The 230,686-nt window shown below is 65.7% G+C and carries 166 protein-coding genes and 9 pseudogenes (1 of these 175 cut by a window edge); 106 read left to right on the top strand and 69 right to left on the bottom strand.

Features of this window, described 5'->3' with window-relative positions:
- Positions 1-10: the 3' portion of a DUF892 family protein gene (locus L0C21_RS13940; RefSeq protein WP_259279046.1), read on the top strand. It extends 812 nt beyond the left edge of the window; 10 of the gene's 822 nt are visible here — the last part of the coding sequence; the start codon falls outside the window, past its left edge; the stop codon is at positions 8-10.
- Positions 11-662: 652 nt separating this feature from the next.
- On the opposite strand, the gene L0C21_RS13935 is transcribed toward L0C21_RS13940, so the two are convergent.
- Positions 663-1,508 carry an oxidoreductase gene (locus L0C21_RS13935; protein WP_259279045.1) on the bottom strand — a complete coding sequence of 282 codons (846 nt, stop codon included), beginning with the start codon at positions 1,506-1,508 and terminating at the stop codon, positions 663-665.
- A 50-nt stretch (positions 1,509-1,558) separates the two neighbouring features.
- Between L0C21_RS13935 and L0C21_RS13930 the strand changes: the two genes are divergently transcribed.
- The 3 genes from L0C21_RS13930 (at position 1,559) to L0C21_RS13920 (ending at position 3,561) form a co-directional block, all read left to right on the top strand.
- Positions 1,559-2,185: a TetR/AcrR family transcriptional regulator gene (locus tag L0C21_RS13930; RefSeq protein ID WP_259279044.1), complete on the top strand. Its 627-nt coding sequence runs from the start codon at positions 1,559-1,561 to the stop codon at positions 2,183-2,185.
- Between the two features lie 171 nt (positions 2,186-2,356).
- A complete protein-coding gene (locus L0C21_RS13925) occupies positions 2,357-2,935 on the top strand; it encodes a TetR/AcrR family transcriptional regulator (protein ID WP_259279043.1) in 579 nt (192 codons plus the stop codon).
- Between the two features lie 137 nt (positions 2,936-3,072).
- Positions 3,073-3,561, top strand: a complete 489-nt coding sequence (locus L0C21_RS13920; protein WP_259279042.1) for a hypothetical protein — start codon at positions 3,073-3,075, stop codon at positions 3,559-3,561.
- A 170-nt stretch (positions 3,562-3,731) separates the two neighbouring features.
- Here L0C21_RS13920 and L0C21_RS13915 read toward each other — a convergent pair whose 3' ends face one another.
- Entirely contained in the window at positions 3,732-4,088 is a 357-nt protein-coding gene (locus L0C21_RS13915; protein WP_259279041.1) for a winged helix-turn-helix transcriptional regulator, read from the bottom strand.
- 103 nt (positions 4,089-4,191) lie between these two features.
- Between L0C21_RS13915 and L0C21_RS13910 the strand changes: the two genes are divergently transcribed.
- The gene (locus L0C21_RS13910) at positions 4,192-5,223 is read left to right on the top strand and encodes a zinc-binding alcohol dehydrogenase family protein (protein WP_259279040.1); all 1,032 of its coding nucleotides are present in this window, start codon (positions 4,192-4,194) and stop codon (positions 5,221-5,223) included.
- On the top strand, positions 5,216-5,515 hold the full coding sequence (locus tag L0C21_RS13905; protein WP_259279039.1) for a putative quinol monooxygenase: 300 nt from the start codon (positions 5,216-5,218) through the stop codon (positions 5,513-5,515). The genes L0C21_RS13910 and L0C21_RS13905 overlap by 8 nt, the downstream gene beginning before the upstream one ends.
- Before the next feature lie 12 nt (positions 5,516-5,527).
- On the opposite strand, the gene L0C21_RS13900 is transcribed toward L0C21_RS13905, so the two are convergent.
- Positions 5,528-6,469, bottom strand: coding sequence for a GlxA family transcriptional regulator (locus tag L0C21_RS13900; RefSeq protein ID WP_259279038.1), 942 nt, complete (start codon positions 6,467-6,469; stop codon positions 5,528-5,530).
- A 126-nt stretch (positions 6,470-6,595) separates the two neighbouring features.
- On the opposite strand from L0C21_RS13900, the gene L0C21_RS13895 reads away from it, so the two are divergent.
- From L0C21_RS13895 to L0C21_RS13865, 7 genes are all read left to right on the top strand, one after another.
- Complete coding sequence (locus tag L0C21_RS13895; RefSeq protein ID WP_259279037.1) at positions 6,596-7,411, top strand: SDR family NAD(P)-dependent oxidoreductase; 816 nt, start codon at positions 6,596-6,598, stop codon at positions 7,409-7,411.
- 120 nt (positions 7,412-7,531) lie between these two features.
- A complete protein-coding gene (locus L0C21_RS13890; RefSeq protein ID WP_259279036.1) occupies positions 7,532-8,296 on the top strand; it encodes an SDR family oxidoreductase in 765 nt (254 codons plus the stop codon).
- 721 nt (positions 8,297-9,017) lie between these two features.
- Positions 9,018-9,662 carry a hypothetical protein gene (locus tag L0C21_RS13885; protein ID WP_259279035.1) on the top strand — a complete coding sequence of 215 codons (645 nt, stop codon included), beginning with the start codon at positions 9,018-9,020 and terminating at the stop codon, positions 9,660-9,662.
- Positions 9,663-9,906: 244 nt separating this feature from the next.
- Complete coding sequence (locus L0C21_RS13880) at positions 9,907-18,180, top strand: hypothetical protein (protein WP_259279034.1); 8,274 nt, start codon at positions 9,907-9,909, stop codon at positions 18,178-18,180.
- Positions 18,181-18,212: 32 nt separating this feature from the next.
- Positions 18,213-18,377, top strand: coding sequence for a hypothetical protein (locus tag L0C21_RS13875; RefSeq protein WP_259279033.1), 165 nt, complete (start codon positions 18,213-18,215; stop codon positions 18,375-18,377).
- Positions 18,374-18,646, top strand: coding sequence for an outer membrane protein assembly factor BamE domain-containing protein (gene bamE, locus L0C21_RS13870; protein ID WP_259279032.1), 273 nt, complete (start codon positions 18,374-18,376; stop codon positions 18,644-18,646). The genes L0C21_RS13875 and bamE overlap by 4 nt, the downstream gene beginning before the upstream one ends.
- Before the next feature lie 108 nt (positions 18,647-18,754).
- The gene (locus tag L0C21_RS13865) at positions 18,755-19,195 is read left to right on the top strand and encodes an OmpH family outer membrane protein (protein ID WP_259279031.1); all 441 of its coding nucleotides are present in this window, start codon (positions 18,755-18,757) and stop codon (positions 19,193-19,195) included.
- Between the two features lie 124 nt (positions 19,196-19,319).
- Here L0C21_RS13865 and L0C21_RS13860 read toward each other — a convergent pair whose 3' ends face one another.
- On the bottom strand, positions 19,320-20,528 hold the full coding sequence (locus L0C21_RS13860) for a Yip1 family protein (RefSeq protein ID WP_259279030.1): 1,209 nt from the start codon (positions 20,526-20,528) through the stop codon (positions 19,320-19,322).
- Positions 20,529-20,728: 200 nt separating this feature from the next.
- Here L0C21_RS13860 and L0C21_RS13855 point away from each other — a divergent pair, with 200 nt between their 5' ends.
- The 3 genes from L0C21_RS13855 to L0C21_RS13845 are packed head-to-tail and all read left to right on the top strand — an operon-like array spanning position 20,729 to position 23,294.
- Complete coding sequence (locus L0C21_RS13855) at positions 20,729-21,466, top strand: HpcH/HpaI aldolase family protein (protein WP_259279029.1); 738 nt, start codon at positions 20,729-20,731, stop codon at positions 21,464-21,466.
- A complete protein-coding gene (locus tag L0C21_RS13850) occupies positions 21,463-22,650 on the top strand; it encodes a pyridoxal phosphate-dependent aminotransferase (protein ID WP_259279028.1) in 1,188 nt (395 codons plus the stop codon). The genes L0C21_RS13855 and L0C21_RS13850 overlap by 4 nt, the downstream gene beginning before the upstream one ends.
- Before the next feature lie 11 nt (positions 22,651-22,661).
- The gene (locus L0C21_RS13845; RefSeq protein WP_310593396.1) at positions 22,662-23,294 is read left to right on the top strand and encodes a DUF938 domain-containing protein; all 633 of its coding nucleotides are present in this window, start codon (positions 22,662-22,664) and stop codon (positions 23,292-23,294) included.
- Between the two features lie 55 nt (positions 23,295-23,349).
- Here L0C21_RS13845 and L0C21_RS13840 read toward each other — a convergent pair whose 3' ends face one another.
- On the bottom strand, positions 23,350-23,841 hold the full coding sequence (locus L0C21_RS13840) for a thermonuclease family protein (protein ID WP_259279027.1): 492 nt from the start codon (positions 23,839-23,841) through the stop codon (positions 23,350-23,352).
- On the bottom strand, positions 23,804-24,064 hold the full coding sequence (locus tag L0C21_RS13835; RefSeq protein WP_259279026.1) for a thermonuclease family protein: 261 nt from the start codon (positions 24,062-24,064) through the stop codon (positions 23,804-23,806). The genes L0C21_RS13840 and L0C21_RS13835 overlap by 38 nt, the downstream gene beginning before the upstream one ends.
- A gap of 250 nt (positions 24,065-24,314) precedes the next feature.
- Here L0C21_RS13835 and L0C21_RS13830 point away from each other — a divergent pair, with 250 nt between their 5' ends.
- The 3 genes from L0C21_RS13830 to L0C21_RS13820 all read left to right on the top strand — a co-directional run bounded on the left by L0C21_RS13830 (position 24,315) and on the right by L0C21_RS13820 (position 28,125).
- Entirely contained in the window at positions 24,315-25,541 is a 1,227-nt protein-coding gene (locus tag L0C21_RS13830; RefSeq protein WP_259279025.1) for a serine hydrolase domain-containing protein, read from the top strand.
- Between the two features lie 480 nt (positions 25,542-26,021).
- Positions 26,022-27,908, top strand: a complete 1,887-nt coding sequence (locus L0C21_RS13825; RefSeq protein WP_259279024.1) for a hypothetical protein — start codon at positions 26,022-26,024, stop codon at positions 27,906-27,908.
- 19 nt (positions 27,909-27,927) lie between these two features.
- Complete coding sequence (locus L0C21_RS13820) at positions 27,928-28,125, top strand: hypothetical protein (protein ID WP_259279023.1); 198 nt, start codon at positions 27,928-27,930, stop codon at positions 28,123-28,125.
- Between the two features lie 8 nt (positions 28,126-28,133).
- Here the strand turns inward: L0C21_RS13820 and L0C21_RS13815 are convergent, their stop codons facing one another.
- Positions 28,134-28,580 carry a hypothetical protein gene (locus L0C21_RS13815; protein ID WP_259279022.1) on the bottom strand — a complete coding sequence of 149 codons (447 nt, stop codon included), beginning with the start codon at positions 28,578-28,580 and terminating at the stop codon, positions 28,134-28,136.
- Between the two features lie 629 nt (positions 28,581-29,209).
- Here L0C21_RS13815 and L0C21_RS13810 point away from each other — a divergent pair.
- From L0C21_RS13810 to L0C21_RS13795, 4 genes are all read left to right on the top strand, one after another.
- Positions 29,210-29,899 (top strand): TetR/AcrR family transcriptional regulator, encoded by a 690-nt coding sequence (locus L0C21_RS13810; RefSeq protein ID WP_259279021.1) that lies wholly within the window; start codon positions 29,210-29,212, stop codon positions 29,897-29,899.
- A gap of 122 nt (positions 29,900-30,021) precedes the next feature.
- Entirely contained in the window at positions 30,022-30,273 is a 252-nt protein-coding gene (locus tag L0C21_RS13805; protein WP_259279020.1) for a hypothetical protein, read from the top strand.
- A 430-nt stretch (positions 30,274-30,703) separates the two neighbouring features.
- The gene (locus L0C21_RS13800) at positions 30,704-31,195 is read left to right on the top strand and encodes an RNA polymerase sigma factor (protein ID WP_259279019.1); all 492 of its coding nucleotides are present in this window, start codon (positions 30,704-30,706) and stop codon (positions 31,193-31,195) included.
- Between the two features lie 65 nt (positions 31,196-31,260).
- Complete coding sequence (locus L0C21_RS13795; protein WP_259279018.1) at positions 31,261-31,827, top strand: DUF3089 domain-containing protein; 567 nt, start codon at positions 31,261-31,263, stop codon at positions 31,825-31,827.
- A 432-nt stretch (positions 31,828-32,259) separates the two neighbouring features.
- On the opposite strand, the gene L0C21_RS13790 is transcribed toward L0C21_RS13795, so the two are convergent.
- Positions 32,260-32,715 carry a hypothetical protein gene (locus tag L0C21_RS13790; protein ID WP_259279017.1) on the bottom strand — a complete coding sequence of 152 codons (456 nt, stop codon included), beginning with the start codon at positions 32,713-32,715 and terminating at the stop codon, positions 32,260-32,262.
- 1,089 nt (positions 32,716-33,804) lie between these two features.
- Between L0C21_RS13790 and L0C21_RS13785 the strand changes: the two genes are divergently transcribed.
- From L0C21_RS13785 to L0C21_RS13775, 3 genes are all read left to right on the top strand, one after another.
- On the top strand, positions 33,805-35,235 hold the full coding sequence (locus L0C21_RS13785) for an NfeD family protein (protein WP_259279016.1): 1,431 nt from the start codon (positions 33,805-33,807) through the stop codon (positions 35,233-35,235).
- 3 nt (positions 35,236-35,238) lie between these two features.
- Positions 35,239-36,081: a slipin family protein gene (locus L0C21_RS13780; RefSeq protein ID WP_259279015.1), complete on the top strand. Its 843-nt coding sequence runs from the start codon at positions 35,239-35,241 to the stop codon at positions 36,079-36,081.
- A gap of 83 nt (positions 36,082-36,164) precedes the next feature.
- Complete coding sequence (locus tag L0C21_RS13775; protein WP_259279014.1) at positions 36,165-37,493, top strand: aminotransferase class V-fold PLP-dependent enzyme; 1,329 nt, start codon at positions 36,165-36,167, stop codon at positions 37,491-37,493.
- Between the two features lie 9 nt (positions 37,494-37,502).
- Here L0C21_RS13775 and L0C21_RS13770 read toward each other — a convergent pair whose 3' ends face one another.
- Positions 37,503-37,784 (bottom strand): helix-turn-helix domain-containing protein, encoded by a 282-nt coding sequence (locus L0C21_RS13770; RefSeq protein WP_259279013.1) that lies wholly within the window; start codon positions 37,782-37,784, stop codon positions 37,503-37,505.
- A gap of 475 nt (positions 37,785-38,259) precedes the next feature.
- On the opposite strand from L0C21_RS13770, the gene L0C21_RS13765 reads away from it, so the two are divergent.
- Positions 38,260-39,417 (top strand): NADH:flavin oxidoreductase/NADH oxidase, encoded by a 1,158-nt coding sequence (locus L0C21_RS13765; protein ID WP_259279012.1) that lies wholly within the window; start codon positions 38,260-38,262, stop codon positions 39,415-39,417.
- A 56-nt stretch (positions 39,418-39,473) separates the two neighbouring features.
- On the opposite strand, the gene L0C21_RS13760 is transcribed toward L0C21_RS13765, so the two are convergent.
- Positions 39,474-40,490 carry a collagen-binding domain-containing protein gene (locus L0C21_RS13760; RefSeq protein WP_259279011.1) on the bottom strand — a complete coding sequence of 339 codons (1,017 nt, stop codon included), beginning with the start codon at positions 40,488-40,490 and terminating at the stop codon, positions 39,474-39,476.
- A gap of 178 nt (positions 40,491-40,668) precedes the next feature.
- On the opposite strand from L0C21_RS13760, the gene L0C21_RS13755 reads away from it, so the two are divergent.
- From L0C21_RS13755 to L0C21_RS13725, 7 genes are all read left to right on the top strand, one after another.
- Positions 40,669-41,082: a DUF983 domain-containing protein gene (locus L0C21_RS13755; protein ID WP_259279010.1), complete on the top strand. Its 414-nt coding sequence runs from the start codon at positions 40,669-40,671 to the stop codon at positions 41,080-41,082.
- A 142-nt stretch (positions 41,083-41,224) separates the two neighbouring features.
- Positions 41,225-41,680: a helix-turn-helix domain-containing protein gene (locus L0C21_RS13750; protein WP_259279009.1), complete on the top strand. Its 456-nt coding sequence runs from the start codon at positions 41,225-41,227 to the stop codon at positions 41,678-41,680.
- Between the two features lie 2 nt (positions 41,681-41,682).
- Complete coding sequence (locus L0C21_RS13745) at positions 41,683-42,273, top strand: PIN domain-containing protein (protein ID WP_259279008.1); 591 nt, start codon at positions 41,683-41,685, stop codon at positions 42,271-42,273.
- Between the two features lie 288 nt (positions 42,274-42,561).
- Positions 42,562-43,929: a GntP family permease gene (locus L0C21_RS13740; protein ID WP_259279007.1), complete on the top strand. Its 1,368-nt coding sequence runs from the start codon at positions 42,562-42,564 to the stop codon at positions 43,927-43,929.
- A gap of 385 nt (positions 43,930-44,314) precedes the next feature.
- The gene (locus L0C21_RS13735; RefSeq protein ID WP_259279006.1) at positions 44,315-47,956 is read left to right on the top strand and encodes an autotransporter domain-containing protein; all 3,642 of its coding nucleotides are present in this window, start codon (positions 44,315-44,317) and stop codon (positions 47,954-47,956) included.
- A gap of 176 nt (positions 47,957-48,132) precedes the next feature.
- Positions 48,133-48,957, top strand: coding sequence for an oxygen-dependent tRNA uridine(34) hydroxylase TrhO (trhO, locus tag L0C21_RS13730; protein ID WP_259279005.1), 825 nt, complete (start codon positions 48,133-48,135; stop codon positions 48,955-48,957).
- A 913-nt stretch (positions 48,958-49,870) separates the two neighbouring features.
- Positions 49,871-50,632 (top strand): SDR family NAD(P)-dependent oxidoreductase, encoded by a 762-nt coding sequence (locus tag L0C21_RS13725; protein ID WP_259279004.1) that lies wholly within the window; start codon positions 49,871-49,873, stop codon positions 50,630-50,632.
- A gap of 249 nt (positions 50,633-50,881) precedes the next feature.
- On the opposite strand, the gene L0C21_RS13720 is transcribed toward L0C21_RS13725, so the two are convergent.
- Both L0C21_RS13720 and L0C21_RS13715 read right to left on the bottom strand, forming a co-directional pair.
- On the bottom strand, positions 50,882-51,880 hold the full coding sequence (locus L0C21_RS13720) for an alpha/beta hydrolase (RefSeq protein ID WP_259279003.1): 999 nt from the start codon (positions 51,878-51,880) through the stop codon (positions 50,882-50,884).
- A gap of 22 nt (positions 51,881-51,902) precedes the next feature.
- Positions 51,903-53,276, bottom strand: coding sequence for a DUF885 domain-containing protein (locus tag L0C21_RS13715; RefSeq protein ID WP_259279002.1), 1,374 nt, complete (start codon positions 53,274-53,276; stop codon positions 51,903-51,905).
- A 216-nt stretch (positions 53,277-53,492) separates the two neighbouring features.
- Here L0C21_RS13715 and L0C21_RS13705 point away from each other — a divergent pair.
- Positions 53,493-55,501, top strand: a pseudogene (locus L0C21_RS13705) (BCCT family transporter).
- Positions 55,502-55,639: 138 nt separating this feature from the next.
- Here L0C21_RS13705 and ppc read toward each other — a convergent pair.
- Positions 55,640-58,323: pseudogene (ppc, locus tag L0C21_RS13700) on the bottom strand (phosphoenolpyruvate carboxylase).
- 24 nt (positions 58,324-58,347) lie between these two features.
- A complete protein-coding gene (locus tag L0C21_RS13695) occupies positions 58,348-58,980 on the bottom strand; it encodes a bifunctional 4-hydroxy-2-oxoglutarate aldolase/2-dehydro-3-deoxy-phosphogluconate aldolase (RefSeq protein WP_259279517.1) in 633 nt (210 codons plus the stop codon).
- 175 nt (positions 58,981-59,155) lie between these two features.
- Here L0C21_RS13695 and L0C21_RS13690 point away from each other — a divergent pair.
- The 8 genes and pseudogenes from L0C21_RS13690 to L0C21_RS13655 form a co-directional block, all read left to right on the top strand.
- A pseudogene (locus tag L0C21_RS13690) lies at positions 59,156-59,905 on the top strand (LacI family DNA-binding transcriptional regulator); the annotation flags it as partial.
- A 1-nt stretch (position 59,906) separates the two neighbouring features.
- A complete protein-coding gene (locus L0C21_RS13685; RefSeq protein WP_310593411.1) occupies positions 59,907-60,326 on the top strand; it encodes a substrate-binding domain-containing protein in 420 nt (139 codons plus the stop codon).
- A 167-nt stretch (positions 60,327-60,493) separates the two neighbouring features.
- Positions 60,494-61,330: a 5-dehydro-4-deoxy-D-glucuronate isomerase gene (gene kduI / locus L0C21_RS13680; RefSeq protein WP_259278999.1), complete on the top strand. Its 837-nt coding sequence runs from the start codon at positions 60,494-60,496 to the stop codon at positions 61,328-61,330.
- 12 nt (positions 61,331-61,342) lie between these two features.
- Positions 61,343-62,098, top strand: coding sequence for a 2-dehydro-3-deoxy-D-gluconate 5-dehydrogenase KduD (kduD, locus tag L0C21_RS13675; protein ID WP_259278998.1), 756 nt, complete (start codon positions 61,343-61,345; stop codon positions 62,096-62,098).
- A gap of 21 nt (positions 62,099-62,119) precedes the next feature.
- Positions 62,120-63,139: a sugar kinase gene (locus L0C21_RS13670; RefSeq protein WP_259278997.1), complete on the top strand. Its 1,020-nt coding sequence runs from the start codon at positions 62,120-62,122 to the stop codon at positions 63,137-63,139.
- Positions 63,140-63,194: 55 nt separating this feature from the next.
- Entirely contained in the window at positions 63,195-64,766 is a 1,572-nt protein-coding gene (locus L0C21_RS13665) for a carboxylesterase/lipase family protein (RefSeq protein WP_259278996.1), read from the top strand.
- A 333-nt stretch (positions 64,767-65,099) separates the two neighbouring features.
- Positions 65,100-67,925 carry a TonB-dependent receptor gene (locus tag L0C21_RS13660; protein WP_374940283.1) on the top strand — a complete coding sequence of 942 codons (2,826 nt, stop codon included), beginning with the start codon at positions 65,100-65,102 and terminating at the stop codon, positions 67,923-67,925.
- A gap of 104 nt (positions 67,926-68,029) precedes the next feature.
- Positions 68,030-69,652, top strand: a complete 1,623-nt coding sequence (locus tag L0C21_RS13655; protein WP_259278994.1) for a family 43 glycosylhydrolase — start codon at positions 68,030-68,032, stop codon at positions 69,650-69,652.
- Positions 69,653-69,988: 336 nt separating this feature from the next.
- On the opposite strand, the gene L0C21_RS13650 is transcribed toward L0C21_RS13655, so the two are convergent.
- Both L0C21_RS13650 and L0C21_RS13645 read right to left on the bottom strand, forming a co-directional pair.
- Entirely contained in the window at positions 69,989-70,816 is an 828-nt protein-coding gene (locus L0C21_RS13650; RefSeq protein ID WP_259278993.1) for a 2-keto-4-pentenoate hydratase, read from the bottom strand.
- 88 nt (positions 70,817-70,904) lie between these two features.
- Complete coding sequence (locus L0C21_RS13645; RefSeq protein WP_259278992.1) at positions 70,905-72,215, bottom strand: MFS transporter; 1,311 nt, start codon at positions 72,213-72,215, stop codon at positions 70,905-70,907.
- Between the two features lie 122 nt (positions 72,216-72,337).
- Here L0C21_RS13645 and L0C21_RS13640 point away from each other — a divergent pair, with 122 nt between their 5' ends.
- The 4 genes from L0C21_RS13640 to trxC all read left to right on the top strand — a co-directional run bounded on the left by L0C21_RS13640 (position 72,338) and on the right by trxC (position 75,901).
- Positions 72,338-72,775: a cupin domain-containing protein gene (locus L0C21_RS13640; RefSeq protein ID WP_259278991.1), complete on the top strand. Its 438-nt coding sequence runs from the start codon at positions 72,338-72,340 to the stop codon at positions 72,773-72,775.
- Complete coding sequence (locus L0C21_RS13635; RefSeq protein WP_259278990.1) at positions 72,772-74,409, top strand: pectate lyase; 1,638 nt, start codon at positions 72,772-72,774, stop codon at positions 74,407-74,409. Before L0C21_RS13640 ends, L0C21_RS13635 begins: the two co-directional genes overlap by 4 nt.
- A gap of 210 nt (positions 74,410-74,619) precedes the next feature.
- Positions 74,620-75,336, top strand: a complete 717-nt coding sequence (locus tag L0C21_RS13630) for a Bax inhibitor-1/YccA family protein (RefSeq protein ID WP_259278989.1) — start codon at positions 74,620-74,622, stop codon at positions 75,334-75,336.
- Positions 75,337-75,448: 112 nt separating this feature from the next.
- Complete coding sequence (trxC, locus tag L0C21_RS13625) at positions 75,449-75,901, top strand: thioredoxin TrxC (protein ID WP_259278988.1); 453 nt, start codon at positions 75,449-75,451, stop codon at positions 75,899-75,901.
- A 162-nt stretch (positions 75,902-76,063) separates the two neighbouring features.
- Here trxC and L0C21_RS16930 read toward each other — a convergent pair whose 3' ends face one another.
- From L0C21_RS16930 to L0C21_RS13605, 5 genes and pseudogenes are all read right to left on the bottom strand, one after another.
- The gene (locus tag L0C21_RS16930) at positions 76,064-76,642 is read right to left on the bottom strand and encodes a biotin/lipoyl-containing protein (protein ID WP_374940282.1); all 579 of its coding nucleotides are present in this window, start codon (positions 76,640-76,642) and stop codon (positions 76,064-76,066) included.
- A gap of 35 nt (positions 76,643-76,677) precedes the next feature.
- Positions 76,678-78,050 (bottom strand): annotated as a pseudogene (locus L0C21_RS13620) (acetyl-CoA carboxylase biotin carboxylase subunit); the annotation flags it as partial.
- A 51-nt stretch (positions 78,051-78,101) separates the two neighbouring features.
- Positions 78,102-80,255 carry a methylmalonyl-CoA mutase gene (scpA, locus tag L0C21_RS13615; protein WP_259278987.1) on the bottom strand — a complete coding sequence of 718 codons (2,154 nt, stop codon included), beginning with the start codon at positions 80,253-80,255 and terminating at the stop codon, positions 78,102-78,104.
- Positions 80,256-80,280: 25 nt separating this feature from the next.
- Positions 80,281-80,685, bottom strand: a pseudogene (gene mce, locus L0C21_RS13610) (methylmalonyl-CoA epimerase); the annotation flags it as partial.
- A gap of 15 nt (positions 80,686-80,700) precedes the next feature.
- Positions 80,701-82,233, bottom strand: coding sequence for an acyl-CoA carboxylase subunit beta (locus L0C21_RS13605; protein ID WP_259278986.1), 1,533 nt, complete (start codon positions 82,231-82,233; stop codon positions 80,701-80,703).
- Positions 82,234-82,440: 207 nt separating this feature from the next.
- Between L0C21_RS13605 and L0C21_RS13600 the strand changes: the two genes are divergently transcribed.
- Together L0C21_RS13600 and L0C21_RS13595 are read left to right on the top strand one after the other, a co-directional pair.
- Positions 82,441-83,856, top strand: a complete 1,416-nt coding sequence (locus L0C21_RS13600) for a helix-turn-helix domain-containing protein (protein ID WP_259278985.1) — start codon at positions 82,441-82,443, stop codon at positions 83,854-83,856.
- Complete coding sequence (locus L0C21_RS13595; RefSeq protein WP_259278984.1) at positions 83,853-84,065, top strand: hypothetical protein; 213 nt, start codon at positions 83,853-83,855, stop codon at positions 84,063-84,065. The genes L0C21_RS13600 and L0C21_RS13595 overlap by 4 nt, the downstream gene beginning before the upstream one ends.
- Here L0C21_RS13595 and L0C21_RS13590 read toward each other — a convergent pair.
- Genes L0C21_RS13590 through L0C21_RS13580 form a run of 3 tightly spaced genes read right to left on the bottom strand, consistent with a single transcriptional unit; the run spans position 84,053 to position 87,486 of the window.
- Positions 84,053-84,280, bottom strand: a complete 228-nt coding sequence (locus tag L0C21_RS13590; protein WP_259278983.1) for a hypothetical protein — start codon at positions 84,278-84,280, stop codon at positions 84,053-84,055. The genes L0C21_RS13595 and L0C21_RS13590 overlap by 13 nt on opposite strands.
- Entirely contained in the window at positions 84,277-85,452 is a 1,176-nt protein-coding gene (locus tag L0C21_RS13585; protein ID WP_259278982.1) for a PepSY-associated TM helix domain-containing protein, read from the bottom strand. The genes L0C21_RS13590 and L0C21_RS13585 overlap by 4 nt, the downstream gene beginning before the upstream one ends.
- A 30-nt stretch (positions 85,453-85,482) precedes the next feature.
- Positions 85,483-87,486, bottom strand: coding sequence for a TonB-dependent siderophore receptor (locus tag L0C21_RS13580; RefSeq protein ID WP_259278981.1), 2,004 nt, complete (start codon positions 87,484-87,486; stop codon positions 85,483-85,485).
- A gap of 223 nt (positions 87,487-87,709) precedes the next feature.
- Here L0C21_RS13580 and L0C21_RS13575 point away from each other — a divergent pair, with 223 nt between their 5' ends.
- Together L0C21_RS13575 and L0C21_RS13570 are read left to right on the top strand one after the other, a co-directional pair.
- Positions 87,710-88,933 (top strand): MFS transporter, encoded by a 1,224-nt coding sequence (locus tag L0C21_RS13575; RefSeq protein WP_259278980.1) that lies wholly within the window; start codon positions 87,710-87,712, stop codon positions 88,931-88,933.
- Positions 88,934-88,940: 7 nt separating this feature from the next.
- Complete coding sequence (locus L0C21_RS13570; protein WP_259278979.1) at positions 88,941-89,066, top strand: hypothetical protein; 126 nt, start codon at positions 88,941-88,943, stop codon at positions 89,064-89,066.
- 218 nt (positions 89,067-89,284) lie between these two features.
- Here the strand turns inward: L0C21_RS13570 and L0C21_RS13565 are convergent, their stop codons facing one another.
- Together L0C21_RS13565 and L0C21_RS13560 are read right to left on the bottom strand one after the other, a co-directional pair.
- A complete protein-coding gene (locus L0C21_RS13565; RefSeq protein WP_259278978.1) occupies positions 89,285-90,580 on the bottom strand; it encodes an O-acetylhomoserine aminocarboxypropyltransferase/cysteine synthase family protein in 1,296 nt (431 codons plus the stop codon).
- Positions 90,581-90,735: 155 nt separating this feature from the next.
- Positions 90,736-91,389 (bottom strand): OmpW/AlkL family protein, encoded by a 654-nt coding sequence (locus L0C21_RS13560; protein ID WP_259278977.1) that lies wholly within the window; start codon positions 91,387-91,389, stop codon positions 90,736-90,738.
- A gap of 365 nt (positions 91,390-91,754) precedes the next feature.
- Here L0C21_RS13560 and L0C21_RS13555 point away from each other — a divergent pair, with 365 nt between their 5' ends.
- From L0C21_RS13555 to L0C21_RS13505, 11 genes are all read left to right on the top strand, one after another.
- Entirely contained in the window at positions 91,755-92,552 is a 798-nt protein-coding gene (locus L0C21_RS13555; RefSeq protein WP_259278976.1) for an enoyl-CoA hydratase/isomerase family protein, read from the top strand.
- Positions 92,553-92,656: 104 nt separating this feature from the next.
- Positions 92,657-93,823, top strand: a complete 1,167-nt coding sequence (locus tag L0C21_RS13550) for an AI-2E family transporter (protein WP_259278975.1) — start codon at positions 92,657-92,659, stop codon at positions 93,821-93,823.
- Between the two features lie 279 nt (positions 93,824-94,102).
- On the top strand, positions 94,103-95,779 hold the full coding sequence (gene ccoN / locus L0C21_RS13545) for a cytochrome-c oxidase, cbb3-type subunit I (RefSeq protein WP_259278974.1): 1,677 nt from the start codon (positions 94,103-94,105) through the stop codon (positions 95,777-95,779).
- 13 nt (positions 95,780-95,792) lie between these two features.
- Entirely contained in the window at positions 95,793-96,539 is a 747-nt protein-coding gene (gene ccoO / locus L0C21_RS13540; RefSeq protein WP_259278973.1) for a cytochrome-c oxidase, cbb3-type subunit II, read from the top strand.
- On the top strand, positions 96,536-96,688 hold the full coding sequence (locus tag L0C21_RS13535) for a cbb3-type cytochrome c oxidase subunit 3 (RefSeq protein ID WP_259278972.1): 153 nt from the start codon (positions 96,536-96,538) through the stop codon (positions 96,686-96,688). The genes ccoO and L0C21_RS13535 overlap by 4 nt, the downstream gene beginning before the upstream one ends.
- Positions 96,689-96,694: 6 nt before the next feature.
- On the top strand, positions 96,695-97,561 hold the full coding sequence (ccoP, locus tag L0C21_RS13530) for a cytochrome-c oxidase, cbb3-type subunit III (protein ID WP_259278971.1): 867 nt from the start codon (positions 96,695-96,697) through the stop codon (positions 97,559-97,561).
- A gap of 90 nt (positions 97,562-97,651) precedes the next feature.
- Positions 97,652-99,103 carry a cytochrome c oxidase accessory protein CcoG gene (ccoG, locus tag L0C21_RS13525; protein ID WP_259278970.1) on the top strand — a complete coding sequence of 484 codons (1,452 nt, stop codon included), beginning with the start codon at positions 97,652-97,654 and terminating at the stop codon, positions 99,101-99,103.
- Positions 99,104-99,107: 4 nt separating this feature from the next.
- Complete coding sequence (locus L0C21_RS13520; RefSeq protein ID WP_259278969.1) at positions 99,108-99,599, top strand: FixH family protein; 492 nt, start codon at positions 99,108-99,110, stop codon at positions 99,597-99,599.
- Positions 99,596-101,785 carry a heavy metal translocating P-type ATPase gene (locus L0C21_RS13515; protein WP_259278968.1) on the top strand — a complete coding sequence of 730 codons (2,190 nt, stop codon included), beginning with the start codon at positions 99,596-99,598 and terminating at the stop codon, positions 101,783-101,785. The genes L0C21_RS13520 and L0C21_RS13515 overlap by 4 nt, the downstream gene beginning before the upstream one ends.
- Entirely contained in the window at positions 101,782-101,946 is a 165-nt protein-coding gene (gene ccoS / locus L0C21_RS13510) for a cbb3-type cytochrome oxidase assembly protein CcoS (protein ID WP_259278967.1), read from the top strand. The genes L0C21_RS13515 and ccoS overlap by 4 nt, the downstream gene beginning before the upstream one ends.
- A 267-nt stretch (positions 101,947-102,213) precedes the next feature.
- Positions 102,214-102,471, top strand: coding sequence for a hypothetical protein (locus L0C21_RS13505; protein WP_259278966.1), 258 nt, complete (start codon positions 102,214-102,216; stop codon positions 102,469-102,471).
- An 8-nt stretch (positions 102,472-102,479) separates the two neighbouring features.
- Here L0C21_RS13505 and L0C21_RS13500 read toward each other — a convergent pair whose 3' ends face one another.
- From L0C21_RS13500 to L0C21_RS13475, 6 genes and pseudogenes are all read right to left on the bottom strand, one after another.
- Positions 102,480-105,641 (bottom strand): glycoside hydrolase family 2 TIM barrel-domain containing protein, encoded by a 3,162-nt coding sequence (locus tag L0C21_RS13500; RefSeq protein ID WP_259278965.1) that lies wholly within the window; start codon positions 105,639-105,641, stop codon positions 102,480-102,482.
- Between the two features lie 115 nt (positions 105,642-105,756).
- Complete coding sequence (locus L0C21_RS13495) at positions 105,757-106,752, bottom strand: malectin domain-containing carbohydrate-binding protein (protein ID WP_259278964.1); 996 nt, start codon at positions 106,750-106,752, stop codon at positions 105,757-105,759.
- A 97-nt stretch (positions 106,753-106,849) separates the two neighbouring features.
- Positions 106,850-107,566, bottom strand: a pseudogene (locus L0C21_RS13490) (glycoside hydrolase family 2 TIM barrel-domain containing protein); the annotation flags it as partial.
- A 337-nt stretch (positions 107,567-107,903) separates the two neighbouring features.
- Positions 107,904-108,395, bottom strand: a pseudogene (locus L0C21_RS13485) (glycosyl hydrolase 2 galactose-binding domain-containing protein); the annotation flags it as partial.
- Positions 108,396-108,405: 10 nt separating this feature from the next.
- Positions 108,406-110,664 (bottom strand): TonB-dependent receptor, encoded by a 2,259-nt coding sequence (locus L0C21_RS13480; protein WP_259278963.1) that lies wholly within the window; start codon positions 110,662-110,664, stop codon positions 108,406-108,408.
- A gap of 92 nt (positions 110,665-110,756) precedes the next feature.
- The gene (locus L0C21_RS13475; protein WP_310593394.1) at positions 110,757-111,506 is read right to left on the bottom strand and encodes a FadR/GntR family transcriptional regulator; all 750 of its coding nucleotides are present in this window, start codon (positions 111,504-111,506) and stop codon (positions 110,757-110,759) included.
- An 81-nt stretch (positions 111,507-111,587) separates the two neighbouring features.
- Between L0C21_RS13475 and manD the strand changes: the two genes are divergently transcribed.
- From manD to L0C21_RS13450, 5 genes are all read left to right on the top strand, one after another.
- Positions 111,588-112,799, top strand: coding sequence for a D-mannonate dehydratase ManD (gene manD, locus L0C21_RS13470; RefSeq protein WP_259278962.1), 1,212 nt, complete (start codon positions 111,588-111,590; stop codon positions 112,797-112,799).
- A gap of 190 nt (positions 112,800-112,989) precedes the next feature.
- On the top strand, positions 112,990-113,616 hold the full coding sequence (locus tag L0C21_RS13465) for a dienelactone hydrolase family protein (RefSeq protein WP_259278961.1): 627 nt from the start codon (positions 112,990-112,992) through the stop codon (positions 113,614-113,616).
- Positions 113,617-114,140: 524 nt separating this feature from the next.
- The gene (locus L0C21_RS13460; RefSeq protein ID WP_259278960.1) at positions 114,141-117,182 is read left to right on the top strand and encodes a TonB-dependent receptor; all 3,042 of its coding nucleotides are present in this window, start codon (positions 114,141-114,143) and stop codon (positions 117,180-117,182) included.
- A gap of 124 nt (positions 117,183-117,306) precedes the next feature.
- Positions 117,307-118,824 (top strand): tryptophan halogenase family protein, encoded by a 1,518-nt coding sequence (locus L0C21_RS13455; protein WP_259278959.1) that lies wholly within the window; start codon positions 117,307-117,309, stop codon positions 118,822-118,824.
- Positions 118,825-118,870: 46 nt separating this feature from the next.
- Positions 118,871-119,800 carry an ROK family protein gene (locus L0C21_RS13450; RefSeq protein ID WP_259278958.1) on the top strand — a complete coding sequence of 310 codons (930 nt, stop codon included), beginning with the start codon at positions 118,871-118,873 and terminating at the stop codon, positions 119,798-119,800.
- 169 nt (positions 119,801-119,969) lie between these two features.
- Here L0C21_RS13450 and L0C21_RS13445 read toward each other — a convergent pair whose 3' ends face one another.
- The gene (locus tag L0C21_RS13445) at positions 119,970-121,256 is read right to left on the bottom strand and encodes a sugar MFS transporter (protein WP_259278957.1); all 1,287 of its coding nucleotides are present in this window, start codon (positions 121,254-121,256) and stop codon (positions 119,970-119,972) included.
- A gap of 59 nt (positions 121,257-121,315) precedes the next feature.
- Complete coding sequence (locus L0C21_RS13440) at positions 121,316-122,542, bottom strand: ROK family transcriptional regulator (protein WP_259278956.1); 1,227 nt, start codon at positions 122,540-122,542, stop codon at positions 121,316-121,318.
- Between the two features lie 473 nt (positions 122,543-123,015).
- On the opposite strand from L0C21_RS13440, the gene L0C21_RS13435 reads away from it, so the two are divergent.
- Positions 123,016-125,544, top strand: a complete 2,529-nt coding sequence (locus L0C21_RS13435) for a glycoside hydrolase family 3 protein (RefSeq protein WP_259278955.1) — start codon at positions 123,016-123,018, stop codon at positions 125,542-125,544.
- Between the two features lie 122 nt (positions 125,545-125,666).
- Here L0C21_RS13435 and L0C21_RS13430 read toward each other — a convergent pair whose 3' ends face one another.
- Positions 125,667-126,998 (bottom strand): sugar porter family MFS transporter, encoded by a 1,332-nt coding sequence (locus tag L0C21_RS13430; RefSeq protein WP_259278954.1) that lies wholly within the window; start codon positions 126,996-126,998, stop codon positions 125,667-125,669.
- Between the two features lie 127 nt (positions 126,999-127,125).
- Here L0C21_RS13430 and L0C21_RS13425 point away from each other — a divergent pair, with 127 nt between their 5' ends.
- The 10 genes from L0C21_RS13425 (at position 127,126) to pgi (ending at position 140,795) form a co-directional block, all read left to right on the top strand.
- Complete coding sequence (locus L0C21_RS13425) at positions 127,126-130,542, top strand: glycosyl hydrolase 2 galactose-binding domain-containing protein (RefSeq protein WP_259278953.1); 3,417 nt, start codon at positions 127,126-127,128, stop codon at positions 130,540-130,542.
- Positions 130,535-132,034 carry a carboxylesterase/lipase family protein gene (locus L0C21_RS13420; RefSeq protein WP_259278952.1) on the top strand — a complete coding sequence of 500 codons (1,500 nt, stop codon included), beginning with the start codon at positions 130,535-130,537 and terminating at the stop codon, positions 132,032-132,034. The genes L0C21_RS13425 and L0C21_RS13420 overlap by 8 nt, the downstream gene beginning before the upstream one ends.
- Positions 132,034-132,762: an SGNH/GDSL hydrolase family protein gene (locus tag L0C21_RS13415; RefSeq protein WP_259278951.1), complete on the top strand. Its 729-nt coding sequence runs from the start codon at positions 132,034-132,036 to the stop codon at positions 132,760-132,762. Before L0C21_RS13420 ends, L0C21_RS13415 begins: the two co-directional genes overlap by 1 nt.
- 12 nt (positions 132,763-132,774) lie before the next feature.
- Positions 132,775-133,572, top strand: coding sequence for a class I mannose-6-phosphate isomerase (locus L0C21_RS13410; RefSeq protein ID WP_259278950.1), 798 nt, complete (start codon positions 132,775-132,777; stop codon positions 133,570-133,572).
- Between the two features lie 134 nt (positions 133,573-133,706).
- Positions 133,707-135,173, top strand: coding sequence for a glucose-6-phosphate dehydrogenase (gene zwf / locus L0C21_RS13405; protein WP_259278949.1), 1,467 nt, complete (start codon positions 133,707-133,709; stop codon positions 135,171-135,173).
- Positions 135,166-135,795: a 6-phosphogluconolactonase gene (locus L0C21_RS13400; protein WP_259278948.1), complete on the top strand. Its 630-nt coding sequence runs from the start codon at positions 135,166-135,168 to the stop codon at positions 135,793-135,795. Before zwf ends, L0C21_RS13400 begins: the two co-directional genes overlap by 8 nt.
- Positions 135,792-137,612 (top strand): phosphogluconate dehydratase, encoded by a 1,821-nt coding sequence (gene edd, locus L0C21_RS13395; protein WP_259278947.1) that lies wholly within the window; start codon positions 135,792-135,794, stop codon positions 137,610-137,612. Before L0C21_RS13400 ends, edd begins: the two co-directional genes overlap by 4 nt.
- A gap of 3 nt (positions 137,613-137,615) precedes the next feature.
- A complete protein-coding gene (gene glk / locus L0C21_RS13390) occupies positions 137,616-138,584 on the top strand; it encodes a glucokinase (protein WP_259278946.1) in 969 nt (322 codons plus the stop codon).
- The gene (locus tag L0C21_RS13385) at positions 138,581-139,210 is read left to right on the top strand and encodes a bifunctional 4-hydroxy-2-oxoglutarate aldolase/2-dehydro-3-deoxy-phosphogluconate aldolase (protein ID WP_259278945.1); all 630 of its coding nucleotides are present in this window, start codon (positions 138,581-138,583) and stop codon (positions 139,208-139,210) included. The genes glk and L0C21_RS13385 overlap by 4 nt, the downstream gene beginning before the upstream one ends.
- A 19-nt stretch (positions 139,211-139,229) precedes the next feature.
- Entirely contained in the window at positions 139,230-140,795 is a 1,566-nt protein-coding gene (gene pgi / locus L0C21_RS13380) for a glucose-6-phosphate isomerase (RefSeq protein WP_374940281.1), read from the top strand.
- A gap of 95 nt (positions 140,796-140,890) precedes the next feature.
- Here pgi and mgrA read toward each other — a convergent pair whose 3' ends face one another.
- Both mgrA and L0C21_RS13370 read right to left on the bottom strand, forming a co-directional pair.
- Positions 140,891-141,952, bottom strand: a complete 1,062-nt coding sequence (gene mgrA, locus L0C21_RS13375; protein WP_310593392.1) for an L-glyceraldehyde 3-phosphate reductase — start codon at positions 141,950-141,952, stop codon at positions 140,891-140,893.
- Between the two features lie 44 nt (positions 141,953-141,996).
- The gene (locus tag L0C21_RS13370; protein WP_259278943.1) at positions 141,997-143,031 is read right to left on the bottom strand and encodes an oxidoreductase; all 1,035 of its coding nucleotides are present in this window, start codon (positions 143,029-143,031) and stop codon (positions 141,997-141,999) included.
- Between the two features lie 184 nt (positions 143,032-143,215).
- On the opposite strand from L0C21_RS13370, the gene L0C21_RS13365 reads away from it, so the two are divergent.
- The 13 genes from L0C21_RS13365 (at position 143,216) to L0C21_RS13305 (ending at position 169,163) form a co-directional block, all read left to right on the top strand.
- Positions 143,216-144,262, top strand: coding sequence for a LacI family DNA-binding transcriptional regulator (locus L0C21_RS13365; RefSeq protein ID WP_259278942.1), 1,047 nt, complete (start codon positions 143,216-143,218; stop codon positions 144,260-144,262).
- A gap of 104 nt (positions 144,263-144,366) precedes the next feature.
- Positions 144,367-144,768 carry a DUF6491 family protein gene (locus L0C21_RS13360; RefSeq protein WP_259278941.1) on the top strand — a complete coding sequence of 134 codons (402 nt, stop codon included), beginning with the start codon at positions 144,367-144,369 and terminating at the stop codon, positions 144,766-144,768.
- Between the two features lie 424 nt (positions 144,769-145,192).
- The gene (locus tag L0C21_RS13355) at positions 145,193-146,242 is read left to right on the top strand and encodes a DUF11 domain-containing protein (protein WP_259278940.1); all 1,050 of its coding nucleotides are present in this window, start codon (positions 145,193-145,195) and stop codon (positions 146,240-146,242) included.
- Positions 146,239-153,600: an SdrD B-like domain-containing protein gene (locus L0C21_RS13350; protein ID WP_259278939.1), complete on the top strand. Its 7,362-nt coding sequence runs from the start codon at positions 146,239-146,241 to the stop codon at positions 153,598-153,600. Before L0C21_RS13355 ends, L0C21_RS13350 begins: the two co-directional genes overlap by 4 nt.
- Positions 153,597-157,223, top strand: a complete 3,627-nt coding sequence (locus L0C21_RS13345) for a hypothetical protein (RefSeq protein ID WP_259278938.1) — start codon at positions 153,597-153,599, stop codon at positions 157,221-157,223. The genes L0C21_RS13350 and L0C21_RS13345 overlap by 4 nt, the downstream gene beginning before the upstream one ends.
- Positions 157,224-157,432: 209 nt before the next feature.
- On the top strand, positions 157,433-158,767 hold the full coding sequence (locus L0C21_RS13340; protein WP_259278937.1) for a pectate lyase: 1,335 nt from the start codon (positions 157,433-157,435) through the stop codon (positions 158,765-158,767).
- Between the two features lie 349 nt (positions 158,768-159,116).
- Positions 159,117-160,112, top strand: a complete 996-nt coding sequence (locus tag L0C21_RS13335; protein WP_259278936.1) for a pectinesterase family protein — start codon at positions 159,117-159,119, stop codon at positions 160,110-160,112.
- Between the two features lie 15 nt (positions 160,113-160,127).
- Positions 160,128-163,430, top strand: a complete 3,303-nt coding sequence (locus L0C21_RS13330; RefSeq protein WP_259278935.1) for a TonB-dependent receptor — start codon at positions 160,128-160,130, stop codon at positions 163,428-163,430.
- Complete coding sequence (locus L0C21_RS13325) at positions 163,430-164,713, top strand: family 43 glycosylhydrolase (protein WP_259278934.1); 1,284 nt, start codon at positions 163,430-163,432, stop codon at positions 164,711-164,713. The genes L0C21_RS13330 and L0C21_RS13325 overlap by 1 nt, the downstream gene beginning before the upstream one ends.
- Positions 164,710-165,636 (top strand): glycoside hydrolase family 95 protein, encoded by a 927-nt coding sequence (locus tag L0C21_RS13320; protein ID WP_259278933.1) that lies wholly within the window; start codon positions 164,710-164,712, stop codon positions 165,634-165,636. The genes L0C21_RS13325 and L0C21_RS13320 overlap by 4 nt, the downstream gene beginning before the upstream one ends.
- On the top strand, positions 165,596-167,071 hold the full coding sequence (locus L0C21_RS13315) for a glycosyl hydrolase family 95 catalytic domain-containing protein (protein WP_259278932.1): 1,476 nt from the start codon (positions 165,596-165,598) through the stop codon (positions 167,069-167,071). The genes L0C21_RS13320 and L0C21_RS13315 overlap by 41 nt, the downstream gene beginning before the upstream one ends.
- A gap of 11 nt (positions 167,072-167,082) precedes the next feature.
- Positions 167,083-167,937 (top strand): rhamnogalacturonan acetylesterase, encoded by an 855-nt coding sequence (locus L0C21_RS13310; RefSeq protein WP_259278931.1) that lies wholly within the window; start codon positions 167,083-167,085, stop codon positions 167,935-167,937.
- A 140-nt stretch (positions 167,938-168,077) separates the two neighbouring features.
- Entirely contained in the window at positions 168,078-169,163 is a 1,086-nt protein-coding gene (locus L0C21_RS13305; protein WP_259278930.1) for a LacI family DNA-binding transcriptional regulator, read from the top strand.
- 324 nt (positions 169,164-169,487) lie between these two features.
- Here the strand turns inward: L0C21_RS13305 and L0C21_RS13300 are convergent, their stop codons facing one another.
- The 11 genes from L0C21_RS13300 to L0C21_RS13250 all read right to left on the bottom strand — a co-directional run bounded on the left by L0C21_RS13300 (position 169,488) and on the right by L0C21_RS13250 (position 179,730).
- A complete protein-coding gene (locus tag L0C21_RS13300) occupies positions 169,488-170,900 on the bottom strand; it encodes a sugar porter family MFS transporter (protein WP_259278929.1) in 1,413 nt (470 codons plus the stop codon).
- A 58-nt stretch (positions 170,901-170,958) separates the two neighbouring features.
- Positions 170,959-171,840 (bottom strand): SMP-30/gluconolactonase/LRE family protein, encoded by an 882-nt coding sequence (locus tag L0C21_RS13295; RefSeq protein ID WP_259278928.1) that lies wholly within the window; start codon positions 171,838-171,840, stop codon positions 170,959-170,961.
- Positions 171,841-171,842: 2 nt separating this feature from the next.
- Entirely contained in the window at positions 171,843-172,628 is a 786-nt protein-coding gene (xylB, locus tag L0C21_RS13290; RefSeq protein WP_259278927.1) for a D-xylose 1-dehydrogenase, read from the bottom strand.
- Positions 172,629-172,699: 71 nt separating this feature from the next.
- Positions 172,700-173,818 carry a fumarylacetoacetate hydrolase family protein gene (locus L0C21_RS13285; protein ID WP_259279513.1) on the bottom strand — a complete coding sequence of 373 codons (1,119 nt, stop codon included), beginning with the start codon at positions 173,816-173,818 and terminating at the stop codon, positions 172,700-172,702.
- A 139-nt stretch (positions 173,819-173,957) separates the two neighbouring features.
- Positions 173,958-174,701: a ZIP family metal transporter gene (locus L0C21_RS13280; protein ID WP_259278926.1), complete on the bottom strand. Its 744-nt coding sequence runs from the start codon at positions 174,699-174,701 to the stop codon at positions 173,958-173,960.
- A 119-nt stretch (positions 174,702-174,820) separates the two neighbouring features.
- Positions 174,821-175,684, bottom strand: coding sequence for a glucose 1-dehydrogenase (locus L0C21_RS13275; RefSeq protein WP_259278925.1), 864 nt, complete (start codon positions 175,682-175,684; stop codon positions 174,821-174,823).
- Between the two features lie 3 nt (positions 175,685-175,687).
- Positions 175,688-177,001 (bottom strand): SDR family NAD(P)-dependent oxidoreductase, encoded by a 1,314-nt coding sequence (locus L0C21_RS13270; RefSeq protein WP_259278924.1) that lies wholly within the window; start codon positions 176,999-177,001, stop codon positions 175,688-175,690.
- Between the two features lie 10 nt (positions 177,002-177,011).
- A complete protein-coding gene (locus L0C21_RS13265; protein ID WP_259278923.1) occupies positions 177,012-177,206 on the bottom strand; it encodes a hypothetical protein in 195 nt (64 codons plus the stop codon).
- A complete protein-coding gene (locus L0C21_RS13260) occupies positions 177,206-177,619 on the bottom strand; it encodes a DUF6496 domain-containing protein (protein ID WP_259278922.1) in 414 nt (137 codons plus the stop codon). Before L0C21_RS13260 ends, L0C21_RS13265 begins: the two co-directional genes overlap by 1 nt.
- Before the next feature lie 469 nt (positions 177,620-178,088).
- The gene (gene lra1, locus L0C21_RS13255; protein WP_259278921.1) at positions 178,089-178,856 is read right to left on the bottom strand and encodes an L-rhamnose 1-dehydrogenase Lra1; all 768 of its coding nucleotides are present in this window, start codon (positions 178,854-178,856) and stop codon (positions 178,089-178,091) included.
- Between the two features lie 25 nt (positions 178,857-178,881).
- Complete coding sequence (locus tag L0C21_RS13250) at positions 178,882-179,730, bottom strand: IclR family transcriptional regulator (protein WP_259278920.1); 849 nt, start codon at positions 179,728-179,730, stop codon at positions 178,882-178,884.
- A 195-nt stretch (positions 179,731-179,925) separates the two neighbouring features.
- On the opposite strand from L0C21_RS13250, the gene rhmD reads away from it, so the two are divergent.
- The 5 genes from rhmD to L0C21_RS13225 are packed head-to-tail and all read left to right on the top strand — an operon-like array spanning position 179,926 to position 184,737.
- A complete protein-coding gene (gene rhmD / locus L0C21_RS13245) occupies positions 179,926-181,110 on the top strand; it encodes an L-rhamnonate dehydratase (RefSeq protein ID WP_259278919.1) in 1,185 nt (394 codons plus the stop codon).
- 15 nt (positions 181,111-181,125) lie between these two features.
- Positions 181,126-181,992, top strand: coding sequence for a 2,4-didehydro-3-deoxy-L-rhamnonate hydrolase (locus L0C21_RS13240; protein WP_259278918.1), 867 nt, complete (start codon positions 181,126-181,128; stop codon positions 181,990-181,992).
- A 1-nt stretch (position 181,993) separates the two neighbouring features.
- Complete coding sequence (locus L0C21_RS13235; RefSeq protein ID WP_259278917.1) at positions 181,994-182,743, top strand: SDR family NAD(P)-dependent oxidoreductase; 750 nt, start codon at positions 181,994-181,996, stop codon at positions 182,741-182,743.
- Positions 182,744-182,782: 39 nt separating this feature from the next.
- Positions 182,783-183,679, top strand: a complete 897-nt coding sequence (locus L0C21_RS13230; RefSeq protein WP_259278916.1) for an amidohydrolase family protein — start codon at positions 182,783-182,785, stop codon at positions 183,677-183,679.
- Positions 183,680-183,696: 17 nt separating this feature from the next.
- Positions 183,697-184,737 carry a glycoside hydrolase family 43 protein gene (locus L0C21_RS13225; protein ID WP_259278915.1) on the top strand — a complete coding sequence of 347 codons (1,041 nt, stop codon included), beginning with the start codon at positions 183,697-183,699 and terminating at the stop codon, positions 184,735-184,737.
- Between the two features lie 216 nt (positions 184,738-184,953).
- Here the strand turns inward: L0C21_RS13225 and L0C21_RS13220 are convergent, their stop codons facing one another.
- The 5 genes from L0C21_RS13220 to L0C21_RS13200 all read right to left on the bottom strand — a co-directional run bounded on the left by L0C21_RS13220 (position 184,954) and on the right by L0C21_RS13200 (position 191,613).
- Positions 184,954-186,243 (bottom strand): oligogalacturonate lyase family protein, encoded by a 1,290-nt coding sequence (locus L0C21_RS13220; protein WP_259278914.1) that lies wholly within the window; start codon positions 186,241-186,243, stop codon positions 184,954-184,956.
- Positions 186,244-186,254: 11 nt separating this feature from the next.
- Positions 186,255-186,731 (bottom strand): beta galactosidase jelly roll domain-containing protein, encoded by a 477-nt coding sequence (locus L0C21_RS13215; protein WP_259278913.1) that lies wholly within the window; start codon positions 186,729-186,731, stop codon positions 186,255-186,257.
- Positions 186,658-189,279, bottom strand: coding sequence for a beta-galactosidase (locus L0C21_RS13210; RefSeq protein ID WP_259278912.1), 2,622 nt, complete (start codon positions 189,277-189,279; stop codon positions 186,658-186,660). The genes L0C21_RS13215 and L0C21_RS13210 overlap by 74 nt, the downstream gene beginning before the upstream one ends.
- Positions 189,280-189,385: 106 nt before the next feature.
- The gene (locus tag L0C21_RS13205; RefSeq protein WP_259278911.1) at positions 189,386-190,834 is read right to left on the bottom strand and encodes a rhamnogalacturonidase; all 1,449 of its coding nucleotides are present in this window, start codon (positions 190,832-190,834) and stop codon (positions 189,386-189,388) included.
- A complete protein-coding gene (locus tag L0C21_RS13200; RefSeq protein WP_259278910.1) occupies positions 190,825-191,613 on the bottom strand; it encodes a rhamnogalacturonan acetylesterase in 789 nt (262 codons plus the stop codon). The genes L0C21_RS13205 and L0C21_RS13200 overlap by 10 nt, the downstream gene beginning before the upstream one ends.
- Positions 191,614-191,675: 62 nt before the next feature.
- Between L0C21_RS13200 and L0C21_RS13195 the strand changes: the two genes are divergently transcribed.
- The gene (locus L0C21_RS13195; RefSeq protein ID WP_259278909.1) at positions 191,676-192,407 is read left to right on the top strand and encodes a DUF6250 domain-containing protein; all 732 of its coding nucleotides are present in this window, start codon (positions 191,676-191,678) and stop codon (positions 192,405-192,407) included.
- 124 nt (positions 192,408-192,531) lie between these two features.
- On the opposite strand, the gene L0C21_RS13190 is transcribed toward L0C21_RS13195, so the two are convergent.
- On the bottom strand, positions 192,532-195,102 hold the full coding sequence (locus tag L0C21_RS13190) for a TonB-dependent receptor (protein ID WP_259279512.1): 2,571 nt from the start codon (positions 195,100-195,102) through the stop codon (positions 192,532-192,534).
- Positions 195,103-195,107: 5 nt separating this feature from the next.
- Positions 195,108-195,602 carry a TonB-dependent receptor plug domain-containing protein gene (locus L0C21_RS13185; protein WP_259278908.1) on the bottom strand — a complete coding sequence of 165 codons (495 nt, stop codon included), beginning with the start codon at positions 195,600-195,602 and terminating at the stop codon, positions 195,108-195,110.
- A gap of 269 nt (positions 195,603-195,871) precedes the next feature.
- Between L0C21_RS13185 and L0C21_RS13180 the strand changes: the two genes are divergently transcribed.
- The gene (locus L0C21_RS13180) at positions 195,872-197,818 is read left to right on the top strand and encodes a rhamnogalacturonan lyase (protein ID WP_310593391.1); all 1,947 of its coding nucleotides are present in this window, start codon (positions 195,872-195,874) and stop codon (positions 197,816-197,818) included.
- Positions 197,819-197,849: 31 nt separating this feature from the next.
- Here the strand turns inward: L0C21_RS13180 and L0C21_RS13175 are convergent, their stop codons facing one another.
- Positions 197,850-198,239, bottom strand: coding sequence for a DUF6491 family protein (locus L0C21_RS13175; protein WP_259278907.1), 390 nt, complete (start codon positions 198,237-198,239; stop codon positions 197,850-197,852).
- 118 nt (positions 198,240-198,357) lie between these two features.
- Between L0C21_RS13175 and L0C21_RS16925 the strand changes: the two genes are divergently transcribed.
- Entirely contained in the window at positions 198,358-198,753 is a 396-nt protein-coding gene (locus L0C21_RS16925) for an RIFT barrel domain-containing protein (RefSeq protein WP_374940266.1), read from the top strand.
- Between the two features lie 23 nt (positions 198,754-198,776).
- Entirely contained in the window at positions 198,777-201,146 is a 2,370-nt protein-coding gene (locus L0C21_RS13170) for an exo-rhamnogalacturonan lyase family protein (RefSeq protein WP_374940265.1), read from the top strand.
- A gap of 195 nt (positions 201,147-201,341) precedes the next feature.
- On the opposite strand, the gene L0C21_RS13165 is transcribed toward L0C21_RS13170, so the two are convergent.
- The 6 genes from L0C21_RS13165 to lldD all read right to left on the bottom strand — a co-directional run bounded on the left by L0C21_RS13165 (position 201,342) and on the right by lldD (position 207,828).
- Positions 201,342-202,907 (bottom strand): MFS transporter, encoded by a 1,566-nt coding sequence (locus tag L0C21_RS13165; protein WP_259278906.1) that lies wholly within the window; start codon positions 202,905-202,907, stop codon positions 201,342-201,344.
- Between the two features lie 63 nt (positions 202,908-202,970).
- Positions 202,971-204,077, bottom strand: coding sequence for a beta-galactosidase BglB (gene bglB / locus L0C21_RS13160; RefSeq protein WP_259278905.1), 1,107 nt, complete (start codon positions 204,075-204,077; stop codon positions 202,971-202,973).
- Positions 204,078-204,087: 10 nt separating this feature from the next.
- On the bottom strand, positions 204,088-204,402 hold the full coding sequence (locus L0C21_RS13155) for an L-rhamnose mutarotase (protein ID WP_259278904.1): 315 nt from the start codon (positions 204,400-204,402) through the stop codon (positions 204,088-204,090).
- Positions 204,403-204,492: 90 nt separating this feature from the next.
- Positions 204,493-205,449, bottom strand: a complete 957-nt coding sequence (locus L0C21_RS13150; protein WP_259278903.1) for an alpha/beta hydrolase — start codon at positions 205,447-205,449, stop codon at positions 204,493-204,495.
- A gap of 1 nt (position 205,450) precedes the next feature.
- Entirely contained in the window at positions 205,451-206,674 is a 1,224-nt protein-coding gene (locus L0C21_RS13145; RefSeq protein ID WP_259278902.1) for a rhamnogalacturonan acetylesterase, read from the bottom strand.
- Complete coding sequence (gene lldD, locus L0C21_RS13140; RefSeq protein ID WP_259278901.1) at positions 206,671-207,828, bottom strand: FMN-dependent L-lactate dehydrogenase LldD; 1,158 nt, start codon at positions 207,826-207,828, stop codon at positions 206,671-206,673. The genes L0C21_RS13145 and lldD overlap by 4 nt, the downstream gene beginning before the upstream one ends.
- Before the next feature lie 309 nt (positions 207,829-208,137).
- On the opposite strand from lldD, the gene L0C21_RS13135 reads away from it, so the two are divergent.
- The 3 genes from L0C21_RS13135 to L0C21_RS13125 all read left to right on the top strand — a co-directional run bounded on the left by L0C21_RS13135 (position 208,138) and on the right by L0C21_RS13125 (position 215,995).
- A complete protein-coding gene (locus L0C21_RS13135; protein WP_259278900.1) occupies positions 208,138-210,909 on the top strand; it encodes a DUF5695 domain-containing protein in 2,772 nt (923 codons plus the stop codon).
- 365 nt (positions 210,910-211,274) lie between these two features.
- Positions 211,275-214,235 carry a TonB-dependent receptor domain-containing protein gene (locus L0C21_RS13130; RefSeq protein WP_259278899.1) on the top strand — a complete coding sequence of 987 codons (2,961 nt, stop codon included), beginning with the start codon at positions 211,275-211,277 and terminating at the stop codon, positions 214,233-214,235.
- A 263-nt stretch (positions 214,236-214,498) separates the two neighbouring features.
- Complete coding sequence (locus L0C21_RS13125) at positions 214,499-215,995, top strand: family 43 glycosylhydrolase (RefSeq protein WP_259278898.1); 1,497 nt, start codon at positions 214,499-214,501, stop codon at positions 215,993-215,995.
- Between the two features lie 190 nt (positions 215,996-216,185).
- Here L0C21_RS13125 and L0C21_RS13120 read toward each other — a convergent pair whose 3' ends face one another.
- Together L0C21_RS13120 and L0C21_RS13115 are read right to left on the bottom strand one after the other, a co-directional pair.
- A complete protein-coding gene (locus tag L0C21_RS13120) occupies positions 216,186-217,856 on the bottom strand; it encodes a mechanosensitive ion channel family protein (protein ID WP_259278897.1) in 1,671 nt (556 codons plus the stop codon).
- 57 nt (positions 217,857-217,913) lie between these two features.
- On the bottom strand, positions 217,914-218,834 hold the full coding sequence (locus L0C21_RS13115) for a hypothetical protein (RefSeq protein WP_259278896.1): 921 nt from the start codon (positions 218,832-218,834) through the stop codon (positions 217,914-217,916).
- 402 nt (positions 218,835-219,236) lie between these two features.
- Between L0C21_RS13115 and L0C21_RS13110 the strand changes: the two genes are divergently transcribed.
- Both L0C21_RS13110 and L0C21_RS13105 read left to right on the top strand, forming a co-directional pair.
- The gene (locus tag L0C21_RS13110; RefSeq protein ID WP_259278895.1) at positions 219,237-221,042 is read left to right on the top strand and encodes an IlvD/Edd family dehydratase; all 1,806 of its coding nucleotides are present in this window, start codon (positions 219,237-219,239) and stop codon (positions 221,040-221,042) included.
- A gap of 29 nt (positions 221,043-221,071) precedes the next feature.
- Complete coding sequence (locus L0C21_RS13105; RefSeq protein ID WP_259278894.1) at positions 221,072-221,932, top strand: SMP-30/gluconolactonase/LRE family protein; 861 nt, start codon at positions 221,072-221,074, stop codon at positions 221,930-221,932.
- A gap of 282 nt (positions 221,933-222,214) precedes the next feature.
- On the opposite strand, the gene L0C21_RS13100 is transcribed toward L0C21_RS13105, so the two are convergent.
- From L0C21_RS13100 to L0C21_RS13080, 5 genes and pseudogenes are all read right to left on the bottom strand, one after another.
- Entirely contained in the window at positions 222,215-224,455 is a 2,241-nt protein-coding gene (locus L0C21_RS13100) for a glycoside hydrolase family 127 protein (RefSeq protein ID WP_259278893.1), read from the bottom strand.
- Positions 224,456-224,679: 224 nt separating this feature from the next.
- A pseudogene (locus L0C21_RS13095) lies at positions 224,680-226,174 on the bottom strand (alpha-N-arabinofuranosidase).
- 121 nt (positions 226,175-226,295) lie between these two features.
- Positions 226,296-227,228, bottom strand: a complete 933-nt coding sequence (locus L0C21_RS13090; protein WP_259278891.1) for a Gfo/Idh/MocA family protein — start codon at positions 227,226-227,228, stop codon at positions 226,296-226,298.
- Between the two features lie 2 nt (positions 227,229-227,230).
- Positions 227,231-228,215, bottom strand: a pseudogene (araD1, locus tag L0C21_RS13085) (AraD1 family protein).
- 54 nt (positions 228,216-228,269) lie between these two features.
- Positions 228,270-229,844 carry an aldehyde dehydrogenase (NADP(+)) gene (locus L0C21_RS13080; protein WP_259278890.1) on the bottom strand — a complete coding sequence of 525 codons (1,575 nt, stop codon included), beginning with the start codon at positions 229,842-229,844 and terminating at the stop codon, positions 228,270-228,272.
- 224 nt (positions 229,845-230,068) lie between these two features.
- Between L0C21_RS13080 and L0C21_RS13075 the strand changes: the two genes are divergently transcribed.
- A complete protein-coding gene (locus L0C21_RS13075; RefSeq protein WP_374940264.1) occupies positions 230,069-230,671 on the top strand; it encodes a TonB-dependent receptor plug domain-containing protein in 603 nt (200 codons plus the stop codon).
- Positions 230,672-230,686: the final 15 nt, after the last annotated feature.

The following is a 230,686-nucleotide window of genomic DNA, read 5'->3' as shown; positions in this document are numbered from 1 at the left end:
GCTGCCCTGAGCCGGCGCTCTCACTCCTATCAGCCGGAACACGCAGCTCCCTATTATGCAGTCGGCGCGGCGCGCATCGGGTGAGCCGGTGCGCGCACGGTGCCATGCGCGCCTGAGGCCGCCCAAGCCCTTCAAGGACATGGTGCGACGTGCCCCGCCGCGCGGGATGCAAGTGGGCAAGGCTTAGGCTTTTTCGAAGCGAGGCAATGACGAAAATGCCAGTCGCGGTGCGCGGGACTCTGAACTCTTACAATGCAAAGTGTCATTTACGCCACTTTACCGAAAGGCGGCCTAAAGTGTCATCAAGGCCCGGAGTTTGGGACTGGAAATCCAGCCTACACTGTCGGCGTTCCTTAATAGGCGAACTGGGGTGCCTTAACCCCGTACCGGTTCCTAAACCGCATACTGACGCAGGACATGGACTCTCGCCTTCGGTTGAGCACTATACAGCCAATAATACATGGCTTTATCCCACGCTATCGCATGGTTGGGTGCTATGCCATGGCGATGCTTGGCCGTGAGGGGGCTGTCTGCTTATAGGAGGCGAGCTCACACTAGCTGCCATTCCCCGGCTGGCTCGCACAAACGATCGTTAATGCCCCAATTGTAAACTTATGAAGACGCGCGGAGCGCCTTCATAAGCTACCGTTAGATTTAAGCGCTCATGATGCGAAGCTGGTTGAACGCGAAAGCTTCTCCCACGCGCTGATTTCGCCTCGCATCCCGTCGAGCTTCTGTTCGACCAGTCCCAGCGCGTCGTCGCCCAGGAACAGCCGCACCGGCGGATTGGCGGCCTCGACCAGCGCGAGCAACGCCTGTGCAGCCTTGGCCGGATCACCCGGTTGATTGCCGCTCTTCGCCTGTCGCGCGGCACGGATCGGGTCCATGACCGCGTCATAGTCGGCAATGCTGCGCGGCGTGCGATCCATGGAACGTCCGGCCCAGTCCGTGCGGAATTGGCCAGGAGCGAGCGCCGTCACCCGAATTCCAAAGCTTGCCACCTCCTTGCCAAGCGCTTCGGAGATTCCTTCGAGAGCGAATTTGCTCCCGCAATAGAAGCTGATCCCGGGCATGGTGATGAAGCCGCCCATGGAAGTGACGTTGATAATATGGCCGCGACGCCGCTCGCGCATGCCCGGCAGCACCGCCTTGATCATCGCGACGGGCCCGAAGACGTTGGCAGCAAACTGGCGCTGGAGATCGTCCATGGACGATTCCTCCAGCGCGCCCTCATGGCCGTAACCCGCGTTATTTACCAGCACATCAATCGGACCAGCCTGCAGTTCGGCCTCGGCCACTACCGCCGGGATCGCATCGAAATCCGTCACATCCAGCACAAGCGGGTAGGCACGATCCGGCGCGAGCGCGACGAAGACCTCGGCGTCATCCCTTCGCCGCACGGTTCCGATTACACGATGTCCCGCTTCAAGCGCACCTGTGGCAAACGCTCGCCCCAGACCGGAACTGACGCCGGTGATGAGGAAAGTCTTGGAGAGGGCAGCCGCCATGGTCTAACTCCGGGCTATGATTGAAACTATATCATGATATAAATAGAGACATGGCACAGAACAAGACCCAGGATACTGCCACCGCCACAAGAGGCGAACCGCTTCGTCAGCGTGTGATCGACGCGGCGGAACGGCTGCTCCGCCAAGGCAAGGCCGATTTCTCGATGCGCGACCTTGCTGCCGAAGCCGGGGTCAGCTTCGCGACGCCGTTCAATCAGTTCGGGAGCAAGGCTGCGATCATGTATGCCCTTTCGGGGCGGCGGATAGATACGATGGCAAAGCGCTTCGCCGGGCTGGCGCTACCTCCCGATGCCGCCGGTCGTGTACTGCTAGCCGTCGACACGGCGGTCGAGGTGATGCTGGAGGAACCGGAGATAAACCGAGCCGTGATGGGGTGGATCGGCACCGCCAGCCCATCGCCCGGAAAGGTCCTGGCGTACTCTACGGCCTTATGGTCGCTGGCGCTGGGCGCTGGCGAAGGCTTGAGCATGGCCGGGCGGGAGGAGGCGCTGAGCCGCCTGCCGCGCCAGCTTGCCTTCGCCTTCCGTGGGGTGCTGTCCTTCTGGACCGCGGGCGAACTGCCGGATGAGACGCTTGCTTCGAGTGCGCGAGAGATTGCGAAGACCTTGCTGCTCGGATTTGCTGAACAGCCGCTCTTCTGCGATTCCGCCTCCTAAGCTGCCGTTCGGGAATCCAAGGCGCCTCGTCACCTTGTCGAGAAACGGTCACCCGTTGGAATGCTGAGTCAGTTCGATTGGAATCAGCAGTCATTCCACTGCTCATACCGGGAAGGGGACAACAAGATAGCCCTCCTTGACGCCTAACCTACTAGTTGGTAGGTGATGCATATGAGCAATCCATCGACCACAGCTGATGACATCCTCCGCTGCGCGCGCACCCTGATTGTCAGGGGCGGCTACAACAGTTTCAGCTACGCCGACATCTCGGATGTGGTTGGCATTCGCAAGGCGAGCATCCACCATCACTTTCCCAGCAAATCGGATCTCGTCCGCGTGCTGGTTGTCCAGTATCGGGAAGAGGCTCAAGCTGGGATCGCCGAGTTGGAACGAAATGTCCCCGACCCGCTCGGGCAGCTTCGCGCCTATGTCGGCTATTGGGAGCGTTGCATTGCTGATGCGTCCCACCCCTTTTGCGTCTGCGCCCTGCTCGCCAGCGAGATCGAAGTACTTCCCGAGGCAGTTGCATTCGAAGTGCGCGCGCATTTCCGATGGCTTTCCGACTGGATTGCCTCTGTCCTGGAGCGTGGCGCCGCACATGGCCGGCTCTCTCTGAGCAGCACCGCCAGGGGCGATGCTGAAATGTTCATGGCCACCGTGCATGGCGCGATGCTTTCAGCGCGCGCTTACGGCGACGCCACCGCTTTTGGTGCGGTAACCCATCCCTTGCTCGAACGCATCGCCGTCTGATGCCAGCGCTTCGCCGACAAGCCGGACCGTGACTTTTTTCTCTACCAACTAGTAGGTTTGATTAGCCGCATCCCCCAGATTTGTCGACCGCAGCCTGCTCGCTCGCACATCCTCTCAGATGAGAAAGGCAATTCATCATGTTTGGAATTTCCCCGTTTGGCTGGATCCATACGATTGGCAGCCTGCCAGCCATTCCCGCGGCTCTCTACATGCTCGCCCGGTACGGCCGAATTGTCCCTCGATCCCCTTTGGGTGCCGTCTATTTCGTTTCCATGATGATCGGCGCTGCCACGGTGTTTCTCGTCGCGCACGGGTCGGTCAGCTACATCATCGGTACCGTGACCATTCTGCTTCTGATAGCGGGTTACAGGGTCGAGCGCATTCTGGGTCCGGCGCACCCGGCCAAGTATATCGAGACCATCTGCCTGAGCCTCAGTGTGTTTCTTTTGATGCTGCCGACCATTACTGAAGTGCTGCGCCGTGTCCCGGATGGTCACCCCTTAGTGACCGACTTGAAAGCGCCACTGCTTCTCGGCGCTCAGGGAGGACTGCTGGTCCTTCTCCTGGTCGGCTTGACCGCCCAGATCATTCACCTCGCAAGGCGCGGCAAGATTGCCGCAGACTAAGCCGCGCCCCGTTTACGGGCGCACGCGCCGCCCGGCCGCCGAGCATGAACGCTCGGCGGTTTCCAGGAACGCCGCTGAATGACGGCAAAGGGCGCACAACGGCCGGTCGGTTCCAAGCAACGAAGAGCGGGTCAGCAGCCGCTCTTTCATGAGCCGGACGGCCTCGTCCGTCACACCGTGCGGCGGCGGCCGAACAGGTCCATGTTGGCATCGCCCCACGCTTTAAGGGCGGCGATGATCGGCGAGAGCGAACGGCCGCGTTCGGACAGGCTGTATTCCACCCGCGGCGGGACCTGGGCGAAGACCTCGCGTTCGACCAAGCCATCGGCCTCAAGTTCGCGCAGCTGGTTGGTCAGCATACGCTGGGTCACATCGCCCGCGCGACGGCGCAGCTCGTTGAAGCGCACTGGGCCGTCCTGCAAATGGTAGAGGATCACCGCCTTCCACTTGCCGTCAATCAGGCTGATCGCCGCCTCAACCGCGCAGCCGGGCGTGCAATCGAGCCGGGAATGTCGGGCCTTGGCCATCGTGACAGTATCCTTTTCGACACTATAGGCGATTTTTGTACCTATGACATGATCCAGCCCTGCAATTACATCGCTCTTGTCCAAAGGAAAAGGAGCAAGACCCATGCGAGCCATTGCCTATCGCCAGCCCGGTCCGATCGACCGTGCCGATGCGCTGATCGACGTTACCCTGCCGCGCCCTGCGCCGACCGGCCGGGACATTCTGGTTGCCGTTCGGGCCGTATCTGTGAATCCGGTCGACACCAAGGTCCGCACCGGTGCCGCCCCGCTCGAAGGCCGGTCCGAACGGATTCTCGGCTGGGACGCGGCCGGCGTGGTTGAAGCGGTCGGTCCTGAGGTGACCCGCTTCAAGGTGGGAGATGCCGTCTATTACGCCGGCAATATCGCGCGGGACGGCAGCAATGCCGAGTACCAGCTCGTCGACGAGCGGATCGTCGGCTTCAAGCCGCGCACGCTCGGCTGGGCCGAGGCGGCGGCCCTGCCGCTGACTGCCATCACGGCCTGGGAAGCCCTGTTCGACCGGCTGCACACGAACGACAGGACGACAGGCGGCCCGCGAGCGATCCTGATTATTGGCGGTGCAGGCGGGGTCGGCTCCATTGCCATTCAGATCGCGCGGGCGCTGACTGACCTCACGATCATCGCAACGGCCTCACGCCCCGAAACCCAGGCATGGGTGCGGGACCTTGGCGCGCACCATGTGCTTGACCACAGCCGGCCGCTTGCCGCGCAGGTTGCAAGCCTCGGCATCGGCGCGCCGGACTACGTCTTCTCGACAACCCATACCGACCATCACCTGGCCGAGATTGCCGAGTTGATCGCGCCGCAAGGGCGCTTCGTGCTGATCGACGATCCGGAAAGCCTGGACGTGACCAGCTTTAAACGCAAGTCCGTCTCCATCCACTGGGAATTCATGTTCACCCGCCCGCTGCTGGACACCCCGGACGTTGCCGAGCAGGGCCGTTTGCTCGATACAGTTGCCGAACTTGTCGATGCCGGCCGGATCCGCACCACGCTGACAGAGACGCTCTCACCGATCAACGCCGCCAATCTGATTGCCGCGCATCGCCGGATCGAGAGCGCCAGCACGCGTGGCAAGATCGTGCTCGAGGGATGGGAGGCCGCTGATGCGTGACGGCGTGATCCATCTTGTCGCGCGGCTGATGCCGCAACCAGGCAAGGCAGACGAACTGGCCGCAGCGATTGCGGCGATCCTGCCGGAGGTGCGCCAGGAACCGGGCTGCCTTGCGTACTTCGCACATGAGAGTCTGGAGGAGCTGGGCACCATCGTCATGGTCGAGGCATGGGCCGATCAGGCCGCCCTCGATGCCCATGGGCGGGCGCCGGCGTTCACCGGTCTTGCCAGGCGCTTCAACATGCTTCTCGCCAAACCGCCGGTGCTCGAGCGGCTGCGGCGGATCGGCTGAAGCGCCAACGCCTCAGGCGACGCGCGCCATTCGGCGCAGCGCCTGGGGCGGCTGGCCGTATTGGCGCAGGAATGCCTCGCGCATCCGGCGCAGATCCGTAAAGCCCGCCTCACGCGCCACGGCTTCCAGGCTATGGCGCGTATCCTCGAGCAGCAATCGCGCGGCTTCGAGACGCAACTGCTCCACGGCCTTTGCCGGCGACTGCCCGGTTTCCGCGCGGAAGGCGCGGCTGAACTGCCGGGGCGAAAGCGCCGCGACGTCTGCCAGCTCTTCGACCGTCAATGGATTGGCAAGGTGCGTGCGAGCGTGGATCAGCGCCTTTTGAATGCGGTCGCTGCTGGGCGCCAGCTCCAGCATCTCGGAGTGCTGGGATTGTCCCCCGGCGCGGCGATGATGCATCACCAGGCGCCGCGCGACCGCGCGCGCCACGTCGGCCCCTAAATCTTTTTCGATCAGCGCGACCGCAAGGTCCAGCCCGGCCGTCAGCCCTGCGGATGTCCAGACCTGCCCTTCATTGATGAAGATGCGGTCATCCTCGACCCGGACGGACGGGAAGGACTCGCGCATCTGCCGCGCATAGGCCCAGTGCGTGGTCGCGCGGCGACCGTCCAGCAGTCCCATCTGGGCGAGCAGAAACGCCCCGGTACACAAACCCGCCACTCGGCGCGCGGCATGCGCCGCCCGGCACAGGGCATCGAGCGTCGGCGCGTCCTGCGGCGGGGGTGGGCTGAGCCCTGCCAGAAGCAGCAAGGTGTCGATCGCGCCCGCTTCAGCCAACGGCTCGGTCGGCACGGCAAAGCCGCTCGACGAGAGCACCGGCCCGCCTTCGGGCGACAGCATCGCGAGGGAATAATAGTCCTCGCCGACGACCGTGTTGGCCAGTTCGAAGGCCGCCTGAACCCCGAGCGCGAGGAACTGGAAGCCGGGCGTAAGGACCATGGCGACGTGGGGCACGGGACCCTCCCAGAGCGATGTCCGAAAACCGTTACTTATACGTCATTTGAGACAAAGTCCATCGGCGCCATAACCGGTGTGCCGAAAGCGACACCCCATCATCTCACTGCTCCGAAGGATAAAACCATGACGAAGAACAACACCGCGACGATTGCCGAGGGAACAGCGCTGATCACCGGCGCCTCCACCGGCATCGGCGCGATCTATGCCGACCGCCTTGCGCGCCGCGGCTACGACCTGATCCTCGTTGCGCGCAACAGGGACAAGCTCCAGGCGCTGGCTGCGCGCCTTTCCGACCAGACTGGCCGCGCGGTCGAAGTCGTTGCCGCTGACCTCAGTGATGCAGCGGCGCTTGCCCGGGTGGAGCGGATCCTGCGCGAGGATGCGAGCATCACCATGCTGGTCAACAACGCCGGCGTTGGGACGCACGCGGCGCTGCTGGAGAGCGATGTCGACCGCATGGAAGAGATGGTTCGGCTGAACGTCACTGCCTTGATGCGGCTGACCTACGCCGCGGTCCCCGGTTTCGTCGCGCGGGGCCAGGGGACGATCATCAACATCGCCTCGATCGTAGCGCTCGCGCCCGAGCTGCTCAATGGCGTCTATGGCGGCACCAAGGCTTTCGTGCAGGCCTTCTCGGCCTCGCTGAACCACGAACTCGGCAGCAAGGGGCTGCACATCCAATCGGTTCTACCCGGCGCGACGGCAACCGATTTCTGGGAGGCTGGCGGCCTGCCCGTCGAAAATCTGCCGCCCGAAATCGTGATGCGCGCCGAGGACATGGTCGATGCCGCGCTCGCAGGGCTCGACCAGGGCGAGACCTGCACGATCCCTGCGCTCGCCGATGTCGAGCTGTGGCGGGCCTATGAAGCGGCGCGTGCCGCCCTTGGCCCGCAGCTCTCCGCACGCAAGCCCGCGGCCCGCTTCGGCGTTGCCGCCTGACCATTCAGCCTCTCTCTCAAGTCATTACTGAAAGGACAAATTCATGTCGAACATGCCTCACGTTGCCGATGCCGACGCCGCGCCCAAAGCCTGAGCCCCTTTCGATCAAGGAGAATTTCGATGAAACTGACCGGCAACACCATCTTCGTCACCGGCGGCACCAGCGGCATTGGCCGCGGCCTTGCCGAAGCGTTGCACCGCCTTGGCAACAAGATCATCATTTCCGGCCGGCGCCGCGCGCTGCTTAACGAAATCATCGCGGTCAATCCCGGCATGGCTGCAATCGAGCTGGATATCAACGATCCCGCGAGCATCAAGCGTGCGGCCGAGACGATAATCCGCGACTTCCCGGAAACCAATGTCCTGTTCAACAATGCCGGGATCATGCCGTTCGATGATGTGGCAGGCCCGATCGATGACGCCACGGCGCAAGGGGTGATCACCACCAACCTGCTGGGGCCGATCCGCATGTCCTCGGCGCTTATCGAGCACCTCAAGGCGCAGCCGGAGGCAACGATCCTGTACACGTCCAGCGTCCTGGCCTTCGTCCCGCTCGCGACCAATGCAATCTATTCGGCCACCAAGGCAGCACTCCATTCCTATGCCCTGTCGCAGCGTTTCCAGCTGCGGGGAACCGGCGTCAGGGTTCAGGAAATCGCGCCGCCCTGGGTCGACACCGATCTGATCTACAAAAGCGGCGACCCGCGCGCGATGCCCCTGGAGGATTTCATTGTCCAGACGATCGCAGCGCTGGGCACCGATGCCCCGGAAATCCTCGTCGAGGCGGTAAAGCCGCTTCGCGACAATCCGGGGGCCAGCGAGCATGCGCTCGTCCATGCCTTCAACCAGGGCATTGTCGACCATCCCATCCCGGTTGGTTCCTGAAAGGCATTCGGCGGGGCCGCACTCGGTCCCGCCGCTTCCGCTCTACACCTCGCGGCTGCGCGCATGTTGAGAGTGTGTTCGGAAGGCCCCCCTCCACTCCCACCTAAAGGCAAATTGCGAGTACGTCGCGTTTTTGCATCCCATTTGGCAGTCCGCTTAGTGCGCGATTAAGAAACATTTCAACGCCAGTTCACAGTGTAGGAACCGCGAACGCTGGCCATGAGCCAGGCGGTGCAAGCCCTCGGTCCCCACCGCGATATCTGCCGCGGCGTCAACTTGGGGCGCCTCTGTTTCTGATATTTGTTTCTATTTTCAAGTATCAAGCGGCGCCAATCCAGTAATGGATGAAGCATTTCAATCAGCTTTGAGTCGGTTTTGTATCCCGCGTCGGCGGTAGTAAATTGCCAATGGCAATAATACAATTTACATGAAAGTAATAATATCCATCAAAAAAGGTTATCGTAGCGTTAATGGGTTTAATTTTCATGCCATGTTTTATAACTGGACAGAGAGGAGAAATTTTATTTAATCAAAGGTACAGAAAATAAAACCAAGTGCTAGTAGATACTATGGCTAAAGGCTGTTTTATTGAGGGATATAGGCATCGTGACTTCGGCGATACAGTTGCCTGTAGTACCCTTTGTGCCAGTTGAACGCCTGACGAGTGCGGTTCCTGTTTGTGTGCCTTGGATTGCCCAGGTTCAGGAGAAAGTTAAGGATCATGCGTAACGTTGAAAAAGGTTCACAGCTGCTAGGCCCGAATGGCCTGTCCACCGGCAGCAGGGGCGGCCGAACCCGCCTTGCCCTCGGCTCGATGGCAAGGGGTTTTCTGGGCCTTTCTCTGCTCGTTGCCGGGCAGCAGGCTCTTGCTGCTCAATCCGTGCCGAACGCGAGCGCAAATACGCCGGCACAGGCACCTCAATCTGCCGATGCCTTCCGGCAGCAGGCCGACAAGCTCGGCGTCCGGCAATGCGCCAATCTCTTCTCGGCTCTGGGCCAGGTTGTAACGCTTGGCTCCACATATGCCGTGCAGGCGCAGGCGGATGGCAAGGCGCCTGACAAGCACCCTGTCCAGGGCGTTGCGGGCATCGCCTATAATACGCCCGGATACAGCGGGCAGGCAGCCGGGGTCGTCATGGCAGCGCCTGTCGGCAAATCCTGCGAAGGGCAGCTGGTGCGCGTCGCGCCGTTCCAGCAGTCCTGCGCCGAGGTAATCAAACTGTTTCCGCAAGGCAGCACGGCGGCGGGCAATCTCTCGGGCGTGCCCCTCTACAATCTCGGAGGCAACCAAGGGCAGGCCATGATGATCGCCAATGGCCCGTCATGCGTGGTCGTGACCATCGCCCGTGTGGCGGACGTGAAATAGATTTTTGGCCGTCCGGCAAGCAGGGGCGGGGCGGACCATTCATTCAGGTGAGAGGCGGGGACGGCGCGCACACTGCGCGCCGCCAATGGGTTCTCCTTGCCCAGCGGCTGGCGCCGGGGCGGGGAACTTTTTCAGGGGGGACTGAGTCATGCTCGGATTGGAATCTGTTTCGCGGCGGAACCGGGGTGCTCGCTTTGCTGGAAACTGGGCGGCCGGTGCAAGCGCTTCGCAGCGGCGCCGTCTCATGGCCATCTTGCGAATGGCCCACCGCGTGCTTGGTGTGCGGCGCAACAATCTTGGCCTAGGCTCGCTGGGTGGCAGCGCTCCGGCGCGGATCATGCTCTCCGCCTCTGGCAGTTCCCTGGCACTGAGTGGCCTGAGCCGCCTCCTGACAGGCGTCGGGGCGCTGGCGCTGTCGGCCTCGTTTGCATCGCCTGCACTGGCGCAGAATTACGCGGTCGGCGGCGGCACGGCGACCGGTGCCGGTTCGGTGGCGATCGGCACCGGCAGCCAAGCGGCAGCCCCTGCCACCAACGCGGCCGTAGCGATTGGAATGAACGCGACGGCGAGCAACGGGACGGGAGAAGGGAGCCCGGTCGCCATCGGCGCGAGCACTTCCGCGACCGGTGTTTCCGCCGTTGCCATCGGTACCCTTTCAACTGCGGAAGGCGACCAGGCGGTGGTCGTCGGCATCAATTCCCATGCGTCCGGTTTTCAATCATCCGCCTTCGGCCGGATGGCCGATGCGACTGCGGCACAGGCCACCGCCATCGGCTATGATGCAGATGCTACAGGCAATTCGGCCGTTGCGCTTGGCGATTCGGCCAAGTCAGGCGGGCTCTATGCGACGGCAGTCGGCCGTACTACTCAGGCTTCGGGGATTGCTTCCGTTGCCCTTGGAAATGCATCTCGCGCGGAAGCGGATTATTCGGTTGCGCTTGGCTCGGGTGCCGTTGGTGCTGGCCAAGGTACTGTCGCTATTGGCCAAGGCGCTGGATCCTCGTCGACGACCGCTAACACCAACTCTGTGGCGTTGGGCGTCGCATCCGGTGCTCTCGTAAGCGGCGCGCAGAACACCGCCATCGGCGGCGGTATCGCCAGCACCATGCGAGGTGCTGGGTCCGGCGTGACCGGCACGCGCAACATCGCCCTCGGCACTGGCGATGGGACTACCATGTATGACGCAACGTTGCAGGCTGCTGCAGGCAGCTTGGTTGAGGGCGATGACAATATCGCGATCGGCACCAACGCGGGCATCGGCGTTGCCGGCAGCAGGACGACCTCCATCGGGTTCAATGCGTTGGCGAGCGGATCCGAATCCACTGCGATCGGCCCGAATGCCAGCGCAAGCGCAGTCAATGGGATCGCCATCGGCCTCAACTCGGATGTCACCGGCCAAGCCTCGCTGGCGATTGGCTATCAGACGGCGGCGTCTGGCATCAATTCGGTCGTCGTCGGAAACTCCTCGCAATCGACCGGGAATGCGGGCGTTGCGATCGGCCTGAGTGCCAGAGCGACGGGTACCTTGGCCTCGACGGCCGTCGGCCGCAGCGCCGTGGCCAGCGCGGACTTGGCTTCAGCCTACGGCTATCTCGCCAATGCCTCCGGGGTAGGCGCGGTGGCGCTCGGCGGCAATGCGACGGCCGGTGCCAACGCATCGGGTGTCAATGCGATTGCGATCGGCGGTCAATCCGTTGCCGATTCTGACGATGCCGTCGCGATCGGCACCGGCGCGCGGGCGACCGGCGGCAAGGCGGTCTCTGTCGGCTATGGCAACGTTGCCAGCGGCAACGGCGCTGTGGCGATCGGCGATCCCAACACCGCGACGGGCGACGGCGCGGTGGCGCAGGGCATGGACAACACCGCGACCGGCAACGGCTCGGTCGCCATGGGCAACACCAATATGGTCGGCGGCGGCGGCCAGGGCGTGAGCGTTGCCGGGACGGCGGCGCAGGGCGCGGTCGGCATCGGCTACCAGAATACCGTGGTCGGCCAAGGCAGCGTCGCAATCGGCAGCACCAGCCAGGCTCTGGCCGCAGGCTCGCTCGCCTTTGGTGACACCGCAATTGCCAATAACGCCGGCGACGTGGCGCTGGGCTCGGGCTCGGTGACGGCAGCGCCGGTTGCGGTGCCCGGCACTACCATTCGTGGCGCGCCCTACACTTTCGCTGGCAGCAACCCGACGAGCGTCGTCTCTGTGGGTGCAGTGGGCGCCGAGCGCCAGATCCAGAACGTCGCGGCGGGCCAGATCAGCGATACCTCGACCGACGCCATCAACGGCTCGCAGCTCTTTGCGACCAACCAGGCGATCAACAATCTGGCGACCAGCATCTCAGGCGCGACGCCGCACTATTTCAGCGTCAACGACGGCGGCTTCAACGGCGGCAACTACAACAACGACGGTGCGACCGGCGGCCGGGCGATTGCGGTCGGCTACAACGCCACGTCGGCCGGAACGGATTCCATCTCTCAGGGCACGGGTGCCAATGCTGCCCAGCAGAACGCCATCGCGATCGGCTTCGACGCGGAGGCGGCGGCGATCAACTCCATCGTCCTTGGTGCGCGCACGCTCACGACAGCGGGCGCTACGGGCGAAAGTGCCATCGCCATCGGCACCGATGTGACGGCGTCGGCTACCGACGCCATCGCGATTGGGCGTCAGAGCCATGCGTCGGGCCTGCGCTCCACTGCAACGGGTGCCTATTCCATTGCGGGCCACACCCAGGCCTCTGCATTCGGCTACATGGCCAACGCCAGCGGTCTGGAAAGCACGGCGATCGGCTATGATGCCGTTGCAACGGGCGTCAACGCCACCGCGCTGGGCAATCAGGTCCACGCCCTGGCGGACGGCAGCATCGCGATCGGCACCAACAATGCCGGCGACCACGTTGATGCCACCTCGACCAACGGTATTTCGATCGGCTTCTGGTCGAAGGTGACAAACGCCCCCTCGGGCCTCGCCATGGGCGACAGGGCCAGCACAAATGCCCAGAACGGCATCGCGATCGGAACAAACAGCATTTCGTCCGGTATCGCCGCGATCGCCATGGGCACCAACGCCAAGGCGGATGCGGCCGAAGCGGTCGCCATGGGCACCAACGCGGTCGCCACTGGCGGCAAGGCGGTCTCGATCGGCTCCAACAACACCGCCTATGGCGATGGTGCGGTCGCGATCGGCGACCCCAGCTACGCCAGCGGCACCGGCGCCTTTGTCGGCGGCGCGAACAACATCGCCAACGCCGACGGCACGGCGACGGCCACCGCCACGAACCAGGCGGCGGGTGCGGTTGCGATCGGCAACAGCAACGTGGCGGTCGGTCAGGGCTCGGTCGCCCTCGGCAATACCAGCCGCGCGGGCGGCGCAGGCGCGCTCGCCTTCGGTGATGGCGCGACCGCGACCAATGGCGCCGACGTCGCGCTCGGCAGCGGTGCCGTCGCCACCGGGGGCGGCAATCCGGGGCAGATGGCGGTCGCCATCGGTTCTGGCGCAAAGGCAACCAATGGCGGTGCCATCGCAATCGGTGACGCCTGGGACGCGGGCGTGGTTGCCTCCGGGCGCGACGCCATTGCGATCGGTACGTCGGCATCGGCCGCGGGTCACGCCGGTATCGCGCTGGGCATTGCGTCCAAGGCGGACGCGCAGTTTTCCACTGCCCTCGGCCGGTCGGCGGTTGCCACCAATGCCGGCGACGTGGCGCTGGGTAACGCTTCGGTGACCGGGACGGCGGTTGCGGTGCCCGGCACCACCATTCGCGGCACGCCCTACACCTTCGCCGGCAGCAACCCGACGAGCGTCGTCTCTGTGGGTGCAGTGGGCGCCGAGCGCCAGATCCAGAATGTCGCGGCGGGCCAGATCAGCAACACCTCGACCGACGCCATCAACGGCTCCCAGCTCTTCGCCGTGCAGCAATCACTGCAGTCGGCGGTAACCGGCGCGGCGACGCATTATCTCAGCATCAACGATGGCGGCACCGTAAAGCCCAACTACAATAACGACGGCGCGACCGGTATGGATTCGATGGCAATCGGACCGTGGGCTTCGGCGACTGCCAGATTGGCGACGGCGGTTGGGCGAGTCGCCAGCGCGACGGCAGAGGGTGCCGCCGCTTTCGGCCCGTCCAGTAGTGCAGAGGGCATCAACTCTCTCGCAGCGGGCCCTGCAGCGGACGCGCTTGGGGATTTGTCCACCGCAGTGGGCTATGTTGCGACCGCCTCGGCAAGAGCTGCCACTGGCGTGGGATACCAGGCGCAGGCTGGAGCGGAAAACGCCACAGCAGTGGGTTCGTCTGCTACGGCCTCGGGCCTGAATTCGACGGCCCTGGGCTCTGCCTCACAGTCAACCGGCGAACAAGCGTTGAGCGTTGGCTTCAACTCCCTCGCGTCCGGCTTGCAGTCGACGGCTGTTGGCGCAGGAGCACAGGCCGTCGGCCTGAGCACAGTCGCGGTGGGACACGGCGCGGGCTCCCAGTCGACTGTTGGTAACGCCAATTCAGTTGCAGTGGGCGTTGCCGCCGGTCAATTCGTCGAAGGTGCTCACAACATTGCCGTCGGCGGGGGAATATCCGCAGTCAGGAGAGGCGCCGGTACAGCCGTAACAGGAACGCGGAACATCGCCGTGGGAACCGGCGATGGCACGGTTCTGCTTGCCGAAGGCCCTGAGGCCTCGGCCGGCTCCGACGTGACAGGCGATGACAACATCGCCATCGGCACCAACGCCGGTATCGGCGTTGCCGCCAGCGGGACGACCTCGATCGGCCTTAACGCGAATGCCACCGGCGAGAGCAGCATTGCCATGGGCACCGGGGCGAACGTCACCGGTGGCAGCGCCATCGCAATCGGCTCGTCTGCCGAGGCGACCACGCAATGGGCCACGGCCATGGGTGTCGAATCGACGGCTGCAGGCCAGAGCGCCACTGCCCTTGGCGCATTTGCCAATGCTGCCGCCGACGGCGCGGTTGCTATCGGTGGCGGCGCAGGCGCCGGATCGGCAACAACCAACACGAACTCCATCGCAATGGGCGTCGGCGCGGGCCAGTTCGTCACCGGCGCGCAGAACGTCGCCATCGGCGGCGGCATCACCAACGCCCAGAAGGGCGCGGGCGCAGGCGTGACCGGCACGCGGAACATCGCGCTGGGCAGCGGCGACGGCACTGTCACCTACGACGGCACCCAGTCGGCCTCTGCGGGCAACAACGTGTCCGGCAGCGACAACATCGCGCTCGGCACCAACGCCGGTATCGGCGTTGCCGCCAGCGGGACGACCTCGATCGGCCTCAACGCGTTGGCCGATGCGGACGACGCCGTGGCGATCGGCACCAACTCTGTCGCGACCGGCGGCAAGGCGGTCTCGATCGGCGCTGACAACGTTGCCTATGGCGACGGCGCGGTCGCGATCGGCGACCCCAGCTATGCCAGCGGCACCGGCGCCTTCACGGGCGGTGCGAACAACATCGCCAACGCGGACGGCACGGCGACGGCCACCGCCTCCAACATGGCGAGCGGCGCGGTCGCCATCGGCAACAGCAACACGGCGATCGGCCAGGGCTCGGTCGCCCTCGGCAACATGAGCCGCGCGGGCGCGGCGGGTTCGCTCGCCTTCGGTGACAGCGCCATTGCCAACAATGCAGGCGACGTGGCGCTGGGCTCCGGCTCGGTGACCTCGGCGCCGGTGCAGACGCCCACCGGCGTGATCGGCGGCGCCACCTACAATTACGCTGGCGGCACGCCAACGAGCGTGGTCTCGGTGGGTGCTCCGGGCGCCGAACGCCAGATCCAGAACGTCGCGGCGGGACAGATCAGTGGCAGCTCGACCGACGCCATCAACGGCTCGCAGCTCTACGCGACCCAGCAGGCGCTGGAGGCGAGCATCGCAAGCGCCGAGACGCATTACTACAGCGTCAACGACGGCGGCACGATCGGCGGCAACTACAACAACGACGGCGCGACGGGAACGAACTCGCTGGCGGCGGGCGTCAGCGCTTCGGCCACGGGCACGATGAGCACGGCGACGGGTTACAATGCCCGCGCGACGGTGCAGGGTGCCACGGCTCTTGGTGCTTCAACCCGTGCGGAAGGCACCAATTCCCTCGCCGTCGGTCCGGCAGCGGCTGCACTTGCACAGAGCGCGACCGCAGCGGGTTACCTGTCGAGCGCATCGGGGGTGGCCGCCACCGGCCTCGGCTACCGGGCCGCGGCGGGCGGGCTTAACTCCACTGCAGTCGGTGCATTCGCCAGCGCCACCGCCGACGAGTCGGTCGCCATCGGCTCGAACGCCCTGGCGAGCAACGCCGGCGACGTGGCGCTGGGCTCGGGCTCGGTGACTTCGGCACCGGTCCCAACGCTCACCGGCGTGGTCGGCGGAACCACGTACAATTTCGCAGGCGGCACGCCGACGAGCGCTGTCTCGATCGGTGCTCCCAGCGCCGAGCGCCAACTCCAGAACGTCGCCGCCGGCCAGATCAACGACATGTCGACCGACGCCATCAACGGCTCGCAGCTTTTTGCCACCAACCAGAAGGTCGATGAGAACACCATCGACATCGCCAACAACACAACGGCGATCTCCAACCTTGATGGCCGGGTGACGACCGTTGAAGGCAACGTGACCAACCTCGATGGGCGCATGACGACCGTTGAGGGGAACGTGACCAACCTCGACGGCCGTGTGACGAACATCGAAGGTGATGTGACCAACCTCAACAATACCATCACCGGCATCAACAACGGCGAGGGCATCAAGTACTTCCGCGCCAACTCGACGCTGGCCGACAGCCAGGCGATCGGCACGGACAGCATCGCGGTAGGTCCGCAGGCCGTCGCCAACAACGCCAACAGCGTGGCGCTCGGCAACAACGCGGTTGCCAGCGTCGATGGCGGTCTGGCGCTGGGCTCCGGCTCGGTCTCGGATCGCGCGATTACGCCGACGACCGGTACCATCCCGGCCGGAACCGGCTATGTGCCCTACAACACCACGGATGCGACCCTCCTGGGTGCCGTGTCGGTCGGCAATGCCGCAACCGGCGAGCTGCGCCAGATCACCAACGTGGCGGACGGCACGGAAGCGCAGGATGCGGTGACGATCCGCCAGCTGCAGGGGGCGATCGGCGCGGTTTCGGCAACGGCCACGCGTTATTTCCACGCCAACTCGACGGCGCCGGACTCGCTGGCCGCAGGCGCGGAGGCGATTGCGGTGGGCCCGACCACGGTGGTCAATGGCGACAACGGCATCGGTATCGGCAACGGCGCGGTGGTGCAGATGAGCGCGCCGGGCGGCACGGCGATCGGCCAGAATGCCGAAGTCGCTCAGGCCGATGCCATCGCGCTTGGCACCAACTCGGTCGCCAACGGCATCCAATCCATTGCCATCGGTCCGGGCGCCGTCGTCAACCACTCCGGCAGCATCGCGCTGGGTGCCGGTGCCGAGACGCTTGTGGGGTCGCGCACCGGTTACATGGCCTATGGCCTGGTTGCGCCGCAGAATTCGGCCGGCGAAGTGTCGGTCGGCGCGGTGGGCGCCGAACGCCAGATCACCAATGTGGCGGCGGGCTCGGCCGCGACCGACGCCGTCAACGTCGCGCAGTTGCAGGCCGTCAACGCGGCACTCACCCAGAACATCCAAAATCTGGGGGACAGCATTGCCGGCAGCATCGGCGGCGGTTCGAGCTATGACCCCACCACCGGGACATTGACGACGAACTTCACCATCGGCGGCAACACCTACACCAACATCAATGATGCGCTGCAGGCGATCAACCAGACGGGATCGGCCGGATGGCAGCTCGAGGCGAACGGAGGGACGCCGACGACCATCCCATCCAACGGCACCCTCAATGTGACGGCCGGTTCCAACACGGTCGTGACGCTGAACGGCAACGAGCTGCAGATCGCCATGGCGGACAACCCAACCTTCAATGGCGTCGTCAACGCCAACGGCGGGCTCACCGTGGGGGCGAACACGACCGTGAACATGGGCGGCAACGTCGTGCGGAACGTGGGTGCGGGCGCGGTCAACGCCGGCTCGACCGATGCCGTCAACGGCTCGCAGCTCTATGAAGTGCAGCAGGTGGCCAACAACTCCGTGCAGTATGATGCGGGCGGCAATTCCGTCACCTTCAACCCCGGCGGTTCGGCAACCACGCTGCATAACGTGGCGGCGGGCGTTGCGCCCACCGATGCGGTCAACGTGCAGCAGCTGAACGACGGGCTGGCGGATGCGGTCGCGACCGCGAATGCCTATACGGACTCGCGGCTGGCCGGCCTTGATGCCGGCCTGGACGACCTGCGGCGCGATGCCGATGCGGGCATCGCGGGCGCGCTTGCGGCAGCGGCGCTGCCCCAGGCCTTCGAGCCCGGCCGCGGCATGATCGCCGTCGGCGCCGGCACCTTCCAGGGCGAGTCCGCGTTCGCGGTGGGTTTGTCGCGCGTCATGGATAACGGCCGGACCGTCATCAGGGCCGGGGCGACCTATGACACGCAGAACCGCGCTGGCGCCAATGTCGGCATCGGCTTCTCACTCTGACCTGCCCGCACCTGTAAAGTTAGGAGAGCGCCATGTACGCCAGGTTCCTCGTTCTTCCGCTGCTCTCAGGTCTTGGCCTGACCAGCGCTGCGGCTGTCGCCCAGGATGCCCCGGCATCCTCGCCATCGACCTATGTCGCCAAGGTTGACCCCGACGCCTTCCCCGAGAAGGCGGGCGAGCACAAAAAACCGGCGTGACGGTCGACCCGAAGACGGTGCGGCTCATCACGCCGGGTATCGACAAGTTCAGCATCTATAATCTGATTGGCCCGCCGCATTTCGGGGAGGGGATCACGCGGCGCTGGAATTATGTCCTGTTCTTTCCGGCGGCGCCGGGGAGCACGGAGCGTCAGCGGTGCCGGATGGAAATTCGGTTTGTCCGGTTGCCGGGCAAGTACGATGTCGTCGTCTCGGAAGTCGTCTGGAAGGATCAATCCTGCGCGGACCGGGTCGCCGCGGCCGAATGATTATGCAAGGGCCTGCGTTATGCGTTTGACGAAGTTCATAGCCGCCTTACTGGTGATTTGTGCACCCCCCCGGTTGCCGCGCAAACCTTCGGGCCTCCGATAAAGGGCGTGTGCCTGCTGTCGCGCGTCAGCGCGGTCAACGCCTCGCGCGCCAGCCAATCCCTGAATGCGGAATTGAAGAAGAAGAAGGACTTGCTGTCCACCGAACTTGCCAAACACCGTGCGGCGCTCGATGAGCAGCGCCATGCTCTTGATGTTCGGCAAGACAGGATTGCGCCTATCGAATACCAGCGCCGGAAGGCGGTGCTTGATCGGCAGGTGCAACAGCTGGAGAAAGAGCTGAATACGCGGTTTATCGCGGCGCAGGCGCATGGGCAGCAGCAGGTCGACAATGCTCTCAACCAGGCCCTCAGCCGCGTTATCACGCGCAACGCCTGCAGCTTCGTGATGGAACGCGACACCACCTATGGGTGGAACAACGCCATGGATATTACCAGCGCCGTGACGCAGGAGATGAACGCCATACTGACAACCGTCGCCATTCCATGAAGCTCGTGCCGGTAAGGAGCCTTGAGAAATTCCGCCGGTCTGCGGTGTTTTCCTGCTCCCCTGCCGTCAGCATGATGCCTGCGCCATATACGCGGCCGGCCCTGCGACCTCTGAACGGCTGAGGCTATTTTTGGTTGGAGGCAAGCTGCTCAAGAGCGCCAAGGTCGATACGGGAGATAACCTTTTTCAGGTCGTTCATGTTGATGCCGTTGGCCTCGGCCTCAATGACAAAACGGTTGGCGACGATGACGCTGTAATGACCGCTGCGGTCAGCCTGGTTCCAGCGTTCCGTGGTCAGGCGGCCATCCACCTTGCCGATGCGCTCGTACCCGGTTTCGGTCGTGCGGCTTGAGACGACATTGAGGGCTGAGCCGAGAGCCGCCAGGCCGCCCATGCCCGCCATGTCGGTAATCTTCACGGACGCGCTGCTGTCGTCGTTTTCATAGCGGGCGCTGGCGAACGAACCGAGGCCTTGCTCAGTGCCCGAGGCGGTTTGCATTTCGGTGCGCTCCAGCCCGGCGAAGGTGGAAGGCAGAAATGCCTCCAGCCGGGCCGGGCCGAAGGGAAGGGCAGCAGGCATTTCCGGCGCTGCGTCATCCCTATCCGCCGGGGCCGGTGCTTCCGCCAGTTCCTCAAAAACGGCTTCCGCCCTTTTGGCAGGTTCGGCGAGTTCGTCCATGTCGACCGTGCCCACCCCGGCGACGGTCAGCGTGCCCATGCTTCGGTGCGCGCCGAGCAGACCAGCAACAGGCATGGTCAGCGCGACGATGATGTACCAGACGACCATCCCCGCGATGGCTGTGACGACGATGTAAACCCGGGCTTTTTCCCGCTGGACCTTCATCAGCGGGGGCAGGCCGACATAGAGAAGGTAGAGGCTGTAAAAACCCAGGACCGACAGGATGGACAGGGGTGGCAGCAGCAGGAAAATTCCCGAAACCCAGCCCGCCGTGGCGGAATAGGCCGCAACCTTGAAGGCCTGCACGCGGTTGCGGGTGCCGTGGAAGGTCGGGGCAAGGCCGTCGATAATCAGCGCCATTGCATAAACGCCGATGAGCGTCAGCAAATAATGGACAACAGCAATGATGAGCGCGCTGCCAACCGATGGGTGATAAGTCATCCCAAGGGCGGAGAAGCCGAATACCACGGAGCCCAGAAACCCTGCGATCGCAGGAATGGCCGCCAGCGGTATCACATGGGCGCGGTAAATCTGGCGGATGGTTGTCGGCTCAAGGTCGATCCGATCCCACTCGGGGTCCGGGCGCAGCAGCAAGCTCTTCGCCCGACTCACCAGACCGGCATCGGTTGTAGAGTGCGCGGAACCGGTTTCCATAGGTCTTCTCCCCTGTTTCCTTGCCAGTAACACATGGCAAGACGCAAACGGCCTTCAGCCTGCTCTACCCTATAGGTTTGCAGCGTTCGGCCGATATATGCGACCATGTTTTACAACTATTTGTCTGGAAGGCGAATCACGGCGGGAAAAACATCCGACGCCGTGGCAGAAGACAGACCAAGGGGGGAGGGAATGAGCGGATGAGCGGCAGCCTTGCATCCAGGTGGCGAGTCGGCGAGGCAACGGCGGGCCTGTGGCTCAGCCTCGGCTCGCCCGCCGTCGCCGAACTGGCGGCGGAGAGCCGGCCGGATGTGCTGGTGCTCGATGCCCAGCACGGCCTGTGGGAGCGCACGACCCTTGAATGGGCCATCGGCCAGGCGGGGGCGTGCCCGGTGCTGGTGCGGGTGGCCCGCAACCGGCCCGAGTTGATCGGCGCAGCGCTGGATGCGGGGGCAACCGGTATCATCGTGCCGCTGGTCGACACGGCGGCGGAGGCGGCGCAGGCGGTTTCTGCCTCACGCTATCCGCCGGAGGGGACGCGCAGCGGCGGCGGCATCCGGCCGCTGCGGGACATGATAGGCTATATCGAGCGCAGCCGGGCCGAGACGCTGGTGTGCGTGATGATCGAGACGGCGGAAGGCCTTGCCAACGCGGCGGCCATCGCCGCGACGCCGGGCATCGACATGGTGTTCATCGGCGCGGGCGATCTTGCGCTCTCGCTTGGCGACAGCGGGGCCGGGCTGGAGAACGCGATCCGGCATATCCGCGAGGCCTGCGCGGCAGCGGACGTTGCTTGCGGCCTCTACACGCCCCACGTGGAGGCGGCGCGCAGGCGCGCGGCCGAAGGGTTTCAGCTGGTGATCGCGGCGGATGACGCCAGCCTCTTGCGGCAGGGGTTCGCCGCCGTGCGGATGGTGTTTGGAGGGGAGCCGGAATGACGGACAGGACGGACAGCAACAATAGCGCGCTGGCGGGCATCGCCCCGCACGTGGCGGCCATTTCGCTCGACAACATCGCTAATATCGCCAAGCAGGCGTTCGACAAGACCGACGTGCTGCCGCTGTGGTTCGGCGAGGGCGATTTGCAGACGCCCGCCTTCGTGGGCGAGGCGGTGGCGCAGGCCATCCGCGACGGGCATGTGTTCTACACCTACCAGAACGGCATTCCCGAGCTCCGCCAAACGCTGGCGGACTATCACACCCGCCTCTCCAGCACGGCCATCGGGCCAGAGCGGATCACCGTTACGTCCGGCGGCATGCCTGCTATCATGCTTGCCGTGCAACTGGTGCTGGAGCCGGGGGACAACATCGTCGTCATCGATCCCGTGTGGCCGAACATCGGCGGCATCACCCGGCTGCTCGGCGGAGAGGTCCGCTCGGTGCGAATGGACCTCGATGATGCGGGCTGGGCGCTCGATCTGGAGAAGGTCGCCGCCGCGTGCGATGGGCGCACAAAGGCGATTTTCTATGCCTCGCCCGGCAACCCGACAGGGGCGATGATTCCGCTGGGCGTGCAACAGGCGCTGCTCGCCTTCGCCCGCCAGCGCGGCATCTGGCTCATCGCGGATGAGGTTTACTATCGCCTCGTTTTCGGGCGGACGGCGGGCGATACCATCCTCGACATTTGCGAGCCGGAAGACCGGGTGCTGGTCATCAACAGCTTCTCCAAGGCGTGGGCTATGACTGGCTGGCGGTTGGGCTGGCTGGTGCACCCGCCCTCGCTTGCCCCGCGCCTCGCCATGATGGTGCAATACACCACCAGCGGCACCACGACCTTTTTGCAGCACGCAGGCATCGCCGCCATCCGCGAGGGTGAAGGGTTCGTTGCCCACATGAACCGCTATTGTCAGGAGGGCATGGAGATCGTGTGCGACGCGCTGGAGCAAATGCCGCGCGTGCGCCTGCGCGCCCGGCCGACGGCGGCGATGTACGTGTTCTTTGAGATCGACGGCATGGCAGACAGCCGGGCCGCATGCCTTGATATTTTGAACGCCACGCAGGTGGGCCTTGCGCCGGGAGTTTTCTTCGGCAAAGGCTCGGAGAGTTTCGTGCGCCTGTGCTTCTGCCGCTCGCCCGATGTGCTGCGCGCGGCGATGGAGCGGCTGCGCCCGTTCCTGTCGTGAGAGGGGAGACCATGCCGGAAATGGGAGACGAACGCCAGATCGCCCCGGCGGCGGAGCGCAACAAGGGCCCCATCCTCGATGTGCTGCGCCGCGCGCTGCCGCACGCCGGACTGGTGCTGCCGCACGGTGGACTGGTGCTGGAAATCGCCAGCGGCACCGGCCAGCACGTGGCCCACTTCGCCGCCCATCTGCCGGGTCTCATCTGGCAGCCGAGCGACCCGAACACCGCCTGCCACGCGTCCATCAATGCGTGGGTGCGGGATGCGGGTCTCGCCAACGTGCGCCCGGCGCTCGCGCTCGACGTGACGCAAGAGCCCTGGCCCGTCGACCGGGCGGATGCGATCGTTTGCATCAACATGATCCACATCAGCCCGTGGGCGGCAACGCAAGCGCTGATGCAGGGGGCGGAACGGCTGCTGCCGCCCGGTGGCGTGCTTTGCCTCTATGGTCCCTACAAGCGTGGCGGCCAGCACACCGCGCCGAGCAACGCCGAGTTCGACGCCAGCCTGCAGGCGCGCAACCCGGCATGGGGCGTGCGAAACCTGGAAGACGTGCTCGATCTCGCCGCGCGCCACGGGCTCGATCTCGTGGAAGTGGTCGAGATGCCCGCCAACAACCTCTCGGTCATCCTGCGGCGGCGCTGAGCCTACAGGGGAACAGACTAGGGTAGAATTGGGCCCCTGCAATAAAATGTGAAATTCAGTACTGCGCGGGGCGCCAGCCGGCGGCCTGCGCCTCCTGCTCGGTGCAGAACCAGCGCTCACCTTTGGATGTGTTGATGCCGGTGCGGTCGTACCAGGGGCTGGCGGGCGTGTGATAAATCTTCTGGCCCTTGGCGGTGATATTGCCCTTGATCGGGCAGTCGCCTGCCGTCACCGTTTGCACCGGGGCGGCTTCGGGCTGCGCGCTGCGCTTGCCGCGCCGCCAGTCCCATGGGTAGTCGAATGATCCGGCCCAGACGCCGCGCCTGGCCCGGCGAGCCTCGGCTTCCTGGGGCACGTAATCCTTGGCGTAGGTGCGATAAGCGAGGGCGTGGCCTTGCATCACCATCCAGCCGTTGAGATCGGTCGTGCCCAGCTTGCAAATGGCAACGATGCGGCCGTAGCGATCCTTGTCCTTTGGCTCGCAGGCAACCGGGCGGTGGCTGATGAGCTCATCCAGCGCCAGTGCCGCCGCCTGGCCGCAACGCACGGACCGTCCCCCCAACCTGGCAGAGCTGGCGTGACTCAGGCGCGTCAATGCCGTGCAGGCGAATGCGCGTGCCGCGCACTTCCAGCGTATCGCCGTCGATCACCGAGGGCACGCCGGACAAGGTGTCCGCCGCCTGCCGGGGCAGGGGGAATTCCCCCATGATGGCGGTGGCCATCCCCGCGACAATAAGGGCCGCCGCACCCATGATGGAATACCAGCGCACGATGAAACGCTCCGCACTTGAGGAGGAAGAAATGAACTTATCGAATTAAAAGGATTTATCGAATGGTCTCCCCTGGGGCAAGAAAGAGGACGGAAAATCCGGCGCGCTCAGGGGCCGGCGGATTCCGGCTTGCCTCTCGACAAGCAGGAACCCGCTGTTTAACGACCGGAGATACGGCAGGATGCCTTGTGTCTCTCCGGCTTCGGTGCGGGGAGGGGCGCAGGCGCCAGGCGGCGTAAGGGGAAATTCGATGAGCCAACGGGCCACACGCATGGGATTTTGTACGCAGCGGCTGGCGCGTTTGGACCGGTTCCTGCAGACCCGATACATCGATACCGGCCGCCTACCGTGCGCCGAGACACTGATCTATCGCCACGGCGAGGTGGTGCACCGCAGCCGCCTCGGGCTGGCCGATGTGGAGCGGGGCAAGCCGCTGGCCGGGGACACCCTCTACCGCATCTATTCCATGACCAAGCCTATCGCCAGCGTCGCCTTCCTGATGCTGGTGGAGGAGGGGCTGGTGGCGCTGGACGACCCGGTGCACCGCTTTATCCCTGAATGGGAAGGGCTGGGCGTCTATGAGGATGGCGCGCAGGGCGCCTTCCGCACCCGCGCGCCGGAGCGGCCGATGCAGATGGTTGATCTGCTGCGCCATACCTCGGGCCTCACCTATGGTTTCCAGCAGCGCACGCCGGTTGATGCGGCTTACCGGGCGCTCGGCGTCGGCGAGATCGCCCTGACCATGCCCCTGGAGGAGATGATTGGCGCGCTCACGCGCCTGCCGCTGGAATTCTCCCCCGGCACGGCCTGGAACTATTCGGTATCGACCGATGTGCTGGGATATCTGGTGGGCAGGATCGCGGGCAAACCCTTCGAGGATGTGGTGCAGGAGCGGATTTTGGACCCGCTCGGCATGAAGGACACCGGCTTTGCCGTGAAACCCGGCCAGGCCGAACGGCTGGCGGCCTGTTATCAGGTAGCGCCGGAAGGCGGCTTCTCATTGTATGACGACCCGGCCTCCAGTCCCTATTTGTCGCCGCCGGTCATGGCCAGCGGCGGCGGCGGACTGGTCTCGACAACCGAGGACTACCTGCGCTTTTGCCGGATGCTCCTGCAGGGCGGCCAGTATGAGGGCGCGCGCCTGCTCGCCCCCAAGACGATCGAGCTGATGACGGCGAACCATCTGCCCGAGGGCAAGGATATCCAGAGCCTCTCCCAATCCATGTTCAGCGAGTCCGCCTATGCGGGGGTCGGCTTCGGCCTTGGCTTTGCCGTTACCATGGACCCGGCGCGCACGCTGCTGCCGGGCAGCGCGGGCGATTACTTCTGGGGCGGCATGGCCAGCACCTATTTCTGGGTCGACCCGAAGGAGGACATGGCCGTCCTCTTCATGACCCAGCTTATTCCCTCCTCCACCTATCCGGTGCGGCGGGAGCTGCGGACGCTGGTTTACTCGGCCCTCGTCGAGCCGAACTGATCGCGCTGGGCCTGATCGCGTGAGGGTCGGGGCTTTTCCGCAACCGGCCCTGCGCCCAATCGTTTCTCCCCTGTGCCACGCTTGGAAACAAGCCTTGGAACAGGGGTGATGTCATGACTCTGGCCGTTTGCGTCCAGACCTTGCCTGTCGGCGCAATCGTGCGCGACTGGAGAGTGGACGCTGTGGCCAGCGTCAGCGAAGAGGCCGTTCTCTACGTGGCCTGCCACGTGGCGACGGGCGAGGGCCTGCTTCTGCAGGAATATTTCCCCCTAGCCTTGGCCTGCGCCACCCCGATGGCACGGTCAGCGCGAGAAACGGCGCGGCAGCCAAAGATTTCGATGCGGGCAAGGAGACCTTTCTCATGCAGGGCGCGGCCCTTGCCGGTCTCAGCGCCTCCCGCCCACTGCCCAACCTGCCATGCGTGCGAACCGTCTTTGCCCACGCGGGCACCGCCTACATGGTGCTGGAGCGCCAGGGGGCGTGCCGCTGTCCTCCGAACTGGAGCTGGGGCACCGGCAATCCGAGGAACGGTTGCTTTCTCTGTTCCGGCCCATGGTCATGGCGCTAGGGCAGCTGCACGAAGCGGGCATCTGCCATTTGCGAATCCACCCGGACGTGATCTTGCGCCAGCAGCGCCGCCTGGCGCTGACTGGTTTTGCGGGCGGATTTGCTTCCCACGCGTGGGAGGAGGACCGGAACACGGCCTACAGTCCCATCGAGCTGCTGGTGCCCGTCGCCGAACCAGGGCCGTGGAGCGACATCTACTCCCTTGGCGCTGTTCTCTATCATTGCGTGACGGGCGCGCCGCCGCCGGAGGCGATCACGCGCGTTGGCGATGTGCAGATGCCATCCTCCTGTGCCGGGCAGTACAGCCCGGCTTTCCTGGGGGCGATCGTCTCGGCGCTCGCCTGCATTCCAGCAGACCGGCCCCAGAGCATCCGCCAGTGGTGCGAGGCGTGGCCAGAAACGCCTGCGCCAAGCCAGGCCGAGCCGGAGGCCACGGCCCTTAAGGCGGGCCCGCCCGCGCCGATTTCCCGGCCAGCCTCCGAGGAGAGGCCCCGCGCCAGCCTGGTGCCGGTGGAGAATGCGGCTGCCGCGTCGCCTCGGCGCTTCCGAGCCGGCCTGTTCGGGCAGATGGCCCTGCCCTGCCTCGGCGGGGTGGCAATGGCGGGCGGCATTCTCCTGGCTCTCTCTCACGACAGGGAGTTCCTGCCCGAGCGGGCGGGGGGCGCCGGCATGGAAATGCTGGCAGGCGGCTTGCCATCCTCGGGAAATGAAGCGGCGCCGCAGCAGTTGTCCGCGCCTCTCCTTCTGCTGGAGCATGAGCTGGCGACGGCGCGCGACACGGCAAAGCACATTGATGCACAGATCAGCGAGGCCAAGGCGCTTGCGTGGCCTGCCGCGCGGGTGACGGCATTGCGGCAGGCGGCAGGGCGGGCGGCAAAGGCCCTCGCCGAGATGGAGGCCCTTTACGCCGCGCCGGATCTGGCGCGGCGCAAACCGACGAGCGCCTCGTTCCTGACCGTGTTGAATGAACAGAGCCGCGCGGTGCGCGCAGCCCTGCAGGAGGCCTGGCGGATCAGCATTGCCGGCTATGCGGAGACGGCGGATAAGCTGCTGACCAACGGCAATGCCAATTTCCAGCTTCTGGAAAAGCTGCTGGCCGACGATGACCGGGCTGCGCCCGCCCAGCTCATGGGTACTGCCGCCACCGCCCATGAGCTGATGAAGGCGGCCTATCAGCGCCTGCGCCTGGCGGCCAGGGCGGAAGAGGCGCCGGCCAATGCCATGGCCGCAAGCCAGAAGCTGGCGGAAATATCCGCCGCGTTCGGCGAGGTGCAATCCCAGGCCACGGCCATCCGAGAGGCGCTGCGCGCGGGTCGGCAGCACGCGGCGGAACGGGCTGACGAGCTGAATGATCGAGCCAGGGAGCGCAAGACGTTCAACGCCGCGCTTGTCTCCGCGCACCGGACAGCAACGGCGCTGGAGCGCGCCATCGCCGCCGCGCGGGACGGCGACAACCACGATATCCCGCGTGAGTGGCGCGCTTATGCGACTGCCAGGCTCCGGGATGCCAACCGCCGGCTGGCAGGGCTGGAGCGGATTGTCGAGGACACGCCCGATATTCGCGGCCCCCGGCTGCAAACCGCATTGACCGAGGTGCGCGAGACGGAGAAGACCCTGCGTGCCCTGCTGCAGGAAGCGCGCCAGCCGGCCGTGGCAAGCGCCGAGGCGGCCCCTGATCCGGCCGTCGCCCGCCTGCTGCGCCGGGCCGACTCCAGGCTGGCGCGCGATTACCGGCGCTATGCGGAGTTGCGAAGCATGCTGGCCGAGCAGGGGGGCATCATTCCCATCAAGGGGGGGTGATTCCGTCGGCAAGCAGGACATGGGAACGCTCTACCGCGACCTGAAAACGCTCGCCGCGATCCGCGATCGGCTGTCCTCCGTTCGGGAGGAGGAAAAAGCGCAGGATGTCTACAAGCAGTTCGCCCGCCAGCATGAGGAGGTGGACGATCAGCTGGACCGAATGCTGCGCGCCGCCTCAAGGGCCGCGCGCCTGTCGCGGGAGGCCGCGCTGCGCTGACGGCGGCTCTATCCTCCGGCGCAGGGCGGGCAGGGCGGCCGCGTCAGCAGAGCAAAAGTCGCCAGCGCGGCAAAGGCGACGAGCCTGGCCCCGAACCCCATCCAATCTGCCGCGCCAGAGCCTGCCTGTGTTGCTAAAGTCACACTTTCAGCCTTGTTGCGTCCCGGACGGGTGAGCCACGAACAGAAAATCGCGCCAGCCAGAAACACGAAAGTCGTCAGGATGAACCAGACCTCCGGTCGCTCGGCGCGCAGGAGAACGGCCAGGATTGCCGTCAGCAACAGCGCGCCGCCATCGACCAGAAGGAAGGCCGACCGCAGGGTCCGCGCGGGCACGGGGCCAGACCGAGGGGCCGAAGAGGCGGCCGGCAGGCCAGCCAGCGCCTGGGTGAACGCCATGCCAAGGCCAAGCGCAATCAACAGAAATGCGCCCATACTGAGCGCGAAATCAACCATGCCACACCGCCTTCGCACCATATCGCTGGAAACAGGAACGCAATGGCGCTGTTTTTGGTCCGGTCCGCTCTCGGAAGGCCCGTCGCGCCTGCCGCCGGCAGTTGCCTGCCTTGGTTGCGGCGGGGTGTCGGATTTCCGGGGAATTGCGCGTGTCCAGCGCTGCCAATACTTAATACTCAATAATTAAGTATGACGCTGATATTCTGAATGCATGAAAAAAGTGCTGTAGATGGTTGCGTCCGGTAATCATCAATGACATTATCACGCCAGCGCCACTTCTGGAAACCATCGTATTGTTCCGTTGCGATATGCGTCGCAAGCTGGAGTAGTCAGGCAGTGGCGGCCTTTCTTGCCCTGTTCTGCTGCCTCCGGCGACCCCGGCTTTGGGAGGGTGCGACGCGGATCTGGGTTTTCAGGGGTTATCACACGAAACTGACTTGTGGACTTCACCGACGGCGGCAGTCACTGCCGCAGTGCTGCTGCGTCAGCCGTCGCGTGAAAACCAGCAGGCGAGAAAGGACTGTCCGATGGCCTTGTGTGATGTGTCTGAGCCGATTGGGAACAAAATCCAGAACGACCAACCCAGAATAAGAAAAGAAAGAGGGGGATCAACCAAGGAACGGCTGATTTTGGCTGCAATTGCGCTCAGCGCACAGCGGGGGTTCTCCAACGTTCCCCTGCGGGAGGTGGTGGAACGAGCGGAATGTCACAACATCAGCGCGGTCCATTACCATTTCAAGAACCGGGAGGGGCTGCTGACAGCCACGCTCCAGATGATCGACCGACACTGGGCGGTGGACGTGCCGGGCTTCGCCCAGCGCGCCGGCGTCTTCGAGGTTCTCCATGCCTTCGTCATGGCGCTGGATGATCTCAAGCGAGCCTCGCAGTGGGGCAACACGGTGGTGAAGTTCCTCACGCGGCTGGCAATGGATGACGATCCGTCCACGGCGGATGCGGCGACCGCGTTTCTGGCGACGCGGCTGAACGCGGTCTTCGACGCCATTGCGCCCCATTGCCCTGATGCGGAGCCATCCGTGCTCCGCCTGCGCGTGGGCAACGCATGCCTGTTGCTGCTCACGGTCTCCAGCCATCTCGACCGCAGTTGCATGGCGGCCTTGGGTTGCCACAACCTTGTCGAGGTCAAGGAGAACCTGTTGCGGGAGACCGTGACAATGGCGGCCAGCATCATCCATGGCTCCAATCCGGTTGAGGACGCAGACGCCGATGCCGAGCCATGGCTTCCCGATGCTGCCCATTGCAACGGGATGCGCGATCTGGCGACGCGCCATACGGCAATGCCGGAGCCGGTCGTGGCCTGACACGACGCCGGAAACTGCCGCAAGCCGGGCCACCCTTTCACGACCTCCGGGCCGTGTTCTGGTGGCCCGGCCGCTTGCCTGCGCCTTTTGGCCCTTCATGGCTGTGCCTGGAATCCCGGTTGATGCCTACTGCCGCCGGAGAGAATTTCGGGCCGCCCGATTGGTTCCCTTCGCGCGCCTCCATGAACGCCGGGCCTGTCCAGGCGGGAGCATCTCCAAACGGCGATATTTTCAATGGCCGCATTTCCAGAAGCCGCGAACCATCAGGGCGGGCGCTGGAAGATGGTGCGTCATTGTTAAGTAATTCAATTTATTTCATAGATTTTAATGCAGTTGATGAAGTTAATCCTAATGATTGGCAGGTAAAATCCTAACGCGAGGAGAATGTGCTGTATAATGGTCACGCCGCCGTAAAATATATTCTGGTTAATGTCTCTTTCATATTTCATGGAATTCATATTTTATGCATTCGTTATATTTTCATGATGTTGCCTAGAGGGTTGCGTTCCCTTTGTTGATCGCGGTCTCGTCCCTGGCGGGCGGGAAGTCCCTTAAGTGGCGTGCCATCCGGCAAGCTTGCCTGAATGCGCTGGTTGCTTCGATGTCTGAACGGAAGGGCTGATCCGCAGCGTCCGCTCGGGGAAGTATCTTCCCGGATCAGGATGCGACAGGCGGAGGTTTCCGGGGAATTCTAGCGACGGGACGCCAATGAACGTCAATTGCAACCGGGCCACCATATCTGAGGAGCCTCTTTCCCGAACCATGGATGAGCCATGGTCGCCGCCGCTGCAGGAGCCATGGATAGTGACGCGCGCGGCTCTTATGGAGGTGGAGTCCGAGCTGCGCCGCTATGCCTATGCGCGGCTGCCGCATCAGGATGCGGAAGATATCGTGCAGGACGCCTTCGTTCGCCTGTACAGCCGCGATGCGCGCACCGGGCCAATCGGCAACATCACCGCCTTTCTCAAGCGGACGGTGCGGAACCTGCTGTTCGATCGTTACCGCGCGCCGCGCTTCCTTGAATATGTGCCGGAGGAGGAAATCTCCGCCATTGCGGATGAGGCGTCCTCGCCGGAGCGCATCATGCTGGGCCGGCAGGCATGGGAGGCCATTGCGGCCGAGCTGTCGCGTATTCCACCAAAGACGCTGGAAATGTTCCTGCAGCATCGCTTCGGGGCTGCGACCTGCCGCGAGCTTGCCCAGCAACATAAGCTGCCGCGCTCAACCGTTCATGACCAGCTTCGGCAGGTGCTCGAGCGGCTGACGCGGGCCGCCAGACCCTATCTGGAGCGATAGAATCCCGTGTCGTGGCGTCTCCGTTTCAACATCAGACAACCGATGTCGGATTGATTGCTGGACAAATGAAAAAGCACACAGATGACGGCGCAACGCCTGATCCGCTGGCCCTGTCGATCTGGGAAGGGTTCTCCGAACTCACCGACTGGCCGGATATCGCCTCCAATGTGGATGAGGCGCTGCGCTCTCTGGAAGATTTTCGGGCACAGCAGCGGGCCGAGCGCCGCAAGACGATCAAAACCGCTTCGATGACGGCTGGCGCGCTTGTCATTGTTTGCATGGCGGTGGGGTCTCTCCTCGGGCGAGAGGGTATGCCCGGTGAGGCCTGCCCGGTGCAGGCTGCGCCCGTGTCGGGCGCCTTGGAGGCGAAGGGCGGAAAACATGTCTTCGCCGGGGCGGCGATGGCCGATGTGGTGGCGGAGATGAACCGGAATGCGCGCCGGCCCATCGTGCTGGCAGGTCACTGGCAAGGCGATTACCGCCTGACGGCCGACATGTGCCTCGGCGATACGGACAAGCTTGCCACCCTGCTCATGGATTGGGGGCTGGCGCAGAAGGTGGAGGCAACGACCGACGCCATCGTTCTGACCGCCACCTGCCAGGCCGGCTGCGTCGCGCTGCAGGCCGGATAAAGATTATACATATTTTGAGAAAATATTCGGACAAACCGGCCCTTGATCCGTCTACCTGGATAGAAGTGGGGAAAGAGCAGTAGGGGGGTAATAGCGAAAATGAGCATTGCTCATATGCCAGCAAGCCGAACCTGGGCGAAAGGCTTTGTCTGCATCAAGCAGGATGCAGAACAGGCACGGTAGAAAGCCGTTTCCCGGTTGCCTGTGCCTTGCCGAATTTCCGCAAAAATTGGAGACACGGGTGATGGGCTTTCTGGCGTTACGCTTGTGAATTTCATGGTGGGCATAAGCAGGGCTGCTGCACAGTCAGGATCGGTAAATACAAACCGATGTTCCTGCTGTAATCGAGCATCCGACGCTGGCGCCAGCACCATTTGACGAGACAACGAGACCAGCGGGAAGCAGCCCAATCTTGGGCCCGAAGGAAGATCCCTAAAAAGCGGAAAACGCTATGCTGGTCTGAACTGGAGGCCCGCTCTGGCGCTGGGCGGGCCTCAATTTCTTTGGCCTAAAGGGGAGGCCGGCGTCAAGCATTTTTTCAATCCAAAGTTGCATAAATTCAGATGTCGCAATCTGCGCTGATGCAAGCGGGCGAGCCATGCCGGCAGGCTGTGCCGTGGAGACGTAAGCGAAGATATTTTCCCGGCTGTTCCCGGTGGTTTTTGTCTTGGCGGATTTCGCAGCATCGCAACCCCGCGCTTCGCGCAATCCAGGGAGAAACTCCTGATTGTCGTCTGAACCTTTGATCGGGCCTGTGGTGCAGGCGCATGGTTTTTGAGCGTGCCGCATCTCGATGCCTAATTCCAATTCCTCAGAATTAATTTTTGCGCTGTCTTGCCGCCGTCTTTTGCTCAGGGAAGCGAAACCTTGTCTCCGACATTTCTGCAAAAGATCACCCCCCGAAAAATCATTCTCAGAAAATCACGCGGCAGCAGGCCTTGGTCTGGCCTCGTTTCCGGGTCTGGCCTCGTTCCGGAGAAAATGGCTTTCCGCCGCGAAAGCCCCAGCCGTGGTTGTTGCTCATGGCTTCCGCTTCTGTTGCAGGTCTGCCCAAGCGAAGCCGGAGCGATCGGTTCCATGACGGCCCGTCTGCAGGGTGGCGCAATCTGATGCCCCGCATCGAACAGGCATGGGAAGGTTAGAGATTATACGCCCCTTACCCCTGAAAGGATCACAACCGTTATGCTGAACTGGACAGAGAAGCGGCCAATACCGCCCCTGCAGGAGCAGGATGCGCTCGATCTTCTACTGCATTTCTATGAACGGTGGGCCGCCGTCTTTCAGGGACAAAGGCCACTCGACTGCGTTGCGCTGGCCGACTGGGTTGCCGGGCATTTCGACAGGATTGAACACCTTGTCATGGGGCGGCCGGACGATCCCCTGAAGGTGGGGCTGGTCGCCGTGGCGCAGGCGGACCCGGCTGTCGGCGCGACCAGGGATTATGCCGTGCTCTCCCGCGCGGCCCGGTTTCAAAATCCCTGCGGTTCGACTCCCCGCACATCGCCCTGTTCCCAACCGAGGAACTGGCGCAGCGGGCGGCCGAGAAGGCGCAGAATCGCTGCCCGACAGCCTCGCTGTTTTTCATTCACCTGAGCTTCGGCGTGATGCCGATGCAGTCTGGCGATGGCGACCAGTTCGCAGTGGCGACACAGATCAGGGCGCGCGCCCTGGACGCTGATTCTGCCCGGTGCTGAACGGAAAGCGCCGTTCTTGCGCGCCTGCGCGCCCTTCCGGCTGGCGGCGCTGAAGCGGGCGGGATCATGCGCCCTTCGCATCGAAATGAAATGGGGAACAGCGGCCCGCGGCTGCCGTTGGTATTCTGAGCGGGGGCAGGCGATGGCCGCCTTTTCGGCCGGTGTTGCGTCTCCAGTCAGCGTCGCGGCGCAAAAGGGAGCGGGCGCGAAACAGGGCAGGCGCAGAGCGCGGGAGGCCAGCCCTGGGCATGCCCGCGATTGCCGGAGGAACTGCCTTGTGGTCGTGGCACGCGCGAGGGTGGCGCTGTGGGTTCGCCAGCGGTGGGGGCTGGCGGCGCTTGCCCTCCTGCTGCTGTCTGCAGGATTTGCCGCAGCACAGGGAGGCAGCAAAGGCGTGGCCTCGCGTGCGGGCGAAGCCGTGGCGCTGCATGTTGACGGCGCCATCGGCCCGGCGACCGCTGATTACCTCTCCAAGGGCATGGCGGCGGCGCGCGACCGTCGCGCTGCGCTGCTGATCCTGCGGATCGATACGCCCGGTGGGCTCGACACGGTGATGCGCGCCATCATTCGCAACATTCTCGCCTCGCCCATTCCGGTTGCCTGCTATGTGAGCCCCAGCGGCGCGCGGGCGGCAAGCGCCGGCACCTTTATTCTCTACGCTTGCCATGTGGCTGCCATGGCTCCCGGCACCAATGTGGGCGCGGCGACGCCCGTGGCGATTGGCGGCGGGGGTGGCGGCGGGGGCCGAGCACCGGATGACGACGGCGACACCAAGCAGGGCAGCGCGCCCAGCGCGGGGGAGCGCAAGGCGATCAACGATGCGGTGGCCTATATCCGCAGCCTGGCCGACCTGCGCGGCCGCAATGCCGACTGGGCGGAGCAGGCGGTACGCGAGGCCGCCAGCCTGCCGGCCGAGGCCGCGCTCCAGCAGGGCGTGATCGACGTCATTGCACGGGATATGCCGGACCTCCTGGCGCAGATCGACGGCCGGGAGGTGCTGGTGGAGCAGGAGCGGCGGCGCCTGCAAACAGCGGGCCTTGCGCTGGTCGAACTCGCGCCCGACTGGCGCACCCGCGCGCTTGGGGCCATCACCGACCCCAACATCGCCTACCTGTTGCTGATGGTCGGCCTCTATGGTCTGATCTTCGAATTTCTCACGCCCGGCACGTTCGTGCCCGGCGTCATCGGCGGGCTGTGCCTGCTGGTCGGGCTGTTCGCGCTCAACCTGTTGCCCATCAACACTGCGGGCATCCTTCTGCTGCTGGCCGGCATCGGCCTGCTGGTGGCGGAAGGCTACGCCGCCTCCTTCGGCATTCTGGGAATAGGGGGCATCGCCGCCATCGCGGTCGGCTCGCTGCTGCTGTTCGATGCCGAGGTGCCCGGCTTTGCCCTGTCGCGCGGGCTGGTGCTGGCGGTCACCGTGCTGAGCGCGGGGTTTCTGGCGCTGGTGGCGCGGGTGGGGTGGCGGGCCCACCGGCGCCGGGCCGCCATGGGCGATGCGGCGCTTCATGGCACCACGGCGCAGGTTCTGTGGTGGTCCGGCAACAGAGGCGAGGTGCTGTGGCAGGGCGAGCGCTGGCAGGCCCATGCCAGCCAGCCCTTGGCGCCGGGGCAGGTGGCGCGGGTGCAGGGGCGCGAGGGGCTGGTGCTGTTCGTGGAGGCGGCCGCTGCCGAACCCGGCGCGCCGGTGCCGCCTTCGCCGGGAAGGAGCTGAGCCATGTATAATTTTATCACCTATGGTCTCCTCATCCTCTTGGTGCTGTTCATCCTGGCCTCCGCCATTCGCATCCTCAGAGAATACGAACGGGCCGTGGTGTTCACGCTTGGCCGTTTTTCCGGCGTAAGAGGGCCGGGGCTGATCCTGCTTATTCCCATCATTCAGCAGATGGTGCGGGTGGACCTGCGCGTCGTCGTGCTGGACGTGCCGAGCCAGGACGTGATCTCGCGGGACAACGTCTCGGTGAAGGTGAACGCGGTGGTCTATTTCCGGGTGGTGGATGCCGACCGGGCGATCATCCAGGTGGAAAACTTCATGATGGCGACGAGCCAGCTGGCCCAGACCACCTTGCGTTCGGTGCTGGGCAAGCACGAGCTGGACGAGATGCTGGCCGAACGGGACAAGCTCAACCGGGATATCCAGGAGATCCTCGATAGCCAGACCTACGCCTGGGGCATCAAGGTGACAAACGTCGAGATCAAGCGGGTGGATATCGACGAGAGCATGGTGCGCGCCATCGCCCGGCAGGCGGAGGCCGAGCGCGGGCGGCGCGCTCGCATCATCAGCGCGGAGGCGGAGGAGCAGGCGGCGCGCAAGCTGGTGGATGCGGCCACCATGCTGGCCGCCGTGCCGGAGGCGATGCAGCTGCGCTATCTCTCGACATTGCAGGACATCGCCTCGGAGAAAAGCTCGACCATCGTCTTTCCCCTGCCGATCAACATGCTCCAGGCGCTGGCCGGAGGCGGGCAAGCCTCTGCGCCGCCTCCGCCGTCATCCTCGTCCTCATCCCCCTCTCCGCCCGCCGATGCGCCGGAGAGGGGCGATGGCCGCCGAAGCCTCTGAACGGCTTCGGCTTTCAAGCGTTGCCTCTACGATACGGCCATGCCGGGCATGGCCAATGGCGGTGCAGGAAGGCGGCAGGCGGCATGGATTTGGACAGGCGCACCCTTCTCACCCGCGCGACCTGTGCCCTCGGCGCAGGCGTGGTGGCGGCGTCGTGCGGGAGCGAGGATCAGGCAGCGGCCGGCAGCGCCGACCGGGCGGCGTGGGAGAGCTACTGGGCGGGCATCCGCCGGCAGTTTCCGTTGAACACGGACGACGTTCACCTCAGCGCCATGCTGATCGCCTCCCATCCGCAGCCGGTGCGGCAGGCCATCGAGTGGCATCGCCGGGCGCTGGATGCCAGCCCGGCCGGCTACCTTCAGGACAACAACGGCCGCTTGCGCGAGGCGGCGCTGGCAGCGGCGGGGCGCTACATGGGCGTTGATCCGCGCGACATCGCGCTCACCGACAGCACGACCATGGGCGTGGCGCTGGTCTACAATGGGCTGATGCTGCGCCCCGGCGAGGAGGTGCTGACGACGGAGCAGGATTACTACGTCACCCACGAATCCCTGCGGCTGGCGGCCCAGCGCACGGGGGCGCGGGTGCGGAAGATCGCCCTTTACGAGGATATTCGCCAGGTAACGCCGGAGTCTCTGGCCGAACGGGTGCTGCAGGAAATCCGCCCCGAGACGCGGGTGCTGGCGCTGACATGGGTGCATTCCAGCACGGGGCTCAAGATTCCGGTGCGGATGATCGCCGACGGACTGGCCCGGATCAACGCGAGCCGCAGCCCGGAGACGCAGGTGCTGTTCGGGCTGGACGGGGTGCATGGCTTTGGCAACCAGAACCAGATGTTCGGCAGCCTGGGGTGCGATTTCTTCATGGCCGGGTGCCACAAGTGGCTGTTCGGGCCGCGGGGCACCGGCATTATCGTTGCCACCCCGCGCGGCTGGGCGGCGCTGCGGCCAAGCATCCCCAGCTTCATCGATGGGGAGAGCTGGACGGCGTGGTTTGAAAACCGTGAGCCGCAGGGGGCATCGACCGCCGCCCGCATGACGCCGGGCGGCTTCAAGCCCTACGAGCACCAGTGGGCGCTGGCCGAGGCTTTTGCATTCCATGAGGGCATCGGCCCGCATCTCGTTCAGACGCGCACGGAGGAGCTGGCAACCCAGCTGAAGGAGGGGCTGGCCCGAATGCCGAACGTGACGCTGCAAACGCCCCGGCGGCCGGACTTGTCCGCCGGGATCGTCTCGTTCGACGTGAAGGGCATGACGCCTGCCGCGGTGGTGAAGATGCTGAAGGAGCGGCGGATCATCGCCTCGGTCGCGCCCTATGCCACCCGCCACGTGCGGCTGACGCCGTGCATCTACAACAGCCCCGCCGACATCGAGCGGGCATTGCGGGAGGTGCGCGCCGTGGCGATGGTGTGAACGGGCGGGTTATGATGGGGTGCCGGCAGGCCGGAAGGCGTCGCTCGCCTGAGGCTGCGTCGCCTGCTCCCACATCTGGTCGAGCACCGCCTGGGGGGCCTGCTCGATGAAACGGAAGGCGAGGGCCGTGCGCGCATCGATCGGCACATCCCCCGCCTCCCATCGCTGGACCGTCCTCGTTTCGACGCCGAACAGGCGGGCAAGCCGCTCCTGTGTCAGCTTGAGCGTGCCGTGAAGCCAGCGGTTCTTGCGAATGGCTCTGGCTTCTGCGCCGCTTAACCTGGTCAGCATACTGTCTCCCTTGGTCGTCCCCGGAGAGGCTTGCGCCGCCCTCGGGAACCTGACCTTTATTTCCTAGGCCGGATGTTGATCGAGATCTCGATCCGGGTTAGGATCAGGGCCAGAAGGATGAGGAGGTCCATATCCATCCCCTTCTGGAATCGACGGGAGCAATCCCGCCAATCACCGGGTCGGCCAGTCCGTCCCGGTGATTTCGTTTTTAGGCTGAAAAGACTAATCCCCGCAATCAGAATACGACATTAATGTCGTGTTCTTAAATGGCGTGCACCCCCTAAAGACGGCGAAGGTGGATGCGGCAATCCTTCGAGAAAATGGATAAGGCTGTGGACTGACCGTTTCCGGATCGGCGGATTTTCGGGCGGTCTGCCTGCTGTTACGGTTCGCGCCGATTGAAGTCTTTCCGGCCGCCCGTGCGTTCTGGCGCACGAACGTGGCACACCCTTCCTCGGTAAGAAAGGTCAGCGTTATGGCGTCACTCAACCTGTTCAGCCCTCTCCAGCTGCGGGGCGTGCACAGCCGCAACCGGCTGGTGATTTCACCCATGTGCCAGTATTCCGCCATCGATGGCTTCGCCAATGACTGGCATCTGGTGCACCTGGGCCGGTTCGCGCTGGGCGGCTTCGGCATCGTGATGGTGGAGGCAACGGCGGTGCGCCCCGAAGGGCGCATCACCCCCGGCGACATTGGCCTGTGGGACGATGCCCATATTCTGCAACTGGCGCGCATTGCCGAGTTCCTGCGCGAGAACGGCAGCGTGCCCGCCATCCAGCTGGCCCATGCCGGGCGCAAGGCCTCCTGCCAGCGGCCGTGGCACGGCGACAAGCCATTGATGCCCGAGGATGAGGCGGCGCGGGGCGACAAGGCCTGGCAGGTGGTGGCCCCCAGCGCGATCCCGCACGATGAAGGCTGGCCCACGCCCCAGGCGCTGACGGCGGACGATCTGAAGGAGCATCTGGCCTCCTGGCGGCGGGCGACGGAGCGGGCGCTGGAGGCGGGCTTCGACATCGTGGAGATCCACGCCGCTCACGGCTACCTGCTGCATGAATTTCTCTCGCCGCTCGCGAACAAGCGCGAGGACGAATACGGCGGCTCGCTCGCCAACCGGATGCGCTTCCCGCTGGAGGTGATCGAGACGGTGCGCTCGGTCTGGCCGGAGGACAAGCCGGTGTTCGTGCGCGTCTCCGCCTCCGACTGGGTGGAAGGCGGCTGGACCATCGAGGACACGGTGGCCTTCGCCGCGCGCGCCAAGGCGCTGGGCGTCGATGTGCTCGACTGCTCCTCGGGCGGCATGGCCGTGCCGCCGGGGGCGATCAAGGCCCGGCCCGGCTTCCAGGTGCCCTTCGCCGCCCAGGTGCGGAAGGAGGCGGACATCGCCACCATGGCAGTCGGCATGATTGCCGAACCGGCCATGGCCGAGGCCATCGTGGCGGACGGTCAGGCGGACCTGGTCGCCATCGCCCGCGAGGCGCTCTACAACCCGGAATGGCCGCACCACGCCTGGCGTGCGCTTGGCGGCGACCCGCAGGATTTCAGCCAGTGGCCGGTGCAGGCGGGTTTCTGGCTTCGCAACCGGGAGCGCGCCCGCGCCAAGGCGCAGGCCGAGGCCACCAACGTGGCGGACTGATTGCCGGGAAGGCCGCCCGCGCCGGTCCGGTGGGCCGGTGCGGGCGTTGCTGCGTCTTAGCTCTTGCGGCGGCGCACGGCGGCGACGCCGAGAAAGCCGAGGCCGACAAGCCCGGCAACGGCAGGCTCGGGCATCTCGACGGGCGGGTTGAACGTCAGTCCGGTGCCGGAATAGCGCGGCAGGTGCACCTGTCCGCCCTGGGCGAAGCTGCCTGCCACCACGCTGCCATCGATGGGCGTGACGTTGGAGAGCAGGGCGTTCGGGGCCAGCACGGAGCCGAAGATCTGCGTTGAGAGCGAGACGGTTTCGGCCTCGAAGAAGTTCCAGATCACATGCTCGCTGGCGAACAGGTTGCTGAGCGTGCCGGATTGCCAGTTCGCATCGATGGAAACGTGGGTGCCGGCCACGTTGATGACGACGGTATCCAGGCTGGACAGGGCGTCGCCGTAAAGGCCGTAGCTGGCGAGGGAGTCGAGGAAGCCCTCCTCCAGGTTCACGACGGCGATGCCGTTGTGGTCCAGGTCGGCGACGGTGAGGCGGTAGTTGTTGCGATCGGTAATGTCTGCGGTCGAGTAGGTGGTCTCGGCCGCGAACCGGGCCAAGGCTCCGGAGAGGTCGCGGAAGTCCGCCTTGTCGAGCCGCTGCGCGAAGGTGCTGCTGCCGGTCTCGAGCGTGCGGCCCTGCTGGTTGCCGTTGATCTTCACCGCGCCCGGCGCGGCGCTGCCGCCGATGTAGGCGCTGCCGCCATCGTTCACCTCGATGGAGCCGGTGACGTTGCCGCCCACGTAAACGTCGCTGTTCTTCACCTTGACGTTCTGGCCGGTCACGTTGCCGGTGACGGTGAGCCCCGGCGCGCCGGTGTAGCGGCTGTGGTTGGACCCCACCATGTTGCCGCCGGACAGATCGCCGTCCACGTAGACGCTGCCCTGGATGTCATGGTTGAGCTGAAAGTCGTCAAACACGATCAGGTTGTAATCGCGCATGGCATTGAGCGCATCCACCGGGGCGGCCTCAGCCGTTCCGCTGATGCCGGCAACCGCGACGCCCGCCAGGAGCCAGGAAAAATGTTTCATGGGTGTCCTCTGCAATCGGGGCACCCCATAACACAGAGGGTGTCAACAAGACACTAACATTATGCATAGGCGAGCGAACGGGAAACGGCGGCCGAGGTGCGTCAACAGGGCCCGTGCAAGGAAGAGGGGGAGCGCTTACATAAGCCAATATCAAGGCCGGTATGAAAGGCGCGTCGTCATGGAGCTTGAAGGCAAGGAAAAGCTGGGGTGGATCCTCAAGACCGGCTGGCTTGGCCGCTGTCCCCACTGCGGCAAGGGCAGGATGTTCGCCAGCTGGCTCAAGCTCGCCAAGCGCTGCGACGCGTGCGGGCTGGACTACAGCTTCGCCAGCCCGGATGACGGCCCCGCCTTCTTCGCCATGACCATCATCTCCTTCCCGCTGGTGGGCTTCGCCATCTGGCTGGAGCTGGCCTACTCCCCCGGCTGGTGGGTGCACCTGCTGACCTCCGGCCCGCTGATCCTGGGCAGCTGCATCGCCTCCTTGCGCCCGCTCAAGGGGTGGATCGTCGCCTCGCAATATGTGAACAAGGCGGAGGAAGCCGGCTCGGAAGAACTGGCCCGCCGCCTGCGCGCCCGCGACGCCGGCCTTTAACTGCCTTCCCATAACCGCTTCGCGCCGAGACAGGGAATGGGAAAGCCCCCCGGCGTGGACCCATGTTTCGAATATTTCGTTTATTTCGATTGCTGCGTTTGCGGCAACGAGGATATAACAGTTCAGAAGATGGGAGAAGGTTATGACACTGCCAGCATTCGCTGAGGAAATTGGCGCGCGCCTGCCTGATGCCACGGATCGGCAGGCGGCAAATCAGCTGCGCCAGTTGCTGGCGGCTTATGCGGCCGGTGAGGCGAAGCTGCACGTTCTGGATGAAGCTAAGAAGCCGGTGGAAATCACGCTGACTCCCGGCCTGTCGCATCTGCTTATGGAGGTGCTCCGGCACATCAGCCGGGGTGACGCAGTGACGTTGGTGCCGGTCACGCAGGAGCTGACGACCCAGCAGGCGGCGGACATTCTGAACGTCTCCCGGCCGTTTCTCGTGTCGTTGCTGGAGAAGGGAGACATACCCTTCACCCTTGTCGGCCGCCATCGCCGGATCAGGGCGGCGGACCTGTTCGATTACAAGCGCAGGCGGGACCAGAGGCGCAGCGAAGCCCTGTCCGGCATGGCGGAACTGGATGGGGAGTATCTCTGACCTTGTTCGCCAACCGCTACACCGCCTTTGCCGATGCGTGCTGTCTGGCTGGCGCGCTGAAGCGGAACCTCCTGTTGACCCTGGCCGAGGCGGAGTTCTTCAGGGTTCGGTGGTCGGCGGAGGTGCTGGAAGAGACTGAGCGGGCGATGGCCGGCTTCTTTGCCAGCAAGGGGGTGGCTGACCCGGCGGCTGTTGCGAAGGAACAGCGCAGGCGTATGGAGACCGCCTTTGAGGATGCCCTAGTGAGCGACTATGCGGCCTTCCTGCCGGCGGCCGACCGGCTGCCCGACCCGAAGGATGCCCATGTCATCGCGGCAGCGGTAAAAACCCAGGCTGCCGTGATCGTCACGGACAATCTTAGAGATTTTCCGGCGGAGGTGCTGGCGCCTCTCGGCCTTGAGGCGCGCAGTGCGGATGCCTTCATCGCAGACACGATCGCCCTGGAGCCAGGGCGGGCCGTCGCCGCAATCCGCCGGATGCGCGAGCGTTTGAAGAGGCCGGAGAAAACGCCGGAGTTACTGCTGCTCGATATGGAGGCGCACGGCCTGATGGAAACCGTGGATGTCCTGAGGCCCTACGTCTCTTCGCTTTAGAAATTCTTCGCTTTAGAAATTCGCTTCGCCCTTGCGCGCCGCCTGATAACGACAACCAAATGTATGATCTGCTCTGGCGGCCTGCCGGGGCTTGACAGGTAATAGGCTTTCGATTATAGGAAAAAAACTATCGTCCTGGTTCCGGGCGGTGGTGGTTGTGTTGCGTGGGTTGAAGGGAGAAAGTGCAACAGGCGCAACCGGGGGAGACGGGGCCGTGACGCAGGGGGCTGGGGCATCGGGTAACGTATTGGGCGCAGGCGGCAGGGCCCGCGGCGCGGGAGCGATGGCATGAGCCTGTCCCTCCTGAGCGCGGCGGGGCTTATTGCCGGGCTGGGTCTTCTGATCTGGCTGACGGTGCGCGGCCTCAACATTCTCATCGCAGCGCCTTTTTGCGCGGCCATCGTGGCGGCGGCGAGCGGCCTTGCCTGGCTGCCGGTGGGCGAGGACCAGGCGAACTTCGTCTCCGCCTACACGGATGGCTTCACCGGCTTCTTCGGCGACTGGTTCTTCATGTTCCTGCTGGGGGCGATCTTCGGCGAGGTGATGGGGGCATCGGGCGCGGCGGCCAGCGTCGCCCGCTGGACGTTGGCCAAGATCGGCGTCCGCTTCGCTGCGCTGGCGGTGGTGGCGGCCTGCGCGCTCCTCACCTACGGCGGGGTGAGCGTGTTCATCGTCGCCTTCTCGGTTCATGCGCTGGCGGTGCACCTGTTCCGCGAGGCGAACCTGCCGCGCCGCTTCATCCCCGGCGCCATGGCCTTCGGCTCGGTCACCTTCACCATGACCTCGGCGGGATCGCCCGAAATTCAGAACCTCATCCCCATGCCGTTTCTCGGCACCAACGCCTATGCGGCGTGGGAGGTGAGCCTGGTGGTCGCCGTGCTGATGGCGGCGCTGGGCACCGTATGGCTGCAGGCCATGCTGCGCCGGGCCGTCAGGCGCGGCGAGCGGTTCGTGCCCCGCGCGAATGATGCGCGCGGCGAGGCGGCGGCGGAGGCGCTGCCGCACCCGCTCCTCAGCCTCCTGCCGCTCATCGGGGTGCTGGGGGTGTTCCTCGCCTGCCAGTATCCGGCGCAAGCACCCGCCCTTCTGCGCCCGCTGCTGCCGGCGGCATCGCTTGGCAAATATGCGCTCGTCGCGGCGCTGGGGGCCGGTATCATTCTTGCCCTGCTGGTGGGATTGGCCCGCCGCCGCGACATGCCCGCGGCCTTTTCACGCGGCGGCACGGGGGCGATCATCGCCATCACCAACACCTGCGCGGTTGTCGGCTTCGGCGCGGTGGCGCAGCTGTCGCCCGCGTTTCAGGCGGCGGTCGATGCGGTGCTGGCCATGCCGGGCAGCCCGCTCATCGGCGCGGCCGTCGCGGTGACCGTGATCGCCGGGCTCACCGGTTCAGCCTCCGGCGGGCAGACCATCGCCCTACCGCTGCTCGCGCCGCATTACCTTGGACTGGGTGTCGACCCCGAGGCGCTGCATCGGGTGGTGGCGATTTCCTCCGGCGCGCTCGATAGCCTGCCGCACAATGGCTATGTGGTAACGACGATCCGCGCCGTCTGCGGGGAAAGCCACCGGGATGCCTATGGGCCGGTCGGCGTGCTCACCGTCATCGTGCCCACCATTGGCCTTGCCGTCGCGCTGCTGCTGTTTGCGCTGTTCTAACGCTGGGAATCTGCGGCGTCCCGGCGTGCGGAGCAGCCCCGCCGAGCCCCTCCGCCAGGAGCCAGCCACAGCGTATCCGAATGCCTGAGCCTTGCTCAGGTCGTCTCATTGTCGATCCGATCCTGTTTATAATTAACTGAATTTCAACCAAGAACGATGCTTATAGCGTCTGGCGAACAATCCTGGCGGTGCAATCGGCCCTTTGCGGGGCGCTTTCGGTTCCGTCCGGACGTCCGGCAAGGCGCCTTCTCGTTCATGGCTGCGTGGAGAAGGCGCGCAAGGCACACGCGGCCGTCAGGAAACGATAAAACGATAATCGTTCTACGTTCGCGGGGTAGGTGTGCTCCCCTTGCGGGTGTGGCGTTCAGGTTGAGGAAAAACACATATGTGGCGTGCAGTTGGCCGCAAGGCCGCACTGTCCCTGGCTCTGCTGGGGACGAGCCTTACCCCGATCGGGGCGATGGCGCATACCGACTCGCTGGGCTTTCTTATTTTCGAAGGCGACACCAGCGGCTTCTACAATGTCCAGATCTTCTACGGAAGCTGGCACTCCGACATGACCGTTCCCGAGGGTTCGCTTGATCTGAGCACGGCGGACGGCAACCTTGTCGGCAACCAGACCTTCACGCTGGTGGACGGCTTCACCAATGTGTCCAATGGAACGGTGCCGACCGGCCTCGTTGCGGGCAGCAACTATTTCTTCGCAAACACGGCCACCCCCGAGCCCGGCGACCTGACCGGCGATCCGACCGGGCACAGCATTTACGCCTTCCAGTCGGTGATCTTCAAGGACCTGGCGGCGGGCTCCTACAAGTTCGGCTATGCGGCGGGTTCGTCGTTCACCCAGAACTGGATGCCTTCCGATCCCGCCATCAACAACGGCTCCTTCGTCATCAATGCCGACGGCAGCCTGGGCGAAGTGGGCGGCGCTACGCCGTCGACGCCCGATATCGATACCGCCGAGGCGGCCTACACCACCAGCCAGCTGGCCGACGGCTCGGTCAACCCGGTCTTCGCCGGCGGTGTCCTGGCTGTGGACGCAATCGCCACGATCGGGAATGATTTCACCATCGGCAACGAAGGCGGCACCATCGACACCCAGGGCAACGATGCGGTGTTCGAAGGCGTGTTCAGCAATGCCGACGGCGCTTCGGGCGGCCTCACCAAAACCGGCGAAGGCACCCTGACCCTGGCTGGCGCCAACACCTACACGGGCGGCACCACGGTGCTGGGCGGCACGCTGAAGGGCGACACCGCCTCGCTGCAGGGCGCGATCACCAACAAGGCCGTGGTCGAGTTCGCGCAAGGCACCGATGGCACCTATGCGGGCGTGATGTCCGGCACCGGCCAGCTCGTGAAGTCGGGCGCGGGCACCCTGACCCTGACCGGCGCCAACACCTATGCCGGCGGCACCACGGTGCTGGACGGCACCCTGAAGGGCGACACCACCTCGCTGCAGGGCGCGATCACCAACAAGGCCGTGGTCGAGTTCGCGCAAGGCGCCGACGGCACCTATGCGGGCGCAATGTCCGGCACCGGCCAGCTTGTGAAGTCGGGTGCGGGCACGCTGACCCTGACCGGCGCCAATACCCACACCGGCGGCACGCGTGTTGACGCGGGCGCGCTGCGCGTGTCGAGCGACGCCAACCTGGGCGGTGGCGCCGTGACCCTCGGCGCGGCGACGCTGCAGACGACGGCGGCTTTGTCGAGCGACAACGCGATCGTGCTGACGAATGCCAATTCCACGATCGATACCGGCGCGCATGCGGTCGAGCTGTCGGGCGCCGTCTCGGGCAAGGGCACGCTGAACAAGACCGGCACCGGCACGCTGCGGCTGACCGGGGTCAACAGCCAGAACGGCGTTTTCGTTCGGGGCGGCACGCTGGAGTTCAACAGCGACGCGGCCCTGGGCGCAGCCGGCAGCACGGTGACGATCGCCGAGAACACCACGCTGCGGACGCTCGACTCCTTCACGATCGAGCACAGGCTGCAGGTCAACAACACGCAGCAGGCCGCGTTCGATACGAACGGGCATGACATCGTGATGGCCGGCGACATTACCGGCGCGGGGATCGTCCGCAAGCTGGGCGAGGGCACGCTGACCCTGACCGGCGAGAACACGCAGGTTCTGATCGACGTTTACGGCGGCCGGGTCGTGGCGGCCTCGCAAAGCGCCGTCGGCGCGACCGGCGGCGACATCATCCTGCGCGAGAACGGCGGCTTCACCGCCGGCGCGGACATGACCCTGACGCAGAATGTCCACGTGACGGGCAGCAACGCCGTCTTCGACACCGGCACTTTCGATGTGGAGCTGACCGGCACGGCCGACGGCGCCGCCTGCCTCATCAAGCAGGGCAGCGGCCGGCTCAACCTGACGGCTGCGGCGTCGAACGATATCGGCGCTTGCGTTCAGGAAGGCACGCTCAGCTTCAACAACCAGTTCAACGGCAACGTGTGGGTTGACCCCACCGGCACCGCCGGGGGCTCGGGCGTGGTCCTCGGCAATATGGAAGTCGCGGGCGTTCTGGCGCCGGGCAACTCGCCGGGCCAGCTGATCGTGGCGGGCAGCGTGACCCAGGCGGCGGGCAGCCAGCTGCGGCTCGATATCGACGGCACGACCGCAGGGATTGGCGCCGGTCACTTCGACACGCTCATCCTCACCGGCGCGAACAGCGTCTTTACCGCTGGCGGCAGCATCGCTCCCATCACCCGTGGCATCACGGGCGATGCGACCAACGAGTTCACCCCGACGATCGGCGATGCCTTCCAGGTGGTGGTGGCCGAAGGCGGCGTTGAGGGCAGCTTCGATGCGCTGGTGCAGCCGACGGAAGGCATGGCGGCGAACACCCGCTTCGACGTGCTCTACCTGCCGGATTCCGTGGTGCTGACCGTGACGGCGGACAAGTACGCCAAGCTGTTCTCGGGCCGCGAATGGGGCAACGGCGCATCGCTCGCAGGCGCGGTCGATACCTTCCGGGGCGCCGCGGGCGTGCGGAACACCAGCGCCTCCGGCCGCTTCCTCGAGGGCCTCATGGGGCTGAACGCCCAGCAGGCCGCCGCTGCCCTGCAGCAGGCCGCCGGCGAGGTCCATGCGGACTCGCTCGACACCGCCGTTCAGGCGAACCGCACGGCGCGAACCGCCGTCTCCGACCGCGTGAACAGCCGCTTCGACCTGGCGCATCTGGCGGGCGACAACGGCGTCTCCACCAGCCGCAGGGTTTGGGGCACGGTGAGCAGCGATGTCGGCCGGATCGCCGCGAGCGATGTCGCCGGCCGCTACCGCGCCTCCACCACCTCGATGGTCATGGGTGTGGACGACAACGTCACCCCGAGCCTGACGCTCGGCGCGGCGCTGGCCTACAACCGCTCGCGCACCCAGGCCTACTGGCTGGGCTCGGCCAAGATCGACGGCTACCAGGTGCTGGGCTACGGCCAGTGGCAGAAGGGCGGCTATTACGTCAACGCCATCGCCTCGTTCGGCTATGACTCCTACCATGTCGATCGCACGGTCAGCCTGTCGAACGGCAACTACGAGCTGAAGTCGCACCCGGACGGCACCAGCTTCGCGGGCGACCTGGAAGTCGGCAAGCTGGTCACCAGCGGCAACCTGTACCTGACGCCGTTCATCGGCATCGGTTACGACAACGTGGTGCGCGACAGCCTGATGGAAGAGGGCGACGACGCCGTGGCGCTCTACTTCGATCAGGAACGCCGCCAGTCGCTGGTCGGCCGGGTGGGCGCGCGCTTCAACGGCGCGACGACCATCGGCAAGGTGCGCGTGATGCCCTACGGCTCGTTCGCCCTGCTGCGCGAGCTGGATGATCCCGCCTCCGTGATGACCGGCTCGCTCCACCTCACCGACTACCGGGTCGAGGCGGCATCGGCAGGCCGCTCGGCGGTGCGCGCCGCCGCCGGCGTGAGCGCGGACCTCACCGAAGCCGTCAACCTGCGGGTGGGCTACAAGTACACCGACGCCGAGGCGGCCCATAACCATGCGGTATCGGGCACGCTCTCCGTGCGCTGGTAACAAAACAGAATATCGACCGCTTCATGTTCCCCCCGGACCCAGCCGGTCCGGGGGGATTTTTTTGCGCCTCTTGTCGCGGCTGGCGGCAGGTCTGGCGCGCCGTGCCCTTGCCATGACATGCGCCGGGGGCTTATGGCTGCGGGCGCGCTTGAATAGCGAAGCCGGAGCCTTGAGACATGACCACCGAACCGCTGCCCATCCTCGTGGCGGCGCTCTACAAGTTCACGCCGTTTGACGATTGCCCCGCCATTCAGGCGCGCCTGAGCGATGCCTGCGCGGAAAACGGCATTCGCGGCACGCTGCTGGTGGCGCAAGAAGGCCTCAACGGCACCATCGCGGGCACGGATGAGGGCCTGGCGGCGGTGCTCGAGGTGATCCGCGCGCTGCCCGGCTGCGCCGGGATCGAGGTGAAGTATTCCCGCGCGCCGGAAATGCCGTTCAAGCGGATGAAGGTGCGGCTCAAGAAGGAAATCGTGACCATGGGGGTGGAGGGCACCGACCCCCTGAAGATCGTTGGCACCTACGTGCCTGCGGACAAGTGGAACGATCTCATCACGGCCGAGGACGTGGTGGTGATCGACACCCGCAACGATTACGAGGTGGAAATCGGCACCTTCGAGCGGGCGATCAACCCGAAGACCACGACCTTCCGCCAGTTTCCCGAATGGTTCCGCGACTTCTCCCGCCAGTACGAAGGCAAGGCGGAGAAGCCCAGGATCGCCATGTTCTGCACCGGTGGCATTCGCTGCGAAAAGGCGACGGCGTTCGTCAAGGAACAGGGGTTCGACGAGGTCTATCACCTCGAGGGCGGGATTCTCAAATATCTGGAAACCGTGAAGGAACAGGAGAGCCGCTGGCAGGGCGAGTGCTTCGTGTTCGACGAGCGGGTGTCGGTGGGCCACGGCCTTGCGCCCGGCCGCCACGCCATGTGCGAGGACTGCGGCCGCCCTTACGCCGAGGATCTTCCCGCCTGCCCCCATTGCAAGGATGAAGCCGCCTGAGAGGGCTTGGCGCCCAGGGATGCGACCATTTGATGGTTATGACGGCTATGACGGTTATGACATTGTCGTTGAAGATCGCCGAGCCGGAGCGTATATAAATCCCGGTTCATAAGGTACGGATTGCTATCCACCTTTCTAAATTAAAAGACCCTGCGGCGTGCAATCCGCGGGGTCTTTGCTTATGGGGCACCAGGCGGTGCCGAGGCGTCTGCTGGCACCGCCTGGTTGAACCCCTACGCTCCCGATCTAGTCGCGGTCGCGCTGCCCAATGGACAATCCAAGCCGGATTGCCACAAGGATTAGGGCTGCCAGAGACAAGATTACGGACAGAAGTTCATAGGTACTTATTGCTTCATCCTCCCTTTCCAGGTCCCAGGATTTCCATTGGTCGGAACTCAGTCTTCCCATGGAGCATGTTCGGTGCAGCGAGACGCGCGCTGGTGCAATCACCGAGGCATGAAGACCAGGACTAGTTATAACTACCTGTTCTGGTAGCACAATAGGAAGCTTGGCAGTATATTGCTATTGCTGGGGTTATTAATTTCTATGTATCAACATCAACTGTTTTAATGCTGTGATATTATTAACTCAAATCTTTTGATATCGTTTAATTAATTTGACTTATATTGAGTATTTATTTCATGGTCATCGCTGATTTTCCCCTGGTGACATGCGCCGGATGCGGCAAGGTTAGATCAATCACGGGCGTTTGGGCCCGGATACGGCCTCCGGCCACGCGTGCACATGGCCCGCACATCGCCAGACCTCACGCGCGAGCCATTCTCAAACGGCCCTTAAGAGGGCTTGCCCCCGGCTTCCTGGCGGAATAGGCAGGGCGTAATAATATTGCTCGCCTGTCCGCCGCCTGCGGCGCGGAGAGGGCGAGCCCTAAACGCAGAATATGGGGAGCCTTATGGAACTGAACGGCATTGCCGCCATCGTCACCGGCGGCGCATCGGGCCTTGGCGGCGCAACCGCGCGGATGCTCGCCAACCGCGGCGTAAAGGTTGCCATCTTCGATCTCAACGCGGAGGTGGGCGAGGCAACGGCGCGGGAGATCAACGGCGCCTTCTTCAAGGTGGACGTGACCGACGACGCCGGCGTTGCGGACGCGGTGGCGCAGGCGGAGGCGCGCCACAACATCGCCCGCGTGCTGGTGAACTGCGCCGGCATCGCGCCCGCCATCAAGGTGGTGAACCGCGAAGGCCAGCCCCATGGGCTCGATGCCTTCCGCAAGGCCATCGAGATCAACCTCATCGGCACGTTCAACGTGCTCTCCAAGTTCGCGGCCCGGCTGACGGCCGCCGACCCGCTGGGCGAGGAGCGCGGCGTCATCATCAACACGGCGAGCGTTGCCGCCTTCGACGGGCAGATCGGCCAGGCGGCCTACTCCGCCTCCAAGGCGGGCGTTGCAGGCATGACGCTTCCCATCGCCCGCGAACTGGCACAGCACGCCATCCGCGTCGTTACCATCGCGCCGGGCATTTTCCTGACGCCGATGATGCAGGGCTTCCCCGAGCACGTGCAGGAGGCGCTGGGCAAGCAGGTGCCCTTCCCCAGCCGCCTCGGTAAGCCGGAGGAATACGCCATGCTGGTGGAGAGCATCCTCGCCAATCCCATGCTGAACGGCGAGACCATCCGCCTCGACGGCGCGATCCGCATGGCCCCGAAGTAAGGGGATTTCGGGAAATTTGCGGGAGGGTCGCGGACCCTCTTGGCAACCTCCCGTTCCTGCTATCGGGGCGTGCGTGGCGCTCCGCCGTATCGCGCGCTGGATTGAAGCGCGAAAACGCTCCTTAAAATCATTCAACGTTTTGTAACTGAATAGGGGGCAGAAGCGCAGGCGGTTGCCGTGGGCGCGGCCCGAAAAACGCATGGGGCGCAGGGGGTTCAAGCCCCCTGCGATAAAGTCACGTAAGCGAACTTACAGCCACCCGTGCGTTGCCGCCCAGCGGTCGAACAGCTGGGGCCAGGCTTCGGCCGGGATGCCGGCGGCGTCGCGCAGGCCGAAGCCATGGCCGCCTTTTTCAAACAGGTGCATCTCGGTCGGGATGTTTTTGGCAACGAGACCGGCGTACATCATCAGGCTGTTGTTAACGGGCACCGAGCGGTCGTCGGTGGCGTGGAACAGGAAGGTGGGCGGCGTTTCGGCCGTTACGCGATTGCTGGGCGCGTTGATGGCCTCCACCTCGGGCGCGGCGTTCTCGCCGATGAGCTGCGCGCGGGAGCCCATGTGGGCGTGGGGCGCGGACATGGAGATGACCGGATAGCCCAGCGCGGCGACCGTGGGCCGGGCGGAAAGCCGGTCTGCGGCGTCGACGGGCGCGTAGGTCTCCTCCGCGTGGCGGGTGGCGAGGCTGGCCGCCAGGTGCCCGCCCGCCGAGAAACCGAGAACGTTGATGCGGTTGGGGTCGATGCCGTATTTGGCGGCGCTGGCGCGGATGAGGCGCATGGCGCGCTGGGCGTCCTGCAAGGGTGCGCGGGCGCGGTCGGCCCAGCCGTCGGCGGGCAGGCGATAGCGCATCACGAAGCAGGTGACGCCCTTTTCGCTCCAGCGGCGGGCGCACTCGAAGCCTTCCTTGTCGATAACGACGCGCACATAGCCGCCGCCGGGGATGATGAGCAGCGCCGCGCCATTTGGCCGGGCGGGGCGGAACACGGTCATCATCGGCGTGCCGATGCGGCTGACGGCGCGATCTGGAACCGTCGACGCCGGGTTGCGGGTGACGACCTCTTCCTTCGGCAGCGTGGATGGCGCGCCGGGCGGATTGCCAGGCCAGAGCCGCATGGTTTCGTCGGGATCGCCCGCGGCTTTCATGTCCTGCGCCAGCACCGGGCGGGCGGTGGCCGCAAGCGCCGCCGCGCCGCCGAGCGCCAGGAGAGCGCGGCGGTTCAAACCTGTTGCCGGAGTGTCCGTGGCCATTTCTTCTCCCCCTTATGCTTGGCTATGCCGAGGCGGTCTCTATCCAGTTCTTCACCGCCGCCTCCAGGCCCGGATTGGACAAGGGGCCATGGCGCAGCACCGCCTCATGGAAACCGGCAAGCGTGAAGCGTGCGCCGAGCCTGGCTTGCGCGTCGTCCCGCAGCCGGGACAGGCATGCGGCGGCGAGCATCTGCCCCGCTGCCGCGCCGGGATTGGCGACCATGCGCGAGACGTCCTCCTCGATGGTGATGAAGGCGACCGGTTCGCCCTGAATCTCCCGCACCGCATCAATCGCCTGCTGCGCGCTCCAGCCGAGCGCATGAATACCGGTATCCGCCACCAGCCGCCCGGTGCGGAACAGCATCCAGTGGATGTAGCCGAGGCGGGCGAGCGGATCGTCCCCCAGCCAGCCTTGTTCTGCGGCGAGCTGCTCGGCGTAGATGGCCCAGCCCTCGCTGTAGCCCTTGGCGTAGCGCTGCTGGACGGGGTGCGCGTGGGCGCGCTCCCCGAACGGGGCCTGCAACAGGTGGCCGGGGGCCAGCTCGTGATGGACGACGCTGGGCAGGGTCCACGCCGGGCGGCGCTCGATCTCCCGCAGGTCGACCACATAGCCGCCGGGGCGCGTGCCATCGGCGGAGGGGTCGATGCGCTTGCCGATGGTGGCCTTGGTTGCCTGCTCCGGCGGCAGGGTGCTGACAGAAAGGTTAGCGGGCGAGAGGTTGCGGAAGGCTTGCCCCAGCCGCTCGCGCGTGGCGGCCAGCTGCGCGTTCATGGCCTCAACGGCGCGGCGGCGGCCGACCTCGGTGTTCGGGTACAGGTGGCGCGGGTCGCGCATGAAGGCGCGCAGGCGCTCGGCCACCGTGCCGGAGGTGAGGCCTTGGGCGCGCAAAATCCTGTCCGCCTCCGCCTGCAACGCCCGCACCCGCGCCTGCCCCCACTGGTGCGCCTCGTGCGGGGAAAGGCCGGGCCCTGCGTTCAATCGCAGGGCAAGGGCATAGCTGCCCGCCTGACCGGCGCCGGAGAGCAGCGCGGCTTCGGTTTCGATGCCGTCGCGCACGGCGGCGAGCAGAACGCGACCATCGGAGGAGAGCTTTTCCGGGCGAATGCCACCCAACTGCGCGGCGGCGGTGCGAAGCGCCTGTTGCTGCGCGGCGTGCCCGGCATCGGCAGTCAGCGCCGCCGCCAGCCCGTCGAGCAAGGCGGTGAGGGAGGCATCCGGCGCGGACGTGTTCGCGGCGAGCGCCGGGCGCGCGCCCATGCCCAGAGCGCACAAGGCCCCGCCCAGCCCAAACAGAACCGTGCGGCGAGAGTGCCCCGCCGCGCCGCAAGCGGCGGACGGGGCCAGGGAGAAGTCCGTGGGGTTCATGTCCGCAAAGATGACACCGGTATCAAACAATCGTCAACCCCTCTTCTGGGAAGAGCTGGCGCGCTCCCCTCAAAGCCCGTTTGCGAATGTGCGCGGCCCTGACTGCGGGCGCGGATTTCTGCCGAATTCCCCGCTTCCCTTCACATTGCGGATTTATCGCCCTATGCTTCGTTGCTCTTCACACAGATCTATTCGGACATGTGGATCGTTGATTGATCCGCAAACGCGTATGCCATCGGAGGAGCAATGACAGCAGTAACCGACGAACAAGCGCCGGCACGATCCGGCCTCCTGCCGTCGCGACGCGACATCGCGCCGGTCACCTTCTTCGGGTCAGCGGTCATTGCGCTCGGCCTCATTCTTTACGCCAGCATTCTGCCCGATCGCGCCAATGCCCTGTTCGAGAAAGCCAACCGCTGGATTATTCTGGATGCCGGCTGGTTCTACCTGCTTGCCGTTGGCATTTTCGTTGTCTTCCTGTTCGGCATCGCGATGAGTTCGCTCGGCAAGGTCCGCCTCGGTCCTGACGATGCCGAGCCCGACTACAAATTCAGCACCTGGGTCGCCATGCTGTTCAGCGCCGGAATGGGCATCGGCATTGTTTTTTACGGCGTGGCCGAGCCGATCACGCATTTCTCCAATCCGCCGGATGCTGCGCCCGGCACCCCGCAGGCGGCGCGCGACGCGATGGGAGTGACCTTTTTCACTGGGGCGTCCATGCCTGGGCGATTTATGCGGTGATGGGCCTGGCGCTTGCCTATTTCGGCTACAGGCGGAACGAGCCGCTTGCGATCCGCTCCGCCTTCCTGCCGATTTTCGGTGAGCGGGTGCGCGGCCCGCTCGGCGATTTCATCGACATTTTCGCGGTCGTCGGCACGCTCGCCGGTCTTGCCACCTCGCTTGGCCTCGGCGTCGCGCAGCTCAATGCCACGCTCACCTACCTGATGGGCGTCAGCCAGACGGTGGAGATGCAGATGATCCTGATTGCGGTTGTCACCGTGCTCGCGACGATTACGGTCGCAACCGGGCTCGACAACGGCATCCGCTGGTTGAGCGAGGCAATTATCGTCATTTCGGGCGTGCTGATGTTCCTCATTCTCGTACTCGGCCCCACGCAATATCTGCTGCAGGCGCTGGTCGAGAATGTTGGTCTCTACATCAACGCCTTCGTCAGCCGCACCTTCCACATCTACGCCTATGAGCCGACCGATTGGGTGGGCACCTGGACGCTGTTCTACTGGGGCTGGTGGATTTCCTGGGCGCCGTTCGTCGGCCTGTTCATCGCGCGCGTCTCGCGCGGGCGCACGATCCGCGAGTTCCTGATCGGCGTGCTGCTTGCGCCTGCGGGGTTCGCCTTCGTGTGGTTCACGATTTTCGGCAACGCCGCGATCTGGCTCGATGTCAACGAGGCGGCCGGCCAGATTTCGCGCACGGTGGCGGACAATATGCCGATCGCCCTGTTTTCGGTGTTCGAATATCTGCCGCTCTCAACGCTGCTCGCCTGGTGCACGGGCTTCCTGGTCGCGATTTATTTTGTCACCGCATCAGATGCCGGCGCGCTCGTCATCGCGATGATTACCGCGCGTGACCAGACCGAGGAGGAGCCGGCCTTGTGGCTGCGCGTCTTCTGGGCGCTCACGTGCGGCGGCGTCGCCGCGGTGCTGCTGCTCGCGGGCGGCCTCGCCGCGGTGCAGATGGCGGCGGTGATCGCCGCGCTCCCGCTTTCGATCATCATGCTCCTGATGTGCTACGGCGTCCTCACCTCGCTGCGGCGAGAGACGGCGCTCGTGGTGAGCGGCCAGCTTCCCGCCGCGCCGCTGGTCGGCGAGACGGGCCAGTTCGAATGGCGCCGCCGCCTCGCCGCCATCGTCAGCCACCCGACCGAGAAGCAGGTGCGCGCCTTCCTCGACAACAAGGTCGCGCCAGCGCTGGAACAGGTGACGGCCGAGCTTGCCCGGCGCAGCATCGATGCCACCGTTGACCGCGAGGGGGATGGCATCACGCTCACGGTGCCGCAGGGTGAGGCCGCGCCCTTCATCTACGCCGTGCGCCCGGTGCCGAAGCCGCTGCCTGCCTTCGCGCTGGTCGATCCGCCGGGCAAGCGCGAGGCCCGCCGGAAAAGCTACTACCGCGCCGAGGTCTATCTGGTCGTCGGCGGGCAGGGCTACGATATCTACGGCTACGATACCGAACAGGTGATCGCCGATGTGATCGCCCACTTCGATCGCTACCTGCACTTCCTGAGCGCGCATTAGGGGGCTTGGGCCCCGCCCGTGCGCTAAGGCGCGCAAGCAAAAGGGTATGAGGGGGTTGAGAGAACCCCCTTATCACCCCCCATTCGTTTTATTGGGCCACGCCTTTCGGGCAGGGCGCGGCCGCTTGAAACGGCCGCCTCAGCCCGTGTTCCGCAGGCCGGCGGCAATGCCGTTGATGGTGAGCAAAATGCCCTCGCGGACGGCGGGCCGGTCGTCGCCGGCGCGGCGGCGGCGGATCAGCTCCACCTGGAGGGTGTTGAGCGGCTCGATATAGGGCAGGCGCAGGCGGATGGCGCGCTGGGTATCCGGCGTGCGCTCCAGCAATTCCGACTGGCCGGTGAGGCTGAGCAGCTGGTCATGGGTGCGCTGCCACTCGTCGCGGATGCTGTCGAACACGCCGGCGCGCAGGTCCGCGTCCGGCACCAGGCCTGCGTAGTCCGCCGCCACCGCCATGTCGGACTTGGCGAGCACCATTTCCATGTTGGAGAAGGCGGCTTGCAGGAACGGCCACTCGGCCACCATTTCGGCAAGCAGGCCGCGGTCCCGGAAAGCTTCGAGCGCGGTGCCGACGCCATACCAGCCGGGCAGCATGATGCGGGCCTGTCCCCACGAAAACACCCATGGGATGGCGCGCAGATCCTCGATCTTGTCCGACGTGGTGCGGCTGGCCGGGCGGGAGCCGATCTTGAGGTCGGCAATTTCGGCGATGGGCGTTGCCGCGCGGAAGAACTTGGTGAAGCCGGGGGTATCGTAGACCAGCGCGCGATAAGTGCGGAAGGCGGCCTCGCTCATTTCCGCCAGCGCCGGGCGGAAGCGCTTGAGGTCGCCGTTCAGCGCGGGCGGGTCGAGCGTGGCGAGCAGGGTGGCGGCGGCCATGGTCTCGAGGCTGGCCGCGCCCACGGCCGGGTTGCCGTATTTGGCGGCGATCACCTCGCCCTGTTCGGTGATGCGGATGCGCGCGCCGACCGTGCCCGCCGGTTGGGCGCGGATGGCGGCGAAGGCCGAACCGCCGCCCCGGCCCACCGCGCCGCCGCGGCCATGGAACAGCTGCATCCTGACGCCATGCCGCCCGAACACCTCAACGAGCGCGCAGGCGGCCTCGTGCAACGACCAGGTGGAGGTGAGGTAGCCGCCATCCTTGTTGCTGTCGGAATAGCCGAGCATCACCTCCTGCATGCCATCGCCCGCGTGCGCCAGCGCTGTCATTTCCTCCAGTCCGAGGAAGCGGTCCATGACGGCGGGGGCGTTGTGCAAGTCCTCGATGGTCTCGAACAGCGGCACGGCCATCACCGGGCAGCGGGGCGTGGCGCCGGGCTGGTAGAGGCCCACTTCCTTCAGGAGCACGTAGACTTCCAGCAGGTTGGAGACGCCGCTGGTCTTGGAGACGATGTAGTTGCGAACGCAGGCCCGGCCGAAGCGGGCGTGGGCCTCGGCCAGCGTCCGCAGGATCCTGATTTCCTTTTCGGTTTCCACCGAATAGGCGAGGTAGGGGTTGTGCAGCAGGCGGGTGTGGGCCAGCTCCTGGCGCAGCAGATCGATGCGCGCGTCCTCATCGAGAGCCAGATAGTCCGCCTCGACGCCCGCCGCGCGCAGCAGTTCGGCGACCACGCGGTTGTGCACGTCCGCGTTCTGGCGCAGGTCGAGCGTTGCCAGGTGGAAGCCGAAGGTCTCGACGGCGGAGATGAGCGAATCCAGCCGCCGGTTGGAAAGCGGCGCATTGCCCGAGGCAAGCGAGGCGCGCACCACCTTGAGGTCGGTCAGCAGCTCCTCGGCGCTGGCGTAGGGCTCGGCGGCCACGCTTGCCCGGCGCGGCGGCACGTCGCCCACCAGGGCCTCGAAGGTGGCGGCCAGGCGCGCGTACATGCCGGTCAGCGCGCGACGGTAGGGCTCGTCCGCCCGGTGGGGGAGGCGTCGCCGCTGCGGTCCGCCAGCTGGTGCAGGTCGGGCGTGGCCTTGATGAGCGTGTCGGAGAGGGACAGGGCCCCGCCCAGCGCGTGCAGTTCCTCAAGGTAATGGCCGAGCGCGGTGCGGGCCTGCTGGCGCAGCGCCAGCGCGAGCGTCTCGGCGGTGACGTTGGGGTTGCCGTCCCGGTCGCCGCCGATCCAGCTGCCCACGCGCACGAAGCTGGAAAGGCTTTCGCCCGTCAGTTCCTGCCAGCGCAAATGCAAGCGCGGCAGCACCTCAAGGAAGGTGGTGCGGAAGTAGGAGAGGGCGTTCTCGATCTCATCCGCCACGGTGATGCCGACGGCGCGCAGGGGCCGCGTCTTCCATAGCACCTCGATCTCGCGGAACAGGTCCGTCTCCAGTTCGCGGCGCACGGCGGGGTCGGTTTCCCGGTCCAGCTGGGCCATCAGGCGGCTGATGGCGGTCTCGCGGTCGATGACGCTCTTGCGCCGCACCTCGGTGGGGTGGGCGGTCAGCACCGGGGCGATGAGGGCGCCGTCCAGCGTCTCGGCGATGGCGGCGCGGGTAATGCCCTTCTGCTCCAGCGCGTGCATGGCCTTGGCGAGCGTGTCCGGCCGGCCGCCTTCGCTCGCCTGCGCCGCCGCGCGGCGGGCCTGCCGGTCTTCCGCCAGGTTGGAGAGCAGCGAGAAGCACAGGAAACCCCGCACGAAGGCAAGCATATCCTCAAGGCTCAGCGCGTTGAGGCGGGCGGAGAGGTCGGCGTCATGCTCGGGGCTGGGTTCGCGATGGGCCTCCACCGAGGCGCGGCGGATGGCCTCGATCTGGTCGAACAGGGCCTGGCCGTCCTGCAGGCGGATGGCGTCGCCCAGCAGGCGACCGAGATAGCGCACGTCTTCGCGGGCAACGGCGGGGTTCATGGCTTAGTCCTTTCCGCTTAACTGTCAGACGCGTCCGAGCGCGGCGGCTTGCTCGGCAAGACGGCGGATCGTGCTCCAATCCTGCCGCGCCAGCGCCTCCTTCGGGACGATCCAGGTGCCGCCAACGCATAGCACATTTGGCAGGGTAAGATAGTCCGGCGCTGTCATCAGCGTGATGCCGCCTGTCGGGCAGAAGCGCACCGCGCCGAACGGCCCGGCGAGGCTCTTGACCGCATTCGCGCCGCCGCTGCTCTCCGCAGGGAAGAACTTGAGGTGAGTGAGGCCGTGGTCAAGCGCGCGCATGATATCACCTGCGGTGGCAACGCCGGGCAGGAAGGGCACCTTGGCGGCGTGGGCGGCAACGGCCAGCCGATCCGTAAGGCCGGGGCTGACGATGAACTGCGCGCCGCTATCAGCGGCGCGGGCAAGGCCGTCGGGGTCCAGCACCGTGCCCGCGCCGACGACAGCGCCTTCAACGCGCGCCATGCGGCGGATGGCCTCCAGCGCGGCCGAAGTCCGCAATGTCACCTCGATGACCGGCAGGCCGCCGGCCACCAGCGCCTCGGCCAGCGGCTCGGCGTGGTCGGCGTTGTCAATGGCCAGCACCGGAATGACCGGCGCTTTTTGCATGATGGCGCGAATGGCGGGTTCGGGCATGGTCACGGGCGATATCTCCGGCGTGTGGGGACAGTCCCGGCCGCAAGGCGGCCAGGCGCGGTATCCAGATTTGCTCTAAGGCAGCGGGCAGGCGGCAGGAGATTCCCCCCGAAATCGCGCCCGACGAGCCGGGCGCAATCCTGCTACGCAAACCCATGGACAGGCAAAGTAACCGGTGTCATTAAAAACACAAGGACGACTTCGCACGATTGGGTATAAGGGCGAATGTAAGGGTGCGTTGAGTCAAGCGGGCGATGAGGGATGGGGATTTCCGGTGGGTGTAGAAAAAGCAGCAATAGCCGAGCAGGACCGCGCGACCGAGGGCATTAAGCGGCGCGCCACCATCAACGATATTGCGCGTATCGCGCAGGTGTCGAAGAAGACTGTCTCGCGGGTCATCAACCAGTCGCCGCTGGTGCGCCCCGAAACCCGGGACCGGGTGACGGCGGTCATCAACCAGCTCGGCTTCACGCCAGATCCTCAAGCGCGCGGGCTTGCCTTCCGCCGCTCGTTCCTTATCGGGCTTATTTACGACAACCCGAATGCCCAGTTCATCGTCACCTCGCAGTACGGCATTCTCGACGGCCTGCGCGGGAGCGGCTTTGAACTGGTGGTCTATCCGTGCGACCGGGGCAGCCCCTCGCTGTTCGCCGACGTGCGGGCGTTCGTGGAGCGGCAGAAGCTGTTCGGCGTCGTGCTCCTGCCGCCGGTCTCGGAGAACGATGCGCTGGTAGCGCTCCTCAAGGAGCTGGGCTGCGCCTACGTGCGCGTGGCCTCCGCCGCGCTGGACGATCCGGCCCACATCGTTGCCTCCAACGACCAGGTGGGCACCGGCGAGGCTGCCCAGCATCTGCTCACGCTCGGCCACCGCTGCATCGGCGTCATCAAGGGCCCATCGGGCTATCGCTCGGCGGCCGAGCGCTGGCATGGCTTTCGCGACGTGCTGCGGCAGGCCGGGGTCGAGCCCGCGCCCGACTATGTGGTGGAAGGCGGCTATAACTTCGAGATCAGGCGTCGCCTGCGCCGAGCGCCTGCTCTCTCTCGAGCCTCGGCCGACCGCCATCTTCGCCTCCAACGACGAAATGGCGGCGGGCGTCTACCACTACGCCAACCAGCGCGGCATCCGCATTCCGCAGGATCTCTCCGTCATCGGCTTCGACGATACGGAGCTGGCCGCCCGCATGTGGCCGCCGCTGACCACCGTGCGCTGGCCGATCCGCGACATGGGCCGCACCGCCGCCCAGCTGCTGCTGGCCCAGGCGCGCGAGGGCGAGGTGCGCCGTCAGGCAACGCCCATCGAGCCTCGCCTGGTGGTGCGGCAGTCAACGGCGCCGGCGCGCGCCTGAAACGCTGGGTTCAAAGACCGCCGGAGGGGTCTTGCATCCGTGATTGACACCGGTTACCAATGGGTCAGGACAAAATTTGGCGCTCCGCAACGGGGCGCGGGAAACGGGCGCACGGGGCGCGAGATTGCGCGCCTTCAGACCAGCGCCGCCAAGGGGAGGTAAACGCCATGTTTCAGAAGGTCTATCACGCCACTCATCCGGATATGATGAACAGCGTGACCAACGAGGAGCTGCGCCAGCGCTACCTGGTCACCGGCCTGTTCCGCGAGGGTGAGGTCGTCCTCAACTATTCGCACAACGAGCGGTTCGTGATCGGCGGCGTCGCCCCGGCCGGCAAGGCCGTGCGCCTGCCCGAGCAGACCGAGCCCGCATCTGCCAAGGGCCACCCGTTCCTGGAGCGGCGCGAGCTGGGCGCGGTCAACGTGGGCAAGGGCAAGGGCCGCATCACCGTTGACGGCCAGGTGTTCGAGATGGAGCCGCGGGACTGCCTCTACATCCCGATGGGCTGCAAGGACGTGGTGTTCGAGGGCGAGGCCGCCCGCTACTATCTCGCCTCGACGCCGGCGCATGTCGCCAAGACGCTGAAGAAGATCTCGGTTGCCGAGGCCAACCCGCTGGAGCGCGGCAGCTTGGACGGCTCGAACGAGCGCACCATCTACCAGCTGGTGATCCCAGGCGTGTGCGACAGCGCGCAGCTGCTGATGGGCCTCACCATCCTGAAGCCGGGCTCGGTGTGGAACACCATGCCGCCGCACCTGCATGACCGCCGCTCGGAAATCTACTTCTACTTCGATCTCGAAGGCGATGACCGGGTGTTCCACTACATGGGAGAGCCGGATGAGCTGCGCCACATCGTCATCGGCAACGAAGAGGCGGTCATCTCTCCGCCGTGGTCGGTGCACATGGGCTCGGGCACCCGCGCCTACGCCTTCATCTGGGCGATGGGCGGCGAGAACCTCGACTACACGGACATGAACGTCCTCGATATCTGCCAGCTGAAGTAAGAGGGCAGATCCATGGGCAATCCGTTTGACCTCAGCGGCCGGGTGGCGATCGTCACCGGCGCGAACACGGGGCTTGGCCAGGCGCTGGCCGTGGCGCTGGCCGCGGCCGGGGCGGATATCGCCGCCGTTGGCCGCAGCGACATGAGCGAAACGCAAGGCCTGGTGGAAGCGACGGGCCGTCGCTTCCTCGGCATCCGCGCCGACCTCTCCACCATCGAACCGGTGCAGCGCGTTGTTGACGAGACGCTCTCCGGCCTTGGCGGGCTCGATATCCTCGTCAACAACGCCGGCATCATCCGCCGGGCCGATGCGGTGGACTTCTCGGAGGAAGACTGGGACGCGGTGGTCGACACCAACCTCAAGTCCGTGTTCTTCCTGTGCCAGGCCGCCGGTCGCCACATGCTGAAGCAGGGCTCGGGCAAGATCATCAACATCGCCTCCATGCTCAGCTTCCAGGGCGGCATCCGGGTGCCCAGCTACACGGCCTCCAAGTCGGGCGTCGCCGGGCTCACCAAGCTGCTCGCCAACGAATGGGCGGCGCGGGGCGTTAACGTCAATGCCATCGCGCCGGGCTATTTTGCCACCAACAACACGGCGGCGCTTCAGGCGGACGAGGCCCGCAACCGCTCGATCCTGGAGCGGATTCCGGCCGGGCGCTGGGGTCAGCCGGATGATCTGGGCGGCGCGGCGGTGTTTCTCGCCAGCCGTGCGGCGGATTATGTTCACGGCCATATTCTGGCGGTGGACGGCGGCTGGCTGGCGCGCTGAGGAAACAAGAAGGAGCTGGCGGTGGGCGGACTGGCTGACGGTAAGATTGTCTGCTTCGGCGAGCTGCTGCTGCGCCTCGGCGCGCCGGGGCGGGAGCAGCTGCTCCAACGCCCCCGCCTCGAGGTGTTCGTGGGCGGCGCGGAGGCCAATGTGGGGGTGGGGCTCGCCCGCCTCGGCCACAGGGTCTCCATGGCGACGGTGGTTGCCGACAATGCGCTGGGGCAGGCGGCATTGGGCGAGCTGCGCCGCTATGGCGTCGAGACCCACCACGCCGTGCTGCGGCCGGGGCGCATGGGCCTTTATTTCCTGACGACCGGCGCGATCCACCGCCCGTCCGACGTGCTTTACGATCGGGCGGGCTCCACCTTCGCCGTTGCTGAGCCGGACGCGGTGGACTGGGATGCGGCGCTTGAGGGCGCGGCGCTTCTCCACCTCTCCGGCATCAACGCGGCGCTGGGGCGCAGCGGCACGGATGCCGCGCTGAAGGCGGTGAAGACCGCCAAGGCAAAAGGCATCGCGGTCTCCTTTGATTGCAACTACCGCGCCAAGCTGTGGGCGGAGTGGGGCGGCGATGCGCCCGCCATTATTCGCGAGCTGCTGTGCCACGCGGATGTGATTTTCGGCGGACGGCGGGACTTCGGCCTGGTGCTCGGCCGCAAGTTCGAAGGCGAGAACAGCCCCCGCATCGCGGCGGACGCCGCCTTCGAGGCTTTCCCGCATGCGCGCTGGATCGCCAACACCTCGCGCGAGCAGGTGACGGTTGACCACCACATTCTCTCCGCCCGCCTGCTGACGCGTGAGGGCACATATCTTGCCGACCCGGTGCATGTGGCCCCGATCGTGGATCGCATCGGCGGGGGCGACGCCTTTGCGGCCGGCATCCTGCATGGCCTGCTGACCGGGCGGCCGGAGGCCGAGGTGGTCCGCATGGGTCTGGCGGCGGCGGCCTTGAAGCACGGCGTGCCGGGGGATCTGGCGCTGGTGAGCCGCAGCGATATCGAAGGGTTTCTGGAGGGCGGCGCCTTCGACGTGCGCCGCTGAGAAGATCCAAAAACACAACCGGGCGACAAGACCCGGCTCAAAAATGGGGGAGGACATGGCAGATATGAGGCTAACCCGCCGCGCCATGATCGGAGCAGGCCTATCGCTGGCGGCTGCGCCGGCGCTTGCGCGCGCCGATGCCGCCGCGCCGGTGGTGGCAACGCAATACGGCCGCGTGCGCGGCCTGCGCGAGAATGGCATCAATGTGTTCAAGGGCATCCGCTACGGCGCGGATACCCGCACCACCCGCTTCCAGGCGCCGCAGCCGCCGCAGCCGTGGTCTGACATCAAGGATGCCACCCGTTATGGCCCGGCCTGCCCGCAGGGCCGCATCGACGAGGAAACCAGCGAGGACTGCCTGTTCCTCAACGTCTGGTCGCCGGGGCTGGACGCCGCCAAGCGGCCGGTGATGGTCTACATCCACGGCGGGGCCTATGCCTCCGGCTCGGGCTCGCATCCGCTGACCGATGGCGCGCGGCTCGCCGCCAATGGCGACGTGGTGGTGGTCACCATCAACCACCGGCTGAATGCCTTCGGCTATGCGTACCTTGCCCGCCTGTCGCCCAGGTTCGCGGATTCGGGCAACGCGGGGATGCTGGACATCATCATGGCCCTCAAATGGGTGCGCGACAACATCGCCGCCTTTGGCGGCGACCCCGGCCGGGTGATGCTGTTCGGCCAGTCGGGCGGCGGGGCCAAGATCGCCACGCTGATGGGCATGGAGGCGGCCAAGGGCCTGTTCCACCGCGGCGCCACCATGAGCGGCCAGCAGGTCACCGCCTCCGGTCCCTTGAATGCCACCGCCCGCGCCAAGGCATGGATGGCGGCGCTTGGCGTGCCGGACGCCGAGCCCGAGCGCCTGCTGGACCTGCCGGCCGAAAAGCTGGTCGAGGGGCTTTCGGCGGACGATCCGGTGCTGAACGGGCGGGTCTACTTCGGGCCGGTGCTCGATGAGAAATGGCTCACCCGCCATCCGTTCTGGCCCGATGCCAACCCGCTTTCGGCGCATATCCCGATGATTCTGGGCAACACGCTGGATGAGACCCGCGGCTTCGTGCGCGGGGCGGACGACCCGCGCTTCTCCCTCACCTGGGAGGAGCTGCCCCAGCTGCTGGCGAGCGGGCTGGTGGTCGATATTCTGCCCGAGCATGTGGTGGCGGAATATCGCCGGATGTTCCCCAACTACTCGCCGTCGGATGTCTACTTCGCCGCGACGACGGCAGGGCGCTCCTGGCGCGGGCAGGTCATCGAGGCGGAGATGCGGAATGCCGTGCCCGCGCCCACCTGGGTCTACCAGCTCAACTACCGCTCGCCGGTCGATGGCGGCCGGTGGGGCGCTTTCCACAGCCTCGATATTGGGCTCGTGTTCGGCACGCTGACCGCCAAGGGCTCGCGCACCGGCACGGGGCCGGAGGCGCGTGCCACCAGCGCGGCCATGCAGAAGGCGTTCGTTGCCTTCGCCCGCGATGGCGACCCCAATCGGGCCGGGGGAATCGAATGGCCCACCTATCGCCTGCCGCAGCGCGCCACCATGATTTTCGACGCCAATCCGCACGTGCAGAACGATCCCCGCGGGGATGAGCGGCGGCTGTTCGCCAAGGTGCCTTATGTGCAACCAGGAACGTGACCTGTTCGCAACAGATTGGGCAACAAGCGGCAAGCCGAACATTGACAGGCCGATATAAAGTTGTAATTCTAACGAATGACACCGGTTACTTGTCGTAGAGCAGGCGCCGGTGAAAAGGCGGGCCGTGATAACAAATAAAGCCCGCCTGGGGAGGATAGGCCATCGTTCGCCGTGTGTTTGCGGCGGAATTCCCGAATTCTATCCTGTCCCGATTGTGTACGGTGCGGTGTTGGCACCGATTTTTGCGTCGCGTTCTGTCCACCGGTATCATTAGAAAAACCGGGGAAAATTTTTCTGCGGCCCCTTCAAGAACAAGGCCGCAAGGGGAGGATGATGATGATCAAGGACAGGAAGGTCGGCGTTGCCGGCCGCGCATCACGATGCGGCGTTTCAAGCAAGGCGCTCGCCCTGGCTCTGCTGACGGCAACGCCGGCGCTCGCCCAGACGACCACCGAGCAGCCCGCCACCGCCACGACCGCCGGGTCTTCCATGGCGATGGAGGAAATCGTTGTCACCGGCTTCCGCCGCTCGCTGGAAGTCGCGCTCGACGCCAAGCGTGATTCGGTCAGCTCGGTCGACGTGATCGTCGCCGAGGATATCGCGAAATTCCCGGATCAGAACCTGGCGGAATCGCTACAGCGTATTCCGGGCATCTCGATTCTGCGCGATGGCGGCGAAGGCCGCGCCATCACGGTGCGCGGTCTCGGCGCGCAGTTCACCCGCGTGCGCGTCAATGGCATGGAGACCATCACCACCTCGACCGACGGCGCGAGCCCCAATCGCGACCGCGCGTTCGACTTCAACGTGTTCGCCTCCGAGCTGTTCAACTCCATCGTCGTGCACAAGACGGCGGAAGCCTCGCTCGACGAAGGCTCGCTCGGCGCGGTCGTGGACCTCAACACCGGCAATCCGCTGGCCGGCAAGGCGGGCCTGACCGTCGTCGGCTCGGTGCAGGGCCAGTACAACACGCTCAGCAAGGATCTGGGCCCGCGCGTCGCCGGTCTCGTCGCCTGGAAGAACGACGACGGCACCTTCGGCGCGTCGGTGTCGGCGGCCTACCAATCCAGCAACACGCTGGAGCTGGGCAACAACACGGTGCGCTGGCAGCAGGCCCAGTTCCGCTCGGTGGGCGGCGAGGCCTGCGGCGGCGATACGCAGCCTGAAGCCTGCGCCGAAGTTGCTGACGCCTTCCACCCACGTATTCCGCGCTACGGCGAGGTGGCGCACGACCGCGACCGCCTGGGCCTGACCGCCAGCGTCCAGTGGGCTCCGACCGATCGCACCGTGCTGTCGATCGATGGCCTTTATTCCAAGTTCAAGGAAACCCGCTCCGAATCCTGGGGCGAGGTGCTGTTCCGCAGCAACGAAAAGGGCATGGATGTCGTCGATTACGAGATCGACGAGAACAACAACCTGATCAAGGGCACGTTCGACAACGCCTGGGTGCGTACGGAAAGCTACCGCCGCAAGTCGTCGACCGAGTTCTACCAGCTGAGCGGCAACCTGAAGCACGAGTTCTCGGACGTGTTCCGGGTCGAGCTGCTGGGCGGCTTCTCCAAGTCCGACGCCAGCATCCCGGTCGAGACCACGATGATCTTCGACGACCGCGATGCCGACGGCTATAGCTACGACTACACGGATATGCGGAGCCCGGTGCTGAGCTTCGGCACCAGCGTCACCGATCCGGCCAACTTCCAGCTGGCTGAAATCCGTGACCGCCCGACCAGCGTCGTCAACAAGTTCCGCACCCTGTCGCTCAAGACCGAGTGGGACGTGACCGACGCGATCGAGCTTGAGGCCGGCGCGGTCTACCGCCGCTTCAGCTTCGACACGGAAACCTACACCCGCGACGCGGTGGTTTGCCCCTCCAGCGACGTTGCCGCGCCTGATGCGGTTCTGGGCGAGGTCACCTGTACGCCGAAGAGCGTCACCGGCGCCGGCGCGGTCTACGGTCTGCCCGTTTCGTCGGATCTGGCCACGCTGTTCAAGCTGGGCAAGGCCGGTCAGCCGGCAGGCACCACCACCGAATGGCTGGTGCCGAACATCGACGCGGCGGCTGCCTACACCGGTCTTTATGACCGCGAGCTGAAGCAGGACCCAGGCAACATCCGCTCGGTGGTTGAAGAGGCGACCGGCGGTTACCTCCAGGCCAACGTCAAGAGCGAGCTGTTCGGCCTTGAGTACGCCGCCAACGTTGGTCTGCGCTACATGCGGACCGACCAGAAGTCGACCGGCCTCAACAGCGGAGTCGAAGTGCACGCCAAGCGCCACTACGACAACTGGCTGCCGTCGGCCAACCTGGCGCTGTTCCCGACCGAGGACATCATCATCCGCGGCGCTGTCTCCAAGGTGATGACCCGTCCGAGCCTCGGCAACCTGACGCCGGGCGGCTCGGTGGACGGCTTCAACTACCGCGTCAGCTACGGCAACCCGAACCTGGAGCCGTTCAAGGCTACGGCCTACGACCTGGCGTTCGAGTGGTACTTCGCGCCGCAGTCGATCTTCTCGGTGGCCGTGTTCGCCAAGGACATCGCCAGCTTCCCGATCTCGACCACCACGACCGGCACCTTCGCCTCCACGGGCCTGCCGATCTCGGTCATCCTGCCCAGCTCGCCGGCGGCGAGCGACCCGGAAGGCCGCGAATGGGAGATCCGCAGCATCGGTAGCGGCGATGGCGGCAAGCTGAAGGGTCTGGAAGTCTCGCTGCAGGGTCCGTTCCGGTTCCTGCCGGGCTTCTGGGGCAACTTCGGCGGTATCGTCAACGCCACCTTCGTGGACTCGGATGTGGAATACGAGTTCAAGCGCGGCGACGAGACCATCATCATCAAGGAGCGCCTGAGCAACCTGTCCAAGCGCGCCTACAACGCCACGCTGTACTATGAAGACGACCGGTTCAGCGCCCGCGCGTCGGTCAGCTACCGCAGCGGCTTCATCGACGGCACCAGCGCCACCAACAACTTCTTCGAGGGCTACAACAGCTCGGTCAACGTGGACGCCTCCGTGCGCTACAAGCTGACCGAGGCCCTGGAGCTGTCGCTGGAAGGCGTGAACCTGACCGACGACTACCGCGACCGGTTCGTCGACATCTATTCGAACCGCAACTACGAGTACAACCACTTCGGTCGTACCATCATCTTTGGCGCACGCTACAAGATGTAAGGCGTTCGACAGCAGGCGGGCGACCGAAAGGTCGCCCGCATTTTTTTACCGCCCGCCGGCGGCGGCACGGAGCCGGTATCTCAGGTTTCTGAAGGGGGCTCGCCATGCCTGGTCTCAATCGCCGCCAACTGCTCGGCTCGCTTGCGCTCAGCGCGGTGGCCGGGGCGCTTTCGTCGCCTGTTTTCGCGCAATGCTCCCGCGCCAGCAGCAGCTGCGCCGATTGGTCCAATCTGAAATGGCGGCCCGGCATCGAGGGCCAGCGCCGCGCGGACCTTGGCAATGGCACCTTCCTCAACCCCATCGTGGCGGGCGACCGGCCGGACCCGACGTTGCTCCGCGATGGTGACGACTATTACATGACCCATTCCAGCTTCGATGCCTATCCGGGTCTCCTCATCTGGCATTCGAAGGACCTGGTGAACTGGCGGCCGGTAACGGCAGCGCTGAAAACCCCCATCGGCTCGGTGTGGGCGCCGGAGCTGGCGAAGCACGAAGGCCGCTATTACCTCTACATTCCGGCGCGCTTTCCGAACCGGCGCTCCATTTACGTCATCCACGCCCCGTCCATCGAAGGGCCGTGGAGCGAGCCCATCGATCTCGACCTGCCCGACCATATCGACCCCGGCCACGTGGTGGGCGAGGACGGGACGCGGTATCTTTTCCTCAGTGGCGGTGATCGGGTGCGGCTGACGCCGGATGGCCTTGCCAAGGCGGGCGCGGTCGAGCACGTCTATGATCCGTGGCACTATCCGGAAAACTGGGTGGTGGAATCCTTCTCGCCCGAGGGGCCGAAACTGATCCGCCGCGGCGACTGGTTTTACATGATTACGGCCGTCGGCGGCACGGCCGGTCCGCCGACCGGGCACATGGTCATCGTCGCCCGCTCGCGCTCCATCAACGGGCCGTGGGAGAACGACCCCGGCAACCCCATCGTCAAGACCCAGTCGGTCTCGGAGAAGTGGTGGTCGCGCGGCCATGCCACGCCCTTCGAGGGGCCGAACGGCCAGTGGTGGATGGTCTACCACGGCTACGAGAACGGCTTCTGGACGCTGGGCCGCCAGACGCTGCTGGAGCCGATCGAGTGGACCAAGGACGGCTGGTTCCGGCCGAAGGGCGGCGATCTCTCGGCTCCGCTCAAGAAGCCGCTCGACCTTGGCGAGCAGCCGCACGGCTTTGCGCTGAGCGACGACTTCTCCACCGACAAGTTCGGCATCCAGTGGGCCTTCTACGATCCCGCCCCCAATGAGGCGGCGCGGGTGCGCCGCGAGGGCGGCGTGCTGCATGTGAAGGCCAAGGGCACGACGCCCAGCAACTGCTCGCCCATCGCCTGCATCGCGGGCGATCAGGCCTATCGCGTCGAGTGCGACGTGGAGGTGGATGATGGCGCGGAAGCCGGCCTGCTGCTGTTCTACAACCGGCGGCTCTATGCGGGGCTGGGCCTTGCCCCCAACAAACTGGTGATGCACCGCTACGGCCTCCAGCGGGGCGGGCGGGCACCCCAGGGGCTGGGCCGGAAATGCCGCCTACGCCTCACCAACGATCGCAATGTGCTGACCATCCACACCAGCACGGATGACGGCAAGACCTGGGAGAAGTTCGGCGTGCAGATGGAAGTCTCGGGCTACCACCACAATGTGGCCGGCGACTTCCTCAGCCTGCGCCCGGCGCTCTACGCGGCAGGCAAGGGCGAGGCCCGCTTCTCCAACTTCACCTATCAGGCGCTTTGAGTGTTCAGCTTTGATTGTTGAGTAGAATAGCAGGGGGTCTCGGGGCCCCCTGCACCCCCATTCGATTTATCGGGCCGCGTCCTTCGCTCAAGGGCGCGGCCTTTTTTTACACATGATTTTCAGTGCGCTGGACGTTCCGGCCACGCACGTCCCGCAAAAAGACAGGGAGGTTGCCAAGAGGGATGACCCCCTCCTGCGCTATAAACGAAAATTGTGCCTATGGTCCGGATCGATTGCAGCGCTGTGGTGCGCCGCCTTGGGGCCGCCGACGGATCAGGAAGGCGGCCCCCGCTGGTTGTCAGCGCCGATCAGTCGGCGCTGACTCAGCTCTGGGATTCAGATCTGGCCGGCGGCCGGCACGGTGACGCAGTGGATCTCGTGCCCGCCGGGGAAGGTCACGCGGGCTTTCTCGCCGGCGTGGATGTCATGAATGCCGGTCACGGCGCCGGTTGAAATAAGATCGCCCGCCTGCAGGGGACGGCCGCGCCTTGCGCCGGTTTCCAGCGCGAAACGCAGGGCGGAAACCGGCCCGCCCGGCAGGTTGGCGCCGGTGCCGGTGCCAGCCGACTGACCCTCGATGAAGGTCTCGCAGCGCAGCGCTTCCAGCGGCTGGCCTTGCCAGTCCGGCAGTTCGGGGCCGAGGATGAGGCCGTTGTTGTTGCCGAAGTCGGAGACGACGGCGGTTGGCCCCAGCACGTTGATGGTGGCGAGCGGACTGCCGGCCATCTCGATCCCCACATGGAAGGCGCCGATCAGCTCGGCCGCTTCCTCCAGCGTGTAGGCGGTCTTGGCGGGGTCGGCGTTGCGGGCCACGCGAATGACGAATTCCGCCTCCACGGCCGCGAAGCCGCCCACGAAAACGGGCACGGCGGTCGGCGTTGCGCCTGCTTGCCACAGCTTGCCGGCGAAGATGGGGCCCATCAGCCGGTCCGCGCCCAGTTGCGCCGCGAAGGGCTCAGGGATGCGGCCGATCTTCCAGCCGATGATCCGGTCGGGCCAGAGGGCGATGGCCTCGTCCTGAATGGCGTAGGCGTCCGCCAGCGTGGCGGGCAGAACATCGCCCGGAAAACCCGGCACGGCAACGGCTTGGCTGCGCGCGCCCGTGAAGGCGGTCGCCACGGCTGCCGGGCTGGGAGAGGAGGAAGAATCCTCGGAAAGTTTCATGCTGTGCTCAGTCCTGAATAGACGTTAGTAAACCGGTGTCAAAGCGCCGCCCACCCGGTGGGGCAGGCGGCGCCATGATGCCGGAGGTTTAGTCCTGCTCGGCCTGGCTCAGACGCGGCGCGAGCAGGTGGATGATGCCGAGGGCCAGCAGATAGGCCGAACCGGCAAGAATGAACATGGGCATGTAGCTGCCGGTCGTCTCCAGCACCCAGCCGGCGAACTTGGCCATGAACATGCCCCCGATGGCGCCCAGCGTGCCGCCGATGCCCACCACCGAGCCGACGGCGCGGCGGGGGAACATGTCGGACGGCAGGGTGTAGAGGTTGGCGGACCAGCCCTGGTGCGCGGCGGTGGCGAGGCCGATGATGGCAACGGCCGCCCACAGGCTGTCGGCATGGATGGCCAGGAACACCGGCAGCACGCACAGGGCGCAGATCAGCATGGCGGTCTTGCGCCCGGCGTTGACGCTCCAGCCCTTCTTGATGAGGCGGGAGGAGAGCCAGCCGCCCGCGATGCTGCCCAGGTCCGAGATGATGTAGATGGCGACGAGCGGCGGGCCGAAGCTCATCAGGTCGAGGTTGTACTGCTTGGCGAAGAAGTCAGGCAGCCAGAACAGGAACATCCACCAGATGGGGTCGGTGAGGAACTTGCCGATGGCATAGGCCCAGGTCTGGCGCTTGCCCAGCAGCGAAAGCCAGGGCATGCGGCCCGGAGCGTCGGCGGGATCGCTCTCGATATAGGCCAGCTCGCTGGCCGAGAGGCGCTTGTGCTCCCGCGGACGGCGGTAGACGGACAGCCACAGCGCCAGCCACACCAGCACCAGCCCGCCCGACACGTAGAAGGCGGTCGGCCAGCCGTAGTGGTAGACGAGGATCGGCGCGATGATGGGGGTGACGATGGCCCCGACGTTGGCCCCGGCGTTGAAGATGCCGATGGCGAAGGCCCGCTCCTTCTTGGGGAACCACTCGGCCACCGCCTTGATGCCGGCCGGGAAGTTGCCCGACTCGCCCAGGCCCAGCGCGGCGCGGGCCAGCATGAAGTCCGCTGCCGTGCGGGCAAAGCCCGTGCACATGGCGGCAATGCCCCAGATCGCCGCGGCCAGCGAGTAGCCGAAGCGCGCGCCCAGCCGGTCCATCAGCCGCCCGAAGGCGAAGTAGCCAAGCGCATAGGCCGCCTGAAACCAGAAGACGATGTCGGCGTAGTCGGTCTCGCTCCAGCCGAGTTCCGTCTCCAGCGTGGGCTTGAGCACGGAAATCATCTGGCGGTCGATGTAATTGATGGTCGTTGCGAAAAACAGCAGGCCGCAGATTGTCCACCGCAAGCGGCCGCCTGGTTTCACCGTTTGAGTCGCATCGCTGCCCGTCGTTGTCGGGGCGCGATCAACGCTCGCCTCTGCCATAATTCATTCCTCCCCGGTCGTAATTTTTTTTATCTATTCTTGACTTCTGTATAGGAAACCGGTGTCATTTACAACATAGACCCGCGAAAAACCGAAGCGGGCGTGGAATTGGGGAGGACACAATGAGACTTTCTGCCTTGAGTTTGGCGGGGCTGCTGCTGGCCGCCGGTGTCACCACCGCTGAGGCCGCGCCGCAGCGCTCCGTCATCATCATGCCGCAGGATTCCGTGAAATCCGAGCAGCCCCCGCCGCACAACGGCACGGGAATGAGCACGGCCTACCGCTATTCCGACCAGGCGCCGGACCGCTCCATGGAGTTCCGCGTGCGCGCGCTGCATCCGGGCGCGTCCATTGGCGAGCATGTGCTGAAGCACGACGAGGTCTATTACGTGCTCTCAGGGCAGGGGGATCTCATCGCCGATGGCAAGACCACCCGCGTCAAGCAGGGCACCGCCGTTTATATCTACACGGGCAATAACGTGGGCATCCGGCAGGTGGGCAGCGAGGATCTGGTGCTGGTCATTGCCTATCCGATCGATGCGAAGGGGGCAGGGAAATGAGCGTACGGCGTAGCGTACTGTGGGGCGGGGCCGCGGCCCTTGCTTTGGCAACTTTGATGCCGGGCGCTGTTGCCGCCGCTGACCAGCCGGCGGCGGCAACAGCGGCGGCGGCCGCCAAGCCCTCGCGCGAGGCGGTGCTGCAAACCATGAAGCGGGCCACCACCTTCATGGTGGAGAAGGTCTCCACCAACGGCGGCTATGTGTGGTCCTACCTGCCCGACATGTCCCGCCGCTGGGGCGAGCTGGAGGCCAAGCCCACCATGGTGTGGGTGCAGCCGCCGGGCACGGCGACCATGGGCCATCTGTTCCTCGACGCCTACCACGCTACGGGCGACGACTACTATTACCACGCCGCCGAGACGGTGGCGGGCGCGCTCATCTGGGGTCAGCACCCCAGCGGCGGCTGGCATTATTTCTTCGACTTCGCGGGCGAGGCATCGACCAAGAAGTGGTACGAGACCATTGGCGCCAACGCCTGGCGCATGGAGGAATTCCAGCATTACTGGGGCAACGCCACCTTCGACGACATGGGCACGTCGGAGGCCTCGCAGTTCCTGCTGCGCCTCTACATGGAAAAGCTCGATCCCAAGTACCGTCCGGCTCTGGACAAGGCGATCAACTTCGTGCTGGAGAGCCAGTATGCCAACGGCGGCTGGCCGCAGCGCTATCCGCTGCGCCATGATTTCGTGCACCATGGCCACCCGGATTACACCTCCTACGTCACCTTCAACGACGACGTGGCGGCGGAGAACATCAAGTTCCTGCTGATGTGCTACCAGGCATTGGGCGATACGCGGATCCTGGGCGCCATCCACCGGGCGATGGACATGGTGCTGGCCACCCAGCAGGGCGCGCCGCAGCCGGGCTGGGCGCTGCAATACACGCCGGACCTGAAGCCCGCGGGCGCGCGCACCTACGAGCCCGAGGCATTGTCGCCATCCACCACCGCCGCCAATGTGCGCCACCTGATGACCTTCTACCGCCTCACCGGCGACCGGAAGTATCTTGCCCGCATCCCCGAGGCGCTGGACTGGATCGAGTCGACCCGCCTCAAGGGGGAACTGGGCCGCAGCGCCAAGCCCTATCCGGCGTTCGTCGAGATTGGCACCAACAAGCCGCTGTTCGTGCACCGGCGCGGCTCGAACGTGGTCAACGGCCGCTACTACGTGGATTACAACCCGGAGAAGACCCTCGGCCATTACTCTGCCACCCGCGCCATCAACGTGGCGGCGCTGCGCCGGGAGTATGAGAAGCTGGTGAAGATGCCGGTGGAGGAGGCAACGAAGGGCTCGCCGCTGATCGACGCCGACCCCAAGCCGCTGCCGCGCTTCTTCGTCGGCGAGCACATCGACGGCTCGGACCTCAACAGCCGCGACCTGCCGACCGATCCGGCCAAGGTTGTCGCCAGCCTCAATTCCGAAGGCTGGTGGCCGACGCCGCTGAAGGCGACCAGCAACCCCTATCGCGGCCCCGGCAGCGCTACGCCGAAGCCGGGGGACTACGCCAGCACCTACGTGGGCGACGAGACCGATACCTCGCCGTATCCGGTGGACAAGCCGGTCATCGGCATCTCCATCTCGGGTTATATCAAGAACATGCTCACCCTCATTCGGACGCTGGGGGCGTCCAACTGAGCGGCGGCGCGTTCGAACCCGCTTGAAAATCGGGGGCCTGGCCTTAAAATAGGCGATGTGCGGGCCGGGCCCCTCTGGCGATTGGCGCAAAGCCGGTCGTGATGTCGGACCGCATCGAGCAAGCTCGATGCAGGTCCTACGTCTTTTCTCCCATCCTCCAGGACCTGATCGGGATGCTCGTTTGAGTGGAAACGTCAAACGAGGAACGACATGTTCGGACAGCAATCTTTTAGCCGGACGGGTGCGGCGACACGCGACGCCCTGTTCGATGAAGGCCTGCGGCAGCACATGCTGCGGGTCTACAACTACATGGCCTCGGGCGTGCTGCTGACCGGCCTTGTGGCGCTGGTGGTCGGCTCCACGCCCGCCCTTTACCAGCCGATCTTCGGCACGCCGCTCAAGTGGGTGGTGATGCTCGCGCCGCTCGCGTTCGTGTTCTTCTTCTCCTTCCGGATCGACAAGATTTCGGCGGCGACGGCGCAAACCCTGTTCTGGGTGTTCTGCGGCCTGATGGGCCTGTCGCTCGCCTCCGTGTTCCTGGTGTTCACCGGAATGAGCATCGCCCGCACCTTCTTCATCGCCGCCACCATGTTCGGCGCGATGAGCCTGTGGGGCTACACCACCAAGCGGGACCTCTCCCGCATGGGCAGCTTCCTGATGATGGGCCTCATCGGCATCGTTATCGCCAGCCTGGTGAACCTCTTCCTCGGCTCCACCATGGTGCAGTTCGTCGTCTCGGTGATCGGCGTTGTCGTCTTCACCGGCCTCACCGCGTGGGACACCCAGAACATCAAGCAGCAATACGCCGCCCACTGGGGCGTTGAGGCCAACAGCAAGCTCGCCGTGCTCGGCGCGCTGTCGCTCTACCTCAACTTCGTCAACCTCTTCCAGCTGCTGCTCAACTTCACCGGTCAGCGGGAGGAATAGCGTGGCCACGCCGGGGAAGGGGATGCTCCCGGTCCCCTGCCCCGGCGTCCACGGAACCGGAGGCGCGGCTCGCGTGTTCGCCTGCTGACAGGCGCAACGAGGAAGACAAACCATGGCAAGCACCGGCAGCCTCATCATCGCGTGTCCCACCTGCGCGACGCTCAACCGCGTGCCCGTCGCCCGGCTGGCGGAGCGGGGCAAGTGCGGCAAATGCGGCAACCCGCTGTTCGCCGCCCGGCCGGTGACGCTCACCGCCGCCAATTTCGAGAAGCACGCCGCCTCCAGCGACCTCCCCCTCCTGATCGACTTCTGGGCCGCCTGGTGCGGGCCCTGCCGCCAGATGGCCCCCAGTTTCGAAGCCGCCAGCGCCCAGCTCGAACCAAACCTCCGCCTCGCCAAGCTGGACACCGAAGCCGAGCAAACCATCGCCTCCCGCTTCAACATCCGCAGCATCCCGACGCTGGTGATGGTGCACAAGGGCCGGGAGGTCGCCCGCACCTCCGGCGCGCTGCCGCTGCCCGCCATCGTGCAATGGGCCCAGGCGGCGATGGCCGGATTGCGCTGAGGGAATTTTGGGGGATTTTTCTGGGAAGAAATTTTTAGGATTTTTGCAGGAGGGTCGCGGACCCTCCTGCACCTCCCATTTTTTCATCGGGCCGCACCCGGTCTCCCGCGCACGGCCCTGAAAACGAAGGGGTGCAGGGGTCCAAGACCCCTGCGAAAAACCTCACTCAAATTCCAGAATGACCGCATCCACCGCGAGGCTGTCGCCTTTCTTGGCGTTGACGGATTTCACCGTTGCGGCCTTTTCGGCGCGCAGGATGTTCTCCATCTTCATCGCCTCGATGACGGCGAGCGGCTGGCCTGCTTCCACCTTGTCGCCGGGCACGACATCGATGGAGACGACGAGGCCCGGCATGGGGCAGAGGAGGAAGCGGGACATGTCCGGCGCCTCCTTTTCGATCATGTGGCCTGCCAGTTCGGCGGCGCGTGGGGTGTAGGCAACCGCGTGGTGGCTGGAGCCCATGTGGGAGAGGGCGTAGCCGAGCGCGCGCCGGTCCACCTCGATCGTCACCGCCGTGCCATTGAGGGCGGCGCGGAACACCAGCTCCGCCGGGGTCCAGTCTGTCTCCACCCGCACGGCCTTGTCGCCCACGTGAACGATGAAGCCGCCGCCCAGGTCTTCGACGCGCACGGGCGTCTGCTGCTTGTCGAGGCTGATGACCCAGTCCTCGCCGTAAACCGCGCCGTGGCCGCTCAGCTGGTTGTCGATCAGCCCCTCGCGCTCCTTCTCGATGGCGTTCATCACGCTGGCGGCGACGATCAGCCGCTCACGCTTTTCGTCGGTCAGCGGCGCGCCCGCGAAGCCTTCGGGATATTCCTCGGCAATAAAGCCGGTCGTCAGCCTGCCTTCCTGAAAGCGCGGGTGCTGCATCACCGAGGAGAGGAAGTGGATGTTGTGGCCGATGCCGCGAATGTAATAGTCGTCCAGCGCCTCGATCTGGAGGGCGGTCGCTTCCTCGCGGGTTTGCCCGTAGGTGACGAGCTTGGCGATCATCGGGTCGTAGAACATGGAAATTTCCGAGCCCTCGACGACCCCCCGTATCCACGCGCACGCCCGCGCGCTCCTCCGGCTGGCGGTAGCGCACCAGACGGCCGATGGAGGGCAGGAAGCTGCGGTAGGGGTCTTCCGCGTAGACGCGGGTTTCGATCGCCCAGCCGTTCAGCCTGATATCGTCTTGGCCAAACGGCAGCGCCTCGCCGGCGGCGACGCGGATCATCAGCTCGACGAGGTCGAGGCCGGTGATCATTTCCGTTACCGGATGTTCCACCTGCAGGCGGGTGTTCATCTCTAGAAAATAGAAGCTGCGGTCCTTGCCCGCGATGAACTCCACCGTGCCTGCCGAGGTGTAGCCCACGGCCTTGGCTAGCTGCACCGCCTGCTCGCCCATCGCCTTCCGCATTTCCGGCGTGACGAACGGGGAGGGGGCCTCCTCCACCACCTTCTGGTGGCGGCGCTGGATGGAGCATTCGCGCTCGCCCAAATAAACCACGTTGCCGTGGGCGTCGCCCATCACCTGAATTTCGATGTGGCGCGGCTCCTCGACGAACTTCTCGATGAACACGCGATCATCGCCGAACGACGCCTTCGCCTCGTTGCGGGCGGACTGGAAGCCCTCGCGCGCCTCTTTGGCGTTGTAGGCAATCCGCATGCCCTTGCCGCCGCCGCCCGCCGAGGCCTTGATCATCACCGGGTAGCCGATTTCATCCGCGATCCTGACGGCGTGGTCGGCGTCCTCGATCTCACCGACGAAACCCGGCACCACGGAGACGCCCGCCGCCTTGGCCAGCTTTTTCGATTCAATCTTGTCGCCCATGGCGGCGATGGCATTGGGGCGCGGGCCGATAAAGGCGATGCCGGCCTCCGCCAAGGCTTTCGCAAACCACTCGCGCTCCGAAAGGAAACCATAGCCGGGGTGCACCGCTTCCGCGCCGGTTGCCTTGCAGGCTTCGACGATCTTCTCGCCCAGGAGGTACGACTGGGCGGCGGGCGGCGGGCCGAGGTGCACGGCTTCGTCCGCCATTTCCACGTGCAGCGCGCCTGCGTCCGCGTCGGAATATACCGCCACCGTCTTGATGCCCATGCGCCGCGCCGTCTTGATGACGCGGCAGGCGATTTCACCACGGTTCGCAATCAGGATTTTCTTGAACATGTAAGGGCTCACCAGTTCGCAGAAAGGCGATAGAACGGAAGGGCGCGAAGCTCAGTCATTGCTGTCCTCCTCGCCCAGCGGCGGCATGTTGTGGCCCAAGAGGCGCAGCGTCTCGGCCGCTGAGTCCAGAATGTTGGTGCCGGGGCCGAAAATGGCCTGCACGCCGTGCTCGCGCAAAAACTCGTAATCCTGCGCGGGGATGACGCCGCCCGCCACCACGCGGATGTCCGGCCGCCCGGCGGCTTTCAGTTCCTGCACGAGTTCGGGGATCAGCGTCTTGTGCCCGGCCGCCAGCGACGACGCGCCGACTACGTCTACATCTTTTTCGAGCGCCAGTTTGGCCGCTTCCTGCGGCGTCTGGAACAGCGGGCCGACGGTCACGTCAAAGCCGAGGTCGGCGTAGGCTGAGCCCACCACCTTCGCGCCGCGATCATGCCCGTCCTGCCCCATCTTGGCGATGAGCACGCGGGGCGCGCGGCCCTTGCGGCGGGCAAAGGCCTCGATGCCTTCCTTCACGCGCACGAACGCGCTGTCCTGCCCGTAAACGCCGCCATAGACGCCGGTGACGGACCGCACTTCCGCCACGTGGCGGCCGAACACGTCCTCCATCGCGCTGGAAATTTCACCCAGCGTGCAGCGGGCGCGGGCCGCCTCCACCGCCAGCGCCAGCAGGTTTTCGCTGCCCTTTGCCCCCCGGCGGATCGCCTCCAGCGCTCCTTGCGCCTTTGCCTCGTCGCGGGCCGCCTTCATCGCGTTGATGCGGGCAATCTGGCCCTCGCGCACGCGGGTGTTGTCCACCTCCAGGATCTCGATCTCTTCCTCGCCGGCCGGGCGATACTTGTTGACGCCGACGACCACTTCCTCGCCCCGATCCACCCGGGCCTGCCGGGCGGCCGCGGCTTCCTCGATCCGCATTTTGGGCAGGCCGGCCTCAACGGCCTTGGTCATGCCGCCCATCGCCTCCACTTCCTCGATGAGCGCCCAGGCCTTGTCCGCCAGCTCCTTCGTCAGCGCCTCCACGTAGTAGGAGCCGCCGAGCGGGTCGACCACCTTGGTGATGCCGCTTTCTTCCTGAAGGATGAGCTGGGTGTTGCGGGCGATGCGCGCCGAAAAGTCGGTCGGCAGGGCGATCGCTTCATCGAGCGCATTGGTGTGCAGCGATTGCGTGCCGCCCAGCGCCGCCGCCAACGCTTCCAGCGTGGTGCGGATGACGTTGTTGTAGGGGTCTTTTTCCGTCAGAGACACGCCGGAGGTCTGGCAGTGCGTCCGCAGCATGAGGGAGGACGGCTTTTTCGCGCCGAAATCCTTCATAATGCGCGCCCACAGCAAGCGGGCGGCGCGCAGCTTCGCCACTTCCATGAAGAAGTTCATGCCGATGGCGAAGAAGAAGGAGAGGCGGCCCGCAAAGGCGTCCACGTCCAGCCCCTTCTTCATGGCGGCGCGCACATATTCCATGCCGTCCGCCAGCGTGAAGGCCAGCTCCTGCACCTGCGTGGCGCCCGCCTCCTGCATGTGGTAGCCGGAGATGGAGATGGAGTTGAACTTGGGCATGTGGCTCGCCGTGTAGGCGATGATGTCCGCGATGATCCGCATGGAAGGCTCAGGCGGATAAATGTAGGTGTTGCGGACCATGAACTCCTTCAGAATGTCGTTCTGAATGGTGCCCGAAAGCTGGTCTTGGGCAACGCCCTGTTCTTCCGCCGCTACGATGTAGAAGGCAAGGCACGGAATGACCGCGCCGTTCATGGTCATGGAGACCGACATTTTATCGAGCGGGATGCCATCAAAGAGGATCTTCATGTCCTCGATGCTGTCGATCGCAACGCCCGCCTTGCCCACGTCGCCGACGACGCGCGGGTGGTCGCTGTCGTAGCCCCGGTGGGTCGCAAGGTCGAACGCGACGGAGAGGCCCATCTGGCCCGCCGCCAGGTTGCGCTTGTAAAAGGCGTTGGATTCCTCGGCCGTCGAGAAGCCCGCGTACTGGCGCACCGTCCACGGCCGGTTGGCGTACATGCTTGCCCGCACGCCGCGGGTGAAGGGGAAGAAGCCGGGCAGCGTCTCCTCGATGCCCGCCGTGTCCTCGGAGGTGTAGAGCGGCTTGACCGCAATGCCCTCGGGCGTGTGCCACGTGAGGTCCGCCAGCGGCCTGTCCTTCAGCTCCTTCTGGGCGAGCTCTTCCCAGTCCTTCACGGTTTTCCGGGTCATCAGTGCGCTCCCCCGATGCTTCCATTTTGGGCGTTTCCATCAGCTCGACGAGCACGCCGCCCATGTTCTTGGGGTGTACGAAAATAACCGGGGTGCCGTGCGCGCCGATGCGCGGCTCGCCCAGCACGGTTGCGCCCTTGGCCTTCATGTCGGCGCTGGCGGCATGAATATCCTCCACCTCGAAGCACACATGGTGCTGGCCGCCGAGCGGGTTTTTCTCGAGGAATTTGTGGATGGGCGAATTCTCGCCGTAGGGTTCGATCAGCTCGATCTGGCTGTTGGGCAAATCGACGAAGCACACCCACACGCCCTGTGCGGGCAGCGCGAATTTTTCGTGGATTTTCGCTGCGCCCAGCACGTCGCGGTAGAGCTTCACGCTCTCCTCAATCGAGGGCGTCGCAATGCCCACATGGTTCAACCGGCCGATCATGGTCTCTCTCCCCGCTTACAGCGGAATGTTGTCGTGCTTTTTCCACGGGTTCTCCAGCTGCTTGTTCCGCAGCTTGCGAAGCCCGATGGCGATGCGTCGGCGGGTGGAGTGAGGCATGATCACTTCATCGATGAAGCCCTTGCTCGCCGCCACGAACGGGTTGGCGAACCGCTCCTCATATTCCCGCGTGCGCTCGGCGATTTTTTCGGCATCGCCAATGTCCTTGCGGAAGATGATCTCGACCGCGCCTTTTGCGCCCATCACCGCGATCTCGGCGGTCGGCCAGGCGTAGTTGAGGTCGCCGCGCAGGTGCTTGGAGGCCATCACGTCATAAGCGCCGCCATAGGCCTTGCGGGTGATGACCGTGATCTTCGGCACCGTGGCTTCCGCATAGGCGAACAACAGCTTCGCGCCATGCTTGATGATGCCGTTGTGCTCCTGCGCGACGCCGGGGAGGAAGCCCGGCACGTCGACGAAGGTCACAATCGGAATATTGAACGCATCGCAGAAGCGCACGAAGCGGGCAGCTTTTTTCGACGAGTTGATGTCGAGGCACCCGGCCAGCACCATCGGCTGGTTGGCGACAAAACCAACCGTGCGCCCCTCGATCCGCCCGAAGCCGATGACGATGTTGCCCGCGTGGTTCGGCTGAAGCTCGAAGAAGTCGCCCTCGTCGCAGACCTTAACGATCAGCTCCTTGATGTCGTAGGGCTTGTTCGGGTTGGGCGGCACCAGGGTGTCGAGGCTCATCTCCAGCCGCTCGCCGTCGTCGCTGGTGGGGCGGAACGGCACCTCCTGCCGGTTGTTGAGCGGCAGGAAATCGAAGAAGCGGCGCACCTGGTGGATGGCCTCCACGTCGTTCTCGCAGGCAAGGTCGGCAACGCCGGATTTGACGGTATGGGTGCTGGCCCCGCCCAGCTCTTCCTGGCTCACCACCTCGGCGGTCACGGTCTTCACCACGTCGGGGCCGGTCACGAACATGTAGCTGCTGTCCTTCACCATGAAGATGAAGTCGGTCATGGCGGGCGAGTAGACCGCGCCGCCCGCGCACGGCCCCATGATGACCGAAAGCTGCGGGACGACGCCCGAGGCCAGCACGTTGCGCTGGAACACCTCGGCATAGCCGCCGAGCGAGGCGACGCCTTCCTGAATGCGCGCGCCGCCGGAGTCGTTGAGGCCGATGACCGGTGCGCCCACCTTCATCGCCATGTCCATGATCTTGCAGATCTTCTGCGCGTGCCGCTCGGAGAGCGAGCCGCCGAACACGGTGAAGTCCTGGCTGAACACGTAGACGAGGCGGCCGTTGATGGTGCCCGAGCCGGTGACGACGCCATCGCCGGGGATCTTCTGCTCCGCCATGCCGAAGTCGATGCAGTTGTGCTCAACGTACATGTCGACTTCTTCAAAGGTAGCGGGGTCGAGCAGCAGGTCGATGCGCTCCCGCGCCGTCAGGCGGCCCTTGGCGTGCTGGGCGTCGATCCGCTTCTGGCCGCCCCCGAGGCGGGCGGCGGCTCTGCGGCGTTCCAGTTCGGCAATGATCTCTGGCATGATTGTGAAATCCGGCATCGTGAGCGTTGGGCGGCGTGTTCGCCTGCGATGGAATGTGGGGCAACATCCCCGCTTTGCGAACAACGGCGCGCGAAGGTCTTCGGTTCGATAGCGCCCGGCCGGGGCCTCTGGCACGCAAAAACTGGCCAAGTTGCGAAACCGAGGCTATGCTGTTTCGCAAATTCTCACTTTGCGAAGGCTGGCGCCATGGGCCGGGCAGACAAGATCTTTGCGGGCAGCCGCCTGCGCGCGGTGCGGGAGCGGCACGATCTCTCCCAGGGGGCGTTCGCCGCCCGGCTTGGCGTTTCCGTCAGCTACCTCAGCCAGATGGAAACGGATGTGCGCCCCATCACCGTGGCGGTTTTGCTGGCGCTGGGGCGGGAGTTCGCGGTTGATCTCTCCGAGTTCGCGCAGGACGAGGCCTCGCGCCTTGCGGCAGACCTGCGCGAGGCGCTGGCCGACCCTCTGTTCGCCGGCCACATGCCGGGCGTGCAGGAGATCAAGCGCACCGTCAGCCAGGCCCCGAACTTGGCGCGCAGTTTCGCTGTTTTGCATCAGGCCTACCGCCAGCTGAACGAACGGCTGCAAACCATGGATGAGGCGATCACCGCCAACCGGCCGGATGGTCACCTGCTGCCGTGGGAAGAGGTGCGGGACTATTTCCACTACCGCGACAACTATGTGGGCGAGCTGGACGAGGCGGCCGAAAGCCTCGCCCAGACGCTGGACAACCCCGGCGGCGTGCTCGGCCCCCAGCTGGAGCGGCTCTTGCGGGAGCGGCACGGCATTGCCGTGCGCCTGCAGGCCGCCGCGCCGGATGATCCCACCATGCGCCGGTTCGATCCCGCGCGGCGGGAGGTGGTTATCGATGCCAACCTCAGCCCGGACAGCCGCGCGTTTCTCATCGCTCACCAGCTGGCCCTCGTTGAGTTCGCCCCGATCATCGAGGCCATCGCCGCCGAAGCGCCGCTCAGGACGGAAGATGCCCGCCAGATCCTGCGCGTCGGCCTTGCCAACTATGCGGCGGGCGCGCTCCTCATGCCCTATGGCCGCTTCATCGAGGCGGCGCGGTTGCTGCGGCACGATGTGGAGCAGCTGCAGCAGCAGTTCGGCACCAGCTTCGAGCAGGTGTGCCACCGCCTCTCCAACCTGCAACGGCCGGGCGCGCGCGGCGTGCCCTTCTTCTTCGTGCGGGTGGACATGGCGGGCAACATCACCAAGCGCCACTCGGCCACCCGCCTCCAGTTCGCCCGCTATGGCGGCACCTGCCCGCTGTGGGTGGCGCACGAGGCCGTCGCCCTGCCGGGGGAGATCAAGGTGCAGCTCATCGAAATGCCCGATGGCGTGCGCTACGTCTGCATGGCGCGCGGCATCATCAAGCGGTCCGGCAGCTTTTTGAAGCCCGCGCGCCGCTATGCCGTGGCGCTGGGCTGCGAGGCCGCCTACGCCTCCCAGTTCGTCTATGCCGACAAGCTGGAGGGCAGCACGGCGGTAACGCCCATCGGGGCCTCGTGCCGCATCTGCCCCAGAACCAACTGCGCCCAGCGCGCCTTCCCGCCCGCTGACCGCCGCACCCTCATCGACCTGCACAACCGCAACGTTGTGCCCTACCGGTTCGAGTGACCGGCTACGATCGGCCATATACCATCAGCGCCAGGGATGACGAGGTTCTCTCCCCCATCAACGCCAGCCAGCTGTTTGGGCGCGGCATCGGCTATGCCGACGCCCCTCTGATCGCCTCCGTCCTTCTCTCGCCGGGGTCACGGCTCTGGACGCGGGACAAGCGGCTGCTTCTCGTTGCCGAACGGCTTGGGGTCGCCTACGCAGCGTGATCGCGCTGTGCCCGTGCCTGCCTGGCATCTGGCGAGCGGGCCGGCCGCAGGGCGTGGCGCAGGGCAACGATAAGCGGCAGCGACAGGGCAATCCACGAGGCGGGCCACCAAAGGCCGCCTTCGCCGAGCAGCGCGGCGACGAGGCCGACGATGGTGAGCGCGGCCAGCGCAATGGGCCAGGTCCATTGACGGCGGGGGTCGGGTTTCGTCTTCATGCCAGGGTCTCCAGCGCCGGTGCGGCGGCGGCTGCCTGCGGGCGGGCGGCGGTGGCGGAACGGCTCCGCTTCAGCCACAGGTAAAGCCCGCTGCCGAGCACCACGATGGTGGCGATATCGAACAGCGCCCAGATGATTTTGAGCGGCAGCCCGCCGTAGTCGCCGAAGTGGAGCGGGCGGCTCACCTCGATCGCCCGGATATACCAGGGCATGGGGAGGATGGAGCTGACCTCGCCGGTCGTTGCCTCCACCAGCACGGTGGTTTGCAGGCGGGATTCCAGCGCCGAGCGGCCGTCGGTCCACACGAAATAATGGTGGGGGGAGCCGAACGGGTTGCCGGGGAAGCTGACGAAGGTCACCTGCATGTCCGGCAGGGCCTTGGAGACGTTGGCGACCACCGTGTCGACCGAGGCCAGCCGGCCGGGCGCCGGCGGCTCCTCGCCCTGCCACGGCGCGATGACGGCGCCGACATCCTTGGCGATGTAGTTCTGGTAGAGCGGAAGCGACAGCTCGTTGAGCGCGCCGGTGAAGCCGACGACGCTCGCCCAGGCGAGGGTGACGATGCCGAGCAAATTATGCAGGTCGAGCCACTTGGTGCGGGGGGAGCGGGTTTTCCGCACCGCGCCGAACTCCAGCCGCCGGGTGAAGGGGCCATAGAGCACCACGCCCGAGACGATGGCCGCTAGAAACAGGAGGCCCATGAGGCCGAGGAACAGCTGGCCCGGCAGCAGCATGAACATGTCCACGTGCAGCCGCAGCATCAGGTCGAGGAAGCCGGCCGCCTGGTTGGGCTCGCTGCCGGTGCGGCCGCGCTCGATGCCGCTCACCGCGTCAAAGGTGGCGAACAGCGTGTCGAACGGCCGCTCCACCACCGCCTGCCAGCTGGGCGGCATGAACACCATCACCTCCGGCCGGTCGGGGTTGAGGTAGACGCCGCTCACCACATGATCGGGCGCGATGGCGCGCGCCTTGGCCACCATGGCGTCGAGGCTGGCGGGCGGGGCGTCCTGCGCGGCTGTTGCGAAGGGCGGGCCGTTGTCGAACGCGTCCTCGATTTCGTGGTGGAAGATGAGCGGCAGGCCCGTGATGCACAGCATCAGGAGGAAGAGGGTGCAGATAAGGCTGGTCCACTTGTGAACCCAGGCCCAGATGCGGATTGTCCTGTGGGTCATGCCTCTGCCTCCCTGTCGCTGGCGCCGCGCCTAGAACCGGTAACGAACGCTGCCGAGCACCGTGCGGCCCTCGCTCCGGTAGCAGTAGCCCGCCGCGCAGGTCACCGGCTCGCTGTCGAACAGGTTGTAGGCGTTCAGCTGCAGGCGCAGGCCGGCGATGGACGGCACGCTGTAGTGGACGACGGCATCCACGAACGCCCGGTCGTCGTTGCGGATGGTGTTGAGGTCGTTGCCGTAGCTCTTGCCGAAGTAGCGCACGCCGCCCCCAAGGCCGAGCCCGGTGCCGGCGAAGGCGTAGTCGGCCCACACCGAGGCGCTGTGCTTGGGCGTCGCCGAGAGCGTCTTGCCCGCCGTGCCGGCCGCGCCGCGGCGGATTTCCATGTCGGTGTAGGCGTAGGCGGCGGTCAGATCGAGCCCTTCGGCCAGCCGCACCGAGGCTTCCAGCTCAAGCCCGCGCGAGCGCAGGTCGAATTGTACCTGCTCGTTGATGCCGCTGGAGGCATCGAACACCACGCCGTTCTTCTGCTTGATCTGGAACACGGCGGCGCTCAGCAGCGCCCGGTTGCCGGGGAACTGGTATTTCAGGCCTGCTTCCACCTGCTTGGCCTTGGTGGGCTGGGCGGGCGTGTCGTCAACGAGGAGGCCGATGTTCGGCTCGAACGAGGACGACCAGTTGGCGTAGGGCACCAGCCCGTTGCCGAAATCCCAGGTCACGCCGACGCGGCCCGTCAGCGCCTTGTCGTCCTGCTTTATCTCGTCGGCGCCCGGCTTTTGCGTGCGGGCATCGAGCCAGTCGTGGCGGATGCCGGCGACGATGCCAAGCGGCCCGGCTTTGATCTGATCCTGCGCGTAGAGCCCGGTCTGGTCGAAGCTCTGGCGGGCGGTCGGGCTGGTCGCCGGTTCGGGCACCGCGCCGGTGGCGGGAATGCTGCCGTAGCCCTCGGCCGTGTGGTACTTCACGTTGTTGTAATCGAAGCCGACCAGCACCCGGTGGGTGAAGATGCCGGTGGTGAAATCCACCTGCGCCTGGTTGTCGATGTTGAAGGAGTGGTTGTCGTCGATGGCAACGCCTGAGCCGCGCGTCACCGGCGTCGAGGCGGGGTCGATCACGAAGCCATAGTCCAGGTGGGCGTGGATGTCGGTGTAGCGCAGGTTCTGCCGCACCTTCACGGCATCGCTGAACCGGTGCTCCGCCTCATAGCCCACGCGCCACTGCTCGTGGTCGAAGTCGTTGAAGCGCGGGTCGCTCGACCAGAGATCGGTGATGCCGTTGGCATCGTTGTAATAGACCGCGCTCGCCCCGGTCTTGGACTTCATATATTCGCCAAGGAGGGTGATGGACGTGTCCTCGCTCGGCGCGAAGCGCAGCGCGGGGGCGATGAAATAGCGGTTGTCCGGGTAGCCTTCCAGCTGCGTGCCGCTGTCGCGGGCAACGCCCGTCAGGCGGTAGCTGAGGCTGCCGTTCGCGGTCAGCGGGCCGGAGAGGTCGGCGTTCACCTGATACCGGTCGTGGTTGCCGATGATCCCTTCCACCTCATAGAAGGGCGCATCCGTCGGCCGCTTGCTGCGAACGTCCACAAGGCCGCCCGCGCCGCTGGCCCCATAGAGCACGGAGGCCGGGCCGCGCACCACCGTCAGGCTCTCAAGCCCATAGGGCTCGTTGCGGAACAGGCCGGAGGGGCTGTTCAGCTGGCGCAGGCCATCGCGGAACACGCCCGTGTAGGTGGCCTGGAAGCCGCGGATGAAAAAGGCGTCGTAGCGCGTGTCGAACCCGTAGTTGCCCACGTTCACGCCCGGCGTATAGGCCAGCGCCTGGTTCAGCGTCTGCGGCCGGCGGTCCTCCAGCCGGCGCGCGTCGATCAGCGTGACCGATTGGGGAATCTCGATGAGCGGCGTCTCGGTCTTGGTGGCGGCCGTGGTGTTGCCGGTGACGATGATGTCTTCTGTCCGGGGGCCCGCATCGGCGGCTTCGGCCAGGGCGGCCGGCGCCAGGGCGGTGGAAAGCAGAAGGGCAAGGGTCAGGGGTCGCTGCATCGGTACCTCGGTGTATCAACTGCGGCCCGACTATCAATAATGAGAATGTGTCGCAATAGTAAATCGACTCCCGGCCCGAAATGAATCCCGGCCGGCCGGTTCGGTTTCCGGCGCAGAAACAGTTGGTTGCCGGTTTTGCGCCCGGTCGCCCGTTTCCCTCAAGGGCGCGCGATCGTATGATAGAGGCCCTACCTATCTGCCCCGACGCCTCGGAGAGAACAGGATGCAGCAGCAGGCAATCCCCGGCACATCTGCCCGCATGGCATGGATTACCGTGGCCTGTGCGGCCATCATCGTCACCCTCAGCATGGGCGTGCGCCAGAGCTTCGGCCTGTTCCTCCAGCCGGTCAGCCTCGATCTGGGCAGCGGGCGCGAAGCCTTCGGCATGGCCATCGCCATTCAGAACCTGCTCTGGGGGCTGGCCCAGCCCTTCATCGGCGCGCTGGCGGACCGGCATGGCGCGGGCCGCCTCGTTGCCGCGGGCGCGGTTCTCTACAGCGCGGGGCTGCTGCTCGCCGCCCACATCGGCAGCGCGTGGGGCCTGCACCTCTCCCTCGGTCTCATGGTCGGCGTGGCGCTCTCCTCCACCACCTTCGTCGTGCTTCTGGGCGCGGTCGGCCGCGTGGTGCCCGAGCGCCAGCGCGCCCTTGCCTTCGGCATCACCACGGCGGGCGGCTCGCTCGGCCAGTTCCTCGTCGTGCCGGGCGCCCAGGCGCTCATCGGGGAGCTGGGCTGGCGCATGGCCTTCATGGCGCTGGCGGCGGTGATGGCGGTGGCCATCGCGCTGGCGCTGGGCGTCGCCGGCAAGCCGCAGGAAGGCCACGGCCCCGCCCGCGCCCAGTCCATGGGCGAGGCGCTGCGCGAGGCAGGCTCCCACCGGGACTATTTGCTGCTCGTTGCCGGCTTCTTCGTCTGCGGCCTGCACCTTGCCTTCATCGGCACGCACCTGCCCGCCTATCTGCGCGACTCCGGCCTGCCGGCCAGCACCGGGGCCATGGCGCTGGCGCTTGTCGGCCTGTTCAACATCTTCGGGTCCTACCTCTTTGGCGTGTGGGGCGGGCGCTGGCCGAAGAACCACCTGCTGGCGGGCATCTACTTCGTCCGCTCGCTCGTCATCCTCGCCTTCCTGCTCGTGCCGGTCTCGCAGGCCTCGGCGCTCGCCTTTGCCGCCGCCATGGGCTTCCTCTGGCTCGGCACCGTGCCGCTCACCAGCGGCCTCGTCGGGGCCATGTTCGGCATGCGCTACCTCTCGACGCTCTTCGGCATCGTCTTCCTCAGCCACCAGGTGGGCAGCTTCTTCGGCGCGTGGGCGGCGGGCTACGCCTACGACCTCCTCGGCTCCTACGATGCCGCCTGGATCACCGCCATTCTCTTCGGCATCCTCGCCGCCCTCATCCACCTGCCCATCCGCGAAACGCCCGTCGCGCGTCTCAGGCCCGCGGAGTGATGGCGGCATGAACGGCCGCGTCCACCTCGCCTTCCTCCTCGCCGGGCTCGCGCTCGTGCTTCTCGGCTGCGCGCTGTGGCTGAAGAACGGCCTGCTCGTGGCGTGGAATTCCCTCGTCGCGTTCTGCATGTGATTTTTGAGCAGGAGGGGTTTTTGCGGGGGGCCTCGGTCCCCCGCGCCCCCATTCGTTATTCGGGCCGCGCCCTTCCTTGCGCGCCCATAGCTTGCCCCAGGCGCACCCCGATAAATCCGGCGATCAGAAAAGGGCCGCGCCCGATCTCCCGCACGCAGCCCTGAAAACGAAGGGGGGCAGGGGTCCAGGACCCCTGCATGAAACCCTAGTTCGCCCCCTCACGCTGCCGCAAGCGCCGCGTCCAGATCGGCGAGGATGTCGTCGATGTGCTCGATGCCGATGGAGAGGCGCACGTAGCCGGGCGTCACGCCGGTTGCGAGTTGTTCCTCGGCGCTCAGCTGGGAGTGGGTGGTCGAGGCCGGGTGGATGGCCAGACTCCGCGCGTCGCCGATGTTGGCGACGTGATAGAACAGCTTGAGCGCATCGATGAAGCGGCGGCCCGCTTCCAGCCCGCCCTCCAGTTCAAAGCCGACAAGGCTGCCGTATCCGCCCTGCAGGTATTTGTCGGCCAGCGCGCGCTCGCGCCCCGTCTGCTGCGAGGGGTGGATGACCTTGGTGACCTTGGGGTGCTTGGCGAGCCAGCCGGCGACTGCGGCGGCGTTCTCGCAGTGGCGCTGCATGCGGAGCGGCAGGGTCTCGATGCCCTGGATCAGCTGGAAGGCGTTGAAGGGGGAGAGGGCGGCCCCGATGTCGCGCAGGAGGTTGGTGCGAACGCGGATGATGTAGGCGACCGGCCCCATGTCCTTGGTGGCTTCGGTCCAGATCGCGCCGTGGTAGCTGGGGTCCGGCGTGTTCAGCATGGGCTGGCGCTCCTTGTGGGCCGCCCAGTCGAAAGTGCCGCCGTCAACGATCAGCCCGCCGATGGAGGTGCCGTGCCCGCCGAGGTATTTGGTGGCGGAATAAACAACGATCGCCGCGCCGTGTTCCAGCGGGCGGAGGAGGATGGGCGCGGCGGTGTTGTCGACGATCAGCGGCACGCCGAACTCCCGGCCGATGGCGGCCACCTCCGCAATGGGGAACACGTTCAGCTTGGGGTTGGGCAGGCTCTCGGCGTAGTAGGCGCGGGTGCGCTCGTCCGTTGCGCGGCGGAAGTTCTCCGGGTCGGCGGGGTCCACAAGCCGCACTTCTATTCCCAAATCCTTCAGCGTGTTCGCCCACAGGTTCCAGGTGCCGCCGTAAAGGTTGGTCGAGCTGACGATGTTGTCTCCGGCTTTTGCCAGGTTCAGCACGGAGTAGGTGGAGGCCGCCTGGCCCGAGGCCGTGGCGACGGCGGCAACGCCGCCTTCCAGCGCTGCCACCCGCTGCTCCAGCACATCCACCGTCGGGTTGCCGAGGCGGGTGTAGATGTTGCCCAGCTCTTTAAGGGCGAACAGGTTGGCGGCGTGCTCCGTATCGCGAAACTGGTAGGAGGTGGTCTGGTAGATCGGCACGGCCACCGCGCCCGTTGCCGGGTCGGCCCGCCAGCCCGCGTGCACGGCCAGCGTCTCGGGGCGAAGTTTGGAATTATTGGGCATCTCGACCTCGTTATGAATTTTCCAAATCGAACCATCCCTAGGTCGACGCGCAATAATCTGTCAACCGCCCGGCATGGCCTGAGCCCCCGGAGCAAGGCCCCGGAGGCTCAAGGCGGCGCGGTGGATCTGCGAGCCGATCGCCGGAAATGCGGGCGTTAGAAGCGCATTCCGATGCCGACGCCCACGATGATCGGATCGAGGCTGACATCCACCGTGTTCACCAGAGCCCCGGTTTGGAGCCTCGCCGTGGTGTCCATGTCGATGTATTTCACATCGAGGTTGAGGAAGATCGTCTCCGTCACGTCCACGTCCACGCCCGCCTGCAGGGCAAGGCCGAAGCTGTCATCCAGCGTCACCTTCGTGCGGCCGATGGCGGCGTTCAGCGCGTTGCCGGCGTCCTCGCCGTAGAACAGGGTGTAGTTGAGGCCGATGCCCACATAGGGGCGCACTTTGGCATCGGGCGCGAAGTGGTACTGCGCGGTCAGCGTCGGCGGCAGCGCCCAGGCGTCCGCCACTTCCCCAAGGCCGCTGAGGCCGCGCTTGCCGTTCACGTCGTGCTTGGTGGTGGCGAGGATGAGCTCCAGCCCCACGTGTTTCGCCACGAAATAGGTCACGTCGAATTCCGGCATCACCGCGCTCGTCACGCCCACCCGGTCGCCGGGGAAGGCGGGGCGGATGCCCGAGGAGCTGTCGTTCGGCGCCACCCAGATGCCGCGAAGCCGCAGCAGCCAGTCCCCCGCCTCGGCGTGGGTGGGCGTGGCCGCCAGGGCGCCGATCAGGGCCGCGCACGTCATCAGTTTCATGTTCATGGTCTTGCTCCCGCCAGGGTTGGTGGGCGCTTTGTGGCGGGCTCGCCCGCGCAAGGAATTGATCCGGCGCAATTCTCGCGCAGGTCGTGTGAAAAAAATTCGGGCGCGGGTTTGACCGGGTGCGCTCGTGGAATCGAAGGGGGCTTAAAGGGGGGCGGGGCTCCCTTGAGTCTCGCGCTTCTGCGCCTTTGCAAAAACCAGGCTGGCGAAAACACTCGGTCTTCACCGCCATCTCTCATGCCGGGCGTGCATCTGCTTGCCTTGTTTCACGTTATTCCAGTTCCAAAGTTCACGGGGATGCCCTTGCGTCTCCCGGCGGGGTGGCTGCGTGCTGGCCGGATCTGGTGGCGATGGAGCGTTGAAGCATGGACGGGCTGGCGGTCGAGCGGGAGAACGGCATCCTCAGGATCACCCTCAACCGGCCCGAGGCCGGCAATGTCGTCACCCCCGCCATGGCCCAGGGTCTCACCGCCCTGTTCCGGGCTCTGCGGGAAGACGAGGAGACCCGCGTCGTGGTGCTGCGCGGCAATGGCCGCCACTTCTGCGAAGGCGCGGATCTGCGGGATGCGGCGGCGCTCCTCCGCGCGCCCGCGCCTGCCCGCGCGGCCATGGTGCGCGAGGTTGCCGGGCAGGTCGCCGCGCCCCTGTTCCTGGCGCTGCATCAGGTGCCCCAGCCGGTGCTGGTCAGCACCCGCGGGCATGTCACCGGGGCGGCGCTTCAGTTCGTTGCGGCGGCCGATCTTGTCATCGCCGCCGAGACGTCGCGCTTTTCCGCGCCCCAGATCAAGCAGGCCCACACGGCGGACCACGGCGAGTCCTGGCATCTGCCGCGCAAGCTGGGGCTGGCGCGGGCGCTGCGGCTCTGCTTGCTCGGCGAGCGGCTCGATGCTGCCCAGGCGGAGCGCTACGGCCTCGTCACCTGGGTGGTGCCCGATGCGACGCTGGAGAAGCGCACGGCGGTGATCGCGGCCCAGCTGGCGGCAACGCCGCCGGTGGCGCTGCGGGGCATGAAGGCGCTGTTGCGCCAGTCCCTCCACCGCACGGCGGAGGAGCAGCTGGCGCTGGAGGCGGAGATGCTGGGCCTGTGCGCGGCGCAGGAGGATTTCATCGAGGCCATCCGCGCCCGCCTGGAGAAGCGCCAGCCGGATTTCAGCGACGCCTGAGCGGCGCGTCGTCCGCCGTCCATCCGCCCGCACCCGGAACAGGGGCGCGAGGCCGCCCGTTCTGTCCCTGGCCTATCCGCGCAAGGACTGGGGGAGAACACGCCATGGCAGGACACCCACCGGCAGGCGCCGCCAGCCCGCTGCAGAACAGGCCGCCGCAGAACAGGCCGCCTCAGGCTGGCTCCCGCGCGTGGGTGTGGATGCTGGGGCTGCTGCTCACCCTCGCGCTGGCCTGGACCCTGCGCGCCACGGTTTCCGTCACGCTGCCCGTGGCCGTGGCGGTCGTGGTGGCGATCAGCGTCTGGCCGGTCAGCGGCTGGGTGCAGGCCCGCGTGCCCGGCCGCCTGCGCTGGCTTGGCAACCTGGCGGCTCTGGCGCTGGTTCTCCTCATCCTCGCCCTTCTGGTGGGCGGGCTGGCGCTGGCCGCCCGGCAGGTGCTGGGGGAGATTCCGCAGGCCTCCGGCCCGCTGCGCCAGCAGGTCATGGCGCTGGCGGGAAAATCCGGCCTTACCCAGCTGCTGGGCGGGCAGGAGCAGGTCGCCGGCAGCCTGAGCCGGGGCATGGAGGCGCTGGCCTCCTACGCCACGGGCCTGCTCTCCGCGCTCACCTCCCTTGTCACCGGCCTGGTGCTGGTGCTCTTCCTCGTGCTGCTGATGCTGGCCGAGGCCGGCACGTGGCGCGGCAAGCTCCTCAGCATCAGCGGCGGGCACGATCGCTGGGGCGCAGCCGTCACCGCCATCGGCCAGCGTTTCCGCCACTATTTCCTCACCCGCACCCTGCTGGGGCTCGCGACCGGCGCGCTTTACGCCGGCTACCTTGCCCTCTTCGGCATCCGGCTGCTGCTGGTGTGGGGCCTGCTCGCCTTCCTCCTCAACTTCGTGCCCACGGTCGGCTCGATCATCGCCGGCATCCTGCCGGTCCTTTATGTCGCCTTCACCCAGGATACCACCACGGCCCTGCTCGTCGCCGGCGGCCTCCTCGTCATCGAGCAGATCATCGGCAACTACGTCGACCCCAAGGTGCTCGGCCGCCAGCTGGCCATCTCGCCGCTGATTATTCTCATCGCCCTCCTGCTGTGGACGTGGATCTGGGGCATGGCCGGCGCGCTCGTCGCCGTCCCCATGACCGTGCTGCTCATCATCGTGTTCGCCCAGGTTCCGGCGCTGCGCCCTGTTGCCCTGCTGCTGAGCGACGAACGCGACATCGCGGGCGTGCAACGCCACACCCGGCCGGAAAAGCCGCAGGAGGAAAACCCGGAGGACAAGGCATAGCCCGGCCAGCGCGCAAAGCGCCGCCGCCTTCGCCTTGATCGCCCCCGTATCTGGCCCCGCTCCCGTCACGCCGTCCTCTCCATCGTCAAAACACAATCGATATTGGCAATAACCCAACTTCATGCCTGCCGTCAATAGGTAAAAAACAATCGGCCCACCGAACGGCCCGCGACAGGGGGACGCGGCCCAGCCCCGTTTGATCTGGATCAATGCCCGGCTCCGCCCCGCCTCCCATAGCGGGACGATACGTGCGGGGTAGTCGGGCAAGGATTTTCACCCATGAGTTCTGCGATAAAAATTCCACTCTATCTGGTGGTGGCGCTCATCGCGCTCATTGCCACGGCGAAGGCGGTGGAACCGGCCTATGCGGTTCACGGCTTCATCGTCATGGCGGCGTGTTTCTTCGCCATCGGCCTCACCATCCGGTCGATGAAATTCGCGCCCGATGGCTCGGCCATCCGCGAGGCACCGGACCTCTCCCGCTATCAGGACGACGTGGTGCGGGCCGGGGTCATCGCCACCGTGTTCTGGGCGGTGGTGGGTTTTGCGGCGGGCCTGTTCGTCGCGCTCCAGATGGCCTTCCCGGCGCTGAACTTCGGGGAATACTTCACCTTCGGGCGCCTGCGCCCGGTGCACACCTCGGCGGTCATCTTCGCCTTCTGCGGCAACGCGCTCATCGCCACCTCGTTCTATGTGGTGCAGCGCACCTGCCGCGCGCGGCTTGCCTTCGGCAACCTCGCCTGGTTCGTGTTCTGGGGCTACCAGCTGTTCCTCGTGCTGGCGGCATCGGGCTACGTGCTCGGCATCACCCAGTCGCGCGAATATGCCGAGCCCGAATGGTACGCCGACCTCTGGCTCGCCATCGTGTGGGTGGCGTACCTCGCGGTCTACCTCGGCACCATCCTGCGCCGCAGTGAGCCGCACATCTATGTGGCCAACTGGTTCTACCTCTCCTTCATCGTCACCATCGCGATGCTGCACATCGTCAACAACCTGGCCATTCCGGCGGGCTGGTCGGGCAAGAGCTATTCGCTGTTCGCGGGCGTGCAGGATGCGCTCACCCAGTGGTGGTACGGCCACAATGCGGTCGGCTTCTTCCTCACCGTCAGCTTCCTCGGCATGGCCTATTATTTCGTGCCCAAGCAGGCGGAGCGGCCGGTCTATTCCTATCGCCTCTCCATCATCCACTTCTGGGCGCTCGCCTTCATGTACATCTGGGCGGGGCCCCACCACCTGCACTACACCGCGCTGCCCGACTGGGCGCAGACGCTCGGCATGGTCTTCTCCATCATGCTGTGGGTGCCGAGCTGGGGCGGCATGATCAACCTGCTGATGACGCTGGAAGGCGCGTGGGACAAGATCCGCACGGACCCCATCATCCGCATGATGGTCCTCGCGCTGGCCTTCTACGGCATGGCCACCTTCGAGGGGCCGATGATGTCCATCAAGACCGTCAATTCCCTCAGCCACTATACCGAGTGGACCGTCGGACACGTCCACGGCGGCGCTTTGGGCTGGAACGGCATGATTATCTTCGCGGCCATCTATTTCCTGGTGCCGCGCCTGTGGAACCGCGAGCGGCTTTATTCCATCCGCATGGTCAACTGGCACTTCTGGAGCGCGACGCTCGGCATCGTTCTTTACGTCGCCTCCCTGTGGGTGGCGGGCATCATGCAGGGCCTGATGTGGCGCGAGTACAATGCGGACGGCTTCCTGGTCTACGGCTTTGCGGAAATCGTCGATGCCACCTGGGTGTTCTACGTCATCCGCGCTTTGGGCGGCGTCCTTTACCTTGCGGGCGGCGTGCTGATGGTCGTCAACGTGTGGCGCACCATCCGGGGTGATCTGCGCGCGGAAGAGCCTTTCGCCCGGATGCCGGAATACGACCCCGCGCGCGACGTGCCGCTCGGCCCCAAGGCGGCGCGCCCGCTCTCCCAGCCTGTCGCGGCCGAGTGATTGGAGACACCCCATGCGTTTTAAAAAATTCAATCACAGCGTCATCGAGCGCAACGCGACGCTCCTGTTCGTCCTGTCGCTGCTCGTCGTCACCGTCGGCGGCATCGTCGAGATCGCGCCGCTGTTCTACGTGCAGAACACCATCGAGAAGGTGGAAGGGGTGCGCCCCTACACGCCCTTGGAGCTGGCTGGGCGCGATATTTACATCCGCGAGGGCTGCTATGCCTGCCACTCGCAGATGATCCGCCCCTTCCGCGACGAGATCGAGCGCTACGGCCACTACAGCCTGGCCGCCGAGAGCATGTACGACCGGCCCTTCCAGTGGGGCTCCAAGCGCACCGGGCCGGATTTGGCGCGCGTCGGCGGCCGCTATTCGGATGAATGGCACGTCCAGCACCTGAAGGACCCGCGCTCGGTGGTCCCTGAATCCATCATGCCGGGCTACGCCTTTCTTGCGGAAAAAGAGCTGAACACCAAGAACATCGCCGCCAGCCTCAAGGCCAACAAGGCGGCGGGCGTGCCCTATACGGAGGAGGACATCGAAAAAGCGCTGGCGGATATTTACGCGCAGGCCGACCCCGATGCGGACGTGGAGAGCCTTCAGCAGCGCTATCCCAAGGCGCAGGTGCGCGCCTTCGATGGTGATCCCGCCAGGCTCACGGAAATGGATGCGGTCGTCGCCTATCTCCAGATGCTCGGCACGCTGGTCGATTTCTCCACCTACGTGCAGGCCGAGGAAAACGAGCGGGGTGCACGATGAGCTACGAAGCCTTCCGCCATTTCGCCGACAGCTGGGGGCTGGTGGGTTTGCTGGTGTTCTTCCTCGCCGCCATTGGCTGGACGTTCCGCCCCGGCGCGAAGCGCACCCACGAGGCCCTGCGCCACCTGCCCCTGCGCGATGAGGACTAGAGTTCCATGACAGAGCACAAGCACACCGAAGACGGCCTGCCCACCACCGGGCACGAGTGGGACGGCATCCGCGAGTACGACAAGCCCCTGCCGCGCTGGTGGCTCTACCTGCTGTTCGGCACCATGATTTGGGCCGTGGGCTACTGCATCGTCTACCCCGCCATCCCCCTGTGGGACGGCGCCAGCCGCGGCTCCTTCGGCTGGTCGAGCCGCAGCGAACTGGCGGCGGAGCTGAGGGCGGTGGACGCCGGGCGGGCGGATATTCTCGCCGCCATCGAGGCCACGCCCATCGAGCAGATCCCGCAAAACGAAAAGCTGATGAGCTTTGCGGTCGAGGGCGGGCGCTCGGCCTTCAAGGTTTACTGCGCCCAGTGCCACGGCTCGGGCGCTGCGGGCGGCAAGGGCTATCCCAACCTCAACGACGACGACTGGCTGTGGGGCGGGGATCTTACCGCCATTCACCAGACCATCCGCCACGGCATCCGGTTCGAGGCGGATGGGGACACGCACATGTCGCAAATGCCCGCCTTCGGGCGCGACGGGCTCTTGGACGCCAGCCAGATCCGCGACGTTACTGCCTTCGTGCGCGTCCTCTCCCGCCAGGAAAAGCCCAGCGACTCCAGCCGCCGCGGCGCGGCTGTCTTCGCCGACAACTGCGTCAGCTGCCACGGCGCGGCGGGCGAGGGGATGCGCGAGGTGGGCGCGCCCAACCTCACGGATGCCATCTGGCTCTACGGCGGCGATACCGCCAGCATCATGGAAACCGTCACCAACGCGCGCTTCGGCGTCATGCCCGCGTGGGGTGGACGTCTGGAGCCGGTCACGGTCAAGCAGCTGGCGGTTTACGTCCACAGCCTCGGCGGCGGCGAATAGCGCCGGGGCTGCGCGCAAGGGCGGGCCGGGTCCACCCGCCCTTGCGCTGGATCAATGTGGGCCGTGTTCGTGAAGCGTAAGGCCTGTCCCATGTCACAGTCCCCCGCCCCAGCGCCGGAGCCCCGCCTCTTCAAGGGGCGGGCGAAGGTATACCCGCAATCCGTCCACGGCACCTTTCGCCGCCTTAAGTGGACCATCCTCACGGTGGCGCTCGCGGTCTATTACCTGCTGCCTTGGCTGCGGTGGGATCGCGGACCCTTCGCGCCCAAGCAGTTCCTGCTCATCGATCTTGCCCACCGCCGGTTTTATCTGGGCCCTATCGAAATCTGGCCCCAGGAATTCTATTACGTCGCCGGGCTGCTGGTCATGGCGGGCATCGGCCTGTTTCTCATCACCTCCACGGTCGGGCGGGCATGGTGCGGCTATGCCTGCCCGCAAACCGTCTGGACCGATCTGTTCATGGCGGTCGAGCGTGTGATCGAGGGAGATCGCAACGCGCGGATGAAGCTGGACCGCGCGCCGTGGGGGTCGGAGAAGATTTTCAAGCGCCTTGCCGTGCATCTTTCGTGGCTCATCATCGCCGTGGCGACGGGCGGGTTTTTCATCCTCTATTTTGCCGACGCGCCGACGCTGGTGAAAAATCTGTTCACGGGCGACGCCCCCAGCGTCGCCTACGCTACCGTCGCCGTGCTCACCGCCACCACCTACGTGTTCGGCGGCCTCTTGCGCGAGCAGGTGTGCACCTACATGTGCCCGTGGCCGCGCATCCAGTCCGCCATGCTCGATGAAAATTCCCTCATCGTCACCTACAAGGCGTGGCGCGGCGAGCCTCGCACCAGGGGCGTGAAAAAGGCGGCGCAAGACGGCGGAAAAACCGGGGATTGCGTTGACTGCAACGCCTGCGTCGCCGTCTGCCCTACCGGCATCGATATTCGCAACGGCCCGCAGATCGGCTGCATCACCTGCGCCCTGTGCATCGATGCCTGCAACGACATCATGGGCAAGCTCGGCCGTCCGCGTGGCCTTATCGACTACACCACCGAAAAGCGCGACCGGCAGGAAGCAGCGGGCGAGGCGCTGCCGCCCAAATGGAAGTCGGTCGTCCGCCCGCGCACGTTTGTTTACACCGGCGTCTGGGCGCTCATCGGCCTTGCCATGCTGGCATCGCTCCTCACCCGCGAGCGGCTGGACCTCTCCATCAGCCGCCAGCGCAATCCGCTCTACGTGCAGCTGTCGGACGGCTCGGTCCGCAACGGCTACACCCTGAAACTCCTCAACATGGAAGCCCGCCCGCGCACCTTCACCCTCACGCTGGAAGGTCTGCCGGGCGCTGTGATGTGGGACAGCCACGCCACCGAAAGCATGGCCGCGCCCGCGCTCCGCATCACCGTCGGGCCGGACCAGACGGAGGCCCGCCAGATTTACGTGCGCGCCGCGCCTGCAAGCCTGCCCGAAGGCACGGCCGACATCCGCTTCATCGCCCGCGCGGAAGGCGGCGCGGTTGCCATGCAGGAAACCCGCTTCGATGGACCCGAAAGATAATGCCATGACCACGAGCACCCACCCCCGCCCGTTCACCGGCCGCCGCCTCGCGCTCATTCTCTGCGCCATGTTCGCGGTCGTCATGGCCGTCAATTTCACCATGGCGACGCTGGCGAGCAGAACCTTCTCCGGCGCGGTCGTCGCCAACGGCTATGTGGCCAATCAGGATTTCAACACGTGGATCGCGCAGGGCAAAGCGCAGGCGGCGCTCGGCTGGTCCGCCACGGCAAGCGTGAAGGGCGGCCGCCTGGTGGTTGCCGCCCGCAATGCGGCGGGCGAGCCGCTTGCAGGGGCGCGGGTGCGCGTCCATCTCATCCACCCGTTCCGCGCCAGCCTCACCCGCTGGCTCGACCTGCGCGAGGCCGCCCCCGGCCGTTATGTCGCGGAAGACCTCATTCCGCGCGGCCAGTGGGATGCGGATATCCGGCTTGAAGCGGAAGGCCGCATCGTCCTCGTGAGCGAGCGCCTGTTCGTCAGCGGAGGCAATGCATCATGACCGCCTCCACCGCCAGCGCGCTTGACCTCTGGACCACCGAGCGGGAGGGCCTGCGCCGCATCGATCTCCACGTGCCCGGCATCCACTGCGCCAACTGCATCAGCCGCATCGAAGGGGCGGTGCGCCGGCTTCCCGGCGTGAAAACCGCGCGGGTGAATTTCTCCACCCGCCGCCTCTCGGTCGAATGGCACGACGGCGTGCTTGCGCCCGAGAGAATTGTTGAAACCGTCGCGGGGCTGGGGTTCGAGGCGCGGCCCTTCGCGCCGGAGGACACCGCCGAGGCAGAGGGCAAAAGCGCCACGCAAGGCCTTATCCGCTGCATGGCGGTGGCGGGCTTTGCCGCCATGAACATCATGCTGCTCTCCATCTCCGTCTGGTCGGGGGCGGAGGCGGCAACGCGCGATCTGTTCCACGCCATTTCCGCACTCATTGCCCTGCCGGCCATCGCCTATGCGGGGCGGCCGTTTTTCAAATCCGCCTGGGGCGCGCTGCGCCACGGCCGCGCCAATATGGACGTGCCCATTTCCATCGGCGTGCTGCTCACGGCGGCGATGAGCCTTTACGAAACGCTGACCCATGGCCCCCACGCCTATTTCGACGGCGCGGTATCGCTCTTGTTTTTCCTCCTCATCGGCCGCGCGCTCGACAGCGCCATGCGCGATCGCGCCCGCGCGGGCGTCGCCCAGCTCTTGAAGCAGATGCCGCGCGGCGCAACCGTGCTGCAGGAAGATGGGAACACCGAATTTCGCCCCATTTCCGAAATTGCGCCGGGCATGAGCGTTCTCGTCGCGGCGGGCGAGCGGGTGCCGGTCGATGGCGTCGTTCTCACCGGCACGGCGATGATGGATCGTGCCCTCGTCACCGGCGAAAGCGTGCCGGAGGTGGCGGGCGCGGGGGGCACGGTCTTGGCGGGCACGCTGGCGCTGGATGCGGCGATCACCATCCGCGTCACCGCCGCCGGGCAGAGCACCTTCATGGCCGATCTCGTCCGCCTCATGGAGGCGGCGGAGCAGGGCCGGGCTTCTTACGTGCGCCTCGCCGATCGCGTCTCGCGCTCCTATGCGCCGGTCGTCCATTCGCTTGCCGCCCTCACCGGCATCGGCTGGTGGCTGGCGGGCGGGGACTGGCATCAGGCGGTCATGACCGCCGTTGCCGTGCTCATCATCACCTGCCCGTGTGCGCTGGGGCTGGCGGTGCCTGCCGTGCAGGTGCTGACCTCCACCCTCCTCATGCGCCGGGGCGTGCTGGTGAAGGACGGTTCGGCGCTGGAGCGCATGGCGGAGGCAGACCTCGCCGTGCTCGATAAAACCGGCACCCTCACCCTCGGCCGCCCGACGGTGGCGGGCGAAATTCCGCTGGTGCCGGAAGATCGGGCGCTGGCGCTGGCCCTGGCCGAGCGCAGCACGCACCCGCTCTCCCGTGCGCTTGCTGCCGAGCTGCGCCTGCTCGGCATTGCGCCGGCGCCGCTGGCAGTCGTGCGGGAAATCGCCGGGGCCGGGCTGGAGGCGGATGTGCCGGGCGGCGTCGTCCGTCTCGGGCGGCCGGACTGGGTGGGAGCGGAAACCGCCGACCGCCTCGGCGACGGCCCGGAAATCGCCTTCTCCCGCCCCGGCCTTGCACCGGTGCGTATCGGCTTTTGCGATCAGCTGCGCCCGGATGCGGCGGCGGCCATCAGGCGGCTTAGGCGTCTGGGGCTCGGCACCTCGATCCTCTCCGGCGATCACGCCCGCGTAGTCGATCGTGTGGCGCGAGAGGTCGGCATCGCCGACTGGCGGGCCAGGTGCAGCCCGGCCGAAAAAGTCGCGGAAATCCAGTCTCGCCAGCAGCGCAGCCACAAGGTGTTGGTGGTGGGCGATGGTCTCAACGACGGCCCGGCCCTGGCTGCGGGCTACGTCTCCATGGCGCCCTCCAGCGCCAGTGATGTGGGGCAGGCGGCGGCGGATTTCGTGTTTCTGGGCGAGGGGCTCATGGCCGTGCCGACGACCATCGCTGTCGCCCGGCACGCCCGCCGCCTCGTGCGGCAGAACATCGGCCTTGCCATCGGCTACAACGTCGTTGCCGTACCGCTGGCCATGCTGGGTTATGTGACGCCGCTCATCGCTGCCATTGCCATGTCCGGTTCGTCCATCCTCGTCATCGGCAACGCCCTGCGCCTCAGCTGGCGCGTGAAAGGAACAGGCGCATGACCGGCCTTCCGCTGCTCATCATTCTGGCGCTCGCCATGGGCCTGCTCTGGCTGGGCCTGTTTTTGTGGACCCTGCGCTCCCGCCAATATGACGACCCAGAGGGCTCTGCCCTTCGCATCCTGGCCAGTGATGACGACCGCCCCGCCCACACCGGGCACTGAAAAGGGGCGCGGAAGCCTCCCCCTCAAAGGCCTCCGCGCCAAGGTGCGCGCCAGCGACAGGCGACGTGGCGCGTTGTCAGCTGGACTGTCCGCTGACGGTGCGAAGATTAGCGCCCCTGCCTGATGGAAAATTGATCGAGCGCAAGGCAGCCGCAAAAACATTGGCGCAGGATTGCAGGCATGGTCGACAGGTCCCCAAAGGCATCATCCCGGCGCCGCGCCTGCCGCCGCGCCGTTGTCCCACTGCCTTGCTGCTTGCCCGGCGCGATGCCCGCCTCATTCCTTGATGCGCTGGAGGCCCGGCCCGCGACGCTCGTGGCCCTTGCTGCCCTGCTCATGCTGGCGCTGGGGCCCGCGCCCGCAAGCGCCGGGGCCACCACCACCCTCTGCACCGTCAATGGCGTGAAGGAGCTGCCGCTGGACGATGGCGCACCTTCCCGCGATCACGGCCTGGCCGGCTGCGCCCACGCTTGCCTCCCGCGCGAGCGCCGCCAGGATCTTCCCGGCAAACGCCCGCGCGCCTGAGGCGTCCGTTACTTCGCAAGCGGCTCGATGCGGAAGCTGAAGCTGAGCGGCTTCAGCGGGATGCGATATTGCATGTGCGCCCGCCCTTCCACGTTCCAGCCGTTATCGCCACCAACGCCCGCCTGGAGCGCATCGACCAGCAACGTGCCGTTGCCGTGCGGCTGGATGTCCGAACTGTGGCGCTCGCCCAGCGGCCGGGGCGCCAGGTCCGCATAGGGGAAGGCCAGCGCGTTGACCGACAGCGGCTTCGCGCCGGTGACGCGCAGGCCTGCGCCATCGGCGGCCTTGAGCGCGATCCAGCGCGTGTCCGCCTTGGCCCCGGTTTCCTGCGGGCGGGTGTAATCATGATACTGCTCGGCGAGCTTGCCCGACCACACCCCGAGCGCGCCGCTCGTCTTGCGGTCTGAGTAGGTTTCGTGCGGGCCCCGGCCGTACCAGGAGACATCCGAGAAGGCGGGTGTCGTCTCGAAGGCGAAGCCGATCCGCAGCGGGTCCGGCAGGTCGGGCTTCAGCGGCTCGAAATCGCCGGTGACGGTGACCGCGCCGTCGCCGCCCATCTCGTAGCGGGAGATGAAGCGCGCCGCGCCCGCGCCGAGGCTGTAGGTGACGGTGACGATGCCCGTGCCCTGCGGCCCCTGTTCGACGGTCAGGTCGCGCACCAGCCGCCGCGTCTCGGAGAGCTTGCGCCAGACGAGGTGCGTCCGCTCCAGCCCCGCGCCGATGTCGTTGTCGGTAAGCGCACGATAGAAGTTGGGCGCGCCGCCCGCCAGCAGCGTCTGCCCGCCGCGCGCATAGCGTTCAATGAGGCCGGTGTCGCGGTCGATCACCAGCTCGGCATTGCCCGCGGCAAGGCGGATCTGCCCGTCAGCGTTGGCCACCGCCACACGGCCGGGCTTCGCCGCCACGTCCCGCGTCGCGGGCGCGGCGATCACGAACTGCTCCCAGGCGACCACATGCCCTTCCGGCACCAGCGGAATGGCACCCGCCCTGGCCTTGGCGCGTACGGTCAGCACATAGTCCTTCGCCGGGTCGCGTTTGGCCTCGGGCAGCGGCACGGCAAAGGCCGCGCTCTTGCCCGGCTCTGCCGCCACGTTGGTGAGCGGACCGCGTGCGATCTCGGCGCCGTCTTCCAGCAGCGCCCATTCGAAATTGAGGCCGCTGAGGTCGATGAAGGAATTGCGGTTGATGACCCGGAGTTTCCCGGCCGCCGCATTTTCTGCCTCGAACGCCACCGGCGCATAGACCTTGGCGACCTCATAATAGTGTGGGTGCGGCGTGCGGTCGGATTGGATGAGGCCATCGGCCACAACAGAGGGCCCCTCGCGCGGGGACTCGCCATAGTCGAAACCGGAAGCCCAGTAATCGCGGCCCTTGGCATCCTTGCGGATCATCGTCTGGTCCACCCAGTCCCAGATGAAGCCGCCCTGCAGCTTGGGATACTTGCGGATGACCTTCCAGTAATCGTCCAGATTGCCGACGCTGTTGCCCATGGCGTGGGCGTATTCGGTCTGGATCATCGGCTGGGTGAAGCGCGGGTCGGTCGCGTAGTCGATCATGTTCTCGATATCGTCGTACATCGGCGCGTAGATATCGACATAATCGTTGGGCGCGTGCTTGAGGCCGGTGGTGCCCCAGCCGAGAAAATTGATCGCCCGGCTCGGGTCGCGCTGCCGGATCCATTTGGCCGCCGCCTCGAAGCTGGGGCCGACGCCGGTTTCATTGCCGAGCGACCAGAAGATGATGGAGGGGTGGTTCTTGTCGCGCTCCACCATGCGCTGCACGCGGTCGAGAATGGCCGGGGCGAATTCCGGCTGCTTGCCGATCATCCTGTCATCGGGGCTTTCGAGGCCACCCATGAACTCGTGGGATTCGATGTTGGCCTCGTCCATGATGTAGAAGCCGTATTCGTCGGCAAGCTCATACCAGCGCGGATCGTTGGGATAATGCGAGGCGCGCACGGCGTTGATGTTCGCCTGTTTCATCAGCTCCATGTCGCGCCGCATGGAGTCTTCGGTGATGACGCGGAAGGCGTAGGGGTCGTGCTCGTGGCGGTTGACGCCGCGGATCATTACGCGCTTGCCGTTGACGCGCAGCTCGTTCGCAGCCCCGTTTTTCACCATCTCGACGGTGCGGAAGCCGATGCGGCGGCTCGTCGCCTCCAGCAGTGCGCCCTTGTCGTCGTAGAGCTCGATCAGCAGCGTATAGAGGTTGGGCGTCTCCGCCGACCACTGCCGCACGGCGGGAATGGTGCCCTTCAGCGTCACCGTCTTGCCGATGGCATTGGCCGCAACCGTCTTCGTCTGGGTCAGCACCGCCTGTGCGCCGTCCAGCACCGTCGCCTTCACACGCGCCGCCCGCTTCTTGCCCGCCACGTCTACGTCCAGCGCGAACGTGCCGTCGCGATAGGCCTTGTCGAGCCCGGCATGGACGGTGAAATCACGGATGTGCGTTTCCGGCTGGGCGTAAACATAAACGCTGCGCTCGATGCCGTTGACGCGCCAGAAATCCTGATCCTCAAGATAGCTGCCATCGGCGAAGCGGTAGACCTCGATGGCAACGGTGTTGCGCCCCGGTTTCACATGCTTGGTGAGGTCGAACTCGGACGGCAGTTTCTGGTCTTCCGAATAGCCGACCTTCTGGCCGTTGACCCACACGTAATAGGCGGCCCCCGCCGCACCGATGTGCAGCACCACGCGCCGCCCCTGCCAGTCGGCGGGCAGGTCGAAATCGCGCCGGTAGGAGCCCACCTCGTTGATCCCGTGTTCGATGAACGGCGGGTTGGGCTCGAAGGGGTAGTTGCTGTTGTTGAAATAAGGCCGCCCATAGCCTTCGGCTTGAATCGTGGCGGGCACCTTGATCGTGCCCCAGCCGGAGACATCATAATCCGTCCGCCAGAAATCGGCGGGGCGGGCCTCCGGCGTTTTGGAATAATGGAAGCGCCACGTGCCGTCGAGCGACAGCCGGTAGCGCGCACGGGCCGGATCGCCCGAAAGCGCGGCTGCCGTATTGTCGAAGCTCGTAAAGGTGGCGCGTGCCGGCTCCTTGCCGACCTGGAAAATCTCGGCGCGCTCCCATTCGGCGCGTTCGGGCTCTGCTGCCCCGGCTTCGATAACACCGACACTCAACAGACCAACGGCGACGGACGCATACAGCAGAGCTTTGGGCAGCATTCTCAACTCTCTCTTCAACAACGAAGGCTCACGTTATCAACATGTTCGGCAATGTCGAGAATGATGTCGGAAAATGCTGCTCCAAGGCTGACTTTCCCTCCCGCTCCGGCGCGCCCTATTTTTGCGGCATCACCTCAAGGCCGGAGAGAATCGGTTCGCCCACCAAGGGCATGAACGTCAAATCCAGCCGTCCATCCGCAACCGCAACGTTGAGCTGGCGGGTGAGGGCCGTCATCGGGGCGCGGGCTTCCTTCACCACGTCGATGGGCCCGGTCTCCGCCCTGCCGTCTTCCGCTACCACGCTAAACACCCGCTCGCCCGCGCGGCGCGTGGCCTCGGGTTCGAAGAAATGAAGGGTGACGCGATATGTGCCGTTCGGCACCGGGATAGCGTAGCCGAACGCGCCCTCGCGCCAGCTCTCGTAAGGCGTCTGGTCCGCCGTGCCCGCCACCTCGCGCACCGGCCCCGGTTCGCCGCCGCGCGAGGTGGAAGGCATGTCGCGGAAATTTCCCTTGCCGCCGTTAAAGAACACGTCCGATCCCCACAGGCGGCCGTCGTTCGCCCGCTTGCCGACCAGCGTTCCGGCGCGGATGGCATATTGCCCCGGCTGCCCGTCGAACCGCCAGGTGACGGCATCGTCCACCGTCTTGCCCGCGTGCGTGCCGCGCACATCCAGCCGGTTCTCGCCGGTGTCGAGCATCACGCCGCGCCACAGGCAGATGCCCTGTCGGCAAGCGGTTTCGCCCAGAGTGCGGCCGTTCAGCGTCAGCTCCAGCTGGGGCGCATTGCTGTAGGCCTTCACATCGACTACCGGGTAGGGCCGGTCGACATAGCGGCGGCCGGTGATGTGGGCGAAAGGCTCGCTCGACCAATTGGCCTTGAAGAAATAGAAAGCGTCCTTGCGGGTGCGGCGATCGAAGGTGACGAGGCCCTTGTCGTTGGTGTCGGTCAAATCCCCTTCCATCCGCAATTCGTTCGAGAAATCGAACATGTTCCACACCCAGCTGGCCCAGATGTACGGCCTTTCTGCAATCTGCTTCCAGCTTTCCTCCAGAATGTAATTCTGGAATTCTTCCGGGTGGGGGGCGGCCGAAGGCGGCGATGGGCCCACCCGTTGGATCGTCGCTGTGCTGGGTCAGCGCGCCGCCCGCGCCATATTCGCTCACCGAGATCGGCTGGTTCGGGTAGAGCGCGTGGAGCCGGTCGAGATCCGGCCCCAGCCTGTGCACGTCCCCCGAATACCAGCCGTGGTAGCGGTTGTAGCCGATCACGTCCGTAATGCCCGCCACGGTGTCGAGGCCGGGGCGCGCTTCGGAGGGCACCGAGCCGCAGCAGTCCGCCAGCGTTGCCGGGCGCGACGGGTCTTCCGCGTGGACCACCCGTTGCAGGCGCTCGAGCAGCGGGCGGGCGTTGGAGGTGCCGCGTCCCTTGGCGGCCTCAAGGTTTACCTCGTTGGCGATGGACCACACCGCGATCGAGGGGTGGTTATAGGTCTGCCGGATCAACTCGCGCAGCTGCTGCTCCGCATTGTCCGCGAAGGCGGGCGTCGTCGTCTCGCTGTGCCAGGGGGCGGAGCGGTCGACCAGTGGAATTTCCGCCCAGGTGATGAGCCCTGCCTTGTCGGCCTCGGCATAGGCCACCTCGGCATGCTGATAGTGGGCAAGGCGCAGCGTGTTCGCGCCGATCTCGCGGATCAGCGCCATGTCCTCGGCGATGTCGGCCGTGTCGATCGCCCAGCCTTTCACCGGCCGGTCCTGATGACGCGAGACGCCGTGCAGCGCGACGCGCTTGCCGTTCAGGTAAAAGCCGGTGTTCGGGTCGATGCGGAAGGTGCGAATGCCGAGCGGCTGCTCGACCTCGTCGAGCACCTTGCCGCCCGTCTCGCGCACCTGAACCCGCAGGCGATAGAGGTACGGGTCCGCCACCCCGTCCCACAGGCGGGGCGAGGGGACGGTGAGTTTTTGCGTTACCTCCGCGCCCCCCACGGGGCGGCATTACCACGTTCATCGTGCCCGAGGCGGCCACGCGGCCCTTGTCGTCCACCACCTGCGCCAGCACCTTCACCTGGGCGAGGCGGTTGCGGTCGTTCTCCAGCCGCGTGAGCACGGAAATGCGCGCGGATTCCTTGCTGGCCTTTTCCGTGCGGCCGTAAACGCCGGGCCCGCCATAGTCGCGCATGGCGATCCGCACCGGTTCGGTGATGATGAGCGAGACCGGCCGGTACAGCCCGCCGTACATTGGCCAGTCGCCGTTCATCGGGATCACCTCCGCCGTCGGGGAGTCTTTCACGCGCGGCGAGCTGTTGTCGACGCGCACCACCAGCAGGTTCTCGCCCTTCGACTTCAGTGCTTTTGTTGCATCGAAGCGGAACCGCGCGAATGCCCCGGCGTGCCGCCCTAAATGAACACCGTTCAGCCACACGTCGGTGACGGTACTGGCTGCGTCGAACTGAAGCCACAGGCGGCGCTCGCCCAGGTTCGCCGGGGTCGTGAAGGTTTTGCGATACCAGCCCGGTCCGTGGAAATTCTGATAATCGGCGCGCCGCTCGGCTGTGCCGCCCATGCGATTCCAGTTGTGCGGCAGTGATACCTGCGTCCACGCGGCGTCGCTAAACCTCGCGCCGCGGGCGGCTTCCGGCTGGTCGCCCAGCTGGAACCGCCAGCCCTCTGTCAGCGACACGGCCTCGCGGGGCGCCGCCGCAACCGGAAGAGGCAGGAGAACGGCGGCAATGGCCAGGGCGCGGAGTGCGAGCATCATGTCCCCCTCAGTAACTGGCGGTGATGCGGATGCCGCCGTAGCGGTTGAAATCCCGTCCCGGCAACCGGTTCACGGCCAAACGGCCCCCATAGTAGTTCTGGGCATTGGCGAGGCCAGCCGCATATTCCTGATCGAACAGGTTATTGATGAACAGCGCGACCGAATAGCGGTCGTCGTGGTCGAGAATGCCGACCTGAAGGTTGGCGATGCCGTAGGCGTCCTGCTCGGTGATCGGGTCCTGCGACAGGGCAAAATTCACCTTGGACTGCCAGGTGTAGGAGAGGGAGACGATGCCGTCGAACGGCATGTTATCCAGCGGCACGGTATAGTCGCCGCGCAGGTTGAACCGCCATTTCGGCGCGTTGTTCAGGCGCGCGCCCGCCAGGTCCTGCACGCCGCCGACGCACCCTTCGGCCGCCGTCTGGCCCGCATAGCACTGGGCCCGTTCGAATTCGCGGATGCGGGCATCGATGAACGACAAGCCGCCGCCCAGCGTCAGCCGGTCGCCGATGCGGGCGGCTGCTTCTAGTTCCGCGCCGCGGGTCCGCACCGAGCCCACGTTGCTGAGGATGAAGGCGCCCGAAAGCGTCGGCTCGCCTTCCTGCGCCTGGAAATTGTCGTAGGTGGTGTTAAAGAGCGTCAGGTTGAGCGTGAGGCGGCGATCGAGAAATTGTGAGCGCACGCCGACTTCAAAGTCATCCGACGTCTCCGGCTTGACCGGCTGGCGGGCGGCGATGGCGGCGTTGAGGCTGCTGGTCAGGTCGTAGGACTGACCCTTGTATCCCCGTGCGTAGAAGCCGAACACCATGATGTCGGGCGTGAAGCGGTGCTCCAGCCCGATCTTGCCGGTGATGGCGGTGTCCGCGTCGTCGCCCGAGAAATGGAGGCCGTTCAGGAGATTGTCATAGACGTAGGAGATCTCCTCGCGGTTGACGCGCAGGCCGCCGATGAGGCTGGTGTCGTCGATGAACTCCCACGTTGCCTGACCAAAGAGCGCATAGTTGCGGTTGGAGACGGTGGCCTCCCAGTTGGAGCGCCCGATCAGCGGCCCGCGGAAATAGGCGCGGCTGAGGTCGCTATCCGCGAAAAATCCGCCCAGCACGTAGCGGAGGCGGCCGTCGTCGGGCGAGATCAGGCGCAGCTCCTGCGTCCATTGCTCCGCATCGAAGCGCCCGTGGTTTTCCCGGCCCCCGGCGGACGCGTCGGGCGAGACCGCCTGATTGAGGTTGACCGCCGTGCCGTCCAGATCCTGGGAGTCGCGCAGGTTGAAACGGGTGTAGGACGTGACCGAGAGCAGGGTGTGCTCACCGGCCTCGTAGGAGACGCGCAGCGATCCACCCCGATCCCGCGTGTCGGAGCGGACGACATCGTCCGTGCGGATCGACAGGTTGTCGCGGTCGACCGTGATCCCCTCCAGCGCGACGGACTGCGGGAATTGCGGCAGGTTGTAAAAGTTGGCGGCGGGGTCCAGCGCGATGAGCGTCGAGACGCAGCAGTCGGCGTCCGTGTCGCGGTAGCGGCCCTGAAGGGTGATCTCCAGCGCGTCCGTCGGCTGCCACAGCAGCTTGCCGCGCACGCCGCGCTCGCGCCGCCCGTTCAGCCGCTCGTCCTTCTCCAGATCGCGCACCAGGCCGTCGAAGCGGCTCGCGTCGGCGGACAGGCGGAAGGACAGGGTGTCGCTGATCGGCCCAGAGAGCGAAACGGCGGCGCGCTGCTCGTCGTCGTCTGTCACGCGCAGGTCGGCGCGGGCGGTGAAGGTCGAGGTAGGTGCGGCCGTCGTGATGTTGACGAGGCCGGCGGAGGCCGACTTGCCGAACAGGGTGCTTTGCGGGCCGCGCAGCACCTCGACGCGTTCCAGATCGATGAGGTCGGTAAACGCCTGCGACTGGAAGGCGACCGGCACGTCGTCGATCACCACCGCGACGCTGGGCTCGACGCCGATGCTGAAGGCAAAGGTGCCGATGCCGCGCAGGATGACCGAGCTATTGGCGGGCTGGTCGCCGGGCGTGAAGGTGAGGGACGGCACCACCTTGGTCAGGTCGGAGAAGCTCTGCACCCCGGCGCGCGCCAGCGCCGCATCGGACAGGGCCGTCACCGCCAGAGGCACGGTTTGCAGGCTCTCGGCGCGTTTCTGCGCCGTCACCACGATATCGCCGAATTCCAGGCTTTGCTGGCCGGTGGCCGGGCCCGTGGGTTCCTGAGCGGCGACGACACCCGAGTGGCCAAGCAGAATGGCCAGGGCCGTCAAGGCACTGGTATGACGCATCGAACTTTTCCTCCCCTTATTGGTCAGGCCACTATCGATGCGTCATATTCAGGTTGTCAATCCTCTTTTAGAATTCGGTTATTCCAAATCGACTAGGCGCCTGCCCGCCGTACGATCCGGCTGCGTCGGGCCTGCGCCTCCGCGCGGGCGCGCTGGATAAGCTCCAGCTCGGTTGCGGCCAGGAGATCGTCGGTCACGCGGCGCAGGTGGGCGCGCATCGCCTCCCGCGCGCGCTTGGGGTCGCGGGCCTTGAGCGCGTCGACGATCAGCCGGTGTTCTTCGACGCGCGGCGTCACGCCCTCGCGGTGCGCCTGGGCGAACATGTGGACGCACAGCGGCGAGTTCTCCCGCACGTTCCACAGCATCTCGACGACCGAGCGCACCAGGCTGTTGCCCGTGGCCTCAGCGATGAGCAGGTGAAAGCGGCGGTCCGCATCGAACGCCGCGGGCGAATCCTGCTCCTCCTCCATCCGGCGCAGCAGGGCGTCCAGCTCAGCCAGCGCCTGCTCCTCGATGGCGGTTGCAGCCAGCGCTGCCGCCTCGCCTTCAAAGAGGACGCGCGCCTCGATCAGCTCGAACGCGCCCACATCCAGCTCGGGGGCCTGCGGGAGCGCGGGCGGCGCGGCGGTAACGTAAATGCCCGAGCCGTGCCGGGCCTCGACCATGCCCCGGATCTCCAGCGCGATCATCGCCTCGCGGATCGTCGGGCGGCTGACGGAGAATTCCTCGGCCAGATCGCGCTCGCCCGGCAGCCGGGTGCCGGGGGGATAGCGGCCTTGGGTGATCGCCGTTGCAATCTCGTCGGCGATCCGCTGGTAGAGTTTTTGTGCGGGCATGGTCATCCGGCGCACTTTCCCCCAACCACTGGCTTGACACAAGGGCCAAGTTCTCCGACCATCTGGCTTGACCAATTTGGAGGGGCCATGCTCAGGATAACCAATGCCCGGGTGATCGTAACCTGCCCGGGGCGGAATTTCGTGACATTGAAGATCGAAACCGATGCGGGCGTCTACGGCATCGGCGATGCGACGCTGAACGGCCGCGAACTGGCGGTTGCCAGTTATCTGGAGGACCATGTCATCCCCTGCCTCATTGGCAAGGACGCCCACCGGATCGAGGACATCTGGCAATACCTCTATCGGGGCGCTTACTGGCGGCGCGGCCCGGTGACCATGACCGCCATCGCCGCCGTCGACACCGCGCTCTGGGACATCAAGGGCAAGGCGGCGGGCCTGCCCGTCTACCAGCTGTTGGGCGGCGCGGCGCGGGAAGGGGTAATGGTCTACGGCCACGCCAACGGCGAGACCATTGAGGCGACGATCGAGGCGGCGCTCGACTACAAGGAGCAGGGCTACAAGGCCATCCGCCTGCAATCCGGCGTGCCGGGCCTGGCCTCCACGTATGGCGTCTCCAAGGACAAGTATTTCTATGAACCCGCCGATGCCGCGCTGCCGACCGAGAATGTCTGGTCGACCGAGAAGTACATGCGCTCCGTCCCGCCGCTATTCGCCAAGGCGCGCGACGCGCTGGGGTGGGATGTCCACCTGCTGCATGACGCGCACCACCGGCTGACGCCCATCGAGGCGGGGCGGCTCGGCCGCGATCTGGAGCCCTATCGCCCCTTCTGGCTTGAGGACCCGACTCCGGCCGAAAATCAAGACTCCTTCAGGCTGATCCGTCAGCACACGACGACGCCGATCGCCGTCGGTGAGATTTTCAGCTCGATCCACGATTGCCGCTCGCTCATCGAAAATCAGCTGATCGACTATATCCGCGCGACGGTCGTCCACGCGGGCGGCATCACCCACTTGCGGCGGATCGCGGCGCTGGCCGATCTCTATCAGGTTCGCACCGGCTGCCACGGGGCGACGGATCTCTCGCCGGTGTGCATGGCGGCGGCGCTGCACTTCGGCCTCTCCGTGCCCAATTTCGGTGTGCAGGAATATATGCGCCACGCGGCCGAGACCGACGCGGTCTTTCCTCACGCCTACCGCTTCGAGCGCGGCATGATGCACCCAGGCGATGCGCCGGGGCTCGGCGTCGATATCGACGAGGCCCTGGCCGCCCGGTACGAATACAAGCGTGCCTACCTGCCCGTGAACCGCCTCGAGGACGGCACCCTGTTCAACTGGTAGGCTCGGGATGGGAGGGCGCGTGCCAGTCGCCGCGTCCTCCCTGTGCCGGGCGGAACATCACGCGCCCCGCCGCGTATTGGCCGGATCATCCCCTGACTGTCTGTTGCGCTGGGTGGCGTCGCGACATCGCGTTTTCGGATGCCAGTTCCTCGAGGTCAGGATCATGTCTCCTCAGGGTACAGATGAACCGGTGCCTGTCACTATCGAGCCCGGCGGGCTGCAGGGCCTGCTCGGCGTGCCCGAGGCGGCGCGCGGTCTCGTCATCTTCGCCCACGGCAGCGGCAGCGGCCGTCTCAGCCCGCGCAACAACCATGTGGCCAGGGGCCTGCGGGATGCGGGCCTTGCAACGCTCCTTCTTGATCTGTTGACGCCGGCAGAGGAGGCCAACCGCGCCAACGTGTTCGATATTCCGCTGCTGGCCTCCCGGCTGGCGGGCGCGGCCGCCTGGGCGCGGCAACAAGCGCAGCTGCAGGCTCTGCCCATCGGCTACTTTGGAGCCAGCACTGGCGGCGGCGCTGCATTGCTTGCGGCGTCTTCTGATGATCCGCCCGTCGCGGCGGTGGTGTCGCGCGGCGGCCGCCCAGACCTTGCTGGAGCGGCGGCGCTGGCCGGCGTCCGCGCGCCGACGTTGCTGGTCGTGGGCAGTCGGGACGAGCCGGTGATCGACCTCAACCGCGAGGCGATGAGCCACATGCGGGCCGAGGTGGAACTAGTGATCGTGCCCGGAGCAACCCACCTGTTCGAAGAGCCCGGCACGCTGGATCAGGTCATCGGCCATGCGGCCGGATGGTTCGTCCGGCATTTCCAGCGCGCATAACGGCATCTGGCCCGCGCAGGCCTTGGGGGCTCCGGCCCCGGCCGATCCCTCATTCCCGTGAGCGAGTCGAGCCGGAACAACCGGGCTGGCTGATCGGCGCTGTGCCGGGCGGCACCTCCTGAAGCGCGAGCAGTCGCCACGTCCGCCGGTATGTCGGGGGCAGAGCGAGACATCGCCAAGACGGCGGAATTTTCCCAAAAATCGGCAGAAGCGCGCTTGTAGCAACCTATTACGGTTCTGTTGCACGCGATACACAGCCACACCCTAAAAAAGCCGACTGAAAAGCTTGGCTTGACAGCCCGACCGTCTGCCGCATTAAAAAGGAAAACAAAAAAATTTAATCAATTCGTCTTTGTGGAAGTCCGGAGACTGGTTGAGAGAGAATTGATGCGTTCTGGCGCGTTTTTGCGGAATGCAGAGGGTTAAGAACGTTAAAAAACAACAGCTTGGCATAATGGCTGAAGCTGGCCTGTTGGGCTGGCCAAGCAGAGGCTGTTCCAGGTTGGCAGGGGAGATATCGAAAAATGAAATTTGTTCAGTCAAACATGCGCGTCGCGTTGCTAACCGCCGTTTCAGTGACGGCGATGAGCATGTCTGCGGCGGCGCAAACCACCGAGGCTGAGAATACCGCCGCTCAGGGTGCGGCCCCGCTCGATGAGATCGTCGTCACCGGTATTCGCGCCTCGATCGAACGGTCGCTTGATATCAAGCGCAATGCCGCAACGGTCGTGGATGCCATTTCCGCCGAGGATATCGGCAAGCTGCCGGACGTGACGATTTCCGACTCCCTGCAGCGCATCCCTGGCGTGCAGGTCCGCCGCGATGCGGGTGAGGGCGGTGCCATCAACATCCGCGGCCTGCCGCAGGTGACGACGCTGCTGAACGGCGAAGCCTACCTCGGCGCGAACTCGGTCACCACCACCCAGCCGAACTTCAACGACATTCCCTCGCAGCTGTTCTCGGGCGCGGATGTCTTCAAGTCCGCCACCGCGGACCTGCTGGGCGGCGGCATCACCGGCACGGTCAACCTGCGGACCCGCCGTCCCTTCGACATGAAGGACGGGCTGACGCTCGCCGCCGCGGCCGAGGCCGCCTACGGCGACAAGTCCGAGAACTGGAACCCGCAGACCAACGCGCTGGTCGCCTATCGCGGCGAGCGCTGGGGCATCCTGGTGTCGGGCGCTTACTCCAAGGCCGACCTCTACAACGGCTACAACGGCATTCAGGAAGGCTACAACGGCACCCTGCGGAACGAGGCGCTGCACGACGATAACAACCCGGGCGGCAACGTCGATCTGGGCGGCGGCTTCCGCTACAACAACACGACGCGCGGCACGCCGGTTGCCGGCGGCTTCGACGTGAACGGCGATGGCGACGCCAATGACGCCTTCTTCACCAACCAGGCCTTCACCGGCTGGGAGCGCATCACCACCCGCAAGCGCACCGGCCTCAACGCATCGGCGCAGTTCGAGCTCAACGACGCGCTGACCCTGACGGGCGATGCCTTCTACACCAAGCAGGTGCAGTACGACCGCACCGCCGGTTTCCAGTTCCAGGCCGTCAACTGGCATGGCGCGGAATATGTGCCGGGCGCGACCCGCGACACCGGCAGCAAGGTGATGATGGGGGACCGCGAGTTCGACTTCAACACCACGCAGGTCTACAACTACGACCTGCCGAACTTCGATTCCTACTCGGAAAACTATCGCACCGAGTCCCAGTCGCAGAACTATAACCTTGAGCTGAAGTTCGACAACGGCGGCTCGCTGAAGGCCAGCCTGCGCGGTATCTACGGCAAGGCCAAGCAGAAGCAGGACCAGAGCTATCTGCAGTTCAGCTTGACCGACGGCACCCAGTGGCACGGCGGTGTCGGCCGCTATCCGGAAGGCGACATTCCGTTCAACACGGGCGGCTACACGGTCGGCACCCTGCCCGCGCAGGTGGACTTCACCGGCAACACGCCGCAGTTCACCCTGCCGGGCCACCTGCAGGCCTCGCTCGGCGACATCGGCGACTATGCCCTCAAGACCATGGCGTCCGAGAACAATTACCGCCGCGAGTCCGACATGAAGGTCGTGCGTGGCGACGTGAACTACGAAATCTCGGACCAGTTCAATATCTCGGCGGGTCTGCGCTATTCCGAGCGTGATGCTGAGAACTTCCAGTTCGATCGCGTTGCGCCCACCTACGGCGGCTGCATGGTCAAGTGGAAAGCGTTCGACGTCGAGCTGAACAACACCACCGGCTGCACCGCGCCGACCGGCCGGGTCGATGCCAACGGCAACCCGACCTACTATACGGCGGGCCGCACCCGGAAGGCGGATGATGCGAGCTTCGCCGGCATGGTGAAGCAGTTCAACACGCCGGTGAAGGGCGTCGGCCCGATCTACGTGCTCGACCCGAAGGCCATGGACAACGCCCAGGCGTTCCATGACTCCTTCTACCCCGGCAACGTCGAGATGATGATCCCGGGCCAGAGCTACAGCGTCGGCATCAAGCAGACATCGGGTTACGTTCAGGCGAACATCGACACCGATATCGGTATTCCGCTTCGGGGTAACTTCGGTGTCCAGATCATCAACACCAAGCTGAACATCCTTCAGAACGACGTGGGCAGCGACGGCGCCTATGGTCTGCCTGCGGCCGACCGCGGCGACATCGTGACCGACCGGTCGTTCACCGACGTGTTGCCCTCGGTCAACTTCGCCTTCGACGTGACCGACAACTTCCGCGTCCGCGTGGCCTACGCCAAGACCATGACCCTGCTCAACCTGGAGAACTGGGGTGGTGGTCTGCGTCTGTACTACGGCATCGAGACCGATCCGGTGACCGGTCACGACATCCAGCGCGTGGCGGGCGGCAACTCCATCGGCAACCCGGATCTGGAGCCGTGGCGCGCTGATAACTTCGATCTCTCGTTCGAATATTACATCGGGCGGGCGAGCATGGTGAACGTCGGCTTCTTCTACATTGATGTGGCCAGCTTCATCGAGAACGGCACCATGGAAGTGACCGGCCTGCCGGATCTCGATGGCGTGGACCGCAACCGCACCATCACCATCAACACCCCGATCCAGGGCAAGGGCGGCACGCTGAAGGGCATGGAAATCGGCTGGAAGCAGTCGTTCCAGGATCTGTCCTTCATGCCGCTCTGGCTGGAGAACTTCGGCTTCGAGGCCAACCTGACCTACTCGCCGTCGGACTCGGGCCGCGTTGACCTGGCGGGTAACAAGGTGCCGTTCCAGGATAACTCGGAGATCCAGACCAACTTTGCCGTCTATTATGAGGACGACCGCTTCCAGGCCCGCGTCGCCCACAACTTCCGCTCGAAGCGCGCCGTGTCGGCCGACTTCGGCGGCGTTGCGGGTCTCCAGGTCTACCAGCGTCCGACCAACTATATCGACGCGTCGATCTCCTACGACCTGACCGATTACCTGACCGTCTACGCCCAAGGCTCCAACCTGACGGGCGAGAAAGAGCACTACTACCTGACCTTCAAGGACCAGAAGGGCTGGAACAACATCTACGAGCGTCGCTTCGTGCTCGGCGCACGGGCGAAGTTCTAAGTCCATGCAAGCGTAAGGCAGAGCCCGTCATCCGGTTTCATGAACCGGGGCGGGCTCGCCTTTTTCTGAAAGCTTAGCGGCGTACGGCTGAAACGGGGGAGGCCGAGGTACGATGAGCGACAGCATGAAATCCGGCCCTAGCGGTCAGGATCGGATCAGATCAATCGTCATCGTCGGCGGAGGCACCGCCGGCTGGATGTCGGCCTGCCTGCTGGCGCATCGCCTGCAGCGACAACAGATCAAGATCACCGTCATCGAAAGCTCGGCCATCGGCACGGTCGGGGTCGGCGAGGGGACTGTTCCGGCAATCCGTGACTTCTTCCGCGACATCGAGCTCGATGAAGCGCTGGTGCTGCGGGAGACGGGCGGCACCTTCAAGCTGGGCGTCGACTTCAGGGACTGGCTGCGCCCCGGTCACAGCTTCTTTCATCCATTCGGCCTTTATGGCGCGCGCTCTCGCGGCGTGCAGTTTCATCATTACTGGCTGAAATTACGCAAGGCCGGGCATGATCTGCCGCTTGCCGATTATTCGCTTTGCACTCAAATGGCCAAGGCTGGCCTGTTCATGCAGCCCCCAGCCAACCCGGCGAACGATCTTGGCATTTTCGACTGGGCCATGCATTTCGATGCTGCGCGGCTGGCAAAGCTGCTGCGAATTCTCGCCAGCAAGAACGGCGTGGAGCACATCGACGATCGGATCATCGGCCACACGCTCCATCCCGAGACGGGAAATATCCAGTCGATCGAGACAGAAGGTGGCCTCAGCGTTGCGGGCGATCTGTTCGTCGATTGTTCGGGCTTTCGCGCCCTGTTGATCGGCCAGGCGCTGGGCGTGCCTTATATCAGCTGGAATGATTTTCTACCGTGCGACCGCGCCGTCGCCATGCCCTCGGAACTGGCGGGCAACGAGGCCCCCTGCACGGTCAGCACCGCGCTTCCGGCCGGGTGGCAGTGGACCATCCCGCTCCAGCATCGCGCCGGCAACGGCTATGTCTATAGCAGCGCCCATATTTCGGATGACGAAGCAGCCGCCACGCTGAAAAGCCGCCTGAAGGGTGCGGCCTTGGGCGAGCCGAACCTCATCCGATTCAATGCGGGTTGCCGGGCACGGTTCTGGAGCCGGAATTGCGTGGCGATCGGCCTGGCTGCGGGCTTTCTGGAACCGCTGGAGTCCACCAGCATCACGCTTATTCAAACCGGCGTTGAAAAGCTTCTCGATCTGTTCCCCGATCGCAATTTCGACCCTGCCCTGGCGGCGGAATACAACCGCACCACGACGCTGGAATATGAGCGCATCCGTGATTTCCTCATGCTGCACTACGCTGGTAACCAGCGGGTGGGCGAACCCCTGTGGGACCATTGCCGCACGATGGAGCTGCCGGAAAAACTCGCGCACAAGATCCGGCTGTTCAGATCGCGCGGCAAGCTGGTCCGCTATGAGTGGGAAACGTTTCTCGATCCAAGCTGGCTGAGCATGTACGCCGGGTTTGGGATGCTGCCCGATCGATATGATCCAATGGCGGACTATTTCACGAATGACGAGCTGGTATCGGCCCTTGGGCGAATGCGCGAGGCGATCAACGCGGCGCTCAAGCATGCAAAACCTCACCGCCAGGCCCTGGCGGAGATGTGCGGGTCGTGAGCGGGACAAATATTTTTTTAATGTAAAGCAGTAGGGTTCTCTTGAAATGAATGTGAACGAGATGCCGTCCGACCGCCAGCGCCTCCTTGCCGGTATCGAGCTGGGCGGAACGAAGTGCATCTGTGTGCTTGCGGATGAGACCGGGCATATTTTCCAGCAGGAAACGGTGCCAACCACCCGGCCGGAAGAGACCTTGAGCGCGCTGGAAGAAATTCTGGCGCGCTGGTGGAAGGTCCACGGGTTCCGTGCCCTTGGCATTGCCTCGTTCGGGCCGGTGGATCTGATGCCGGGTTCACCCACCTACGGCTACGTGACGCTGACCAGTAAGCCTCATTGGTCCAACACTGACGTGGCGCAGCGGCTCTCCCGCCCTTACCCTGTGCCGATGGCTTTCGATACGGACGTCAACGGCGCTGCCCTTGCCGAAGGGCGCTGGGGCGCGGCGAAAGGACTGGCGGATTATGTCTATGTGACGGTTGGCACGGGCGTCGGCTGCGGTCTCATCGTTCACGGCCGCCCCACGCGCGGTCTCGGCCACTGCGAGATCGGCCACATGCGGATCGCGCGCGCCAAGGGCGATGCCTGGGGTGGCTGCTGCCCGTTCCACGGCGATTGCGTCGAGGGCCTTGCCTCTGGCACGGCCATCAAGGCGCGTTTGGAAAGCGAGCATATCTCGACCATTTCCGCCGATCACCCGGTCTGGGAATTGGTTGCCCATACGCTGGCGCAACTCTCCCACACGTTGGTGCTCGCCACCGGCCCCAAGCGGATCATCATGGGCGGCGGCGTCATCAACGGCCAGCCTCATTTGCTACCGCGCGTTGCAAAACTGCTGGAAGAAAGCATCAACAACTACATCGCCCTGCCGGATACGGCGGAGCTGATCTGCGCGCCGGGCCTCGGCGTTAAGGCCGGCCCGCTCGGTCCCATCGCCATGGCCCTGGCGCTGGAAGAGGCGCAGGGCCGCAAGGGCTGATCCTTATTGCAGAGGGACTCGGGCCCTCTGCACTCCCATTTTTTCTTAAGATCGTGCGCGACATGAGCAGGCACGTGCGGCTTGCTCGTGCTCGTCTCAAAAAAAGGGAAGGGGTGCAGGGGGCGAAGGCACTGCCTGAGCGTCCCCTGCATAAAAGCCTCGCTGACCCTCAATGGCTGAGGACCGGTTGGTCGGTCGCGTCGGATACCGCGCTGACCGGTTTCGCCCGCCGTGCGCTGGCGGCGAAGACGGCGATGACGCAGTAGGCGATCAACGGCACCACGAACGACAGCTCCAGCGATGCTGCATCGGCGATCCGGCCGACCAGCAGCGGCAGGAGCGCGCCGCCCACGATGGCGACGCATAGCAGGCCCGCCGTCGAGGAATGGGCAACGCCTGCCCGCTCCAGCGTGATGGAGAAGATAGTCGGGAACATGATCGAGTTGAACAGGCCCACGGCCAGCGCCGCATAGCCCGCGATCGGCCCGTTTGTCAGCGTCACGGTCAGGCAGAGCGCGGCAGCGAGAACGGTGGCAAGGGTGAGCAGGGTCGGGGCCTTGATGCGGGTGAGGAGGGCGCTGCCGATGAAGCGGCCGACGAGCGCGCCACCCCAGTAGAAGTTGGCAAGGTAGGCCCCGGCTTCATCCAGCGGCAGCCCGAGCGTGCTCGATTGGTTGAGGAAGTTAATCATGACGCTGCTGATTGCCACTTCCGCGCCGACGTAGAGGAAGATGGCAACCGCGCCGAACAGCGCCCAGGGCGAGCTCAGCGCGGCAACGACAGACGCGCCCGAGCCAAAGGCGACGGTGGGCGCGGCTTCCTCGATGCGCCTGTGTGACAGCCAGATGGTCAGCATCAGGAGCGCAATGAGGCCGGCGATGATGAGGAAGGCATGGTTGACAGCGCCAAGGGCGGCCACGCGGATGACAGGATCAGTGATGTGCGCCTCGCCTTCGGTGAATAGGCTTTGGTCCAGCATGATGTTGGCGCCCAGATGCACGCCGAGCACCACGCCAAGCGAGTTGAACGCCTGGGCGAAGGTGAGGCGGAAATGGCTGCGCTCAGGGGTGCCGAGGGCCGCCGCCAGCGGGTTGGCGGCCACCTGCAGGCCGGTGATGCCCGACGCCATGACGAACAGCGCCACCAGCACCAGCCAATAGGCTTGCAGCGATGTGGCGGGCAGGATGAGGAGGCAGCTTGCCACCATCAGCCCGAGGGCCACCATGATGCCCCGGACGGAGCCCAGCCGGTTGACCACCCAGGCGGCTGGTAGGGAGCAGATACCGTAGCCCATGAAGAAGGCGAACTGGGTGAGCAGGGCTTCGGTATAGTTCAGCTTGAAGATGGCGCGCAGCGCCGCGATCAGGGGGTCATTGTTGGATGTGATGAAGCCCCAGACGAAAAACAGCGATGTAACAATGGCGAAGGCGGCGGTGGTGCCTTTGGCTCTGGACATGTTCTCTCCCCAATAGATGCCACATCCAGGCCACGACGCCGCCCTTTCGCATTTTTTTATCAGGCAGCCCGTTGAGACGCGTTTTCGTCTCCGGAGGCCGGCGCTTTCCATAAGGCGCCGGGTCTCGGCAACAGGAAGTGGCTGAATGGCAGAATAGCTGCGCCGACGGCGGGAGCGTCTTCCGACAAAGCCGCCCGTTCAACGGGGGCAATCACCGGCACGTTCGTCGCCTGGCGTCGCAGGTGTTGGTTCATTTTGGTCGCCAGCCGGTCGACGAACAGGCTGGGCAGCCGGCCGCCGATCAGCACGGCGGCAGGGTTGATGAGGCAGTTGATGGCGACCATGGGCTCAACCAGTCGCTCGACCGAAAAATCGATCCACTGCTCGATGATCGGCTCCATCCTGTCGAGCGGGCCGCTGCCTGTCAGCATATCGGCAAGGCTGAATCCGGCGGCCTGCAGCGGGGCGGAGAGGCCCGAGAGCGAGACGATGTGCTGCAGCTGCTCGCGCCCGCCCTTGCCGTTGTCGCACATCAGCCAGCCCAGCTCGCCGCTGCGCCCGTCTGCGCCGCGGAAATAGGCCCCGTCAACGACGAGGCCGCCGCCAAGGCCGGAAGAGATCAGGATATAGAAAAAGCTGGCGTATTTCTGCCCATGGCCCAGCTGCAGCTCGCCCATGGCGGCGGCGGCCGCGTCGTTTTCCACGAAGACCGGCAGTTCCATGGGCTCGGCAAAGAGGGAGGGAATGTCGGTCGTCTCCCACTCGGCATAGGCGGCGGGGCGGCCGGGAATATCAACGACGCCAAGGCCGTCCGGAATGGCGACGCCGACGCCGACCAGCCGTGACCGGTCGATGCCCGCCTCCAGCAGCATCTTGTCGAAGGATTTCTGGTAAAGCGCCTTCACGTCGCTCGGCAGGGCGAAGGGCACCTCGCGCGAGATGCGGGCGACCGTCTGCCCGACAAAGTCCACCATCACCATGGTGATGTGGTCGCGGTCGATGTTAACGCCGATGGAATAGCAGGCCTGGCGGTTGATGGTGAGCTTGGTCGGCGGCTGGCCTCGGCCGCCGCGGCGCTGCCCGGCCTCCTCGATCAACCCTTCCTTCAGCAGCCGCTTGGTGATGTTGGCGATTGCTGGCGGCGTCAGGCCTGTAATGTTCGCTAGGTCAATGCGGGTGAGGGACCCATTGACCCGGATCGCGTGCAAAGTAACCCGCTGATTGTGGTCGGCGGCGCGTTCCAGATTGGTGCCGGAAAGTCTGATCCTGCTCCTGGCCGGTGTCATGCGCGCAGTGGCTCCCTCTGAAAACGGGCCTTGTGGTTGCCGGCATGGAGGTTTGCCAAATGCACGCGAAACAGACACGACTGCACCGGGTTGGCAACGCCTGACATACGCATACCGCCATGCCGAATCGGCTTGGCCAGGCGGAGGCCCTGGCCCGCCCGGCCAGTGCCAAGGCTAGTGGCAAGCGCTGAGGCGGGCAATAGTGCCGAGGGGGAAATGAGCAGATGGCGCCGGGAGGAGGGCGCGCATCTGCCATAAGGACCGGCCGGAGCGGAGCTTGAACGGAAGAAAAGCGCTATGCCGCGGCTTTTGCACATTTTCTTCCCCCTACCCAATCAACCAGTCGGCTTCTGTCCACACTTGACAGCGCTGCCAATGAAAGACAAGCTTAAAACTTATTTCAAGTTAATTTAATCGCATGCCACGGCTGGCGCAAGCCGGAGAGCAGAAGAAGAACGAGAAGGGGGGATCTGATGAGAATAGCGCTTAGAGCCCTTTGCACCACCGTACTGGTAGGGTTGGCCCTGCCTGCCGTGCCGGTGAACGCGGACCCTGCCGGCAAAGCCGATTCCATGGGCAAGGCCACGGTGCATCCCGAGATCTGGCCGCAGGCGCACTGGCCCTATGCGAACGACCCAGCGCTCGAGGCGCGGGTGAACGCGCTGCTGGCCCGCATGACGCTCGAGGAGAAGGTGGGCCAGGTCGTCCAGGCGGACATTGCCAGCGTCACGCCGGAGGACGTGCGGAAATATCATCTGGGCTCGGTGCTGAACGGCGGCAACAGCGCGCCGGGCGGCGACGAGTTCGCGCCGCCCGAGAAGTGGCTGGCGCTTGCTGACGCCTTCTATGAAGCCTCGGTCGACAAGACCGGCGGACGCCTCGGCATCCCGGTGATGTGGGGAACGGACGCGGTCCACGGCCACAGCAACATCGTCGGCGCGACCCTGTTTCCGCACAACGTCGGTCTCGGCGCGATGCACGACCCCGCGCTGATGAAGCGCATCGCTGAGGCGACGGCGTTGGAAATCCGCGCAACCGGCATGGAGTGGACGTTCGCCCCCACCATTGCCGTGCCGCAGGATGGCCGCTGGGGCCGCGCCTACGAGGGCTATTCGGAAGACCCCAAGCTGGTGGCGAGCTACGTCGGCCAGTTCATCGAGGGCTTGCAGGGCAAGCCGGGCAAGGAGCCCATTCTGGCGGGCCCCCACGTGCTGGCCAGCACCAAGCACTTCCTGGCTGATGGCGGCACCTTCGAGGGCCGCGACCAGGGTGACGCCCGTATCTCCGAGGAAGAGCTGCGCGATATTCACGGCATGCCCTATGTGGCCGCCATCGAGGCCGGCGTGCAGACCGTCATGGCCAGCTTCTCCAGCTGGAACGGCGTGAAGGTGACCGGCCACAAGGGCCTGCTGACCGACGTGCTGAAGAAGCGCATGGGCTTCGGCGGCTTTGTCATCAGCGACTGGAACGCCCATGGCCAGGTAGCGGGGTGCACCAACGCCAGCTGCCCGCAGGCGATCAACGCGGGCCTTGATATGTACATGGCCCCCGATAGCTGGAAGCCGATCTACCACAGCCTGCTCCAGCAGGTGAAGGACGGCACCGTGCCAATGAGCCGCCTGGACGATGCGGTCCGCAACGTGCTGCGGGTCAAGGTGCGCTCCGGCCTGTTCGAGATGGGCAAGCCGTCGTCGCGCGCCTATGCGGGCGACTGGAAGCTGCTTGGCCATCCGGACCACCGGGCGATCGCGCGCGAGGCGGTTCGCAAGTCGCTCGTGCTCCTGAAGAACAACGGCGGCGTGCTGCCTTTGAGGCCGAACGCCAACATTCTGGTGGCGGGCGACGGAGCGGATGATATCGCGCGCCAGTCGGGCGGTTGGACGCTCACGTGGCAGGGCACCGGCGTTGATCGCAAGTACTTCCCCGGCGCGACCTCGCTGTGGGACGGTATTTCGGCGGCGGTGAAGCAGGCAGGCGGCACGGCCACCCTGTCGCCGGACGGCAGCTTCAAGAACGGCAAGCCCGATGCGGCGATCGTCGTGTTCGGCGAGACGCCCTATGCCGAGTTCCAGGGCGACATCAAAACCCTCCAACTGAAGCCGGAGCTTCGCAAGCCGCTGGAGACCATGCGCCGCCTGAAGGCGCAGGGCATCCCCGTGGTCGCCGTCATGCTGACGGGCCGCCCGCTCTGGGTGAACCCGGAGATCAACGCCAGCGATGCGTTCGTCGTCGCCTGGCTGCCGGGCTCCGAGGGCGAGGGCGTGGCCGACATGCTGTTCCGCGGCAAGGACGGCAAGCCGGCCTATGAGTTCCAGGGCTCGCTCAGCTTCAGCTGGCCGGCCACAGCCAACGCCAAGGGGCCGAAGCTGTTCCCGCTCGGCTACGGCCTGAAGACGACGAGCAACCAGACTGTCGCCAAGCTGCCGGAAGATCCGGGCGTGAAGGAAGACGCGCAGGCCACCGACGTGTTCTTCAACCGGGGCGTGCCGGCGGCCAGCTGGTCGCTTAACGTGGCCGGAGGCGAAGGCGGCCAGACCCGCATCACCACCGTTCCCGCCCGGTCCGCCGATGGCCGCGTGACCGTGACCTCGACCGACTATCAGGTGCAGGAAGGCGCGCGCCGCTTCGCGTTCGACGGCAAGGGCCCGGCGAGCGTGGCGCTGACCACGTTGAACCCGATCGACCTCACCCGCGAGACCAACGGCGATGTCATGCTGCTGGTGACGGCGCGGGTGGACGAGGCGCCGAACGGGCCGGTCTCGCTCGGCATGCGCTGCGGGGACAACTGCGGCGGCGAATTCTCGCTTGGCAAGCTCGACGTGGCGAAGATCGGCACGTGGCAGACCGTCGGCGTGCCGCTCAAGTGCTTTGCCAAGGCGGGCACGGACATGAGCAAGATCGACGCGCCGTTCATCCTCTCCACGTCGGCCAAGATGACCGTCAGCCTCGCCCGCGTGTCGGTGGGCACGGTGACCGAGGCGGTGGTCGACTGCCAGAAGTAGCTCTCACCGCCGCCCGGTCAGCCGGGCGGCGGCAATTTCCGATTATCCTTCTCTCAAGTTTTCCCTCGAAGGAACTGGGGGCATGGCAAACACTTCGGTGCGCGCCATGCCCTTCTTTTTGGTCACGCCGTGCGGGAGGTGAGGGCGGCCTCCATGTCCTCCAGCTGCACGCCCCGCGTCTCGGGGAAGACTTTCCAGACGACGAGGACCTGCGCGGCCATGGCTGCGGCGAAGAACCAGAAGGGCAGCGCCAGGGTCTGGGCGGCGATCACCGGGAAGGCAAACGAGATGAGCGCGTTCATGATCCAGTGGGTGGCGCTGCCGAGCGCCTGTCCGCGCGCCCGAACGCTGGTCGGGAAAATCTCGGAGAGGTAGACCCAGATCACCGCCCCTTGCGAGACGGCGAAGAAGATGATGAACCCGATGAGGCAGGGCAACAGCAGCGCCTCGCCCCGGCCGCTTGCGTAGATGGCGGCAACGCAGACGAGGGCCGCGCAGGTGCCCGCCGCCCCGGCGAGCAGCAGCGGCTTGCGGCCCACCCGGTCGATGACGGCCATGGCGGCCGCCGTCGCCAGGAGGTTGGCGACGCCCACCGCCACCGATTGCACGTCCGCCGACAGGCTGTCGAAGCCCGCCGCCGCGAAGATGTCGTTGAGGTAATAGAGAATGGCGTTGATGCCGGAGAGCTGGTTGAACATGCCGATGAACAGCGCCAGCAGGATCGGCTTGCGGTGCTGCCGCCAGCACAAGCGCGCCGCGCCTTCGGAGCGGCTGCCGTGGCGCGAGATTTCGGCGATTACCGCATCGGGCGCGCCCATGTGCAGGCGGGCGATGGCAGCGCGGGCCTCCTCGAGCCGCCCGCGCGTCAGCAGCCAGCGGGGGCTGTGCGGAATGCGAAGCAGGGTGAGGAGGAAGACGACGGCCGGGATGGCGGCGACGGCCAGTTTCAGCCGCCAGGCCAGTGCATCTCCCGCCAGCTGCCCCACCAGAAAATTGCTCAGGTAAGCGGCAAGGATGCCGAGCACGATGTTGAACTGGAACAGGCCGACGAGAAAGCCCCGGCGCTCGGCCGGGCTCACCTCGGAAATGTAAACCGGCGCAAGCACCGACGAGCCGCCGATGGCAAGGCCGCCGATGAAGCGGAAGAAGAACAGCGATTCGAGATTCTGGCTGAGGCTGCACCCGAGGGCCGAGAGAATATAGAGCACGGCGACCCAGAGGAGCACGGTGCGGCTGCCGAAGGCGTCCCCCGGCTTGCCCGCGCCGAGCGCGCCTGCAAGCGTGCCCCACAGGGCGGCGGAGACGGCCGCTCCCAGCCCGATGGCGCTGAGGTTGAAGGTGTCGCGCAGCGCGCCGGTTACGCCTGAAATCACGGCCGTATCGAAGCCGAACAGCAGGCCACCGAGGCTTGCCGCAACCACAGCGGTCATGCTGAAAGTGGGTTTTTCAACCATGGTTCGTTCCTCCCCTGGTTGATTAAATTAAATTGTTGTAATAAATACAAGCGGCCCGTTAGAGAATTGAAATAATGGCCCGAATGCGGAAAGAGCCGGCCGGGCTGCGGATAAACAGGGGGGATTGATGAACGGCATTCGCACCGTCACGCTTCTGCTTGCCAGCGTTCTGTCCATGCCGGCCGCATCGGCCGTGCCGACGAACGGCGGCCCGTACAACGCGGCTTTTCTGGAAGGCGGTATCGGCATCGAGCGCAATCTTGAAAAGGCCGAGACGCTGGCCCGCGCCGGATCTCCGTTCAGCCTCTCTGCCTGGGTGCGCCCGGATGCCAGGCAGGACGGCCGGGTGATCCTCATGTCCATCGGCGATCCGGCGGGCGAGGCCAGCCGCCGCCTGATGCTGGAAGGGGGCAAGCTGGTGCTGCGCGACGGCAACCGGGTGGTCGCCTCCTCCGCCGCCCTTGAGATGGGCCGCTGGGTCTATGTGGCGGCCGTCTCCGACGGGCGGCAGGCAAGCCTTTACGTGGATGGCCGCGCCGTCGGTACGGGCGCTGCGCCATCGGTTGCGGTTGCGCCGCGCATCTCCATCGCCCCGGCGGTGGACGGCTATGCCCACTTCGGCGGCACGATGGTCGAAGCCACCGTCCATGACCACGCCCTCAGCCGCGACGAGATTGCCGCGGCCATCAAGGCCCGCCCGAATTTCGATCTGGTGCAGATCTGGCACGTGGGCGTCGGCTGGGAATGGCAGAAGCAGGCCAATACCGGCCTGTGGCGGCAGCAGGACCCCTGGACCCTGCCCAAGGGCAAGGGCGGGTTTACCCAGCCCGTCGCCAAGCCCATGGAGCAGAAGCCGGTCCTGCAGGCGGTTGAGGCCAACAAGTGGCAGCTGAACGGCTGGCGTCTTGCCGCCGCGCCCGAGGTGAAGGCGGACGGCGCCGCCCTCTCGCGCCCCGGCTTCGACGCCAGGGCGTGGTATGCGGCGACGGTGCCCGGCACGGTGCTGACGACGCTGGTTGATCGCGGCGTCTACCCGGACCCCTATTACGGCCTCAACAACATGGCCATTCCGGAAAGCCTCGCCCGGCAGGATTACTGGTATCGCACCAGCTTCACCCTCCCCGCCGAGGCAGCGGGCAAGGCGCTGACGCTCACGTTCAATGGTATCAACTACGCCTCCGAAGTGTGGGTGAACGGCAGAAAGCTCGGCGGGACGAAGGGCGCATTCATTCGCGGCCAGTTCGAGATTGAGCCGGTGGCGGGCGAAAACGTGGTGGCGGTGAAGGTCTCCCCGCCGCCGCACCCCGGTATTCCGCACGAGCAGTCCATCACGGCGGGCGTCGGCGAGAACGGCGGCCAGCTGGCCATCGACGGCCCGACGTTCGTGGCCACCGAAGGCTGGGACTGGATTCCCGGTATTCGCGATCGCAACACCGGCATCTGGTTGCCGGTGGAGCTGGAGGCCCATGGCCCGGTGCGGATCGGCGACGCGCAGATCATCACCGACCTGCCGCTGCCCCGCACGGATACGGCGGATATCTACTTCACCGTTCCGGTGCGGAACGTGACCGATGCGCCGCGTCAGGTGACGGTGCGTGCCGCGTTCGACGACGTGACGGTGGAGAAGACCATCACCGCCGTGCCGGGCGAGACCGCCGTGCGTTTCGCGCCGGGCGAATTCCCGCAGCTGCGGGTGAAGAACCCCAGGCTGTGGTGGCCGAACGGCTACGGCGAGCCCGCGCTGCACACGCTCACCATCACGGCGAGCGAGGGCGGCAGCGTCTCCGACACGGCACGCGAGCGCTTCGGCATCCGCGAGGTGAGCTATGATCTCTCGCTGTTCGACAGCAAGGGCAAGCTGCGCCGCGTCAACGTGCAGACGACCGACGGCAAGCTGAAGGGCGAAAAGCTCATCGACGTAAGCCACGAGGGGATCAAGCAGAGCCCCAAAGGCTGGGCGGAGTCCCTGACGCCCGCGGGCGAAAAATCGCCTGCGGTCACAGACATTCCGGCCGACATTCCCGAGCCGCATCTCACCATTCGCGTCAATGGCGTCAAGATCGCGGCGCGTGGCGGCAACTGGGGCATGGACGATGCCATGAAGCGCGTCGACCGCGCGCGGCTGGAGCCCTATTTCCGCCTGCAAAAAGAGGCCAACCTCAACATCATCCGCAACTGGATGGGCACCAACACCGAGCCGCAGTTCTACGACCTTGCCGACGAATACGGCATGATGGTGCTGAACGATTTCTGGCAGTCCACCCAGAATTTCCAGGTGGAGCCGCAGGACCCGCAGCTGTTCCTCGAGAACGCCCGCGATACGGTGCGCCGCTACCAGAACCACCCCTCGATCATCCTGTGGTTCGGCCGCAACGAGGGCGTGCCCTACCCGCTGCTGAACGAGGGGCTGGACGACGTGGTCGCCGAGCTGGACGGCACCCGCTGGTTCACGGGTTCGTCCAACGTCGTCAACCTGCAAGGCTCCGGCCCCTACAACTACCGCCCGCCCGTCGGCTACTTCACCGATCTCGCCACCGGCTTTTCGGTTGAAACCGGCACGCCGTCGCTCTCGACGCTGGAGTCCATCAAGGCTTACGTGCCGGATGCGGACCGCTGGCCGATTTCCGACACGCTCGCCTATCACGACTGGCATTTCGCCGGAAACGGCGACACGAAGACGTTCATGAAAACGCTGAACACCATGTTCGGCGCGCCCACCAGTCTCGAGGATTTCGAGCGCAAGGCGCAGATGATGAACCTTGAGACCCACAAGGCGATGTTCGAGGGCTTCCTCGGCCACCTGTGGACCAAGAACAGCGGCCGCCTGTTGTGGATGACCCATCCGGCCTGGCCGTCCAACGCGTGGCAGATCTACAGCTGGGACTACGACACCCACGCCGCCTACTACGGCGCGAAAAAGGCCAACGAGCCGCTGCACGTGCAGCTCAACCTGCCGGACAACAAGCTTGTGGTGCTCAACACCACGCTGAAGGATGCGCCCGGCCTTACCGTCGAGACCCGCGTTCTCGGCCTCGACAACCGGGAGCTGTTCCGCCGCACGGACAAGGTGGATGCGGCCGCCAACCGCGCGACCGACCTGCCGGTGGTGCCGCTGGACGGCATTCTCGCCCGGCACGGCATGGCGCTGGTGTCCCTGAAGCTCACCGACGCCTCAGGCAGGCCGGTCGCGGAGAATTTCTACTGGCGCGGCAAGGATACGGCGGCCTACCGGGCGCTGAATGACCTGCCGCAGGCCCCGGTTCAGGTGGCGGCGACGGCCCCGGTCGTCGATGGTGCGGACAATGTCATCACCGCGACGCTCACCAACGGCGGCGCCGTGGCGGCGCTCAACGCCAAGCTGACGCTGGTGAATGAGAAGGGCGAGCGCATCCTGCCCGCCTTCTACAGCGACAACTACGTCGCCCTGCTGCCGGGCGAGAGTCGGACCATCACGATCCGCTACCCGGCCACCATCAAGGCTCAGCCGCATCTCACCCTGCGCGGCTGGAACGTCCCGGCGCAGGAGGTCGCAGCCCGTGACTGAGCGCACGATCGGCAAGGCTCTGCGCCCGCTGGCGCTCGGGCTCGCGGCCGTCGCATTGATGGGCGCGACCCAGCCGCCGGTGGTGAAAACCGAAGGCGGCGCGGTCCGTGGGGCTGTGGCTGATGAAGGCCAGGCCCTCGTGTTCCGGGGTATTCCCTTTGCCGCCCCGCCGTTGGGCGAGCGGCGGTGGACGCCGCCCGCGCCGGTCGTCCCATGGTCCGGCGTCAAGGATGCCACGACCCCCGCACCTGCCTGCCTTCAGAATGACTACGGCTGGAACCGGGCGGATTTCCGCTTCGCGCAGGAAGACTGCCTGACGCTGGATATCCGCACGCCGGGGCTTTCGGGCAAGCGGCCGGTGATCGTGTGGATTCACGGCGGCAGCAACCGCGCCGGCTCGCCCAACGATATCGTCACCTCCACCATCACGCGCCATAATGTGGTGCTGGTCGGCATCCGCTACCGGCTCGGCATCTTCGGGTTCCTCTCCCACCGCGGCCTGACGGCGGAAGGGAAGGGGGCGTCCGGCAACTATGGCCTCATGGATCAGGTGGCCGCGCTGGAATGGGTCAAGCGCAACATCGCCCGCTTCGGCGGCGATCCGTCCAACGTCACCATCGTCGGCGAGAGCGCCGGTTCGCAGGATGTGAGCCTGATGCTGGCAACGCCGCAGGCGGGCGGCCTGTTCGCCAAGGCGATCCTGCAAAGCGGCACGCCGGGCTTCGGCCTGCCGTTCCGTCCGCTTGCGGAGGCCGAGCGCATCGGCGATCAGGCGGACGCGCTGCTGGAGACCGGCGGCGACATCGGGAAGCTGCGCGCCGCCTCCGTTCCCGCCCTGCTGGCGGCGGACCTCAAGCTGCACGACGACGCGCTGGAGAGCGACGACTACATGTGGCTACGCACCACCATCGATGGCGCGGTGCTGCCGAAGTCTCCGCACGATCTGCTGGCCGAAGCGCCGCCCCGCCCGGTCATCGTCGGCAGCAACCGGTTCGAGCTGGACCTGCCCGGCGGCCGCCCGCACCGCGACGCCTTCGTCGCCAAGGCGTTCGGGGCAAACGAAGCCGAGGCGCGGGCCTTCTACCGGCTGGACGCGCCCGATCCCGCGCCCCATCCCCGGCTCGGCACGCGTGACCAGCAGATCGCAACCGACGTCACCTTCCGCTGCCCGGCCAACCGGATGGCGCAGATCCTCGCCCGCAAGGGTGCGCCCGTCTGGCAATATGAGTTCGATCTCGCGCCGGATGGTGGCATGACCCGCCACGCGCTGGACGTTTCATACGTATTCAGTGAGCAAACCTTCGCTTCCGGCTTGTCGCTGCAAGCCTATTGGGTGCAATTTGCCCGCACCGGCGATCCGAACGGGCCGGGGCTTCCCGCGTGGCCTGCCTACAGGCCGGAGAAGCCCGCCCATGTGGCATTCGACGGCGCGGGCGTCACGCCCCTGGGGGCGCTGCGACCGCAGCCCTGTTCCCTGATGGAGAGGTTGTGATGGCTGAAGTCTCCCGTCGCGTCATCCTTGCCGGGGCGATGGCGGCCCCGGCGCTGGTGGGTTCCTTGCGCGCCCGGGCGGAAACGCACGAGAGCGCGGCGGAGCGCCGTCTGCATGAGGACTGGGCGTATCTCGGCCGCTACGCCGAAGACAATGCGCGCCTGATCGCGGAAGGCAAGCCGGTCAGCATCGTCTTCATGGGCGATTCCATCACCGAAGGCTGGCGGGACAAGCGCCCCGGTTTCTTCACGCCGGGCCGGGTGGGGCGGGGCATCGGCGGGCAGACGACGCCGCAGATGCTGGTCCGCATGATGCCGGACGTGGTGGCCCTGAAGCCCCGCGCCGTTCACATCATGGCGGGCACCAACGACATCGCGGGCAACACCGGGCCGATGACGGAGGAGATGACGCGCAACAACATCCGCGCCATGACCGCCGTCGCGAAGCAACACGGCATCCGGGTAATCCTCGCCTCCATTCCGCCCGCCGCCAGCTTTCCATGGCGGCCGGGGCTGGAGACGGTCGCGCCCATCCGCGCGCTCAATCGCTGGATCAAGGCGTTTGCAGAAGAGAGCGGCTCCCTCTGGCTCGACTATCATCCGGTGCTCAGCGACGGGCAGGGCGGCATGCGCCCCGGCCTTGCCTACGATGGTGTGCACCCGACCGAGGCAGGCTATGACGCGATGGGGGCGGCGCTCGCGCCGGTCCTGTCGCAGCTGAACGTTTAGGAAAGAACAGCCATGAAGCTTTCGCCCAACTATGTGGAGAAGCCCTGGGGCCGCACGGAACTGCCGTCGTTGTTTACGGGCACGGACGGGCGGCGCATCGGCGAGGTCTGGTTCGCAGCGAGCGCGGAACAGCACCTGCCGATTCTCGTCAAATACATCTTCACCAGCGAGCGCCTGTCCATTCAGGTGCACCCGAATGATGCGGAAGCGCAGGAGCGCGGCCTGCCTGCGGGCAAGACCGAATGCTGGTACATTCTGGACGCAGAACCCGGCGCGACCCTTGGCCTCGGCCTTACAAAACTGCTGTCGCCCGAGGAATTGCGGGCGGCGGCGCTCGACGGGTCGATCGAGGAGCTGATGGACTGGAAGCCGGTCAAGGCCGGGGACTTCTTCTACGTGCCCGCAGGCACCGTGCACGCCATCGGCGCCGGGATTTCGCTTCTTGAAGTGCAGCAGAACGTGGACGTGACCTACCGCCTCTATGATTACGGCCGCCCGCGCGAGCTGCATCTGGACGACGGCGTCGCCGTCTCCAAAGCCGGGCCCTATCCCGAATCGCTGGCGACGCGCGAGGCCAACAGCGGCAATCTCCTGCTGGTGGATGGTGACTACTTTTCAGTCTTCCACGTGGAAGACCTGGCGGCGGTGCCCGCGCATCTGTCGGGCAAGCAGCGCTGGGTGATGCCGCTTTCCGGCGAGGCCCAGTGCGGCGAGCACACCGCCGGTCCCGGCGAGTGCCTCTACGTTCCGGCAAACGCTGCTCTTGAAAAGAAAGACAACGCTGTCATTTTGCTGGCGGCGGCTGTATAAGGGAGGCGATAAGGGGGTTGGGGGTGCTGTGCGCCGCCGCCCGGTTCGCGCCTGTTTCAGCCGAATCTGACCGGATACCGGGGCGTTCATCCGCAACGGAGTGACGCCTGACCAACAAAGGGGATATGTGCCCTATGACGCGACCTGCAACGCCTGCCGACTGCCTGCTGCTGTTCGGCGCGACGGGCGATCTGGCCCAGCGCATGTTGCTGCCCTCGCTCTATGGCCTTGCGGCAGACGGGCTGCTGCCCAGGGCGCTGCGGATCGTGGCGACGGCGCGCAGCCAGCTGGATACGCCCGGCTACCACGCCTTTGCTGCCGAGGCGCTGGAGCGCTTCATCCCCGAGGAGCGGCGGACCGAGGCCGCGATCAGCGCCTTCCTCGATCGCCTGACCTATGTGCCGCTCGATGCGTCCGATACCAAGGGCTACGGCGCGCTGGCCGAGGCCGTGGGCGAGACGCCGGGCGGGCTGGCGATTTTCCTGTCGACCGCGCCGCAGCTGTTCGGCGCGACCATTGCCGGGCTGGCGGGCGCGGGGCTGGCGGGCGAGGTGGCGCGGATCGGGCTGGAGAAGCCGCTGGGGCATGATCTCGCCTCCAGCCGGGTGATCAACGACGCGGTGGCGGAGGTCTTCCCCGAGAACCGGATTTTCCGCATCGACCACTACCTCGGCAAGGAAACGGTGCAGAACCTGCTCGCGCTGCGCTTCGGTAATGCCCTGTTCGAGCCGCTGTGGAATGCGGGCGGCATCGACCATGTGCAGATCACCGTCGCCGAGACCGTGGGGCTGGAAGGCCGCGTCGGCTTCTACGACGGCGCGGGCGCGCTCCGGGACATGGTGCAGAACCACATGCTGCAACTGCTGGCGCTGGTCGCAATGGAGCCGCCGAGCCAGTTCGACGCCACCGCCATTCGCGACGAGAAGGTGAAGGTGCTGCGCTCGCTGCGGCCCATCGACCGCACGGGCATCGAGAAGCTCAGCGTTATCGGCCAGTACACCGCAGGGTCGGTGGGCGGTGCGCCGGTGCCGGGCTATGCGGACGAGCTGGGCAAGCCGTCCAGTACCGAAACGTTCGTTGCCATCAAGGCGCATGTGGACAACTGGCGCTGGAAGGGCGTGCCCTTTTACCTTCGCACCGGCAAGCGGCTGCCGCAGCGCCAGTCGGAAATCATCATCCAGTTCAAGGGCGTGCCGCACTCCATCTTCGATGCGCGCGGCGCGCAGCTGAAGCCCAACAAGCTGGTCATCCGCCTCCAGCCGGAGGAGAATATCCGTCTCCTGATGATGGCCAAGCAGCCGGGGCTGGACCGCGACGGCATCCGCCTGCGCGAGGTGCCGCTGGATCTGGGCCTTGCCAACGCCTTTGCCGATGTGCGCCGCCGCATCGCCTACGAGCGTTTGCTTCTCGATCTGATCGAGGACGATCCCACCCTGTTCGTGCGCCGCGACGAGGTGGAGGCGCAGTGGGAATGGATCGATACCATCCGCACCGGCTGGGTGGCGAGCGGCATGCAGCCGCGCCCCTACGCGGCGGGCACCTGGGGGCCTTCCGCCGCCATTGCCCTCACCGAGCGGGACGGAGTGAGCTGGCATGACTGATCTTCGCCAAACCGGGATACGCTGGGCAGATCGGGCCGATGACGCCGCCGTTGCCGCCTACCTCGCCTCCGTGCTGGAAGGCGGCGGGCCGAAGTCCATCGCCGTGCCGGGCGGGCGCACGCCGGGGCCGATCTTTGCCGAACTGGCCCGCCATCCGCTGGCATGGGACCAGCTCAGCATCACGCTGACCGACGACCGGCTGGTCCCCGCCGACCACCCGGCCAACAATTTCCGCCTGCTCACCGAAACGCTGGGCGCAACCGGCGCGCAGCTCTCGCCCCTCGTCGAGGGCGCGGCGGTGGAGCCGTTCGACTTGGTCTGGCTCGGCATGGGGGCGGACGGCCACATCGCCTCCATCTTCCCCGGCTGCGAGCCCGCCGACGATCTGCCGCCGAGCGTCGTGCGCGCCCGGCCCGACCCGCTGCCGCCCGAGGCCCCGTTCGAGCGCCTCACCCTGACGCTGGCCGCGCTCACCGCAACCCGCCAGATCATGCTGGTGGTGCGCGGGGCGGAGAAGCGCGCGGTGCTGGAGGCGGCCATCGCGGGCAGGTCCAGCCTGCCCATAGCCCGGCTGCTGCGCGCGGCGCGCTGCCCGGTCGATCTGTTCTGGAGCGCATCATGAGCCTGCACCCCATTCTCTCGGCGGTTACCGACCGCATCATCGAACGCTCGCGGGAGCGCCGCGCGGCCTATCTCGACCTCATCGACCGGGAACGCGAGGCGGGCGTCGACCGGCCGCGCCTCAGTTGCGGCAACCTCGCCCACGGCTTCGCGGCGGCGGGTGAGGACAAGCCCGCCATCCGTGGCATGTCTGCCATGAACATCGGCATCGTGACCGCCTATAACGACATGCTCTCGGCCCACCAGCCCTACGGGCGCTATCCGGAGCAGATCAAGCTCTTCGCCCGGGAAGTGGGCGCAACCGCGCAGGTGGCGGGTGGCGTTCCCGCCATGTGCGATGGCGTCACGCAAGGCCAGAGCGGCATGGAGCTGTCCCTCTTCAGCCGGGACACCATCGCGCTTTCGACTGCCGTCGCCCTCTCGCATGGCATGTTTGAGGGCACGCTGTTGCTGGGCATCTGCGACAAGATCGTGCCGGGCCTCCTCATGGGCGCGCTGCGCTTCGGGCATCTGCCCGCCATTCTGGTGCCCGCCGGTCCCATGCCCTCGGGGCTCCCGAACAAGGAGAAGGCGCGCATCCGCCAGCTTTACGCCGAAGGCAAGGTGGGGCGGGAGGAACTGCTGGAGGCGGAATCCGCCAGCTACCACAGTCCCGGCACCTGCACCTTCTACGGCACCGCCAACTCCAACCAGATGATGATGGAGATGATGGGCCTGCACGTGCCCGGCAGCGCCTTCGTCAACCCCGGCACCCCGCTGCGTCAGGCGCTCACCCGCGCCGCCGTGCACCGGCTCGCCGCCATCGGCTGGCAGGGCAACGACTATCGGCCGCTCGGCCGCTGCATCGATGAAAAAGCCATCGTCAACGCGGCGGTGGGCTTGCTCGCCACCGGCGGCTCCACCAACCACGCCATTCACATTCCCGCCATCGCCCGTGCGGCGGGCATCGTCATCGACTGGGAGGATCTGGACCGCCTGTCCTCCATCGTGCCGCTGCTCACCCGCGTCTATCCCAACGGGCAGGGCGACGTGAACCATTTCCACGCGGCGGGCGGCCTCGGCTTCGTCATCCGCGAGCTGATCGGCGCGGGGCTGCTGCACCCGGACATCCTCACCGTCTCCGGGCAGAGCCTTGCCGACTATGCGAGGGAACCGGCGCTCGACGGCGAGACGCTGGTGTGGCGCGACGCCCCCGCACAGAGCCTCGATGAGACGATGCTGCGCCCGGCCGCCAACCCGTTCCAGCCCGATGGCGGAATGCGGCTGGTCGCGGGCAATCTGGGTCGCGGCATCTTCAAGACCAGCGCGGTCGATCCCTCCCGCTGGACCATCGAGGCCCCGGCCCGCGTGTTCGACAATCAGGACGCCGTGCTCGCTGCCTTCAAGGCGGGCGAGCTGGAGCGCGACGTGGTGGTCGTCGTCCGCTTCCAGGGTCCGCGCGCCAACGGCATGCCCGAGCTGCACAAGCTGACGCCGCAGCTGGGCGTGTTGCAGGATCGCGGGCACAAGGTGGCGCTGGTGACGGACGGGCGCATGTCCGGCGCGTCGGGCAAGGTGCCGGCCGCCATCCACGTGAGCCCGGAAGCCGTGGGTGGTGGGCCGCTCGCCAAACTGCGGGACGGCGACATCGTGCGCCTCTGCGCTGAGGACGGCAGCCTTTCCGCCCTTGTGGACGAAGCTGAATGGGCCGCGCGCCTGGAAGCAAAGCAGCCCGCCCCGGTGGCGGGCACCGGCCGCGAGCTGTTCGCGTTCATGCGCCAGGGAGCCGACGACGCCGAACGCGGCGCATCGGCCATGCTGGCCAGCGCAGGGCTGTAAGCCATGGATGTTGTTGCGGTTGATATTGGCGGCACCCACGCCCGCTTTGCCATCGCCGAGGTGGAGGACGGGCGGATGACGGCCCTCCACGCGCCGGTGAAGATGAAAACGGCGGAGCACGCCAGCCTGCAAATGGCGTGGGAGGCCTTCGCGCGTGAAGCGGGCCGCCCGCTGCCGCCGCGCGCCGGGATTGCGGTTGCCTGCCCCATCATCGGCGAGACGCTGAAGCTCACCAACAATCCGTGGGTTATCAAGCCCGGCCAGTTTCACGACCGGCTAGGGCTGGAGAGCTTCACGCTGGTGAACGACTTCGGCGCGATCGGCCATGCGGTGGCGCAAGCCGCGCCCGAAGACCTCCAGCACCTGTGCGGGCCGGACGCGCCGCTGCCAGAGGATGGTGTCATCACCGTGCTGGGGCCGGGCACCGGGCTCGGCGTTACCCACGTGCTGCGCCGCCGGGGCCGCTATCATGTTATCGAGTGCGAAGGCGGGCATATCGATTTCGCACCGCTCGACAGCGTGGAGGACGCCATCCTCACGCGCCTGCGCGAGCGCTACCGCCGCGTCTCCATCGAGCGCATCGTCTCCGGGCCGGGCCTGCGGAACATATACGAGGCGCTGGGCGCCCTCGAGGGCCAATGTATCCAGGCAGGCGACGACGTGGCACTGTGGACGGCGGCCCTGGAAGGGCGCGACAGCCTTGCCAGCGCTGCGCTGGAGCGGTTTTGCATGAGCCTCGGCAGCGTGGCGGGCGATCTGGCGCTGGCGCACGGCGCCTGCGGCGTCGTCATCGCGGGCGGCGTCGGCCAGCGGCTCGCGGAAATTCTGCCGAACTCAGGCTTCGCCCAGCGGTTCACCGCCAAAGGCCGGTTTGAATCGATGATGGCCCGGCTTCCGGTCAAGCTGATTACCCATCCGCACCCCGGCCTGTTCGGCGCGGCCGCGGCCTTTGCTGAGGAGCATTGTTTATGACCTCTATCGCCAGCGTGATGCAGACCGCACCGGTCATCCCGGTGCTGGTGGTTGATGACGTGGCCCATGCGGTGCCGCTGGCCGAGGCGCTGGTCGCGGGCGGCCTGCCGGTCCTGGAAGTGACGCTCCGCACCCCGGCCGCGCTCGACGTCATCCGCGCCATGAGCACCGTGAAGGGCGCGCTCGTCGGCGCGGGCACGGTGCTGAACGGCGAGGACCTGCAGCGCGCGACGGATGCGGGCGCGCAGTTCATCGTCAGCCCCGGTCTCACCCGGCCGCTGGCGGAAGCCGCCAAGGCATCCGGCGTGCCGTTCCTGCCCGGTGTTGCGACGGCGGGCGATATCATGCGCGGGCTCGACCTGGGGCTTGACCACTTCAAGTTCTTCCCCGCCGAAAGCTCGGGCGGCCTGCCCGCGCTGAAGGCACTGGCTGCGCCCTTCTTTCAGTGTCGCTTCTGCCCGACCGGAGGTATCACCGAGGCGACGGCTTCCGCGTGGCTCGCCCATCCGCAAATCTATTGCGTGGGTGGATCTTGGATTGCCCCGGCGTCTATGTTGAAGGCTGGCGACTGGGCGGGTATCGAGGCCAAGGCCCGGCAGGCGGCGCAGCTGCGCGCATCCATCTAAGGTAAGAGAAGGGGGCATGATGAAGGGTGAAGCCTGGCAGGCATTGACGGCTCATGCGGAAGAGGCGCGCGCCTTTTCGCTGGTGGAGTTATTCGCGCAAGAGGCGGACCGGCTGGATCGGCTGTCGCTTAACATCGGCCCGCTGCACTTCGATTTCTCCAAAACCCATGCGGACGCCCGCACGCTTGCGCTGCTGGAAAAGCTGGCGGCGGACGCGGAGCTCGACCGCTGGCGCGCCGCCCTGTTCGCAGGACACGTCGTCAACCCCACCGAAAATCGCGCGGCCACCCACCCGGCCGAGCGCGGCGTCGGCGCGGAGGCGAATGTCGCCGCCGCATCCGACGCCAAGGCCCGCATGAAGGCGCTGGTGGAGCGGGTGGACGCGGGCGCGTTCGGCCCCATCCGCCACGTGCTCCACATCGGCATCGGCGGCTCGGCCCTGGGTCCGGCGTTGCTGCTCGACGCCCTGGCCCGGCAGAACAGCCGCCATGAGGTGGAGGTTATCGCCAACATCGACGGCGCGGCGCTGGAGCCTGCCCTGAAACGCTTCAACCCGGCCGAGACGCTTATCGTCATCGTCTCCAAGACCTTCACCACCACCGAGACCATGACCAATGCTGAGGCCGCCATCGACTGGATGCGCGCGGCAGGCGTTGCCGATCCGCTCACCCGCTGTGTGGCGGTCACTGCCGCACCGGCACAGGCCCGGAAATTCGGCCTCGGGCAAGAGGCAATCCTCCCCTTCGCCGAGACCGTGGGCGGGCGCTACTCGCTGTGGTCCGCCGTCGGCCTGCCGTTCGCGCTGTCCGCGGGATGGGCGGCATTCGAGGAATTGCTGGACGGCGCGGCGGAGATGGACCGCCACTTCCGCGACACGCCGCTTGCCCGCAACGCGCCCGTTCTCGCCGCCATGCTTGATGTGTGGTATGCCACCTTCCTCAAGGCCGAGACGCGGGCGGTCTTCGCCTACGACGAGCGCCTGCGCTTGCTGCCCGCCTATCTCCAGCAGCTGGAGATGGAGAGCAACGGCAAGCGCGTGACGCGGGACGGCACGCCTGTCGATTACGCAACGGCCGCCATCACCTGGGGCGGCACGGGCACGGACGCGCAGCACGCCGTCTTCCAGCTGCTGCATCAGGGCACCCATCTGGTGCCGACCGAATTCATCGCCGTGGTGGAGCCGGGCCACAGCCTCGGCGGCACCCACCACCAGCAGCTGCTCGCCAACTGCTTCGCGCAGGGCGCGGCGCTGATGCGCGGCCGCACGTTCGAGGAGGCGCTGGCGCTCAGCAACGGCGATACCGCGCTGGCGGCGGCCAAGCAGTTCACCGGCAACCGGCCGTCCACCACGGTTCTGCTGGAGCGGCTCAGCCCGCGCGCTCTCGGTATGCTGCTCGCCTTTTATGAGCACCGCACCTTCAGCGCCGCCGTTCTTCTCGGCATCAACGCCTTCGATCAGATGGGCGTCGAGCTGGGCAAGGAAATGGCCAAGGCGATGGAAAAGCTGCTGGGCGGCGATACGAGCGCAGGCGCAGGGTTTGACCCCTCCACGCTGGCGCTGATGCAGCGCGCGTTCCGGGGGTAAGATTAGGATTTTATTTTCTTTGCAGGAGGGGCTTACCCCTCCTGCACCTCCCGTCCGATTTAAGGGCCACGCCCTGCAATAATCCCGCAGAATACCTACACCATGTCCGCCAGAGTCAGGCGGGCGGAGACTTCCCACAGGTCGATGCCGCCGTCGATGGCGTAGGCGTCGATGCGGCGCAGCTCCTCCTCGGTGAAGGCGAGGTTCTTCAGCGCGTCGAGCGAGTCATCGAGCTGCGCGACGGTGCGCGCGCCGATGAGCGCGGAGGTGACGCGCGGCTCGCGCAGCACCCAGGCAATGGCCATCTGGGCGAGCGTCTGGCCGCGCGCGCGGGCGATGGCGTCCAGCTGGCGGATGCGCTCGATATTTTCCGAAGACAGCATCCCCTCGCGCAGGGAGCGGCCCTTGGTCACGCGCGCATCCTCCGGCACGCCGTTCAGATATTTGTTCGTCAGCATGCCCTGCGCCAGCGGCGAGAAGGCGATGCAGCCGACGCCAAGGTCGCCGAGCGTGTCGAGCAGGCCGCCTTCGATCCAGCGGTTGAGCATGGAATAGGACGGCTGATGGATGAGGAGCGGCACGCCTTCCGCTTTCAAAATGGCGTGGGCCTGCCGCGTCAGCTCGGGCGAGTAGGAGGAAATGCCCACATAGAGCGCCTTGCCCTGCCGGTGGATGTGGGCGAGCGCGCCCATGGTTTCCTCGAGCGGGGTTTTCGGGTCCACCCGGTGGGAATAGAAAATATCGACGTAATCGAGCCCCATGCGCTTCAGGCTCTGGTCGAGGCTGGCGATGAGATATTTCCGGCTGCCGCCGATGCCGCCATATGGCCCCGGCCACATGTCCCACCCGGCCTTGGTGGAGATCACCAGTTCGTCCCGGTGCGCGGCGAAGTCCGCCTTCAGGATGCGGCCGAAATTCTCCTCCGCCGAGCCGTAGGGCGGGCCGTAGTTGTTGGCGAGGTCGAAATGGGTGACGCCCCGATCGAACGCCCGGCGCAAAACGGCGCGGCCGGTCTCGAAGCAGTCGACGCCGCCGAAGTTCTGCCACAGGCCGAGCGAAATCGCCGGCAGGTCGAGCCCGCTGCGCCCGCAGCGGCGGTAGGGCATCCGGCCATCATAGCGTTGAGGATCGGCGGTATAGGGCATGGGATTAAGCATAAGCTCCCTCTCGCAACATCAGGTTCGTTTGGAAACTATGGGGATCAGGCATCGGCGGCAAGGCGTCGGCCTTCCCGAGCGCTGCGCCGGGCCAGTTCAATCAGCGCGAGCCCTGCGCGCGCATCAGCGGGGTCGACCGGCGCGGGCGCACCCGAGCGGATGGCATCCCGAACGGCCTCGTAGAACGTCACCCACCGGCCGGTCTCGGTCGGGATTACGACGGCTTGCCCGTCCGCGCTGTGGAGCGTGCCGTAATGCTCCGGCGCATCGACGCCGAACCCGTCCGCCGTGGGCGGCATTCCGGCGCGCAGCTGCGCCTCCTGCGGGTCGAGGCCGTGTTTTATGAAGCTCCCGCGCATGCCGTGCGCCGCGAAGCGGGGGCGAGGGTGGGCGACCAGCGTGGATGCGCCGAGCCGCACGCGCTTCTCGCCGTAGTAGAGCGTGAGGGCAAAATAGTCATCAACGCACACGCCTTGCCGCTGCGCCGCGATATCCGCGCTTATGGCCTCAGGCCAACCGAACAGGCTGATTGCCTGGTCGATGAGATGCGGGCCCAGATCATTGAGCAGGCCGCCGCCAGGCGTGGCCGTCTCGCGCCAGCCTTGCTTGATCGTGGGGCGAAACCGGTCCCACCATGCCTCGTACAGCATGATCTCGCCGAGCTGTCCCTCATCGATCAGGTGCCTCAGCGTGAGGAAGTCGCCGTCCCAGCGGCGGTTGTGAAACACCGTGAGCAGCCGCTGCCGCGTGCGTGCCAGCGCAATAAGTTCATCCGCCTCCTCGATAGTCACGGCGATTGGCTTGTCCACCACTACATGCTTGCCCGCCATCAGGGCGGCCCTGGCCAGCGGAAAGTGGGTGTGGTTGGGCGAGGCGATGACGACGAGATCAATACCCGGATCAGCCAGCATCGTGTCCGCGCTTTCCGCCACCGCAAGTCCTGCCTGCTGGGCCTCCGCCGTGCGGGAGGTGCAAACATGCGTCAGCCTGAGGCCTGGGATCGCGCGAATCAGCTGGGCATGGAACACTGCGCCCGCCAGCCCGAAACCGATCATGCCTGCGGAAATAGGGGCGGTCATGCGCTTCCTCTTGTGGATGTGGGCTGTATTTCGGGCAAGGATATGACAACGATGTCACATCCAGCAAGTCCGTGTGGTAGGATTGCGGACAGGCAGGATACGCCGCGCGATTTTGGATCGGGCGGAACCATGGTATAGCAGACCCGCGTCCGTCGGGCGTGGATACGGGGGAGAGAACAGAACAATGGCGCGCAAGACGATTGATGATGTGGCCGCGCTGGCTGGAGTGTCGATCAAGACGGTCTCCCGCGTCATGAACAACGAGCCCAATGTGCGGCCGGAAACCCGGGACCGCGTGCGGGAAGCGATGGCGGCGCTGGATTATCAGCCCAGCTTGCATGCCCGCAGTCTGGCGGGAAGGCGCTCGAAGCTGGTCGGCCTTGTGTATGACAATCCCAGCGCCAGCTATGTCATGGACGTGCAGAGCGGCGCGATGACCCGCTGCCGGGCGGAAGGGTACCGGCTGTTCATCCAGCCCTGCAACGACATGGGGGAGGATGCCGTTGCTGAGGTTCTGGCGATGGTCGAGCAGACCCATGTGGATGGGCTGGTGATTGCCCCGCCCATGTCCGGCAACGCGAAGCTGCTGCGCGCGCTGGAGCGCCGGAACGTCACCTTCGTGTGCATCGCGCCGGACGATCAGGCGCGGGCCACCCTTTCGGTGATGATGGACGATGAGGCCGCGGCCCGTGAGATGACAGCCTATCTCGTCGGCCTCGGGCACCGGGACATCGGCTTCATCGCCGGCCACCCCGAGCACGTATCGAGCCGCCAGCGCCTGCAGGGTTTCCAGAAGGAGATGGAGAGCCGGGGACTCAAGATCCGTGAGGCATGGATGGCGCACGGCTTCAACACCGTTGCCTCCGGCGCGGAAGCCGGCCGGCAGATGCTATCGAAGCGCGACCGGCCGACAGCAATCTTCGCCTCCAATGACGACATGGCAGCGGGTGTGCTGATGGCCGCCCATGAGCTGGGCGTCAGCGTGCCGGGCGATCTTTCCGTCAGCGGATTTGACGATACGCAGCTTGCAAGCGTCGTCTGGCCGTCGCTGACGACGGTGCGGCAACCAAGCTGCGACATGGCTCATGCGGCGGTGGGGCTGCTGATCGATCGGCTGGCGGGCAAGAAGACCGCCTCTGTGGTGCAGCTGGCCTATGATATGGTGGTGCGGGGCTCCACTGCCGCGCTGCCTGCCGCCGTCAAGCGCCGCGCGCCGCGCGCCGCGGGATAAGGACGCGCCTTCGCCATCCCTTGCTGGTGGGGCGATGGCGCGATACCCTTGTCTGCCCACTGTCGGATGGGCGGGGGATCCGGGTTTGGGTAGGGAGGTTGCACATGCGGCTGACAGTTCCGTCCCTTGCGGTCATGCTGGCTCTGGCCGCTTGCGCCACGCAGGAGGCAAAGCCAGACCCTGCGCTTGCCGCGCCCGCAACCGGCAAGCCGGTTTCCTGCATCAATAAGGACCAGGTCGTCAGTCGCCGCCCGCTGGGGGACAAGGCCATCCTGTTCGAGATGCTGGGCGGCAAGCGCTACCGCAACGATCTCCCTGCCGCTTGCCCGTCGCTGAGCCGCGCGGACATGGAAACCTTGGTGTTCGAGGTGCACGGCAGCCAGTATTGCCGCAACGACAGTTTCCGGGTGGTTGACCCCATGGCGATGCGGTCCGTCGGCATAAAAGCCTTCCCCATTTGCAGGCTTGGGGAATTCACGCCCATCGGCAAAGAACGGCAAAGATAACAGCGTCCCGCTGGGCCAACCCTTAATCGCCTATGGGGATGAGAGCAGCTTCAGGACGGCTGGCTGCTTCCTTCCGATTTGGATAGCTAAAAACCTGCCGATAGGCGCTCAAATCCCTCCGGCGCGATTTCGAGCCGTGCGCGAATCAGCTGATGGGTGTTCGCCTGAGTTCAGGGGTGGTCCACCAGTGATAACCCGCCCCCGTCAGCAGAGCGGCACGCGCCTGATGCGCGGACTATGCCCCGAAGACTATGGATCCGCGCGGCTTTGCGGCACAAACGCCTGTTTGCATTGCCAAAAAGGTTCCTCCCATTAAAGGACTGTTAAGCAGTTTCGGTTCATTTCGCACCCGCACTATCCCGTCCGGCGCTTTCGGACGACGCAATATCAAGTGGGGTTAATTTTGAAGCGACTGGTTTCTGCCTTGGCAGGCCGCAGCGTGGCGCGCGGCCTGATCGCCGGACTTTTGACTCTGGTGTCGCTGTCAGCAATGGCGGCCGACGTGCAGGTTTCCACCTATGATTGGGACCCGGAGCCCATTCCCAACGGCGCTACGGCAACATTCTCGATTGTCGTTGCCAGCAGCGGCGGGTCTGTCTCCGACGCAAAGCTGGCGGTTGACGTCTCCAGCAAGTTCGAGGTCGATCCAGGCAATATTCCAGCGGGCTGTGCGCTGAGCGGCGCGGCGGGAGCGCAGACCCTGAACTGCGATCTGCCCACCCTGGAATCAGGAGGCAGCTACACCTTTAGCTATAGTGCCACCGCAGTCGCTCTTGGATCGGCGAACACCACCGCCACCATTTCCAGCGCCACGGCGGCTGACATAAACACGGCCAATGACAGTCTGACGGTGACCCCAGCCGTGCAGGCGGGCGCTGACCTGACCGTGACCCAGGCAGATAACCTGCCTGACGACACCATCGCTGCGGGCGGCGTCATCACCTATACCCTCACCGCGAACAATGCAGGCCCCGACGCCACCGCGGCCATCAAACTGACGGACAATCTGCCTGCGGCATCGGACTTCGAATACCAGAATGCCACCGGCACCAACTGGAGCTGCGCCCACAGCGGCACGCAGGTCATCTGCACCTATACAGGCCCGGCCATAACCGGCGCGCTGCCGCCGGTCAGCATTTCCGGCAAGGTGGTGCGCCAGACCACCGGCACCATTACCAACGGCGCTTTCGTCACGCTTACCGACTCGCTGGTGGTGGAGCCCAACCCCGGCAACAACGCGGCCGCAAGCCTGACGACCAACATTATCGCGGGCAGCGATATGCGTGTCTCCAAGGACATGCCGGCGATTATCGTTCGTGGCACCGATGCCACCGTGACTCTCGGCATCTATAATGATGGTCCGCAGACCATCTCGGGCGCGACCATTACCGACACCATTGTGAGTAATTTCACGCTTGGCACCATGCCGGCACGCTGGCAGATGGCGACAGCCGGATTTTCTCGATTCCGGTGACCGGGACGACATCGACGACGGGAACCCAGGTCAACACGGTCACCCTCACCATGCCGTCGGGCTACGCCGACGCCAACACGGCGAACAATGAAGCGAGCGCGACCTATCAGGTCGCCGATCCCACGGCGGACCTCTGGCTCACCAAAGCGAAAACGCCCAGCCCGGTTGAGGCCGGCGGCGAGATGACCAGCACCATCGTGGTGCATAATGATGGCCCGTCGGCGCTGGACTACAGTCCCGAAGCGCCGCTGCGCGTGACCGATACCGTCTCGGCGGACGAAACCTACGTATCTGCCGACGCTAACTGGTCCTGCAGCCAGACAGGCAATGAAATTGTCTGCGACAGGGTGGGCACCGGCACGCTTGCCGTTGATGGCACCGTGACGCTGACGCTGAAGACACAAGCCAGCCTCTCCGCCAACGCCACGCTTACCAATACGGCCTGTACCGGCTCTACCGGCAATTCGCTGGCGTTGCCCCTCGATACCAACGCGGCAAACGATTGCTCCGGGGCAGGTGTGCGCGCGACCACCGTGACGACCGATATGACGGTTCTGTCGGAAGTCTCGCTCAGTCCCTCTGGGCCGTGGTCGCAAAGTCCGGCCCTGGTCATCCCCTCGGGCACGCAGGATTTCTATATCCGTCTCACCGCGACCAACCTCGGCACGCAAACTGCGGAAACGGCGTGGGTGACATCCACGCTGACCAACCATCTCAACGACAAGGGTTTCATCACCAGCGTCGCACAGGTGAGCGCCACGAAGGGCAGCGCGGCTTTCGACCAGACCTCGGGCAAGATCAGCTGGACCTTCAACAGTTTTGCCGGCGGTACGAGCGAGACCGCAATTGTGAAGGTGTCGCGGCCGTTCAACAGCGGCTCATTCGAGAACATCGCGCACATCACGTCGCCCGATACGATCGACAGCGACAACAGTAACAACGATTCAACCGCCAATCCTGCCCTCTATACGGTTGATCCCCTGGCTGATGTGGCGGTGACGGACAAGTCCATCGCGCCCGACCCGCTGCATGTGGGCGTGGTGGGCACCTATACCATCAGCCTTCGCAACAACGGCGCGAACCCGGCCTCCGATGTGACGCTGACCGACGTGATCGACCCGTCGCGGTTCGAACTCGTGGGCAACCCCACCAAGACCAGGGGTGCCGGCACCTGCTCGAAGGATGACATGAGCGGGACCATCACTTGTAATCTCGGAACGCTCGCGCGCGGTGAGGCCATGCAAGTGATGCAGGATGTGCGCCCGCGCTTCCCCTTTGGCGGCGAGACGTCGAATTTCCCGCAAAGCCACACCAACACCGCATCGGCGACAACCTCCACCGCTGACAGCGATGCGACCAACGACAGCGCGTCGGTAACGCACCAGGTTACCGCGCCGACCTTCGATCTGGCCATTTCCAATCAGGAACCGGGGGCAAGCTACGATCCCGTGCGGTTCGGCCAGGATCTGGTCTATGATATCCGGGTCTCGAACTATGGTCCCTCGCGGGCCAACGATATCCTCATCACTGACACGCCCGAGCCGCCGGCCGGCTATTCGATGACGTTCGTGAAGGCCGAGATCAATCCGGTTGCGGCGAACGGCGGGATGACGCTTTATACTCCGCCCGCGGCCAGTTGCGCTGAGAGCGGCGGCACGGTGGAGTGCCGGCTGTCGCCCTCGACGGACACGAACTATCTCGATAAATCCCGCCAGGTGATTTTCCGGCTGTATTTCAAGCCGAGCGGCGATGCGCCACCAAATTCGCTGACCTTCACCAACCATGTGAACGTGGTGGCGCGCGAGCAACCTGGCATCAGCACGTCAGAGGCCGATGGCCAGCTTGACAATAACAAGGCGACGCAAACGACGACCGTGCTGCCGTCGGCCGATCTGGAGGTGGTCTCCAAGACTCGCGTCACGCCGGCGCCGGTCAGCGTCAACCAGCCGATCGAATACAGCATCGTCATTCGCAACAATGGCGTCTCGCCCACCACGCAGGTGCAGGTAACGGATACGCTGCCGGCGGGTTTCGTGCTGACAACCCCGGCTCCGACCGCAACAGCGGCGGGCACTGCCAGCGTCAGCAATATTTCCTGCAGCGGCACCAGCACCGTGCTGTGCATTCTGGATGGGTCTTTCCCGGCGGATGGCTCGCCGGTCACCATCAAGCTCTATGCACTGGCCAAATATCCTTACTCGGGGCCGTTCGATACCGACGTCGTCAACACGGCACGCATCGAGTCCGGAAAAGACAGCGATGGTCGTGAACTGAGCCGTGATCCGGATGACACGAACAATCAGAAAACCGCCACGGTTCAAATCTCGGGGTCCTCGATTGCCGGCGGCGTCTTTGCCGATGCCAATCTGGATGCTGTTTTCCAGACCGGCGAAGCCGTTGCCGGTGCGACCGTCACCCTGACCGGAACCGACAGCTACGGCAACGACGTCGGTCCGCTCACCAAGACGACCGGCGCCGATGGGCTTTTCACCTTCACCGGCCTGCCCGCCGGCACCTATCAGATTGTTGAAACCCAGCCTGCAAAGCTGTTCGATGGCCAGGAAACCGCAGGCACTGCGGGTGGTACGGTCAGCAACGACAGCTTCAGCAGCGCCGCGGCGCAGAACACCATTGCGTCTATTTCGCTGGGCACTGCGGTTGAAGCCACCGGCTATCTCTTTCAGGATTTTCCGGGCGGCCGGGTTGAGGGCACGGTTTACCGCGACCTCGACAACAATGGCGCGATCGATGCGGGGGAGGCTGGCGTCGGGCCAGGGGAGTTTTCCTCCACGCCTCACATCCGCCTCACCGGGACCGACTATGCGGGTAACGCAGTCAATCTGACGGCGACGGTCAACAGCAGCGGTCTCTACCAGTTCTCGGACGTGCCGCACTCCGATGCGACAGGCTATACCGTCACCCAGCTCGTGCAGCCCACCGCATTAGCGGATGGCAAGGATTCCAACGGTGCGGGCATTGTCGTGTCCGCCTCGGCTGGCCGCGCCGCGCCGGAGAATATTGTCGTGGGCCCGCTCGCGCCGGGCGCGACGCTCAATAACCGCAATTTCGGCGAGCTGCCCACCTCGACGCTGAGCGGTACGGTCTATCTCGACGTCAACAAGAATGCCGTGAAGGATGCGGACGAGACGACAGGTTTCTCGTCGGCCGTCCTTCGTCTCACCGGCACCAACGATCTGGGCCAGACGCTCGATTGCTCCATAACGACAGGTCCGACCGGCAGTTTCTCCTTCCCGGTCGCCTCCGATCCGGACCCGCTTTGCCATGTGTTGCGGCCGGGCATTTACACGCTTGCCGAAACGCCGCCTTCGGGCCTGACCCACAGCGGCGCCTTCATCGGCAGCGCGGGCGGCGTCTCGGGCGGCGTCTCGGGCGGCGTCAGCGGGGCCAATAAGCCGGCTCCGGGCGAGACGAACACCACCGTCTCGAATATCGTCATCACGGCAGGCACCACCGCTACCCGCTATGACTTCGGCGCAACCGGCCAGGGCCTGAGCGGCTATGTCTATATTGACCGCAACGGCAATGGCGCGCGCGATGCGGATGAGACGGGCATTGCCGGCGTCACGGTCACCCTGTCCGGCACGGCGGACACGGGGCAGGACGTCTGCACGCTCATCGACTGTGATATCGTCACTGACAGCGGCGGCAATTTCCTATTCCCCAACGTGCCGGGCTCTGATGCCACCGGCTACACCCTGACGGAACAGGCGCAGACCAGCGCGCCGCTTTCCGCCTATGCCAACGGGCAGAACAAGGCCGGCACCATCGGCGGGGCGCCCCGCGGTACGGTGCAGGACGATACAATCATCAACATCGTGCTCGGTCAGGGCGAGATCGGCGTGAACTATGCCTTTGGCGAGCGCGCCGCGTCCATGAAGGGTGCCGTTTATATCGATGCCAACGGCGATGGTCTGCGCCAGGCCGGCGAGGCAGCCCTGCCGGGTATCACCGTAACCCTTTCAGGCACCACGCAAGGGGGCGCGGATATCTGCGCCGAGCGAGGCGCGCTTGACCCGGCACTTTCGTGTGTCGTCACCACGGAGGCGGATGGCAGCTATCGCTTCGATGACCTGCCCGCAGGCAACTACACTCTGACCGAGAGCCAGCCGAGCAACTACGCCGACGGGCGCGAAAGCTCCGGCACCCCGGCCGGTACGGTGGATAACGGCAGCTTCGGCAGCGCGCCGGCCACCAACCGGGTGTCGAATATTCCGCTGACTCCCGGCGCGCAGGGCACCGGCTATGATTTTGGCGAAGGCGCGACGACCATCTCGGGCCGGGTTTATCTGGACCGGGCGCGCGATGGCGTTGATGACGGCGAGCCGGGCATTCCGGGCGTTACCGTCACCTTGCGTCAGAGCAGTGCGGTCGTTGATGCTGTGACGACCGGAACCGATGGCGGCTATCGCTTCGGCAACTTGCCGGCAGGCAGCTATACGGTCGAGGAAACCCAGCCTGCGGGCTATGGCTCCTCGACGCCGGACAGCCAGTCGATGAGCATTAGCCCCGGCGCGGGCCAGATTATCGATTTCGGCGAGACCGTCTCGACGCTGGCGGGCTCGGCATTCCTCGACAGCAACGATGATGGCGTCCGCCAGAGCGAGGAGCGCGGGATTGAGGGCGTCACCGTCCGTCTGACCGGCACCGATGCGGCGGGCAAGACCGTCGACCGCACGCTGAAAACCGATGCCAACGGCGACTTCCAGTTCGCGGATGTGCTGGGCGGCACCTACACGCTGGCGGAAACCCAGCCGGACAACTTCAGCGACGGCAAGGATGCTATCGGCACCTCCGGCGGCACCGCCGGCAATGACAGCCTGTCAGGCATTGTGCTGGCCGAAGGAATTGATGCCACCGGCTATGTTTTCGGCGAGCGCGGCCAGGGCCGAGGCGGCAAGGTTTATGTGGACGCCAACCTGAACGGCGCGATGGACCCCGGCGAGCCCGGCATTCCGGATGTCATCATCGAACTGCAAAAGCCGGACGGCACGGTGGTCGAGACCACCCAGACCGGCACGGATGGCAGCTACAGCTTCGTTGATATCGAGGCGGGCGAGTATGTGATCGTCGAGAAGCAGCCTGCCGGCTATGGCGATGCGGCGGAAAATTCCGGGAACCGCAAGGCCCTCGAGATTGGCGTTGGCGGCGAGGCCGCATCCATCAACTTCGGCGAGCGGGCCGGGTCGATCGAAGGCCGCGTGTATAACGACACCAACGGCAATGGCCTGCGCGATGCGGGTGAGCCCATCATTCCTGGCGTGACATTCAGGCTGGAGGGCACGGACGTCAACGGCGATGCGGTCGACCAGACGACCACATCAGGCGCTGACGGGGCCTATCGCTTCACGGCGTTGCAGGCTGGCACCTATCGCATCACTGAAACCCAGCCGGAAGGCTTTGACGACGGCGCGGATACGCCGGGCACCGCAGGCGGTACGGCCACGGGCGATACCATCGCGGGCATCGTGCTTGGCGCGGCCCAGGATGCCACCGGCTACCTGTTCGGCGAGGACGGCGAGGGCGCCCGGCTTGAAGGCCGCGTCTGGCTCGACGTTGACCACGATCGCGTGGTCGATCCTGATGAGCCGGTCCGCGCGAACTGGATCGTGGAGCTGATGCTGGACGGTTCGCTCATCAAGTCGGCGACAACCGGTCCTGACGGCACCTATTCGCTTACCGGCATTGCGCCGGGCACCGGCTACGAACTGCGTTTCCGCAGCCCGGAGAACAGCGCCGTTTATGGCAGCGCGCGCCCGAACGAGAACGGCAGCGAGGCCACGCCCGGCGTAATATCTCCGGCCAATCCCACCGGCGCGCTGGTTGATGGCGGTGTTCTTCGCAATATGACGCTGAAGCCGGGCGCGAACGTGGCGGAGCAGTCGCTGCCGCTCGATCCCTCGGGCGTGGTCTATGACTCCGTTCGCCGCGTGCCGGTGGAAGGCGCGACGGTGCGGTTCACCGGTCCGGCCGGGTTCGATCCGGCGCAGCATCTGCTGGGCGGTCTGGCCAACGTGGTCCAGATCACCGGCGCGGACGGTATGTACCAGTACCTGCTGTTGCAGGGCGCGCCGGCGGGCGTTTACACCCTCGCCGTCACGCCGCCGGGCGGCAGCTACAACCCCATCCAGCCGTCGAGCATCATTCCGCCTTGCGCGGGGCCGCTGGACGTGGGCCCGACGCCGGCTCCGATGCTGATTTCGCGCTATAACGGCGCACCGCCGACCAGCGCGCTTGCCGCCTGTACCACGGGCGGCGACACGACCGCCTATTTCCTGAGCTTCATACTCACCCCCGGCTGGTCGGCCGACGTGCTGAACAACAACATCCCGATCGACCCCATTCTTGAGGGCGCGATCGAGGTCACCAAGACGACGCCGATGAAGGACGTCAACCGGGGCGGGCTCGTGCCGTACACCATCACGGCGCGCAACACGCTGGCGGGCGCGATTACCGGCATTGATGTGGTTGACCGCGTGCCGGCCGGTTTCCGCTACCGCAAGGGCAGCGCCACCATTGGCGGGCTGCCGGTGGAGCCGGTGGACAATGGCCGCCTGCTCGTGTGGCCGAACCAGAGCTTCGCGGCGGGCGAGACCAAAACTCTCCAGCTGCTGCTGGTGGTCGGCTCCGGCGTGGGCGAGGGCGAGCATGTGAACCGGGCCTACGCGGTGAACGCGGCGGTGAACACCGTCGTCTCGAACGTCGCGGAAGCCACCGTGCGCCTGGTCCCCGATCCGGATTTCGACTGCACCGATATCCTCGGCAAGGTCTTTGACGACCGCAACATGAACGGCACGCAGGACGAAGGCGAGCCGGGGCTGCCCGGCGTGCGCCTGGCAACCGCGCGCGGCCTTCTGATTACGACCGATGCGGAAGGGCGGTATCACATCACCTGTCCGATGATCCCGAACGAGGATCGTGGCTCGAACTTCATCATCAAGCTCGACACCCGCACGCTGCCAACCGGCTACCGGATGACGACGGTCAACCCGGAGACGATCCGGCTGACGCGTGGCAAGTTCGCCAAGCTCAACTTCGGCGCGGCGCTTGGCCGGGTCGTGCGGCTGGATGTGAACGGCGAGGCCTTTGAGGGCGAGGCCCTGCGCCCCGCTTTCCTGAAGCAGGTGGATGGGCTGATCGCAACGCTGGCCGAAGAGCCTTCGGTGCTGCGCCTGGCTTATGGCGCGAACGGGGAAGAGGAAGGGCTCGTCCGCCGTCGGCTGCGCGCCCTGCGCCAGGCCATCGAGGAACGGTGGCAACAGGACAAGGAGCGATACAGACTGGTGATTGAGGAAGAGACGGTTGTCTCGGCTGCCGGTCAGCAGGGAGACGTGAAATGAGCCGCCTCACCCTTCGCGCCGCCGCCGTCCTTTCGCTCGGCATTTCGCACCTGGCTGTCAGCGGCGCGCTGGCCGCGCAGGATGCCGAAAAGCACTGCGGCAACGATCAACGCCCCTGCGGCCCGCTCATTGATGACGGCGGCATTCAGGTGCGGTCCGTCGAACCCAACCTCGAACGGGGGGCGGCCTCAGGCGCATTCCGCATCAGCATCGATGGCGAAGGCGGCACAACCGCGGCGGATGCCCAGCGCGCCGCCGACGTGGCGCTCGCCAATGCCAAGGTCGATGTGCAGGTCACGCGCCTTGATGCGCGACCCATGCTCAGCATCGCGCCGGTCGAGCCGGCAACGGCGCCGGGCATGCCGCTGCGGTTCGAGGTGATGACCAACTACGCGGCCTTTATCTCGAAGGCTGAAGTGCGCCTGTTCGGGCCGGACGATTCCAGCGAGGGCACGCCCCGCGCCATTATCCCGGTGCGGTTTGGCGAACCTGTCATCTGGACGCCGGATCGGGCTGAAGACCGGCCGCTGCGTGCGGTACTGCGCGTTTACGACTCCAAGGGCCGCTTCGATGAAACAAGCCCTGCCAGTTTCTCGGTGACATCCGCGCCGCGCGATGCCCTGCGGGACAAGCGCACCGGCCCACTGTTCGAGAACCAGCGCGCGATCGCCAACATCGGCGTTGCCGGAACCGAGGTGACGGTGAGCGGCACGGTTGAGGACACGGCCACCAAAGTGACGGTCTTCGGCATGGATGTGCCGATCGATCGCACGCGGCGGTTTGTTGTCCAGCAAATTGTGCCGCGCGATGCCAAGGCCGTTACGGTTCGCATCACATCGCCCAAGGGCGAGCCGCAGGATATCCGGCGTGCTCTCCCCGAGGCGCAAAGGGACCAGTTCCTTGTCGCCATTGCCGATTTGACAGCCGGGCACCGCAGCTTCGATGCCGCCAAGCTCGAGCTTCAGGGAGAAGACGACGATACGGCCGATGCGCGGCACGATTTTGTCGATGGGCGTCTGGCCTTCTATTACAAGGGAAAGGTCTCCGAGGATTGGCAGCTGACAGCCTCGGCCGACACGGGCGAGCATCCGTTCTCGGATCTGTTCGATAATTTCCTACGGAAGGATTCACGATCCCTGCTGCGGCGGCTCGATCCCGACCGGCATTATCCCATTTACGGCGACGATTCCGTAACGGTGGAGGATGCCCCAACCTACGGGCGCTTCTATGTGCGGGCCGAACGCGACAATGCCGAGGCAATGTGGGGCAATTTCCAGACCCAGTTAACCGGCACCGAGCTGATCCGTTACCAGCGCGGCCTTTATGGCGCGAAGGCGGAATGGCGCAACGAGGACGTGACCTCCTTTGGCGAGCGCAGGACGGAAGTAACCGGCTTCGCGGCCGATCCGGGCACGGTCGGCACGCGCGAGGAATTCGCCTCCACCGGCGGTTCGGTTTACTATCTGCGAAACCAGGATATCGCCCAGGGGTCGGAGCGGCTGTTTGTTGAAGTGCGCGACCGCGATTCCGGCCTGGTGCTGGAACGGCGCGAGCTGATCGCGGCGCGCGACTACGATATCAACTATCTCCAGGGCCGCGTGATGCTGCGCGAGGCGCTGCCGATTACGGCGGACTCCGGCCTCTTCGTGCGGGACTCCTCACTGGCGGGCAATCCGGTCTGGCTGGTGACGACCTATGAATATGTCCCCGGCCTTACCCGCCCGGATGCCCTGACGCTGGGCGGCCGGGCGCAGCAGTGGCTGGGCGATCATATTCGCATCGGCGCGACCGGCTATCATCAGGGCGAGGATCAGGCGTCCCAAGGCCTTTACGGCACGGATCTGCTCCTGCGCTACAAGCCGGGCACATATCTACGCACCGAATATGCGCGGTCGGATGGCGCGGGCGATGGTTCCTTCCTCTCCTCGACGGGCGGCTACGATTTCACGCAGCTGACCACCACCGCGCGCAAGTCCGATGCCTTCACCGTTGAAGGCGCGCTCGACGTGACGGAGGTTTTCGGCGCCAGCGAGGGCCGGCTGGGGGCTTATTGGCGGCGACGGGAACAGGGCTTCTCCGGCCCGGGCGAGCTGACGTTTGGCGAGGGGCTCGATCAGTTCGGCGGCTCGGCTGACGTTCAGATCGTTGAGGGCACGCGCTTCAAGGGCAAGGCGGATATCACGTCCGGCACCATCACGGAGCGGCACGCGATTGAGGCCGGCCTTGAGCACGACCTGAGCAACGGCTGGTTTGGCACCCTGGGCGTGCGCTCCGACAAGCAGCAAGGGCAGGCTACCGCTTACACGCCATATCCGGCCGACCCCGGCTTTACCGGCACCCGTACGGACATGGCTGCCAGCATCGGTTACCGTCACCAGCCGGAGGCCCAGGCGCCCAGCCAAACCGGCGAGCCGGAGGAGAGCGACCGGCCCTGGTCGGTTTCGGTCTTCGGGCAGAAGACGCTGGATCGCGATGGCGGCCGCCGCGCCAATGACCGCTATGGCGTTGGCGGCGATATCCAGGTAACGGACCGGGTGTCGCTGGCGGCGGAAGTGTCCGATGGCGACCTCGGCATGGGCGCGGACACCAAGGCCACCGTCACCATGGGCGACCGGGGCTCGCTCTACCTGGGCTATGCCCTGGCGGCGGAAAATCCGGACGCCTTTACCAGCGGGCGGCTGGGCCGCGTGACCACCGGCGTGCGCCGGCGCATTGGTGACAGCGCCAGCGCCTTTGCCGAAGGTCGCTACGAGCATGGCAGCGGCCCGACCGGCCTCACCCAGGCTTATGGCGTCGATTTCGAGCCGTTGCCCGGCTGGATGCTGGGCCTGCGCTATGAGACCGGCTCGCTGTCCGATGCCCTGGGGGGGCGCATCAAGCGGGAGGTGATCGGCGGCACGGCTGATTACGGCACCGAGCGGCTGCGCTGGAGCAGCGCCCTTGAGTACCGCACGGATGGCAGCGCCACCTATGGGGAGCGCAAGACATGGTCCACGCGCAACCAGGCGACCTTCAAGGCAACGGATGCGCTGCGGCTGTTCGCCAAGGCCAACCTGTCGCTCTCGGAAGAGACGGCCAGCGCCGGCGCGCTGGATGCCGACTATTACGAGTTGGTGGCTGCCGTCGCCTACCGGCCAACCAAGGATGACCGGCTTAACCTGCTTGGTAAGTATACCTACCTTTACGACCTGCCGTCGGCCGCGCAGGTGGACCAGCTGGGGCTCAATCTTGACTACGCCCAGCGCAGCCACATTTTCGCAATTGACGGCACCTACCAGCTGACGCCGCGCCTTGCGGCAGGCGCCAAGGTGGCCTACCGGGTCGGCTCGCTGCGCCCTTCGCGCGATGCTTCCGCCAACTGGTTTTCGAGCGAGGCGGTGTTCTGGGCCGTGCGGGCGGATTATCGCCTGGTCTCCAAGTGGGAAATGCTGGCGGAGATCCGGCAGCTCTCCGTCACCGAGGCGGACGACAGCCGCCTCGGCGCGCTGGTGGGCGTTTACCGGCATATCGGCAACCACCTGAAGCTGGGCGTTGGCTACAACTTCACCGATTTCTCCGATGACCTGTCCGATCTCAGCTACGACGAGCGCGGCGTGTTCATCAACATGATCGGCAAATTCTGAGCCCTAGCCGGAGAGGGCCCACACCGGCAAAAAGCCGCGGCGCAAGAAATTGCCCCGCGGCTTTTTTCGTGGAAAGCGGGCCACCAGAAAAAGGGGCCTTGCGTTGCGCCGTGTGCCGGTTGGCCGGCAAGATGTCTTGACACCGGTTTCCTTCCATCATCAAGATTTGATGGTGTTCAACGGGTCCGCAAGAGGGGGAGGAGCCGTCCGTGAAGCATCCATTATTTATTGCGCCGCTCATCTGGCTGCTGGCCCATTCGCCCGCTGCCGCGTCGCCTGCACAGATTCCGGCCTTCCCCGGCGCGGAAGGCGCTGGGCGATTTGCGCTCGGCGGCCGTGGCGGCCGGGTTATCAAGGTGACGACGATTGCCGATAGCGGTCCGGGGTCGCTTCGTGCCGCAATCGAGGCAGAGGGCCCGCGCACGATCGTCTTTGCCGTCTCCGGCACGGTCAAGCTGGAGTCGCCGCTCGTCATTCGCCACGGGCGCGTCACCATTGCGGGCCAAACCGCGCCGGGGGACGGCATTACCTTGCGAGATCACAATCTCGAGGTCGCCGCCGATGATGTAGTGATCCGCTATATCCGCGCCCGGCTGGGGGATGAAACCCACACCCAGAGCGATGCCATTTCGGTCACGGCGGGGCGGCGCATTATTCTCGACCATGTCTCGGCCAGCTGGTCGGTGGATGAAACGCTGTCCGTTTCCGCCAACTACAAGCAGCCAGGCCAGGGCTTCTACGATGTCACGGTGCAGTGGTCGATCATCGCGGAGTCCCTGCGGAGGGCCGGCCACGTCAAGGGAAACCATGGATTTGGCAGCCTGATTCGCGGCGGGCGTGGGGTGCGGATCAGCTTTCATCACAATCTCTGGGCCAACCATACGGCACGGATGCCGCGCCCCGGCAATTATGATGGGCCGGAGATTGACAATAAGGGGCCACTGTTCGATTTCCGCTCCAATGTTTTCTACAATTGGGGTGGCACCCATTCAGGCTACAACGCCGACAAGGCGACGCTGGCCCGCTATAATTTTGTCGACAACGCCTACGTGCCGGGACCGGACAGCAAGGGGCGGATCGCCTTCAAGGAATCCAATACCCTGGCTCACGCCTGGTTCGCCGGAAACAGCATGGATGGCGTCATCCCCGATAATCCGTGGAGCCTGGTTGAGGGGGCGGACAGGCCCGGCTACCGCCTCGCCGCGCCGGTGGACGTGGCGCCGGTCACGCCCGATCCTGCCCCGAGCGCCTATGAGCGCGTGCTGGCTCACGCCGGGGCTTCCCTTGCCCGAGATGCGGTCGATCGCCGGGTGGTAGAAGGGGTGCGCCACCGCACGGGACGCATCATCGACAGTCAAGGGCAGGTCGGCGGCTGGCCCGTGTTGCGGAGCGCGCCTGCCCCGCAGGACACTGATAATGACGGCATGCCAGATACATGGGAGCGATCCCACGGCCTCGACCCGATGCGGGATGATAGCGCGGCTGATAGAAACGGGGACGGATGGACCAACCTTGAGGATTACCTCAACGGGCTGGTTCGGTAGAGTAACGAAAATTGGCGGGCAACTGGCGCCTGCGCCGGGCAGTCGAGCAATAATATAACAAAGTCGCAAAAAATTTAGCGCCTTATGTCCAGAAGGCGTTGCTAAGGCTGCCCGAATCATGATACCGCTACCATAAATGATACCGGTGTCTTAAAAGAACACCGGGGCAAGATGGCAAAAGCCACTGCAGCGGGGAGGGAAAAACATGCCAATGCGTGTCTGGAATCCTTTTTGTAATCAGCGTCTCGCCTAACCGTACCCGACGATGATGTTCAATCGTCGCGAGGCCCTGTGCGGCCTCGGGGTTGCGCTCGCGCTGCCGATGCCGGCAGGCGCGCGCACTCGCCCAGTGTCGAAATTTGATGCGGTGGTTCGCAAGGGCGGGTCCGGCTCGGTCCTGCCGAGCCTTGCCGCTGCCCTGGCCCTGGCGGAGCAGCGGCCGGAGCGGCCGTTCCGCATTTTACTCGGTAACGGGGTGTGGGAAGAAAAGCTCACGGTTCGCACCCCCGGCCTCGTGATCGAGGGGGAGAGCCGGAACGCTGTTCTGTCCTATGGCGCTGCCGCCGGCCTGCGGGATCCGAGTGGCAAGCCGTGGGGCACGTTCGGCTCGGCAACGCTCACCATCGCCGCGCCCGATGTTGCGCTGATCGGCCTGACAATCCGTAACAGCTTCGATTTTTTGCAGGATCGTCTCACCGGGGCGAGCGGCGGCGCGCAGGCCGTGGCGCTGGCGCTCGGGGCCAATGCTGACCGCATATTGGTGCAGAATTGCGATATCGCGGGCTATCAGGATACGCTCTATGTCCGCGAGGGACACGCCCTGTTTCAGGGCTGCCGCATCTCCGGCGGAACGGATTTTATTTTCGGCGGGGCCAGCGCGCTGTTCCGGCAGTGCGAGATCATCTCTCGCGCCGTGCCAGGGGCTGAGGTGCAAGGCTATATCGCCGCGCCCAGCACCCATGAAAATCAGAAGTTCGGGCTTGTGTTTTCCGATTGCCGTCTTGTGCGCGAGCCGGGTGTTCCGGATCGCTCCGCCTATCTGGGGCGGCCCTGGCGGGCGGGAGGAAACATGGCGCTCACCGGGTCGGCCGTGTTCCTTAACTGCTGGATGGACGCGCACATCAGGCCCGAGGGCTGGAGCGCGATGGGTTATCGCGGGCCCGATGGCGCTCGCCGGATGCTCGAGCCGCAGGAGGCGCGTCTGTTCGAATTCGACAGTCGTGGCCCCGGCGCAGGCGCGGCAAGCCTGACCCGCCGATTTTTAACCAACGATGCGGCCAGAAAATACACCACGGCCGCAATTCTGGAAGGCTGGCAGCCTGCTGCCGCCGGCACAAGCCGATAACAACATGGGGGAAACATGAGAAAGTCGGTAAATCGTAAGGGCGTTTTCCTGACGGGCGCCTCCGTTGGCGCGCTGCTGATAACCGCGCTGCCCGCGCTGGCGCAAGATGCCGCAGGCGCAGGCGGGGATGCCGCGCCGGTGGAGGAGCTGGTTGTCACCGGATACCGCGCCTCGCTGCGAAGCGCGATCATCGAGAAGCGTGAGGCAACCGTCCAGATCGATGCCATCAACGCGGAAGACATCGCCGATTTTCCTGATACCAACCTGGCGGAATCGCTGCAGCGCCTGCCTGGCGTCTCGATCGACCGCGACAACGGCGAAGGCCGCACCATCACCGTGCGCGGCCTTGGCGGCGATTTTAACCGCACCCGGCTGAATGGTCTGGAGGCGCTGGCGACGGCCGGTTCCAACGATGCGGGTACCAGCCCCAACCGCAGCCGCGCGTTTGATTATAACACCTTCGCCTCCGAACTGTTCAGCTCCCTGAAGGTGCAGAAAACGCCGTCCGCCGAAACGGACGAAGGCTCGCTTGGCGCGACCATCGACCTGCAGACGGGCCGCCCGTTCGATTACAAGGACAGCGCCTTCGCCCTTTCAACCGAGGGCAGCTATCAGGACAACAGCAATAAATGGAGCCCGCGCGTCGCGGGCCTCGCCTCGACACGGTTCATGGACGACCGCATGGGCTTCCTGTTCTCGTTCGCCTACAGCAAGTCGCAGAACCAGATCGACCAATACCGCCGGGGCGTCGGCCAGTCGGACTATACCTACCGCGGTTCCACGTGGGCAGGGGACGAATTTCCTGCACGTGCGGGCTTTGCGGCGCCTGTCGGCACGGACTTCGGCTCGGCCATCACCAACCCGGATGCCATCGAGCAGCTGACCGGTTCCGATCCGGTTGCCTATGCCAAGCTCTATCCCGGCGCGCCTGATCGCTACAACGACTCCCTCGTCCGCATTCCGGCGCTGGCCTCGGTCGAGCAGCAGGATGTAAGGAACAACCGGCTCGGTCTCACCTCGTCCTATCAGTGGCAAATTTCAGATCGCACGCTGCTCAGCATTGATGGCGTCTATTCGCGCTTCCGCAACAAGAGCACCTATAATCAGGTCTCGTCCGTCGGCCTTAACCGCAACAACACCAATGCGGTTTACAACACGGCCGGGAACAACCTGTCGCCCACGGATGCGCGCAAGCTCTATCCGGGGCAGTGCACGGCCGCTCCGGATTCGGAGCTGCGACCCTCACAGGACTGCGGTGAGGAACTCTACGGCTCGACGCCCGCCTTCTCGACGGCGCTCAACGCCAACAATGAGCTGGTGGCGGCGCAGCTGGGCACCAACATCTTCAGCACCAACCCCTACAACCTCGACCCCTATGACTATTACAACAACCCGAACTCGGTGGGGTACATTCCCTCCAGCAACCGCCTGGCCTTTCGTGGCGCGCTGATCGGCCGCCCTGCCGTTGAAGTGCTGGACGCGAACGTCACCAACGGCCTTGCTGATTACCTGGTCATGCGGAACGTGGACTTCCGCTCGGCGGCCGACCAGAATTCCTACACCACCAAATTCCGTCAGGGTTCGATCAACCTCCAGCACGAGTTCAGCGACACCTTCCGCGTCGAAGCTCTTTACGGTCAGTCGCGGTCGACCAACGTCAGCCAGGGCCTGCTGGTGGAGTTCAACCGCATGAACTCGCAAGGGCTGTTCGTTTATGACGAGCGGGGCGGCGGCGACATGCCGGTTATCGATTTCGGCTTCGATGCAGCCGACCCCAACAACTGGGAAACGGTGAAGGGCTTCTCGGGCATTCGCCATTATCAGCGGACCGTCACCAACACCTACGACGGCGGCAAGCTCGACTTCGACTGGCAGTTCGACGACCGGTTCAACCTGGGCTTCGGCGCGAACCTGCGGGAGTTCAATTTCAAAACCTCGCTCTACGAGCGGAACAACGATCTGCTTAACCCGACGCTGAAGGAAGCAGGCGTCGATACCGCAGACGTGAGCAAGGTTGTGGAGTTCGGCCAGGGCCTGAAGGTGCCCGAAGGCACGGTCGGCAGCTTCGTGGTGCCGGATATCGACAAGTTCGACGAGCTGTACGACTTCACCTGCAACTGCATCAACAAGTGGGGCGATTGGCGGCTCACCAACAAGCGCAACGGCGGCCGCGAGAATTTCGCTGTGCGCGAGCGTGACACCGGTTTCTATGTCCAGCTGGACTTCGACATGGACCTCTTTGGGCGCCCGCTGCGCGGCAACGCAGGCACGCGCGTTGCGATCACGGAGGTGCGCTCGCAGGGCAACACCCAGGCGGGCAGGCCCATCGTCGGCAAGAACAAATACACCGACTGGCTGCCGTCGCTGAACCTGGCGTACGAGCCGATCGATGATGTGCTGGTGCGCTTCGGCGCGTCCAAGGTGATGGCACGCCCGCTGCTCGGCAATCTGTCACCCACCATCACCTCCATCAGCGTGCCCAACACCGGCGAGACGACCGGGGCGCGCATGACCATCGGCAACCCGCAGCTCAGCCCCTTCCGGTCGACCAATTTCGATGTCAGCGTCGAATGGTACTTCGCGCCGGGCGGCCTGTTCTCCATCGCCGGTTTCTCGAAGGACATCGGCAGCTTCCCGCAGACCATCATTTTCTCCGCGCCGCTGTCGACCTTCGCCGATGCGGAAACCATCGCGGCCATCCGCGAGCAATACACCAACCAGAACCAGCTGGATTATATCGACAACGACTACGAGTTCGCGGCGCGCCAGTACCGCGATGCGCCGGGCGGCTGGCTGCGCGGGTTCGAGATCAGCTTCCAGCAGGATTTCACCTTCCTGCCGGGCTTCCTCAAGAACTTCGGCGCGCAGATCAACTACACCTACATCAAGTCGAAGATGACCTACATTCTCGACCCCGGTTCCGAGACGGTGCCGCAGACGACCGGCAAGGCGCCCTTCCTCGGCGTCTCGCCGCAGGCGCTCAACGGCACGCTCTACTATGAAACCGACAGGTTCCGGGCGCGCGTCTCGGTCGCCCACCGCAAGGGTTATGCGCGCACCTATCCGATCGCCTCGGGCTCGTGCAACCCTGGCGAATGCGACAGCCCGCTGATTAACGACTTCAACTACAGCCGCGCGACCACCAACGTGGATGCCTCGGTCAGCTATAAAGTGTTCGAGAATCTCTCGGTCACCGTCGAGGGTCTGAACCTCACCAACCAGACCACCAACCTCTACTCCTACGAGGGGCAGAACGTCGTCAGCCAGTATGCAAGCTCGGGGCCGATCTACCGGATCGGCATGCGGGCCAAGTTCTGATGAAGGGCGTCATCCACCATCGGGTCAGCCGCCGCGCCGTTCTGGCCGGCGGCCTGGCGACCCTCGCGGTGCATCGGGCTGTGGCGGCAGAGCTGCCACGGCTCTATGGCCCCGCGCCGCTATCCGGCGACAGGCTGGACCCACGGGGCGATGACAGCGGGCAGATCGTGCCCGCGCCGCCGCCCGGCTATTGGCCCTATTCGGGCCTCAGCGGGCCGGGCCGCCCGTCGACCGACGCCAGCGCGTCCGGCGGCTGGGTCTCCGGCCTGCCGGATGTGCGCTACAAGGGCCCCGTGCCGCGCCGCTATCCATGCGCGCCGTGGGACAATGCGGATGCCGGCACCGCCGTCAAGGCCGGGCTCCTGCCGCATATCCGCCCGCTGCACGATGTGCACATCCGCGACACCATCGTGTGCCTCGGCGGGGATGGCGCCTACTACATGACCGGCTCCACCGGCGACAACATCTGGGCGATGAACGATGGCGTCGAGCTGTGGCGCTCGACCGACCTGTTTAACTGGGAGTATCTCGGCCTCGTCTGGAGCATCGAGCGGGACGGGGGATGGGAGAAAAACTGGCGGATGCGAAAGGGCGTGCCCTTCCGCGCCCTCTGGGCTCCCGAAATCCACTATATCCGCGGCAACTATTACATCTGCCACAGCATGAGCCGGGCCGGGCTCGCGGTGCTGAAAAGCACCACCGGACGCGCCGAAGGGCCATATGTTCACGCCTTCTCGCCCGACAAGCCGCTGCGCCACGGCATCGACGCGACGCTGTTCGAGGATGACGACGGCTCGGTGTGGCTGACCTACGGCTCGGCCGACGAAATCGTGCGCCTGAAGGACGACCTCAGCGGCTATGCGGAGGACTGGCGGCCGGTCACGGCGGCGGAATACGACACCGACCCCAGCCATCACCGCGCCCAGTGCGCGGAGCGCGATTACAAGCACCTCGGCTATGAGGGCGCGACGCTGTTCAAGCGCAATGGTGTCTACTACCTCGGCGTCGTTGACCGCTACGAGGGGCGCTATTCCTTTGCCCTCTGGATGGCCGATAAAATCACCGGCCCCTATCGCAACCGCCATGAAGTGCCGGATTGCGGCGGCGGCAATTTCCTGAAGGACGCCAGGGGCAACTGGTGGGTCACCTGCTTCGGCAACGGCGAGACCTCCCATTTCCGGGAAAAGCCGGGTCTGGTGAAAATTGATTTCGCGCCCGATGGCCGCGTCGTTATTGCGCCGGACCAGCCCTTTGCCATTCGCACCGAAGGGGGCGCGGCATGACGGAATGGACTTCCCTCACGCGGCGGGATGCTGTCGGCGTGCTGGCGGCGGGCACGCTGGCGCTCGCTGCCGGGCGGGCGCTGGGGCGCGCGGCTCCGGCCGCCTCGCACCATACCCTGTGGTATCGCCAGCCCGCGAAGGAATGGGTGGAGGCGCTGCCCGTCGGCAACGGGCGCATCGGGGCGATGGTGTTCGGCGGCGTCGAGCGCGAGCGGCTGCAGCTGAATGAGGACACGCTCTGGGGCGGCGGGCCCTATGATCCGGTCAACCCGGAAGCCATCGCCGCCCTGCCGCAGGTGCGCGAGCTGATTTTCGCAGGCAAGTTCGCCGAGGCAGAGCAGCTCGCCAACGCCAAGGTGATGGCAAAGCCCTTGCGGCAGATGTCCTACCAGGCGCTGGGTGATCTGTTCATCGAGCTGGTGGGGGCTGAGGGGCAACCGGTCACCGACTACCGCCGCGAGCTCGATATCGATGCCGCCGTCGCCACCACCCGGTTCGTGGCAGGCGGCGTTGCCTATGAGCGGCGGGTGGTGGCCTCGCCCAAGGATCAGGTCATCGCCGTTGAAATCCGCAGCGAGGGCGACCGGCCGTTCGACCTGGCGCTCTCCATGACCTCGCCGCAAAAGGCCGCGTCCGTCGCGGTCGAGCGCGCGGACACGCTGGTGCTGTCAGGCCGGAACAATGGCGAGCACGGCATCGAAGGCGCGCTGCGGTTCGAGGGGCGGGTGCGCGTGCTGGCTCCCGGCGCAGCGCTCAATGCCGAGGGCGGGCGGGTGCGGGTCAAGGGCGCGCGCAGCGTTACCATACTCGTCGCCATGGCGACCAGCTACCGCCGCTTTGATGACGTGAGCGGCGATCCCGCCGCCATCACCCGCGCGCAGATTGAAAAAGGCGAGCCAGCGCAGCTTCGCGCGGATCGCTGAGGAGACCACCGCCGCGCACCGCGCGCTGTTCCGCCGCGTCGCCATCGACCTCGACACCACGGCGGCCAGCCTCCTTCCAACCGACGAGCGCGTGCGCCAATCGGAAAGCGTGGACGATCCCGCGCTGGCGGCGCTCTATTATCAATATGGCCGGTATCTGCTCATCTGCTCCTCCCGGCCGGGCAGCCAGCCCGCCAACCTGCAAGGCATCTGGAACGAGAGCATCCGGCCCCCCTGGGGCTCGAAATACACCATCAACATCAATACCGAGATGAACTACTGGCCCGCCGAGCCGACCAACCTTGCCGAATGCGCCGAACCCTTGTTCGCCATGGTGCGGGATCTGGCGGAGACGGGCGCGCGCACGGCCAAAACCATGTACGGCGCGCGCGGCTGGGTGGTGCATCACAATACAGACCTGTGGCGGGCGACCGCGCCCATTGATGGCGCGAAATTCGGCCTGTGGCCCACGGGCGGCGCGTGGCTCTGCACCCACCTGTGGGATCACTACGATTACAACCGGGACAGGGCGTTTCTCGCCAAGGCCTACCCGCTGATGCGCGGCGCGGCGCTGTTCTTCCTCGATACGCTGGTTGTTGACCCGAAAACCGGCTGGCTGGTCACCAACCCGTCCCTGTCGCCCGAGAACGGCCACGGCCACGGCAGCTCGCTCGCCGCAGGCCCCACCATGGACATGCAGATCCTGCGCGACCTCTTCGGGCAGATCATCGCCGCCTCGGAAATCCTCGGCACCGACCGGGCGTTCGCAAAAGAGGTGGAGGCTGCCCGCAAGCGCCTTGCGCCCTCGCGCATCGGCAAGCAGGGCCAGCTGATGGAATGGCAGGAGGATTGGGATGCAGACGCCAACGACCTGCACCACCGCCACGTCTCCCACCTCTACGGGTTGTTCCCGAGCTGGCAGATCAGCGTCGATGCCACGCCCGAGCTGGCACAGGCGGCACGCCGGTCGCTCGAAATCCGCGGCGACAAGGCGACCGGCTGGGCGACCGCTTGGCGCATCAACCTGTGGGCGCGGCTGCGCGACGGCGACCGGGCGCACAGCATCCTGCGCTTCCTGCTGGGGCCGGAGCGCACCTACCCGAACCTGTTCGACGCCCACCCGCCGTTCCAGATCGACGGCAACTTCGGCGGCACGGCGGGCATCACGGAAATGCTGATGCAGAGCGACGGCACCGGCATCCGCCTGCTGCCCGCCTTGCCGGGCGCATGGCCCGCCGGGTCCATCACCGGCCTTCGGGCGCGGGGCGGCTGCACGGTCAGCCTCGGCTGGAACAACGGCCAGCTGGCGTGGGCGCGCATCGGCGCAACCGTCGCCACCCGCCAGCAGGTGCGCGCGGGCGCGCGCGCGCTGACCCTCGATCTCGCGCCAGGCCAGACGGTGGAGCTGACCGGCCCCGACCTGCGGATGAATTAAGGAGTACATCCATGAACACAGCAAAACCGCTCGCAGTCCTGCTGGCGTCCCTCGCCATAGCCTTCTCGGCCGGGGGCGCGGCGGCGCAGCAAAGCGCGCCCGCTGATCCGCCGGTCAAGCCGATCCGCCCCTCCAAGATTATTCTTGTCGGGGATTCAACGACAGCGGTTCACGGCGGCTGGGGCCCCAGCTTCTGTGGCTATCATGTCACCTCGTTTGCCGCCTGCCTCAATCTGGCGCGCGGCGGGCGCAGCACCAAGAACTACCGGGCGGAAGGCTCATGGGATGTGGCGCTCGCCGAGATGAAGACGCCGGGTTACGTCAACACCTGGGTGCTCATCCAGTTCGGGCACAACGACCAGCCGGGCAAGCCCGGTCGCTCGACCGACCTTGCGACCGAGTTTCCGCAAAACCTGCGCCGCTATGTGGCCGAGGTGCGGGCAACCGGCGCAAAGCCGGTGCTGCTGACGCCGCTGACCCGCCGCATCTTCAAGGACGGCACGCTTCAGAACGATCTCGCTCCCTGGGCCGAGGCGGTGCGCAAGGTCGCCGCCGAGCTGAACGTGCCGCTGGTGGACCTGAACGCCAGAAGCGCCGCCGCAGTGCAGGCCATGGGAACGGATGCCGCGAACCGCTTCGCGCAGGTGCCGCCGCCGCCCGGCGGCAAGGGCACGGAGAAGACCGCCGTACCGGCCGCGCCGCCCGTGGCCGCGCAGAACAACGCTGCCGTCGAGCCGATGGGCCGGGCCAAGCTGTCGTTCGACTACACCCACCTCGGCCGGGAAGGGGCGGATTACTTCGCAAAAATGGTGACGATGGAGCTGGCGACGGCCGTCCCCGAGATGCGGCCGCTGCTGGTGCCCTGACCGGTTTTCGCTCCCTTTTCTACGACTTCCTCCCCTGACACACTTGGAGTGGCCCATCTTGCGCGATGGCGCCGCTCTTTTTATGAGCAACATGGGCGCTGGAAACCGTAGCGCCGTTCAGAACAGCCGGGGAGGCCAGCGTGGAGCCAAGATCCAGCCGACGCGGACGTCGGACCTCGACGATCAACGACGTGGCCCGCCATGCCGGTGTTTCGCCGATGACCGTCTCACGGGTTATCAATGGCGAGAGCAACGTCCGGCCGGAGACGCGGGAGCTGGTGGAAGCCGCCATCCGCGCGCTGAACTACGCGCCCAACCCAGCGGCGCGCAGCCTTGCCAGCGCCGGGCTCATCCGCATCGGCCTCCTCTACAGCAATCCGAGCGCCGCTTATCTCTCTGAGTTCCTCGTCGGCAGCCTCGACCAGTGCCGCCGCCACAACATCCAGCTCGTCGTTGAGAAGTGCGAGCCGGAGACGGACGAGCAGGCCGTGGCCGAACAGCTCATCGCCAGCGGTATCGACGGGCTCATCCTGCCGCCGCCGCTGTGCGACGAGCCGGAAATGCTCGATCTCGTCATCCGCACCCGCACCCCGGCGGTCGCGGTCGCGCCCGGCGTGCCGAACCCCGAGGTGTCGGCGGTCAGCATCGATAACTTTGAAGCGGCCCTGACGATGACCCGCCATCTCATCGAGCTGGGCCACCGGCGCATCGGCTTTATCATCGGCCACCCCAACCAGGGGGCCAGCGCCCGGCGTCTCGACGGCTATCGCGCGGCACTGGTGGAGGCCGGGCTGGCGGTGGATGAAAGCCTCATCACCCAGGGCTATTTCACCTACCGCTCCGGGCTGGACGCCGCCGAGCAGCTCCTGCGCCTGCCGACGCCGCCCACGGCCATCTTCGCCAGCAACGATGACATGGCGGCGGCGAGCGTCGCCGTCGTCCACCGCCACGGCCTCGACGTGCCGGGCGACATCACCGTCTGCGGGTTCGACGATACGGCGCTCGCCACCACCATCTGGCCGGAGCTGACCACCATCCGCCAGCCGGTCACCGAAATGTCGCGGGCAGCGGTCGATCTGCTCCTGCAGGAAATCCGCCAGCTGCGGGCGAAGGAGCAGGTGCAGCCTTCCCATCTTTTGCTCGATTTCGAGCTGATCCGGCGCCAGTCCGACGCCATCCCCCGGCGGCCCAAGGCCGCCCGGAAGGCGGCACCGCGGAAGGGGTAAAAACAGGGCGTCGGTTTCAAGAAAGATGAAAGGGGGATTTATCCCCCTTTCGATCCCCCATTCGTTTTAACGGGCCGCACCCGGTCCCACTGGCGTTACCTGCTGGAAAAAAGGACGCGGTCCGATCATTCTCATTTTGTTATTGGGACGCGTATCGGGCGGGCGCTAGAAGCACGGCCCGCAAAACGAATGGGAGTGCAGAGGGACCCAAGTCCCTCTGCAAAAAACTGTCCGAACTTGCCCCAAAAAAAGAAACCGCAGCCGGGGGAGGTTTCCTGCGGCTGCGGTCAAGGGAGAAGTTCGATCACTGATTCATGATGTAGGTCAGCCCGCCATCGCTTCCAGCTCGACGCCTCGGGTTTCGCGCACCATCGCCTGCACGAAGAAGAAGGAGACGAGCGCGCTGGCGGCGTAGAAGCCGTAGGTGAGGACGAGGCCGACCCCCGCCGCAAGCGCCGGGAAGCTGACGCTGATGCCGAAGTTGGCGATCCATTGGGCGAAGCCCGCCACCGCGAGGCCGGAGCCGCGGATCTGGTTGGGGAACATCTCGCCCAGCATCACCCACATCACCGGGCCCCAGCTGAGGTTGAAGAAAATCACGTAGAGATTGGCGGCAACCAGCGCCACCAGACCGGCTTGATCGGAGAGGTGCAGGCTGCCGTCGACGATGGTGGCGGTTGAAAAACTCATGGCGACGACGGCAAGCGTGATCGCCATGCCCGCCGAGCCGATCAGCAGCAGCGGCTTGCGGCCGATGCGGTCGATCAGCAGCACGGTGCACAGGCAGGCGAGGATCGAGAGGCTGCCAGAGAGAATGTTGATCTGGAGCGCATCGCTCTCGCTGAAGCCGACCGACTGCCACAGCACCGCGCCGTAGTAGAAGACGATATTGATGCCGACCAGTTGCTGGAACACGGCAAGGCCGATGCCCGCCCACACGATCTTGCGAACCCGGCCGGTGGAAGCATCGATAAGGTCAGAGAGCTTGGGCCGCTCGTGGCTGCTGCTGAGCGAGGCGCGGATTTCAACGATCTTGCGCTGCGCCTCGGCGAGGCCGAACAGGCGGGTGAGCACCGCCTCGGCCTCCGCGTCGCGGCCCTTGGCCACGAGGTAGCGCGGGCTCTCCGGAATGAACAGGAGCGCGAGGAAATAGACCAGCGCCGGGATGACCTGCATCCAGAACATCCAGCGCCACGCCGGGAAGCCCAACCAGAAGGTGGCCTGCGAGCCGCCCGCCCAATCCGCCAGCACATAGTTGGCGACGAACGCGCCGGTGAGGCCGGTGATAATCATGATCTGCTGGATGCTCGACAGGCGGCCGCGAATGCTCGCGGGCGTGACTTCGCTGATGTAAACGGGCGAGAGCACGCTGGCCGCGCCCACGCCCATGCCGCCGATGATGCGGGCGATGACGAACAGGGTCGAGGTCTCCGCCGCGCCTGCGGCGATGGCGCTGAGAATAAAGAGCACGGCGGCGATCATCATGACGCTGCGGCGGCCGATCAGGTCCGCGAGGCGCCCGGCAAGGAATGCGCCGACGGCGCAGCCGAGCAGAATGGCACCGACATTGAAGCCGGTGCCGAGCTTGCTCAGGTCGAACGCTTTTTCGAGGCCATCCTGCGTGCCGTTGATAACGCCGCTGTCATAGCCGAACATGAAGCCGCCGATGGTGGCGACGGCAACGATGGCCGCGATGAACGCCATGTTCACCTGCGTGCCGGTTCCCCGGTCGATCATTTCCTTGTTCCTCCCCAAAATGGCTGCGGTTCGTGCCGCTGCTCGTTTGGTTCATTGTTCAGTTTTCTAATTTTATCGGCGGCATGGCCAGCCCCGGCGTCGCCACGCGAAACGTGAAAAGATTGCCGGCCAGCGGCTGGTCCCTGAGGTCCGCGTCCGAGAGGCCCTTGCGCGCCGTGGTGGCATAAACCGTGCGGAAGTCTTCGCCGCCGAAGGCGATCTTGGTGACATTGGCGACGGGGAAGCGCACGAAATCGAGCAGCCTGCCGTCGGGCGCATAGCGCCGCACGCCCCAGCCGCCGAACAGGCCGATCCACAGGCAGCCTTCGCTGTCGACGGTCGGGCCGTCGGGATAGCCGTCGGCCGGCGGAACTTGCGCGAAAAGACGGGGCCGGCTCACGGTGCCGTCGGAGGCGACATCAAGCGCGTAGATGGTCCCGGCGAGGGTGTCCACGTGGTAGAGGGTTCGCCCGTCGGGCGAGAAGGCGGGGCCGTTGGTGATGATGGTCGGCGCAATCTCCGCCGCGCTCAGGTGGCCGCCCGCGTAGCGGTAGACCCGGCCGGTGGGGCGCTCCTCCGCGTCGTCCATGGTGCCGAACCACAGGCGGCCCAGAGGGTCGACCGTCGCGTCGTTCAGCCGGTTGCCCGGCAGGTCCGCCGCCGCGGGCTCCAGCGGGGTGAAGCGGCCGTCCTCGGGCGAGAACAGGTGGAGGCCGGTCTGCAACCCGGCAACCAGCCTGTCGCCGGTGGCGGGCAGCACCCAGCCGGGCTGGGCCGGGGCGAGCCAGCTTTCGAGCATGCCAGTCGCGGGGGCGAACCGGTGAAGGATCTGCCGCTTGATATCGACGAACCAGAGCTTCTGTTCGGCGGCCGACCAGCAGGGCCCTTCGCCGAGCATCGCGCCGACGGAACAGAGGCTGGTGGGCACGCCGCTTTCCATGATCAGCGCCAGCCCGCGTCGATGAAATAGCTGTGGCCGGTGCACATGCGCGCATCGTCCGAGGCGAGGAACAGCGCCATTGCCGCCACGTCCGCCGGCATCACCCGCGCCTTCAGGCACTGCTGGCTGAGGATGCGCGCCTCCTCCTCGGCGTCGTGCCAGAGGGCATCCTGGCGGGGCGTGCGGATCGCGCCGGGGACGATGGTGTTGACGCGGATGTTGTCCGCGCCGAGGTCGCGCGCCATGGCGCGGGTCATGCCCTCGATGCCCGCCTTGGCGGTCTGGTAGAGCACGATGTCGGGCAGGGCGAGGTGCCAGGAGATGGAGCCGAAATTGAGGATGACGCCGCCGCCCGCCGCCTTCATGCCTGACGCAACCGCCTGCGAGCAGAAGAACAGGTGCCGCAGGTTGACCGCCATGCGGTCGTCCCAATAGGCCGGGCTCACGTCGGCGATGGCGTGGCGGTCGTCGTTGGCGGCGTTGTTGACCAGAATTTGAATGCTGCCGATCTCGGCCTCGATGGCGGCGAGGGTGGCTTGCAGGCGCTCAATGTCGGTAAGGTTGCAGTGGTGGAAGCTGGGCCGCCAGGCGCAGTCGCTGAGCCGCTCCACAAGCGCGCGGGAGTCCGCCTCGGCGATGTCGATGAATGCCACACGCGCGCCCTGGCGGGCGAAGGCCTCGACGAGGGACGCCCCGATGCCCGAGCCGCCGCCGGTAATCAGCACGCGCCGGTCGCGCAGGCTCGGGTAAATCGCGGGTTTGAACGCTGAGGACGCAGCCTGGGACACGTATTCAATCTCCAACTTTAACAGGTACTTGTTCGGGTTCGCACTCGGGCGGCAGCGGCGCGCGGCGGCGCTTACAGGAGGCCGCGCGCGGCAAGGTTGGCCATCAGCGCCTGAATGCCCATGGTCCATGGCGCGGCGGCTTTGGAGGTGGTGACGCGGTTGACCAGCGCGCCGAGGCGCGGCGTTGAAATGTGCACGATGTCGCCGGGCTTGTGGGTGAAGCCGCGCCCGGCCTCGTCCCGGTCCTGCACGGGGGCGAACAGGGTGCCGAGCATCAGGGCGAAGCCGTCCGGATACTGGTGCTCGCTCAGCGCCTGGCGCAGCAGCTCTTCGGGATCGCGGCTGATCTCGCGCATGGAGGAGGTGCCGGTGAGGCGGTAGCCTTCCGGCCCCTCGATCCGCAAATCGATCACCGCGTCGCGCACGTCGTCCATGGTGAAGGTGGCATCGAACAGGCGGATGAACGGCCCCAGCGCGCAGGAGGCGTTGTTGTCCTTCGCCTTGCCGAGGAGGAGCGCGCTGCGCCCCTCGAAGTCGCGCAGGTTCACGTCGTTGCCGAGCGTTGCGCCCACGGCCTTGCCCGCGCCGTTGGCGATCAGCACCACCTCCGGCTCCGGGTTGTTCCAGCTGGAATCGGAGCGCACGCCCACCTCCGCGCCCCAGCCGACGGAGGAGAGCACCGGGGCCTTGGTGAAGATTTCCGCATCCGGCCCGATCGCCACTTCCAGATATTGCGACCACAGGCCTTCCTCGATGAGCACGGCCTTGAGCGCGGCGGCCTCCGCCGTGCCGGGCACGACCGAGCGGATGCTGCTGCCGACGCGCGCCTCCAGCTTGGCGCGCACGGCCGCCGCCTCGCCGGCGACGCCGCGGGCGCGCTCCTCGATCACCCGCTCGATGGCGGAGACGGCGAAGGTGACGCCCGCCGCCTTCACGCACTGGAGATCGACCGGGGAGAGGAGGGAATAGGGGGCCGCGCTGCCTGTGCCGCCGATCCCGAGCGATTCCAGATCGCCGAGCACGGTGCCTTCTAGGGAGGAAAGGGTGTCCAGCTCAAGCAGCGCGGAGACGGTGGGGGCGATGCGCGCCATGTCGTGCACCCGGCCATCGCGCACCAGAACCGGGCTGGGGCCTGCCGGGGTTTGCAGGCGGCCGACAAGCAGCCCTTCGCGCCAGTCTTCCGGCAGCATGGATGCGGCAAACAGGCCATCGGTGTGCACGGGTACTCTCCCCAACCTTCTGTTTTATTGATAGCGCTACCATGTCGTGGCGCAGCCTATCTGTCAAGCATCCCTCTAGAGGCCGGGATCGCCGATTCCCCAAACTTTCCTATCCGGCGTGGGAGAGGGCGAAGGCGACGAGCAGGCCAAGGACGACGAGGGCGCCGGTGCCTCTGTGTCCCTGCTCCACGGCTTCGGGAAGCATGGTATCGGAGATCATGGTGAGGAGCGCCCCGGCGGCCACGGCGTTGACCGTTGCCACCAGCCACGGTGCGGCCCGGCCGAGAAGGGCTGTGCCGATCAGCGCCGCGAGGCTGGACAGCACGGCAACTCCAACCCACAGGCCGATGATGTAGACCTTGCCGCTTCCGGCGCGTTTCAGGCTGATGGCGCTGGTGAGCGCCTCCGGCAGGTTGGAGAGGAAAATCGCCGCCAGCATGGCAAGGCTGATGCCGCTGCCGCGCAGCAGGCCGATGCCCAGCACGATGCATTCAGGCACGCCATCGAGCAGGGCCCCGATGGCGATGATCCTGCCGACGTCCCCCTGGCTCTGCTGGCTTTCGCCGGAGCGCCTGCGATAGCGGCCGCCCCGCTTCATGATGAGCCAGTCAGCAAAGGTGTAGGCGGCAGAGCCCGCCAGCGCCCCGGCGATGATCGGCCAGAGGCCGCCTTCCTGAAAACCGACCATGATGAGATCGTAGGCGACGGCCGAGATCAGGACGCCGCAGCCGAAGGCCATGATGCCCGCGGTGAGGCGCGCAGGAAACTGGACAGCATAGCCAAGGGCCGCGCCGATCAGCAGCGACGAGGCCCCCAGCAGCGACCACAACCCGGCTTCAAGCCACACCGGCATGATCTGCTCTCCCATATTGATGATGAAGGTACGAAGAGGCAGGCCAGGGGTTGAACGCGGGTCGCAAAAAAAGACCCCCGCTGAGGGGGTCTTTTCCAGGAGCGGCCTTGAGCGCCGGGTTACATGAACGGCTTGCCGCCGGTCACCGCCACGGTCGCGCCGGAGACGTAGCTGGCCTCGTCGCTCGCCAGCATCACGTAAACCGGGGCCAGCTCCCGCGGCTGGGCCGGGCGGCCGATGGGATAGGCCTTGCCCAGGTCCTTCACCGTCTCGGGCGGCATGGTGGAGGGCAGCAGCGGCGTCCACACCGGCCCCGGCGCGACGCAGTTGGCGCGGATGTCCTTCTCCGCCAACAGCTGGGCGAGCCCGGCCGTGAAGTTCTGGATCGCCCCCTTGGTGGCGGCATAGGCGAGCAGCGTCGGGTTGGGCTTGTCCGCGTTGATGGAGGTGGTGTTGATGATCGCCCCGCCCGCCTTCATGTGCGGCACCGCCGCCTTGGTGAGGTAGAACATCGAATGGATGTTGGTGCGGAAGGTGGCATCCCACTCCTCGTCGGGAATGTCGCCCAGCTCCTCGTAGGTCATCTGGTGGGCGGCGTTGTTGACCAGAACGTCGATCCGCCCGAATTCCTTGACCGCCCTGTCGATGATCGAGCGGCAATGGTTCGCGTCCTGAATGTCGCCGGGCACCAGCACCGCCTTGCGCCCGGCTTCCTCCACCCAGCGGGCGGTCTCCTTGGCGTCGTCATGCTCGCTCAGGTAGGAAATCAGCACGTCCGCGCCTTCGCGGGCGAAGGCGATGGCGATGGCCCGGCCGATGCCGCTGTCCGCGCCGGTGATAACGGCCTTCTTGTCCTGAAGGCGGCCGGAGCCCTTGTAGCTGTCCTCGCCGTGGTCCGGCCTTGGCGTCATCTCCCCGGTGGTGCCGGGCGTCTCCTGCTGCTGCTCAGGGATCGGCGGCTTGACCTCGTCGCGCTTGTCCATGCCTTACTCCTTCTTGTCCGTGCCCGGTTCGGCCAGCCCGCGATGGGCCTGCGCCCCGGCGGGGGCCGGGATGATGTCGCTGACCGCGCTCATCACCTTGTTCTTGAGGGTGGGCACAACCTTGTGCTTGCCCTCCATCAGCGCCTCGAAGGCTGCCTTGGCCACCTCGGCGGGGTCGTCCTTGTTCTCCATGGTCCCGGCCTTGGTATCCATCATCTCGGCGCGCTCGAAAAAGGCGGTGTCGGTGACGCCGGGCATCAGCACCGTCACTGTGATGCCGGTGTCCTTCAGCTCGTTCCGCAGCGCCTCGCCGAAGGAGCGCAGGAAAACCTTGGTCGCGCCGTAAACCGCCTCGAACGGGGCAGGGTGGCTGGCGGCAATGGAGGAGGTGAAAAGAATTTTGCCATGCTCGCGGGCGGCCATGTCCCGCAATACCAGCTTGGTCAGTTGCACCGCGCCGCGCACGTTGAGGTCGATCATCCTGAGTTCGCGCCGGAGGTCCGTCTCCACGAACGGGCCGTTGAGGCCGACGCCCGCATTGACGCACAGCACATCGACCGGGCGGCCCTGGAGCGCTTGATAAAGGCTCTCGACCCCCTCTTCGCGCGCCAGGTCGCTGGCGTGGGTTTTCACCCGCGCGCCGTCCGCCATCAGCCTGGCGCGGGCCTCCTCCAGATGCTGCAGGTTCTCGGCGGCGATCAGCACGTCGTAGCCGTGGCTGGCGAATTCCTGCGCCAGCGCGTAGCCGATGCCGCTCGACCCGCCGGTTACAAGCGCAAGCGGCCTGATCTCGTCTGCGGCCATGGCGATCTCCCAGGGTTCCTCTTGCGAACCCGCGACACTGGGCCCGGTTCCCTGGGGCGAGGGCGCAAGCGCCGCCCAGCGTTGCAGGCGCGCCGCCATGCGGCGCACGTGGCTGCCCGGCCAATAGATCCGGCGGCAGGCGGGGCAGGCGCGGAACGGGCCCGGCAGGGCCTCCGTCCCGGCCGGCAGGGCGGCAAGGTCCTCCGGCTTTGCGGGAACGAGGCAGGTGTTATCGACGAGGCAGCGCTCGAACGGGGCTTCCTGCCAGTCGAGCCCCAGCCGCTGGCTGAGGAAAGCCGCCTGCGCGTCCAGCGGCTCGGGCAGCAGGAGGGCCACCTCGCCGCCGAGCGCCGCCAGAGAGCGGTCGCGGGTCAGCAGCCACCGGCCTTCTTCACGGGCTTGCCGGACGAGATCGCGGTCCGCAACGCCGGGTTCGGCCATCACGGCGTCGTGCCCGGCGGCGCGCAGCCAGCGGGCCAGCCCCGCCAGCATCTCGTCGCACAGCAGCCGCATGGTCCCGCTGTCAGGACGCGAAAATGCGGATCAGGAACGCGAGGACGACGATGCCAGCGAGCCCGGCGATGAAGATGATGCGGCGGGTGCGCGTCCTGAGGATGATCTCGCCGCCGCGCACGTCCTCAGCGCTGTATTCGGGCTGGGCGTTGCTCTGCGGCGCGCCCTGCTGCGGGCGAGGGGGCGTTGGCTCGGGATTTTTCATCACCGGACTGCCTTTTCCAGCTCCGCCTTGCTCATGCGGGAGCGGCCGGGGACATCCTGCTGCCGGGCCTTCTCGTAAAGCTCGGCCTTGGTCTGCCCGCTGCTGGCGCGGCGCTGGCGGGAGGCGCCCTTGTCCTGGTCCTGATCCCGGTCGCTGGCCCGGCTTTGCCTGCCGCCTTCCTGCTGCTGTTGGGAGGTCTCCCCCTTGCGCTCCCGCGCCTTGGTCTCGCGCAAGCGCTCCCGGTTCTCCTCGGGGCTCTGCTGGTTGGAGGCGCCGGCCTCGCTCAGGCCAATGGCAATGGCCTGACGCGGGTTCTTCACCTTCCTGCCGTGGCTGGTCTCCAGCTCGCCATGCTTGAACTCGTGCATGACGCGCTCCACGGTCTCCTTCTGATCCTTCGATTGCTTGGCCATCGTCCTCAACTCCCTGGCCGGCCCACACATCGTTCAACGCGTCATTCGGCCGTGGGTTGAGCCTTCGGCTCCAAAAGCCTGCGCCGCCGGAAGTCGAAACGGAGCGAGACCCCACCCGGACATGCCCCGTAAAGCCCCGCAAAGGCCCCTTACAGCGCGATTCCGGGCCCGCCCGCTACCACCCTAGCGGAGATAGGTAAAAACCTCTCAGTGAGCGTTTAAACCCCATTAACGTTGATTTGCGTATTTGGTTATTTTTGTGTTTGGTGATTATCCATTTATGCAGGAGGGTCGCAGACCCTCCTGCACCTCCCCTTCGTTTATCGGGACGCACCCGGTCACGGCAGCGCGCAAGCTGAAGTCCAGTGAGCGCCCTGGCCTATGCAGGACACGGCCCGAAAAAAACGAAGGGAGGATTTTAAGGGGGTCCGAGACCCCCTTAAAGTTTATTCATTAAAACACCTTCACATCACTGCAAGTTCACGAACGCGCCGCCGTCCACCAGCAGGGCTGCGCCGGTGACGTATTGGGCGAGGTCGGAGGCGAGGAAGACGATGGGTCCGGCGAGGTCTTCCGGCTGGCCGAGGCGGCCGAGCGGCACGCGGCCTTCCATGTATTTGCGCTTGGCCTCGTCGGCGAGGTCTTCCTTGTTGATGTCGGTGAGGATGGTGCCGGGCAGCACGGAGTTGCAGCGGATGCCGTGCTTGCCGAGCGCGATGGCGGCGGACTGCATGAGCGAGTGCACGCCCGCCTTGGTGGGGGTATAGTGGGTCTGGTACTCGCCGCCGACGAGTGCCGAGATGGAGCTGACGGCGATGATGGCGCCGCCGTGGCCTTGTTTGACCATCTGGTTGGCGGCGGCCTGCACCATGTAATAGGCCCCGTGCAGGTTCACCCGCATGGTGCGCTCGAAGGTGTCGACCGGCATGTCGAGGAAGGCGTGGAAGGGGCAGATGCCGGCGTTGTTGACGAACACGTCCACCTTGCCGAAGGCCTCGACCGCGCGGGCGATGAAGTCCTGCGCCGTCTCCGGCTCGGCGACATCGCCCTTCACCGCGATGGCGCGCTGCCCGAGCGCCTCGATCTCGGCGACCGCCGATTCCGCGCCAGCATCATTGCCCGCGTAGTTGATCGCCACATCCGCGCCGTGCTGCGCCGCGCCGATGGCGGCGGCCCGGCCGATGCCGCCGGATGCGCCGGTGATGAGAACGGTCTTGCCTTCGAGCAGCTTGGTCAATTGTCCCTCCCCTTGTGTTGCGGGCCTATCGTTTGGGCCGCCCGCGCGCGGCCTGCGCCTGCTTCTCCGGGTTCCACCCGAGTTCGCGGCTGATGGAATTGGCGGTGCCGACCACCTCTTGCGACAGCGCCGCCATGCGGTCGTCATCCATATACTGCGCGGCGCTGGAGACGCTGATCGCACCTAAGATGCGGCCGCTGGCATCACGGATGGGCGCGGCGACACAGCGGATCTGGTCCTCGTTTTCCTCCAGGTCGAAGGTGCGCCCGGCGTCCACATAGCCGGTCATGCGCTTCAGCCAGGTTTTGTAATCGACCGAGGGCTTCACCTTGCGCTTTTCCAGCTCGAACAGCTCCTGCCAGCGCGACGGCTCTTCATCGAGCAGCAGCGCCTTGCCGAGGCCGGTGGAGGTGAGGGGGTGCCGGTCGCCCACGCGGCTGCTGATGACGATGCGGCGACGGCCCGGAATCTTGTCGAGGTAGAGGGCGCTGTCGCCGTCGCGCACGCCCAGGTGCACCGTGTCTTCCGACTGCTGGGCCAGCACCTCGAGCCACGGGTGGGCGATCTGCACCAGGTCTGCCTGCTGCTGCGCCTGAAAGCCCAGCTCCAGCAGCTTGGGGCCGAGCTGGTAGCCGCGCCCGGGCACGAAGGTGAGATAGCGCCGCTCGGTCAGAGCATTGGCGAGCCGGTGGGTGGTGCTGCGGGTGAGCCCCAGGTGCGCGGCAAGCTCCCCGAGCGAGATGGGGCCTTCCGCAACGCCTTCCAGCACATCCAGGCCCCGCAGCAGGGTCTGGCTGCCGGACGGTGCGCGCGACGTATCGGCGGACTTTTTCTCGCCGGTCTTGCTGCTATCGATTGACGTGCGTTGTCTCATCACTTAAGATCCTATCCCATAATATGGAAAAGCCAAGCGAAAAACCACGGCTGGGGAACGATGGCCCGAAATGCGAAGAACCGAGAAAATGGCATGGCCCTTCCGGGCTTTGCCTTCCTCTTCAGTCTTGCCTGATTCGCAATAGCTTCCCAACATGTGGAATAGCCTTAGGCCTTTGAGGGAGAGCGCGCCAGCATGAACTTGCCCAGGATCAAACAGGTGCGGGCCTATGTCGTCCGCGGCGGCGGCGCGGACTATCACGATCAGGGCGAGGGCCACTGGATCGACGATCACATCGCAACGCCCATGAGCCGGTATCCGGAATATCGCCAGAGCCGCCAGAGCTTCGGCATCAACGTGCTCGGCACGCTGGTGGTGGAGATCGAGGCGACGGACGGCACGGTGGGCTTCGCGGTGACGACCGGCGGCGAGCCTGCCGCCTATATCGTCGAGAAGCATCTCTCCCGCTTCCTCGAAGGGCGCAGCCCCGCCGAATACGAGAAGATCTGGGACCAGATGTATTTCTCCACCCAATACTACGGCCGCAAGGGGCTGGTGGTGAACGCCATCTCGGGCGTCGATCTTGCCCTGTGGGACCTCCTCGGCAAGCTGCGGCAGGAGCCGGTCTATCACATGCTGGGCGGCGCGGTGCGGGACGAGCTGCAATTCTACGCCACCGGCGCGCGGCCGGACCTGGCGAAAGAAATGGGCTTCATCGGCGGCAAGATGCCGCTCCACCACGGCCCGGCCGAAGGCGAGGAGGGCTTGCATAAAAATATCGCGGAACTCGCCGAAATGCGGAGCCGGGTGGGCGAGGATTTCTGGCTGATGTTCGACTGCTGGATGGCGCTCGATGTGAACTACGCCGTCCGCCTCGCGCACCGTGCGCGGGAGTTCGGCCTCAAGTGGATCGAGGAGGCGCTGAGCCCCGACGACTACTGGGGCTATGCGGAGCTGAAACGCAATGCGCCCGCGGGCATGCTGGTGACGACCGGCGAGCATGAGGCGACCCGCTGGGGCTTCCGCATGCTGCTGGAGATGGACTGCTGCGACATCATCCAGCCGGACGTGGGCTGGTGCGGCGGCGTTACCGAACTCCTGAAAATCTCGGCGCTGGCCGATGCGCGCGGCAAGCTGGTCGTGCCGCACGGCTCCTCAGTTTACAGCTATCATTTCGTCATCACCCGCCACAACAGCCCGTTCGCCGAGTTTTTGATGATGGCCCCGAAGGCGGACGAGGTGGTGCCCATGTTCCACCCGCAGCTGCTGGGCGAGCCCATTCCCGAGAAGGGCCGGATGCGCGCGAGCGTGCTCGACAAGCCGGGCTTCGGCGTCGAGCTCAACCGCGACATCGCCCTTCACCGCCCCTACACCCATTAAGGAAAGTACCCGTACATGAAACTGTTGCGCTATGGTCCCAAGGGACAGGAAAAGCCGGGTCTCTTGGATGCGGACGGCAAGCTCCGCGATCTCTCCGGCCATGTCTCCGACATCACTCCCGCCGAGGTGACGCCGGGCGCGCTTGAGCGGCTGAAGGCGATCGATCCGGCCTCGTTGCCGCTGGTGGAAGGCCAGCCCCGTTACGGCGTGCCGGTGAACGGCATCGGCAAGTTCATCGCCATCGGCCTCAACTACGCGGACCATGCGAAGGAGTCCGGCCTCGAGCCGCCGCCGGAGCCGATTTTCTTCACCAAGGCCATTTCCTGCCTCAACGGCCCCAATGATGAGGTGATGATCCCGCGCGGTTCGCAAAAGACCGACTGGGAGGTGGAGCTGGGCGTCATTATCGGCAAGACCTGCCGCTATGTGGAGGAGGCCGATGCGCTGTCGCGCGTGGCGGGCTACGTGCTGGCGAACGACGTATCGGAGCGCGCCTTTCAGAAGGAGCTGGGCTCCCAGTGGGACAAGGGCAAGGGCTGCGACACCTTCGGCCCCGTCGGCCCGTGGCTGGCAACGCCCGATGAAATCCCGGACCCGCAGAACCTCGACATGTTCCTCGACGTGAACGGCAAGCGGATGCAGACCGGCAATACGCGGACGATGATTTTCCCCGTTGCCGAATGCATCAGCTACGTCAGCCGCTTCATCACGCTCCACCCCGGCGACCTCCTCATCACCGGCACGCCGCCGGGCGTGGGCGAGGGGCAGAAGCCCGAGAAGATTTTCCTGAAGCCGGGCGATGAAATGCATCTCGGCATCACCGGCCTCGGCGAGCAGCGGCAGAAGGTCGTCGCCTGGCGCAACCTGAACGACGAGGCCTGACATGACCGTATTTCAGGGACGTTTCGAAGGGCGGACCGCGATCATCACCGGCGGCGCTTCGGGTCTCGGCCTTGAAGTCGGTCGGCGCATCGTGGCGGAGGGCGGCCGCGTCGTCCTGTGGGACATCAACGCGGACAACCTCGCCCGCGCCCAGGCGGAGGTGGGGGCAGAGCACGTCATCGCGGTCGACGTCTCCGACGAGGACGCGGTGGCGCGGGCGGTGGAGGAGAGCAACCGCATCCTCGGCCGCATCGATGTGATGGTGGCCAGCGCCGGGATCACCGGCGCGACCGCCCCCGTGCACGAATTTCCCGCCGACAGCTTCCGCCGCGTGATCGAGATCAACCTCTACGGCATTTTCTACTGCTGCCGCGCGGTGGTGCCCTACATGCTCGCCAACGGCTACGGCCGCATCGTCAACGTGGCCTCGGTCGCGGGCAAGGAGGGCAACCCCAACGCCAGCGCCTATTCGGCCTCGAAAGCGGCGGTGATCGGCTTCACCAAGTCGCTCGGCAAGGAGCTGGCGACGCGCGGCGTGCTCGTCAACAGCGTCACGCCCGCCACCTTCGAGAGCCCGATCCTCGAACAGTTGCCGCAAAGCCAGATCGATTTCATGCGCTCGAAAATCCCGATGGGCCGTCTGGGCCGGGTGGAGGAAACCGCCGCGATGGTGTGCTTCATGGCGAGCGAGGAATGCAGCTTCACCACCGCTTCCACCTTCGATACATCGGGGGGACGCACGACCTACTGATCCTGCGCCGTAGTCCTGTGCATCCGGGGGGAGGAAGCAATGCGGGATATTCCATTCGTCGATGCCCATGTGCATTTGTGGGACCTGGGGCGACTTTCCTATCCGTGGCTGACGCCGCCTTTTTCGGACGACGGCCCCAACGGCAACGTGGAGCCTATCGCCCGCACCTATTCTCTCGACGATTATCTGGCGGACGCCGACGGCTGGACGATCGCCGGAATGGTGCATGTGGACGCGGGCGCGGCGGCTGAGGCTGCGCTCGAGGAAACCCGCTGGCTGCAGGACATGGCGGATGGCCGGGGGCTGCCGAACGGCATCGTCGCCTTCGCAGCGCTTGATGACCCGAACGTGGAGCAGCTTCTGGCGGCGCACGCGGCCCACGCCAACATGCGCGGCATCCGCCACATCGTCAACTGGCACCCGGACTCGCGCCGCACCTACACGCCCCGCGACGTGACCGGCGATCCGGCATGGCAGCGCGGCTTCTCTGCCCTGCAAAAATACGGCCTGTCGTTCGACCTGCAATGCTACCCCGGCCAGTTCGCCAACGTCGCCGCGGCCATCGCGCGCAATCCGGAGACGCCCGTCATCCTCAACCACTGCGGCATGCCGGTCGATGGCCTCGAGCATTGGCGGCAGGAGGTGGCGCGGCTGGCCGAGCTGCCCAACGTGTTCGTCAAACTCTCCGGCTTCGGCTTCATCAAGCGCGACTGGCAGCCGGAAGACATGAAGCCCTTCGCCCTTGAGGTGATCGAGCGCTTCGGGCCAGAGCGGGTGCTGTTCGCCAGCGATTTTCCAACCGACAAACTGTTCTCGTCCTGTGGGCAGATTCTGGAAACCTTCGCCGATATCGCCGCAGGTTTCAGCGAGGACGAGCGGCGGGACATGTTCGGCCGCAATGCCAACCGGGTCTACCGACTGGGGCTGGATATTTGACAAGGGGAGAGACCTTCATGCGCCGCATCGCACCCTTCGCGCTCGCGCTGCTGCTTGCCACCGGAACCGCAGCCTGCGCCCAGGCCCCGCAAGCGCCGTCCGACGTGGCAGCGGAAGCGCCGCTGACGCTGGAGACCATGCGCCTGCACGACCCCTTCATCGTCGCGGACAAAAAGACCCGCACCTATTACCTCTTCACCTCCAACATCGAGGAGGCGAGCGGGGACAAACGCGTCGGCACCATGCTCTACACGAGCAAGGATTTGCGCCACTGGACCCGGCCGAAGCTGGTCTTCACCGTGCCTGAAGGCATCTGGGGCGTAGCGGGCGCCTGGGCCCCCGAGGTGCACCAGTGGCAGGGCAAGTGGTATCTCTTCACCACCCTCCACAACGAGGCGCTGACCCTGCCGCAGGAGGGCAAGCGCAGCCCCTACCGGCGCGGCACCATCCTCGCCGTCGCCGACAAGCCGGAAGGGCCCTACCGGGTGGTCCGCAACGGCGAACCCATCGTGCCCGCCTCCGACATGACGCTCGACGGCCACCTCTATGTGGAAAACGGCAAGCCGTGGCTGGTCTATGCCCACGAGTGGGTGCAAACGACCGACGGCACCATGGAAGCCGTCCCGCTCGACGAAACCCTCGCCGTTGCCGGGCCGCCCAAGCTGCTGTTCCGTGCCAGCGACGCGCCGTGGGTGAAAGGCCAGCCCCAAAGCGGGCCGGATGACCTCGTCTACGTCACCGACGGCCCGTGGCTCCACCGCACCAAAACCGGCAAGCTCGTCATGCTGTGGTCCAGCTACGGCGCGGACGGCTACAATCAGGCCCAGGCGCGCTCCACCTCCGGCACGCTCGATGGCCCATGGGAGCAACTGCCGCCGCTCGTCGGCGGCTCCAGCGGCCACGGCATGCTGTTCCGCACCTTCGAGGGCCAGCTGATGATGGTGCTCCACCGGCCCTTCGGCGCGAAAGCGCGCGGCAAGCTCTATGAAATCGACGACAGCGGCGATGCCCTGCACATCATCCGTCAGCGCATCGATCTGGACGGCGACGCGCGCTGAGGGTTTTTACTTCGTTACAAAGGGATTTTTTGCAGGGGGATCTCGATCCCCCTGCACTCCCTATTCGTTTGCACGGGCCGCGCCCTCCATGGGCCGAGATGCTTCGTGAGCAGATGTGTTGTCGCACACCAATTCGGCCGGGTGCATCCAATAAAATACGATAGGGGTTCCAAGGGGGTCCAAGACCCCCTTGGTTATATCATTCAAAAAAGAAGTTCAGTCCGCCACGGGCGCGACAGGCACCACCATCAGGCCGAGGTTTTTACCGCCCGAGAGCATTCCGGACTGGATGAGGATACGGGTGCCGTCCGGGCTGAAGCTGGGATGGGTGTGGTTGGGGCGCATCCGGTGGCCGGTGGTGAGCAGCGTGCGCTTGTTGTTTTTGCGGTCGATCAGCCAGACGTTGCCGTCGAAGTCGTCGCCAGCGGCCCAGCGGCCATCGTAGGTGACGCCGTTGTGCCAGTAGCCGCCGGTGCTGGTGTCGTCCTGCGGGATGTTGGGATCGGTGAAGTTGGCGAGTTCGGTGCGCTTGAAGTCTTTGATGGGAATTTGCCCCAGATGTTCCACCGTGTCGTCGCGCAGGGAGACGACGAGGATGCCGGTGGCGGCCTTGCGCAGGTCGCGCTTGTGGCCCATCAGGTTGAAGATCACGTGGTCGGCGTCGGCGAACTGTTCGTGGGTCACCCAGTCGGTCGGGCCTTCCTTGAACACCGGGCGGTTGCCGGTGCCGTCGGCTTTCACGATCCACATGCGCTGGGGCGCGTCGCCCCCGGTCTCGTTGCAGTAGAGGATTTCGCCGGGCACGAACGGGTTGGCCTGCACGTGGCCCATGCGGAACGGCGTTTCGATGACGGTGCGGACCGCGCCGGTTGCGAGGTCGATCGCGCGCAGGCCGCCCGGCACCTGCGGCACCGGCTGGCCGGGCTGGCGCGGCGGCGCGCGGCGGGCATCGAAGCCGACGTAGGCGGTTTTCTCGTCCGCATCCAGCGTGAAGCCGCCCGCCTCGATATGGTCTTCGGGCAGGGTGGCAACGATGCGCTCATAGCCTTGCCCGCGCATTTTGCCCGCGGCCGAATCCGCCAGGAGCGGCGTTAAATCCACTTCGATCAGCTGGGTGCGGCCCGCCTCGCCGTTGCGGCGCATGTAGTAGAGCTTGTTGGAGCGGCGGGCGACATTGAGGCTGCCGGTGCCGACGCCCGGCCCGTCGGTGAGCTGGACGATATCCCCGGTGATTTCGTTGACGGCGAAGGCCTCGGGCGTGCCGTCCTTGTCGCGGTCGCCGGAGGGGAAGATGATGTGGATGCCGTCATGGGCCCACTGCGGGTGGGTGGGGTAGTTCTTGCCGTCCTTGTAGCGGCCGGAGGTGAGCACGGTGAGCGGCACGCCGGTCGTGCGATCGACGATGCTCGTCTTCTCCGGCGGGAAGCGGCGGCCCACATCGGAGGCGTGAGCGGCAGTGGCGGCCAGCGCCACGGCGGCAACGGCGGTGAACAGGGGCAGGCGCATGTTGGTGCTCCTCAGTCTGCCAAGGCGGCGGGTGCGTTGACGAGCGGAACCGGCACGCCGCCGCGCACGGTGCCAAGGTTGACGAGCTTCACCGCCTCCAGTGCATTGCCGGGCGCGCCGTCGCTCGTCACCGCGATGGCCACGGTGTTGCGGCCGTTGGGGTTGAGGATGCCGCTGGGCACCACGAACACCCGCTGCGGCCCCACGTGGGCGATGAACTGGCCCATGTTCCAGCCGTTGACGAAAATCAGCGCGCGGTAGGAGACGGGCGAGCGCGGCGTGTTCGCATCGCCGATGGCGATGCCGAGGGAGGCGTCGTGGCCCTTGGGCACATCGAGCGTGAACTCCGTGCGATACCAGGTGACGCCGGGTTCGGCCTTGGCGGCGGGCAGGGTGGTTTTTTGCCACGCGTCGTCACTGAAGCCGGGCAGGTGCCAGCCGCTGCGCTCGCCATAAAGGCCGCCGTTGTTCATCGGGCCGCGCGCCATGTCGGCGATCGCCTCGCCGCCGCACGTGCCCTGAATGCGCCAGCGGATCGGCACGGCGAAGGTGGGGCCGCTTTGCTCCGAGAGCGAGACGGAGATCAGCCCGCGCGGCTCCTTGTGGGCGTCGTCCGCCTCCAGATCCCAGTTGTGGCCGTTGTTGCGCACCAAGACGGAGAGCACGTGCTCGCCGGGTTTTTGCGCCTCGGGCGGCAGGGGTGAACTCGGCGATGCCGTGGGTGAGCGGGCGGGCCATGCCCGCGGGCAGCTCGTGCTGGCCGATGAAGCGGCCGTCCAGCCACAGTTGCAGCATGCCGCTGCCGCCGCCGCCATAGTGGAGCGCGATTTTCCGCGCGGCCGGGCCGCCCTCGAAGCGCCCGCGATACCACACGTCGCCGCTGTGAAAGCCGTAGGCGGACATGTCCATGGCGGGCTGGCCGGTCGGCGGGGCGACCGTCGCGGCGGTGCGGCGGTTGTCGATGGGCTGCCACCGGCTGTCGTCGAAATCCGGGTCGGCCTCGGGTGCGCCCCTGGCGACGCGCCATTGGGCGAGCTCCGGCAATTTCACGGGCTGGGCGGCGGGCAGGGCCTCGCGGGAGAGCCAGCTGCCGTTCGGGGTCTCGGCGCCCGCCACGGTGCTGCCGTTCCAGCTGATGGTGCCGAATTTCGGCCCCCAGACCTCCAGCCGCTGGGCGGTGGTGGTGTCCCCCGTCAGCGCGAGGCGGCCGTTTTTCAGCCCCGCCTTGCGGACGAGCGCGGGCCCGCGCGCCAGCACCGCGCCAGAGGGCGTCTCCTGCCGCCAGAAGGCGCTCGCCACGTCCTCCTCGCCGATGAGCAGGAGGAGGGGCGGCTTGCCCTCGCCGCTGATGCGCAGGCGAATGAGGCCGTTGTGTCGGTAATTGAGGCGCAGGTCGCCGGTGGAGGCATTGAAATTCTGCTCGACGCTGCCCTCCAGCACCTCGACGCGCGGCGGCTGGCGGAAGCGCAGCACGGTCTCGCCGTCTTCCCCCTTGCGCCCGTAGAGCAGGGCGAGATCGCCCTTGGTGGTCTTCAGCTGGGTCTGCAATTCCGAGGTGGAATAGACCAGCCGGTGCGCGCCGATGTCGTGGCTGGCGACGAGCAGCTTGGCGTCATAGCCGTTCAGCGCAAGCGTGCCCGCCTGCGGAATGCGGTAGCGCCCGTCGCGGGTTTCAACGTCCATGGTGAAGGCGTCGCTGGTGCGCGCGTTCGAGGGGTTATGCGCGACGAACAGCAGGTGCGCGCCGGTCTCCCGGTTGACGTTGTGGTAGACGCGGACCTTGTCGGACGAAGCCTTCACCTCCGGCCCCTTGTCCATGCGGGCGAGGCTCTGGAAGCTCTGCACGAACTGGCCGAGCTGCTTCAGCTCCAGCGCCTTGGGGCGCAGGTTGCGAGCTTCATCGATGGCCGCGCCGTAGTCATAGCTGGTGTAGACGACCGGCGCGGGCTGCCAGCCCCACGAGGTGCCGCCGAAGCCCATGTAGAAGCTCTGGATGGTGATGCCGTTGGCAAGGTTGGTGCCGTAGAACACGCGCTGGTAGCGCTTGCCGCGATGGATGGCGGTGCAGGGGTAGGTGCCGTTGCTGCCCCAGTAATCGAACCAGCCGCCGCCGAATTCCGCAGCGAACCCCGGCGTATGCGGCGAGGCGCTGGAGCCGCCCTTCGCGCCGCCCGTGCCGTAGAGGCCCCAGTCGGGCGCGGGGCTGCCCTTGGTGGGCTTGGCGAAAACATCGCAGGAGCCGCCGGGGTAGCCGTCGAAGGCGTACATGTCGGTCGGCCCCTTGATGGTGCCCTCGACCGGGCTGCTCGCCGGGACCCAGCGGCCGTTGCGGCCGATATCGTTGTGGAAGATGGGCACGGTGATGCCGTCTGCCCGCGCCCGGTCGTAAAGGTGCTGCATGTAGCGCTGCTGCTCCGGGTTGGTGAGCAGCAGCTCGTTTTCGATCTGGTGCAGAATGACCGTGCCGCCGCCATCGCTGTACTGGTGCCTGGCGATGATCTTGTTGATGCGCGTCAGCCACTCGTCGACCGCGGCCAGATATTCGGGATCGTCCGTGCGGGCGCGGGCGCGCTGCTTCACCAGCCAGCCGGGAAAGCCGCCGCGGGAGAGCTCCGCATTCACGTAAGGCCCGGCGCGCGTGATGACGTAAAGCCCTTCCTCGGCAGCCATACGCAACAGCAGGTCCACGTCCCGCACGCCGCTGAAATCGTAAACGCCGGGGGCAGGCGAGTGGTAGCCCCACGAGAAATAGAGGGCGACGGTGTTGAAGCCGCTGGCCTTCATCTTTTGCAGAATGTCGCGCCACAGGCCGGGGCTCGGCAGGCGGTAATAGTGAAATTCGGAAGACCAGATGACGGTCGGCTTGCCGTCGAGAATGAGGGAATGCCTGTCGAAGGAAATGCGGCCGAAGTCCCGCTTCGCGGTTGCGACGGAGGGAGTTGTCTGGGACAGGGTGGGCGTTACGGGGATGAGCGCGGCAATCGCCGCGCCGCACAGCGCCTTCAGCAGGTCCTTCTTCAAGCCCTGGCGGACCATCGCTTTCCCTCCCCCTGTCGCGCCGATCTTTCCGTCGGCATCCGTTTTTGCTCACGTTGAATATGTGAGACGATAAATCATAATGTGAGATAAACGGCGACCAAGGTCAACCTTTGTCGATCACCTCCGCTGCTTCCCGCACGATGGCCGGGCGGGCATCGGGGGTTGCCGTTTCAAGCCGCACATTTTCAAGCAAAACGCCTCTGGCGTGGCGCACCCACAGGCCCCAGGCGGGCGTGGTTCCGAACATGCTGGGCTCGGGGTAGGCGTCCGCCAGCAGCGGGGGCGTGCGGGCGGCATCCGCCGCCGTGCCGCCGCCGCGATAGACGAGGCGGATGTTTTGGAGGCTCACGTCCTCGATCTCGTGCCCCGGCAGCCCGGCGATGGTGGCGGCATAGCGGGGGTCGATGCCGGTTGCCTCGATGTCGCTGATGGAAACGCGTCGCATCGACCCGATGCCCGTGCCCTCCGGCCCGCGTCGGCGGTCGCCGAGGCGCAGGAACAGCGGCGCGGTGGTCACGTCCTGCATCGAAAGGTGATGGGCGACGACATCCTCGATGACGCCGCCGTCCACCACCTCAAGCGCCAGCCCGCGCGAGCGCTCGAAGCGGCAATGGCGGATGACGATGTTGCGGAACGCGCCGTTCGATTCCGTGCCCAGCTTGATGCGCCCGGTGACGGGATCGCGGTCGGGCGCAAGCTGCTGGGTGCGGCCCAGCGTGCCGTCGAGCATGGTGCCGATGTCATAGCCCGAAACGGTGCAGTGCTCGATGATGATGTTCTCCGTCGCCATGGGCCGGCCCAGCGCAAGCGAGGTTTTGAGCACGATGGCGTCGTCGTTGGGAGTGTTGACCCGGCAGTGGGCGACGCGGGCGTTGCGGACGCAATCGAGGTCGATGCCATCCCGGTCCGTGTCGATGGCGAGATTTTCGATGACGAGGCCATCGACGCCGGTCGCCAGAACGGCGAAATGGCCGCCCTTATAGAGGGTGAGGTCGCGCAGGACGACGTTGCGGCAGTTCTTCAGCGCGATCGCCTTGTTGCCGAGGCCGTTCATGTGCTCGGGCAGGGGTTCGAGCGCGCGGATTTCGTCCGCGCTCATGCCTTCCATGGACAGGGGCCGCTCGCCCGTCTTTTTCCGCCAGCGCGCGCCGGGGCCATCGCGGGTGAGGCCCAGCCCTTCGATCCGCCCCGGGCCGAGGATGGCGATATCGTGCAGCCCATCCCCCCAGATGAGACTGTTGCGCCAGTGGCTGTGCCCGAAGTCCTGATAAAATTCGCCCACGCCGGGCTCGGGCAGGTCGTAGCGGCCGGGGTGGCGGGCGGGATCGGCGGCCTCGATCACCGCCCCGTCCTCAAGCCGCAGGGTGACGCCGCCGGCAAGGCGGATGGAGAAACACAGGTAGCCGCCGGGCGGGAAGACTACCGTGCCGCCGCCGTGCTCGGCCGCCGCCCGGATGGCGCGGTTGACGGCCTGCGTGTCGAGCGTCCGGCCGTCTCCCGCCGCCCCAAAGGCGCGCACGTCGAACAGGCGCGGCTTCGCGCTCAATGGCATTCGGCCCGGCCGAGCGGCGTGGTGCGCGCAAGGTCCGGCCGGTCGGCGAGGATGTGCTGCGAGACCGGCAGGCCCAGCGCCTTCAGGTCCCGCGCCACGATTTCGGCGATGCCGCGCGCGCCGATTTCGCTGAAGTGGGTGTCGTCGTCGATGCCCTTGGGGAAGGCCGGAACAGCGTCGGCGGCGGTGTAGTGGAGGAAATAGCGCTTCGAGCCTTCCTCGCCGGCCGCTTCTACCCATTTGCGGGAATCCTGTTCAAGATCGATGAGCGGCACGTTCAGCTCCCGCGCCAGCTGGCGGGCGGCATTGGACCACGGCGTGAAATCCGCCTGCACGCGGCCATCCTTCCAGTTGCGGCGGATGACCGGCGTGATGAGCACCGGCTGCGCCCCGGCCGAGCGCGCCACCGCGATCATGCGCGCGAGGTTGGAGCGGTAAGCGCCCATGGGGTCCGCGTAGCGCTCGATCTTCACCGTATTGGCGTCATTGTGGCCGAACTGGATAAGGAGCGTGTCGCCGGGCTTGATTTCCTCGGCGATCCGGTCGAGCCTGCCTTCGTTGATGAAGGTGCGGGTGCTGCGACCGCCGCGCGCGTGGTTGCGAACGGTGACGGTGTCATCGAGCGCGCAGTGCAGCATCTGGCCCCAGCCGGTTTGCGGGTAGCGCCGTGCCTCATAGGTGGCGGCGGTCGAATCCCCGGCGATGTGGATGGTGGCGGCCTGTGCGGGCGCGGCGGCCAGCACGGCCAGCAGCAGGGCTGCGAAAGCAGGGCGCGGCATCGATTTTTCTCCCCCGAATTTATATTTGCCTCATCGTCACACATATGGGATTAAACATCAATATGTGGGAAATTGTGCACAGCCTTGCGCTCAGCCGCCGATCGGTGCTGGGCGGTCTTGCGGCCACGCTTCTACCAAGCGGCCTCAGCCTTGCCGGGCCGTCTTCGGAAACGCTGCTCCACCGCGACGATTTTACCGGCGGCCTCGGCCAATGGGTGATCGAGGCGGAGCGCGGCGGGCGCTTCCGCGCCGAAGGCGGCGTGCTCGATATCGACAGCCCGGCGGGCGTTACCCTGTGGTTCCGCCATGCGCTTGCAAGCCCGGTCGCCATCGACTATGAGGTGATGGCTGTCAGCGAAGGCGGGCCGAACGACGCGGTGAGCGACATCAACTGCTTCTGGATGGCGACCGACACCCGCGCGTCCGGGGGCGACGTGCTGGCCATCCGGCGCAGCGGCGCGTTCGCAGGCTATGACGAGCTTCGCACCTACTATGCAGGCATCGGCGGCAATCGCAACACCACCTCGCGCTTCCGCCGCTATGTGGGCCGCCGCGACGACCGCCCGCTGCTGCCGCAGCACGATCTCTCCGCGCCCGAGCATATGATCGCGCCCAACCGCTGGTATCGCATCCGCCTCGTTGCCGACGGCAACCGGATCGAACTGCTGCGCGACGGCACGCCCATGTTCCGGCTCAACGACCCCGCGCCCTACACTTGCGGCCACTTCGGGCTCCGCACCACGAAAAGCCACCTGCGCGTGCGGAATTTCCGGGTTTATCGCCTGCCGGGCTGATCGTCCGTCCGCCTACAGCCACGCTCCAGGCCAGCAAACGTCTTTCGGATAAAAAAACGGCCCGCCGCTTGCGCGGCGGGCCTGAGGCTCAATCCGGGCGGAGGATGATGCCCGTCTCAGGGGTTCAGAGCTTGAATGATGCGCCAATGAAGAAGCGGCGGCCGGAATAGCTGTATTCGGTCATGCGGATGCTGCCCGAGGTCATCCGTTCCGTCTCCTTCGTCAGGTTCTTGCCTTCGATGAACAGCGAAGCGCCATAGAAGTTGGGAATGCGGAAGGTCGCCTTGGCATCCAGGTAGCCGGTGCCATCAGCATAAACCGGGTTGCCCGAGCGCTCCGCCGGTGAGCGCAGATATTTGCTGCGCGCGTTCCAGGCGACGCGAACGTTCAGCCAATCCCGGTCATAATAACCAATGATGTTGTAGCTGTGCTTGGAGAGGCCGGGGAAATCCAGCTCCTCCCCGGTCAACTGGCTGAACAGGCCGACGTTGTCCGCCTTGCTGTAGGTGTAGTTCACCTGGATGCCGAAGCCGTCGAACGGCGCGGGCAGGAAGGTGAAGGCGGTCTGCGCCGACAGCTCGAGGCCGGTGATCCGCGCGCCCTTGCCGTTGACCGGCTGGCGCACGTCGAACAGCTCGCCGTCGCCGAACAGGTCCACGTTGAAGGTGGTGACGTTCGGGATGATGAAGCTCTTGATGTCCTTGTAGAACACCGCGGCGCTGACCAGCGTGTCGCGGTTGGGATACCACGACAGGTTAATGTCATACTGGTTGGCGCGGTAAGGCTTCAGCTCCGGATTGCCGGCCGTGCAGGTGTTGGGCAGGGTTCCGCCCGCCTCGTCGAACACGCAGTTGGCGTTGGGCACAAGGTCGGTCGGGCGCGGGCGCGCCATCACCTTGGCCGCGCCTACCCGCGCGATCAGCACGTCGGGCACCAGGCCGATCGAGGCGTTGAAGCTGGGCAGCCAGTCCTCATAGGTATTTTCCATGCTCACGGTGCCCGCATAGACGGTAACCGTGGTGGTGGTGCCGGGCGTCGTGCCGGGGCGCAGCTCGCGCCGGGTGAAGGAGCCGGTGGCGACGTCCTTGGTGCGGACATAGCGCACGCCCACGTTGCCGGTGACCGGCAGGCCGAAGGCATCGAACTCGAAGTTGCCCTTCATGTAGCCCGCCCAGATGTTCTCCCGCACATTGTGGGCCGGGGTCTGGGGAATGCCATTCACCTCGCGCACGCGGTCGTGGTTGATGTATTGTGTGTCGAAGTAGTCGCCGAAGTTGTTGTAGTTCGGCGCAAGCCAGCTGTCCGGCGCGCCTTCCCCGCCGCCGACGGGGAAGAAGTGGCCAGGCGTCATCTCCGTCGCCTGCGAGAGGAAATCCGCGAACTTCTCGCGCGTCCAGGTAAGGCTGGTCGCCTGCGGGCCGCCCGGCGGGAAGGCGAGGTCTGTGTTGGTGGGGCCGAGCGAGACGTTGGCGGTGATGTTCGGCGTCGGCACGAAATCACCATTTTCGTTCACGAAGTTGGTGCCGCCGCGATAGGCGGTGGAGGTGGACTTGCGGTACTGGGCGCCGACCTCGATCATCCTGAGGAAGCCGTTGCCCACCTCGAAGTCACCGTCGAGCTTGTACTGATCCTCGCTGACATCGATTTCTTCAGGGCGATACTGGTAGGCCGCAACCACCGGCGCGCCGGGAACCGCAACCGTCGGGTTGAGGTAGGTATTGGTATCCTGCGGGTCTGCGCCTTCCGGGAAGGTGAACGTCGGCGTGCCGCTCGTCGGGTCGAGATCGACGCGGATGCCCGGAATCGACGCGTTCAGAATCATGTTCTGACTGTCGCTGCGCGTGGTGCCCTTCGACTTGATGCCGAAGCCGGTAATGCGGAACGTATCCTTGTTCCAGTTGAAGCCCAGCGTCTTGTACTCGGACTTCTGCTTGTAGGCGAAATCGCGCTTGCTGGTGCTGAAGATCGAGCCCGCACCTGTCGTCGCGCCCGGTGCCGTCGGCGCGGTGTTGAAGCCGATCAGGTTGCCGTCGTCGTCGAACGTGCAGGTGGCGCAATTGCCGGACGTGTCGATGCGCGACGCGGCGGTCACATCGACCGAGTAGTTATAGTCGGTCAGGTGGTTGTTGCGCTCGTTGCGCTGGTACTCGACATAAACGTCGAAATCGTCGGTCACGGCATACTGGATGGTGGCGATGCCCGAGATGCGCTCGTCATTGCGAATCCACTGGCCGTAGCGGGGAATGCGCGGCACGTATTCGGCAAACTGCGCCCAGCAGTCGGAGCGGGTTGCGCCATCCAGCCCATCCGTCGGCACCGCGTCGCACTGCTCGGGCGTGCTGATGTTGTCGAAATTGGCGTTGGGCGTGATCTTGACGTTGTCGTTGTTCAGATCCGTCTGATCGGCGTTGCCGAAAAAGCGCGTCCACTCCGTATTCCGCAGGAAGTCGCCGCGCGTGTCGTTCTTGTCGTAGGTGAAGTTGACGAGAACGCCGAGCCTGTCATTGAAGAATTTCTTGCCGGCGGTGATGTTGCCGCGCGGCTTGAAGGTCTTGGTCGTCTCAAGATACTGGCCCGATGCGGTGACGGCCAGCAGCGGCTCCTTCAGCTCCAGCGGTTTGCGGGTTTCGATGCTCACCGTGCCGCCGATGCCGCCTTCGGTCATGTCAGCGGTGAAGCCCTTGAACACGTCGATGGACTTTACAAGCTCGGACGCCAGCTCGCGGAAGTCCGCGCCGCGCTGGCCCGCGCCCCCTGGCCGAGCAGCGTGACGCCGTTGATTTCCACGCGGTTCAGGTCCGGCTCCACGCCGCGAATGCTCACCTGCGTGCCCTCGCCGAAATCGCGCGTCAGCTGCACGCCGGTGATGCGCTGCAGCGCCTCGCCGATGTTCTTGTCGGGAAACTGCGAAATATCTTCCGCGACGATCGAGTCCACCACCGTGCCGGCATTCTTCTTGCGCGCAATCGCGCTCTGAAGGCTGGCGCGGGTGCCAATGACAACAATATCGTCCGCGTTGCCGTGGCTGAGCTGGGCCGTCGTCATCGCGCCCTCGGCCTGCTGCTGGGTGGTGGATTGGTCATTGCTCGCGCTCTGGGCGAAAGCCGAACCAGCAAATGGAACCGCAACGATACCGATAACAAACCAACTGGTGGTGAAAAGCGCGCGTGCGCGCCCAACGCGTGAATTGGTCACTTTTAGCCTCCCCATTTTGCACCGGTTCTGCCGGTGCCCTCAGCGTTGCGTGGAATTCTCAGCCAGGCCGGCTCCACTTTTCCGTCACGTTAAACCGCATTTTGCTTGCAGCCAAGTAATATGTGGGACTAAAGTCCAATATATGGGATTTTATGTTGCATTAAGAGCACAATTGTCTGACTATTCGCCAAAACGTGCATTGGGCCGGGGGCCGGGCGGGAGTTCGGCGGGCGCGAAAAGCAAACAGGGACACAGAGGGGGAGATGGCTATGCATAAGCACAGGGCATTGATCGGTGCGGCCGGAGGTTGCCTTGCGGCATTTATGTTCGCGGATGCGGCGCTGGCGGCGGCCGAGCCTGCGCCGGTGATCGACGGGCGGCAGGCGGAGCGGCTGGATCGCGGCGTCATTGCGGCCCCGGCGGCGGGCGGCGGCATTCTGGTGAACTGGCGGCTGCTCGCAACCGATGCGCCCGGCACCGCATTTCATGTCTACCGCGATGGCCGCAAGGTTACCGCCGCGCCGATTGCCGCTACCAATTTCGTCGATGCGGCTGGCAGCGCCGAGTCGCGTTATACCGTGCGCGCGGTTGCGGGCGGACAGGAGCAGGCGGCCAGCGCCCCGGCGCGGGTGTTGGGAGCCGGCTACCTTTCGATTCCGCTCGACCAGCCGCCGGGCGGCATCGCGCCGGATGGTACGCCCTACAGCTATGAGGCGAACGACGCGAGCGTCGGTGATCTGGATGGCGACGGCCGCTACGAGATCATTGTCAAATGGTATCCCACCATCGCCAAGGACAATGCCTTTGCCGGCTACAGCGGCAACACCCTGTTCGATGCCTACACGCTGGAGGGCAAGCGGCTGTGGCGAATCGATATGGGAAAGAACATCCGCTCGGGCGCGCACTACACCCAGTTTCTGGTTTACGATTTCGATGGCGACGGCCGGGCCGAGTTCGTCGCCAAGACGGCGGATGGCACGGTGGACGGCGCGGGCAAGATAATCGGCGACGCCAAGGCCGACTGGCGCGAGCACGACGGGCAGGTGCCGAGCCCTGATCGCACCGGCGCAGAGCAAACGCCGGATGGGCACCGGGTGGCGCCGCTGACGGGGCGCATTCTGAAAGGGCCGGAATATCTGACCGTCTTCGACGGGCTCACGGGCCGCACGCTCGCCACTGCGCCTTACGTGCTGCCCCGTCATCCGCAAACCGATGCACCGACGGCCGAGCAGCTGAAGGCGGTGTGGGGCGACGGCTACGCCAATCGGTCCGACCGCTTCCTCGCCGGGGTGGCCTATCTGGACGGCACGCGGCCCAGCATCATCATGGCGCGCGGCTACTATACCCGCTCGACGCTGGCGGCGTGGGATTTCCGCGATGGCAAGCTGACGGAGCGCTGGCTGTACGACTCCGCCACGCCCGGCAACGAGAAATTCAGCGGGCAAGGCAACCACCAGCTGAGCGTTGCTGATGTGGATGGCGACGGGCGCGACGAGATCATCTACGGTTCGATGACGGTGGATGATGATGGCAAGGGCCTGTGGAGCGCCGGGCTTTACCATGGCGATGCCATGCATCTGTCCGACCTCGACCCCGCCCGGCCCGGCCTCGAAAAATGGGGCGTGCACGAGAACGTTCGCGCCAACGGTGGCATCGGCTCGGCCATGCTCGACGCCCGAACCGGGGCGGTGCTCTGGTCCACCAAGGCGCAGAAGGATACCGGACGTGGCCTGGCTGCCGATATCGACCCGCGTTATCCGGGCGCAGAAGCATGGTCGATCAACACGCCTGACCTTTATGACGTGCGCGGCAATGTGATCGGCAAGCGGCCAAAGCAGATCAATTTCGCGGTGTGGTGGGACGGCGACCTGTCGCGCGAACTGCTGGACGGCACGCGTATTTTCAAATGGGACTACGAGCGGCAGGAAAGCGTGCCGCTGCTCGCGCCGGAGGGCGTCGCTTCCGATAACGGCACCAAGGCCAACCCCATGCTGAGCGCGGATATCCTCGGCGACTGGCGCGAGGAGGTGATCTGGCGCGCGGCGGACAATAAATCCATGCGGATCTATGTAACGCCCTACCCAAGCGAGCACAGTATTCCTGCGCTGATGCAGGACCCGGTCTACCGGCTGGCGGTCGCCTGGCAGAACGTTGCCTACAACCAGCCGCCGCACACCGGCTATTTCCTCGGCACCGGCATGCAGCCCCGGCGGTAGGGGCGAGGGGGTGGGGGCTCGCGGGCCGGGTTTATTCCTCCGGCGCGGGCTCCTGCGCCTTGCGGCGTTCCTCTTTGGTGGGCGGGGGTGCGCTGCGTTTGATACTGCTCACCTGGCAGCGCTGGCCATCATAGAGAATGGCCGAGAAGCGATCGAACCGCCCCGGCGTGCGGGTATCGAACCCAAGCGCATAGGCAAAGGGCAGGCCGATACAGGGCTGCATCAGCTCAACCCGATACCAGCGGTCCCGGTTATCGAGCACCCAGAGCGAGCGGTCGTCCTCCGCGTGCCAGCTGCGGATGCCGGTTTCGGGGAAAGGTATGGTCGCTTCCTCGCCGATCGCCACGTCTCGCGGCGTCGTGCAGGATGCGGCGGCAAGGGCGGCCACAAGCGTGGTGACGATGGTCTGCGTCCTCATCATGCCTCCAATATAAGCTGCCGGGCGCCCCGCCGAATAGGGATGTATTATCGCATATTGTGAAACGTAATCCCACATGTCATGATGACTCAACGCGAAGTCAAGGGGGAGGACGCGGCACGTGACCATCAGCAGGCGCGATTTCATCGTCCGGGCGGCGCTGGCCGGCACGGCGATCAGCACCGTTGGCGCACCCGCGCTGGCGCAAACCGACAGCGCGGCGCCGCCCGCGCCGAAAGACGCGGATATCCGCTGGCTTGATGACGCGCCGCCCGCCCTGCACGAAGGGCAAACCTGGGGCGTGCCCTGGCCGCGCGGCACCAAAAAGCCCCGCGCCCGCTTCGCGCTGAAGGACGCGGCGGGGCGCGACGTGCCGGTGCAGACGTGGACCACCGCCACCTGGCCGGACGGCTCGATCAAATGGACCGCCCATGCGATCCCCGCAGGGGCGGGTGCAAGCGCTGCGCTGCGCGTGATGGAGGGGCAGGGGGCGCGCCCGCCGCTCCCGTTACGGTAAAGGAGCAGGGCTCCGGCATTGAAGTGCGAAGCGGCAACTTGTGCTGGCGCATCGCCACGTCGGGCGAAAGCATCATTCTTTCCGCCAGCAACAAGGGCCGCGAGACGCTGCGCGACGTAAAGCTGGTGGCCACCGCGCAGGACCGGCCGGAGATCGAGATAACGAGGAGCGAGGCGCAAGAGACCATCACCCGCCGCCGCTATGTGAGCGAGGTGACGAACGCCGTTATCGAGCAGAGCGGCCCGGTGCGTGCCGTTGTGAAGGTGGAAGGGCGGCATCGCGGGGCGGAGCGCGCGTGGCTCCCCTTCTCCCTGCGGCTTTATTTCTACGCCGGATCGGAAGCGGTGCGGATCGTCCACAGCTTCATCTTCGATGGCGACGAGCACAAGGATTTCATCACCGGCCTCGGTCTTTCGGGCCGCGTGCCGATGAGCGACCTGCCCTATGACCGGCATGTGCGCTTCGCGGGCAGCGACGATGGCGTGTGGGCGGAGGCGGTGCAGTCCTTGACCGGCCTGCGCCGCGACCCCGGCGCGGCGTTCCGCCAGGCGCAGGTGGCAGGCCGCAAGGTGCCGCCCGTTGATGAAATGGCGGAGGCCGTCCGCCGGGGCCTGCCCTATATTCCGCAATGGGGAGATTTCTCCCTGTCTCAGCTCACGCCGGACGGGTTCACCCTTACCAAGCGCACCAAGCCGGGGCACGGCTGGATCGAGGCGGATGCAGGAGGCCGCGCCAACGGTCTCGGCTACGTGGGCGGCGCGGCCGGGGGCGTTGCCTTCGGCATGGCGGATTTCTGGCAGCGCTTCCCGGTGCGGCTCGATATCCGCGATGCCCACACCGATGCGGCCGGGTTTACCCTCTGGTATTATTCGCCGGACGGCCCGGCGATGGACATGCGCTTCTATCACGACGGCATGGGCATGAACGACCACGTCGCCGAGAACGAAGGGCTGGACATCACCTACGAGGATTATGAGCGCGGCTGGGGCACGCCCTACGGCATCGCCCGCACCACGGAATTCACGCTCTGGGCGCTGCCCGCAACGCCAACGCGCGAGCGCTTCGCCGAGATGTGCCGGTTCGTCGCCCGCCCGCCCCGGCTGGTGCCGACCCCGGCGCGCCTCCATGCGGCAGGCGTGTTCGGCCCGTGGAGCCTGCCGGACCGCACGACGCCCGCCCGCCGCGCCATCGAGGAGCAGAACGATTACCTGCTCGACTTCTACCGGGGGCAGATCGAGCAGCGCCGCTGGTACGGCTTCTGGAACTACGGCGACATCATGCACACCTACGATGCCGACCGCCACGTGTGGCGCTACGACATCGGCGGCTTTGCGTGGGACAACAGCGAGCTCTCGCCGGACCTGTGGCTGTGGTACAGCTTCCTGCGCTCGGGTGAGCCACACGTGTTCCGCATGGCCGAGGCGATGACGCGCCACACCGGCGAGGTGGACGTCTACCACATCGGCCGCTTCCGGGGGCTCGGCACGCGCCATGCGGTGCAGCACTGGGGCGACAGCTCCAAGCAGCCGCGCGTCTCCACCGCCATCTACCGGCGCATCTACTATTACCTCACCGCCGACGAGCGGGTGGGCGACCTGATGCGCGAGCTGCTGGACAGCGATCGCACCCTCGTCCACGTGGATATCGGCCGCAAGGTGGGCGCGCGGCGCGGGGCCTCCATGCCGCCGGGCGGGGCGAGCCACGTCAAGGCGAGCACGCCGCTGCCCGAAGGACACATCTTCCTCCAGTTCGGCACAAGCTGGTGCTCGCTGGCCTCCGCCTGGCTCACCGAATGGGAGCGCACCGGCGATACCCGCTGGCGCGACCGCCTCCTTGCGGGCATGACCTCCATCGCCGCCCTGCCCAAGCAGTGGTTCGCGGGCGGCGCGATCTTCAATCTTGAAACCGGCCGCTTCACCGGCCCCGGCGACAAGGTGAGTGTCAGCCACCTCAACGCGGTGTTCGGCGCGGTCGAGGTGCACGCGGAACTGTTCCAGCTTCTCGACGTGCCGGAATATGAAAACGCCTGGCTCGATTACTGCACCGCTTACAACGCGCAGCCCGCTGCGTTCACGGCTATGACCGGCGCACCGGCCCGCGGCCACAATCTCAAGGAAGGCCACTCCCGCCTCACCGCCTTCGCGGCAAACCGGCGCGGCGATAAGGCGCTCGCCCGCCGCGCGTGGCAGGAATTCTTCTCCGGCGAAGCCGGACTCGGCATGGGCATTTCCGCCCGCCGCCGCAAAATCACCGGGCCGGACGTGCTGAAACCGGTCGATGAAGCACCGCGCGTCTCCACCAACGCCACCGCCCAGTGGGGCTTGGCTGCCATCCAGAACCTCGCGCTCGTGGGGGACATGGTGGACGAGGTGTATGCGGGGGTGTCTGAGTAGGGATTGTTTGCAGGGGGTCTCGGACCCCCTGCACCCCCTTTCTTTTGTTTCGGGCAGCTTGCGCCAACAGGCGCGACACGTGCGTCCCCATAATTTCCGGCATAAGAAAAGGGCCGCACCCGGCCTCCCGCGCGCGGCCCGTTAAAAACGAATGGGGGATCGCCAAGGGGGTCCGCGATCCCCTTGGCTAAAATCCTACGCCTGCGCCATGCCGCCTTGCGCCGATGTTTCGCGGGCGGCACCGGCCTTGGCCACCGGGTTGCGGCCCCACAGCTGCTCGTGCGGCCAGCCCGAGAGATCTTCGACGATGGCGCGGGCCTCGGCGGAGGCGGGGGCGTTCGGGGTGTTCTTGAACCGGTCGATCTCTTCCATCAGCACGGCGTGGGTGCGCGGGTCGAGCCGGAAGCGCAGGGAGACGAGCACGCCGAAGATCAGCATCCCGACCGTGCCGATGCCGAGCACCAGCGCGATGGTGGTTATGGCCTCGGGCGGCTGGACGGCCGCGTCCTTCTGGAAGCCGCCAAGGCTCATCAGCGCGCCGACGCCAGCAACGGCAACGGCCTGCGTCAGCTTGCGCACGAACGTCATCACGCCCGCAAAGGCCCCCTCGCGGCGGCGGCCGGTGACGATTTCATCCACATCCGCCATGTAATTGTAGGTGGCCCAGGGGATGTAGTTGAGCGCGCCGCGCCCCAGGCCAGCCAGCGCAATCGGCACCCACAGCAGCAGATCGCCCGAGCGCACGCCTGCGCCCCACATGGCGAGCAGCGTGATGACGCCGATGGCAAAGCTGGCGGCGGCGAGGCGATAGGCGAAGGCGGGAGAAGTTTTAAGCGCGAGGTTGATGGCGATCATCACCGCCACGAACTGGACGATGTACATGGTGCCGAGAAGCGTGGAGGCAACGGTGATGGAGCCCGCCAGCGCGAAGACGACGAAAAAGGTGAAGGCGGCGTTGAACACGTCCTGACTGATGTAGCCGCCGAGGTACATGCCGAGGTGCAGCCGGAAGGCGCGGATGCGGAAGGTGGAAAACAGGTTGTGGTAAAGCGCGCCGAAGGCGGCCCCGAGGCTGGGTTTTGCCTCGCCGGACTTGAGCGCGGCCACTTCCGCCAGCGGGCGCTCCCAGCTGAACAGGAACAGGAGCGCGGCGGTGACGACGAACAGGGCGGAGAACAGGATGCCCATGTAAAGGAAGGTGTCGGCGCTTTCCTTGCCCAGCGATTCAATGAGCATGGCGGGCAGGTACCCGGCGAGAATGGCGGAGGCCTGCGCGAACAGGATGCGGATGCCCGCGAACTTGGCCTTGGTCCTGTAGTCCTTCCCCATTTCGGCGGCGAGCGTCTCGTAGGGGATGATCTCCATGGCGTAGACCAGCTCGAACAGCACGTAGGTGGCGAGGTAGTACCAGAAGCTCTGACCCGACACCCACATGATGGCGAACGACGGCAGCAGCGGAATGGCCGCTAAGATAAAAAATCGGCGGCGGCCGAAGCGGCGGCCGAGCGCCGTCTGGCCCATGTTGTCGGAGATGTGGCCGATGACCGGGGAGGCGATGGCATCCAGCACCCGCGCCACGGTGAAGATGAGGCCCGCCTGCCAGGCTTCCAGCCCGCAGAAGGTGGTGTAGAAGAACAGCACCCAGCCGCTGATGACCGCCATCGATCCGGCGCCCAGAATGTCGTTCGACCCGTAGGCGGCGTAGTTGTACCAGCGGACAGGCCTGCTCCCTGTCGGAGCGAAGGCGCCGAAAATGGCCATGGTGATATTCCTCCCCGTGCCGCCGGCGTCTCTTGGCGGACGCTCGGCGGCGAATTTTCCCGGTTAGATGTAGGTTCGCATGAACTCCGCCAGGGCGAGAATGGCCAGCGACTGGCCGTAGGGCATGGAGGTCAGCTTGATGTCCTTGTAGAACTGGAGCGTGTCCCCCATGGCGGTGCCAAAGGAGACCTGCCGAAGCTCGCCATCCTCGCCGATGTTGGCGAGGACGGCCTCGATCGCCTTGAGGCCGACGGCCTCGAAGCGCGCGTCAATGTAGCGCTTCCGCACGGACTTGAGGATGCCGTAGGCAAAGCCGGCGGTGGCGGAGGCCTCCAGATAGCTGGTCTTGTCCATGATGAGGGTGTGCCACAGGCCGCTTTCGTCCTGCGTTTCGGCCAGCGTCTTCACCTGGTTGCGGAGCACGTCGAGCAGGAATTCGCGGAAGGCGTCGCCGGGCTGGAGGTCCAGCATCTCGATGATCTCGGGGATCGCGATGGTGACCCAGCAGTTGCCGCGCGCCCACAGCGCCTCGGCGAAATTGTGGCGGCCGTCGAAGGTCCAGCCGTGGAACCACAGGCCGGTCTTGCGGTCGAACAGGTACTTGGTGTGGATGAGGAACTGGCGCTTGGCCTCCTCAATGTAGTGCGGGCGGCCCAGCAGCAGGCCGATTTTCGCCAGCGGCAACACGCTCATCATCAGCGTGTCGTCCCACAGCTGCTGATGATTTTCGCTGTTGTAGACGATGTGCTGGAAGCCGTTTTCCTCGGTGCGCGGCAGGCCGTCCATCACCCACTCGGCCCAGGTGTCGAGATAGGGCAGGTAGGTCTGGTCCCGATTGTGCTCGTAGAGATAGGCGAGCGTTAAAAACGGCGAGACGGTGTTGATGTTCTTGGTGGGCGTGCCCGCCGCGAAGCGGTCGCGGAACCAGTCCATCATAATTCGGTATGCGCGCTCGTCGCCCGATTGCTGCCAGTAGCGCAGCATGCCGAAAAGGCCGATGCCGTGGGTCCACTCCCAGTCGTTCCAGCCCTTGGTATCGATCACCCGGCCGTCATCCAGCCGCAGCAGGAATTCGCCGGTCTCGTCCTTGATGTTGACGAGGTTGGTCATCAGGCGCTGGATGGCGTCGGTCACCGTTGCGCGCGGAATCGAATGCGTTGTCGCGGCCACGAAACTCTCCTCAAGGCAAATGGAACATGGGCGTGAGCGGCCATTCACGCGGTTTGTTGTCGGGCTCGACCTCCATGAGGTCGGCCATGTAATCCCACCAGCGCCGCATCACCGGGTGCGCGGGCAGGGTGTCTCGGCTGTTTTCGGGCCGCAGCTTCAGCGTGGCGAACAGGGCGCCTGTATCGGGGTCTAGAAAAATCGAATAGTCGTAAATGCCCGCCTCGCGCAGGAGGGCGGCGAGCTCGGGCCAGATCGCGTCGTGGCGGCGCTTGTATTCCTCGGCAACGCCGGGCTTCAGCTGCATCCGGAAGGCGTGGGTGTCCATCGCGATTTCCTCCCCATACTCGCTTCTTTTTTTGAATGTTATGCCCCACACTGGGACGCTTGAGAAGCCATAAAGTGAAACAGTATCCCGTTATATGGGATTCATAAGCGTCTGTCGGCCCAGCCAGTCGAGGAACAGCTGGGGCCAGTAGCGCCCCGGGCCGCTCACATCCGTCAGCTTGCCGAAGCCGTGGCCGCCTTCATCGAAAATATGCACGGCCCCGCGCACGCCTTGCCGCCGCAGCGCCGCGAACAGCATCAGGCTGTTCTCGACCGGCACCACCCGGTCGTCCGCCGCGGCGGAGACGAACGTGGGCGGCATGTCGGCCGGAATAGTCTCCTCCAGCGACCAGCGGCGGATCAGCGCCGCATCCGGGTTGCGGCCGATCAGGTTGCGGCGCGAGGGGCCGTGGGCGTGGGGGTCCGCCATGGTGACGACCGGGAAGAACAGCCCGGCAAAGGCAGGGCGGGCGGGGCGGTCGTCCTCGCTATCGACCCGCGCGTAGGTTTGCTCGGAGAATCTGCTGGCAAGCATGCCTGCCAGATGCCCGCCCGCCGAAAAGCCGATGACGCCCACCTTCGCCTGCGGCCCCGCCTCCCGCGCCAGCAGGCGGAAGGCGCGCTGGGCGTCCTGCAACGGCGCGGCGGGGCCTGCGGCCCAGCCGTCGTAGGGCAGGCGATAGAGGAGCGTGCCGACGAGGAAGCCGCGTTCGGCGAAGTGATGGGCGATGGGGCCGCCGTCCGGCGCGGTGGCGATCCGCTCGTAACCGCCGCCCGGCACCAGCAGCAGCGCCATGCCATTGGGGCTGGCGGGGCGCACCAGTGTCAGCGTCGGCCGGGTGATGCCGTAAAAGGCAAGGTCATCGGGCGGGGAATCCGGCCTGCGGCGCACGGCGCGCTGGGTGACGGTGACGCGCTCGCCGCCTGGCGGGCGGCCGGGCCAGAGGTCGAGGGTCGCATGGACGGGTTCGGAGGCTTCCCGCGCCAGCGCGGGGGCGGCGACGCCGATGGCGAGGCTTCCATGAAGAAAGGCGCGGCGGTTCAGCATGTCAGTCTCCATCCGGGCGGCGGGCGCTGCGGGCCGTGCTTGCGGGCAGGCGGAAGGCTTCGGGCGGCGAAGGGTTGGCGGGGTCATAGTCCCGCGCCTCGGGCAGCAGGTGCCGGGCCAGTTTCGGGTCGGCCTCGAAAAGCCGGGAGGCCACCATCCGCGCCAGCTCGTAAGCGCCGTAGTTGTTGTGGTGGGTGCGGTCGCGGCCGTCGTCGTTGAAGGCAAGGGGTGCACGCTGCGGCCCCAGTACTTCGTAAAAGGCGATGGTCATGGGGGTGAGGTCGATGAGGCCGACCCTTTCTTCGTGTGCCACCGCCCGCACCGCGTCCGGGTAGCGGCCATGGCTGGGCGTGATTTTGCCCCGGCTGTCAAAATTTCGCCGCTCGGGCGAGGTGACGAGAAGGGGCGTTGCGCCCCGCCGCCGCACCTCGGCGATGTAAGCACGCAAATAGGCGCGGTAGGTGGTTTCGGCCTCCGCATAGGTTTGCGGCCACTGCGCCTTCTGGTCGTTGTGGCCGAACTGGATGAGCACCCAGTCCCCCGGCTTCATGCGGGAGAGCGCCTTGTCGAGCCGCAACTCCGCGAGGAAGGATTTCAGCGTCTCGCCGGATTCCGCATGGTTGGCGACGGCGATCGTCGGCGCGAAAAACCGGGGGAGCATCTGCCCCCAACTGGCGGCGGGCTCGGCGGTCTGGTCGGTAACGGTGGAATCGCCGAGGAGATATACCGTCGGCACATCAATGGGCTCGATGGCGATGGCGGTCACTCGCGGGGCGCTGCCTAAAAATTCCAGCGTCAGCCGGTCGTCCCACGTGGGGCTGCCGATCTCGCGGGGCTTGAGCCGCACGGCCGCGCCGCCCGGCGCATTTTCGGGCGGCGCACCCAGCGCGGGCGTCCGCACGTTGACGATGAAGCTGCGCGTCGCGGTTTCGCCCTTGCCGGTGTGGAGGCTCTCAACCATCAACCGGCGGCCTTCGGCCTTGACCGTGGTGTCCGACGCCTCCGCGCCGCCGAAGGCAAGGGTGACGCGGTAATTGCCCTCCGGTACTTTGACCGAGAACCGGTTGGCATCTTCCCAGCCGTGGCCGCGCGCGTCGTTGTAGGCGCGCCTGTCCGCCCCCAGCGTGAAATGCCGCGCGTTCTCGCGGGCGCAAGCAGATGTGGGGGCGAGCATAACGGCGGAGGCGGCGATAAACATCAGCGCGAGCCCGGCCAGCCGCCTCATGCAGCCCCCCGGATTTCATGGATGATGCTTGGGTTGATCTCCGCGATGCGGGTGGTGCCGGTCAGCGCCATGGCGACGTTCATCTCCGCCCGCATCAGGCCCAGCATGTGGGTGATCGCCTTCTCGCCGCCCGCCGCCAGCGCGTAGGCCCAGGCCCGGCCGAGCATGACGCCGTTTGCGCCCAGCGCCAGCATCCGCACCACATCCAGCCCGGAGCGGATGCCGCCATCGGCAAGAATGGTCATGCGCCCGCCCACTTCATCGGCGATCGGCGGCAGCGCCCGCGCGCTCGATAACGTGCCGTCCAGCTGGCGGCCGCCGTGGTTGGAGACGACGATGCCGTCCGCCCCCGCTTCCAGCGCCAGCCGGGCGTCTTGCCTGTCGAGGATGCCCTTGATGACGATGGAGCCCTTCCACTGGGAGCGGATCCACTCGATGTCGTGCCAGCCCACGTTGGGCTCAAAATTATTCCGCATCCACGCGAAGAAATCCTCAAGGCCGGTGTTCTTGCCGAGCACGGGGGCGACGTTGCCGAGCGCATGGGGGCGGCCGCAAATGCCCACATCCCATGCCCAGCGCGGGTGCAGGATCGCCTGCCCCATGCGGCGGAGAGAGCCCATGAGGCCGGGCGCGCCCGCAAGGCCGGAGCGGTAATCCCGGTAGCGCGAGCCCGGCACCGGCATGTCCACGGTGAAGACGAGGGTGGGGCAGCCGATCGCGGCGGCCTCGGCCAGCAGATCCTTCATGAAGCCGCGATCGCGGATCATGTAGAGCTGGAACCAGAAAGGCTTCGCGGCGGCTTTCGCGACTTCCGCCAGCGGGCAGGCGGAGACGGTGGAGAGAATGAAGGGGATGCCCGCCTTCTCCGCCGCGCGCACGGCCTGCCGCTCGCCGCGCCGGGCGTTCATGCCCGCCAGGCCGATGGGGGCGAGCGCCACCGGCATGGAAAAATTCTGGCCGAAGAGGGTGGTCGTGAGATCGATTTTCGAGACATCGCGCAGCACGCGCTGGCGCAGGGCGACGGCCTCCAGATCCGTGATGTTTCGCCGCAGCGTCACCTCGGCGTAGGAGCCGCCATCAATATATTCGAACAGGAATTTCGGCAAACGGGCGCGGGCCAGTTCGCGATAATCGATAACCGATGCCGCCTTCATGCGCGTCGCCCCTGCGCGAAGGCGGAAATGCTGGATGCCGCAATCAGGCAGCGTGAGTTTTGGAAATGTTGGCGCGGCTGCAGGCTTGATGCGATCATGGTCTTCTCCCCTGATCGTATAGTCATACAAAATATCGACGCATGGCAAGGGTCATTTCATATGTTCGGATGATATCTCATATATTGGGAAATTGGGCATGTGCTGCAGCGCTTGCCCGGAAGCCGGTCAGCTTGACCGAAATGCGATACTGTATACACTCAGACAATATATACATGTGAACAGCGCAAGAGCTTGAAGACAGGGGAAATCATGAAGCGCACGAACTGGGTACGCGGCGGCGTTGCGGCCGCGCTGGTCATGCTGGCCGCAGGGGTGGCAATGCCCTGCTCGCCCGTTCTCGCCGCGACGCAGGTCGAGGCGACAGTCAGCCAGATTCAGCTGGAAACGCGGGATTTCACGGTTGTTCTCGACCGGGCATCGCAAACTCTCGTCTCCCTTGCGCCAAAGGGTGCGGGCGGCTTCGATTTCGCGCCCTCGCACCGCCAGAAGGAGCGGCAGGGCGATGGTTTCTATCATCTGGGCGATATCGACCTCAGGCTGCGATTGGCCGGTGAGACCGAGTGGCGCGATTACGCGACGGCTTATAAACGTCTTCCCGTGACGCCGCTGGCGGCAACCGGCCCGGTGCTGGCGGCGAGCGATGTGTCGGCGGCCTTGCCTGCGGACCTGCCGCTTAAGGTCGAGCGGCGCTGGGTGGTGGAAAACGGCCAGCTGGCCCTGCGCTTCCGCCTCACCAACCGCGCTAAGCGCGCTGTCGAGATCGGCGGGCTTGGCCTGCCGATGGTGTTCGATAATATTCTCAGCGGCCGCTCTCTTGAAGAGGCGCACGAACAGGCCAGCTTTGCCGACCCCTACATCGGGCTGGACGGCGGCTATCTTCAGGTCACCCGCCTCAACGGCAAGGGTCCGGCGCTTCTGGTGCTGCCGGAGGCGGGCACGCCGTTCGAGGCCTACAAGCCCATTCTGGACGAGAAGGACGAGAGCGGGCGCACGAAGCTGTTCAACGACGGCACCAAGCGCGGCCAGACCTTCGAGGGCTTCTACGACTGGATGGTGACAAGCCGCGGCTTTGCCGAGAAGGAATGGTCCGGCGCGGAGCAGTGGAATGAGCCAAGCGTGCTGAAGCTCGCCCCCGGCGAGACGCGTGAGATTGGCGTGCGCTTCGCGCTGTCGCCGTCCATCCGCGCCATCGAGGAAACGCTCGTCGCCAACGATCGCCCGGTCGCCATCGGCATTCCGGGCTACGTGGTGCCGATGGATCTGCCGGCTGACCTGTTCCTGAAAACCTCGAAGCGCGTGCGCTCCATCACCGCCTATCCGTCCCGCGCGCTGAAGGTGTCGAAGGATGGCTCGGTCAACGGTTGGGCCCGCTACAAGGTGGAAGGCAAGACCTGGGGGCGGGCGCGCCTCGAGATCGCCTACGCCGACGGCCAGGTGCAGACGGTGCACTATTTCGTCACCAAGCCGGCTGCCGAGGCGGTGGCCGACATGGGCCGGTTCCTCACCACCCAGCAGTGGTTCGATGATCCGAGCGATCCGTTCAAGCGCGGGCCGTCGATCATGAGCTACGACAACGAGGCCCGCTCGGTTGTCCGTCAGGATCCGCGCGTGTGGATTGCCGGCCTCAGCGACGAGGGCGGCGCGGGCGCGTGGCTGGCCGCCATCATGAAGCAGCTGGGCGAGCCGAACGAGGCCGAAGTCGGCAAGTTCGAGCGCTTCGTCACGGAGACGCTGGACGGCAAGCTGCAGGCCAACGAGGGGCCGGAAGCCTTCGGCGTACGCAAGAGCCTGTTCTTCTACGACCCCAAGGGCGTGCCGACCTTTGCCTACGACAGCGCCATCGACTGGAGCACCTGGTCCTCGTGGGACCGGGATCATGCCGCGTCCTTCGCCCGGTCGTTCAACTATGTTCACGTGGCCGCCGCGCACTGGGTGCTCTACCGGCTGGGCCGCTATCAGGAAGGTCTGGTCAAGGCGCACGACTGGCGCTGGTATCTGAACCGCGCCTATGAGACGGCCATCGCCATGGTCCGGCTCGATCCGCATTATTCAAAGTTCGGGCAGATGGAAGGCGATGTCTTCGTCGATATTCTGAACGACCTGAAGCGCGAAGGGCTGCACGCCGAAGCCCGGGCGCTGGAAGCGGTGATGCGCGGCCGGGCCCAGCATTGGGCGGAGGACGCCTACCCCTTCGGCAGCGAGATGCCGTGGGATTCGACCGGCCAGCCGGAGGTCTATGCGTGGATGCGCTACTTCGGCCATGACGACAAGGCGGAGCAGACCCGCGAGGTCATCCTCGGCTATGACCCGACTGTTCCGCACTGGGGCTATAACGGCAACGCCCGGCGCTACTGGGACTTCCTCTACGCAGGCAAGACCCGGCGGATCGAGCGCCAGATCCATCACTATGGCTCGGCCCTCAACGCCGTGCCGTTGTTCGACGCCTACCGGCGCGATCCGAAGGACACTTACCTGTTGCGCGTCGCCTATGGCGGTCTGCTCGGCTCCATCACCAACATCAACCAGGAAGGATTCGGCTCGGCCGCCTTCCACTCGAACCCGGACATGATGCGGTTCGATGCCTACACCGGCGACTACGGCATGAGCTTCTTCGGCCATGCCTACGCCACCGCCGCCTACCTGGTGAATGACGCCACCTTCGGTTACGTCGGCTTCGGCGGCATTGTGGAGAAAAGCGGAGATACCGTCCGCATCGAGCCGAAGGATGCCTTCCGCAAGCGCATCTACATCGCGCCGGCGGGCCTGTGGCTGACGCTGGATGCGGGCCAGTTCGAACGGGCGGAGTATGATACCGCCAGCGGGCGGGTGCGCGTTTACCTCGCCAAGGCCGATCGCTACACGCCCAAGGCCTATCTGAACGTGGAGACCACGGTTGCGGGCAAGCCCGCCTACCAGCCGACACTTGAGACGGTGCGGACGCGCGGCAGCTATGTGTTCGACCTGTCCACGGCGGTGACGGTGGTGGAGCTGAGCCCGACTCAGCCGACTCAGGCTCAATAACCCTGGGATCGAGTTCGGCGTCCCGCCGGGTCGGCTGGTTCTAATGAGCTGGCTTGACCTGGCGGGCGAACTCCGGCCCGATGCCGCAGGCCCGCGCCACTGCGATCCAGGCTCGGCTAAATAACTCAGACTATTCAAGGATTTTCCTCAGCCGCCTGGGCTTGGCCGCCTTGGGCGGCTGTTTTGCAAGTGCTGAAAGACCTTAAATAATATCAATGAGTTAAGCCTGAGTGTGGCACGAGAGCCGCACCTGCCATGCTCGTCGTAGTTGGTATGGTCATAGATCGTATAATTTATTTTGTATAAGTTGTTTCACGTGCTTAAATGCCCCCATCGCGTTGGAGGACGCGACAGGGAGGAAATTTATGAAAAGAAGTTCGATCCGCTTACATTTCATGGCAGGCAGCGCGCTGGTGGCAATCGCCGCGCCGTTTGCTGTGTCTACCGCCGCGGCCCAGTCCGCCGGCGAACAGGCCAGCGCCTCGATGGAAGAAATTGTGGTCACGGGTACGCGTATCCGCCGGCCTAACCTCGAGAGCAACAGCCCGCTGACCGTCGTCAGCGATTCGGAAATCAAGTACCAGGGCGCGACCAACGTCGACAGTGTGCTGAACCGCATGCCGCAGTTCACGCCTGACGCGAACGAGAACGTCTCGAACGGCGCGGACGGTACGGCGCAGATCAACCTGCGCGACCTCGGCTCCAACCGCGTGCTCGTGCTGATGGACGGCCAGCGCCTGCTGCCGTCCCAGGCGATGGACGTGAACTTCATTCCGTCCGCGCTGGTTGAGCGCATCGACGTGGTGACCGGTGGTGCTTCGGCCGTTTACGGTTCCGACGCGATTTCCGGCGTCGTCAACTTCATCATGCGGAAGAATCTGAACGGCATCCGCGCCGATGCTCAATACAGCTTCTACCAGCACAACAATAATAACGACAGCCTGCGCGATCTGGTGCGCGACAGCGGTTACGAAACCGCGCCGGGTTCGGTGACCGACGGCAGCAAGTACGACATCAACATCGCGGCCGGCACCGACTTTGCCGACGGCAAGGGCAACGTCACCATGTACGCCGGCTACCGCAAGGTTCGCCCGGTGCTGCAGGGTTCGCGCGATTACTCGGCTTGCGCTCTCGACCCGACCGGTGAAGGCAACAGCGCCTTTGCCTGCGGCGGCTCAAGCAACAACGAGTACGGTTCGTTCACGGTTCTGAAGGACCCCGTGACCGGCTCTCCGGTGAACTACAACAACACCAAGGACGGCAGCAAAACCTGGGTTCCCTACGACAGCTCGTTCCGTTTCAACTACGCGCCGGAAAACTACATCCAGCGTTCGGACATCCGCTACACCGCGGGCGCCTTCGCGCACTATGAGCTGGCTCCTTCCGCCGAAGTCTACGGCAGCTTCATGTTCATGGACGACCACAGCTACTCGCAGGCAGCCTCCGGCGGCCTGTGGGCGGGCGAGGTCTACTCCATCAACTGCGACAACCCGCTGCTCGGCGCGCAGCAGGCGACCGCCCTGTGCGGTGCGGCTGCCGGCACCGATACCAGCCGGGATACCTTCATCGGCTACCGCCTGACCGGCGAAGGCAGCTCGCCGCGTCGGGACTCGCTGCGTCACACCAATTACCGCTTCACCGGCGGCGTGCGCGGCGACATCTTCGACGGCATCAGCTATGACGTCGGCGCTCTGCGCGCGGTCTCGATCTTTAACGAGAACTACCAGAACGACGTCGATCCGGCCAAGGCGAAGAAGGCTCTGCAAGTCGTCAACGTCGACGGCGTGCCGACCTGTAAGTCGGTCATCGACGGCACCGATCCGAACTGCGTGCCGATGGATGTGTTCGGCTACGGCAACATCGACCCGTCGGCCTACGACTACATCTACGCGCCGACGTTCACCCGCGGCGAGCAGACGCTGACCATGTTCAGCGCCAACATCAGCGGCGACCTGACCAACTACGGCATCGTCAGCCCGTGGGCGTCGAGCGGCGTCGGCTTCGCGCTCGGTGTGGAGCATCGCCGCGAAAACCTGGTCTTTGAGGCCGATGCTCTGGCTCAGGCCAAGGGCACCCTGGAATCTCAGGGCAGCATCAAGGTCAACGAAGTCTACGCAGAAGTTGGCGTTCCCATCCTTGAGAACATGCCGTTCGCCAGGTCGCTCAGCATCACGGGTGGCTTCCGTTATTCGGAATACACCAATGACAGCAAGACCGGCACGGTCACCAAGTACAGCGCGTCCACCTACAAGGGCGAACTGGACTATGCGCCGAGCCGCGACGTGCGCTTCCGCGCCAGCTACAACCACGCCATCCGCGCCCCGAACATCAACGAGCTGTTCGCCTCTCAGGGCCTCGGCAACGTGTCGGCACAGGATCCGTGCGCCGGCACCTCGCCGGTGGCGAGCATGGAGCAGTGCCAGCTCACCGGCGTTTCGCCCGAGCAGTACGGCAACATTCCGGAATGCCCGGCGAACATGTGCGTGGCCCAGGGCGGCGGCAACCCGCTCTTGAAGCCGGAAGAGGCCGACACCTACACCTTCGGTGTGGTGCTGACGCCGACCTTCCTGCCGAACCTGTCGCTGTCGCTCGACTACTACAACATCAAGGTGGACGGCTACATCGGCTCGGTTGACCCGACCCTCACCATCAACCAGTGCGTGCAGACCGGCAATCCCTACTTCTGCGACCTGTTCCACCGGGCTCCGGGTACGGGCGTGCTGTTCGGCACCGACGGCTACGTGGTCGGCACCACGCTCAATACCGGTTACCTGAAGACCTCCGGTATCGACGTGAGCGCCAACTACCGCTTCGACTTCGAGGATGTCGGCCTCAACAACGCCGGTCGCCTCAACTTCGACCTGGTTGGCACCTACCTCGACAAGTCGACCGTCAAGCAGCTGCCGGGCCTCGGCACCTACGACTGCGCCGGTCTCTACGGCCCGACCTGCGGTCAGCCGACGCCGCGTTGGCGCCACAACCTCCGCACCACCTGGGAGATGCCGTGGTCGAACGCCACGCTGTCGCTCAACTGGCGCTATTTCGGCGGAACGAAGCTGTCCAGCAACACGGACAACGAGTTCCTCAAGGGCACGCCGTACATCATCAACCGCAAGCTCAAGGCCTACAGCTACTTCGACCTGAGCGGTACGGTTGAGGTGTACCAGAACCTGGTCCTGCGCGCCGGTATCAACAACCTGTTCGACAAGGACCCGCCGGCGATTGCCCAGGGGCTGCTCAGCTCCTTCGGCAACGGCAACACCTACCCGGGTGTGTACGATCCTCTCGGCCGGACGATCTTCGTCGGTCTGACCGCAGAGTTCTAAAAAACACACACACGTGTCCGTCTGGACCGGCCCGCTTCCCAGCGGGCCGGTCTTTTTTATGCGGCAAGTTCCCTGGGTTCGCGCCTTCAGGCGCGCCATTTGGCCATGGGCTGAATCACCTTGCGGGCGCAGGCCCTGGCTGCGATAGCGCCCCGCCCAAACCTGAAGCCGACCGATTTCGGCTTGAACTGCTCCCAAGCTTTTGCAATTGTCTGAGTAATAAATAGGGCGAAGCCCGCAAACGCTTTGGGGACAGGATTTTCATGATTGCTAAGTATCTGATGTCACGACGCGCCTTTGTCGCGGCTGCGGCTGCCACCACCCTTGCCGCCTGCAGCGGCGGCGGTCGAGGCTCGTCCGAAGAACAGGGTAACGGCAAGAAAGGCGGCGACGGCATGACCCAGAAGGCTCCCACGCCCATCAATCCGCTGGTGCAGCAGCGGGCCGACGCGCAGATCTTCCGTCACACCGACGGCAATTATTACATGACCGCCTCCGTGCCGGAGTACGACCGCCTCATCATCCGCCGCTCGCCCACCCTCGCGGGGCTGGGAACGGCAGAGGAAGTGGTGGTCTGGCATCGCCCGACGGAAGGCAAGATGGGCGGCCACATCTGGGCGCCGGAGCTGCACGAGATCGACGGCCGCTGGTACATGTACTTCGCCGCGGGCAATGCGGGCCAGCGCCCCGGCGACGTGTTCGAAATCCGCACCTATGTGCTGCAGGGCCCCTCGGGCGATGCGTTCAAGGGCGAGTGGTCGGTGCTGGGTGAGCTTGAGACCCCGTGGGACAGCTTCAACCTCGACTCGACCGTTTTCGAGCACAAGGGCGTGCGCTACATCTGCTGGGCGCAGCGTGAGCCGGGCATCGACACCAACAGCAACCTCTATCTCGCCCCGCTGAAAACGCCGACCACCCTTGGGGCCGAGCCGCTGCGTCTCACCGTGCCGACGCTGCCGTGGGAAATCCGGGGCTTCAAGGTGGCCGAGGCTCCGGCCTTCCTCGCCCGCAACGGCAAGGTGTTCCTCACCTATTCGGCCAGCGCCACCGACTCCCGCTACTGCCTTGGCCTGCTGACGGCGGACGAGAACGCGGACCTGATGTCGGCAGCCTCCTGGACCAAGTCGCCGGAGCCGGTGTTCGTCACCTCCGAGCTGACCAAGGTCTACGGCCCCGGCCACAACAGCTTCACCGTGGACGAAGAGGGCCGCGACGTCCTCGTCTACCACGGCCGCGATTACAAGGAGATCGAGGGCGATCCGCTCTATGATCCCAACCGCCACACCCGCGTGCAGCGCCTGTACTACCGGCCGGACGGCACGCCGGATTTCGGCATCCCCGTCGGCAACGGCGAGGTGCCGGACCGCTTCTCGCCCGCAGGCCGTCAGGGCGTTTACCTGCGCCACGAAGGCGGCAAGCTGCTGGCGGACAACGGTGGCGCGCTGCCCGATACCCAGTTCCGCCAGAAGCCGGGCTTGGCCGGCGACGGCACGGTGTCGCTGGAGCCGGTCACCGCGCCGGGCCAGTTCCTGCGCCTTACGGAAACGGGCGAGCTGGTGGTGGCCAAAAATGACGGCACCCCGGCCTTTGCCCAGCAGAGCAGCTTCCGCCGCGTCGCGGGGCTGGCGGATCCGAAGGGCGTCTCCTTCGCGGCGGCGGGCGCCGCGGACAATTATCTTCGCGTTGCCGGCAATAGTGTTCGGGTCGCAACCGTGAGCAGCGACGTGGACCGGACCGGCGCGACCTTCCTCGTCAGCTGAGGCGGCGCGCCGCAACGCCGCCGCAGGGCGGCATGGCATCGCAAGGGAAGCCGGAGGTCCGCGCGGGTCTCCGGCTTTTCCTTTGGGGGAAGGATAAGCGGGCATTTCCGGCGCCGCTCCGGCCCCCTTGCTGCGCCGCCCAGGCCCGTCATCAGGGATGCGCTTCCTGCTGGTTCCATGGCCGTTGGGGTCAGCCGGCGGGTGGGCGCGACGACGGCGCCGGGCCCAGGCTGCTGAAGGTGGGCGGGGCAAGTCGCAGGCCAAGCTCCGCCACGAGGTCGAGAATTTGCAGCGTCACCTCCTCCTGCACAGCGAGGAAGGCGTCGTAGTCGGGCACGAGCACATAGCTGAAAATCTCGATCGGCAACCGGTCATTTCCCACGCCGAGCAGGCGCACGCGTGGCGGCTCGGGGAACCGGCTGTCCTTGGCCAGCAGCGTTCGCAGTCTCTCAAGGAGAAGGCGGACCTGCTCCGGCGAGGTCTCCTGGTGCAGGTTAATCATGGGGTGGAACCAGAACTGGCCGCGGCGGCTGTAGTTCTCGATCTGCTTGGCGGCAAAATCGCTGTTCGGAATGACGACGAGGGTCTGGTCGAGCGTGCGGATCTTGGTGGAGCGGATGCCCAGTTCCTCGATGGTACCCATGGTGTCGCCCACCTTGCAGAACTCGCCCACCCGCACCGGCTGGTCGGCAAGGATGGTGACGCTGGCCACCAGGTTCTCGATGAGCTTCTGCGCGCCCAGCGCCAGGGCCAGGCCGCCAACACCCAAGGCTGCGATACCGGCCGTCATGTCGTAGCCGAGCGTATCGAAGATCGCGATGATGCCGATGACGACGATGACCGCCTTGATGAGCCGGCGGATGAAGGCGGCGATGGAGGCGATCTGCCCGGTGCCGCGCTGCTGCAACCGCCGGATGATAACGCCGCCGATCGCATCGATCACCCGCCAGGCCAGCCAGGCGAAAGCGATCCAGGCCACCACCTGGATGACGCGGCCGAACAGTTCCCGCGCCACGATGGACAGGCCCAGGCGCGGCGCGATGAAGGTGACGGCAACGGCCGCGATCCACAGGCGCAGCGGCGGCGCAAGGGTTGAGAAGACGGAGCGCGCCTCCCTGTGCCGCCGTCGATACCACCAGGCATCGATCTGCAGGCCAATCGCGATCAACAGCCAGGAGGCGAGGTAGGAGAGCAGGGTCAGGCCGAACAGCGCCAGCCAGTGACCCACGGGCGCGCCCAGAACGTCAGTCTTGAGAAACGGCTCGGGCAGCCATCGCTCAAGCAGCGTCGCCGCATCTGAGTTTTCACCCTCGGCCAGAAGGTCGGGCACGGCATCCAGCGTTTCGGCCGCGATGACCCAGATGGGGCCGGTTTCGCTGTCCACCTGTTCCACCAGCAGAGGGACCGACTCCTTGCCGCCCCGAATGGTCCCCACCTGATCGACCTTGGGGTCGAGTTCGTCATCCAGATGGCCGGTCGCCGTGTTGCTGATCGTTGCCCTGGGCAGGAACTGGCCGCCCCTGTCCAGAAGGGTCTGGAGCTGTCGGGCCAGCGCCTGCCCGCGCTTGTGCCGACGGGAGCGGGGAATATCCTCCAGGTTCAGGTAAACGCTGGCGCGCTCGTAGTCCTGGTTGGCGATGGCATCAACGAAACCGGCGACGGTTCCCTCCGGCGTGCCGCGGCCGTAGGGATCGACCGGGGCGGGCGCTTCCTCCTCGGCGGGGGCCGGGGCGGTGAGCGCCTGGGAGATCGCCGGCGCCACGGGCAGGCACAGGAGAAAGGCAAGAAAGGCAAGGCCGGGCAGGACGGCGCGCCAGCGGGCAGCGGCGGGCAGCCGGAAGAAGACAAGACGACCGATCATGGAGGAATAACGACATGTCTGGCCGTCCGGTGCCACGCGCCGCCACGCTGCGGTCTGTCAGAACGACCAGCGGAAGCCGAAACGCCAGACCAGCTCGTTGTCGTTAAGGCCGTTCACCACCTTGTCGTTCAGCATCCAGATGTCGACGCCGCCGCCCACCATGAACGGGTTCCCCGCCAGTTCGAACGCCGGCGTGGCGATGGTGACGCCGGTGCGAAAATAGCCGAAGGTGACCTTTCCCCCGTTGGCGCTGTCGTAATAGTCGTCTGACAGCCCAAGGACGAGCGGAATGCGGAACCAGACCGGCCTGTCTTCCCTGCCGAGGTTGAGCGAGGCGGTGAGCGACGGCTGGACATAGAGCGCATCCGCCCGGCCCGGCCGGCCCACCTCCTGGGTGATCCGCAGAGAGGGGGCGAGGGTGAAATCCTTCAAGGGAAGGATCCCCTCCCACTGGCCGGTATCATCATAGCTCACGATCCACTCAAAATCGCTGTAGCCCCGGAAGGAGTGGGCGGGGGAGTGGTAATAGTAATAGGCGGCGGACATGCTCCAGCGCGGCGCCAGCTCGGCGGAGACGCCAGTGTAAAGGTCCGCCTCGTACCAGCCGGACAGCGTTCCTCTGTTCTCCTGCCCAAGACCCGGCCCGCCGAACTGGAAGCTGTTCCAGTTGCCGACGAACCAGCGCACTTCCTCAAACGGTCCGCCTGACAGCTCCGGCAAGGCGATGGTTAGCGTCACGTAGGGCTGCAGGCTCGGCTCCTCGGAGAAGGCGACCCCGCGCGAGATGTACTGGCCGGCCACCCGCATGCCGGTATCGATGCTGAAGCGATCGGGTTGCCGCCGCTGCGTGGGTTTCTCCTTCACTATGATCTCTGATGGCTTCTCGTCGGCTTCCGGCATCAGGCCCTGCTGCTGTTGCTGAGCGGGGACAGGCGCTGCCATCAGCAGGAGCGGTAAGCTCAGCGCTATCCTGGCCATGAGACATCCCAATCAAACAACAGGGTTGGCTTCTGCCCCAACAGCGATAGATGCGGCCTGGTTCCAGAGCTGGGGCCGGACAGTCGATGCTAATATCAAGCCAATCGAGTCGCGGCGCCGGCGAGTTGATTTCGCCTCCGGAATTAGCGTATTCCGCCTGTAGCGCCGATCTTCCAGGCGCATCTTCCCGGCCTGTTCGGCCGTGTTGCATAAGTCCGGATGAATCGAGGCATTCCAAGGAGATTGGGACTTGCACATCCCCAATGGTTCTGTAATTGTCTGAGTTAATGAGCGACGTTGCCAAAGTCGCGATCGGCCGGGGAGGGCTGGCTGACGGTATTTGGTTGGCGTTCTTGACTCATCAATCTTAGTTCTCAACGTCTTAGAAAAAACGAAGGCATCATGTCCCAGGATCGTAATAACGCCTCCAAGCCTTTGCGCTCGCGCGCCTGGTTCGATGACCCGTCCAATGCGGACATGACCGCGCTGTATCTCGAGCGGTACATGAACTACGGCCTGTCGCTGGAGGAACTGCAGTCCGGCAAGCCGATCATCGGTATCGCGCAGACGGGTAGCGATCTCAGCCCCTGCAACCGGCATCACATGGTCCTGGCGGAACGCGTTCGCGCCGGCATCATCGAGGCGGGGGGCATTCCCTTCGAATTTCCGGTCCATCCGATCCAGGAAACCGGCAAGCGTCCGACCGCCGGTCTCGACCGCAACCTGGCCTACATGGGCCTCGTCGAGGTGCTGTTCGGCTACCCGCTCGACGGCGTGGTGCTGACCATCGGTTGCGACAAGACCACCCCGGCCTGCCTCATGGCGGCGGCCACCGTCAACATTCCGGCCATCGCCCTGTCGGTCGGCCCGATGCTGAACGGCTGGTATAAGGGTGAGCGCACCGGCTCGGGCACCATCGTGTGGAAAGCGCGCGAACTGCTCGCTGCCGGCGAGATCGACTACCAGGGCTTCATCAAGCTCGTGGCGTCCTCGGCTCCGTCCACCGGCTACTGCAACACCATGGGCACGGCAACGACCATGAACTCGCTGGCCGAGGTGCTGGGCATGTCGCTGCCGGGTTCGGCCGCCATTCCCGCGCCGCTGCGCGACCGCCAGGAATCGGCCTACCGCACGGGCCTCCAGATCGTCGAGATGGTGCGGGCCGACCGCAAGCCGTCCGACATCATGACCCGCGAGTCCTTCATTAATGCCATCCGCGCCAATGCGGCGCTTGGCGGCTCCACCAACGCGCCGATCCACCTGGCCGCGCTGGCGCGCCACCTGGATGTCGAGCTGACCATCGATGACTGGCAGACCTACGGCCGCGATATCCCGCTGCTGGTCAACCTGCAGCCCGCAGGCGAATATCTGGGTGAGGATTTCTACCGCGCGGGCGGCGTTCCGGCGGTGATGAACCAGCTGATGCGCCAGGGCCTGGTGTTCGAGAACGCGCTCACCGCCAACGGCCGCACCATTGGCGAGAACTACCGCGACGCCACGATCGAGGACGAGAAGGTGATCCGTCCGTTCGAGCGTCCGCTGAAGGAATCCGCCGGTTTCTCCGTGCTGCGCGGCAATCTGTTCGACAGCGCCATCATGAAGCTGAGCGTGATTTCGGAGGAATTCCGCAAGCGCTACCTCAGCAACCCGAACGATCCGGATGCCTTCGAAGGTCCGGTCGTGGTGTTCGACGGTCCGGAGGACTACCATCACCGCATCGATGATCCCGCGCTCGGCATCGACGAGAACACCATTCTCATCATGCGCGGCGCCGGTCCGGTCGGCTATCCCGGCGCGGCCGAGGTGGTGAACATGCGCCCGCCGGTGCATCTCATCAAGGCGGGCATCCATTCGCTGCCGTGCGTGGGCGATGGCCGGCAGTCCGGCACATCCGGCTCGCCGTCCATTCTCAATGCCTCGCCGGAAGCGGCGGCCAACGGCGGTCTTGCCTTGCTGCGGACCGGCGACCGGGTTCGCATCGACCTCCGCAAGGGCACGGCCAACGTGCTTATCAGCGACGAGGAACTGGCGGAGCGCCGCCGCGAGCTGGAGGCCAAGGGCGGCTTCCCCTATCCGGAAAGCCAGACGCCGTGGCAGGAAATCCAGCGCATGACCATCGGCCAGATGGAAACCGGCGCTGTGCTTGAGCCTGCCGTGAAGTACCAGCGGATCGCCCAGAAGCACGGCGTTCCGCGGCACAACCACTAAAAGGCGCGGCCTGAAGGGGAGCGGGCTTGATGGCTGATTATCGCATCATCGAACGCGACGTGCGGGACCAGTTGGGCGAAGGCCTCTACTGGTCCCCGCGGGACAACGCGGTCTACTGGACGGACATCATCGGCAAGGCGGTGCACCGGCTCTCCTTCGGGACCGGCGCCATCGCCAGCTGGAGCGTGCCCGAGATGGTGGGCTGGGTGATCGAGCGGGAAAACAAGCCCGGCTTCATCGCCGGGTTCCAGAGCGGTTTCGTCGAGCTGGAGCTTGAGCCGCTTGCCATCCGGCCTATCCATAATCCGCACCCGCACCTGCCGGGCAACCGGATGAACGACGCCAAGGCCGACAGGCATGGCCGCATCTGGGCGGGCTCCATGCACGTGGACGCGGACCGTCCGACCGGGGCCTTCCACCGCCTCGACCCGGACTTCTCCGTCCATAAGATGGACGATGGCTACACCGTCGCCAATGGCCCGGCCCTGTCGCCCGACCAAACGTGGCTCTACCACACCGATACCGAACTGCGCCGCATCTACCGCTTTGCTCTCCACGACGACGGAAGCCTTGACGAGCGCAGCGTCTTCATCGAATTCCAGGAAGACTGGGGCTACCCGGACGGCATGACCGTCGACAGCGAAGGCGGCCTCTGGGTCGCCCACTGGGGCGGCGGCCGCGTCAGCCGCTTCTCGGCCGACGGCACGCTGGAACGCTCCATCCACCTGCCGGCATCGCAGATCACCAACGTGGTGTTCGCAGGCGAAAACTTTGAGCGCATGTTCGTCACCTCCGCCGCCGTCGGCAAGGACGACGAGCCCCTCGCGGGCAGCCTCTTCGAGGTGAATCCCGGCGTGCGGGGCCTGCCCTGCGGGCGCTTCGGCGGATAAGGTTTGCGTCCTGAAGTTTGAACGGGCGGTGGGTTGTCTCAACCCGCCGCCTTTTTTGTCTGTGTTTTTCGTTTTGCAGGAGGGACTCGGTCCCTCCTGCACCTCCCATTCGTTTTGCGGGGGCGCTTCCAGCGCCGCCTGACATACGCCCCAATAATAGAATGAGAATTATAGGGCCGCGCCCTGCATCCAGCAGGTAGCGCCAGTACGACCGGGTACGGCCCGATAAAACGAATGGGGGACAAGTCCCCCTTTCATTTCCATGCCCCCTTACACAAACATTCACTTGCCAGCCGTCAGCGTTCGCAGCTCATAAACCGGCGCGTCGCTGCCGCGGGTTTCGAAGCGCACGGCGATGGTGGATTTGCCGCGGATCAGCGCCTCGGGAAGGGCATAGTCCACGGAGACGAACTTCTTTACCGGCTCGGCCTGACGGCGCTCGTTCACGAGGCGTTTGCCATCGATGAGGATATCGAAGTTCTTGTTCACTTCCTCGCCCCAGTAGAGGGCGCGCAGCACCATGGGGCCGGGGCGGACGGCCATGTCCACCTCGATGTAATTGCCCTCGCCCCACCATGCCTGACGGCCGCTGCGGCCCTGCCAGGAGAGCAGATCGCTGTGGTTGGAGCGGAAATTATGATCGCGTTCGGGCTGCATTTCGCCGAGGAAGACCACATCGACCGTGCGCTTCTCCAGCGCCGCCTTTTCCCTTTGCGCGGCAAGGAACGCTTCGCGCTCGCCCGCCCATTCGGCCTGGCTGAAGATGGGGAAGTAGACCGCCGTGCGGTTGTCGTACTGGTTGAAGAAGGGGCGCAGCGTCAGCGCCTGCGGCACCGCGCCTTCCATGCGGAACACATGCTGCGCCGCATCCACTGGCTTCAGCGCCTTGAGCGGGTCGGGCGAGACCAGCGCCGGGGTCTGCTGCTCGAAATGCTTGTCTGCCGGGCCGAGATCGGCGGCGAGCACCAGCGGGCCGTGGAGGAAGGCGAGCAGGCGCGGATTGTCCGGCGTCGCCTCGGTCCGCAGCGGCATCGGCAAGGCAAGTTCGATGCGATCGCCCACCCGCCATTGGCGTTTGAGAATGGCATAGCCGCGCTGGCGCTCGAATGCAGCGGGCTTGCCGTTCAGGAACACTGCCGGGTTTTCGCACCAGCCGGGCAGGCGCAGCGCGATGTCCAGCGGCAGGCCGGAGGTGCGGGTGACCCGCAGCGTCACCGTCTCGCTGAAGGGATATTGGGTGTCCAGCTCGAACGCCATGCCCTTCTCCGCCCAGTCGAGCGTCGAGGGGGTGAACAGGTTTACGTAGAGCGTCCTGCCGTTTTCCCAGTAGATGGAGTCGCCGTGCTTGGAATGGCTTTCGATACCGGATCCGACGCAGCACCAGAAGCTGTCATCCGGCGTTGAGTAGGTGCGGCGCGCGCCCGAGGTCAGCGGCATGAAATAGACGAACATGCCGGTCTCTGGGTGCTGGTGCGCCATGATGTGGTTGAGGTGCACCCGCTCGAAATAGTCGAAGTAATGGGCCTCCGGCTCCCACGCGTAGAGGTGCCGGGTCAGCTTCAGCATGTTGTAGCTGTTGCAGGCCTCGCAGGTGCGGTCGGTGATGTAAGGGGACAGCACATCCGGCGGGCCGAAATGCTCGCGCTCGGAATTGCCGCCGATCACGTAAGAATGGTGGTCGAGCACGGTCTTGTGGAAGAAGCGCGCCGCCTGCGCGTGGCCGGGCTCGCCAGTCAGCTCGTAAAGCCGCGCCAGGCCGATGATCTTGGGGATCTGCGTGTTGGCGTGTAGGCCGGGGAGGATATTCTTTCCTGCCGTGATCGGGTCCAGCACCTTGCGGTCGCGGATGCGCTCCGCCAGTTTTAGATAGCGCGGGTTGCCGGTCAGCGCATAGGTTTCGGCGTAGCTGTCGTTGAGGCCGCCATATTCGGCAGCCAGCAGCTTTTGCATCTGCGCGTCGGAAAGCTGCTCCAGAATGGTTGCCAGATAATCGGCCATGCCGAGCATCACGTCGAGCGCGCGCGGCTCCTTGCCCAGCCGGTAGGCATCGATGAGACCGGCGTGAACCTTGTGCCAAGTGTAGAGCGGCACCCAGCCGCCGTTGATGTCGAACCCGCCGGTGCGGATATCCCCGCGCCGGATTTCCTCGAACACGATCTTGCCATCGAGCACCTTGCCATCGCGCTCGACCGTGGTGCCGCCGACATAACCATCGCCGTGGGCCGCCTGACAGCGGGCAAGTTCGGCAACCATGTACTGGATGCGGGCCTGAACCTCCTTGTCGCCCGTCTGCGCGAACATCAACGAGCAGGCGGAGAGGTAGTGGCCGAGCGTGTGCCCGGCGATGCCGCGGGCTTCCCAGCCGCCATAGACCTCGCCCTTGGGGGGCAGCCCGGCGCTCTTGTGGAAATTGTGAAGCAGCCGGTCCGGCTGCAGCTCCAGCAAATAACGGCGGTTCGCCTCGAGCGCGTTTTTCTGGATGGAGGGTTTTAGGCGCACGGCCTCGAGGGGAGGGGCGCACACGCTCCCGCGCTGACTTTCCGAGGGCTTCCGCAAGGGCGGGGCCCGCCAGCGCCACCGCACTGGCCGAGAGCAGAAAGGTGCGGCGCGAGAGCATGTGCGAGTTCCCCCTTTGATGGTTCTGGTCGTTTTATGGGGACGCATCCGATGGAGCAGGTGCGGCCCGATAAAACGAAAGGGAGATGCGGGAGGAACTGTACATTCCTCCCGCAAGGTCGGTATTTCCCTTAGTCGACGGCGACGACGGCGACCGACTTGGCCGGCAGGTCGAACACCAGCTTGCAGCCTTCGACGCGGCCGCTGAACGCCACCGGCTTGACGACGTTCGGGTTGTCGAAGGTGTTGTGGGCGTCGATCTTGTCGGCGGTCAGCACGCGGCCCTTGGCGCCCTTCACCTTCACGCCGGCGATGTCGGTGGTGACACGTGCCGGACGGGTCGGGTCCAGGTTGACCAGCGCGATGTGCAGCTTGCCCGAGGTATCGCGGGCAGCGGACACGTCGACGCGCGGCAGGGTAACGTCGCCCTTCTTGTACGCCGGCGCTTCAACCGACGCGTTGACCGGGGTCGCGCCCTGGAACGGCACGTACAGGTCGAACACGTGGTAGGTCGGCGTCAGGATCATCTTTTCCTTGTCGGTCAGGATCATCGCCTGAAGGACGTTGATCATCTGCGCGATGTTGGCCATCCGCACGCGGTCGGTGTGACGGTGGAAGATGTTCAGCGTCAGTGCCGCTACTTCCGCGTCGCGCAGGCTGTTCTGCTGGTAGAGGAAGCCCGGCGTCGAGCCCGGCTCCTGGTTGAACCAGGTGCCCCACTCGTCCACGAACAGGCCGACGCGCTTCTGCGGGTCGTACTGGTCCATGATGGCGGAGTGCTTGGTCAGCAGCTCGTCCATCCGCAGGGCGTTCTGCAGGGTGGTGGCCCAGCCGTCTTCATTGAAGCCGGTGGCCGGACCCTTGTCTTCCCAGCTGTGGGTGAAAGTGTAGTAGTGAAGGCTGATGGCGTCCATCTGATGGGCGGCGCGTTCCATCAGCACCTTGGTGAAGTTGTAGTCATCGACGTTCGCGCCGGTGGCCACCTTGATGACCGGATTTTCGCGCGGCGCCTTCACGAAGGTCTGGTAACGGCGGTGCAGGTCGGCCGAATATTCCGGACGCATGTTGCCGCCGCAGCCCCAGCTCTCGTTGCCGATGCCGAAGTACTTCACCTTCCACGGCTTGTCGCGGCCGTTGGCGCGGCGCTCGTTGGCCAGCGACGACTGGCTGTCGGAGGTCATGTACTCCACCCATTCAGCCATTTCGCGCGGGGTGCCGCTGCCCATGTTGCCGGCCACATAGGCTTCCGCGCCCACCAGTTCGGTGAAGTCGAGGAATTCGTGGGTGCCGAATTCGTTGTTCTCGGTCACGCCACCCCAGTGGGTGTTGACGCGCACCGGGCGCTTGTCGCGCGGGCCGATACCGTCGCGCCAGTTGTACTCGTCGGCGAAGCAGCCGCCCGGCCAGCGGATGACCGGCACGCGGATCTTCCGCAGCGCCTCGAGCACGTCGTTGCGATAGCCCTTGGTGTTGGGAATGGAAGAGTTTTCCCCAACCCAGATGCCTTCATAGATGCCGCGGCCCAGGTGTTCGGCGAACTGGCCATAGATATCGCGGTTGATGACAGGGCCAGTCTTGGCCGGGTCCACCGAAACGGGAGACCGGCACCGGATCGCTCTTCGCCATGGCCGATTGCGGGCTGGTGAGGGCCAGCACGCCCAGCGCCGTCACGGCAGCGCCCGCGACGGATTTCAACTTCAAGGCAATGCCCACGCGTTATTCTCCCCTTTATTGCAGCGTAGTTTCTTTATTCAACAAACGGTTCGACGATGGTGCGGCGGCCCAGCATGAAGGCGTCGGCCACCAGCCGGAACGGGGCAAGGTCAACCTCGCTCTCCCCATTGCGAACCAGTTCGGCAGATCGGGCATAGAGGCCCGGATATTCAGCATCGATCGCGCCGCCATCGACCTGCACGTCCCCGCCGATGGCAAGGCGCGCGCCGCCCTTGGAGAGGGCGAGGCGGCCGCAGTCGGTCACGATGTCGATGTCCCAGCGCTCCGAACCCTGCTCGCGCCAGTCGAATTCGGCGCGCACCGGCGTGCCGTTCGCATCGCTCATGGTCAGGTGCGCGGCGATCGGCGCAGCGCGGTTGGACGGGAAGAACAGCTCCGCATCGGTCAGATGCAGGTGGTTCGGCATGATGCGGGTGATGGCCGACAGGGCGTTGATGCCCGGATCGAACACGCCAAGGCCGCCCGGCTCCCAGATCCACGCCTGGCCGGGGTGCCATTTCTTCACGTCCTCGCGCCAGGTGATGACGACATCGCGCAGGTTGCGGTCGGCCACCCAGTTGCGCGCCGGTTCAATCGCTGGGGCAGCGCGGGTGTGCCAGGTGGTGTAGAGGCTGACGCCGCGCCGGCGCGCCGCGTCGGCCAGATCTTCCACCTCGGTCACGCTGGCGGCGGGCGGCTTTTCCAGCATCACATGCAGGCCGGCGGCAATCGCCGTGCGCGCCAGCGCATAGCGGCCGACTGGCGGCGTGCACAGGGAGACGGCATCGACCTCGATCTTTGCCGCCAGCATTTCCTCGATGGTGCGGAAGGAGGGAATGCCTTCCGGCCCGGTGTGGCGGGTGACGGCGGCAACCAGTTCATAATCCTGGCTGGCCGCGAGCGCCGGAATGTGCTGGTCGCGGGCAATCTTGCCGATGCCGACCAGCGCGATTTTGATCGGCGCCATGCTTACAGCTCCTTCACGGCGACGGTTTCAGCCTCGGCGATGCGGAGGCGATTCCGCAGCGGCAGGCTGAACGGCGCGGCGGACACCTCGAAAACGTCGCCTTCCTGGGTGGTGAGGCCGTCCGAGAAGGAGAGGGTGGCGGTGCCGAAGAAGTGGATGTGCACGTCGCCCGGCTGGCGGAACAGCTGATACTTGAAGTGGTGGTGCTCCAGGTTGGCAATGGTGTGGGACATGTTCGCCTCACCGGAGAGGAACGGCTTTTCCCAGATCACCTCGCCGTTGCGGACGATGCGGCTGGTGCCGCGCACGTCCTCCGGCAGGCTGCCGACCAGCAGCTCCGCGCCGACGGAGGCCGGGCGCAGCTTGAGTGGGCAAGCCACAGGTAGTTGCCGCGCTCGGTCACGTGGTCGGAGAATTCGTTGGCGAGCGCAAAGCCCAGGCGGCGCGGATTGCCGTCCTGGTCAATGATGTAGATGCCGGCGATCTCCGGCTCCTCGCTGCCGTCGAGCGCGAAGTGCGGGAGACCAGATCCTCGCCCGAGGCCACCATGCAGGTGCCGTTGCCCTTGTAGAACCATTCCGGCTGCACGCCCGGCTTGCCACCCTCCGGCTTGCCGCCCTCGACGCCGAGGAGGAACATCCGCATGGAATCGGTCATCTTCTCGCCGGCGGCGGCCTTGTGCATCTTATCGCGGCCCTCGGCCGAACCCAGGTGGGTGAGGCCGGTGCCGGTCAGGTGCACGTGGGCAGGGTCTGCATGATCGATCGGGGGCAGCAGCCGCCCTTCGGCGGCTGCTGCTTGAAGATCCACCACGTCGCTGGTCAGGCGGGCGGCCACGACATCGGCCAGCTTATGCCCCGCATTGATCGCCTCCAGCGCCAGCGCATAGGTGCTGGTGGCGCCGTCGATACGGCGCGCAACGCCGTCATTGTCCACTGCGGCAACGATCCGCGTGCCGTCCTGGGCCCGTAACTGAACCAGCTTCACGGTTCTTCTCCCCTTACTCTAACTTCTTCTCATGGGTTGTTGGTATGCGCTGGATCAGTCGGCCTTGTAGACGCCGTCCAGACGGTGCGGGATGCCCTTCTGATTGCCGTTGCGGAGAACCTCCGGCAGCAGACCGTTCGGGAAATCCTGATAGCAGACCGGGCGCAGGAAGCGCTCGATGGCAAGCGTGCCGACCGAGGTGCTGCGGCCATCCGAGGTGGACGGGAACGGGCCGCCATGCACCATCGCGTGGCAAACCTCGACGCCCGTCGGCCAACCGTTGGCGACCAGACGGCCTGCCAGGCGCTCCAGCACCGGCACGACTTCGGCCACAGCGGCGTGATCGGCCTCGATGAAGTGCAGGCTGGCGGTCAGCTGGCCTTCCATGTGGCGGAGCACCCGGATGAGCTGCTGGTTGTCCTTGCAGCGCACCACCACGGAGGACGCGCCGAACACTTCCTGGGCGGCACTTTCATCCTGCATGAAGTCCTCCGCCGAGATCGTGAACAGGGCTGCCTGGCAGGAGTTCACGCCGCCGGTCTGGCCACGGGTGACCAGCTTCAGCTTGCCGTTGGCGGCCAGCTGCTCGACGCCCTTGGAGTAAGCCTGGCAGATGCCCGGCGTCAGCATGGTCGCGGCCGGCGCGGCGCTCAGCGTCTCGGCGGCGGTGGCGATGAAGCGCTCCAGATCCGGGCCATCGACGGCCAGTACGAGGCCGGGGTTGGTGCAGAACTGGCCGGCGCCCATGGTGAGCGAGGCAACGAACGCGCGGCCCAGATCCTCGGCCCGCGCGGTGAGCGCCGCCGGGAACAGCAGGATCGGGTTGATGCTGCTCATTTCCGCATAGACCGGAATCGGCACTTCGCGCTCGCTCGCCACCTTCATCAGGGCGAGGCCGCCGCCGCGCGAACCGGTGAAGCCCACGGCCTTGATCGCCGGGTTGGCGACGAGCGCGGTGCCCAGTTCGTAGCTGGTGCCGCTCACCAGCGAGAAGGTGCCTGCCGGGAAGCCCGTAGCGGCAACCGCCTTGGTGATGGCCTTGGCTACCAATTCCGAGGTGCCAGGGTGGGCCGGGTGGCCCTTCACGACAACCGGGCAGCCGGCGGCGAGCGCCGAGGCGGTGTCACCGCCCGCGACGGAGAAGGCGAGCGGGAAATTGCTGGCGCCAAACACGGCGACCGGGCCCAGCGGCACCATCTGCATCCGCAGGTCAGACCGCGGCATCGGGGTGCGCTCCGGCATGGCCGGGTCGATGCGAACGCGCAGCCAGCCGTTCGAGCGCACTTCAGCGGCAAACAGCCGCAGCTGGCCAACCGTGCGGCCACGCTCGCCGGTCAGACGCGCCAGCGGCAGGCCGGTTTCCTTGTTCGCGCGCTCCAGCAATTCGTCGCCGATTTCCATGATGGCGTCGGCAATGGCTTCGAGCAGCGCGGCGCGGCGCTCGTGGCTGATGCCGCGCATCTCCACAAAGGCGGATTCGGCCGCCTGGCAAGCCTCTGTCACGTCATCGAGGCTGGAGATGCTGAAATCCGTGGGGAGAGATTCGCCGGTCGCGGGGTCGATCGCCCGGAAGGTCTCCTTCGAGCTGCGTGCTTTCCCTGCGATGAAGAATTCGCCTGTCAGTACCATGATACTCTCTCCGATTGGTGTGATGCGATGCTCGGCCTGAATACCAAAGCCGCGCGGCGAGGTCGCCACCAAATTGTATACGGTTTCATCAAATTGTATGAGTTAATGCGAAAATAGCTTGCCCGTTTCCTCAATACAAGCATATTGTCTGAGTTAATGCCACCCGGTGAAGCGTCATCGGAGATAGGCACACCTTTGTTTTGGGGAGGTTTGTAATGAGGCTCATGAAGGGCAAACTGTATCTGTCGGCATCCGTCCTGATGATGGGCATGGGTGTTCAATCCGCTATGGCTCAAGATGCCGCAGCGACGGCGCAGACCGACGGCTCCGCCGTGGAGATGGACGCCATCGTCGTCACCGGCGTTCGCGCGTCTCTGGTGGGCGGCCTTGAGGTCAAGAAGAACTCCACGCAGATCGTCAGATCGATCATCGCGGAAGACGTGGGCAAGCTGCCGGACAACAACGTGGTCGAGGCGCTGCAGCGTATCACCGGCGTTCAGGTGACCGACCGCGCCAGCGGTCAGGTGGGCCGCGTGTTCATCCGCGGTCTGGATGACGTCACCACCACCTGGGACGGCCGCAACATCTTCACCGCATCGGGCCAGAATTTTGCGCTGGCCGATATTCCGGCGAACCTCGTTCGCCAGATCGATGTCTTCAAGACCCGCAACGCCGAGCAGATTGAAAGCGGCATCGCGGGCCAGATCGACGTGTTCACCCGTCGTCCGTTTGATTTTGATGGATTCGCCGTCACCGGCGCCGTGCGCGGCGTTTATCACGAGCAGGCGGACAAGATTAATCCGAACGTCCAGCGCCCTCATCAGTGACCGCTGGGAGACCAG

The organism is Pedomonas mirosovicensis, assembly GCF_022569295.1.
Lineage (GTDB): Bacteria > Pseudomonadota > Alphaproteobacteria > Sphingomonadales > Sphingomonadaceae > Pedomonas > Pedomonas mirosovicensis.
Note: the sequence above shows the minus strand (reverse complement) of the source record. Positions and strands in the feature narration are given on the sequence as shown.

Bases quoted from the DNA above. Each gene is read 5' to 3' on its own strand.
- zwf (WP_259278949.1), top strand. From the start codon at position 133,707: ATGACGCGACCTGCAACGCCTGCCGACTGCCTGCTGCTGTTCGGCGCG.
- glk (WP_259278946.1), top strand. From the start codon at position 137,616: ATGGATGTTGTTGCGGTTGATATTGGCGGCACCCACGCCCGCTTTGCC.
- L0C21_RS13150 (WP_259278903.1), bottom strand. From the start codon at position 205,449: ATGCTGAACCGCCGCGCCTTTCTTCATGGAAGCCTCGCCATCGGCGTC.
- L0C21_RS13590 (WP_259278983.1), bottom strand. From the start codon at position 84,280: ATGAAGACGAAACCCGACCCCCGCCGTCAATGGACCTGGCCCATTGCG.
- L0C21_RS13755 (WP_259279010.1), top strand. From the start codon at position 40,669: ATGGAGCTTGAAGGCAAGGAAAAGCTGGGGTGGATCCTCAAGACCGGC.
- ccoG (WP_259278970.1), top strand. From the start codon at position 97,652: ATGTCACAGTCCCCCGCCCCAGCGCCGGAGCCCCGCCTCTTCAAGGGG.
- L0C21_RS13385 (WP_259278945.1), top strand. From the start codon at position 138,581: ATGACCTCTATCGCCAGCGTGATGCAGACCGCACCGGTCATCCCGGTG.
- L0C21_RS13425 (WP_259278953.1), top strand. From the start codon at position 127,126: ATGAACGGCATTCGCACCGTCACGCTTCTGCTTGCCAGCGTTCTGTCC.
- L0C21_RS13845 (WP_310593396.1), top strand. From the start codon at position 22,662: ATGCCGGAAATGGGAGACGAACGCCAGATCGCCCCGGCGGCGGAGCGC.
- L0C21_RS13820 (WP_259279023.1), top strand. From the start codon at position 27,928: ATGGGAACGCTCTACCGCGACCTGAAAACGCTCGCCGCGATCCGCGAT.
- L0C21_RS13565 (WP_259278978.1), bottom strand. From the start codon at position 90,580: ATGCCCAATAATTCCAAACTTCGCCCCGAGACGCTGGCCGTGCACGCG.
- L0C21_RS13630 (WP_259278989.1), top strand. From the start codon at position 74,620: ATGTTCGGACAGCAATCTTTTAGCCGGACGGGTGCGGCGACACGCGAC.
- L0C21_RS13300 (WP_259278929.1), bottom strand. From the start codon at position 170,900: ATGATCGACCGGGGAACCGGCACGCAGGTGAACATGGCGTTCATCGCG.
- pgi (WP_374940281.1), top strand. From the start codon at position 139,230: ATGAAGGGTGAAGCCTGGCAGGCATTGACGGCTCATGCGGAAGAGGCG.
- L0C21_RS13855 (WP_259279029.1), top strand. From the start codon at position 20,729: ATGAGCGGCAGCCTTGCATCCAGGTGGCGAGTCGGCGAGGCAACGGCG.
- L0C21_RS13455 (WP_259278959.1), top strand. From the start codon at position 117,307: ATGAAATCCGGCCCTAGCGGTCAGGATCGGATCAGATCAATCGTCATC.
- L0C21_RS13345 (WP_259278938.1), top strand. From the start codon at position 153,597: ATGAGCCGCCTCACCCTTCGCGCCGCCGCCGTCCTTTCGCTCGGCATT.
- manD (WP_259278962.1), top strand. From the start codon at position 111,588: ATGCTCAGGATAACCAATGCCCGGGTGATCGTAACCTGCCCGGGGCGG.
- L0C21_RS13520 (WP_259278969.1), top strand. From the start codon at position 99,108: ATGACCACGAGCACCCACCCCCGCCCGTTCACCGGCCGCCGCCTCGCG.
- L0C21_RS13440 (WP_259278956.1), bottom strand. From the start codon at position 122,542: ATGACACCGGCCAGGAGCAGGATCAGACTTTCCGGCACCAATCTGGAA.
- L0C21_RS13435 (WP_259278955.1), top strand. From the start codon at position 123,016: ATGAGAATAGCGCTTAGAGCCCTTTGCACCACCGTACTGGTAGGGTTG.
- L0C21_RS13105 (WP_259278894.1), top strand. From the start codon at position 221,072: ATGGCTGATTATCGCATCATCGAACGCGACGTGCGGGACCAGTTGGGC.
- L0C21_RS13195 (WP_259278909.1), top strand. From the start codon at position 191,676: ATGTGGGAAATTGTGCACAGCCTTGCGCTCAGCCGCCGATCGGTGCTG.
- L0C21_RS13575 (WP_259278980.1), top strand. From the start codon at position 87,710: ATGCAGCAGCAGGCAATCCCCGGCACATCTGCCCGCATGGCATGGATT.
- L0C21_RS13685 (WP_310593411.1), top strand. From the start codon at position 59,907: ATGGCTTTCGCGACGTGCTGCGGCAGGCCGGGGTCGAGCCCGCGCCCG.
- L0C21_RS13240 (WP_259278918.1), top strand. From the start codon at position 181,126: ATGAAACTGTTGCGCTATGGTCCCAAGGGACAGGAAAAGCCGGGTCTC.
- L0C21_RS13280 (WP_259278926.1), bottom strand. From the start codon at position 174,701: ATGCCGGTGTGGCTTGAAGCCGGGTTGTGGTCGCTGCTGGGGGCCTCG.
- L0C21_RS13635 (WP_259278990.1), top strand. From the start codon at position 72,772: ATGAGCGTACGGCGTAGCGTACTGTGGGGCGGGGCCGCGGCCCTTGCT.
- L0C21_RS13320 (WP_259278933.1), top strand. From the start codon at position 164,710: ATGACGGAATGGACTTCCCTCACGCGGCGGGATGCTGTCGGCGTGCTG.
- L0C21_RS13235 (WP_259278917.1), top strand. From the start codon at position 181,994: ATGACCGTATTTCAGGGACGTTTCGAAGGGCGGACCGCGATCATCACC.
- L0C21_RS13265 (WP_259278923.1), bottom strand. From the start codon at position 177,206: ATGAAAAATCCCGAGCCAACGCCCCCTCGCCCGCAGCAGGGCGCGCCG.
- L0C21_RS13180 (WP_310593391.1), top strand. From the start codon at position 195,872: ATGCATAAGCACAGGGCATTGATCGGTGCGGCCGGAGGTTGCCTTGCG.
- L0C21_RS13115 (WP_259278896.1), bottom strand. From the start codon at position 218,834: ATGGCCAGGATAGCGCTGAGCTTACCGCTCCTGCTGATGGCAGCGCCT.
- L0C21_RS13605 (WP_259278986.1), bottom strand. From the start codon at position 82,233: ATGCCAGAGATCATTGCCGAACTGGAACGCCGCAGAGCCGCCGCCCGC.
- L0C21_RS13225 (WP_259278915.1), top strand. From the start codon at position 183,697: ATGCGCCGCATCGCACCCTTCGCGCTCGCGCTGCTGCTTGCCACCGGA.
- L0C21_RS13135 (WP_259278900.1), top strand. From the start codon at position 208,138: ATGAAGCGCACGAACTGGGTACGCGGCGGCGTTGCGGCCGCGCTGGTC.
- L0C21_RS13930 (WP_259279044.1), top strand. From the start codon at position 1,559: ATGGCACAGAACAAGACCCAGGATACTGCCACCGCCACAAGAGGCGAA.
- ccoN (WP_259278974.1), top strand. From the start codon at position 94,103: ATGAGTTCTGCGATAAAAATTCCACTCTATCTGGTGGTGGCGCTCATC.
- L0C21_RS13765 (WP_259279012.1), top strand. From the start codon at position 38,260: ATGGCGTCACTCAACCTGTTCAGCCCTCTCCAGCTGCGGGGCGTGCAC.
- L0C21_RS13220 (WP_259278914.1), bottom strand. From the start codon at position 186,243: ATGCGCCTGCCCCTGTTCACCGCCGTTGCCGCCGTGGCGCTGGCCGCC.
- L0C21_RS13580 (WP_259278981.1), bottom strand. From the start codon at position 87,486: ATGCAGCGACCCCTGACCCTTGCCCTTCTGCTTTCCACCGCCCTGGCG.
- L0C21_RS13920 (WP_259279042.1), top strand. From the start codon at position 3,073: ATGTTTGGAATTTCCCCGTTTGGCTGGATCCATACGATTGGCAGCCTG.
- L0C21_RS13860 (WP_259279030.1), bottom strand. From the start codon at position 20,528: ATGGAAACCGGTTCCGCGCACTCTACAACCGATGCCGGTCTGGTGAGT.
- L0C21_RS13215 (WP_259278913.1), bottom strand. From the start codon at position 186,731: ATGGCGCGCGGCCCGATGAACAACGGCGGCCTTTATGGCGAGCGCAGC.
- lldD (WP_259278901.1), bottom strand. From the start codon at position 207,828: ATGAAGGCGGCATCGGTTATCGATTATCGCGAACTGGCCCGCGCCCGT.
- L0C21_RS13260 (WP_259278922.1), bottom strand. From the start codon at position 177,619: ATGGCCAAGCAATCGAAGGATCAGAAGGAGACCGTGGAGCGCGTCATG.
- L0C21_RS13780 (WP_259279015.1), top strand. From the start codon at position 35,239: ATGTATAATTTTATCACCTATGGTCTCCTCATCCTCTTGGTGCTGTTC.
- L0C21_RS13760 (WP_259279011.1), bottom strand. From the start codon at position 40,490: ATGAAACATTTTTCCTGGCTCCTGGCGGGCGTCGCGGTTGCCGGCATC.
- L0C21_RS13090 (WP_259278891.1), bottom strand. From the start codon at position 227,228: ATGGCGCCGATCAAAATCGCGCTGGTCGGCATCGGCAAGATTGCCCGC.
- L0C21_RS13460 (WP_259278960.1), top strand. From the start codon at position 114,141: ATGAAATTTGTTCAGTCAAACATGCGCGTCGCGTTGCTAACCGCCGTT.
- L0C21_RS13125 (WP_259278898.1), top strand. From the start codon at position 214,499: ATGATTGCTAAGTATCTGATGTCACGACGCGCCTTTGTCGCGGCTGCG.
- L0C21_RS13695 (WP_259279517.1), bottom strand. From the start codon at position 58,980: ATGCCCGAACCCGCCATTCGCGCCATCATGCAAAAAGCGCCGGTCATT.
- L0C21_RS13505 (WP_259278966.1), top strand. From the start codon at position 102,214: ATGCCCGCCTCATTCCTTGATGCGCTGGAGGCCCGGCCCGCGACGCTC.
- L0C21_RS13500 (WP_259278965.1), bottom strand. From the start codon at position 105,641: ATGCTGCCCAAAGCTCTGCTGTATGCGTCCGTCGCCGTTGGTCTGTTG.
- L0C21_RS13475 (WP_310593394.1), bottom strand. From the start codon at position 111,506: ATGACCATGCCCGCACAAAAACTCTACCAGCGGATCGCCGACGAGATT.
- L0C21_RS13550 (WP_259278975.1), top strand. From the start codon at position 92,657: ATGGCAGGACACCCACCGGCAGGCGCCGCCAGCCCGCTGCAGAACAGG.
- L0C21_RS13310 (WP_259278931.1), top strand. From the start codon at position 167,083: ATGAACACAGCAAAACCGCTCGCAGTCCTGCTGGCGTCCCTCGCCATA.
- L0C21_RS13645 (WP_259278992.1), bottom strand. From the start codon at position 72,215: ATGGCAGAGGCGAGCGTTGATCGCGCCCCGACAACGACGGGCAGCGAT.
- L0C21_RS13805 (WP_259279020.1), top strand. From the start codon at position 30,022: ATGCCTACTGCCGCCGGAGAGAATTTCGGGCCGCCCGATTGGTTCCCT.
- L0C21_RS13330 (WP_259278935.1), top strand. From the start codon at position 160,128: ATGAGAAAGTCGGTAAATCGTAAGGGCGTTTTCCTGACGGGCGCCTCC.
- ccoS (WP_259278967.1), top strand. From the start codon at position 101,782: ATGACCGGCCTTCCGCTGCTCATCATTCTGGCGCTCGCCATGGGCCTG.
- L0C21_RS13665 (WP_259278996.1), top strand. From the start codon at position 63,195: ATGGCAGATATGAGGCTAACCCGCCGCGCCATGATCGGAGCAGGCCTA.
- L0C21_RS13815 (WP_259279022.1), bottom strand. From the start codon at position 28,580: ATGGTTGATTTCGCGCTCAGTATGGGCGCATTTCTGTTGATTGCGCTT.
- L0C21_RS13515 (WP_259278968.1), top strand. From the start codon at position 99,596: ATGACCGCCTCCACCGCCAGCGCGCTTGACCTCTGGACCACCGAGCGG.
- rhmD (WP_259278919.1), top strand. From the start codon at position 179,926: ATGAACTTGCCCAGGATCAAACAGGTGCGGGCCTATGTCGTCCGCGGC.
- L0C21_RS13145 (WP_259278902.1), bottom strand. From the start codon at position 206,674: ATGAGGCGGCTGGCCGGGCTCGCGCTGATGTTTATCGCCGCCTCCGCC.
- L0C21_RS13360 (WP_259278941.1), top strand. From the start codon at position 144,367: ATGCGGCTGACAGTTCCGTCCCTTGCGGTCATGCTGGCTCTGGCCGCT.
- L0C21_RS13075 (WP_374940264.1), top strand. From the start codon at position 230,069: ATGAAGGGCAAACTGTATCTGTCGGCATCCGTCCTGATGATGGGCATG.
- L0C21_RS13795 (WP_259279018.1), top strand. From the start codon at position 31,261: ATGAAAAAGCACACAGATGACGGCGCAACGCCTGATCCGCTGGCCCTG.
- L0C21_RS13875 (WP_259279033.1), top strand. From the start codon at position 18,213: ATGTACGCCAGGTTCCTCGTTCTTCCGCTGCTCTCAGGTCTTGGCCTG.
- L0C21_RS13935 (WP_259279045.1), bottom strand. From the start codon at position 1,508: ATGGCGGCTGCCCTCTCCAAGACTTTCCTCATCACCGGCGTCAGTTCC.
- L0C21_RS13210 (WP_259278912.1), bottom strand. From the start codon at position 189,279: ATGGTCCGCCAGGGCTTGAAGAAGGACCTGCTGAAGGCGCTGTGCGGC.
- L0C21_RS13295 (WP_259278928.1), bottom strand. From the start codon at position 171,840: ATGGAAAGCGGCGTGCCCACCAGCCTCTGTTCCGTCGGCGCGATGCTC.
- L0C21_RS13285 (WP_259279513.1), bottom strand. From the start codon at position 173,818: ATGCTGCCGGAAGACTGGCGCGAAGGGCTGCTTGTCGGCCGCCTGCAA.
- edd (WP_259278947.1), top strand. From the start codon at position 135,792: ATGAGCCTGCACCCCATTCTCTCGGCGGTTACCGACCGCATCATCGAA.
- L0C21_RS13120 (WP_259278897.1), bottom strand. From the start codon at position 217,856: ATGATCGGTCGTCTTGTCTTCTTCCGGCTGCCCGCCGCTGCCCGCTGG.
- L0C21_RS13155 (WP_259278904.1), bottom strand. From the start codon at position 204,402: ATGGACACCCACGCCTTCCGGATGCAGCTGAAGCCCGGCGTTGCCGAG.
- trhO (WP_259279005.1), top strand. From the start codon at position 48,133: ATGACCACCGAACCGCTGCCCATCCTCGTGGCGGCGCTCTACAAGTTC.
- L0C21_RS13725 (WP_259279004.1), top strand. From the start codon at position 49,871: ATGGAACTGAACGGCATTGCCGCCATCGTCACCGGCGGCGCATCGGGC.
- L0C21_RS13890 (WP_259279036.1), top strand. From the start codon at position 7,532: ATGAAACTGACCGGCAACACCATCTTCGTCACCGGCGGCACCAGCGGC.
- L0C21_RS13480 (WP_259278963.1), bottom strand. From the start codon at position 110,664: ATGCGTCATACCAGTGCCTTGACGGCCCTGGCCATTCTGCTTGGCCAC.
- L0C21_RS13720 (WP_259279003.1), bottom strand. From the start codon at position 51,880: ATGGCCACGGACACTCCGGCAACAGGTTTGAACCGCCGCGCTCTCCTG.
- L0C21_RS13450 (WP_259278958.1), top strand. From the start codon at position 118,871: ATGAATGTGAACGAGATGCCGTCCGACCGCCAGCGCCTCCTTGCCGGT.
- L0C21_RS13080 (WP_259278890.1), bottom strand. From the start codon at position 229,844: ATGGTACTGACAGGCGAATTCTTCATCGCAGGGAAAGCACGCAGCTCG.
- L0C21_RS13655 (WP_259278994.1), top strand. From the start codon at position 68,030: ATGCCTGGTCTCAATCGCCGCCAACTGCTCGGCTCGCTTGCGCTCAGC.
- L0C21_RS13640 (WP_259278991.1), top strand. From the start codon at position 72,338: ATGAGACTTTCTGCCTTGAGTTTGGCGGGGCTGCTGCTGGCCGCCGGT.
- L0C21_RS13585 (WP_259278982.1), bottom strand. From the start codon at position 85,452: ATGACCCACAGGACAATCCGCATCTGGGCCTGGGTTCACAAGTGGACC.
- L0C21_RS13885 (WP_259279035.1), top strand. From the start codon at position 9,018: ATGCGTAACGTTGAAAAAGGTTCACAGCTGCTAGGCCCGAATGGCCTG.
- L0C21_RS13415 (WP_259278951.1), top strand. From the start codon at position 132,034: ATGGCTGAAGTCTCCCGTCGCGTCATCCTTGCCGGGGCGATGGCGGCC.
- L0C21_RS13200 (WP_259278910.1), bottom strand. From the start codon at position 191,613: ATGCCGCGCCCTGCTTTCGCAGCCCTGCTGCTGGCCGTGCTGGCCGCC.
- scpA (WP_259278987.1), bottom strand. From the start codon at position 80,255: ATGACCCGGAAAACCGTGAAGGACTGGGAAGAGCTCGCCCAGAAGGAG.
- L0C21_RS13850 (WP_259279028.1), top strand. From the start codon at position 21,463: ATGACGGACAGGACGGACAGCAACAATAGCGCGCTGGCGGGCATCGCC.
- L0C21_RS13325 (WP_259278934.1), top strand. From the start codon at position 163,430: ATGAAGGGCGTCATCCACCATCGGGTCAGCCGCCGCGCCGTTCTGGCC.
- L0C21_RS13110 (WP_259278895.1), top strand. From the start codon at position 219,237: ATGTCCCAGGATCGTAATAACGCCTCCAAGCCTTTGCGCTCGCGCGCC.
- L0C21_RS13370 (WP_259278943.1), bottom strand. From the start codon at position 143,031: ATGACCGCCCCTATTTCCGCAGGCATGATCGGTTTCGGGCTGGCGGGC.
- L0C21_RS13165 (WP_259278906.1), bottom strand. From the start codon at position 202,907: ATGGCCATTTTCGGCGCCTTCGCTCCGACAGGGAGCAGGCCTGTCCGC.
- L0C21_RS13400 (WP_259278948.1), top strand. From the start codon at position 135,166: ATGACTGATCTTCGCCAAACCGGGATACGCTGGGCAGATCGGGCCGAT.
- ccoO (WP_259278973.1), top strand. From the start codon at position 95,793: ATGCGTTTTAAAAAATTCAATCACAGCGTCATCGAGCGCAACGCGACG.
- L0C21_RS13430 (WP_259278954.1), bottom strand. From the start codon at position 126,998: ATGGTTGAAAAACCCACTTTCAGCATGACCGCTGTGGTTGCGGCAAGC.
- L0C21_RS13175 (WP_259278907.1), bottom strand. From the start codon at position 198,239: ATGATGAGGACGCAGACCATCGTCACCACGCTTGTGGCCGCCCTTGCC.
- L0C21_RS13270 (WP_259278924.1), bottom strand. From the start codon at position 177,001: ATGCGGCTGCTGTGCGACGAGATGCTGGCGGGGCTGGCCCGCTGGCTG.
- L0C21_RS13750 (WP_259279009.1), top strand. From the start codon at position 41,225: ATGACACTGCCAGCATTCGCTGAGGAAATTGGCGCGCGCCTGCCTGAT.
- L0C21_RS13555 (WP_259278976.1), top strand. From the start codon at position 91,755: ATGGACGGGCTGGCGGTCGAGCGGGAGAACGGCATCCTCAGGATCACC.
- L0C21_RS13600 (WP_259278985.1), top strand. From the start codon at position 82,441: ATGGGCCGGGCAGACAAGATCTTTGCGGGCAGCCGCCTGCGCGCGGTG.
- L0C21_RS13230 (WP_259278916.1), top strand. From the start codon at position 182,783: ATGCGGGATATTCCATTCGTCGATGCCCATGTGCATTTGTGGGACCTG.
- L0C21_RS13205 (WP_259278911.1), bottom strand. From the start codon at position 190,834: ATGCCATTGAGCGCGAAGCCGCGCCTGTTCGACGTGCGCGCCTTTGGG.
- L0C21_RS13895 (WP_259279037.1), top strand. From the start codon at position 6,596: ATGACGAAGAACAACACCGCGACGATTGCCGAGGGAACAGCGCTGATC.
- L0C21_RS13535 (WP_259278972.1), top strand. From the start codon at position 96,536: ATGAGCTACGAAGCCTTCCGCCATTTCGCCGACAGCTGGGGGCTGGTG.
- L0C21_RS13570 (WP_259278979.1), top strand. From the start codon at position 88,941: ATGAACGGCCGCGTCCACCTCGCCTTCCTCCTCGCCGGGCTCGCGCTC.
- L0C21_RS13275 (WP_259278925.1), bottom strand. From the start codon at position 175,684: ATGGACAAGCGCGACGAGGTCAAGCCGCCGATCCCTGAGCAGCAGCAG.
- L0C21_RS13660 (WP_374940283.1), top strand. From the start codon at position 65,100: ATGATGATCAAGGACAGGAAGGTCGGCGTTGCCGGCCGCGCATCACGA.
- L0C21_RS13410 (WP_259278950.1), top strand. From the start codon at position 132,775: ATGAAGCTTTCGCCCAACTATGTGGAGAAGCCCTGGGGCCGCACGGAA.
- L0C21_RS13830 (WP_259279025.1), top strand. From the start codon at position 24,315: ATGAGCCAACGGGCCACACGCATGGGATTTTGTACGCAGCGGCTGGCG.
- L0C21_RS13880 (WP_259279034.1), top strand. From the start codon at position 9,907: ATGGCCATCTTGCGAATGGCCCACCGCGTGCTTGGTGTGCGGCGCAAC.
- L0C21_RS13650 (WP_259278993.1), bottom strand. From the start codon at position 70,816: ATGAAACTTTCCGAGGATTCTTCCTCCTCTCCCAGCCCGGCAGCCGTG.
- L0C21_RS13250 (WP_259278920.1), bottom strand. From the start codon at position 179,730: ATGAGACAACGCACGTCAATCGATAGCAGCAAGACCGGCGAGAAAAAG.
- L0C21_RS13770 (WP_259279013.1), bottom strand. From the start codon at position 37,784: ATGCTGACCAGGTTAAGCGGCGCAGAAGCCAGAGCCATTCGCAAGAAC.
- L0C21_RS13775 (WP_259279014.1), top strand. From the start codon at position 36,165: ATGGATTTGGACAGGCGCACCCTTCTCACCCGCGCGACCTGTGCCCTC.
- L0C21_RS13740 (WP_259279007.1), top strand. From the start codon at position 42,562: ATGAGCCTGTCCCTCCTGAGCGCGGCGGGGCTTATTGCCGGGCTGGGT.
- L0C21_RS13735 (WP_259279006.1), top strand. From the start codon at position 44,315: ATGTGGCGTGCAGTTGGCCGCAAGGCCGCACTGTCCCTGGCTCTGCTG.
- ccoP (WP_259278971.1), top strand. From the start codon at position 96,695: ATGACAGAGCACAAGCACACCGAAGACGGCCTGCCCACCACCGGGCAC.
- L0C21_RS13915 (WP_259279041.1), bottom strand. From the start codon at position 4,088: ATGGCCAAGGCCCGACATTCCCGGCTCGATTGCACGCCCGGCTGCGCG.
- mgrA (WP_310593392.1), bottom strand. From the start codon at position 141,952: ATGCTTAATCCCATGCCCTATACCGCCGATCCTCAACGCTATGATGGC.
- kduD (WP_259278998.1), top strand. From the start codon at position 61,343: ATGGGCAATCCGTTTGACCTCAGCGGCCGGGTGGCGATCGTCACCGGC.
- L0C21_RS13560 (WP_259278977.1), bottom strand. From the start codon at position 91,389: ATGAACATGAAACTGATGACGTGCGCGGCCCTGATCGGCGCCCTGGCG.
- L0C21_RS13130 (WP_259278899.1), top strand. From the start codon at position 211,275: ATGAAAAGAAGTTCGATCCGCTTACATTTCATGGCAGGCAGCGCGCTG.
- L0C21_RS13905 (WP_259279039.1), top strand. From the start codon at position 5,216: ATGCGTGACGGCGTGATCCATCTTGTCGCGCGGCTGATGCCGCAACCA.
- L0C21_RS16930 (WP_374940282.1), bottom strand. From the start codon at position 76,642: ATGAACGCCATCGAGAAGGAGCGCGAGGGGCTGATCGACAACCAGCTG.
- L0C21_RS13365 (WP_259278942.1), top strand. From the start codon at position 143,216: ATGGCGCGCAAGACGATTGATGATGTGGCCGCGCTGGCTGGAGTGTCG.
- L0C21_RS13445 (WP_259278957.1), bottom strand. From the start codon at position 121,256: ATGTCCAGAGCCAAAGGCACCACCGCCGCCTTCGCCATTGTTACATCG.
- kduI (WP_259278999.1), top strand. From the start codon at position 60,494: ATGTTTCAGAAGGTCTATCACGCCACTCATCCGGATATGATGAACAGC.
- L0C21_RS13925 (WP_259279043.1), top strand. From the start codon at position 2,357: ATGAGCAATCCATCGACCACAGCTGATGACATCCTCCGCTGCGCGCGC.
- L0C21_RS13910 (WP_259279040.1), top strand. From the start codon at position 4,192: ATGCGAGCCATTGCCTATCGCCAGCCCGGTCCGATCGACCGTGCCGAT.
- trxC (WP_259278988.1), top strand. From the start codon at position 75,449: ATGGCAAGCACCGGCAGCCTCATCATCGCGTGTCCCACCTGCGCGACG.